Below are 230,686 nucleotides of genomic sequence, written 5' to 3'. Positions count from 1 at the left end.
ATCACACCGAGAACGCCTAATTGCTCGCCATCGACTTCATACGGCGCTGTCACCAGACTGCATTCGTCGAACACCGCTTGACCGGATTCGCGCCCAATGAAAATTTTCACCCCATCCGCCTGCAAGCATTTGTCCAACAAACCCAGAATATCGCGCTTGCGGGTGAAGGCGGCAAACAATTCGCGCAACTTGGTAATATCCGACAGGTCATCGTAACCCATCAGGTTAGTTTCACCCGCAATCACGCAATCTTCATCTTGCTTTTGATCGCCTAAATCGGCGACGGTTTTTTCGCCCAGCTCTATGGCGGAGAGCATCATGCGATTCATGTCTTCGCGGTGTTCGCGCATTTCTTCGAGCAAGGCAGCGCGGGCTTGCTGCAAATCTTTGCCGATCAGACGTTCATTGAGGAAATTGGCGGCTTGTTGCAATTCAGAGGAACTCACATCCGCATCGAGTTGGATAATACGGTTTTGCACTTCGTTGCGGTTCATCACCAGAATGGCGAGCACTTGCCGACTTGATAAGCTCAGGAATTCAATCTGGCGGATGGACGAAGGATTGCGGCGCGGCAAACTCACCACGCCCGTCAGTTGGGTAATCCCAGAGAGCAAACTGGAGGCGGATTGGATTAAGGCGGCGGGGTCGCGTTCCGCCTTCAACTGCCCTTGCAGGATGTGCATGGCGTGCTGTTCGAGCGGCTTGATATTGACTAACGCATCGACGAAGAAGCGGTAGCCTTGCGAGGTGGGGATGCGCCCTGCCGAGGTGTGCGGCGCACGGATGTAACCCATATCCTCCAAATCCGCCATCACATTGCGGATGGTGGCGGCGCTTAAATCCAAGCCGCTGCTGCGGGCAAGGTTGCGCGAACCAACGGGCTGTCCGTCTTGGATATAGCTTTCCACCAACACTTTGAGGATGTGGCGGGCGCGTTCGTTGAGTTCTGGGTGCTGGCGTATTGTCATGCCATCATTTATAGGGGCAAAGCATCACAGATACAAGCCTGTTTAACTTGCATTTTATTCCCAGCTTTGCCAGCCTTACCACTTTACTCACACAAGCATCGGTTATGAACCCGTTTTCTCACATCGGTCTGTTTACCAAACCCAACGATACCCGCGTCGACAAGACGCTGTTTCAGTTGCACGAATTCCTGTTGGAACGCGGTTATCACGTCCATTGTGACCGCGATGCAGGCATTATTTTAGGCTTGCCCACCATGCCCTCCGACCTGCTGGCGCGGCAAATTGACCTTGCCATCGTCGTCGGCGGCGACGGCACATTACTCTCCACCGGGCGGTTACTCGCCGATCACGAAGTCCCCCTCATTGGCATCAACTTAGGGCGCGTCGGTTTTCTGGTGGATATTTCCCCCGCTGACATGCTCACCCAATTGGAGCAAATGTTAGCGGGGCAATACAAAGAAGAAGCCCGTTTCGTGCTCCACGCCGACGTTATCCGTGAAGAGGAAATCATCGGCAGTGGCGAAGCACTCAACGACGTGGTGCTGCATGTGCGCAATGAAGTGCGCATGATCGAATTCACCACCCGCATTGACGGTTATTTTGTGAACACCCAACGCGCCGACGGCATTATTATTACCACACCCACCGGCTCAACCGCCTACGCACTTTCCAGTGGCGGCCCCATTCTGCACCCTGCCCTGCAAGCCTTGGCACTGGTGCCGATTTGCCCGCACACCCTGAGTGACCGCCCCTTGGTCATCAGCAATCAAAGCGTGATCGACATTCAATTGTGCGAAGACCGCGATATTCCTGCCCGCGTGTCTTTCGATGGGCATAACAATATTGAGCTGGAATCCGGCGATGCGTTGCGCATTCATACTCGCCCGGAAAAAGTGCGTTTATTACACCCGCAAAGCTATGATTATTACCATATTTTGCGTGAAAAACTGCATTGGGGAGTGCAACCGTAAGCCATGTTGACCCACATCCACATCCGCGATTTTGCGATTATCGACACACTGGAACTCGAACTGCATTCCGGCATGACGGCCTTAACCGGCGAAACCGGTGCAGGCAAATCCATCCTACTCGATGCCATCGGTTTAGTGCTTGGCGATAAAGCCGACAGCAGCACGGTACGCCACGGCGCAGACAAAGCCGAAATCACCCTGAGCGTCGACATTACCCAAACCCCTTCCGCCCGCGTGTGGCTGGAAGCGCAAAGCATGGAAGGCGCAGATGGCACCTGCATCCTCCGCCGCGTCATTTCCGCGCAAGGCAAATCACGCGCCTGGATCAACGGCTCCCCCGCCAACCTCACCCAATTGCGCGAACTCGGTGAACAACTGGTCGACATTCACGGTCAGCACGAACACCAATCGCTGATGAAAAAAGATGCGCAACGCCAGATGTTGGATGCCTTCGCCGACAACGATACGCTACTGGACAACACCCGCCGCGCATGGTCAGCATGGAAAAAATTGCACGAGCGCGTCACCTTATTAAGCAGTCAAAACCAGCAGCACCAAGAACGCATCGACTTATTGCGTTTTCAGTCGCAAGAACTCGAAGCCCTCGCGTTGCAACCCAATGAAACCGAGCAGCTTGATGAGGAACTCAACCGCCTTGCCAATGCCGAACAACTCCGTAGCACTGCCGCGCAAGGTTACGCGCAACTCTACGACGACGAGCCGTCGCTGTATTCGGCCTTGGGTCGCGTGATTCACGATCTTGCCCAGCAAGCACGGGTGGATGCGCACTTAGAACCGTCGCTGGAATTGCTCACCAGCGCCCAGATTCAACTGCAAGAAGCCGCTGCGCAATTGCGCGATTACGCCGAAAGCCTCGACATTGACCCGGCACGCCTACAAGCAGTCGAAAATCGCATTGCTGACATTCGTAGCCTTGCCCGCAAATACCGCACCGAACCGCCCGAACTCCCCGCACGTTTAGCGCATATCCAGCAAGAACTGGCGCAACTCGATGGCGGCGATTACGACCTCGACGCGCTCGAACAACAATTACAAGCGACGACTGAGACTTACCGCGAACAAGCCAGTCTGCTGAGCCATGCACGTCAGCAAGCCGCGCAACAACTTTCCACCGGCGTTTCGCAAGCCATGCAACAACTGGGAATGCAGGGTGGCAAATTTGCGATTCAAGTGGTTCACGATGCCGCCAATACTTTTCAGGCAACGGGCATGGATAGCATTGATTTCACCGTCAGCGCCAACCCCGGTCAACCGCTTAAACCGTTGATGAAAGTCGCATCCGGTGGCGAACTGTCACGCATTAGTTTGGCGATTCAAATGATTGCCGCGCAAAAAGTTACCCTGCCTGCGCTGATTTTCGACGAAGTGGATACCGGCATTGGCGGCGGCATTGCCGAAGTGGTCGGCAAACAACTGCGCACCCTCGGCACGAATCGCCAAGTTTTGTGCGTCACGCATTTACCACAAGTCGCCTCGCAAGCACACCAGCATTACAAAGTGACCAAGATCAAAGGCGCGGAATATACCAGCACGGGCATTGTGCATTTGACGCAAACACAGCGCGTGGAAGAAGTGGCGCGAATGATTGGCGGGATGGAAATCACGCACGCAACCCGCGCGTTGGCAAAAGAGATGCTTACAACTGGTTCCTAAGCATTAACTCTTTGGGGTGCGGATTCAGGTAATGCTGGCGTTCAATATACGGTTGCGGATGCCGCCGGAAATGGTGCTTCAACAAGGTAATCGGCACGACCAGCGGCACATAGCCGTGCCGGTATTGGTGGATCGTATCCAGCATTTCCTGCCGATCTGCCGCGTCAATGCAGCCTTTCAAATAGCCCATCAAGTGCATCAGCACATTAGCATGTTGCCCGCGTGTTACCCGTTTTTCCAATGCGGTCATGAGTAAGCGAAAATAATCTGCCGCCAATGCGGGCAAATCGTCTACAACCCCTGCTTGGGCGACCATTTGCCCTAATTCACGCGCAATATCTTGGTCATGCGCCATCAGCACGTATTTGTGATCAGCATGAAAATCGACCAAATCAGCCGCTTTCAACCCCGCCGCGAGTAATTGTTGCCAGCGGTGATACACAAAAATCCGCCCGATAAAATTTTCCCGCAGCACGGGGTCGCACAACCTTCCCTCCTCCTCAACGGGTAGCAAGGGAAATTTTTCGCGTAACGCCTGCGCAAAAATACCAACGCCATCGCGATCTGGCGGCAAATTTTGCTTCACCAATGTGTAAACTTTCACCCGCTCCATGCCGCAACTGGGCGAGTTTTTCTTCAGAATATAGCCGTGGATACCTGCTAACTGCGGTAGCGATTGTTCAAAATAGCGAGATAATGCATCCGTATGATCAATCGTTGGATCTTTCACATTCACTGCCCGCAACGAGCCGTCATTACGCACCAAATGCAAAGTCGGGCGCGGCACACCCAAGCCGATGCCCACTTCCGGGCAGAGCGGCACAAAGTCAAAATACAGGCCAAGCGTGCCGGTAATATAACCGTCATGCTTGTGCCCGCCATCAAAACGCACTTGCTGACCCAACAAGCAAGCGCTAATCCCAATTTTTATTTTGTCTTCATGCTGCATTACGGCAAGTTCGCTTCAATTAATTTCACCAGTTTATCACTTTGCGGGGTCACAAAGCTGGAAAAACTGCCGATTAACTCGCCCTTGGTATTCAGCACGTATTTATGGAAATTCCAACTAGGGTGCTCTTTCGCCATTTCCCCTAGCACTTTGTAAAGTGGCGACGCATTGTCTTTGAGCACTTGGGTTTTCTCAAACATGGGGAATTTAACCCCATAGGTCAGCTCGCAAAAATCCTTAATCTCTTTTTCTGAACCGGGGTCTTGCCCAGCGAAATCGTTGGAGGGAAACCCCAGTACCACCAAACCACGATCTTTGTAGTCACTATACAACTTCTCCAAACCGTCAAATTGCGGGGTGAAGCCACACTTGCTGGCGGTATTCACCATTAACACCACCTTGCCCTTGTAGGCTTCGCACAAATTAACGGTTTTATCCGAACCCAATTCGCGTAAGGTGAAATTCAGCGCCGCCGGGCAACCATTGTCGGTGGCAGGCCCTGCCACGGGTTCAGCCAGTGCATTGCTGGCGGCAAACAAACTGATTGCCAAGCCGAAAAGTTGCTTAATCATGGTCATCTGCTCTCTGTCATAATGGTAAATATAAGTATTGTCCCACCTTTGTCGCATTTTGGTTAAATAGCTACAAGCAAATAAGGGGAAAATAACCGTATGCGCCAATGCAGAATAACAGTCGCCCTTAACAAAACAGCTTTGTATAATCGCGGCTTTGTTAGCCGATGATGTGACCAAATCTGATGGAAAATCGTGACTTTCTTGCCGAATGGCATCCCCAATGGGGCGTTTTATTGGCATGGCCGCACCCCGACACCGACTGGGCAGACAATCTGGAGGCTGCTGAAACCTGTTACGCCGAAATCGTCAGTGCCATCAGCCACCGCGAAAACGTGCTATTGCTCTGCCACGATGCACCGCATCAGGCACACATTATCGCCGCATTAAGCACGCAAACCTACCGACCAGAACGGGTACATTTCGTGCAAATGCCTTACAATGATACCTGGGCGCGGGACTTCGGATTCATCACCGTGATGCGCGATGGCAAACCCTTATTGCTGGATTTCACCTTCAATGCATGGGGCGGCAAATTCGGCGCGGCGCAAGACAATGCGGTTAATCGACAACTCGCCGCGCTCCCCTTGCTGCAACACAATGTTTTGGAAGCGCACACGCTGGTGATGGAAGGCGGCAGCCTCGAAACGGATGGGCAAGGCACATTGCTGACCACGGAAATTTGCCTGCTCAACCCCAACCGCAACCCAACACTGGATAGAACCGCAATCGAAGCCGAATTACGCCAAGCACTCGGTGTTACCCGCATTTTGTGGCTGGCACACGGGCATTTGGAAGGCGACGATACCGATGCGCACATCGACACGCTGGCACGCTTTGCTGACGCTGAGAGTATCGTGTACATGAGTTGCACCGATTCAGCCGATTCGCATTACCCCGCGTTGCAAGCGATGCAAACCGAACTGCAAGCCTTACGTCAAGCCAATGGTGAACCGTACCGCCTATTTCCGATCCCCATGCCGGAAGCGATTTACGCAGAGGGGCGGCGCTTGCCCGCGAGTTACGTCAACTTCCTGATCATCAATGGTGCGGTATTGTTACCCGTGTATGCCGATGAATGTTTTGATCCGGTTGCCATCGAACAAACGCGAGCCGCATTCCCGCAGCATGAGATTATCCCGATTGATTGCCGCGCGTTGATTGCCCAAAACGGCAGTCTCCACTGTATCACCATGCAAATTCCGCAAGAGGTCGTTAGCGTATGAGTCGTCCCGTCACCGTTGCCGTGGTGCAACACAGCAATACCGCCGATTACACCGCCAATTTGGAACAGAGTATCGCTGGAATTCGCCGCGCTGCTGCGCAAGGTGCACAGTTAGTGATGTTGCAGGAATTGCATACCGGGCTGTATTTCTGCCAAGTCGAAGACACCGATTATTTCGACCTTGCCGAAACCATTCCCGGCCCTAGCACCGACACCTTGGGCAAACTCGCTGCCGAATTGGGCATTGTGATTGTATGTTCCTTGTTTGAAAAACGCGCCACGGGCTTGTATCACAACACCGCTGTGGTGCTGGATACCGATGGCAGCATTGCGGGGAAATACCGCAAGATGCACATCCCCGATGACCCCGGCTATTACGAAAAATTCTACTTTACCCCCGGCGATCTGGGTTTCACCCCAATCAAAACCCGCTTGGCAACGTTAGGCGTGTTGGTCTGTTGGGATCAGTGGTATCCCGAAGCCGCACGGCTGATGGCACTTGCGGGCGCAGAATTGCTGCTCTACCCCACTGCGATTGGCTGGAACCCGCAAGATACGCCAGAAGAGCAAGCGCGGCAGCGCGAAGCGTGGATAACCATTCAACGTTCGCACGCCGTTGCCAACAATATCCCGGTATTAAGCGCCAATCGCATCGGCTTTGAAGGCGACCCCAGCGGGCAAACCGCAGGCAGTCAATTTTGGGGATCGAGCATGATTGTCGGCTGGCAAGGCGAATTGCTGGCACAAGCCGATACCACCACCCCTGCCGAACTGGTCGTCACGCTGGATTTAGACCGCACCGAGCAAGTCAGACGCTGGTGGCCTTACTTGCGTGATCGGCGGATTGATGCGTATGCCGACTTGGTGCGCCGCTACCGCGATTGATCACCAGATTCATAAGTTTATTGATAAAAAGCAAAGTTTCCTCTATGAATGTGAACCTGCTCACATCACAATGTGACTGATCGGCGCGATAATAAATTTTAGTGTTAGCGTTGAGATGGTTGGAATACCAATAGAGGGGGCTTATTATGTTGAGTCAACACTGCAAAGTTGTTGCATTAGGGGTGTTATTCATTGCGACTTCACTGACGGCACTACCCGCTGAGGCACGTTTGAAAAACACCACGATGACGCACAATACCACACACACAGCTTTTGAATTACCCTACTTGTACGAAAAACTGCGCACATTATTGGGCAACAAACTCTACAAAGATTTATTGCAAAATGATGAATTTATCATCTTGCAAGATTTGGTCATGACGCATTTAGAAAATCAATACCCCGTGTCAGGCAACTAAAAAGGGCGAGAACTTCCCGCCCTTCATTAGCCGCTATTAGCTGCCAATTGCTTGGCAAATTAAACGGAAGCGATGCGCCCCAAGGCATTCTCCAGATTCGCCATGCTGGTCGCAAACGAAATGCGGATATGCCCGTCTAGGCCAAAGGCCGAACCCGGCACTACCGCCACGCCGGTTTTATCCAGCAAATAGCTGGCGAGAGCGGTGTCGTTTTCCAGCCCTAAACGCTGGATCATGCCTTCTACGTTCGGAAAACTGTAGAACGTGCCATCGGCTGGCAAACAATCCACGCCATCCATGGCATTAAAGGCTTTTACCACGAAGGCATGACGCTGTTCAAAAGCGTTCACCATCGTTTGAATGAAGCCCTGATCGCCATCCAACGCCACCACCGCCGCGTATTGCGAAATGGAAGTGGGATTTGAGGTGCTTTGTGACTGGATAATTGTCATCGCCTCAATCAGCTTTTCCGGGCCGCCAGCGTAACCAATACGCCATCCGGTCATGGAATACGCTTTGGAAACCCCGTTCAGCACAATGGTACGCGCGTACAAATCCGGGCAAACATTCAAAATATTGACAAACTTTCGCCCTTCAAACAGCACATGCTCGTACATATCATCGGTGGCAATTAAGACATGAGGATGACGCCGCAATACCTCACCGAGTGCCGCCAATTCTTCACCTGTATACGCCACCCCGGTCGGGTTTGAAGGGCTATTGATCACAAATAAGCGCGTTTTCGGGGTAATCGCCGCTTCTAATTTGGCGGCGGATAACTTGAAGTTTTCGGTTTGACCAGCGGCAACAATGACCGGCACTGCATCGGCTAATAACACCATATCGGGGTACGATACCCAGTAGGGTGCGGGAATAATCACTTCATCCCCCGCATTCAGCAGCGCTTGACACAAGTTATAAAAACTCTGTTTGCCACCACACGACACCAAAATCTGTTTTGGGGTGAAATCCAAACCGTTATCGCGTTTAAATTTACGGATAATCGCCTGTTTCAAAGCAGGTGTACCGTCTACCGCCGTGTAACGGGTTTGACCGGTTTGGATGGCTTCGATGCCCGCCTGTTTAATGTGATCGGGAGTATCAAAATCGGGTTCACCTGCCCCCAAACCGATAATATCGCGGCCTGATGCTTTAAGCTGAGCTGCCAATGCCGTGATGGCAAGAGTAGGCGAAGGTTTGACGCGCCCAACGCGCTGTGAAAGTTGTATATCCACTGAAACCAACCGTATTACGTGTTATCCATAAACTCGGCAAGCGTTACCCGTTGCCGTACCTGTATACCTATTTTGCGGTGGGTAATGTTACTGCATTACAGGCGTGCCAGCAATTCAGGATCAGGGTAGCCATCCACCGGCAGCCCTAATTTTTGCTGCACCTGACGCACTGCTTCGCGAGTTTCCTCACCAATAATCCCATCGACTTTGGAAATAGCTTGTCCCTGTGCTTGCAGTTTCGCTTGTAACTGTTGAGTTTGCCCGACTGTCAGCACGTTAACGGGCGCATTGCCTTGGCGCAGCACCGGCGCACCCGCCAACCGCGTGGCAAAATAGCCCGCAGTCGTGGCGTACACCGTCGATTCATTCCATTCCAAAAATACCTCGAAATTCGGAAAGGCAAGGAATGCGGGGCCATGTCTACCCATCGGCAACAACAAAGCCGCCGCACCAGTGCCACTTAAAGCACTACCATCGGCATATTTAACACCTTGCACCGCCCAATCTTCCAGCGGCAAACGGTTATTCAAACGCGCCAGCGACCAATCCATCTCGATGGGAACTTTCACCTCTTGGAGCCAAGGTTCACCCGCTTGCCAACCGTTAATCTTCAGCAAATTTGCCGCAGACGCTAAGGCATCGGCGCTGGAATGAATCAAATCACGGTGCTTATCGCCATCAAAATCCACCGCATAGCGGTCATAACTGGATGCCATGAATTGCAATTGCCCCACCTCGCCCGCCCATGCGCCACGCATCTTTGCAGGGGTCAAATCGCCTTTTTGCACCAATTGCAATGCACTGAGCAATTCAGCACGAAACATATCCGAGCGGCGACAATCGTGCGCCAACGTTACCAGCGAACGTAGCGTGGAAAAATCGCCCGTGACTGCTCCAAAATCGGTTTCCAAACCCCATAGCGCCACCAAAATTTCAGCCGGTACGCCGTATTCCTGTTCGATACGCTTCAGCAACGCCGCGTGTTTTTTTAGATGCGTGCGCCCCAACCCCAAACGGTTCGCACTGACCTTCTTGGTGGCAAAGGTGAGGAAATCTTGAGCGAACACTTGCTGCGAACGGTCGCGCTTAAGCACAGCGGAGTCAGGTTTGAGGTTCTTGAGTACGTCTGCGGGCAAACCGGCGGCGGTGGCTTCTTGCTGGAAATCTGTCATCCAACGCTTAAAATCCGGCGGGGTACAATCGGCCTGCACGATTGCACCTGACAACATTCCCATAGTAAACAACACGGTTTTTAAATACTGCATGGTGCGGCTGATTCCTTTTAGCATCCCAATAATACGACGCATTATAGCAGGCTGACGGTTATGGTGGCGGAAACTGCAAAATGCTAACAAAAATACTGGCAGCCAGCAGTAGAGTTAGGTAGTATTAGCGCCCTACCTAAGTCCCTCCTGCCCGGATGGTGAAATCGGTAGACACAAGAGACTTAAAATCTCTCGCTGGTAACAGCGTGCCGGTTCGAGTCCGGCTCCGGGCACCATTCATTTCGCTAGAAATCCGTTCAATCCCTGCTGCTGCACTTTCCGCCCCGCCATCTTCACGGCGTAATGCAACGCCTCCTCCAGCAATTGCCCCGTTGCCAACGCATGAATCAGGCAAGCGTTAAACACATCGCCCGCCCCCAACGTGTCCACCACTTCAACCGCCAACGCTGGCGCATGAAAGACCACCCCAAGCTGATCAATTGCCCAAGCACCTTCCGCCCCCCACGTACACGTCATCCACACCTTGCCGTGTTTGGCTTGCCGATCACGCAAAAAACTTTCCGCATCCTGAAACCCGTGCGCCTGCGCATACGCTCGCGGAAACATCACCAGATCCACTTGCGGAATCAAATCTTCCAAGCCATCCCGCACTTTTTCGATTTCCAGCGATACGGGTTGGTCGAAAATATTGTCGCGGGCATAAGCCAGCATCGCAGCGAGTTCAGCCACGTTACGCCCTTCAAAGTGCAACCAATCGTAATGCGATACCGGAATCCGGCAAAAATCCGCCGCCGCCAATTCCACCAAATCGCGGTGATGCACAATCGTGCGACTGCCATTTTGCTGATTCAGGGTGATGTAAGACACGGGGGATTTACCCGTTTGACGCACCGCGTATTCCAAACCAATGGATTTTTCGCCCAATGCGCTAAAAATGTGATCGCCGTCATTGTCTTGCGCAATTAATCCGCAAAAATCACAGCGATGCAGGTGATCCGCCAACACTTGCGCCACATTCGCCGCATTGCCGCCCGTCTCGCGCCACTGCTGCACCGCACGCATTTCCTCGTCTTCTTGTGGGTAATGCTCAACCACATTGACAATATCCAGCGTCGCATTGCCGGTTACTAAAATAAAACTCATAAATTTTTTCATCCTTATGCAGTATTTTTTAAAATCCCGTGGTCGTAATCAGTGGGCAAAATGATAACGTCACAGGGGATTTATAATGTACAAATTATTAGGGCTGCTACTTCTGGCACTCATGCCGCTGCAAACACTCAACGCTAACGAGTTGACCATGCGCATTGTCGGCGGCAATCCAGTTGGGCAAAACGCTTGGCCTTCGGTCGTTGCCATCAAAACCACCCGCGATGGGCAAATACTCTGCGGTGGCAATCTGATCCACCCCTGTGGGTGCTGACTGCCGCGCATTGTATCAGGGGCGAAGCGGAAGGCTTGTATTATGAATACGGCACGCCCGACTTGGTGACGTTTTCAGGGGCAACCGGGTTAGATTCCCCGAATGGGCGGCACATGCAAATTCAGCGAATTGTGGTTCACCCCCATTATAACATGAGCAATGGCGCGAATGACCTAGCGCTGTTGATGCTGGCAGCCCCCTTAGAAGGCGCAACCATGCCCATTTACGCCGATAATCCGCCGCCCGGCACTGCCGCAACCGTGGTTGGCTGGGGCGCACGTGCTGCCAAGGCCAATAACGGCTATCCCGGCAATTATCCCACGCAAATGCAGCAAGTCACGGTTCCAATCGTTCCCAATGAAGCCTGCAATGCCCCGACCTCTTACGGTGGCAAAATTCAATCCAGCATGTTGTGCGCAGGCTACCCACAAGGTGGGCGCGACGCTTGCGTTGGCGATAGCGGCGGCCCCCTGATGGTGCAACAAAACGGGGTTTACCGTCAGGTAGGCATTGTTAGTCAAGGCGAAGGTTGCGCAATGCCGGGGAAATATGGCATTTACACCCGTGTTGCCAGTTATGCCACTTGGATTCAGCAATTTGCGCCGCCACCTTATGCACAAGCACCGGTTGCATCACTGAATGACCCACGCGCCAGCTATCCGGGCGGGGCGGGCGTATTGGAAGGCGGTTGGTTAGCCCTGCTGTTTCCCGCACTGGTGTTGTTCAGGAAGAAGACTTCAAAACACTGACCGTATTGTCGAGTTCAAGCTGCTTCAGTAACAATTTTTTCATGCCCCACGGCACAAATTGAAGCAGCGTCACCCCGGTGATGCCCAGCAACAGCATACTTCCCAAAATATTGCCGACCAAAGTGTCGGCATTCAACAAATTACCCACCCCCAAGAGATCCAGCGCAAAACGTAGCAGGTAAAACATGAGGGAAGCCAACAGCAAAATGGTGGATAAATGCACCAAAACGCCGCCCGTCTGATTGACCCATGACCAACGCTGGCGCTCTTTTTCAGCCACTTGTTCGTAGTGACGCGAACGCAAACGCACTTCACGGATAATACGCTGTCTGGAGGCATCCAAAATCCGATCCCCTATTTGCTTTTCGCGCTGGCTCAAGGTCGCATAAGGCAAATGCGTCATCACCCGCTCATGCTGATCCACCACTTGGTTGAACAACTCACCCGAATCAATCTGATCGGGCAAGGGTAAGGTTGCGAGCGCATCCTGTTTCCAGTTGGCATGAACATAATGCTGAATGCGTTGGAGGCGAATACTGCGCAAATCTTCCAACACCGTCTGGATTTCACCCTGCCCGACAAAATCTGGTTCAGCTTGCGCCTGTACGTAGTGAATCGCTGAACGCCCGACCACTTGCGCCAAATATTGTGCTGCTGAGGGGATGTCACCAGCGGCGCTCAAATAACGCGACAATTCATAACGCACTTCCAGATCATCGGGAGCCGCCTCAGGCAAAATACTCAAGGCAATGTCGGCTGCTTTGCTAAATTCTTGCCGCCCATACCAAGCATCAGCCAAATGCCGTCGTGCAAACCGCGCAAACAAAGGGTCAGAAGCGGCCTGTGCCTGTTGCGCTGCTGCGTCCAAATGAAACGTGGCTTCCGGCAATTGATTCAGCATAAACAAATACGCCCAGCCCAGCTCAAAATGGGCGCGGTAATTGAGTGGGTTGACCTGCAACCCATCTTTGAGCATTTGCACTGCCAGTGCTACCCGCTGCTGGGCATCATGCACCGGAACCAGCAAGGCTTCTGATAGCTTTTTCCCCGCAAAATCAACGCTCATACCCGCACGGTATAAGATGAAATTGCCTTCGCTATTGCTGAGCAATTGCTTGCGCTGGCGTTCCTTATCTTGCTGTAGCCATGCACCTTGCTGGGCAATAAGCGCCGCCATCCATTCCACTTGATGGCGTAAGCTCGGCATCACCGCATCACTCTCACTCGCTCGCTGCAAATTGCCGCGTATGCCTGTTTCTAGCAGGTCGCTCAGGGCGGGCGATTCCAGCCCTTGTAAGGATGCGAGGTATTCCACATTAAGGCGATGAAAGGCATGGCGCTGGTGCGCTGGGAAAAAAATGCTACGCATCTGGCGAGCAATGCATTCGTCAGACATCATAATGTTATCCAAATTGTAATGACACTTAGGGTTGATTTGTTCGATATTATAGCTATTTGAGGTGAATTGCTATAATACACATCACTATACTCATAGAACATAAGCAATTAATAATAATTAAAAATTATCATTGGTGGTGTACTTGCTTTACATTGCAAGCACTTTATCTGGATTTCAACACCATTTTTTCAGGGTGAGTTGCGAACTCTACAAGCTAATCTGTTATGCTTTGCGTTGAAATTTATTCTATAACCTCAACACTAGCAAACAGTCGAACATTTTAGGAGCTTCAACTATGCCCTGGAACGAACCGGGTGGGAATCAACAAGATCCTTGGTCAGGAAAAAAACGTGGCTCAGGCGGCAATGACCCTGAAGAGCTGATTCGCAAATTGAATGAAAAATTAGGCAAGCTATTCGGCGGTTCCGGTGGCAATGGTGACAACTCCAGTCAAAACAGCAGCAAAGGTATCATTTTTCTATTGATATTGTTTGTTGTCGGCTGGTTATTGTCAGGCTTTTACACGGTTGATGCGCGTCAACAAGGTTTAGTGCTGCGGTTTGGTGCTTATCAAGCCACCACGGACGCGGGTTTGCATTGGCGCTTACCCTACCCCATTGAAACCGTTGAAATCGTCGATACCGAGCAAAACCGAAGCGCACAAGATCGCAATACCATGTTGACCAAAGACGAAAATATCGTCGAAGTCGCGGTTGCAGCGCAGTATAAAGTGCGGAATCCTGAAGATTATGCCTTCAATATCCTCAACCCGGATTTCTTGGCCGATCAGACGCAAGGGACACTCTATCAAGTCATGCGTGGCGTGGCGCGTGAAGTGATCGGACGCAATGACATGGACTTCATCCTCAAAGAAGGCCGGGCGCAAATTGCCAGTGATATTCAAAACCAAATGCAACAGGTGTTGGATAATTACAAATCAGGTTTGCAAATCATTACCGTCAACTTGACGTATGCGGAAGCCCCGCCGCAAGTTAAAGAAGCGTTTGACGAAGCCAACAAAGCGCGTGAAGATGCTAACCGCTATCAAAACGAAGCCCAAACTTACGCGAACAAAGTGATTCCTGAAGCACGCGGTAAAGCCGCACGCTTAAAAGCAGAATCTGAAGCGTTTCGTCAGGAGACGGTCAGCCGCGCAGAAGGTGACGCTTCACGTTTCATGCAGTTAGTTACGGAATACCGCAAAGCACCTGAAGTTACCCGCGAACGCTTGTATTTGGAAACGATGGAAACTGTCATGGCGGGTAGCCGCAAAATCGTGATTGATTCCAACAGCAATAATATGTTGTACCTGCCACTGGATCAATTGAACGGTCAAACCAGCACGGCGGCTGGCAATACGGCTCAAGCTGCCGCTGCTGCCATGCAAAATGCGACTGACAAATCGAATGCGACACCAACGCCCACCGATGTTCCGGCTACCAATGCCGAGGTTACGCGCACAGGTCGGGAAGCTGGTGTAAGGGAGAGCCGCTAATGGATATTAAAAACATACTCGCGGTCGTCGCGGGTGCGCTTGCTTTGCTGCTGTATTCTTCGGTGTATACGGTGGATCAACGTGAAAAGGCGATTTTGTTCAAGTTCCGTGAAATCGTGAATGCTGACATCAAACCGGGATTAAACTTCCGTATGCCGTTTATCACCACTGTTAGTAAATTTCCAGCAACAGTGCAAACACTCGCCTCGCGCCCGGAGCAATTCCTGACGGGTGAGAAAAAGTATGTCACGGTGGATTTTTTCCTGAAATGGCGCATTGAAGATGTTTCAGCATTCTACCGCTCAACCGGCGGCGGACGCATTCCTGATGCTGAAAATCGTCTGGAACAGCTTATGAAAGATGGCTTGCGTAACGAGTTCAGCCGACGCACCATCCAAGAGGCGCTGTCGGGTGAACGCGGCAGCATCCTTCAGGGTGTCGAAAGCAAATCCAAGGAAGTTGCCAAACAGTTAGGGATAGAAATCGTCGACGTGCGGGTTAGCCGCATCGACTTCCCCGATACCGTCAGCGATTCCGTCTACAATCGGATGCGCTCCGACCGGGAACGGGTTGCCCAAGACTTCCGCTCACGCGGTCAAGAAGAAGGCGCGAAGATCGAAGCGAATGCTAACCGTGAATCCACCATTATCATGGCCGAAGCCTATAAGGAAGCGGAAAAAATTCGTGGTGAAGGTGACGCGAAAGCCGCTGAAATCTACGCGCAGGCTTACCAGCAAGATGCCGAGTTTTACTCGTTCTACCGTAGCTTGAGCGCCTACCGCAACACCATAGGTAAAAACGGTGATGTCATGGTGCTGGAACCGACGTCCGAGTTCTTCCGCTATTTCAAACAGCAAGCGCTGCAACCCTAAGCAGTGACGTTTAACTGGAACGATTTACTCACTGCTATCGCCCTCCTGTTGATTTTGGAGGGGCTTATGCCATTCTTAAGCCCCTCCCGCCTCCGTGAAACCTACCGTCAATTACTCGAATTGCCCGACAAAACCTTACGAACCATTGGTCTGGTAGGTGTAATTGCTGGTATCCTACTGCTCTTTTTGACCGATTAGTCACAAACCATGCTGAATACTCACCAATATTGGGCGCTTCCCGATGGCATCAGCGAAGCCCTGCCCGACGAAGCCGAAGCGCTGGAGCAACTGCGCCGCCGCTTACTCGATCTTTACGCCACGTGGGGCTACCGTTTGGTCATGCCACCACTGGTGGAATTCATGGAATCGCTGCGCACCGGTCACGGCACACACCTTGACGTGCAAACTTTTAAACTCACCGATCAATTGACCGGACGGATGATGGGCGTGCGGGCGGATATGACCCCGCAGATTGCGAGAATTGATGCGCATAAATTGCAAACCGAACAGCCGAATCGCCTGTGTTACATCGGCAGTGTCTTGCGTACTCGCAGTTTCCACGACGGTTCACGTTCCCCTTTGCAAGTAGGTGCAGAACTGTTTGGTCATGCCGGATTGGACAGTGATTTTGAAGTGATCAGCCTGTTGCTGGAAACCTTGACACATTGCCAAATCCCCGACTTGCTGCTGGACATAGGTCACGTTGGCATTTTCCGCAGTTTAGCGCGGGCTGCTGGGTTGGATGCGGCGCAAGAAAGTCATTTCTATGACATGCTGGTGCGCAAATCCCTGCCAGAAATTGATGCATGGCTGGCAACAACCAATTTGCCCGCTGACATCAGCACTTATTTGCAGCAATTGCCGCGCTTGAATGGGGCGGTTGATGTACTTGATCAAGCCGCCGCATTGTTTGCGAATGCACCGAGCGACGTTCAGGATGCCCTCACGTATTTACGCACCCTAACCACACGGGTAGCGGCGCACTTCCCCGCCTGCAAGATTCATGTTGATCTGGCTGAATTGAGCGGTTACGACTACCATACTGGCATTGTGTACGGTGTTTATACATCGGGCATGGGGCGCGAAGTCGCACGCGGCGGGCGTTACGACGGCATCGGCGAAGCCTTTGGGCGCACCCGCCCTGCCACGGGTTTCAGCACCGATTTGCGCACCTTGGCAACGTTTGCTTTGCCACAGCAGCAACGTGCGGGCAACGCCAGTATTTTTGCCCCAGCGGTACAAGATGCGGCGCTGGAACAACTGATTCGGACATTGCGCAGTCAACAGCAACGGGTTATCCGGGCGCTGGACGGGCAAACACATGACGCGGCAGCATTAGGTTGCAGCCAACACATCATTCAGCAAGACGGTCACTGGAACGTCGTGGCTGTTTAATCTTTACTAACACCTTTTGGCACATTTGAGCGAGAGAGCGAGACTGACATGGGAAAATTCGTCGTTGTATTGGGCACGCAGTGGGGTGATGAAGGCAAAGGCAAGATCGTGGATCTGCTGACTGAAAATGCCTCCGCCGTAGTACGTTTTCAAGGTGGGCATAATGCTGGGCATACGTTAGTCATCAACGGTGAAAAAACCGTGCTGCATTTAGTGCCATCTGGCATTTTGCGTGAAGGCGTGGAGTGCATGATTGGCAACGGCGTGGTCGTCGCTCCTGATGCCCTGCTCAAAGAAATCGAGATGCTGGAAGCGCGTGGCGTTCCCGCACGTAGCCGTTTGAAAATTTCCGCAAGCTGCCAACTGATCCTGCCTTACCACGTGGCTCTGGATGCAGCACGCGAAAAAGCACGTGGCAAGCAAGCCATCGGCACGACAGGGCGCGGCATTGGCCCGGCTTACGAAGACAAAATTTCCCGCCGTGGGTTGCGCGTTGGCGATTTGCTGAACCCAGAACAGTTTGAAACCAAGCTGCGCGGCATCATGGAATACCACAATTTCATGCTGGTCAACTACTTCAAATGTGACGCAGTTGACCCTGAAGCAGTGCTGGCGGAAGCCATGCAAATGGCAGAAATCATCAAGCCGATGATTACCGACATTCCGAACCGTTTGGCTGAATTGCGCAAAGCGGGCAAAGACGTGATGCTGGAAGGTGCGCAAGGTACGTTGCTGGATATTGACCACGGGACTTATCCGTTTGTGACCTCTTCCAGCACTACCGCTGGCGGGGCTTGCACAGGTTCGGGTATCGGCCCGCGCAATCTGGATTACATCCTCGGTATCACCAAAGCCTACACCACCCGTGTTGGTTCTGGCCCATTCCCGACTGAGTTGTTTGATGACGTGGGTGCTTACATTGCCAAGCAAGGTAATGAGTTTGGTTCGACTACAGGTCGTCCGCGCCGTTGTGGTTGGTACGATGCGGTTTCTTTGCGCCGTGCCATGCACATTAACTCGATCAGCGGGCTGTGCATTACTAAGCTGGACGTGCTGGACGGGTTGGAAACGGTACGTATGTGTACTGCTTACAAATTGGATGGCAAGATTCTTGATGTGCCACCCGTTGACACCGATGAGTTTGCGCGTTGCGAACCGGTCTATGAAGACATGCCGGGTTGGACAGAATCGACGTTTGGCGTGACCAGTTATGATGCGTTGCCTGCCAATGCTAAGGCGTATCTGGCGCGTTTGGCGGAAGCGGTAGAAACGCCTATCGACATTATTTCGACAGGCCCTGACCGCGACCAGACGATTGTTTTGCGCGATCCTTACGCTGGGTGAAGAATACCCCCCCATCCCCAACCCTTCCCCCGCAAGGGGTGAAGGGAGAAGGAGTTGATGTTGGTCGTCGGTTTGGCGGCATCATCCGCACTTACGGTGAGGCGGCATTTAACCGCTTCACCGCCGCGCATGTGTGCGTGATTGGCGTGGGTGGCGTGGGTTCGTGGGCGGTGGAAGCCTTGGCGCGTAGTGGCATTGGCACATTGACGCTGATCGACCTTGATAACGTTGCTGAATCTAACATCAATCGCCAGTTGCCAGCCCTTGGCAGCACGATTGGACGTGCCAAAATTGACGTATTGCGGGAACGTTGCCTCGACATTAATCCTGCCTGCCAATTACATCTCGTTGAAGATTTTATCGACAAGGACAACCTTGCAACTCTCATCAAACCCGAATTCGATTACGTGTTGGATTGCATCGACAATGCCCGCACCAAAGCGGCACTGATTGCGCATTGCCGCCGTAACAAAATCCGCTTAATTACCGCAGGTGGCGCGGGTGGGCAAAAAGACCCGACCAAAATCCGCTTGACCGATTTGACCAAAACCTTGCAAGACCCGTTGCTATCAAAAGTGCGTAAGGAATTGCGCCAGCATTACGGTTTTAGCAGCAATCCCAAACGCCGTTTTGACGTGCCTGCCGTGTGGTCAGAGGAAGCGATGAGCTTGCCGGAACGGGCAGAAGGCGCAAGTGCGTGTGATTTGAGTTGCGCGGGGGGAATTGGGTCGGTGACAACGGTGACGGCGAGTTTTGCCTTTGTTTCCGTCAGCCATGTGTTGGGAAAACTAGCCGCCCACTAAATCGGCGAATCAGCCATTTCTGGTGTATTCTCATTAATGGAAACCAGAGGAGGATTTCACCATGTCAACAGAAGAAACCAACCCTAACGCTCATCAGCCTGAAACCACAGCAAGCGTCCGCTTGCGACCGTTTATTGCCCCCTGCCGTCAAATCTCCCCAACCGCCCCCCTGCGCTGGCTGAAACAGGGTTTTCAAGATTTTAAGCAAGCGCCGCTCCTGAGCATGGCATACGGGGCGATTTTCATGCTCGCCAGTTGGCTGATTGCCTTGTGGTCATGGCAAGTGGGCAGTTTCACCATGCTCATCGTTTTGTTTGCAGCCTTTGTATTTCTTGGCCCTGCGCTGGCAATGGGTTTGTATTCCGTCAGTTGCCAACTGGATCGGGGCATGAAACCACGCATCGGGTTTTGCCTGACACAGGGCAGGAAACGCCTCGGCAATCAGATGGTGTTTGCTTTTGCACTGTTGGTTATCTTTTTGGTTTGGGCGCGAGCCGCCGCCATTGTCAATATTTTTCTACCGATGGCACGAAGCCCTAATCCCTCGGAATTAATGACCTTTCTGATCATCGGCTCTGTGGTAGGTTTGCTGTTTACTTTGGTCGTTTACTGCGCCAGCGTGTTTTCCCTGCCTATGATTATGGATCGGGAGGTCGATGCGATTACAGCCGTGTTGAGCAGTGTCAATGCTGTCCTGAAAAACAAGGCTGCCATGTTGCTGTGGGCGCTGATCATTTTGGGGTCGGTGTTGCTGGGCTTCCTGACACTGTTTCTGGGCTTTGTCGTCACCTTGCCAATCATTGGCTATGCCAGTTGGCGGGGCTATCGGGAAACCATTATCGGTGATGAATGGCAGCAAGACCCGGATACAGCCGCCTGATCCGGGTCTTGATACTCAGGTTTTGGGCAAGGTAACGCCGGTTTGCCCTTGGTACTTGCCGCCACGGTCTTTGTAGGACGTGGAGCATACCTCATCCGACTCGAAGAACAGCATCTGCGCCACGCCTTCGTTGGCGTAGATTTTTGTGGAGAGTGCAAGCTCATATGATTTGAGTTGTGCGGGAGATAGTTAGCGATTCAGCCTAAATAGCTCAATAAATGTGCGAATCATCACAGATGACAAGTTAAAAATTAAGTATTCTAGTCCCACTGTCAAACAACAGAACATAAAAACACATCGTTTTTGATCATTCATCTATAAACAAACATTGGGAAATCATATAATGCTACTCGCTACTCGCTACTCGCTACTCGCTACTCGCTCTAGCTGTCGTTACGCTGTCCGCATGTGCTACTAGACCCGAATCCATCAGTGCTTCTTACGTATCCTATGAAAAATATTCCAATCTTAATTGTGCCGCACTAACCACCAAAATGGCAGATACTCGCGCTGAATTGGATAAGTTCTCTAAAATGCAAAATAGCAAAGCAAATGTAGATGCCGCTGGTGTGTTTCTAGTTGGTATTCCTGTCAGCAAATTGTCTGGCGACTTTCAAGCTGATGTAGCAAGACTCAAAGGCGAAGTTGAAGCTATCGAAACCGCGCAAGTCAAAAAGAATTGTAAATAAAATTAACTTCCGAACAGACTCCAAACAGTGAAAGCAGAAGTTATTTGTCACTGTTTGGAGTAGTTGATCAGTCTTAGGTTTTGGGCAGGGTAACGCCGGTTTGCCCTTGGTATTTGCCGCCACGGTCTTTGTAGGACGTGGAACACACTTCATCCGACTCGAAGAACAACATCTGCGCCACGCCTTCGTTGGCGTAGATTTTTGCTGGCAGCGTCGTTGTGTTGGAAAATTCCAAGGTAACGTGACCTTCCCATTCGGGTTCTAAGGGCGTTACATTCACAATTATTCCGCAGTTGTGGACGAAAACGCCATTATCCAACGCAAAATTTCCCGCTTCAGGAACGGTCAAACAGAACACATCGTGATCACCTGCAACAGGACGAACATGTGTCACTTTATGGTTTTGCTGACCTTCACGGCTCACACCTCGGAACGCATCAATAATATGCGGGAAACGCCGGAATACAGCACGATCACATTCTAATAAACGTGCTGCTCCTCGAATTGATCCCGTTTGATGCAATGCCTCTTTCAAGACTTCATCAGTAATCTCAGTGCGCAAACGCAAATTTCGCGCCAATTCAGCTTGACGTTGATGCCTATCAGGATTAGCTTGCTCCCAAACAGCTTTCATCCGTTCACCTTGCCTCACTCGCTCTGCATGATCCTGATAACGGGCAAGCATCGCCTCACGATGAGCCTGTCGAGTAGCATCCGAAGGATTGCAACGCGCTGCTAATAATTCTGCGCGTTGAACAGCGTAAACATCATCGTGCCAGAAACGGCTAGCTCGTTCACTTTGCAAGCTAGAATAACGTTCTGCCCATTCAGGATTTTGCATACGCTCATGCAATGCGGCACGAATGGATGCACTGTGTTCGTCAGGATCAAATTCCTCACCGTAATTTTCTGCATTGTGCAGCCGAATATGCGCTCCGGCATCCATGCGGACAATGTTCCAAGGGTTATTATTTAAACGGTCAATATCGACATGATGGCGATGGGTATTCGGCGCATCAGCATACAAGCCATTCCGTAAATTCCACTCATCAGCCAAACGGTGCGTAGGGTACAAATGCCCGTTCAACGGTTGGTATACCATTTCATAACCACGCGCCAACTGCCGATATAATGGCATCAACGACGTTCCCGGTGTTAATTCACCCGCCGCGATCCAACGCCCATCACGCAGCATAAACAAATGGTCAGGGGTAGCGAAAATACTTTTACCATTATCTAACCCAACTTCAATGAGGCTATCACGCCCCACATAACGCGGGGCTTCCAGTTGTGTCACAATCAAACGACCGTTTGCACCAATGCTATAACCCCAGAACAATTCACCCTGCTCGGCACGTACTGCCATTTCTTCCAAGGTTGGAGAAGAGCCATCGACTAAAGCAACACGGGTATCACCGCGAAAACAACGCGCATACGTCGATTTCCCCAAACACACCACCAACGTGCTGCGTGGAATGCGGAAATACTCCACCGTCCGCGCCAGAGCAAACGAGTTGGGCGGGATAATGCAAACATCGCCTTTGAAATCCACAAAGCTCTTTTCGTCAAAGTTCTTCGGGTCAACAATCGTGCTATTGATATTGGTGAAAATCTTGAATTCGTTGGCGCAACGCACATCGTAGCCGTAGCTGGACGTGCCGTAAGAGACAATTCTGTCCCCGTTCACGGAACGCACTTGCCCCGACTCGAACGGCTCAATCATGTTTGTTTCGGTTGCCATGCGGCGAATCCAATGGTCAGATTTGATGCTCATTGACGCACCCCCACCCCACCTTGGCGCTGGAACGGCACGCTAATAAACGGCAATTTCACCGCGCCCGTCAAATCGTATTGCAGGCTGCGCGTCTTCATCGCTTCCGGTGCGAGTTGCAGCAATTGCATAAAGTCCAACTTGACGGGGATATTGATCGGCACTTCCTGACGTGCACCAATGCTCATGCCTTGGTTTTGATCGCCACTGGCAACGGGATGCCCGTTCAAGCTCAAACCGTATTGGATGCTCTGCAAAGGAATCGGAAAAGCATTTGGATTTGCGACATTGAGTGTCACCACTGCCGTGCCTTGCGTCAAAGAAATTTCTTGCAAGCTAACGTTTTCGATGGATATTTTGGGCTGCTCAACCACACCGGGAACGCCACTACAGGCTGGTAACAACAGTGTCGTCAACAAAAGAGGCAACATTCGCTTTAGCATAAACAGTCATTCGTCCTATTCATTGGAATACTGAATACTAAACGAAACGCGGTTTCAATACACCTGTCGAGCAAATAAGCGCTCTAACCGATGTTGCCAACGCTGCATCCGCTCCCCACGTTGCACTTGCGGGGTACACAAACGCCGCGAACGTATCCCCTGCCGGAACAGCAGGGGAAATTTGCTATCATCTTTAATCATTGTTGTCAGGCTCATAGTGCGCCACACTCCTACTTATCTTTTAGTTAAATACCTTGATAAGCATAACCGCAAGATGTGCAGAAAATGTGTAGAGCCGATGGAAGGTTTTTGCAGCAAGCCTGCATTAACGGTTGGCTTCGGACTCCAGTGGACGAATTTGCGTCGCCACTTTATCCAATACACCATTGACGAACTTATGCGCCTGTTCCGCGCCGTACTTTTTCGCCAGATTCACGTATTCGTTGACCACGACTTTGTAAGGCGTTTCCAAGTGATTGAGTAACTCACAGGTTGCCACTCGCAATACCGCGTGTTCAATCGGGTCAACTTGCGCTAATTTACGATCCAGATACGGCGTAATTCGATTTTCCAGCTCTTCGCCCCCCTCAATCGCGCAACGCAGCAGCTTGTGAAAAAACGCTGCGTCACACTTGCGGAAATCCGCTGCTAATTCCTTTTCTTCCTGAAAATACAAATAAACATCGTGGAAGCCGTTGCCGGTAATCAACCACTGGTAAGTCCCTTGCATCGCTAAACGCCGCGCCACACGGCGACGCGCGATTAATTGCTGGGACTCCGAGAGGGGTTTGTGTCCTGCCATTTGTATTTATTTCCTAATCTTGCGCAGCAAGGAAACCATTTCAATCGCCGACAGCGCCGCTTCAGCGCCTTTATTGCCAGCTTTCGTGCCAGCACGTTCGATGGATTGCTCAATCGTATCCGTGGTTAACACGCCAAAAATAATCGGCAATTCATGGCTCAAACCCACTTGCGCCAAGCCTTTGGAGGCTTCGCCCGCTACGTAATCAAAATGCGGCGTACTGCCACGAATCACCGCACCCAAGGCAATAATGGCATCGTAATCACCGTTTGCCGCCATCGCCTGCGCCACTAACGGGAGTTCATACGCCCCCGGAACACGCACCACGTCGATGTCTTCCTCTTTCACACCGCCATGACGCTTGAGCGCATCCACCGCGCCCGCCAGCAGGCTTTCGACGATAAAACTGTTGAAACGTGCTACGACGATGCCGTACTTGGCTTCTTGGGGTGCAAAATCACCTTCGATGACATTGAAGCTCATTGAACCATCCTAAACTCATTATTAAAGAACGATATAAGAATTCCTTCGACTCCGCTCAGGGAGCAAAATGACACTTAATCCTGAACATAATCCACAATTTCTAAACCGAAACCGGCAATGCCATGCAAACGGCGCGGCGCACTCATGACACGCATCCGGTGTACGCCCAAATCCGACAAGATCTGCGCACCAATACCGTAGGTTTTTAATTCAGCCGGTGAAGAACGGGTATTGTCCTGCACTACTGCTTGAGATTCAAACCCTTTCAAACGTTTCAGCACATCTTGCGTCTGAATCGGTTCGCGCAAGATAACAATCACGCCCTTGCCTTCACGCTCAATCCGCTGCATCACGCCGCGCAATGGCCAGCCGCAACCCGGTTCTGCCAATGCCAATAGATCGCACAATTCATTTTCCAAATGCACCCGTACCAGCACTGTATCGTCGGCACCAATGTCACCTTTGACAAGTGCCAAGTGAATGTCATGCTTGGCTTGTTCCTGATACGCGACTAAATGGAATGCGCCGTATTCGGTTTGCACCTCTTTTTCAAACACGCGCTCGACCGTTTTTTCATGTTGCACGCGGTAGCGAATCAGGTCTTCGATACTGCCCATTTTCAAACCGTGCTTTTCGGCGAAAATCTCCAAGTCAGGGCGACGTGCCATCGTGCCATCTTCGTTGAGAATTTCAACAATCGTTGCCGCCGGTTCAAACCCTGCCAAACGCGCCAAATCGCAACCTGCCTCGGTATGCCCAGCACGGGTCAATACGCCACCGGGCTGTGCCATTAACGGAAAAATATGCCCTGGCTGTTCAATATCGGTAGGTTTCGCATTCGGTGCCACCGCAGTACGCACCGTGTGCGCCCGATCATAAGCCGAAATGCCGGTCGTGACGCCTTCAGCGGCTTCAATCGACACAGTGAAATTGGTACGGTGTTCTTCATCCGTCGCGGAAATCATCAGCGGCAAATTCAATTGCTTGCAACGTTCACGGGTCAAGGTCAGGCACACCAAGCCGCGTCCTTCCTTGACCATGAAATTAATGTCTTCGGGGCGGGTGAGCGACGCCACCATTAACAAATCGCCTTCATTTTCGCGGTCTTCGTCGTCAACGATAACGACCATTTTGCCTTCTGCGAGGTCTTTAAGAATCTCTTCTGTGGTGTTGAATTGCATGGTTTCTCACTTCATAAAGCCGTGTTCGGCAAGGAATGCTTCGGTAATGTTGCCACCGCTGGCGCTGGAATACGCGGCTTTTTCACCTAACAATAAACGTTCGAGGTAGCGGGCAATGACATCGACTTCCAAATTAACCGCTGTGCCGCTGCGGTAATCAGCGATAATGGTTTCACTCAAGGTGTGCGGCACAATATTGAGTTCAAAGGTGCTACCTTCGACCTTATTAACGGTCAGGCTAGTGCCATCCATCGTGATCGAGCCTTTCGCGGCAATGTACTTTGCCAACTGTGCAGGAGCGCGTATTCTGAAACGTACTGAACGCGCATCGTCATGGCGGCTAATCACCTCGCCCAAACCGTCCACATGCCCGCTGACCAAATGCCCACCGAGGCGGGTTTGCAAGGTTAAGGCTTTTTCCAGATTGACCTTGGAACCGCGTGCCAAATGCCCAAGACTGGTTAGGGACAAGGTTTCGCGGGAAACATCCGCGCTAAAACTGCCACTATCCAACGCCACTGCTGTCAAACACACGCCATTGACCGCAATGCTATCGCCCAGTGCCACATCGTTCATATCCAACTTGCCGGTTGCAATCGTTAGGCGCATATCGCCACCTTTGGGCTGCATGTCGCGGATTGTGCCGATGGATTCAATAATACCGGTAAACATCAGTTTTTCACCTCTGGTTTCAGGCTGGCAATGATACGCCAATCTTGCCCGACTGCGCGAATATCGCGAATTTCCAGCGGGATACGTTCGCTCATTTGGGCAATCGCCGGTAAATGGAACAAAGGACGGGCGCTAGACCCCATCAGATGAGGCGCAAGGTAGATAACCAACTCATCTGCCAAGCCTTCTTCCACTAACGCACCTGCCAGTGTTGCACCTGCTTCGACATGAACTTCGGTAATGCCATCCGCCACTAAAGCTGTCATAACGTCCGGCAAATGCAACTGTTGACCGGCAAAATGGCGGACAACCACCCCAGCCTGTTCCAACAGCGCTATCTTTTGCACGTCATCACTACACGTATATACCCGAATTTCACCCGGTAATTCGAGCAACTTGGCATTCAGCGGGAATTGTAACGCCGAATCCAGCACTACCCGCAACGGCTGACGCACCTTGCCCGCAATACCTAACTCGTCCGCAGTCAGGCGTACATTTAGGGAGGGATCATCCGCCAACACCGTGCCAATGCCGGTTAAAATAGCGCCAGCCTGCGCCCGTAGTAATTGCACATCACGCCGCGCCTCTGCGCCGGTAATCCACACGCTTTCACCGGATTCCATTGCGGTACGCCCATCCAGACTCATCGCCATTTTCACCCGCACATACGGGCGATTGCGCTCCATACGGGTAATAAAACCGGGATTCAAAGCCCGCGCCTCGTTTTCCAGCAAACCGGAGGCGGTTTTGATCCCCGCTTGCGCTAACAAATGCAAACCATTACCTGCGACCAAGGGGTTCGGGTCGACCATCGCAGCAACGACTCGCACTACCCCCGCTTGCAGCAAGGCATTGGCACACGGCGGAGTACGCCCATAATGCGAACAAGGTTCAAGTGTGACATAAACATCGGCATCACGCGCGGCATCGCCTGCCATGCGCAAGGCGTGGATTTCGGCGTGGGGTTCACCGGCACGCTCATGCCAACCTTCGCCGACAATTTGCCCATTGCGCACAATGACACAGCCAACACGCGGATTCGGCTGCGTGGTATACCAGCCGCGCCGCGCCAGTTGCAGCGCGTGTGCCATGTAGCGGTGGTCGTCAGGGTTAAAATTCATGCTTTGGTGGGAATCGGCAGTAAATTGATTTGGCGATTACGTTGCTCGGAAGTGGGGTCACTTTCCAGATGTTCGATCATGCTGCGGAACTCTTCAATGGCATCAAAGCGGCGGTACACCGACGCAAAACGGATGTAGGCGACTTCATCCAATTGACGCAATTCATCCATCACCAGTTCGCCGATCATGGATGACGGCACTTCGCGTTCCCCGCTAATCAAAATGCGTTTGCGAATATGCGTTAATGCCGCCTCGATACGGTCAATCGACACCGGACGCTTTTCCAACGCCCGCATAATACCGCCGCGCAATTTGTCGTCGTCAAAGGGCTCACGCGCCGCATTGGATTTAATCACACGCGGCATGGTCAATTCCGCCACTTCGTAAGTGGTGAAACGCTCATCGCAAGCCGAGCAACGCCGCCGACGGCGCACTTGGTCGCCGTCATTGGCTAAACGCGAGTCAACCACCCGCGTGTCATCTGCACCGCAAAAGGGACAACGCATCCGTACTTACGCCGGGTGGTCGCCAAATGTGCTGGAACCGTAGACGGGGAAACGCTCACAAATGCTGAGTACTTGCCCTTTCACACGGCTGATGGTGGCGGGATCTTCCAGGTTATCTAACACATCCGCAATCCAGTTTGCCAATTGGGTACATTCCGCTTCCTTGAAACCACGAGTGGTAATCGCAGGTGTACCAATGCGGATACCGCTAGTAACAAACGGCGATTGCGGGTCATTCGGTACCGAGTTTTTGTTGACCGTGATATTCGCTGCACCCAAAGCCGCATCTGCCGCTTTACCCGTAATGCCTTTGTCGATTAAATCAATCAGCATTAAATGGTTGTCCGTGCCGCCCGATACAATCTTGTAGCCGCGCCCCATCAAGGTTTCTGCCATGATTTTGGCGTTTTTAGCCACTTGCTGCTGGTAAACGGTGAATTCAGGCTCTAAGGCTTCCTTGAACGCCACCGCTTTTGCCGCGATAACGTGCATCAAGGGGCCGCCTTGAATGCCGGGGAATACCAGCGAGTTGAATTTCTTTTCCAACTCAGGGTTAGCTTTTGCCAGAATAATGCCGCCACGCGGCCCCCGCAGGGTTTTGTGCGTGGTAGAAGTGGTCACGTCAGCAATTTGCACTGGGCTAGGATAAACGCCAGCAGCAACCAAACCCGCCACGTGCGCCATATCGACCAGCAAGTACGCGCCGACTTTATCCGCGATTTCACGGAATTTGCCCCAATCAATCACACGAGAATACGCCGAAAACCCCGCCACGATCATTTTAGGCTTGTGCTCCAAAGCCAAACGCTCGACTTCGGCATAATCAATGTAGCCTTCGTCGGTAATGCCGTACTGAACCGCGTTGTAAATCTTGCCGGAGAAGTTGACTTTTGCACCATGCGTCAAATGCCCACCGTGCGCAAGACTCATGCCTAACACGGTGTCGCCGGGGTTTAGCAGCGCCATATAAACCGCTGCATTGGCTTGTGAACCGGAATGCGGTTGCACATTGGCATAATCCGCGCCAAACAATTGCTTAGCACGCTCAATCGCAAGCTGCTCGGCAATATCGACGTATTCGCAGCCGCCGTAATAGCGCTTGGCAGGATAACCTTCCGCGTATTTGTTGGTCAGCACCGAACCTTGTGCTTCCATTACACGCGGGCTGGCGTAATTTTCGGATGCAATCAGCTCAATGTGCTCTTCCTGACGGCGCACTTCGGACTGCATGGCACTCCACAATTCATCATCGTAACCTGCGATTGTCATCTGGCTGGAAAACATGTCGCTTTTCTCCTGCACGTTGAAAGCTAAAAAAGCGTTATAGCATACCACTGTTTTCGCCCTCAACCTATGCTGTTTTAATCGCTGTGGCTTAATTGGTAGTCGTTGCCGGTTTCTCTTCAGCAGGTGGTTCAACGGCGGGGCTATCGGCATCCGTACCGCCGAACTTCTTACCGAAAACCACCGAAGGTTCGCCGCTGCGGTTATAAAAATGCAGGGTATTGCCAATCGTCTCTACACTGCCCGCCCGTTGTAAAGTGCGCAAATAAGCGCCTTCCCAATCCCCTACATTAATGGTTTGCTGACCTGCACCGGGGCGTAAAATCGGACAACCCGCACGCCCTTTGTCAACTTCTGTGATCATAAAGCCGGTATGCCCAACCCGTTTGAAATCAGCCTCGTATTCATTGCACCCGCCTGAACCCGTCAGTGCTAACTCACCGACCTTCATGCTGATAACTAACTCACTGGGAACTTTATTGCCATAAACAGATAGCAAACGCCACTCTGTATCCAGCAATGAAGGCCCACCACTGTTAAGTGGACAAGCGCCCGTCGGGAGTGGCGTTACTGCACTTTCAGGGGGTGTAGCCGTTTCTGCGCAAACAGCAACACTGCTCAACAGCAAAGGGAGCAGTAACAAAGTGCGGCAGAGCTGAACAGAAAAACAAGACTGTGTAGAATTCGTTTTCATGGGGTTCCCTCAATTAGTGATGGTTATGTGGGGCAAGCAATACGTCATATGCGTGTGACACCTCCTCAGTATAGGAAGAATGCTAGGTTTTCACCACATTGAATATTTTCTACCCCCAAGTGTTGGATTTATACAACACCTCACTGGCAATATTCAGGCAGGCAACACCACACCCAACGCATCACTCAAGCGCCTCCAGTCAAAAAATGGCCCCGGATCGGTTTTACGCCCTGGCGCGATATGTTCATGCCCCGTAATGTGTTCCAAACTTAATCCCGGATAAGCGTCAACCAAAACGGGCAGCAACATTTCCAATTGCGTGTATTGTGCCGCCGTAAATGGCTCAAAGTCTGACCCTTCGATTTCAATACCTATCGAAAAATCATTGCATTGACTTCTTCCTTGATAGTTTGACACACCCGCGTGAAAAGCGCGTTTATGGAAGGGAACATACTGGACAAGCTCGCCATTTCGCCTGACTAACAGATGACTGGCTACCCGCAAGTGACAAATTTCGGCAAAAAATGGGTGCGCCGTAGGGTCAAGTTGATTGGTAAATAAGTGATCAATCCACGGCCCACCAAATTCGTAGGGTGGCAGGCTAATGTTGTGCAAGACAATTAATTCAGGGATGCAACCTTGCGGGCGTTCGTCGTGGTTAGGGGATGGGCATTGGCGAGCGCTGTCCAATAAGCCAGTTTCTAAGTCTATGTTCAAGGTTCATCCTCGGCAGGCCGCGCCAATGCAGTTTGAAGCGCCGTGTGAATCCGGGCGGGCAAGGGTTCACAATGCAATTCACAGTGGTAATGACCATCAACGTACAGAAACATTGCAGGCAGGTGAAAAATATCCAGCGCGTTGACCAGCCCACCGTTGTGAACAGCATCCACCTCAAACATTGGCAAAGCGGGGTATTCATGCAAATACCGGCTCAGTGCCAACTTGAGATTGCGGCACGCGCCGCAGTTGGGCGCAGTAAAAAATACCAGTGCCGCGCCGGGCGTTTCCGCCAACACATGGTGAAAGTTCAGATCAGTCAGGTGGGTAAGATTTTTCATGCCGCGCATTATACATCCACTTGTTACCGTGCCTGCACGAAACTTGCTATAGTTTGGGGACTTATGGATGAAGGATACACGCCATGCTCGACAGCCTGCACATCAAAAATTTCCGCTGCTTTGAAGATTTGATCATCCCCTCGCTGGGGCGGGTGAACCTCATCGTGGGGAAGAATAATAGTGGGAAGAGTACATTTCTGGATGCTATATATATGTACGCTGCATCAGGAAACGCAACGATAATGCACTATATTCTTGGTTCAAGAAATGAACTACCTTATATTGATACTACTATCCCCCCTATCCAATATTATATTTTAAACAATGAATTCACAAAAGAAAAAGAAATATTTGATTCACTTAGGAACATATTCAACATTAATGCAATTAAAAAATCAAATGAAAAACTAATCATCAAAGGTTGCGACAATCGGAGATGTCAAACAATTTCTTTAGAGTATTCAACGAACAAAAATGACATAGAGAACATTCAATCCTCAAATGCAGTGCAATTTTCAAATTCATACGTCAATATAACTGAAGGATTCATCATATCACGTCATATAAATGATAACTTGACAGATAGAAATATCATTACGCCATTCTCAGTAGTAAATGACATAAAAAAAATCACAAAACAACTCCCATGGCTTAATGCTTGCTATAAAGTAGTTTCAACGCTCGAACCAGAAAATAATTGGTCTACCCTATGGGATAATCTGAAAGCAACAAGAAAAACAGATGCTATTATTAGCATGATAAAAATAACGAACCCTTTAATTGAAGATATATATTTTACGCATAATGGATTAGCAATGGTCGTACTTGCTGACGAAGAAAGAGCAAGACCATTACGGAGCATGGGAGAAGGAGCAAGTCGTCTACTACAACTCTTCATTTATGCTTTTCATGCCAGAGATGGGTTTCTACTAATAGACGAATTCGAAAATGGCTTGCATTACTCTATTCAAGAAGAAGTGTGGGATAAGTTGTTCAAGTTAGCAAAGGAGCTTGATATTCAGGTATTTGCGACGACTCACAGTGAAGATGCTGTGAAAGCATTTTGTAAGGTTTCCGTAGCCGATAAAGAAGTGAATGGTAAACTAATTTCGCTAGGACGCAGTATTAGCAAATCAGACAATGGAAAAATCATTGCTGATGTATACGATGAAGACACACTAAACTGGCTAACAACTTCCGGCATGGAGGTTCGTTAATGAGCGTATCTAATCGTGTTCTGTTAGTCGAAGGAGAAGGGGATAAGGAGTTTATTCAACGTCTTATCTGCACTTTAAAATTAGACATTAAAATCATGCCAGAAACGCCCAGAGATATATGCAACACTCAAAGCGATGGTATTGATGTATTACGCACTCGCGCACTACCTTTTGTGTTAGACAGAATAAGAACAGAAAACATAACGCATTTAGGCATCATCATCGACGCAGACTCGTCTAATGATGGTTATGGCTTTGAAAAACGGCGCAAACAAATTACTGATATTTTGATTGCTAGAGGTTATGAAATTCCAGCATTTACAGCAAACATCAATCAAGGTGAAATATTCCCCACAAACAAAGAAGACTGGCCACCTATCGGTTTATGGATCATGCCCACACATAGTACTGATGGAATGCTAGAAGATTTACTCCTCGATAATTTAGAAAACTCTACACAACAGTCTTTACTAAACAAAGTCGACGCGGCTATCAGAGATTTAGGCGATCTACAAGCCTTCAAAGAAACTCACTTATCCAAGGCACGCCTCTCCACCCTACTTTCTTGGCAAAAGAAACCCGGCATGTCCGCTGGCAAAGCCTACCAAGCCAAAGTATTCGATACTAACCCAAAGACCAGCACCATCATTCCTTTCACCGCTTGGCTAACCCGCGTATTCCAATAACATGAACGGACTAAACTCCCAACAACAAGCCGCAGTCACCCACCTCGGCTCTCCCCTCCTCGTCCTCGCTGGTGCTGGCAGTGGCAAAACCCGCGTCATCACCCAAAAAATTGCCTGGATGATCCGCAAAGGCGTGCATTCCGCCGATCAAATCGCCGCCATCACCTTCACCAATAAAGCCGCCCGTGAAATGCGCGAACGCGCCACCCAACTCTTGACCAAGGAAGAAGCCAAAGGGCTGACCGTTTCCACCTTCCACACCCTAGGCTTAAATATTATCAAGCGCGAAGCCAAACGCTTAGGCTACAAAGCCAATTTCAGCATTCTCGATGCCCAAGACAGCGAAGCCATCCTCAAAGAACTCGCCCAAAAAGAAGACGTGGAAGAAGCCGACAACCTGCGCTGGATTATTTCGCGTTGGAAAAACGACTTCATCTCGGTCGAACAAGCCGCTTTACTGGCAAATACAACCGATGAAAAACTCGCCGCGATTTTATACGAAAAATACCAGCGCCAGATCAAAGCCTACAACGCTGTCGATTTCGACGACCTCATCGTCTTACCCGTGCAACTTTTCGAGCGACACCCCGATGCCCTGCAACACTGGCAACACAAATTACGCTACCTGTTGGTCGACGAATACCAAGACACCAACGCCTGCCAATACCGCCTGATTCGCCTATTAGCAGGCATTCGCGGCGCACTCACCGCCGTAGGGGATGACGACCAATCCATCTACGCTTGGCGCGGCGCACGCCCCGAAAACATTGCGCAATTGCAAACCGATTACCCAATGCTCAAGGTGATCAAGCTGGAACAAAACTACCGTTCCACCAGCCGTATTTTGCAAAGTGCCAACAAACTTATCGGCAACAACCCGCATTTATTTGAAAAAAATCTGTGGAGTACCCTCGGCGAAGGCGACCCAATCCGCATTATGCCCGCCCGCACGCCCGAACACGAAGCCGAAAAAGTCATCGGGGAAATCCTCAAAGCCCGCTTCCGTGACCGCGCCGATTTCAAAGATTTTGCCATTTTGTACCGTGGCAACCACCAAAGCCGTTTGTTTGAAAAAGTGCTGCGCGAGAACAATATTCCCTACAAAATCAGCGGAGGCACCTCGTTTTTCTCCCGCGCTGAAGTCAAAGACATTCTCGGCTACCTGCGCCTCATCGCCAATCCCGACGACGATGCCGCTTTCCTACGCATTATCAACACCCCCAAGCGCGAAATTGGCACTTCCACACTGGAAAAACTCGGCGAATACGCGCACGAACGTCACGCCAGCCTGTTCACCGCCGCTCAAGAACTCGGCTTTGCCCAGCGCATTTCCGCCAAAGCCCAACAACGGGTGGAAACCTTCGGCTTCTGGCTACACGAAATGATTCGTGCCGCTGAAAACGCAGACCCCACACAAATTGTCAAAAAAGTCATCAACGACACTGGCTACGAAGACTGGCTCAAAAATACCTGCAACACCCCCAAACAAGCCGAATCCCGCATGAAAAATGTCTGGGAAATTGTCGAATGGGTACGCAAACTTCACGACGACGGCGCTGGCAAAGAAACACTCAGCGATATTATTGCGCACATGAGTTTGGTCGATATGCTGGAACGTAATAGTGAAGAAAAAGAACAAGATGCGGTTTCCCTAATGACCTTACACGCAGCCAAAGGACTGGAATTTCCCAACGTGTTTTTGGTCGGCGTGGAAGAAGAACTGCTCCCACACGCCAACAGCCTCGACGAACACAGCATCCAAGAAGAACGCCGCCTCGCCTACGTGGGCATTACCCGCGCCCAGAAAAACCTCACCATCAGCTACGCCAAAGTGCGCTCACGCTATGGCGATACCGCCACCGTTGAACCCAGCCGCTTCCTCGACGAACTTCCCCCCGAACATCTCGAATGGGAAGACAAAAAAATCGTGTCGCCGGAAGAACGCCAGGAAACGGCGCGAGCGTATATTTCTAACTTGCAGGCTTTGCTAGGTGATTAAGTGAAAATTATTGAGACAAAGCGCTCCATTCCATCCATTTTTCCACCCGTTTTTTGCCATCAAAACGTACTAAAAACCACTCCACGCCGTCATCACCCTCGCGATGATCCAAGAGCGTCACTTTGTCGTCCTTGATCAAGTACATTTTGGTTTTCGTTTTGGCATCCGGCTTATCGTGCAAAGCCGCTTTGTCGACGGTTATTTTGCGGGTAGCAGCAGGCGTTTTTGCCGTCACATCGGAGGAATCTTGTGTATCAGCGATGACTTTCGTCAGCATTTTTCCTGCCGCATCGTAGATTTTGACGAAATACAAATCGCCATCCGTGCCAACCATTGAACCCTCCGACCACACATAGGGTTTGCCTTTATTGAAACGGTAATCGGTGCTGTACCAACGTGGCCCTGAGCGTTGCGCTGTGCTCAGTGTTTTGGTTTCTGGGGTCAACGTCGGGTTGCTGATTGGCTCTTTGTATTCTTGAAATTTACCCTGCGCTTTATTCCACAAGTGCAAGCGGTAGAACAGATTAACGCCGCCATAACCCACGCCTTCTAGCACTGCCACATCACCGTAGCCGTCAAAATTGAAATCGGCTTGCAGCAACAAACCGTCAATGCTTTGGCTACCTTCGGGAACGTCAGGCATTTCCCCCAATTGTTGCGTTTTGCCCTTGGGAAGTTTGGCAATAATGGTATTGCCTTGATGCTCTACCACCACGTTCACCTTGGTTTCGGGGGAAAATGTGATGGGTAATTTGGCATGACCTTGGGGTTCGGTGAATGCCGCTGCATTCAAGGAACACAGGCTTGCGCCCAATAAAAACAACCCGGCTGGAATGGGCATGTGCATGATTTTACCTCGCTGATTTAAACACCTACACGTTAGACCCTTATACCCGATTTCGTTCGGATTAGTCTGGGTAAAGTGAAGCCAGTTCCGAGGTTTTCACCGCTGTCTGCCCGTTGGATAGCTTAAATCCTTGCAGTGCTTGCCACAAACTTGCGCCGCGCCAGCCACCGCTGCTGCGACCATAGAGCACCGCATTGAGCGCATCAATTTCGGCTTGCAAAGCTGGAGGGGCTTGTTCGCGCAAATTTGCCAGCAACGCAGGGCGTAAATGTAAGCCGACTTCCATCCATTGCAGCAAGGCATCGTGAGCGGCTTGCGGTTGGTTTTGCTTACACGCTTGTTCCAGCCGTTGCCACACAGTTTTAGCGTCGGGAGGACGTACTGATGCGGGTGCATAGGCTGTTTTGGCTGATTGTTTAGGCGTTATTTGGGCTTTTTTCCAGAAATGCCACAGCAACCAACCCACGGATAATGCGCCCCAAATGATCAATAATGCAGTGGCATACCAGTCCCACGAAAACCAAGCAAACCAGCCAGCAGCTTCTGGCGTATCAGGGGTTGTGGCGGGCGGTGGTGTTGCTGGATCTGCCTGCTTAAGTTCTGTTGCGGTGGTCGTATTCGCAGCAGCAGGGGCGGCTTGCCCGCCTGTTACCACCAGTTTCACCGGATCAAGTGTGGTGGTTTCCTGTTTACCTGTTGTGGTATTCCACCAATCAATGCTCAAGCCGGGGAAGGTATATTCACCGTTGTAAGGAGCAACCACTACCCACTTTTCCTGACGCACGCCCACGACACCGTTGCTACCGGGGTCGTTGCGTAATTCGGGTTGATCGGTGTATGCCTTGATGCCCGCAGGTGCTTGAATGTCGAGTTTGGGCAATTGTTCTGCGGCTAAACCATCCGCCACAATCGCCAAAGTCAACGTAACGGGTTCACCCGCTTTCAATTTGTCAGCGGGTGTCTGCCAATGCGCATTCAGAGTAAGGCTGTTGGCAGGCAGCCATTGCTTGCCGGTATAGCTGGCGGGTTGACCTTGAACCTGCAACGTCAAGGGTTCGGAAAAACGCCGAATGCGCTTGCCACTCATGCCAAATGGGTCAAATTCGTAGTTATTTTTATCATCAATAATACCGTCAAAGGTAGTGCGCCCCAAAGTCAGCGTACCGCTTTGCTGCGGGGTAAGCGCGTAACGGCGTTCAATCACTTGGTAATTGCGCCCGTTGCGCATCAAGGTCGTATTGCGCGTTTTACCCAATTGCTGGATATTGCCTTTGCCCGCCTCCACTTCGGGATGGCTGAGGCTGGCCTGCGGCTGCAAGGGCGTGATGTGCAACATGCGTTGGGTAATCACGGTTTGCTGCTGCACATACGGCTGCTGCGGTTCAGCGGTGAGTTCAATGAGAATATCGGACGAGTTCCCCGTATTCGCCTGTGGCGGTGGCTGATCCATGACTTGCAAATCCAGCGCCTGACTTTGATCCGCCCCAAAAGCAATGGGGGGAACAGGCACAGTGCCGGTGCGACGCGGGTATAAGCGCAATTCCCACGTGGTGGTGATGCTGCTGACACCGTTCACCATGCTGAAACTGTTGCTTTGCGAACGCCCGCGTATCTCAAAATCTTGCTCTAACGGCGAAAAATCCGGGTCGCCCGCTACTATTCTATCCGCCGTAAAAGTGAGTACCACCGGGTCGCCTACCGCCACTGGATTGCGGTCAAGTTGTGCCATAATCGCGGCGGCTTGCGCTCCAAATGGCAACAGCCACAGCCATGCTATCAAGAGTAATCTCACCATTCATCACCCCTTGCCTGCGCACCACGTTGTTGGTATTGGTACTGAAACTTGCGCCGCCACAGACCCGATGGGTCATCAGGAATACGCCGCAACCATTGCTCAGTGGCTTGTTCTTGTTCGCGCTGTTGCGGGTCATTAGCTTCGGTTTCTTGCTCGCCTTGTTTGGCTTGCTCGGCTTCCTGTTCAGCATGTTCGGCCGCATTTTCTTCTTGCGCTTGCTGCTGTTGATCCGGTGAGTTATTGGGTTGCGGCGTTTGCGAGTCTTGGCCTTGCGCTCCTTGCGCTTGCTGCTGATCTGCACCTTGCTGGTCTTGTGGTTGTTGTTGCGGCTGATTTTTCTGAGAATTTTTTTGGTTCTGCTCTTCCTGCTGTTGCTGTTGCTGAAGCGCCTCTTCCACTATTTTCAGGTTATGACGCGCATCCTCATGGTTAGGGTCGGCTTCCAATACCCGCTTATAGGCAATAATTGCCTCCTTAAATTTGCCCGCTTTCGCTTGCGCATTGCCATAATTATACTGCCCGGTAATGCTTTGTTGCGCGGCATACTGTTGTGCAGCAGTTTGATAATCCTTGTTTTTATACGCCGAAGCGCCTTTCCACTCAGGGTTATGGAAAAGTTCTGAAGCACGGGCAGGTTGCCCACTATCCAGCGCTTCTTGTGCTTGTTGATCAGGCGTTAACCATAGATCATCCCAACTGAATGCCGTCGCGGTTTGCGGTTGTGGCAACAGAATGCACACCAATACCGCCCCTAACCAGCCGCGTCTAAACGTCAATGCCGCCAGTGGCAAGAGCAACAACACCAGCCAATAGCCTTCATTTACCCACGCATCGGTTTGGCGGCCTTGGCTTTTGCTTAATTGCTGTTGGCTAAGCGACTGCCATTGCTGACTTAAGGCATTGACATCGGCATCACCCAAAGCCGCTTGCATGAAAATCCCACCACCGGCTTTAGCAATACGCGCCAAATCATCCAGATTCACGGTCGCAATCACGGTTTTACCCGCGCTATCCAGCAAAAAGCCCCCTCTAGGGCGAGGTATTGCCGCACCATCCGCCGATCCCAATGACAATACGGACACGTTGTAACCCATGCCCCAAGCCTTATCCGCTGCGGCAACGGCAGATTCTGTATCCGCCACGCCATCCGTCATCAGCAAAATACTGCCGGTTTTCATCCCCGCTTGTTGCAACAATTCAATCGAGCGTTCAATCGCCGGAGTCAATAAACTGCCGGGCGCTGGCATAATGTCGGGCGCAAGGTTTTTCACCTGCTCCTGAATCGTGGCAACGTCATCGGTCAATGGCGTGACCACAAACGCATCACCGGCAAACACCACCAACCCGTTTTGCGCATCCTGACGCGCATTGAGAATGTCGAGCAATTTGAAACGCGCCAAGGTAATGCGGTTGGGTTTTTCATCATCCGCGTACATCGAGACAGAAAAATCCATCGCCACCACTAGCGCTTGCTGATCACGAAATACCGGCACTTCGCGCTTCTCCCACGCGGGGCCTGCCATTGCCACAATCGCCACCAGCAACGCCAGTGACAACCAAGCCAAGGGCAACCATCCCCAATTGCCCGCCGTGCCACTCAACACAAATGGCATTAATTGTTTATCGACAATGCGCTCCCAGCCACCTTGCTGACGCGCCTGAAACCATTTTATGCCCAACACCAGCGGCAGCACCAGCAATAACCACAGCCATTCCGGGTGGAGAAAATGCAGATTATTCAACATAAAGCCCTCACTCCCGCTCTATCCGCAATACTGCGGCTAACAGCGTCAGCACCAGTACCGCCAGCAATGGCCAACGGAACAATTCTTGCTGCGGTCGCCATTGCTGCGCTTCTTTTTCCACGGGTTCGAGTCGATCCAGTTCGGCATAAATCTTGTGGAACTCTTCGGTATCACGCGCCCGGAAATACATCCCACCCGTGCCTGTCGCAATCGCTTTCAACGTGCGCTCATCCAAATCCGCCGACGGATTCATCAACTGAAACCCAAACACGCTACGCATCTGGTCGCTTTCCGAGCCGATTCCCACCGTGTAAATTTTTAAACCCACTGCTGCTGCCATTTCCGCCGCTTCCAAGGGGCTGACACTGCCAGCGGTATTCGCGCCATCGGTCATCAGAATCAGGACGCGGTTTTTTTCCGGGCTATCTTGCAAGCGTTTCAGCGCCAGCCCAATCGCATCGCCAATCGCGGTGCGCTCGCCTGCCAAACCAATTTGTGATTCATTCAACAAGCGCAGCACGGTTTGACGGTCAAAAGTTAACGGCGCTTGCAAATACGCCTGATCACCGAATAACACCATGCCGATGCGGTCGCCGGTGCGTTTGCGCACAAACTCCCCCGCCACCGCTTTGGTTGCGACCAAACGGTCAACCACCTGCCCATTGAGGATAAAATCTTGCTCTTGCATACTGCCTGATAAATCGACAGCCAGCATCAAATCGCGCCCCGACACCGGCATTGCCACCGTATCGCCTACCCACACCGGACGCGCCGCTGCCGCCACCAATAAGATCCACGCGGCACTCGCCAGCAACAACGCCAACAAGCCAAACCACGAACGCCCCAATACCTTGCCGCTCTGCTGAAAATCCTCCAAAAACGGGACTTTCAAGGCAACCCCTTGTTTGGGTTCTGCGGGTTTCAACCACCAACGCACCACCAGCGGCAACGGTAGCAAAATAAATAGCCACCACCAGAGGAATTCATACATGCGCTTTCCCCCGTTGCAATTTTATCCATTGGCGGGTGGCTTGCAGCACGGCTTTGGTTTCGGCTTGCGTCTCTGGGCGATAGGGAATTTCGGTGAGTAAATGTGCCAACTTGCCGCTAAATAAGGGCTTACCTGCTTTATCGTCCAAAAATTTGACCCACGCCGCGCCGGTCAGCCCCGCCACGGTTTGCCGCCCGTACTGACTGATCGCAACCCGCCGTAGCAAAACGGACAGTTCGCGCAATAAGTCTTTGGTATTCGTGCCGTATTGACGTTGCAAGCGTTCCAACTCCAGCAAAGCGCTTTCCAAGCCTTGCTCAGCACGTTTTTGCTGCTGCCAACGCCAGAATAACCACGCAATCACTGCCAACATCAAACCCGCAAGCATCCACCAGCCCGGTGCTGGCGGCCACCAGCCAATTGGGTCGGGCAAATGAATATCGCGTAACGGTAGTTCTTCTGGGTTCATCGCAACCCCCGTGACAATTTCAGCAAGCGTTCGTTGTCGCTGTCAGCGGTCGACAATTGCACCAATGGAATCCGGTAGCTGCGACTGAATTCCTGCAAGGTTTTTGCCGCTTGCGCCACACGATTGCTATAACGGTCGCGCCACAGCCGTAAACCCAAATTCAGTAATAAATGCCGTTTACCGTCAGTCAAACGCAAGCTGCCGTTATTGGGCAGTTTCTCTTCAAATGGATCGTGAATTTCCACCAAGGTTAATTGCGAATGTTGCGCAATCATTGCCAATTGCCGCAACGCTGCCGGTGTCACTTGCCGAAAATCACTCAGAATAAACAATTGACTGCCCGGCTGTGTCACCCGCCGTAAGCGCGTCCAACTGGCTTGCAAATCGCTGCGACTCGGCTCAGCAACCGTGGGGCGAGTCATGTCGCTTAACTGCCGCAACAAATGCAAAGCCGCCGAACGACTCCGCGACGGTTTAAATTCGGTATGCGTGCCATTTTGCAAAATACCGCCGATGCGGTCGCCATCATCGAGGGTTTTCCACAGTAGCAATGCCGCAATCTGTGCTGCCAACACCGATTTAAAGCGCCCACGGGTGGCAAAAAACATCGACGGGCGTAAATCCACCCACAATAACACCGGCTTTTCGCGCTCTTCCTCAAACACCTTGGTATGCACCCGCCCGCTACGCGCCGTTACTCGCCAGTCAATGGTGCGAATATCGTCACCGGGCTGGTACATGCGCGATTCCGCAAAGTCCATGCCGCGCCCTTTGTGAACCGAACGGTGCAAGCCTGCGTGACGCGCCCGAATGTGCTTTTTAGCCAAATGCAAAGTGCGCACCTGTCCCTGTAAACGCAGCAAGGATTGCAGGGAACTGAATACAATCCCTTCGCCAGCGACACCTGCCATCAAGGGACTGCCACCAATGCCAGTAATTCATCAATGATATGGTTGGCGGTCATGCCATCGGCTTCGGCTTCAAACGTCAGCAATAAACGGTGACGTAATACGTCATGCGCCACCGCCTGCACGTCTTCGGGGCTGACGAAATCACGCCCCGCCAACCATGCATGAGCGCGGGCGCACCGATCCAGTGACAAGGTGGCACGCGGGCTGCCGCCATACGCAATGCTGCCCGCCAAGGATTTACCGTAACGTTCGGGGTTGCGGGTTGCCAACACCAATTGCAACAGGTAGGTTTCCACCTTGTCGGTCATGTAAATATTCAGCACATCCTGCCGCGCCAGTGCCACGTCATTCCGGCTGACCAGCGGCGCAACGGCTTCTTTCTCATGGCGCACTTGCTGCATGGCTTCTTTACGCCCCAAATGCAGAATGACTTTTTCTTCGGCAGGCGTTGGGTAATCAACCATCACGTGCATTAGGAAACGGTCGAGTTGCGCTTCCGGCAAACGGTACGTGCCTTCCTGCTCAATCGGGTTTTGGGTCGCCATCACCAAAAACGGTTCGGGCAATTTCCAAGTCGTACCTGCAACGGTAATTTGGCGTTCTGCCATCGCCTCCAACAGCGCGGATTGCACTTTGGCAGGCGCACGGTTGATTTCATCCGCGAGGATCAAATTGTGGAACAACGGGCCTTTCTGGAAGTGGAACGAGCCATCATTGGGGTGAAATACTTCAGTGCCGGTAATATCCGCTGGCAATAAATCCGGCGTGAACTGCACACGGTGAAAATCGCCCTCGATACCCTGCCCCAATACCTGAATGGCGCGGGTTTTTGCCAAGCCTGGCGCACCTTCCACCAGCAAATGCCCGTCTGCCAGCAATGCGATCATCAGACGATTGATCAGGGATTTTTGCCCAATGATTTTGCTTTGCAAATACTGGGACAACTTGTCAAAGTTTTCTTTTTGGTTCATGTTCGCAGCTAGTTATGTGGGTGTAGGGCGGAATATACGCGCCCCGTTCCCGTGGTTTCAAGTTAATCATCGTTAATTCAAGTGTAGAGAGTATGACCATCCAAACCCAAATTGAACAGAAAATCCAACAGGCCATGCAACCTGACTTCCTCGAAGTCGTCAACGAAAGCCACATGCACAATGTGCCGCCCGGTTCGGAATCGCATTTTAAGGTGACGGTTGTGAGTGAACAGTTCAATGGAAAAATGCTGATTGCACGCCATCGGCAGATTAATGGCATTTTAGCCGACGAATTAAATGGCAAGATTCACGCGCTGGCATTGCATACGCTGACGCCGGAAGAACATTTCGCGAAAGCAGGCAAAGTGGCGGAATCGCCCTTGTGCATGGGCGGCGGCAAGGCATAAAAAAAGCGGGGTTGTTGGCTCAGGACAACCCCGCTGGGAGATGCTGCCCGAATGTTGGAGGAGTCTAGGCAGCCGTGCGAAAACGTTAGCGTTATCTATTATCTTTCAAGTTACATAGCCATTTGATGGCTCATGCTCGGTCTTAGTTCCCTTGCTGGGAACATTCTGGCAATTAAACTGGCGGTTTCGCCCATCCGGTAAGATTTACGCGGCAGTTCATGGCCTTCCATTAAGCTATCCAGCGTAATGTCTTCCATGAAGCGGTAAAACTGACCGCTCAAATCTGACCACATGCGTTGCACCAAATCCTGACCGCGCAGCGTCGCGCTGTTCGAGGCATTCATGGCGACGACGGTATCGTCTTCAGCGGCCTGAATAATTTCTGCTAAGGTAATTTCGTCGGCATGACGGCTTAAACGATAACCACCGCCGGGGCCGCGAATGCCTTCAACCAGCCCTTCATGGCGCAAGCGGGCGAATATCTGTTCCAGATAAGACAACGAAATTCCTTGCTGTGCTGCCAGATCACCCAAGCGCACCGCACCGTCGTCATCGTGGATAGCCAATGCCAGCATCGCCATAATCGCGTGTTGACCTTGTGTGGATAGTTTCATGTCTGTCTCCTAATGAGTACTTGTCATTGATCTTTAACAAGCACTATACGGAGACAGCACACTAAGGAAAAGTCGAAATTTTTATTCAAATAGTTCGTAAAAAACGAATATTTCTTTTGAAAACATTAAAATTATTTAACCTTTCCGTAACATATCCAGATTACGCTGCGCATCGGCATTGCCTTTGCTGGCGGCATCAGTGAATAATTTTTCAGCTTTTTTACTGTCTTTTTTAACGCCTTTTCCCAATACAAACAGTACGCCTAGGTTGTTTTGGGCTTCAGTGAATCCCGCTTTAGCGGCTTTATCATACCAGTAAGCGGCTTGTTTATCGTTTTGCGTGACACCGCGCCCGTCTTCATATAACAATCCAAGGTTATATTGGGCTTTAGGGTAATGCTGCTTCGCGGCTTGCTCATACCAATACGCCGCTTCACGCAAATCCGCTGGCAAACCGCCAAGACCGTCTTCGTACAACGTACCCAACATCAATTGCGCTTGCTTATCCCCCGATTCGGCTGACTGACGCAACACGTCAGGTTCAATCCCCGTGAGATCGAGCTTATTTGGCGCATCGTCGCCCTGATCAGCGGGTTGCGCCATCATCGGCAGAGACACGGGCGTGGAAACAGGTTGCGGGCGACTAGCAGGATTCACCACCGGAATTTTTGGCATTAAAGCCGGTGGCTGCTGTTGGGGTGATGGTGGTTGTAGAGACGCAAGATTTTGCGTCTCTACGGTTTGCGCCGATACTTGCGTTTCGGCACGTTGCCGAGGTTCTTGCATTTTTAGATTATTAGAAGTGGCAAGCGCTTGTGCGGGTGCACCATTATCCAGTGAAAGCAGCGCTAAGCGTGCAGCAACATGCCCTTGTGATGCCGCTTGATCAAACCAGTGCCGCGCCTGTTGGTCATCAGCGGGTACGTATTGCCCATTCGCATACAATAAACCTAAGCCGTATTGGGCTTCCATGTATCCGGCTTGAGCAGCACGCTGTTGCCAAGTGAGTGATTGTTTAATATCGGCTTGCGGATTTTCCTCATTGCGGTACAACATGGCTAATTTGTATTGCGCTTTGGCGTCACCGCTCTCGGCTGCCGTCTTTAATGTAGCCAACTCACCGCCCATATTAGCGTCTGTTTTGCGGCGATTACGATACCAATTTTCCACGCTAGAACCCTTGGATGACTCACCGGCGAGCGGCGCAGTGGCGCTCGCGGGGATGTTCCCATTCCAAGGGGGTGGCGCTTCATTCATATGAACAGGCTGTGAAGGCTCAATCTGCGGGTTAGCGGCAAGCGGCAATGCTGCACTCGCCATCCCCAGCAGCAATAGTGGGGAGGTGAACAGAGAATATGTCCAACGCTGTACTTTTATCGTTCTCATGGCAACACCGATACTCAATAGAAAATTATGATTATGGATTTTTTATAGATAATGATGATTCTGCCAATCAGCAACCTAACCCCAGATGAATATTTTTTTTCAAGCACCTATTGCTATAGTATTAGTCTGGAATAAGGGGTTTTAAGGGGAAACGTGAGTGTCTGCGCAGGATCTAGCTAAATACATCAAAAATCGCCTGACAGCGTTAAACATGACCATGGTAGCCGCCGCCGAACGCTCTAACATTTCACGGCAAACATGGCACAAGCTCCTGAACGCGGATATAGACGAGGCAAGGCTTTCCACCCTTATGAAGGTGGCAGACACGCTGCAAACACACCCGCTCAGCATGTTGCGCATCTATTTTCACGGCAAACAACTCAGCCATTTTAGCGCCCAGTACAGCGGCAATAATAAATTTGCCAGCGGCTTTATTGCTGATGTTACTTACCCTGATAATAGCATTGTGCAAACCGGGCAAGTTTTTGAAAAAATCTGGGAAGTCGAAAATCTTGGTACTCAGGCGTGGGTTGACTGGCGTTTACAATGCGTGGATGAACACTTAAGCGTGCAAACCTTAATAGGCTCAGAACACTATAACGGCAATGGCTCCCAATACAGTTTAATGCCATTGGTTGACAGCATCCCCATTCCTATCACCCAACCGGGTGAAAAAGTACGATTGCACGTGCAATTTCGGGCGCCCGATTTTCCTTGTACTACCATTTCACATTGGAAGAGCACGGATGCGGCAGGCAATATTATTTTTCCTCATCTGACTGGATTGTATTGTCTGGTCAAAGTTATATCACTCTAAAACCACTACAAACACCATGGAACTACCCAATCACGACGTCTTAATCGTTGACGTGCAACGTTCGCCACCACCTTTAGCCATTTACGGGCAAGCACCCGACAAACTGCCCCAATCCAACACCCGGATTAACCCGCAACAAACCGGCAATAATGGCAGCAACCGCTTGGAAGATTTCGCCGATTACACCCCCGGCGTACAGCTTGGGCGCAATCAAGCGGGGATAGGCAGCGACGTTTACCTGCGCGGCTATCCTCTCAATGGCAATATGCAACTCGATGGCTTACTCGATGTGCAAGGCTTTTACCTGCGCGACCCCGCCACCTTGGAGAGCATTGAGATCAGCAAAGGCTTGAACTCGGTGTTATTCGGCTCAGGTTCACCCGGTGGCACGCTCAATTACGTCAGCAAACAACCGTATTTTTCACCGCAACGTAGCGGGCAGTTCACCGCAGGTTCACCCGACAGTTTGCATACCGTGCTGGACGTGAATCAACCTTTCGCCCAAACCAACTGGGCCGGGCGTTTGCTCATGGTCGGGCAACAAGGCGAAACCGGACGCGCCAACGTCGGCGACGACCGCTTTACTTTTCTGCCATCGCTGTTGTGGCAAACCGCGCAGCAATCGCTATTGCTGGAGCTGGAACACGGCTGGCAAAACCGCGAATACGATTTTGATAACGTCTTTTATCAAGGCAAACCGATTTATAACGTTTCCTACGTTGACCCGCGCTCCTACGCCCAGCGGCGCATGAATCGCGTGAGCGGCACGTACACCCGTGACTGGGGCAATGGGTGGGAAACACTGCTGCAAGCTAACCAGATCGACGCCAAACGCGATGAACGTTGGATCGGTTTTGCCTATTTGCCCGCCAGCGGCACGGCACTTCCCGGCTATTACCGCGATGCGCAATACGCGCAAACGCAACAAGCGTTACGTGCCGAACTGTCGCGGCATTACAACCACGGCATGAACCAACACCACACCCGCCTCGGTGTGAGTGGGCATTCGGTTGAAATTGACCTGAAACGCCAATTTCGCACAGGCTTGTTCAGCCTTGATTTGTTTAACCCCACCTTTGATTTTCCGCTGCCAGACGCTGATAAGCTCACCAAACGCGAAGCCGTCACCTTGCGCAAAGAGCGAGCCGTTTATTGGCAACACCATGCTGAAATTGGCGACCGCTGGGGCATTCATGCCGGGGTGCGCAATAGCCAATACCAAGCGGATTACGCCTCGCCGACCCTCGCCTTTCAGGAAACCGATGCCGCTGACACCTCCACCGCACTGGGGCTGACCTGGCAAGCCACTCCGCATTGGCAAGCGTTCGCCAGCCGCAATGAATCGTTTGCTCCCAATATTGGCATGGACAAAAACGAGCAATTTCTTGCCCCGCTCCAAGGCGTACAGCATGAAATCGGCGTGCGTCATCAACATGAAACCCGCCAGGGCAAGCCACTCAATAGCAACCTGAGCGTTTACCGAATTGATCAGGAAAACGTCACCACCCGTGACCCTAGCGAACCGGGCGCATTAATGCTCACCGGCAAAACGCGCTCACAGGGCGTGGAAGCCAACGTCAGCATTCCCGTCAGCAAAAAACTGACCGTGAACACGGCATATAACTACAGCGATGCCCGCATCACTGCCAACAACGACGGCAACACCGGCAACCATTTACACAATATTCCTCGGCATAGCGGCTCGCTGACGCTGGATTACACCCCCAACGCCCGCACACACCTCACACTGGGCGCGGTAAAAGTCGGCAAGCGCCCCGGTGACGATGCCAATAGCTTTGACGTTCCGGCATACACGCGCTTGGATGCGGGAGCGACTTGGCAACTCAACCGCAACACCACGCTCAAAGCAGGCGTGCGCAATTTGCTGAATGAAGATTACGTCGCCGCCTCCGAAGGCGTTGATTTTATTGTGCAGGGGCGCAAACGCACCGTGACCTTGGGATTGGAGGTAGATTTCTAAATGGACGACACACAACTGCTGCGCTACAGCCGCCAAATTCTGCTCCCTGAAGTCGACATCAACGGGCAAGAACGCCTGTTAGCCTCAAAAGTGCTGATCATTGGCATGGGCGGCTTGGGCGCACCCGTCACGCTTTACCTCGCCGCCGCTGGGGTTGGGCAACTCACGCTGGTCGATTTTGATACCGTGGATTTGAGCAATTTACAACGCCAAGTGATCCACAGCACCGCCACGATTGGGCAATTGAAAGTCGACTCTGCCGCACAAACTGCCCGCGCGTTGAATCCAAACATCCAGATTAATACGATTCAACACAAACTCGACGAAACTGAATTACTTAGCGTGGTTAGCTCACACGATGCCGTCGTCGATTGCAGCGACAATTTCCCCACGCGCTTTGCGCTCAACCGTGCGTGCAAAATCGCCGCCAAGCCATTGATTTCAGGCGCGGTGATTCGTTTAGAAGGGCAAATCACCACCTTCGACTTTCGCCAGCCGCGTACCGCGTGCTACCGCTGCCTTTACACGGAAGACGGCACGCAGGAGGACACCTGTAGCACCACCGGCATTCTTGCGCCATTGGCGGGCATTATTGGCAGTATGCAAGCCGCAGAAACCCTCAAAGCGTTATTGGATTTGCCCACGCTCAGCGGGCGGCTGTTATTGCTGGATGCGAAGCAGATGCGCTGGCGTGACATGCGCTTAACGCCAGACCCCGATTGCCCGATTTGTGCGCTCGGCAATAAAAAATAACGCGCTCATACCCAAAATTTTGAACATTGTCTTAAACTACTGGTTCGGTGAAGTCTTTAGCGATACGTTGAAAATGGTGAACCAAAATCACACTTATGTCGTCAGATAGACAGTTTTTTTACAAACATTGGAGGTATGTATGAGTTTCGTCAGTGAATTCAAAGAGTTTGCCATGAAAGGCAATGTGGTCGATCTCGCCGTGGGTGTCATTATCGGCGCTGCCTTCGGCAAAATCGTCTCCGCCTTCGTGGATGGTGTCGTGATGCCACTGCTGGGCTTGTTGATCGGCGGAGTCGACTTCAGCAAAATGGGCATTCTGCTCAAAGCAGGCGACCCCGCGGCTGTCCCGCCTATCCCCGATTTAGTCTTGGCTTATGGTGCGTTTATCCAAACTGTTTTTGACTTCACGATTGTGGCACTTGCGATTTTTATTGCGATTAAAGCCATGAACAAGCTAAAGCGCAAAGAAGAAGTCGCACCAGCACCGGCAGCACCGTCTAATCAAGAAGTGTTATTAGGCGAAATCCGTGATCTGTTAAAGCAGAAATAAAGCCTCTGTTTTCACGAGGATGTGGGCAAAGCTCCCCTTTGTTCACATCCAAACGCTCAACACACGGCTTAATTGCCGTGACAAAGCCAGCCCTTCACTGCACAATGTTACCCGACTAAAAATTCAGTCTGGTAGATACACAAACGCAATGCATTTGAAAACTAAACATCTCGACTTACTGGCCGATAACAACCTCCCCCCATCCGTCCTATTCAACGTATTCGACACCGTGACGCTGGAGCGGGGTATCGACTATTACGACACGGGCAAAGTCACCAATTTTCGTGCAGAAAAAAGCGGCAATGGCAATGTATCCATCACCGCGAAAGTACAAGGCAGCAGTAAAGAACCCTACGTCACCGTCATCAATTACAACGAACAATCACCGCGTTGGATCACCGGCGTTTGCACCTGCCCCGTCACCATGGCCTGCAAACACGCCGTCGCCGCCCTGTTTGAATACCTCGAACACGCCCGCAAACAAAAAGCCAGAGAACCGCAACGCAAGCCCGTGCCAGCGTTTACCGCCGCCACCATGCCCACCACCGCCAGAGCAGCCGTCACACGTTCGCCGGTCGATGTATGGTTGCAGAGTTTAAGAACCGCCAGCGACACCCACGACAGCCCACTGTTTAGCCCAGAAAATGACGTACCCGGTGCCGACTTACTGTATTTTTTAGATGCCGATAGCCACCAGCAACTTACCTTGAGCTTGTACAAAGCCAATACCCTCAAAAAAGGTGGCTACGGCAAACCCTCACACGTACAACTCGAAGCCCTGCTAACCCCGTACCGCGCCCGCAATTTCGCGTATGAACCCCACGACTTAATGATCGCGCAATTACTTGCCATGCCCGGAATGCGCTTTTTGCATCACTGGAACAAGGGCAATTTAAGCGGCAAACACGGCGAACAGGCCCTGCTGGAAGTGCTAAAAACCGGACGCGCTTTTTGGGCAACCGTCGACACTTGGCAACGCGAAGCCCAACCCTTAAAGCATGGCGCACCGCTCGGCTTACAATTCATCTGGCAAGCCAACGATAAGCAAGAATTCACCGTTGAATTACAAACCGACCGCCCCATTACCGAACATTTTTGGCTCAACAACAAATTCTGGTATATCGACACCGCCACCCGCACCTGCGGCTTGCTGGAGCACCCCGACCTTAGCCCCACGCAAGTCGAAAAATTCCTGAATGCGCCCCCGATTCCCGCCGCGCAAGCCGAAACCGTCAGCGAACGTTTGCTGGAAGCCCTGCCGGATGTGGATATTCCCGCGCCCTCACCGAAAATCCGCCAACACATTGACGATTTACACGCCGAACCCACCCCGGATTTGTACTTGCGCTGCACCCGCCTACCGGACACGGGTCACGATACCCACATTGCCAGTTTGCGCTTTAACTACGCAGGGCATGTGTTGCAACCCGCGCAACACAAACCCAGCAGCTTGCACAAAGTCGGTGCCAACCGTTACCGCATTCACCGCAACCTTACGACGGAACAGGACGCGCTCGACACGCTTGCCGATTACGGTTTTGAAAGCGTCAATACCCGCTTTAGCGACCTGCACCGCCTCGAATTGCTGATGCACCCCGATACCCCGTCGCTGACGGCGTTACGTTGGAATGATTTCCTCGATCATGGCGTGACCGCACTGCGCGATTCCGGCTGGAATGTCACGTTGGACGACAATTTCGACCTGCATTTTGACATCGTTGGGGATCTCGATGCCGCGTGGGAAGAAAGCGCGAATGGCAACGACTGGTTTGAAATCAGCCTCGGTTTTGAAGTCGACGGACAACGCATCAATCTGTTGCCGATTCTGGTGGAAATGCTGGGGCAAATGGAAAGCCCGCAAGCCTTGCGCGATTTGCTGGAACGCCAACCGTACATTTTCGTGCCGCTTTCCGGCAATCGCTGGGCAAAACTCGAATCGCATCGCCTCGCCGGAATCCTCGAAACACTGGTGGAACTCTACGACCACCAACCCCTGAATGCCGATGGCAATTTGGAACTCAGCAAATACCAAGGCACGAATCTAGGCGCACTGCTCAATGCCCCCGGCATGAAATGGAAAGGCGCAGAAGAATTGCTGGCGCTCACCCAAAAGTTACGGGATTTCCAAGGGATTCAAGCTGTTAACTTACCCGAAGGGCTGAATGCCGACTTGCGCCATTACCAACACGAAGGCTTGAGCTGGCTGCAATTCTTACGCGAATACCAATTCAATGGCATCCTCGCCGATGACATGGGCTTGGGCAAAACCTTGCAAGCCCTCGCCCATTTGCTCATCGAAAAGCAAGCGGGGCGCTTAACCCAACCCGCCCTAGTCATCGCCCCCACCAGCTTAATGGGCAATTGGCGACGCGAAGCCGCCCGTTTCACCCCCGATTTGCGGGTGCGAGTGATTCACGGCAACGACCGCCACCAGCATTTCGACAAACTGGGTGAATACGATTTGCTGCTCACCACTTACCCTTTGATTGTGCGTGACGAAGAACAGTATTTGCGCCACACCTTCCACTACCTGATTTTGGACGAAGCGCAAGCGATTAAAAACGCCGCTTCACGCACCACCCAAGTCATTTACACCCTCAAAGCCAAGCATCGCCTATGCCTGACAGGTACACCGCTGGAAAATCATCTGGGTGAATTATGGTCAATGTACCATTTCCTGATGCCCGGTTTTTTAGGTGCGCACGACAAATTTACGCGCCTGTTCCGCAATCCCATTGAAAAGCAAGGCGATGCAGGCAGGCAGCAGCAATTACGCCAGCGCGTCCTGCCCTTTATGTTGCGCCGCACCAAGGAACTGGTCGCCAGTGAATTACCGCCGAAAAGCGAAATCATCCGCAGCGTGGCGCTCGAAGGCAAACAACGCGACCTTTACGAAACTGTGCGCTTGGCGATGGACACCAAATTACAGGAAGAAATCAGCCGCAACGGTTTCGCTCGCAGCCACATTATGATTCTGGATGCCTTGCTAAAACTGCGCCAAGTGTGTTGCGACCCGCGTCTGGTTAAGCTCGACAAAGCCAAAAATGTTGAGCAATCCGCCAAGCTCGAATTGTTGATGACCTTGTTACCTGAAATGTTAGAAGAAGGTCGTAAAGTACTGTTATTCTCACAATTCACCTCGATGCTGGCACTCATCGAAGCCGAATTGGTCGCCGCCAATATCGTTTACGCCAAACTCACCGGGCAAACCAAAAATCGCGAAGAAGTCATTGCGCACTTCCAAGAAGGTGATGCGACAGTGTTCCTGATTAGCCTAAAAGCTGGGGGGACTGGGCTAAACTTAACCGCTGCGGATACCGTGATTCACTACGACCCTTGGTGGAATCCGGCAGTGGAACAACAAGCCACCGACCGCGCTTACCGCATTGGGCAAGACAAACCCGTCTTCGTCTACAAGCTGATTACCGAAGACACGGTAGAAGAAAAGATTCTCAAATTGCAGGAAAAAAAGCAGATGCTCGCCAATGGCTTGTATTCAGAAACCGGCGCACAAGAAGGCGTGCGCTTCAGTTCCGAAGATTTGTTGGATTTATTAAAGCCCTTGGAGCAATGATTCGGTAAACAATAACTTGCCGACGTATTTCGCCCCGGCGGGGGTTAAATGCCCGCCGTCATACGACAACAATTCCCCCGCATCGGTGAACAGGCGGCAACTGTCGCCCTCACCGCAAATCAGGCGCTGCTGATCAATAAACACCGCCGCGCCCAAGGTATCGCGTAACCATTGGTTACTTGCCAACGGTTTCGGATCAACTTTGTTACGCAAAGCCAGCCGTTCATCAGCAGACAGCTTCATGTAATTCCTAATGGAAATTTTGCCGAAATCCTTTGCCCCAATGACGATCAATTGCTGATCCGCCCGCAGCTTCATCTGTTGAATCGTCTCCGGTAACAATGTTGCTGCCCACTCTTGCCAACGCGCCACCATAATGACCACATCCGCCTCGGCAATCTGCGCGGCGGCTTGCGTCACATTATCCGATTCCGCACACAGTGCCGTGTCTTTCGACTGAACAAATTCAGCACCTTTATCGCCCCATACCATTTGGCAACGGGTCGGAATGTAGCGGGTACTCAGTTGATAAGCGCTCAAATAACCATTTTCCAGCACACCGTTAAAAAAATCCTGCGCGTGACTATCGCCAATGATTAGCACTTTTTTACGTGCATCCGCCGCATCAAACGGTTTTTTCTGCACCGCGAGAAAGCGCTGGCGGGTGTATTCACCACTGGCTTCGGTATCCGCCGCCTTGAGTAAAGCCTCAGACGACGCATCCGCCCACACCGGCGTCATGCCACCGATACACAACAAACCTAGCAATAACGGCACGTAAATTTTCATCATAGGTTCTTCAATCCGCAAAACGCCCCGCAAAGCCATCGGTCAACACCAACACTGCCCCCACTGCAATGAACAGCACACTACCAACCAATGCCCACGCGAATACTTGGGTTCGGGTAAAACGCTGCCGATTGCGAAACGGTTTTTCCACAAAACGCCAGCTAAACCACGCCAGCCCCAAACTCAACGCTATCAGCGCTGCCATGACACTTTGGCTCGGTTCTTCCAACGCTTGCAGCCGCGCAAACACGAATACCGGCTGATGCCACAAATACGCACTGTACGAAATCAGCCCCACCCGCACCAACGGCGGGAATGCCAGCAATTGACCAACCCATGTCGCGGGCGTTGCAAACACAATCAACAATACCGCGCCAAGCGTCGGCACTAGCGCATACAGGCTTGGAAACGGCATCCCCTCATTAAAAAACAATACCGCGTAAGCCAATAAAGCGATACCCAATAGACTGCCAATTTGCGCCAAGATTCCTTGTGGAAACGGGTGTTTTTGCCAATAAAATGCCGCCAATGCCCCCACCAATAATTCCCATGCACGGCTGGGAATCAAATAGAAATTGGCTTCGACCGAGTTCCGCCACAACCATTCCGACCAGCCCAAACTCAGTAGCGCAATCACCGCCAACAAGCCCAGCAACCAGCGCTTACCCAAGCCCCACGCCAGCAACATCAACAGCGGGAACACCAGATAATACTGCTCCTCAACCGCCAAGCTCCAGGTATGCAATAACGGAATCTGCTCTGCCGTCGCCGCAAAATAGTCGGTTTGCAACCAAAACAAAATATTCGATGCAAACACCGCCACCGCGATCAAGCTTTCCCCAAACGCGACCAATTCATGCGGCAATAGCCACCACCACGCCAAAGGCAAACACGCCAGCAATACAAAGAATAACGCGGGCAAAATCCGCCGCGCCCGCCGTTCGTAAAAGCCCGCGAGACTGAACGTGCCTGTCTCCAGTTCAGCCAGAATAATTGACGTAATCAAATAGCCACTGATGACAAAAAAGACATCCACGCCCACGAATCCACCACCAAAGGTGCTGAATCCGGCATGAAACAACATCACGGGCAGCACTGCTAGAGCGCGTAACCCGTCAATTTCCTTGCGATAAATCACGGCTGCCGTTATTCCACTAAACCTAACACGCCCGCACCACGATCTTCCGGCACGTCGGTAATGCCACGCAATTGGCGGCTGTCATCAATCAGGTTATGAATAATCGGCATCAACACCAGCTCAATCGCCATCAACATCTTGCTACTTGGTACTACCAGCGTATTGCGGCGTGACATAAACGCCCCCGGAATATCGTGCAGCAACGGGATAAAATCAGGCAAGAATTTCGGCGCAAACCGCATCACCAAATAACACTCATCCGGGCTTGGCACGGCTTCTGCCCCAAACGGGTCGGACGTATCCACCAAAGGAATAAGCTGGAAATTAATGTGGGTGCGCATGAATTGCGGAGTAATGTGATGCACATAATCGTGCAAACGGTTCAGCAATGCGGTTTTCGCATCTTCCAACGCCACGCCTTTTTCTTTGATTTCGTGCTGGATTTTTGCCATCCACTCCAAATTGGCGTTCGGTGAAATTCCAATCGACAAATCGGGGTATTGCGCAATATCAATATCATCGACCAGCGCCGCCCCATGCAAGCCACGGTACAACAATAAATCACTGTCGGGATCCATCGGCTCCCAAGGCGTAAACGTGCCAACGGTTTGCCCGTACTTGGCGGCTTGCCCCGTTGTGTGTAAATAGTGACGGTACAAGCCTCTGCCGACAGCGGCATACTCGAAAAATAAGCTTTCCAGCTTATCCAGATGATTACCTTCGGGGCCAAAATGCCCTAGAACGCGCCCCTCTTCCTGCGCTTTACGCACTTCATCGCGCATCGCTGTGCGATCATAACGCCGGAAAGCGCTGCCGTCGATATACACGGCCTTGACCCGTTCACGGTAAAAAATCCGCTCTAATGCCTGAATAACAGACACAGAACCGGACTCCATCGCGCCGGTAATCGCCACAATCGGGTGTTTTGCTGACATGAAACCTCCTTCCTAACACTTGGTGGCGTAGAGCATAACACCACCCCATTCTGTTGGGATAGCTACCCAAGCAGTAGGGCAATCCGCCTAAAGCCTTGTCCGTTCGCATTTCTGTCTTATGCGATCAATCACCAGCATCATTTAATATTTAAATTACCAAGAAAATCAGCTTTATGCTTTTTATCAATAAAGCTCAATATTGAAACAACTACATAATAACATATGCAATAATATTAATCGCATTAGAAATTCCGTAATAATCTTTAATATCATTCACAAGATTATTTTCGTTTTCATGCTTTGTATATCCAAAAAACATTAACAGAAATGCAGCAGTTGCTAAAATAAAAATAGATTCAAAAAAATTATAAACAACTTCTTTAATATCAAAAGAAACATTCGTATAAAGAATATCACTCAATTGATTAATAATTCCATATATCACTAATAGAATTGCAGTATTCATGAAAATGATAAAAAAACTTCTTAATATTTTTCCAAAAAAACTACTTTCTGTTATTTTTCCAATACGGAACTGATTAACAGAAATTTCTTTATTTATTATTTCATCATTAAAACACAAACATGGTGGGTCAAAAAATATCGTATTTTTATCTTTTTGATGATGACTTTTGAAATCTGATAAATATAAAAAATCTATGCGTATAAAGTCATGTTCTTGTAATTCAGCAACATGAATGCTCACTTCCTTATCTTTTAGTAAAATATTATTTTTTATATAAGAAGGATTACTTGAAATTATGGATTTGAAGCTAACACTGTTCTCTGTCGTAATTTTTATTGTTTTCAAACTTTCATAGTTTAAAATATTTTTCTTTTTGCTGTTTTTTATAAAAATCGAATAAACATAGAGATTTTTATCATTTGAGTATATTTTTATATCTTCGTTATTTATCAAAAAAGCAGGAAATGCGGTATATTTTATGGATATTCTATCATCTGGTCTATAAGCTATAAAAACCAGTAATAAACATAAATAAAGACTTACGGCAATAGAAGTTATAATCATAAAAATTAAGACTTAAACTAAATGGATTGGCTTATCCTGCTCTAACTATAATTTAAAGATAAATACCTTTTTATGGTTTTTTAGGATTTGTATGCTTATTTATCAAATAAGTTAATCTATTAATCCGCCAAAAAATTTCGCATGGATGCTTATATAATTTGACAGATAAGAATAAATTTTTATGTATTATCACTCATTTCTCTGCCTCAACATATATTTTGTTAACGTCAAGCAAATCAGATAATTTGTAGTAGGCTCTAAAAGAATTATTAGCTTTTGGTCTGGGCTTATGCGAAAGATTAATTTGATTTGATGAAGATAAAATAAAAAATTGCTTTTCATCATCGCTATATTTTTCCTCTCCCCAAATATTGTCACAATAGTTCTTTATTCTCTCTTTTGTTGTGTCAGAATATGAGGGATCATCTAAGAATGATTCAAAGTCCTGATTAGGATTCAAGATAATAATTTCTTCAACCCCAAATAGTTTTTCCATTATACCACCATCCTTCTGTCGGAAAGCAAAATATAGTGGTTTTTTTATTGATTTATAATTTTTTCCAGAATTAGGGCATTCGTATATATGTGGATAACCATATTGATATATAGATGTTTCACCAGCAGGTACTGAGTAAACTTCTTTCTCGTAGAAATTCATAGAGCCATTTATCCTTGTCAAAAAGGTTAAAAAATCTTTAGCTAGACCAGCAGACTTGTATAAAATATTTATTATATCACTCCAAAATATTGAGACTATTTTTTCTGATTTAAATATAAAATTGTTTTTTGATAAAATACAGCCATACAATACCTCAAAACCATGTAACTCTTTAAACTCTTCATTCTCTAAGTATTTAGTGATTTGATTAACGACATTTTTAGGCGAGATGTTTAGTTTAATGTTCTTGGCTTCTATTATTAATGCTTTTATTGGTTTGTTATTTTTATAAAATTGAATTGATATGTCGATTCTTTTGTCATTTTTTGAGGTCAATTCAGTATGTATTATAATTTTTGAAAAATCAGTTTCTTTATATTTCCCCATCACAGAAACAATTGGCTTTAGGCTTAAAAATTGTCTTAGTATATTCTCATCTTGAGATAAAAGATAACCAAGGGCTATTGTTTGTTTTACTTCTTTGTCACCATCTATCAAGTCAAAAATAGAAGAATTAACGTATTTATAATTTCTGAAAACTTTTTCCATTGATGTATAACCGTTCGGTAAAAATATAACGCTCGCAACAGCGGAATATTTGGAGTGGATTGTTTTGCGGTAGCGTAGCGTAGACCGCAAAATAAGGAACGGAAAATATTTCCGGCTAGTTGCGATTGTTAGGTAAGTTCATAACTAAGCCGATAAACCATTTTACCCTCTTCCGACACAACAAAACCAATACGCCGATAAAGATGCATTGCGACGCTATTGGACTTAAAGACGGACAGTTTTATAGCCATTAAACCCAACGATGACGCAATGCCAATAATATACTGCATTACAGCACTACCCACACCCTTATTTTGGTGCTCTGGTGACAATTGCAGATCGCAGACATAAATATAATCTTCTTCTTTGAAGAATGCGAAAAAGCCAATAAAGGAGCCATTATTCAAAATATGGAAATGCTCCACTGAATCTAAAAGCTCCCTACGTTTGCCCCTATCCCAAACGAGGCCATATTCTCTGTAATAGCCAAGCATCAATTGCTCAGTTAAATCTAGCGATTTCTCAACGTCATCGGAGGGTGTATAGTCCATGGAATACCTAACGTTAATATGACGGGTGCGGGGGAGAATAGACGAAGACGCGGGCTGTCACCGCGTCCGTCGTCGATGTATTCGTTAGATGATTTTTAATTAGTTTTATTGGCTCTTAATTGCATTGCTTTTTTGCTAATACTCTCGATGCTATCATCATCGTCTATATTTTGTCGCCATTTAGTATAATCAAAGGGTTCTCTTTGAATGAGAGCTATAAATCTTTCCATCTCAATATCACCTAGATATTGAGCAAGAACTTGAACCCCTTTTACTCTTATCTCTGTATCAGTAATCATGCGAACACCTCCCGGATAAAATCAATTGGGTCTTTTATCTTAATGGTTTTAACAATGTTGGCTTTTTTAATTATGCCAATATCGGTGGTTAGAAAATAGTCTGAATTTGCTTTAATGGCACAAGCGATATGTAAAGAATCAAACTTTTTTAAGCCAAGTTGATTTATTGACTTTGCAAGATTAATTATGGTTTCATCTTCTTCTATGTCAGTGTGTGCATATAGTTTCCACTTTCCAATTTGTTCTTTTCTTTCTAAGAAGGGATTTTTATTGTTTTCATAATCCAATATATAAGACCAAACAAGTTCATATATACCTGAACGAATATTTTCTTGTATTCTTAATTTTGCCTCGGATTCTAGCAATACTTTAAGGTTTGATTGATCATCAAACGGTCGATTGAACATACAATTGTCAAGATACAGCTTCATTTTTAGCTTTTCTCTATACGAAAACCAAACTTAAGTGTATCACATCAAATAAGCAAGTGTTGTTATATGATTGATCAGTTTACTTTATTGAATTGGTGGTTTTTTGTGCTTCTTGGTCATTTAACAGTTTGTTAGGCGGCGGAGTTTCGCAAAGCCGAATTAGGTGCATGATCATCCTTGATCGAAGCTCACGTAGTTTAGGTGGGTGTTATTGCGCCATACAACGCACCACGAATTCACATCACTTTCGTTGGAGAAGAAGACTTCCCAGCGCTCATCAGCAATATCTTGGAATTCGAGCTTCTTATTGTTGATGAACCGGTGGCTGTGAATTTCAAGTGATTTTTCGATGTCTTCTGCATCTATCAACCAGCGAAATGCTTCTTCCCAATCGGGGTCGCTGGACACTTCACTAACTCTCTTGAGCCGAAGTGTGCGGGCTATCGAAGGCCAATCAGACGCGACATATAGACAACGAATGGCTAAACGATCATCTATCCCTGAGCCCCCGGCATAAAAATTCAGGGCGTAACCCAGATCGGTTGCTGAAGGCCGGAAACCCAAGATGTTTGCAATGACTCCGATGGCTTCTTCCTGTTCAGGGTCATTGTTGCTGTATCGATAGTCAATTCCGTCGTAAGGGCGCATATGTGATCTGCCTTGCCGCCTAACGTTTTGTCTTGGACGGGCGCGGCGGGAAATAGAAATTAAGAATCGCGGGCTATCACCGCGTCCGTCGTCGATGTAATCGTTAGACTATTTTTGGATACAGATATTTTCTAATTTTATTGACATCGTGAATATGATCTCTCAATGAGCCGATCAATAGTGCCATCAATAAAAAACAATCATCAACAATTTCTTGGGTTAAATCATCTTTATGTTTTCCATGCGCTATGTCATTTCTCATATCAACGGCCTTCTTTATTAATTTAGAACCTGAAAGAGTAGACCAGAATGTAGACTCATCTAAGTTTTCAATATTGAATTCTTTTTTGAAAAGGATACTGATTTTATCTCTAAGACTTAAATTTTCAATTTTTTCATGTAATTCTTTATATGTATTATTCTTTATTTCTTCCAATTTCTCTCTTACGAAACTTTCAAGTGCTGTGAAATATGTGAAAAAGCTCATTCTATAGTTATTTTCTAATTCAAGGAGATGCCCTTCTAGCATAAGTTCTTGATATAAACTCAATTGATTAGCATCGACTTTTGTTAAACCAATAACTTCAATATCTGCAATAGTTTTGTAGAGTTCTCCTCCAATGTCAAAGCCATCTCCTAGTAACTGCCCTTTAAACTCTATCTCCTTTAATCGTCTATCAACCCTCTTGATAAAATATTTAGAAGATATATCACCTATCTCTTCATTATCGTAATAGTCAATTTTTTTTAAGTCATGTAAATCCACATGAAAGATGTATTGATAGTCTAATGAGATATTGGCTATTTCATTTAGCGCATATTCTTTTTGGTTTAAACCTTCGTAACTTGTGAGATCATAGTCAGGCTGATTATCTAATAATATTTCATTGTGGTATATGCCTATTTTTGACAAATGAAATAAAGCGGGTAGCTTGTTTTCTGCAATCTTTTCTTTCAGATTTTGCATGAGTATGGTTATGTCCTTATGGAGGTCTAACGAGGGTGTAGAAAAACCCGAATCTGATCATCCCATCCAGACCGGTCAGTCATTTTTTTGAACACCCCAACCGGCTGGGCGTTTTTTTCACTGTTGCCAGTTTCCAACCTTCCCATAACGCCCTGAATGCCATCTGAGACGGGCAATACGGTGTGTTTTTGCGTGTTTGGCAGCATCATTTCCCCCTTCATGCGGCATACCCGTGATGTGCCAGCTTTTCGAGGTTGTGCATCAGGCAAAACAGTTTCCATTGCCCGTCCACTTTGGCTTTGCTGCGCAAGGTGAAGCGGTGCAGGCGTTTGTTGCCGCGCAAGTTCCCAAACACCGGTTCGACGGTGGCGAAGCGTTGGGTGATCATGCGCTTGCCGAGGTCGGAGTCGATTTTGGGTTTCATCAAATCGGTGTGGCTGGGGGTGTCATCGCGCTTGCCTTGCAGGAAAGTGACTTGCCGTGCGCGGGTTTTTGCCGGGTCTTTCAGGCATTGGGGACGCTGTGTACAGGGTTCACAGTCACGCAACGCCCCTTGGAAACGTACCGAAGCATAGCCATTCAGGGTACAATTTCTGCCGGTACGGTAAAGGCGTTTTCCCGCCGGGCAAAGACAATGGCTAAGGTCAGCGGCTAATTGGAAGTCGGCAGGTTTATAGGTTTTGGTTTTGCTGGGCTTGGGGCATTTGTTCGATAAGGGGTCAGGTTTTTGCTGATGCACCGTCTGATCGGCATAGCGTTCATCGCGTTTGCGGTAATCCTTGTCAGGGATGTAGGCATCAATTCCAGCATCCGCCAAGGCTTTGAGGTTGGCTTCACTGTGGTAGCCGTTGTCGGCGGTGATCACCGTTTCGGGAGTGCGCATTGAAGCGGTGGCATTGACCACGGGCATCAGCAGTTCTTGTTCCGACCCTGTGCCGTGGGCTTGGGCTTCGATAATGATTTGGTAGTGGCAATCCACGGCTGCTACGCCGGTATAACCTTGCACCACGCCTTTGCTGGTTGCCATTTTAGCGGATTCGTTGTCGGTGCGGTTGGACAGGCGGATGCCATCCTTAACCCCCTTGCGGTCTTCGGGGTTGTCCGCCAACCAATAGCGTAACTGTTTGGCTTCGTGTTGCAGGCGTTTCAGTTGTTTGGCTTCGCGCTGGGCTGCCGCCGCATCCGTTTTACTGGCATCGGCTTGTTGGTGTTTGTCGATGATCTTGGCGGCGGCTTTTTCCATGCGTTCGGCTTGGCGCAAGAAGTCAGCGCGAGTGCCAGACCTTTCTTTGCTGGCATTGGAGGGCAACTTCACCCCGTCAATGGCAAACATCTCCTTCCCGATCAAGCCTTGGCGGTCACAAATTAGCAGCACTTGGGTAAACAGTTTGGCGATCAACTCCCCGGCATTGGCGATGAAAGCCGCCAGCGTGGTGAAATGCGGCTGGCTGTCACCGGAAATCGCTATGAACAGCATATTCTCGCGGCACGCCGCTTCGATTTTGCGGCTACTGATAATGCCACGGCTGTAAGCTAACAGGATGATTTTGAGTAACACCGCTGGGTTAAATGCTGCCGCTCCCTGCACATCATTCTTATAACGCTGGTGGAAACCTTCAAGGTCGAGTTCGTGGTCAACCAAATGGCGCAGCGCATGTTCAAACGTGCCGGGGAGAATTTGGCGGTCAAAGTCCACTGCCAACAGTTTTACGCCTTGATGAATCGGTTTGTAGCGTGCCATGCCTGCTTACTCGTTCGGGTGCTTGTGATGCCTGATTATCCCACAAAATGGCGAAAAAGAGGGTTTTTCTACAGCCTCAACGTCCGAATTGACGGGCGCGGCGGGGAGTAATTAAATCAGAGTTGCGGGTTGTCACCGCGTCCGTCGTCGAATAACTCGTTAGAAATCATCACGTCATCCATTATTTCTGAATGACTGTCATTTAATTTTTTGTAAAGAGATAAATAAACCGTGCGTAGCTGCATTAGGGAAATCATGGAAATGATAAAAGCAGCAAATGCCAGCCACCATAGTTTATAAAATAAAAGGACAATAGCAAGAATGATAAAGTTGAGTAAACCTGTTCTTGTCAATCTGATAACGCTCCGGTCTTTCTCTATCCCTGACATCAAATCACTGTTTGAGTTAAAATATACTTTATTTTTTATTGTTCTGTAATTTTTATGTTTATCGCCAAATATCTTTTTTCTGAGAGGAATTATTATTGGTCTGTTGGTGGCAATATAGCTTAAATGTATCATCACCCAGCCCAATTGATACGAAAATGCCATGATTGAGAATAATATAATGTTTGACCAATCTTTGTATTTGACAATAAAAGCATCAATATCTGGATAATCAATACCATATGCTTTGATTATTATTAATCCGATCCAAATGAGCGTGACGAATCCGCCAACTAAGACTTCAACAATTAAAGATGTTGTATTCATATTCTTTTGCGTGGGTTGTATTGAGGGTTTGAATTTCTAACAGTTTATTAGGCGGCGTTCTGGAATATCAGGATAGGAAGCCTGCGCTCAATCAGTGAGCACACGCCGCGTATCCAGTTCGCAAGTCTTCCGCATAGCATAGTCTGGGACTGCGGAGGTGAGTTGCCATGAAACCACGCTACCGCCCTAGCGCGTACACACCAACAGTTGCAAAAACTTTACTCTGATCGTCATCTGAACGAGTGTAAATCATAACGCCGCCGCATGGAATCTGCATTTATAATCCCCAACAATCAACCGCAAAACCTCCCCCGATACGTGCCAGGAGGAGGAAGCACTAACGAAACTATCGCGTGTGGTAATACGCCGCCAACTGCCGAATTTCCTCATCCGTCAGCTTACCGGCAAACTGCGCCATCGACTTGTTCACATCATTATCGCGCTCGCCGTTTTTATACAGCATCATGGTACGGATAAACGCTTTTTCCGACTGCCCCGCCAATGCCGGAGCCGCCTCCTTGCCGCCCTGCCCCTTCACCCCGTGGCACGACGCACACGGTGTCAGCAAGCGCGTTGGATCGCCCTTGCGCACCAGCCGTTCCGCATCCGCGTGCGCTGGAGCTTTCACCGTGACTTCATGTGCAGGCAAACTCGCGTAATACGCCGCCACATCCGCCATATCCTGCTGACTCATTGGCTCGACTGCCACCGTCATCAACTTGCTGCGCTCATCTTCGCTACGCAAACCCGACTTATAATCCAGCAACATTTTGTAGGTGTAATCGTTTTTTTGCCCCGCAACGTTTGGCCAATTGCTGGTCGGAGCAACGCCATTTTCACCGTGGCACGACGCGCACATCAGTTGCGAATTCAGCGCTTTACCACGCGCAATGTCACCCGCTGGCATGTCCGCCAACGCTACGCGCAAGGTGGCGGGTTTCCATTTAACCGCATCCACCGCTTCATGCGCGGCCTCATTCGCCCACACCCAGCCGGATACCAACAGGGCAGCACCCACCCCAATCAAGGAAATTTGTGAAATTTTCATGCAAAACAGTCCTCCGTGAAGGATTTCAGCCAAGCCTGCTGATACACCGCGCCCATGCGAATTTGTGCCGGAGTCGCATCCAGCTTCAGGTAACGGCTGAATTTACCGACACGCTTGATCTTGTTTTCGGCTTCCACCAGCTCGAATACGTCAGCGACGAACAGCCCGTAATCCGAACCCGCCAGCGCGTAACAGGTGTTCTCCCAACTAGGTGTGGGAATTTCACGCCCTGCCAACGCTTCGACAATCGCACGCGCTACGGTTTTTGCCTGCGTATTCGCCGAAAAGCCGGATTTCGGCATCGCATCGGCATGACACGCATCGCCAATCACATGCACATGCGGGTGCAGGCTGGACTCGAAGGTCTTGCGCTGATTCGGACACCAACCTTTTTCGTCGGTCAGCCCCATCGCGGTGGCAATCTTGCCCGCCCGCATCGGCGGTACGATATTGATCACATCCGCCTTGATGTCGCCGCCGTCGGTTTTCAGCGTCATTTTTTCAACGTCCAGCAACACGGGTGTGCCGCCATCCGCTTTCGGAATCCAGCTCAGGATGCCGGGATTGCTGTGCTGCTTGATCTCCACACTTGCGGGCATATCCTTGCGGAATTTTTCCGGGATATTGAAGCCGTACAAACGATTCCAGCCCAGCATCATGGTCTGGTCGGTGACGAATTCGTCTTTCGGGTCAACGATAATGACTTTGGCGGTCGGGTTGTGTTTTTGGCACCATTCCGCCACCAGAGCCGGACGCTCGTAAGGCCCCGGCGGGCAACGGTACGGCGCGGGTGGAGCCACCATCAGGAACGTACCGCCTTGCGGCATGGCTTTGAGCTGTTCGCCCAGCAACGCGGTTTGCTTGCCCGGAATCCAGCCCGAAGTGACTTTAGTGTCGGCAATTTCAGCGGAATAGCCCGGAATTTTGTCGTACAGCAACTCAATCCCCGGCGATACCACCAGCTTGTCGTAACGCACGGCACGCCCACCTTTGAGCTTGACGTTGCGCTTGTCGGGGTCGAAACCAACCACTTCGTCGATAATGACATTCACGCCGTATTTGGATTTGAGCGCGTCATACGTCACGTTCAAATCGTCCATTTTGATATGTCCGGTCACGACTTCGGACGAACCGTAAGGGCGGATGTAGACCGGATTTTTTTCAATCACCGTCACTTTGAGGTTGGCATCCAGCAGCCGCAGGTATTTGGCAGCGGTTGCCCCGCCTACCCCGCCGCCGATAATGACCACATGCGGTTGCGCCACCGCAAACGCGCTACGGACAGGGAATGCGCCCGCCAGCGCGGTTGCGCCGAGCAGCCCCAAAAACTCACGTCGGCTCAGACTCATGGGGAAACCTCCATAAAATAACGTGCCATGTCGCGGATTTGCTGTTCGCTCAAGCCGTTGGCAACCGTGCCCATCAGGGTCGATTGGCGTGCTCCATCGCGGAAATCCAGCATGGTTTTAACGAATTCCTGCTCCGGCATTCCTGCCAGCGGCATGAACGCTTCGTTTTCCAGCGTGCCATTTGTGCCATGACATCCGGCGCAGGTATGGGCGAGGATTTCGCCCGCTTTCGCGGCATGAGCAGGTGCAACTGGCTTGCTGTCCGTGTTGCTGGTCGGTTGCAGATTCGCCATTTCTTCCTGAATCAATTCGCGGATCATCTCGCGTAATTCGTCTTTGGAAACGCTGTCGGCAGGTGCTTTCGCTTCTACCGTTTTGGCTTCTACGGCTTTGGCGACTTTTTCGACGGCTTTTTTCTCGTCTGCCTGTACCGTGCCAATGCAGGACACCAGCAACAGCGGCAATAGGATTGTGTTCAGTTTCATCATTGCCCCCTTAGCGCAGCCACACCCACAACCCCAGCACGAAGAAGTGGATAATCCACAACGTGATGAGGAGGATGGAAAGATTACCCAAGCGCGTCACCGCAGGCGAAGGCGTATACACCCCTTCCGTTTGCCCCGCTTGCCAGGCCACGGTGAGGAAATAGCTCAACACCAAGCCACCAATAATCACAAACGTGCCAAAGAACAGCAGCGTGCTGTACCAGTCCATATTCACCGGATAATCCAGCGCGTTGTAGCCAAAATCGCCAAACAGAATATTCCAGCGCAACACTTCCCGCGCAATCGCCACCACAATCCCCGTGATGGCTGCCAGCCCAAACAGACCGTAACCAAACAGCGGCGCATTCACGCGGCTACCAATGAGTTTCGGCATGACAGCGGTGAGGGAGATAAGCACCGCTGCCAGCCCAACCCAAGGGGAGAAACCAAAACCGGCCTGACTGTCTGGCAGTGTCGCCATCCAGCCAATGCCGAAGGCCAGTGCGACGATGCCACCAGCGAGACTCAAGACCGTTGCCAGCCCTTTCAACCATTGCAGATAACCGTTATCCACATCGGTGCGGTGGCTAATATAATGGCGGTAAGCAAACAACCAGCCGCTGATCGCTAACACGGACAAGCTGATGAAAAACCCAAAACGCCACCCGTTGTAAGCGTGCAATTTGCGCCCTGACGCATCAATTTCACCGTTGGGCGCATACCATTGCATCCACTGATCCGGCGACAACATTTGATAGGTGAGGACGTGCATAATGAAACCGACCACCAACATCAACGCCAGTGACAGGATCATCGAGCCGGGGCAAATGGTTTTCTGCGTTGCCAAATGGTGGTTTTTCGCGTAGAAAAAATACATCAGCAAATAAGCGACGGTGAGGATCAAAATAAATCCAATCACCCACCACGCCGACAGCACGTTCGAGGTGTACCAAAACGGGTCATAAATCACCTGCACAAACAGCAAGGGCGCAACCCCCAACACCACCGCGACCGACACGGCAATTTTCGCCACGCCCAACATCGCCTGCGCCAATTGGCGTTGATAAGCCGCTTTCGACAACGCACCCCAAATCACCAGACCGGACGCGCCCAACATCACCTGCACCGCGAGGATGTGCAACGCAAACGTCAACACCCCCAAAATCAGGAAGGTCACAGGGTGCGAAGGCACACCCGCCACATCGCGCAAGGCGTATAACATTTCAGCATTCATGGTTTATTTCTCCCCATCCAACGCGCCGATATACACCGCCAAGGCTTCGGCTTCGCTATCAGTCAGCGGAATTTTCGGCATGTACAAGGTATTGCCCGTCGCCAATGCGCCCAGCAAATAATCCTTGATGTCACCCACATCGGTATTGCCCCCGAAATACTTTGCCAGCGGACGCATCCCCGTATCGGTCAAGGAATGGCAGTTGGAACATGCCGTCATTGCCAGTGCATGACCCACCGCCCGCGCATTATCCGGCGTGACGGTGCGCAGGTTTTCCGGCAAAAATACATGGCTTTGCAGAAAACCTTTTTCCTCCAGCAACGGAATTTCCGATTTAATTCCCAGCCCCGGCACATCCCGTGCAATAACCTGGTTGGAATACACGTATTGCCCCGCCACAAAAGGCTTGCGGATGGATTCACGCGCCACTTCTTCAGGCCACAAACCAAACACCAGAATCGCCACCGTCATCACGCTCGCAATCGCTGGCACAATCAAACGCGGCATCACCAAGGTAAACAGGAAATACGCCAAAATACCACTCAACACCATCATCAACGCAGGCTGGAAATAATCCGGCAAACGGTTTTCCAACACGATATGCGCCTGTTCCGGCAGGGTATGCAGATACCACTGGAACAGCAGCGAACCCGCCAAGGTAGAGACAATCCCCAACACTGCCAAACGGCGCAGCATGGCTTTCTTAAACGCCAATTCCTTAATACCCGACGCGACAATCCCGCCAACCACCGCCGTCATGGTGAACATGAACGCAGTCCGCATCGCCAATTGCGCAAACGTATTCGCCCCGTAGAAACCGTTGAGATAACCGCCTTCGGTGAACCAGACTTCCTTGCCCGGCCACATCATGAACGACAAAATTCCGATAATAATCAGCATGGTGGTGTAAGAAGCCAGCCCGAAAATGACCGCAATGCGCATGTGCGTTTTCTGGTCAACCTTGCCGACCAAATACACCACCAGATACACCCCAACCACTTCGATGACGAAGAACACCCATTCGGTTGCCCACTTCCATACAAAGCTGTGGATCAGTGCCGAAATCCCACGCGGGCTGGCAACGGTGGTCGAAAACCAGATACCGGGGCCGGTGATCGAGCCAATCACATAAGAAAATACCAGCAGGAACATGCCGTACTTTTTGATGTAATCGAGCAATTCCGGCTTGTCTTGCCGGTACGCCACCACCGCAAGGTAGGCGAACACCATTGCCGCGCCCACCGAAGTGTGGGACGCCAAGACATGGATGGTCGAAATAATGGCGACCACCCAACCGCTGCCCAACATTGGCTCTAGCCAAGTGGGGTATAATCCGAGCATTTCCATGGAAATCTCCTTGTTATTTATCTAGCAACAACCCGTGGTCATTGCACCCTAAAGCAGGATGTGGAGATTCCTCCTTTTCCGAGTAATCAGCTTTGACATTTTTAAAAGATTGAAAAAATCAATGAAAAAACCGTGAAATTTCACGTTTGTTGACAAATATCAATAAAAAAATCGTGCACGACATGCAACTGGTTTGCAGTTTCGCAATGCAATCAGGCGCTTAACCCAGTAGTTTGCTCAGTCATCGCGGGTTTAATACCGGCATTTATTTTTAGGAGTCACTGTTGCATGACACACACAGACATTAATCAAGGCCGCCGTCGCCTGCTCGTTGCTGCTACCTCCGTCGTGGGCGCGGCGGGAGTGGCAGCGGTTGCCGTCCCGTTTCTTAATTCATGGTCGCCGAGTGCGCGGGCGCTGGCTGCGGGTGCGCCGGTTGAAGCCAACATCAGCAAAGTCGAGCCTGGGCAATTGATTCGGATCGTTTGGCGCGGCAAACCGGTGTGGGTGGTGAACCGCACCGAAGAAATGCTGGCGAATTTGCCCAGCAACGATGACAACTTGCGTGACCCAGCCTCCGCCGTGGTTGAACAACAACCGACCTATGCGCAAAACGCACACCGTTCGCGCAACCCAAAATATTTGGTATTGGTGGGGATTTGTACCCATCTGGGTTGCTCGCCAACTTACCGCCCGGAAGTCGCGCCGGAAGATTTGGGTGCGGATTGGAAAGGCGGCTGGTATTGCCCGTGCCACGGTTCACGCTTTGACTTGGCAGGGCGGGTGTACAAAAACGTACCGGCAGCCACCAATCTGGTCGTACCACCGTACTACTTCAAAGACGATGCCACCCTGTTGATCGGCGAAGACGGTAACGTGGCTTAAACGAGGATTCCCCCATGAAAGTTGGTTCTTTGAAAATTGGCGTCAGCAGCCAGAATTTCCGCACCATTACTGGACATGCCGGTAAAGGGCGGCGTTTTATGGTGTACGAAACTTATGACGGCAACGAAATACAGGAACTTGAGCGGCTGGACTTGCCCAAGGAAATGGCCTTGCACGAATGGAATGGTCAAGGTGAACACCCGCTGTTTGAACTAGACTATTTAATCACCAGCGGCTGCGGCGAAGGTTTCATGCGTAAAATGAGCAGCAGGGGTGTGATGGTGCGGGCAACGGCGGAAACTGATCCGGTGACGGCGGTAAAAGCCTTGTTGTCGAATACACTGCCACCGGCAGCGCCGCATGAACACGATCATGACCATCATCACGATCACGAGCATCACCACTAATTCAGGACTTGTTTACATGGATGTATTAACCCGCTCAGCAGCCCTCGCCTGCCTTGCATTAACCAGCATCGCCCCCGCCCACGCCTTGGAATTGCGCTACGGCAGCGGTGATTTCGACATGGGCGCAGCCGCCAAACCCTTTGTCAGCATGGATACCTCGCTGGAAGTGGATACGTGGACGCTGGCAGAACCGCACCGCAATATCAACGGTTCGCCGCTGTATTACCAGTTCCGCGCCGATTATTTCGACTCGGATACCGTGAACCAGATGACCGACCTTGCCAGCTTGCCGCTGACCAGCAGCCTGCCCGTGATCGGTAGCAGTGTCACCGATTTGATTGCGGACAATACCGCGATTCCCGTCCCAGCCGATTACCGCATCCACGGCGTCAACCTTGACGTGGGCGTGGGTTACGATGTGCTGAAAACGGCGCGGGGGCATGTCGGGGTGGGCGTGAATACGGGTGTCAGCACGCCATTCATGAAAGTGCGCAATGCCCTGCCTGCCGCCAATCTTGCCTTGGATATGCTGGATACCTTTGATACCGAAGTCACTACCTACAAAGCCGGTGTCGCAGTGCAAAGCAGCTATCAGGCAACCCCTTGGCTGGAAGTGGCGGGCAATGCCTCCCTCAACCACCAAACTGGCGAGATGGATAACGGCTGGGTCGACTCCGGCATCGACATGGACGGCACGTACCGCACGCTGGAAGTGGAAGCCAAGCTCAAACCCGCCAAACTGCTGAATCAGCCGCAACTGAAAAATGCCTTCGTCAGCATCGGGCATAGCCGCAGCGACTGGGATTACGACAGCGCCGCGATTAACACGCCCATCGGCAGCGCCAGTGTTCCGGGTATGTTTGATGCGAATTTTGCGCATGACAGTACGTGGATCGGGGCGGGCTACGACTTTTGACACTGGCATTGCTGATCATTGCGGGAATTATTGTCGCAGCAATTGCGCTATTCATGCTCGGCATCCACTGGGGCTTTCGTGCGCCACGTCAAATTGAAAACGGCACACCGCAAGATTTAGGTTTTGCCTTTGAACAAGTGTGGATTCCCAGCGTTGCCAACAAACGCTTATTCGGCTGGTTTTTACCCGCTGGCACTGCCACGCAAACCCTAGTCATCTTGCACGGCTGGGGCAGCAATGCCGAACTGATGTTGCCCATCGCCGCGCCCTTTCAGCGGGCTGGGTTGAATGTGCTGCTCTTCGATGCCCGCAATCACGGGCAAAGTGATACCCACAGCTTTTCCTCCCTGCCACGTTTTGCTGAAGATTTGGAGAGTGCGCTCGCTTGGTTGCACGCCAATCATCCGGCGGCTTGCGAGAAACTGGTGTTGCTGGGGCATTCTGTCGGTGCGGGTGCAGTGTTGCTGGCAGCGGCGCGGCGCACTGACATTGCTGCGGTGATCAGTGTTTCGGCATTTGCGCACCCTGAATGGGTGATGCGCCGTTACCTGCAAACGTTGCACTTACCACGCTTGCTGATTCGTGGGGTCAATCGTTACGTACAATGGGTCATCGGGCATCGCTTTGCGGCGATTGCGCCGCTGAATAGCGTATGCCAGATTGATTGCCCCATTCTGCTGGTGCACGGGGTAGACGATCAGGTTGTGCCACTCGCCGATGCACATGCCATCGTCAGCCATTGCCCACAAGCACGTTTAACCCTGCTGGAAATTCCCGACGCGGGTCACGCCTCCGTCGATAAAATCGAGGAACACGCGCCCGCATTGCTGGCTTTTTTACGGGAAGCGGGTTTCAGGCTATCTTAGCGGCTGTTTTATTTTTTGGAGACCCGCTGATGTTACAAGCCAAGCAACCTGCCCCCGCGTTCAGTTCCCCCAATCAGCATGGCACAACCGTGTCACTGGCTGATTTCGCAGGCAAACAACACGTCGTGCTGTACTTTTACCCCAAAGACGATACCCCCGGCTGCACCATTGAAGCGAACGAATTCACCGCTCTGGCAGCCGAATTTGCCGCGCATAATGCTGTGGTGATCGGTGTGAGCAAGGATGATTGCGGCAGCCATCAAGCCTTCATCGACAAATTCGGGCTAAAAGTGGAACTGTTGGCGGATACCTCCGGCGAAGTCTGCGCGGCTTATGGCGTGTGGCAGGAAAAGGAAAAGAACGGTGTGAAGAAAATGGGCATTGTGCGCTCCACCTTCGTCATCGACAAAGATGGAACGCTGGTAACAGCCCAGTATCAAGTCACCCCTAACGGTCACGCCCAAGCCATGCTGGATGTGGTCAAACAACGTTAAGTTCAGTTCATCAGACCGGAGCCAGCACAAAGGCGATCGTGGCAGAAGCATCGTATTGACTCTGCCTACCTTCCCCATTGATGATATTTGCCGCCACATAAACATGCTCAGCAAAACCCGCAACACCCGGCGAAGCAATGCAAGTTCCCAACAAGTCCGTCACCGATGCCGCCGCCCGATTGGGTGCGCTCGCAACATTGCCCCCCATGCTTGGCGGAGTTAATGTGTTTACGCCTTTAACGAGACTGAAGCTGTAGCTTGCATACCCGGCTGGATGTGACGCGGTGAACGGCATGACGACTGTTCCCGGCGATCCCGGCGTATAGCGTAAGGTTCCGCAATTCGGATCAGCCTCAACACCACCTAAAGTTGGCAAGCCGATAGTTGCCACACACGACTGGTTATTCACCATGATACTGATTGAAGCAGTGCTGTCGCGAAACTCACTCCCCGTGGCATCCACAAACCGGATAGTGATTATATGCGACGAATCAGACAAGCCGACTGTGTTCAGTTGCAAGCCGAGTGCTGGGCTTAACCATAAAAACAGCTCGGACGGTGAGCGTACCGGGAAATATCCAGCTCCCCCCGCTACGCTGGTGGCTGCTTGGGTGCGCACTTGGTAACGCCCCAGAACGGCATTCCAGCGATAATCCGTATACCCATCGAAGCGGGGCGTGCCATCCACCAACACCTGATAAAACCTCGCACCCATTGTAAAAGCGCGTTGATGGTTAATCAGCAGCGGTAGCGTGCCGCCGAATGGCATCTTATTGAACTGGTAAGGGTAAGTGGGGTCAGCCGTTGTATCTGCCAAACCATCAATAATCCGATCAAAAGGCACTTTGCCAATGCCCATGAACAACGGGGCAGCAGACGATATAACCAGCCCGGCAACATTGAGTTCGCCGATTTCAGCATCACAGCAAATCAGTAATTTACCCGGTGCGATGACAGCCGTACTGGAAGGATTATTGGGCAACCCTGTTTCCACCCGCGAGACCACCGCTGGCGTTTGCGTCAGGTCGATGGCAGCAAGTCGTTTGGCAGTACCGCGTTCGGTGACGAACAGCCGTTCCTCGCTGGCATCAGCCCAAGTCAAAAAGAATGGCTGAACCAGCTCAGTCGCCACAACCTGCTTAGTGCCGGTGCTAAACGTGATCTTGACGATGCGCCCGCCTTTCTCAGTTTGCTCACTCACGTAGGCGTGTTGCCGGTCTGCGGTCACGACCAAACCAACCGCATTATTCAGGTTGGTTGCCAACGGCGTGATTGTCCCGTCAGCAAGCCTGATCCGCACCAGCCTGCCGACTGATGTAAACTCGACCACATAGGCATAACCGTTCGCTTCATCCAGATACATCTGTTGCGGTGCGGTCAAACCGCTGGCGAGGACAGTGGCACTGGCACGGTTGGCGCTGCCCAACGGTACTCGCAAGAAATTGCCGCTGCGTTCGGTCACATAAGCGCTGGTTTCACTGGCAGTCGCCGCAATGTCTTCAGGTTCGGTGTAACCAGTACCTAACACCCGGTACTTGGAGCCAACCCGGTAAGTCGCCCAACGCACCGTCATGTTGTAACCGTAATCGAGCACCTGCACCTTGGCATAATTGCCCGCATTGGTCAGCACCGCAAAAATGTTGCCATTCGTCAGTTGGTTACTGGCATCCGTACTACCCGGAATCGGTGTGGTGCTGAAACTGAGGGTCTGGAGCGTGGCATGGGTGACGCTGCTCCAGTCAACCTGCCCCAAGTTAACGATTTTCGCACCATTGACCGGCTTCATCTGCCGTTCTGTCGCGGTCATCTGTTCCCACCAAATGTCACCAGCCCCACCAGCACCGCCCAACGTGCCGGTTTCGCAGTCAAATATCCACGTACCCTTGAGCACGATTGTCCCTTGCGACACCGTACTCACCAGCGGTCTAATGAGGTCAATGACAGAAATTTTGCCGCTGTATTCGACAAACAACAGTTGGTTTTGCAGCGGCAGATGACGGCAACCAATAGCGCCGCCCAGCCCATTAACGATTTGCGTGATCATCACATTCTCCCCATCTAGCATAGTGTTTAAGTTAACCGTTTGGTTGACTCTATGCCGTTGGGAGAGGCTTATATATCCCGTAAACTAGGTAAATTAAGGCAATTGTTCAAACCTTCCCCTCGCGCTCCAACTCCGCATACCACAAGGGATTATGGTGCTTGATAAACGCAACTTCCGCCTCGCCCGATTTCATGGTTTCCAGCGATTCCGGCTCTTCCACCACCGCAAAATAGATATGCGCCACCAAGCCCAACAATACCAGCAACACCGCTGCCAAATGAATCACCAACGCCCAGCGGAACACGCCCCCCAAGACCCCCGCTGATCCGGCAAAATCCAGAAGCATGGGGCTGAGGAACAAATACATCCCCGTCACCGCAATCGCCAGCGAACACGCAATAATCATCGTCCCCAGCAAACGTTGCGCCCCGTTGTAACGCCCTTGCGGTGGCACGCTTTTGTGTTTCAGCAAGCCAAATAAATGCGCCAGCGTGATCACCATCGAACTCACATCCGCGATCGCTGCCTTAGGCGTTAACACCAACACATTTTTCAGAAACGGCAATACCACTCGCTTGAAATTCAACAATGCATACACGCCAATCACGCCTGCCCACACCATGCCACCGATGCCGTGCAGCAGCACCAAATTGGCATTGCCCCCCAGCAGGTTTTGCAGGAATGTCGGCCAGAATGCCGGAGCAAGGCGCACAAAATCGCCGGAAATAATGCCAAAGCCAGTCAATACCAGCGTCAGCCAGAAGAAAGCGTTGAACCAATGGATCGCAATCACATCCTTGGTACGCACCTTAATGGTGGGTTTAGTGCTGCTCATGGCTGACCTCCTTGTTACTCACGTCTTGGCGACGGTCGATCAATTTTTTAATACCTGCACCGAGGAATACCGCCATCATCCCGCCGATACCCAGTGTCCCCAGCGGGTTAACGATGTTTTCCATCAGCGTGCCGGACAAATGCCGCTCATTCAGCTTCGGCATCACCGTGTCAGGAATCGCTTTGCCCGCTGTGTAGTAATAATGGTTAGGGCCAATATTGACCTCATCCGTCACCAGTTTTTGCCATTCTTTGGCTTTCAGCAATTGGGAAACCTCAGAATTCGGGTCATTGGCATCACCAAAAATCAGCGCACGCCCCACACACGTCTCCACGCACGCAGGCTGCAAGCCCTTGTCGATGCGCGGCTGGCAGAACGTGCATTTGCTAATGGTATTCGTCACCGGATTCAGCCATCGCGCTTCATACGGGCAAGCCGGAACGCACAATTCGCAACCGGAACAAATGGCATGATCCACCAACACAATGCCGTCGTCACGCTTCCAGGACGCACCGGAGGGGCAAACCTCCACGCACGGCGGGTCGTCGCAATGCTGGCAACGACCGGGGAATAATTGCACTTCCGGCAACCCCTTGGCATTGACGTATTCGACTTCCTTCACCCAGTCACGCGAGTAACCCAGCGGGGTATCCCATTCCGCACGGCAAGCGACTTCGCACGCCTTGCAGTTAATGCAGCGGGTGGTATCCGCCAACATCACGTATTTTGCAACCATGTTATTCGCCTCCTCAGACTTTAGTCACAGTGACCATGTTCATACCCATCGAAATACTGCCAATGTGTTTTTCACGGGTATCCGATGCCAGCAACGAATCCGACAACCCTTTGCCGACTGCCGTGGTCATGCGCGTATCCCAATGCCCAAAACCGTGTACCGTGAACACCGTATCCGGGCGGATGCGCGGCGTGACTTTGGCGGCAATCTTGCCACCGCGCCCTTTGGGATCCTTGACCTCCACCGTCTCGCCATCGCTAATGCCGAGCTTGGCGGCAGCGTCCGGGTGTATCCACAACAAGTTTTCCGGCATGAAATAGTTCAACCAGATATTGTCCTGAGTCCGCGCATGGGTATGGAAACCCACCCGCCCAAAGGTAAAATGGAACTCACCGTCCTTAGGGCGTGGCTGCTCTGCCCACTCAATCGCATCCGCCATGCCCAGTGCTTGTAACTGGCTGGGAATCAGCTCGATCTTGCCGCTGGGGGTCGGGAATACCGACTTACCGCCGTGTTCACGCGGGAAATTGATTTTGGGGTCGGCGGGAATTTTGATAACGCCCTTTTCCTTCAATTCTGCCAGCGACAAACCCGCTTTTTTCAGGCGATCTTCCAGCAATGCCTCAATGGAATCGTGTGGGAACCACGCCTCTAAGCCCATGCGTTGTGACAATGCTTTACAGATGTCCCACGAGCCTTTGGTATCATGCAACGGCTGCATCGCCGGTTCGCGCAACGCCACAAACCCTTCCTGCATCCCACCGGTTTGCAAGTCGTCGTAACGCTCCAGATAGCTCGCTTCCGGCAACAAGATGTCGGCGTAACTGTTCATTTCGTTGGGGATAACATCGGCAGCGACGTAAAAATCCATATTCAGCAAGGCTTTACGAATAGTGTCGTAGTCGGTGCTATTGCTGAAGCCGTTACCCCCCGCCGTCAACAAGGCTTTAAGCGGGTAAGGATCCTGTTCCGCCATTGCCCGCCACATTTCATTGGTTAAACCGTACTGGGCATTCGCCAGCGGCCAACGTCCGACCACACCTGCGCCATCTGCCCGCTGGATTTTACCTTCCGCATCGGTAGCAAAGGGCGTTTGGGCGAAATCGAAATCACCGCCCGTTTCACCGCGAGCCACATGCGCGTGCGGAAATTCCGGCAAGGTGATTTCAGGGATTTTGAAGGTTTGCGGCGTAAAAATTCCGCCAGTACGATCCCACACACCGAATAGCGAGTTGAGGATCGAAATGCTCATGCCCGTCCCTAAATCATTGGAACTGCGCGTCAAGCGGCGCGGGCTATAGACCAAGACGGCAGGGGCTTTCTGTGCCATTTCGAGCGCAATGCGGCGCACCGTGTCCGCCGGAATCGTAGTGATTTCTTCCTGCCATTCGGGGGTGTATTGCTCGACTTTGGCAGCCAACTCATCCAAGCCGGTGACATATTCGGCGACAAACTGCTTGTCGTACAGGCCGCCTTTAATCACCACATGAATCAGTGCCAGCAAAAAGGCATGGTCAGTGAGCGGGCGAATCGACAGCCACTCATCGGCTTTGGAGGCTGTGATGGTGTAACGCGGATCCACATAAGTCACTTTCGCGCCATTCGCTACGCCATCAATCCAGCCGAGGGTTTCGCCGTTGTGCAGGGATTCGGTGACGTTACGCCCCATCATCAGGAAATATTTGCAGTTTTCCAGATCCAGCGTTTCATTGCCGCCCAGTTCGCGCCCCGCTACCAACATATTGGCAACCCCGCGTGGCCCGCAGCATAGACCAAAAACCGGGCTGGTCGTGTTGGGTGTACCGAAAGCGTGGGCAAGGCGGTGATAAGGCTTTTCCCACGTACCGTGACCAATCATCACCAATGCTTGCGGGCCGTATTTTTCCTTCACCTTATTGAGTTCGTGCGCTACTTTGTCGAGTGCTTCATCCCACGGCATGGGTCGCCATTTATTGTCGCCGCGTGCGCCGGTACGTTCCATTGGCTGCTTCAAACGGTTGGGCGCAAACGCCACCTGAATGCCGGAATTGCCTTTGCCACACACCACGCCTCGATTGAGCGGGTGTTCCGGGTTGCCGTCGATTTTGAAAGCTTTGCCGTCACGGGTGCGGACTTTCAAGCCACAGCGCCAGTAACACATGTCACAAAACCCCCAGTGTTCTTCGTAATCCTTGAGGGTTTCTAGTTCGTGGGGGGCATGGATACGCGCTTGCGCATCAAGGCTTAACGCAGCCGTTGAAGCGACTGCCGTTCCCATCATGCCTTTGAGAAAGGCGCGGCGCGATGCCTTGCCGGATTGATTTGATTCCTGCACGTTTGACTCCTACTAGCGCGATACAACGATGTTCATTGACATCTGTTTATAAGGCGTAGTCTGCGGGGCGAGGCACAAATCAACCTTGTTAAATCGCAAGGTTTTGTTGAGTATTGTTTGACTTACATCATGAAAACCACGATTGTTGCGCGGCGATGAACGGTGCAATACCTTAGTGCTTTAGTTTGCTATTTTTCAATGCCAAACCAGCTATCAACCGCTAGAATCGCCCCTACTTTTAGCTTTTTACTCTTTTAGAAGGAATCCCCATGAAACAAATGATGCTGCAAGAAAAATACCCCGTTTTCACGATGGAAGTCGGCAAAAATGAAATTGCCCACCGCACCGTAGACGGCATTGTTGACTATTTCTTAGCGAAAATCGCCGAACACCCGGTGGCCCAATTCATTGCGGTTTTCGACCACTACGCGCACACCAAAGCGCTGCCACAAGGCGAAATCGCTGCCGACATTATCGCGGCTAAAAACGTGGTGTTCTGCTTCGGTACGCATTTACCTAACCCGCAAGTGCTGGCAGTCCGCCCCCGCGCCATTGGCATTGCTGAAAAAGCCGATACTTTCGTCATCAGCTTTATGGAAGCGCCTATGCCGCTTGCCAATAATGCGATGGAAGCTTGGGCAAAAGCATTAGTCATTAACGACTGAGGATTGGCATGATGGAACACACTCCTGCACCACACGGGCGCTTAGCCTTTTTACCCATCTCGTTCTTTTCGGTGGTAATGGGCTTATCCGGTTTAACGATTGCGTGGGAAAAAGCCCAGCACGTGTTTCACCGCGATTTGGGTATCACTGTCGGGATGCTGGCAGTGACTGTCAGTGTCTTCGCGCTGTTATTCCTGCTGTATGTGAGTAAAGCGTGGCGTTACCCGCAGAGTGTGGCGCAGGAGTTGGCGCATCCGGTCAAGCTCAGTTTTTTCCCGACCATTTCGATCAGTTTGTTGCTGATTGCGACGGCGTTGTATGGGGTGAATGCTGAGCTTGCCCTGCCCGTCTGGGTGGCGGGAACGTTATTGCATCTGGTGTTTACGCTGTATGTGATTAATAAATGGATGCACCACGAACATTTTCAGATTCAGCACATTAACCCGGCGTGGTTTATTCCGGCGGTGGGGAATGTGCTCGTGCCAGTGGTTGGCGTGCCGCTTGGTTTTGTGGATGTGTCGTGGTTTTTCTTCAGCATCGGCATGTTTTTCTGGCTGATTTTAATGACGCTGGTGTTTAACCGCATGATGTTTCATCAGGCGATTGATGCGTTTTTGCTGCCAAGTTTGTTCATTTTGATTGCGCCGCCAGCCGTTGGCTTTATTGCCTATATGCGTTTAGAAAATGAGCTGGATGCATTTGCGCGAGTGTTGTATTTCTTTGGTTTGTTCCTGACCATTTTGCTGTTTAGCCAAATTGGGCGGTTTGCGAAATTGAAGTTTGGAATGCCTTGGTGGGCGTATTCGTTCCCGTTGGCGGCGATTACCATTGCCAGCTTCATTATGTATGAACAGTCGCAGGCGGCGACGTACCTGTGGATTGCCAGCGGTTTGTTGGTGTTGCTGAGCGTGTTGGTGATTTTGCTGGTGACGTTGACATTACGTGCAATAGTGCGTCACGACATCTGCAAACCGGGGCATTAAGCACCACAACGCAAATGGGTGAGCACCGCACTGGACAACGGCGGTGCTTAATAGTCTAATTCCTGCATTGCAATAATCGACAAGAACTACCCCCATGAGCGAAGAAATCAGCAAACCACTCAATTTTATTGAACGTATCGTCAAAGAAGACGTTGAAAGCGGCAAAATCACCAATGTGCGCACGCGCTTCCCCCCCGAACCTAACGGCTACCTGCACATCGGTCACGCCAAATCCATCTGGCTGAACTTCGGGCTGGCACAGAAATTCGGCGGCAAGTGCAACCTGCGCATGGATGACACCAACCCCGAAAAAGAAGACGAAGAATACGTCGAATCCATCAAAGCAGATGTGCAATGGTTGGGTTATCAATGGGATGGCGACGTGCATTACGCCTCCGACTATTTCGACCAGTTGTATGATTGGGCGGTACACCTGATCAATGCGGGCAAGGCGTTTGTATGCGATTTGACCGCTGAAGAAATGCGGGCATACCGTGGCAATTTGACCGAAGCCGGTAAAGAAAGTCCGTTCCGCAACCGTTCCGTGGAAGAAAACCTCGAACTGTTCACCCAGATGCGTGACGGCGCATTCCCTGACGGTAGCCGCACCTTGCGCGTCAAGATTGACATGGCATCCTCCAATATCAATTTGCGCGACCCGGTGATTTACCGCATTAAACGCGCCACGCATCACCAAACGGGTGATAAATGGTGCATTTACCCGTCTTACGATTACGCGCACGGGCAAAGTGACGCTATTGAAGGCATCAGCCATTCCGTCTGCACGCTGGAATTTGAAGTGCATCGCCCGCTGTATGACTGGTTTATCGACAATATTCCCGTGCCTGCGACCCCGCACCAGTACGAATTTTCGCGCCTCAATATCAATTACACTGTCACCAGCAAGCGCAAGCTCAAGCAATTGGTCGATGAAAAGCACGTTGACGGCTGGAATGACCCGCGTATGCCGACCGTTTCGGGGTTGCGCCGTCGGGGTTTCACCCCCAAAGCCATTAACGATTTCTGCGAAATGGCAGGCGTGACCAAGGTCGAAGGCGTGGTGGATCTTGGCATGTTGGAATTCGCCATCCGCGAAGACTTGAACAATATTTCCCCGCGTGCCATGTGCGTATTGCGCCCGCTCAAAGTCACCTTGACCAACTATCCTGATGATCAAGTGGAAACCATGACAGCGCCCGTGCATCCACAAAATGAGGCGATGGGGACACGCGAAATGCCGTTCTGCCGCGAGATTCTGATTGATCAGGACGATTTCCGCGAAGAAGCCAACAAGCAGTACAAGCGTTTGGTATTGGGTAAACGAGTACGCCTGCGTAACAGCTACGTGATTGAGGCGGATGAGGCGGTGAAAGATGCCGACGGCAACATCATCGAAATTCGCGCTCGCGTGATTGAAGACACGGTTGGCAAAGACCCAGCCGATGGCGTGAAAGCCAAGGGCGTGATTCATTGGGTATCAGCGCGTGATAACGTGGATTGCGAAGTGCGTTTGTATGACCGTTTGTTCAGCGACCCTGCACCGGATGCGGGCGGCAAAAACTTCTTGGAATTCATGAATCCGCACAGTTTGGAAATCCTCAACGGCTGCAAAGGCGAAATCGGGCTGGCGAAGGCCACGCTGGAAGACCGCTATCAGTTTGAGCGTGAGGGGTATTTTGTGTTGGATTCCAAGTATTCAGCGGCTGAGAAGCTCGTGTTTAATCGGGTAATTGGATTGCGGGATACTTGGGAGAAGAAGTAAACAGGTTAGAGCTTGAATGACAGCAGCATTGCTGCAATAAAAGCCGCCAAATATACCCACGGGAAGGCGATTAGGTAGGTGATGAGGTGGGTTGTGCCTGTGGCATACGCCCACCATGCGCCGATGCCTGAAATCGCAAAGGCTAGTGGTACGCCAAACGCTGCGATCAGTAATGCGCCAGCCCACGCGACCTGCATATTGGCGATGCTCATAACGCTGCCCATCGCCAAGAATGCGCCGAGAAGAACGCCGATCACACTGACGAGGGTGTTGATCCAGAGTGTTGTCATTGGTGTTTCCCCTGTATTGATTGGGTAGCACAATATCACAAAAACACCTTATAATTTCTCTTCGATCTCCATCAACGCCATCACTACCGGGCGCAATTGCGGCTTCTCCTCCTGAAACTCACCCAACATCGTGCGCAAGAAATCCAAATGTTCACGCACAAACCGCAATTGCCGGGGTGCTGCCCCGCGCCCCACCGCTTGCACATAATCGGTCACCACTTTTTGCACCTGAATGGTTTCGTTCAAACGTGCCCCAATCAAATAATGCAGCAAGCTGTATTCCGCACGGGTAATCCCCGAACAAAACGCCGCCATTCCCCGCTCGCCCGACTCGGCACATTGCCGCGCTTGTTCCAGCCAATGCTTGAGTTCCTGCCGATCCAATTGCTTCACATGCCCGCGCAAATAACGCACCACTTTGCACGTCAACCAATTAATCAGCGGATATCCCGCCACCGCGTGGGTTTCCTGCAAAGCAAACTCATGCGCCCGCCGGTACGCTTGCTCCATTTCGCGCAACGCATTCGCCCGCTCCTCGCCCGTGACCATTAAGGCGCTACGTTTCCAAAACTTGCCCACCTCTTCAAAGCGTTGCAGGCTATTTCCCAAACCATCCAGCAATTGCAGAGTTTTGAAACTGTCCGACATTAATGCTGCGGGGGATTCTGCCAAGCGCGTTTCCGGTGCTGCCACCCTGCCCTGCGCCCATGCCAAGGCCAGCGCGGTTTGCACACTCACTTTGTCTTCCAGCAAGATCACCGGGTAATCGGCTTGCGGCGAATCCAATGCTGCCTGATACGCATCCAGCGCCGGAACAAACATATCCAACTTGCCGTAAGCCCGCCCCAAGGCATACAAAATATCGGCATGAGCCAGCCATTCCGCCGGAATCGCCCGATGCAATTGCGGCAAACGTTCCTGCAACCACACAATATCCCCCGGTTGCGCGGTATCGGCGGCATGAATCAGGTTTTGCAATTCCGCCACCACCTCGACTTCCGCTACGAAGCGCCAGCTATCCACCGTCTTATCATCGGCATTGCTATCCGGTTGGCGGCTCAACAGTTTGTAATCCGGGTCGCCGTAACACTGATAAGCACCCCACGTATTACTCTGCGGGTATTGTTGCCAAGTTTCGCGCCGTGCCAACAAGGTTGCCATGCCAAACGTATGCCCTTGCAATAGCGCCTGGTAACACTGTTCGGCAAACACTTGCGCCGCACTGTCATTAATCGCCCAGCCCGCCGCAATGACAGCCCGCACCCCCATACGAATTAATTCTTGCGCCAAACTTGCCGCTAATTTGCTGCGGTCGCTGCTCACAGCGGTTTGCACCTCGGCGCTCATGAAATCCATTTGCGCCAAATGACAGCAATTGATGAAGGCTAATTCCGGCACTTTGCGCATCTGCCCAATTTCGACCGGCGTGAGGAAAATGCCATCGCCCAACACCATGCCGCTGACTTCCAACGCGCTCTCAGGGTCAGGGCGGTAGCGGTAAACCCCATGCCCCGCCAAATGCAGCACGCGATAATCGCCCGTGTGCAACGCTTTTAAAATGGCGTGTGAATCCGTGCCAATTTCGCGGGTCACGGTGCTGAAACCACCCGATTCCAGCAAGTTTGCTACGGTTTCAGCCTCCTGCCGGGCGGCGGGCAAGCGCACGAACTCGCCATTCACAGGCGGATCGCCGATCACCAACGCCGAACGTTCCAAGGGGTTTACCACATGCTGGCGGTATTGCCCCACCTGTAGCTGACGCACCAACCCAAACCGCACCGCCAACGGTTGTGATTCGTGGTCAAAACGGTTGTAGAGCAATTCCCACGGGTAGGCAGACGCGGCGCTATCCAACACCATCACCAAATTTTCGGCATTCGGCGCTTGTTCTTTCATCGCAGCGGGCAGCAATAATTCAAACAAAATTTTGCCGGTATCCGGGTCATCCGCGCTGGAGGTGATGGCTTTGTCGATAAACTGATCCACCAACTTGCGCTGCGTGGCTTGCAATACCAACTCGGCGCGAGCCTTATCGGTCAGCGCGGTGTATTTCAAACCCTCGGCGCTCGCTTCCACCTGAATCCGCCGCCACCAACCCGGCGGATCGTTATACATCACCCGCCGCCGCTTCCCCAGTAAGCATTGCATCAGGCTCTTAACATTGAAATCGTTGCGAAATTCTGGCAGCAATACGAAATCTTGCACCAAACGCGCCGCTTCCACCGCGCGATCTTCGTACAGCTCGATGAATTCCACCACCTGCAAACGCAAGCGCAAGCCGCGTTCGCTCTTATCCAACGCCTGATTCGCTCGCGCAATTGCCCGCAAAATTGCCGTAATCGAATCTGCCAAGGTCACACTGCCGCCGCCCACCGTCCCAATCAACAAGGTCGCCACATGCACCGGCAAAGCTTCCGCCTCTGCCAACGGATTGCTCGGTGGAGTTTGCTCCAAGGCTTCACGGATTTTCAGCGAATAATCCATCAGCGCACGGGTAAAACTCGCGGTTAATTCCCCCGCCGTCAGCTTGCCGACTTCACCCAGCCCGACAATCACTGCGCCCCCCGGTTTTTGCCCCGGATTCAGGAACACGTGTGACGTACCCAATTCACCCGGATACAAGCCCATGCGATGCAATTCACCGAGCCGCCCCTGCAAACGCTTATCCAGCAAAGCCTCGGCACTGAGGATGGAATCCCCTGCGTAATGCCCGACCACCACCGGATGCGTAACTTGTTCCAGATTGCCATGCACCACGCGCACTTCCACGGGTGAACGCACTTCTGCTTGCGTCATGCGGGTGTGGTAGCCCAAGGCCGCTGCCAACAATTCCTGTTCATCGGGAAACAATTCATTGCGCAGGGTCGGCAACCATTCCCCCGTCGCTTTGCCGATAGCGGGCGGCTGAGTCGCCAATTGCCGTGACACCCCATCGTCAAGTAAATATTGCAAGGTCTGAAAATGTTCGCTGTGGCTGGCCATGCGCCCGTGTTCCACCGGCAAATACCAAGTCGGCAATTTCGCGGGCAATTCCCCCCACAAGCTCACGCCATCCCCCGCACCACTGGCATGAAAACGCCAGCCACCTTGGTGTTCCGCCACTTCATCCGGCGTAAGACTCGACTTGCCATACAGGTACAACAGGCGTTGTGTATCCAGCTCTACCGCGCGTAACTGTTCGCGTATTCGCCGTGCATCCGCCAGCAAATGGCGGGCAGGCCAGGTGTGAAACGCTTCCCCCAGCAAGGTTTGCCAACGTTCTTCGTGCAAATACGCCGCAGGCAGCAATTCCAGCACACCGGGGTAACGCGCAAACTGCTGTGCCAATGACTGCGCTTCGCGCTCATCCATGCGCCCATCCAGCAAATTCAACAGGCCCAGTAAACGGTGTTGCCCCAGCAACAATTGCACCGCCGTATACGTTCCCTGCAAGGGCGTACCCAGCATCACCACGCGGCAATCCGCCTCTTCGCGCAAGCGTTGCCACACCTTGGGCGCTTCACTCATCAACGCCAAAGCCACCAAGCCCCCGCTGGAATGCGCCAGTAACCTCACCACCAATTTGCTATTGCTGGTTTTGGCTTGATCTAACTCCTGTTCCAGCGCATCCGCCAGCCGCCGCCCCGCTTCTGCAAACGAACGCCGCCAATCGTAGGCAAATTCCACCAGCGTATGACTAGCCGCTAACATAGTGAGCAAAGGACGGTACGGCGCTTCCAACACCCCTTCGGCTTGCACCCCGGCACTGTCGATTTGCAGGCGCGAAAAATCCCCCCAACTCAATGCCGACATATCCAACCAGATGGGTGTGTCGTTGATTTGCAGCGTCGACCCCATGAAACCGGGCAGAAAATACACCGTGCTACGCTTGGCGGCTTGCGCATCACGCCCAGAACGCGCCGCCGGACGTGCCACCGGTGTCTCGGTCAACAGCGGACGCAAGCGCAAATCGGTATCGGGGTGTTGCAAGGCACTGAGCAAACGGTCGCGCACTTCGCCTTTACGAAAATAATTGAAATGGCTGCTGTCATCGCCCTGATCCAGATAAAACCGCATCCCCCGCAAGCGCCGCGCCCCGCCGTACATTCCCGCCGTATTCACCACAAAATCGTTTTCTTCACCGAAAAAGCGCTGCGTCACCCATTCCTTAAAATGCCCTAACAAAGTCGAGGCACGCATATCCCCCGAAATCACGGTCATGTCAGAATCGAGCTGTACATCCGGGCGATTCAGCAAACGGATTAACGGGGACGCGGGCATCATCGCCTCCAACCCTGGTAATTCTTGCGGATTGGTACGCTTGCGAGCAGTTGCCATCAACACCATGCGCACAAATTCCGCTAACATCTGAAACCGAGGCGCTGGAATAAAATTCAATACATTGAAAATCACCGACAGATTGTCTTCCAGCCGTTCCGAGGCTAACACCGTGCCACGCCCCGGACACGCTACCCTTGCAAAGCGTTCCACCTTAATGTGTTTATCCGTCAGCAAGGCGGCAATTTCTTGCAATCCTTGCAGATCATGGAGACGCGCCTGATGCTCAAATAGCTGGAGTTCCGCCTTGGAGAAAATCTCCTCGCTCTCCAAAAACTTAGCGCCGGACTCGCGAGTTTTACGCTGCAACACGCCTTGGCAAAGCAATTCCCCCACCAAGCCGCCGCGTGAATGGCTAATCAGGTGCAAGCGCGTGTGTGGCGGCAATAAGCGCAACACTTGTAACGCATTTTGCACCGGGCTGACAGTGAGGGTGTGGTGTTCCAGCGCAAACACTTGCTGACCGTAAGGCGCGAACAAACGTTGCAACCAAGCGGCGGCATTGTAGCCTTGGCGCGATTCCCACAATTCGCCGAAACTGCCATCGGTGCTGGAAAACGTGCCGTGCAAAAACAGCAATACCGGCTTGCTGGTATCAATGTCTCCGGCTTGCGTGACCAACTCCAGCGTTAATTGATCGGTATTGTGGCAGCGATACACACCCGGTTGCGGAATTTTGCGGGTTTCCAACTTGTCGATTAACACCTCCGCCAACGCATCGCTCATGTCGCTGACTGGATCGACGTTCAGTACCCGCAGAAATTTCAATACCAACCCGACCACACCGCGCTGGTTACTCACATCAAAACTGGCGGGCGTGAGCATGAATTCGCTGCTGGCAGAGCGGCTGGTTTCTTGTCTGGCTTGCGCCCGTAATTCGCCCGCTCGCACCCAACGTTTGAACCCGCCTTCAAATTCGAGTTCGACTAAGGTGTCAGGGTCAAGGTTGTTGAGTTCGACACTTTTACCGCCACTGCGTAGGGCTTCTAGCGTGACTTCTTGTTGGCAGATAATGGTGAGAATATCGGCATAAGCGCCGTGCGTTTTGAGTGGAAAGTCTTGCCCGGTCAACTTGCCACTGATCTTGATAGAATCCATGCGTCCCCCGCATTATTTTTCGGCTGCTTATTGTTTAGTACAAAACGGGGGGTTATACAATAGGAAACGCCACGCGGGGATGACGTCGATAGTGCCTAAAGCGTTTATAATTCTGAAAAGTTTCAGAGAAAAGTGTTCATTTATTTTGGCACTTTCGGGGGGAATCATGATTATTTTTACGTGGCTGACAAGCGTACAGTCAACACAGACAACGGAAACATGGGGGCATCATGAATAAATCCAGCACTTTACTGCTATTGTCCTGCTGCTTTCTGGTCGCTTGCCAAACGCTTGGAACGGGGATGGCAGGCAAGGCTTCGTACTATGCACACCAATACCACGGTCGCCCGACTGCCAGCGGTGAACCGTACAATATGTATGCGATGACCGCCGCTCACCCCAGTTTGCCTTTTGGCACGTTGCTGCGTGTGACCAATCTGCAAAACGGGCGTTCTGTCGTAGTACGGGTGAATGACCGTGGCCCTTTCAAAGCGGGGCGGGTTGTCGATGTGTCGTTGGCAGCGGCGGAACAGCTTGGGTTAATTCTGCCGGGTACGGCGGATGTGCGGCTGGAAGTCATTCGATAACAGGGTTAGGCAATACACGGGGAAATTGTCTGAACTAAGATTTTCAGGATGAAAAGATGGGCAGGATAAAGAATCATCGCCACCCGCTATCCGAAATTTCTCCCCCATCCTACTAATCCTTTCATCCTATAAATCCCAGTTCAGACAAACGCAGCTTGCGAAAGCACATGCTGAAGCAGTTCAGGTGGTGAAAAAAAATCTTCAGCCGCTACGCGGCTGACAGGGGTACAGTGACCAGCAAATCAGTGATCAATAAAGTCAATGGGGGAAACAACACAACAACCGAAAACCCAGATTGAAGAAACGATCGTGCGGATGATCGTAGGAGCGCGAAGAAGAGCGGCAATACACTGAACTGAGGCTCCACGCGCCGCCCCGAACCACACGAACACCGCCAGAAACATCAGCAGTAGTTATCTGGGGTTCATCATACTTATTGAGACACCATTCCCAGACGTTGCCGGACATATCCATCAAACCATAGGGCGACTTACCTTGAGGGTAAAGACCAACCGCAGAAGTTTCCTGTAAGTTGTATGTTCCAACTTCACTATACGTTTCGTTGATATTCGCATAGCCTGTTTTGTAGCCGTTACCCCACGGGTATTCCCGACCATCCGTACCCCGTGCGGCTTTTTCCCATTGCTCTTCGGTGGGCAGACGAATATCCAAGTCCAGCTTTTTAGACAGCCAGCGGCAGAAAGCCATCGCCTCATACCAATCCACCTGCTCCACCGGACGGTTATTTTCTTTCCAATATGGCTCATGGGGCGTTTCCGGTTTTTGCAGATCTTGCCACCAGCCATCATTGCCGTAACCATCGTCAGCTACCACAAAAGCATGAAATTGAGCATTCGTGACAGGGTAACGACTCATCCAGAAAGTATCGAGGGGCAACTTTTTACGCTTGCTATCTTGATAGATAAACTTGCCTGCGGGAATTTCTACCCAATCAATATCAGGCAAACCTTTGGTATTCAGCCCTACCCCTTTACGCTTATCCAATGTCAACCTAGCAATGGCTGTGCCAATAGCCATACGCGCAGAGGGATTAGGGTCAATTTCCACATTGGTCAAGCGTGACAACCAAGGCGCAGCCAAACCAACAACAGTAGCGGGTTCACAACCAACGCCACTTTCCAATATGCAACGTGCTGCCAGTTTGGGATTAGCCTGCTTCAGCCAATCCACAACCGGAGAACAACCCTTTGGATACAAACCTGCCAACAAAATAGTGGGTTCTTCCCAGCCCGTTGGCTCCCACCAATTGTCTGATTTCCAGAAGGTAGCTGCATCCAAATCTTTCGCATCCAAACGCTGTTTCATCCCCACCGCAATAAAATAGTCCTGCAACAATTGGTGGCTAAAGCGGATGTCTTCACCAATCTGTTCCAGCACATTGCAGCGGATGGCGAGTTTCAACCATTGTTCATCATAATCCATGACGGCTAAGGCATCAGGGCGTGAGGTACTGGTTTGTGCCTGCATTGCCCATGCCAGTTTTCCAATCAGGGTTTCCAGTTGCTTACCGCCATCCTGCAAGCGTTCGTTGTTATTTTTAGGTTCATCGGGGTCTACTTCCCGACTGATGAGTTCTTGGAAAAAGGCTTCTAGCAATTGCCCTCGATTATCTGGAATCGCTCCCTTTTTGTCATACACCATCATCAACATCGACAACAAGTAAGGATTACTCGCCAAACGCATCAGGCTATGTGGATTATTCTTTACCTTGTCATACCAAATTTTGTCTTGCGGAGCTGAAGTCTTACTATAAACATTGGGGTTTTCACGAGGAATATCCTCACCATCCCAGAATTGTTTATGGCTTGCCCCAAGCTGTTCCCATCGCTGCCAAACATCACGCACACTTTGCCCACCCGCAATTTCCCAAAACAGTTCCTCTGCTTTTTGTCCAAGATATTCGGGATTATCTGCCTCCAGATATTGGCGGATAAAAGTTTGGATACGGGGAATATCGAGCGGCTGAATATGCAACTCCGGCAGCGGCAGGCGCACGTCATCACTGTAATCATCCTCACGGCAGGAAGCATAAGCCCGCACCTGCGGATGCTTGCTCAGAAAATCCCGGATTTGCTCGCCTTTGACTTGTTGCTGCATGATGGGCAGTTCATTAAGACCATCAAGAATCAGCAGAATACGATTTTGTTCCAACAGTTCAGAGAAACTGTTACCCAACATACTCTCAACAACATTGGTTTTGGCAAAAATAAAGTCCTGTAAGGATTGCCCGCCCAGCACCCAAAAACCGAGGCGTAAAATAACCGGGACTATACGCTGCTTTCGTTCCCTATGCTTATTTGCCCTAATCTCATCATCTGCCAATTTCCATAGAGTCGTGGTCTTGCCAGCACCCGGCTTGCCGAGAAACACCCCTTGCCCGGTTTCATTCAAGGCTTCGAGAATATTGTCAAACGTTTTTTCTGCCAACAATTCTTGTTCACGGCAACCACTGAAAGCAGAGTCAAGAATCGCGAACTTTCGCTTGCCGATAAAAGGCTTTCGTCGAACAGGTGGCTGCGCCCGCACCCGCTTCTTGCCATACATGCTAGTGTAGGCATCCATGCTATGCAAAAAGGTATCCTGCACCCAACCAAGATAGGCATCGACACGGGTTTCTAGGGTGTCACGTACTGGCGGACTCCCCAAAGGCGGCAACGGGTTGTATTGCACCCCCTTAATCAAATCGCATACCTGCTGAAACGCATCCGGCAAGGTGTAAATGCTGAAATCCCGCAGCTCACGCGGTACATCGTCACGTTTCCCATTACTGGGCAGCACAGGAATAAATTTCAATCCGTGGTTGTGAAAATAATCTTCATACAGCGTCTGTGAAATGACCACACCCTCAAATGCCACGCCACGCCCGGTATCTTCCAGATTTTCCAAATTGCGCTCGTAACGGTTTCGATATTTCGGTGTGCATACCATCAACACATGCTTAGCATCGCGTACTGAATCCCGCATCCACTTAGTCCAGCCTTGCGGCGGAAATCCCGGTAGAAAGTGCTGATCAAGCAGGCATTCTATCCCTTGCTCGGTACGCAAACGGTTTGCCAAACGCAACACAAACTCACGATGCGCGTCATCATCATGGCTATAACTGATAAAAACTCTGATTGGCTGAGACATAACCCGTGCAATTCCCCTGCTTAAAATCCCTCACAGATTAATACCAGAATTTAGCCAAACCCGAAACCACCAACATGCCAATGCAATCTTTATCCGCCGACAACCCCATTTCCTCGGAAGCTTCTCGCTAAACCACACAGTACGGCGTAGAGTCATGATCATAATCACAAAACTTTTATGACCGGAGGGAATTCCGCGTGAACCCAATACCATCCTTTCCCATGACCTCGCGACCACGCTTACCACGCTTCAAGCTAATGGGCATTGCCCCTGTGATCATTATCCTGCTCGGCATCACCGCCTGGTCATCTTGGTACACCGTCCCCAGCGATTCCGTCGCCATCGTGCAACGCTTCGGAAAGTTCAAAGCGGAAGTCCAACCCGGTTTGCATTTTAAAATTCCCTTGGGCGTGGATGTCGCCACCATTTTGCCAGTCAAACGCCAATTAAAACAGGAATTCGGCTTTTATACGGAAGGTGCAAGCAATGTCGACCAATACTCCGACAATCCAGCGGCGGAATCCCCGATGGTCACAGGCGATTTGAATGTCGCACTGGTGGAATGGGTAGTGCAATACCGCATTGCTGAACCCACCAATTATTTATTTGCGGTGCGCGAACCGGGCATTACTTTGCGCAATGCCTCGGAATCGGTGATGCGCGAAGTGGTCGGGGATCGCACTGTCGATGAAGTTCTCACCATTGGGCGGCAAGAAATCGAAGCCGAAGCATTGGTCAAACTCCAGCAACTCGCCACCCGTTACCTGATGGGCGTGAGCATCGACCAAGTGCAATTAAAGAACATTAACCCGCCACGCCCAGTGCAAGAATCCTTCAACGAAGTCAACCAAGCGCAGCAGGAAAAAGAAAAGCTCATTAACGAAGCCCGCCGCGATTACAACAAAGTCATCCCCTTGGCGGAAGGTGAAAAAGACCAGCGCATCCGCGAAGCCGAAGGCTACCGCCTCAAGCGCGTCAACGAAGCCGAGGGCGACGTAGCACGTTTCAACGCGGTATTCACCGAATACCAAAAAGCCCCCGACATTACCCAACGGCGTTTGTATCTGGAAACCATGCAAGCCATCTTACCCGGCATTCAAAACAAAATCGTGGTGGATGAAGGCATGAAAAACCTGTTACCCCTGCTCAACCTCAACACCTCACAGAAAACCCCAGCGGAGGCAACACCATGAACCGTTTACTCCTAGTGCTTGCCGGTTTGCTGGCGTTTGTGTTGTTCAATGCGTTCTATACCGTGGGTGAAGCGCAGCAAGTAATCTTGACCCAATTCGGCAAGCCGGTGAAAGAACCCGTGACCGAAGCAGGTTTGAAAATGAAAATCCCGTTTATTCAAGAGGTAAACCGCATCGACAAACGGGTACTGCCGTGGGATGGCAGCCCTTCGGATATGCCGACCAAAGACAAGCTCTACATCTCGGTGGATTTGTTTGCCCGCTGGCGCATTGTGGAACCACTCCCCTATTTCCTGCGGTTACGCGACGAACGCAGCGCCTTATCGCGTTTGGATGACATCCTCGGCAGCGAAACCCGTAACGCGGTTGCCAAACACGAATTGATTGAAATTGTACGCACCACCAAAGGGCGTGTTCCCCTCAAAGACCCGACGTTGGTGGAAGGTGCGGCAAATAGCGCAGATACCAACAATGTGGTGGGTTCACTTGTGCCAATCCAAAAAGGGCGAGTCTTGGTTGAACAAGAAATCTACAAAGCCGCTGCGGAAAAGCTCAAAGTGTTCGGGGTGGAATTGCTGGATATTCGTTTCAAGCGCATTAATTACAATGCCAGTGTCGAACCCAAAATCTACGAACGCATGATCAGCGAACGCCGCCAAATTGCCGAACGCTTCCGCTCTGAAGGCAATGGCGAAGCGGCACGGATTCGCGGCAATATGACCCGCGACCTGAACCGCATTCAATCCGAAGCTTATCGCCAAGTGGAAGAGATTCGCGGCAAAGGCGATGCGGAAGCTACCGAAATTTACGCCAAGGCTTATAACCAGAGTCAGGCAGCGGCTGACTTTTACGCCTTTACCCGCACCTTGGATGCTTATCAGGCGGTTATGACACCGGATACCAGCCTGATTTTGTCGACCGATAGCGATATTTTCCGCTTGCTCAAAGGCACTGCGGCATTGCCGGAAACGTATGCTGCGCCACCGTCAGGGGATTAGCGTTTGCCCAATAACAGGCTGTCGTCAATCGGCACGTAACGGGTCGCGGCATTGATGAGGGAATTGGCGGTCAAACCGGGGACACCATACGCCTCAGTTTCCACACCGTAGCGTTGGTATGCCCGCAGCAGCAACATATCGAAATCGCCATCGCCGGATGCCAACACGATAATGTCGGTGTTGGCGGCGGCTTCGATCACATCCAGCGTGATGCCCACATCCCAATCGCCTTTGGCAGAACCGTCGCTGCGCTGGATATAGGGTTTGAGTTTCACCTCAAAACCAATCGCCCGCAGGATGTTTTGAAACTGCATTTGCTTTTCGTCACCGCGCCCAATCGCATAGGCACGCGCTTGCACCACTTCACGCCCGGCGGTGGCTTGCGCCCAGAAACGGTTGTAATCGAAACTGCATCCGTAAGCAGCGCGAGTGGTGTAGTAGATGTTTTGTACATCGACGAAGAGACTGACTTTTTTCATTCAACCTGAGCAACCATTACTTCGACATAGCCGCTTGTACTGCCCGCACGGTGGGGTAGAGATGTTCCACTTCGTCTTCAATCCGGTTGAATACCAGTTGGAACATTTCACGGGTATCTTTCACGAACTGATCATGGTCATTGATGCGCAATTCCTTATTCTTGCTCCAGCGTTTGAGGTACTGCCCAAATACCCGCTTGATTTCACCCGAACCGGAAAGGAATTTATTCGCTGTATTGCGGATGTTCTGATCACTATGCAATAACATGGACTGGTACAGTTCACGCTCTTCCAGATCCAGATGCTCTTTCACCTGGTCAACGTAAGAGAAAAACAGGTCACAGGTAACTTTCAAGTCGCAAACGGAACGCTCGTCAATCAAATGACAAAGTACGTTGGAAAGCTCGGTGATTGTGTCATTCTGCTGATTAAGTTCGGTAAATGAAACCATGGTATTGCCTTTCGTTATTTGCTAGGAGTGGGAGAGCGCCAATATGGTTTGGCTTTTGCCACCTGTTAGTGGATTTGCGATACGAATTTAGCGCATAGCCGTAGATTTCACAACATGCGTTTCAGGAACTGCTCGGTAAGCCAACCGTTGCCACAGCCTGTCTACAACGCCCAGATCCAACTTATCACGCCACAGATTGGCGTAATGCACTGACTTCCTTTACTGTCAAACCTGTTTTCAAAGCAATCGTTGTATCGTCCAAAATATCCAACAAGCTACGGGCAAAATTTGTTTTGCTTTCTAGCAATGCTTTTTCCGCTGTTACTGCTCGTTCTTCCGCTGCTTGCCGTTTTTGTTCCGCTGCTTGCCGTTTTTCCTCAGCCTCTATCAGCTTTATTTCCACCGCTTTCCTTTCATCGTGTAATGCCCGCTGTATCCGCAGAAAATCGTAACGTTGTTCCTGCGCTTCCATTTCTTCTTCGGTCAGCCCGGCTTGGTTGGCAATACCGAAAGCATCCACAATACAGGGGTCTGTTTTGAGTGAATCTGGCACATAATCAAGACTACCCGCATTCTTGACGAAATATACCCATTTGTCACTGATATTGACCAAATCCACCAGTTCCTTGGTGAACTTGGGTAGTTCGATGAACACCAACTCCAAATCACCGCTGTAGTGTGCCAGTGTCTGTTTTTCAAGTAGACGGTAATGGCTGAACACTTCTGACTGGTCGGGGAACATCACAAAGTCAGTCAGAGTCAAGGCAATAACTGGGTTCAGTAAGTGGTATTTTTCACCTTTGCCGAGTTGCGCGGAATAGGCTTTGGCGGCGTTGTAGAGCACACGCTTTTCAAAGCCTTCCACGTTCAGCACCTGCATTTCGATGATTACGGTACTGCCATTGGCGCAAACTGCCTTAACATCGACGTAAGTATCTTTCATACCAAGGATTTTTGGTGCTTGGTATGGGTCGATAATGGTCAGATCAGTGATTTCATCACCATTGTGGTAGTCCAGCAGGGCGTTGAGGAAACTGATCAGAATCGGCTTGCTCTGTTCGCTGCCGAACACTTTTTTGAAGGCGAAATCGGTTTTTACATCGAGAAAGCGCATGGCGATAAGTCCGGTGAAGTAAGTACAGACACATTATAGCAGACTTGCCAATCTGCTATAGTCGGTTGGCAGGCCGATGTCCATATCGAAATGTCGCAATTGAGGAATGCCATTGATGTGTATGAGTTCGGGCAAATTGTAGGTGGTGCTCCCGTTGTAGAATCAGATGCTCGTACCATACCATTACCACACAACGACTAATAACTACGATTTAAGAATACATAATGATTGACGAAAGAATTATCATCAGCGACTTGGCAGATGAACTCCAAGTTCGCAAACAGACACTTTTTAAAGTATTGAAACGCATAGGAATTCAAACAGTCATGCGTCGCGAAGTCAGTCGTAGAAACCAAAATGTTGCGACGATAACATCAAGCGAAGCTTCTGCAATTCGGGATGAACTGCGCCGTACCACTGGATCGAAGCAGCCAAACCAATCCGATGAAAACAGTACGACTTTTTGCGCTGATGACGTTGGGATGTTCTATTTGATCCAATTAGAACCGGAATATGACTCTGGTCGGTTCAAGGTCGGGTTTACAACATCACCTGATGGTCGTCTCAGAAAGCACCGATGCTCCGCACCTTTTGCCCAATATTTGCAGGATTGGCCTTGTCGCCGTACTTGGGAAAAAGCTGCCATAGATTGCGTAACAAATGGCTGCGAGCAACTTCACACAGAAGTATTTCGCACCACGTCCATCGCTGAAGTTGCAAGCAAAGCTAATGCTTTCTTTTCCATCATGCCAACAATGGATGCGTCACTTTCATTGATTGAAGACTCAGAAGAACCCTATATAGCATCCGCTTGAGGAACTGCCCAGTAAACGACTCTTCAGTTTCAGCGACTTCCTTCTATGTTCCACATCCCCCACGACTGCCGCGCCTATGGTAGCTTACTCACCGCGCCACCGTAGTCTGCCTGCTGCTAGGGCGGATAAGGCAGAAGCTGCAATCCATCAATAAAGCGGTAATCCTTCTGATTCTTACTAATCAATGGGATACCTGCCTCTATCGCAGTAGCAGCAATCAGCCCATCAGGAATCAGCAAACCGTGGCTCAAGCGGTATTGTTGCAGTAACTCCAAGCCCCGCTGTGAAATACTTGCCGACAAATGGATAACCTGAAAACGCTGCAAGAATTTGGCAAGTTCGCGCTGCTCAGTTTTGTTGCGGCAACCTACCACCAACTCCATTTGAGTCACGATACTGACAGCAAGACCGGAAGTTGATTCGAGATTTTGCAATACGGTAACTGCCATCTCATCTTTGTGTGCCGCATCAATCAGAATATCCGTATCGACTAACGTCCACTCAGCCATCCTTAGCCCCATTCCTTGCTGCGTAACTCGCGTACCCACTGGTTACTATCCTGCATGTCCTTACGCTCACGCCACATGCCGATGAATGCCTCTTGCGCCAAGGCTGCACGCGCAACTTTCTTTTTTACAGGCTTGGCTTTTTGGTAACGAACTTTCAGAAAATCAATGAAATCGGCAACTTGCTGTTGCGCATCTGGGGGAAGGGAAGAAAAGCCCTCCATCACCGTTTGTGTATTCATGGCTAACCTCATGACGACAATGATTTTTTACATGATTGGTACTGTATCACAACATGCGTTTCAGGAACTCCCCCGTAAACGACCCTTCAGTTTCAGCCACCTGCTCCGGCGTACCAACAGCAATCACATGCCCGCCACGACTCCCGCCTTCCGGCCCCAAATCCACCACCCAATCCGCCGTCTTAATCACATCCAGATTATGCTCGATCACCACCACGGTATTGCCACCGTCACGCAAGCGGTGCAGCACTTGCAGCAACTGGTCAACGTCATGGAAATGCAGCCCCGTGGTCGGTTCATCCAGAATATAAATCGTCTTGCCCGTGCCGCGTTTGGACAGCTCCTTCGCCAACTTCACTCGCTGCGCTTCGCCGCCGGAAAGCGTGGTCGCGTTTTGCCCCAGCGTAATATACGACAGCCCCACGTCCATCAGCGTTTGCAGCTTGGTGTGGATCGACGGCACGGCGGCGAAAAATTCGCAGGCATCTTCCACCGTCATCGCCAGCACTTCGCTGATGTTCTTGCCCTTGTAGCGGATGTCGAGCGTTTCGCGGTTGTAACGCTTGCCATCGCACACTTCGCAGGTCACGTACACGTCCGGCAAAAAGTGCATTTCGACCTTGATCAAACCGTCACCAGAACACGCTTCGCAGCGTCCGCCTTTGACGTTGAACGAAAACCGCCCCGGCAAATAACCGCGTGAACGCGCTTCCTGCGTCGCCGCAAACATATCGCGGATCGCGGTAAACACGCCCGTGTAGGTCGCGGGGTTGGAACGCGGGGTGCGCCCAATCGGGCTTTGGTCGATGTCGATGATTTTGTCGATTTGCTCCACACCCAGCACTTCGCGCACCGGGGCAACTTCCACGCTGCTATCGTGCAGATGCCGCGCCAGAAACGGGTACAGCGTGCGGTTGATCAACGTCGATTTGCCCGACCCCGACACGCCCGTGATGCAGGTCAGCAGCCCCAGCGGAATTTCCAGCGACACGTCATTGAGGTTATTGCCGGTCGCGCCAATCAGTTTGATGGTGCGTTCGGGGTTGAACGGGGTGCGTTGGGCGGGCATGGTGATTTTGCGCCGCCCGGACATGAATTGCCCCGTCACCGAATCCGGCGTGGCAAACACTTCTTCGGGCGTGCCTTGCGCAATAATGTACCCGCCATGCACGCCCGCGCCGGGGCCAATATCCAGCACATGGTCGGCGGAACGGATCGCGTCTTCGTCATGCTCGACCACGATCACGGTATTGCCAAGGTCGCGCAGGCGGAACAGCGTTTTCAGCAAGCGGGCATTGTCGCGCTGGTGCAAGCCGATGGATGGCTCATCCAGCACGTACATCACCCCAACCAGCCCCGCGCCAATCTGCGAGGCGAGGCGGATGCGTTGCGCTTCACCGCCGGAAAGCGTTTCCGCGCTGCGGCTCAGGGTCAAATAATCCAGCCCGACATTGACCAAAAATTCCAGGCGCAAGGCAATTTCGCGCAAAATCTTGTCGGCAATTTGCCCCTGAGTCCCCGGCAAATTCAGGCTGCGGAAAAACGCATGGCTTTCACCAATCGGCAAATGCGTGATCGCAGGCAAATTGCGCCCCGCGATAAACACGTTCCGCGCCTGTTCGTTCAAGCGTGTGCCGCCGCAATCGGGGCAGGCACGGCTGGCAAGGTATTTCGCCAATTCTTCGCGCACCGCACTCGAATCGGTTTCGCGGTAACGGCGTTTGAGGTTGTTCAATACGCCTTCAAAGGTGTGCGAACGGGTGTAAATCTGGCCTTTTTGCCCGACGTAGGTGAATTCCACCTCCTCCAAACCGCTGCCGTGCAAGATCAGTTTGTGGACAGACGCGGGCAATTCGTCCCACGGCTGTTCCACGTCAAAGCTGAAATGTTCGGCAAGCGACGTGAGCATCTGGAAGTAGTAGGCGTTGCGCCGATCCCAGCCGCGCACCGCGCCCCCCGCAAGACTCATCGACGGATTGGCCACCACCCGTTGCGGGTCGAAAAACTGTTCCACGCCCAAGCCGTCGCAGGTCTGGCACGCGCCAGCGGGTGCGTTGAACGAGAACAAGCGCGGTTCGAGTTCGGTCAGCGACCAGCCGCAATGCGGGCAGGCGTAGTTGGCGGAAAAAATCATGTCTTCGCCGTCACCGTCCATCCACGCCACTGTTGCCAGCCCATTGGCGAGTTTCAGCGCAGTTTCAAACGATTCGGCGAGACGCAACTGCATGTCGTCGCGCACTTTGAAACGGTCAATCACCACTTCGATGGTGTGTTTCTTGCGCAATTCCAGCGTCGGCGGCACGTCCAGTTCGTAGACCACGCCATTTACCCGCGCCCGCAAATAGCCTTGCGCCCGCAACGAATCAAACAGTTGCACATGCTCGCCCTTGCGTTCGCGCACCACCGGGGCAAGCAACATCAGCTTGCTGCCTTCGGGCAAACTCAACACCTGATCGACCATCTGGCTGACGGTTTGCACTTGCAAATCAACGTGATGCGTCGGGCAACGCGGCACACCCGCCCGCGCATACAGCAGGCGCAGGTAGTCGTAAATCTCGGTGATCGTGCCGACGGTGGAACGCGGGTTGTGCGAGGTGGTTTTCTGCTCGATGGAAATCGCCGGGGACAGCCCTTCGATGTGGTCGATGTCCGGCTTTTCCATCATCGACAAGAACTGGCGGGCGTAGGCGGACAGCGACTCGACGTAACGCCGCTGCCCTTCCGCAAAGATCGTGTCGAACGCCAGCGACGACTTGCCCGAACCCGACAAGCCCGTGATCACGATCAGCTTGTCACGCGGCAGGTCAAGGTCGATGTTTTTCAGGTTGTGGGTGCGTGCGCCGCGAATGCGGATGAATTTTTCCATGATTGCAAGCTCGTGCCGAACAAAAAGCGAAGTTTAGCAGGTTTTGGCAGAAAGGGAGATTTCCCTACTAACTGAAAAATAGGTTAAAAAACAGCCTTCACATATATCGGTGATAGGCACTTAGGATAACATCGTCAGCAAACGTTTGGCAGAATCCAAGCCCGCGTTTACCAACCACTCTTTGGAAACCACCGCAATGCCACTACCCGCCCCAACCACCAGCATTCCATTCAGCGACCTGACCAGCTTACTCCCGCTGCGTGATCACCGTGCTTACGCCACGCAATTGCAGGCGTTGGCGCAACAATTACCTTACCCCATCAGCCGCTGGCCTGCTTTCGGTGAATACGCCGAGGATTGGTTGTCGGTGGAAATCAGCGAATTTAAGCAGCAGTTGTTTTACTGCGAACGTGGCGGATACACCCTGCAAGCCAGCGGCGAAAACCTGATTGACCTGAGCTATCAGATATTCAGGGCGATCATTCCCGCCATGACCCCAACCGCGCAGCAAACCGCCGCCACCCTTGACCGCATCAAAGACCAACGCCAGTTAATCTGGTTACGGATGAGTTCCGAAATCTACCGGATGTTCCAAATCAACCCACAGTTTGGAATGCGCACCGCCTACGCAAATGTGGCGTGGATGTGCGAAGAGCTGGTACGCGCCGGAACTTTCCCAACGCCCCAAGCAGCATTTAACAACCGGGAAGCCATCTTGCACGGCTTGACCCTGAGCGGTTTGCGGCACGCTTATGCGGTAAATGTGTATGAACAATTGAAAATATTGTAGTGATCGCACGAAACAAGACCGCTAACAACCATGATACAGTTAAGCTAGAATCACAAAACACCCTTCACATGAGAGCCGCGCCGTGCAGATTCGGGAATTACGCCTACAAAACTTCAAACGCTTTACCGACCTGACCATTCGCAACATCCCCAGCGATGCCAAACTGGTGCTGCTGATCGGTGCAAATGGCTGCGGCAAATCCAGCGTGTTTGATGCGTTTAATTGGTTATCTCCCCCCGCGCACGGCTACCAACCGTTGCACCAGCAAGATAACGACCCGTATTTCAGCAAAAATGCCGCTACACCCGCCGTAACCATCACCACGGATACCGCCACCTACGAGCGAAGTGCAGATGCTTTTTCCAAAGACAGTGCCGGAAAGTTCTACGGTCGTAGTAGTTTGCGCATTACCCCACGCATCAAAAAACCGACCGATCAGGAATTGGATGTTGCCGATATTCTCAGAATCAATGCCGATACCCCATCCTATTTCATTGATCAGGATGAACGCTTTGCCGCCGATGTCCACGCTCATGCCGACTTGTTGAACCAAGCCCTGCAACGCCTGTTGGTGGAAGGCAAAGCCAACGAGCAAGAAGTCGCCAAAGTCCGCGACAAATACATATCCAAAGTCAACACTGCCCTGAGCCATATTTTTGGCGAAGACACCGCGACAACACTGCGGTTTGCTGTCTACAAGCAGCCCAATCCACGCACTGCGGTCGAACCCTACTTCAAAAAAGGCAATAGCGAGATTCCCTTCGAGCTACTCAGCCACGGGGAAAAACAGGTGGTGATCATCCTGTTTAACCTGTTGGTGCGGCAAGACTATCTGGCAAACAAGATCATCTACATTGACGAAATGGATGGTCACATGAATACCCGCCTGCAATTTGATCTATTGAGAGAAGTGACCGAAAACTGGATTCCTGCGACTTCACAATTGTGGACAGCCTCCCACGCTTTGGGGTTTATCGACTACGCCCGCCAAGCCCCCCATGCCGCCATTATTGACTTTGATTCGCTGGATTTTGATATTCCCCAAACGCTTACACCAGAACCCAAGGAAAATCTTGATGTACTGGAAATTGCCATCCCTCACGAGTTTCTAGGCAACTTGTTGGCAGAACGTCGCTTCGTGTTCTGCGAAGGCGAAGACACCTCTAAATACAATAGCTTACAGTTGCCGAATGTTCTGTTCGCAAGCAACCGCTACAACAAGTTTCAAGTGTTTGTACGCGCACGGGATACCAAAGCGGAAGGCATTATTGATCGCGATTATCTGACGGATGCGGAAGTGGATGCGTTTGAAAAACTGTTCCCCTTCATCCACATCCTGCGCTATTACAGCATCGAAAATTACCTTTATCACCCTGACAATTTAGCGGAAGTGGATGGTGCAGCCTTTGACAAAACGGCTTACATCAGTCAGTTAACAGCCACCAAAAACCGCATCAAAGAAGACTTGGTATTCGGTATCCAGAAAGCGCGGGAAAGTTACCCGTTCGACAAGGAATTGCAGGGTGACAGGCGCAAGCAGTATCACAACGATGCCCAAGGTATCCGTGAACTGCTCAACAGCGATGACTTTGAAACCTTTTACAAAGTGTTTCCTGCCAAGGATTACGGAAAACAATTGCTACAACGGGCAAATCGCAATCCTTTGGAACTGGCTAGAACTCAATGGTTCAAGGGGCAGATTGCCAAATTACTAGAAAATCCTCTATAGTTTTTCACGAAACATAAAATACACCGCGCCCAACAAACACAAACCTGCCCACAAATAATCCAGCTTCAGCGGCTCTTTCAAATACAATACCGCAAACGGCACAAACACCGTTAACGTGATCACTTCCTGAATAATCTTGAGTTGCCCCACGCTCAAAACGGTATAGCCAATACGATTCGCAGGCACTTGCAATAGGTATTCAAATAGCGCAATTCCCCAACTGAGCAACGCAGCGATCAGCCAAGGTTTGTGATTGAGTTCTTTTAGATGCGCATACCACGCGAAGGTCATGAAAATATTGCTGCACAATAGCAACAGAATACTGATTAAAACAGGGTGCAACGTCATCGTAAATTACCAACAAAAAAAGGGGAGTATAACGCATACTCCCCTTCCACTATTCACACATCAAACGCTGTTATTGGATTTTATCCGCCCAGCTATTTGCAATGCGCTTAGCCGCTTCACGCCCACCTAAGCCAAACGCCAATGCCGCTGCAATCGCCACCGCACCCAGCGTAAAGCCAAATGCCATATTCACGATATTATCCGCCAGCCCCATTGCCCGCAGCCCCATCGCTAACACCAGCCCTAAAATAGCGAAACGCGCAATACTGGCAATTCCCGCACTACCATACTGACTCAATTTATTATAAGCCAAGGTACTCAGGAAATAACCCACCAACAGAATAACGCCGCCTACCAGAATACCACCGCCAAACTCCAGCACTTTGGCAAAGATATTGGAGATAATCTCAATACCCAACGTATTGACTGCCGCCGTTGCTGCCGTCAACATCGCAAAAAACATAATGACATTGCCAATCAATTTAGTCGGGGTAAATGAGTCGCTAAATACACCGGTTAACCCTAACTTTTGCGGCATACCATTGATATTGACACCATCCAACACACTCGTCAGCATCGACACCACAAACTTAGCCACAAAATAGGTGACAGCCAAAATAATGCCTGCGCCAATAATGTTGGGAATCGCCGCCAACAATTTATTCAACATCTCAGACGCAGGTTCTGTAATTGAAGGAATATTCAAAACTCCCAAAGCGCTAACCGCAATCGGAATCAAAATAGCCGCAAAGATGAATGAACTGCCAATTTTAGACAACTTCACACCTTGTGTACCTTGATCGCCCATTTTAAGCGCCAATTGACGGTCAACTTTACCGAGCGCAACACCGGTTAATTCTGAAACGATTTTCGCGATTACCCAACCGGCGTAACCAATCACACCCGCCCCAATAATATTAGGAACTGCTGCGAGGAATTTATTCAACATGGTTTTTAGCGGCGCTAACACATCGGTTAATCCAAAATGTTGTAACACTGCCATCAATACAAAAATGGTTAGCAACGCTTTGATCAAAGAAGCCAGTGGCTTAGCTAAATTAGAACGCTGCAAGAAACCCACTTTACCCAACATACGTCTGATAAAGCCCGCAATAAAGCTGACAATAACCAGCCCCACAATCAGAATGGCCAAACCAATCAAGGCATGACCCAATTTACCAGAGGCTAAGCTCCCTAGCATCGTGGTGAGAGATGATGACATTCCATCCATAGTGATTACTCCTGTCGATTATTTAAGAATTAAAGCATCAATGCGGCGGTTACGCTCACGCGCCGCATCCGTATTGTCAATACTGATCGGCTCTGAACTTCCCATGCCCATAATGCGCAAACGTTTGCGGTCAATACCCGCTTGAACCAACGCAACACCGACTTCATTAGCGCGAATCAGCGATAACTCGGTATTATCTTTAGCAGTGCCAATCTCATCGGTATGCCCGCGAATTAATAATTTGATGCCGGGGTTTGCATGCAACAACGCCACCACTTGCTGAATCTGCGTGCTGGATTGGTTATTCGGCTTACTCGAACCCGAATCAAATTTAATTTCGTCGAAAACAATCGGCTTATTGACTTCGCGCTGAATAATGGCATCGCGAAACGCCAGCCCTGCATTGGCACTCGCAGAACCAACTGGCCCGGCTTCCAATGTGGCTGCTTTAGGCGTGGCAGCAGCAGGTGTTGCCGATATATCAGGCACGGGGGATGGTGTGGTTTGAAGCGGTGCTGGCGCGGTTTTAGCGCTTAGCGTTGCGCTACCATCGTCAGTTTTTTTGGCATCCGGCGCTACGTTTGCGTCATTAACTTCCGCTGTTGCTGTTGCCACAGGTGTTTGTGGTGCTGCCAGCATGACCACTTGCGGCGTTGAAGTATTAGCCGCCATCAAAGCCGCTTCATCACTGTCGCCATGATTCAAAAACCAATAAAGCAAGCCAAACAATAGGATAACTACACCGGCAATCACGTATTCTTGCAGTGGTGTCAGATCATCATTATCTGCGGTACTGTCCAACATATTCACCTTCCCTGTTGACTGTTCTGAAATGTGTTACGCTAATTCTAGTCAACTTTTTCAGATAGACAGATTTTTTTAACTTATTTTAATCAGCAACAGGTGCTTATTAAGGAAATTTTTAGTGAATTAGCTTTATTGAATTTATTTTATAAATCCTTAAAATAAATAAATTTTTTTGGCAACAAAAAAATGGGCAGTCCATAGACTGCCCGAAGCGAGGTGAAATATGACTCAAAATAAGACCAGCGAAAAAATCAAACCAACTTAAAAACCACCCCAATTACCCGCAGCAGGTGCGGCTGGTGCTGGTGCATTGCCTTGAAAACCGCCCATGCGATTGCCTTTGCGTTCGCCGCGTTGCTGTTCCATTTCTTGGAATTTAGCTGCTTGTTCCGGCGTCAACAGTGCCTGAATGCGCTGGTTGGTTTCATCCCGCAATGCCTGCATTCTGGCTTGCTGGTCTTGCATAATGCTATCCACTTGCGCCGCTTGGGTGTCGCTCAGACCGAGGAATGTTTTCATGCGATCCATGCCTTTGCCGCCGCCAAAACCGTAGTCAGCCATTGCAACGGATGTGCCTAACAAGGCAACCAAAGACGTGATGATTAATGCTTTTTTCATGCGTAGTGTTTCCTATTGTCGTTGTATTGAGTTGTTTAGAAAGTGTTGCTTTCAAGACGCTTTTTAACCGCTTCCAAGCGCTCTTGTTGGCGTTTTTGACGTTCCTCTTGCATTTGCTTGAACGTTGTTGCCTGTTCCGGGGTCAGAATTGCCGCAATCTTGGCTTCGTTCTCCGTTTGCAGGGCCTGCATTTGCGTTTGCATTTGGGTGCGCATGGCTTCCATTTTGGCGCGTTGCTCTTGCTTGATGGTGTCAAACTGGGCTTTTTGAGCGTCATCCAACTTCAGCTTTTCAGTGAGCATTTCGCCCATCATCGCGCCGCGCCCGCCGAAGCCGCCATGCCCGCCTTTGCCACCACAAGCGCCTTTACCGCCGCCGAAATCGTGATCCGCAAATGCCACGGAAACGCCCAGTGCGCCAATCAGTGCTGCTGCCATTAATACTTTTTTCATGTTATGTCCCTTTTGTGTGACTTGGTTGATGAGGAACATAGTACGGGTGAATTGCGCACCAAATTTGCTGCAATTGTGCAAACAATGCGGAAGTCATACCTCGAACTTGTAACCCACCGAGTAAACCGAGTGGATGAGTTCTTGATCCGGCAATATTTCTGACAGTTTTTTACGTAACTTTTTGATATGGCTGTCAATCGTGCGATCAGACACAATGCGATTATCGGTATACACCTTATTCATTAGTTGATCACGCCCGAAGATTCTGCCCGGTTGTTGTTGCAAGGTTGCCAGCAATTCAAATTCCACCAGCGTTAAGGTGATTTCCTGTTGCCCTGCCCTGACCAATAAACGGTCGCGATCCAATGCCAGCAAAGCCGTCTTAGGGCTGGAATGGATAGCCATGCTAAGGGTATCGCTGGGCATAATCTGCCCGCGTCGTAGCACTGCTTTGACCCGTGCCACCACTTCACGCGGGCTAAAAGGCTTGCAAATATAGTCATCTGCACCGAGTTCTAAGCCCAATAAACGGTCAATTTCCTCGACCCGTGCCGTTAGCATAATGATCGGCAGCAGCGAAAACTGGCGAATTTCCTTACACACTTCCAAGCCATCCTTGCCGGGTAACATGAGATCCAGCAAAATGAGGCTGGGCGGTGTTTGGCGTACCCAATCCCCCACTCCCAGCCCACTATTAAGCCAATGGGTGCGATAATTGGCATTTTGCAGGTATTTTTGCAGCAAATCGGCAATTTTGGGTTCATCTTCGACAATCAGAATCTGTTCCATCGCTTCCATGCCCTTATCCATTAGCGGTGCAGCGGTAAGTGAACACGAATTTGCAGCCCGCCCAGTGCTGCATGAGCCGCACTAATCGTGCCACCGTGCGCTTCAACGATATTACGGCAAATGCTCAAGCCCAAACCAGCGCCGCCTGTCGCACGGTTGCGCGAACTTTCCACACGGAATAAACGTTCAAACAATTGTGGCAGCGCTTCGTTTGGCACACCCGGCGCGGAATCTTCAAACAAAATATCCATCCATTCTGCCTGCAACTGGCTGCTAATGTGTAATTGCCCCGGCTTATCGGTATAGCGCAGGCTGTTTTCCAACAAATTTTTGAACAATTGTTGCAAACGTTGCGGATCGCCTTGCACCAGTACGGCTTGCTGCGCCAAACCTTGGGTTTGCACCTGTAGCCCCTGTTCTTGCAAAACGGTATGGTGCAAGGTCAGGGTTTCACGCAATAACGCAACAATATCAAGCGTTTCCTTGTGATAACTGAGCGCCCCGCTGTCTGACATCGAAAGGTCATAAAGGTCACTGACCAAGCGCTGTAAATGGCTCACTTCCTGATGCAACGAAGCCAGGGTAGCGGTATCCGGCTGATTAATGCCATCTTGCAGCGCTTCAATTTCGCCGCGCAAAATCGCCAGCGGGGTACGCAATTCATGTGCAATATCGGCAATCCACTGCTTGCGCGAGGTCTCATTTTGCTGCAAACGTTCCGCTAATTGGTTGAAATCGCGGGTCAGCAAGCCCAGCTCATCACGCCCTTGCGGTGTCATGCGCAAACTGTAATTGCCGTCGGTGAGTTGGCGCGTCCCCTTACGCAAAGCTTGAATCGGCTTGCCCAAATGCCGCGCCAATAAAAACGATAGCAGCCCCGCCATGGGCAGTGCGAGTAGCAACACCACCAACCACACCGTGCGTTGCAAACGCTCCGCAAAGTCCACGTCCACTTTTTCGGTTAGACTTTGGCGGCGATGCATTCCCAAATAGCCAATGGTTTTACCCGCTGACTTTAGTTCCAGCAAATTGTCTGGCACACCCAAGCGGCTACTGCCTTTCACCACGGCGCGTTTGGCATCCAATAACACAATGCGCCCGACAAAGCGCTCCATGCGTTGCGCAATGTGCACCCGTGGCGGGGGCATCCTGCCTGATTCATGGTCACGTTCACGCATGGGGGGTGGTAGCGGTTCAGCACCAAACTTGTCGCCATTCACCGGAAAAAAGCTGCTGCGTACCGCTGATAGGAGGATGGATGTCCAGAGCTGGGGATTTTGTTCAAGTTCTTCCCAACTGCCACGGGCTTCGTAGACGTCGACTAAACGGCTTTCCAGTTGCGTTAGCGAACGATTTTCCTGTTCATTGAGATAATCCAGAAAGCTGCGATTAAGCCGGTATTGCAAAATGCCACCCAACCCGCCCGCAATCAGCAGGCAGGCAAGGAAGATAGCCATAAACAGTTTGGTGCGAATACTTAATATCATGATGCAAATAGAGACAACGGCAACTCAAGAATAGTTGCAAGTCTAGCACCATACGTATCAGCGCTGGTTATTATTGGTATTTAATTTCCAGCCAAATATGGCCTTTGCTGCCCGATTTCTTGACTTGCACCACTTCAATTTCACGACCGGGTGCTACATTGCCAAGCGATTTACTTAACTTGCCGCCCCCTTCGCTACGCTTGCCGGGGGGATTTTCACGCACAGTAGCACCCCACGTTAATGCATATTTAGCGCCACTGACGGGCAATTCCGCGCCAATTTTCAAACCTTGTTCCGACCACTTGCCATTGGCAAATTGTCCGGCATAAATCCAGCCCGTAGCAGCGGGTGGCTCAATTATTTTTTCTGATACTTCTGCGGGAGCAGCAGGGGTATTTTCTGGCGTTTCCGGTGGTGTTTCCGTGAGTGCGGCTAATGCTGGAACCGTCACAGCGGTTGTCACCGGTGCCACTTGATCAGCGATAACTGCCACTGTTGGGCTAATCGCAGGAAGAACGGGCGCAGTTACCGGTTCTAACACTGCTGCGGTTACGGCTGGCTCGGAAACCGTGGCTACGCTTGGCGTCTCAGCAATTTTAGCCAAGGTTTCGCTGGTGCTGCTGGCGACAATACTTTGCGAAAACAGGAAAGCCATACCCGCCATCAACAACGTAGTACCAATCACTAGACCAATCAGTTCACGCTTCATTTGTTCGCGGCGACCACTTTTTACGGTGTAGATTGTTGCTGCCATTCCAAGCCCATCCATGATTTGATTAATGTGTTCAAAAAATAGGATAGCAAATTCTTATTTAATTATCAGCAATAAAAAAATATTTATTCAATCAAAGATATTCATGCTTGCAAAGATTACCTGCATTGCACAGGATTTCGTAACTAATCGTCCCAGCGGCGTGCGCAACCCGGTCAACAGACAGGTGTTTTCCCCACAATTCCACCTGATCACCCACCCGTGCTTCAATGGCGGTGAGGTCGATTACGATCATATCCATCGACACCCGCCCTAGCAGACGGGTTTGCTTGCCATTGATCCAGACTGGCGTGCCGGTTGGCGCATGACGCGGGTAGCCGTCTGCATAACCAATCGCCACGATGCCGGTACGGGTGTCTTCTGGGCATACCCAACTTGCCCCGTAGCCAATGCTTTCGCCTTGCGGAATGGTGTGAATCGAAATCAGCGGCGCAACCAAGCTCATTACCGGCTGTAAACCGTCACGCTTGGCATCGCCATTCACAAACGGGGAAGAGCCATACAGCATAATGCCGGGGCGTACCCAATTCACATGGGTTTGCGGCCAGCCCAAAATACTGGCGGAATTGCCGATGCTACGCGGTGCTTGCAAACCAGCCGTGTATTTGGCGAATCGCTCCAGTTGTTGCGGGGTTTTGTCGCTATCCAAGTCGTCGGCACACGCCATGTGTGTCATCAACCACGGGTTGGGCTTGACGTTCGGGTGCTTGCTTAAGCGCTCGAATAAGTGCGGCGCTTGCTCTACCGGAAACCCCAGACGGTGCATCCCGGTATCCAGTTTCAGCGCAACATCCACTTTGACCGAGGCGGGCGCATTATCGAGTAATTCCAGTTGGGAAAGATCGTGCAGCACAACCCGAAACCGATGTTCGGCGGCAGCTTTCATGCCTTGCAAATGATTGAAACCTTGCAACACCAAAATCGGGTGGATAAAGCGGGCTTGGCGCAATTCGGTCGCTTCCGACAAACATGAGACCGCGAAACCGTTAGCATTGCTAAGGGTTTCAGCAGCTTTGAGCATATTATGCCCGTAAGCATTGGCCTTGATCACTGCCATTGCCAAACTATTAGGTGCGGCTTCGCGGCAGCGTGCAAGGTTATGCCGCAGTGCAGCAGTATCAATAATGGCGCGTGCAGATCGTTTCATGCTGGCAGTGTAGCGGTTTGTAACAATTATTCAAATCCTGGGGTATAAATGTCAGGGGTATAATTCTCAAAACGGGTGTATTTACCGAGGAACGTTAAGCGCAAACTGCCAATCGGCCCGTTACGCTGCTTGGCAATGATGATTTCTGCCGTGCCTTTGTCGGGGGATTCGGGGTTGTAGACTTCATCGCGATAGATAAAAATAATTAGATCAGCATCCTGTTCTATAGCGCCAGATTCACGTAAATCCGACATCACTGGGCGTTTATTGGGGCGTTGTTCCAAACTGCGATTAAGCTGTGACAATGCAATCACGGGAACGGCGAGTTCTTTTGCCAGCGACTTCAAACCGCGTGAGATTTCGGAAATTTCCGCCGTGCGGTTGTCGGTGCTCGTGCCGGTTTGCATCAGTTGCAGGTAGTCCAGCACAATCAAGCCGAGTTGCCCGTGTTCACGCATTAAGCGGCGGGCGCGGGCGCGAACTTCGGTTGGGGAAAGTGCGGGGCTGTCGTCGATGAACATGGGAACATCGGCAAAAATTTTCACCGCCGTGGCAATGCGCGGCCAATCTTCGTCGGTGAGTTTTCCCGTCCGAATGCGGTGTTGGTCAACCCGTCCCATCGAAGACAGCAAACGCAAAGTGAGCTGTTCGGCGGGCATTTCCATGCTGAATACGGCAGTCGGGAGTTTTTTGTGCGCAGCGGCGTATTCGGCGATGTTCATCGAAAAAGTGGTGTTATGTACCAACACATCATCCGCAACAAAATTGTGCGTATCCGGTACGCTCAAGTCATAGACTTGCTGTTCACCCAAATAATCAATGGATTCAATTTCATCCCAATAAAGATCACTGTGCGCAAGCGTAGCAAGTGTCTCGGATGATAACGCGGCTGCCATTTCTGCCAATAACTCACGACCTATGCCGCGCTTACCCACATGGAAATTATGTCCGGGTTTACGCCCCATCCGATGCGCTAATTCCGCCCAGGTCAAATCGCTTTTGCAATCTGCAACAATTGCCCATGTTTCGCTTGGCAAGGTATCTAAAATGACTTTGGGTGTTTTTTCTTGGCTGACCGTCAAGGCTTTTTGCACGGCTTCTTCTTTACCGTACACGCCAATTTCTTCTAAAAATTGGCGAACGTGTTGCTGATGTGTAATACGCAATTCATAAGCGGCACGATACTCGCCCTGATACCGCACTTGCCGATGGCGTAATTTCGCAAGAATGCCAAAACGTACCAATAAATGCTGCATATCCCGCGCTAATGCATAGCTAACCGTGCTATAGGAAATACCCGCTTGAACACCGTTTTGGACGTAAACACTGCCATCACACGCAAACGCCCGGTTCAAAAAAACCGCCATCAATGCACGCGGCAATTCATATACAGGCGCCGGTATACGCTTTTCATAAGCATTTTTGCCCATCAAATCCAACGTTTGTAACCATTCCGTCACCGGATTTGGCGCAGAACGGGTAGTGGCAGCACTGCCATGTGGCATCAAGGCAGAGGGTTCTAGCTGAAGTTGCCGACACAAAATACCGAACATATCCCCAGCAGGAACTGCTTTCCCTACTGACCAATAATGTACCGTTGCCACGGCAACGCCTAATTGCCGCGCTAATGCATTCAAACTTAGGGAAAGTTCTTGCAAGCGGTATTTAAAACGTGCGGCAAAATCTTGCCTTGCTTTGTGCTGAAATACGGTATCGGTTGCAACACGGATACTGGGGGTGCGTTGCCCCTTACTGTCTTCCAAGCGCCATTGCACACCCGGAAAATCGTCGAGTGCGGCAATAAAATCTTGGCGAATTCGAGGGTTAATATTGGTGAATTGCGGGCAACTTTGCGTCAAGCCACCATCAGTTAAAAAATAAGCAATGAGTTTAGTGCGCTGTTCTGACAGCGTGCCTTTGCCAAAAAACGGCAAAATACGGGGTACTGCAATGCGTTTACCGATCTGAATATCCGCTAATGGCTTCCAACCTTCAATCGTGAGAAAAGGATGCGTCAGCGTGGTGGTGATTTCACGCCCAAGCGCCGTGCGTACCCGGAAAACGGGTTTGATACCATCATCAACATATTGCGACGGTTGCGCGACTTGCAAACGCATCTGTGCGTTTAGCGTAGCCAATGAACCTTGTTGTCGGGCAACCAAATCGTCAATAACTTCCAAACGCCCCGTGAGCGGATCCAGTACGCGGCTGCCAGTAACAATGCATTTGCCCATGGATGGCCTGCCCGCCACGATGATCAAATCCCCTTTCTGCAAACCTGAGGTCATTTCGTCCAATTGGCTGTAGCCGGTGGAAACGCCGGTAATATTGGTATCGAGTTTGCTTAATTCCTCGATATGCGCCAAGGTAACTTTCAGCAGACTTTTCAGCGGTTTGAATACTTGGCCTTGCCGTGTGCCTTGCTCTGCGATCTTGAAAACCTTTTGTTCGGCTTCATCCAGCAATTCTTTGCTGGGGCGACCTTGGGCAGTGAAGGCGGAATCGGCGATGCCTGTCCCCACACTGATCAATTGGCGCAGCACCGATTTTTCACGCACGATGTCAGCATACGCACGGATATTGGCGGCACTGGGCGTGTCTTTCGCCATTGTCGCCAAATAAGCAAAGCCACCGGCATTTTCCAGTTCATTACGCTGCTTGAGCCATTCGGACACCGTGACCAAATCCAGCGGTTTGCTGTCTTCGACCAAATCGGCGATAGCGCGGAAAATCAGGCGATGGTCTTGCCTATAGAAATCGCTTTCGATTATTTTATCCGCAATGGTATCCCACGCGGTACTGTCATTAGCTAAGCCACTCAACAACAAGCCGCCCAGAACAGATTGTTCGGCTTCGATGGAGTGGGGGGGGATTTTGAGGGATTCGTATGAGTCTGCCATGGGTGCAGTTTAACGAAAATTAGCGGCAAGCGTTAGGGATAGAACGGTGGGAAAGCTGTGGATAAATGAAAATGCCCCGTCACGCATTCAAACATGACGGGGCATTGATCATCGGGTGTGATGAATGCAGGTATTATTCTGCTTCAACCACAACCTTGATGGTGGTATCGACTTCAGCGTGCAAATGCACGCCCACGTCAAATTCACCCAGATGACGAATCGCGCCATCCGGCATACGAATTTCACGGCGTTCGATTTGGATACCAGCGGCTTGAATGGCTTCGGCAATTTCGATATTGGAAACCGAACCGAACAATTTGCCTTCGTTACCTGCTTTGCCTTTGATGGTCAACACCATCTCAGCCAGTTGATCACGACGCGCTTGTGCGGCTGCCAGAATCGCTTCGGCTTCGGCTTCTAATTCAGCGCGACGGACTTCAAAAGCGGCCATATTGGCTTTGGTCGCCATTTGCGCTTTGCCTTGCGGAATCAGGAAGTTGCGGGCATAACCAGGACGCACGGATACAACGCTACCCAATGTGCCGAGGTTTTCCACTTTTTTCAAAAGAATGATTTGCATCGTACTCACCTTTTACTTGTGCTGATCAGTGTATGGCAGCAACGCGAGGAAACGCGCACGCTTGATAGCGGTTGCCAGTTGACGCTGATAAATCGCTTTAGTACCTGTAATGCGGCTAGGTACGATTTTACCGGTCTCGGTAATAAAGCTTTTCAGGATGTCGAGATCTTTGTAATCAATCTCGGTGATCTTTTCAGCCGTGAAACGGCAGTATTTTTTGCGGCGGAATTGACGTGACATAAACTATCTCCAGATCAACCGTAATTATTCGTCGTCAGATGAATCATCATCGGACAGTACTTCTTCACGCATACGTCTAGTAGGCTTGCCTTCCGCGTCTTTTCTCAACGGGGATGGTTCAGTGATAGCCTTGTCGGTGCGCATGGTGACATTACGGATAACCGCGTCATTGAAGCGGAAAATGCTTTCCAGTTCAGCCAGTGTTTCCGCGCCGCATTCGATATTCATCAGCACATAATGTGCTTTATGCAGCTTGTTGATCGGGTAAGCCAATTGGCGACGGCCCCAATCTTCTAAACGGTGGATTGCGCCACCGCTTTCCTGCACCATACTACGGTAGCGTTCTACCATCGCAGGTACTTGTTCACTCTGATCCGGGTGGACCAGAAAGACAATTTCATAATGTCTCATGACAGTTTCCTTTCGGGTTAAAAGCCTCCCATGAATGGTGAGGCAAGGATCTTGGGCAGATGCCCATAGAAAAGCGCGGAATTATGGGTGACTCAGGCCAGTTTGTCAATTCGGATTGCACTGAATTTCCCCGTTAACATTAGGTAAGACGACACACCCGTGACGAATGTCCTACACTAGTTGTAGAGGCCGATCATAACACCAACACCTTGCAAGCGAGGGCTAATGAGCAACCACACAGGAACAGCGGCGTGAAACACCCTTTATTGGCGCAGTATCCGCTGGCATTACCGGGCTATCAATACGTCAACACGCTGCATGAAAGCGACAATGCCGTCATTTTGCTGGCCCATCATTCCAATGGCTTGCCGGTGGTGATCAAGCGCTTCAAATTTGATGCCAGTCACTTATCACACGAGTTAGTTGACGAATTCATTTTAGAAAGCAAAGCTTTAGGTTTACTTGCCCACCCTGGGCTAGTGCGACCATTGGATGCAGGAATAGCGTCTGGCGCTCTTTACATGATCATGGAATACGTGCAGGGCGTCACGTTGCGACGGCACTTGGCTACATCGGGTACTCCACCGTTAGCGCAAGCCTTGCAATGGTTTGAGGAAATCACGCTTGCCTTGGGAGTGATTCACGGCATTGGATTGCTGCATCAAGACCTTAAAACCTCCAATATCATTGTGCGCAATGATCAATCCTTAGCTTTGCTGGATTTTGGGTTGGAAACCCGTTTGCTGGTTGCCAGCGGGTTTTTGCGTGAAGATGAAATCTATTGCACACCCTATTATATAAGCCCTGAACGCATTATCGGCGACCCGCCAGACGAACGTACCGATTTATATGCCCTAGGGGTAATACTGTATGAGTTACTGGTTGGTCACAAACCCTATGAGTCCAATACATTGGCTGAACTCTTGAAAAAACATGCACTTGCCCCCATACCACGCTTGCCTGACAACCTATCTACTTATCAGCCATTATTGAATGGCTTATTGGCTAAGTTCCCTGAAAACAGGCTACAGTCAGCCGACGGGGTGGTACGATTGTTGCAGGATGTATCTCAAAGGGTTAACTCAGGGAGTTCCAGATCATGAAAAAGCAAGCGAAATGTGTGAATGCACAAGCCGTAGAATGCCAACAATCCATCGTATTTTATTTCATGCGCATTGCCCGATGGGTGGCTTTATTGTTGCTGGTGGGCATTGGCAGCATGGGAGCCATACTCCAGTTTGAACGCCATCAAGACATCAACTGGATGTTTGTTGCCGTTTGCACGCTGTGTGGCATCATTTTATTTTGGATCGGGCATTGCATTATGAAAAGTGAATGCGCGACCCGCCGCCGCTGCGGTACGTGCAACAAGACACCCAGCGTTGGCGACATCACCATACGGCAGATTTAAACGCTACCTTTCCATCAACACATCAGTTAAAATAATAGCGTTATAAAAATAAAAGAAAGTGGGCTATGGTACGTTTCCTTCTGTTGTTTCTATTGGTGCAAGGCGTTTTGTTTGGGGTAGAAATGCTTCAACCCGTGCAAACCGCCGTTATCCTGCCTTGGACAAGCGTGTTAGCCGACGTGAGCGGTTGGTTAATGACCGCGTTCGACCCTAATGTAGCTACCGCCGGTAAAGTCGTGCGCAGTACGGTGAATGGCTTTGCGGTGTCGATTGAGCCGGGGTGCAATGGGGTTGAGGCAATGATTGTATTGCTGGCGGCGATTATGGCGTTCCCTGCCCCCTTCCTGTACAAGCTGACGGGGTTATTGTGGGGCTTTATTGCCATCCAAGGCATGAATCTGTTGCGAATCATTAGTTTATTTTACCTTGGACAATGGAGCCAAGCGTTATTCGACTGGGCACATCTATACATTTGGCAAGCCTTAATTATGCTGGATGCCCTTATCGTCTTCTTGGTGTGGATTCGTTATTTACCGGGGCAACAGCGCCAAACAAAATCAGCCGAGGCAGTAGCATGACACACAAGCCCCTGCACCGCTTTATGTTGGGCGTACTGATTTTTTTTCCACTCACGTTTTTCCTGTGGTATGTCAGCGCCACTTATCATCTTGCCCCTATCACGTTGATAACCGGCAAACTCGTGAGCATCGTTGTGCCTGACGCACTCATGTGGCTACGTTTAGACGGACACATGCTAGTGTTGGCCTCTAATTTTGGACACGATAGCACTGGGATGATCGTCTCGCCACCGGTGGGTGATGACGTGCTAGGGTTTCACTTGAACCCATTGATTTACAGCTACAGCTTACCATTGCTGGCGGCGTTAATGCTCGCTACCCCAAGCGCACGCAAATGGTCGAATCTGCTGTGGGGCATCGTCTTGATTCTACCGACTGAAATATTCAGCATGACATTCAGTGTCCTGAAAACCTTGACCTTTGACGTTGGGGCGGCATTTCAAGCACAGCAAAGCATTTCCCCCACTGAAGCAGATTTCATTGCGCTAGGGTATCAGGTCGGCACGTTGTTGTTGCCAATGATTGCACCATTAATTATCTGGGTTGCACTGAATCGGGACTTTCTGCTGCACCTTGCACCACAATGGGAACAATCGTTTACCCGCTAACAACACCGTTTGTCGGAAAATATTACAAATATTGGATTTACAAGGGAAAACCCCAGTGTTCACGATCATTCGCAAGCTTGAGGATCGTTATAAAATAGCGTCTACTTCGCAACCGACAAACACTCAGACAAAATGGACGATAACAATGGAACGCTCACTTAAAAATTTATACGTCGCCATGGCTATCATGGCACTGATGATAGTGCTGAATGTCATTCTTACTGTGAATGACTTATCCCCATTCGCATTATAAAGACACTCTGCACATCGTGAAATCATTTCACTTTATCGGTTTATGAATGCTTCTTCATGAAGCTATGTAGTCTAATCTTGGTATTCTCATTCGCTCATAAATAAAAACAATGATGTAAATTAATGCAAATCTATGGATTTGGATTAAAATAACTATACTTATAACCCCAATGAACAAAGGATTGACTTATGGGAAGCGATCCTGGAGAAGATTATATGGCTACTATATTACCCAATCACCTTCATACCGCAACTGGCAAATTATCGACAGGGCTGATTGGCACGGTGGGCTTGCTTGGTCTGACACTGTTTTCACCAAGTGCGTTTGCTGTTTCCTGTGACTTTAGAAATGGCGACGTATTCACGGAAATTTGTGGCTATATTGAAGCGGGTACGGTACAAACCGGTGGGCAAATGCGCGTCCATGTCGCCAGCACCCTACCTAATTTTGCCATACACATGCAACGTGCAGGCAACAAAGATCCTAACGCCGTCACGAGCGCTTCTTTCAGTGGCGCAGGTAACTATACCCCTAGTGCTAACAGCTACAATGATTTGAACTGGGGTTCTGCCTATAACGTTGGCATCCCCTCGCATTTGACGAGTGGTATTTACGAACTTAATTTCAAGAATGATCTTGGCAATTATTCTGAATTCGTTGCGATCAAGTCGGCACAACCGGGCAGCCATTCCAAAGTGTTGGTGCTGGACAGTTTACCCACGAAAATTGCCTACTCCCCCATTGGCGGTAAGTCCATGTATGGCTTCAACTCCATCAATGGCGCATCACCCGAAGTTTCAATGGAACGCCCGACTGGGCGCGGACAGTGGACAGAACACCGTGAATTTGTCAAATGGCTTGACCAGCAAGGTGTTAGCTACGAAGCCGCGTCGATGATGGATCTGCACCGTGACCCCGCATTACTGAGCCATTACAACTTAGTCATACTCGTTGGGCATAATGAGTACTGGTCAAAAGAAATGCGCGATAACTGGGATAACTACCTCGCGGCGGGTGGTAATGCAGCTATTTTTAGTGGCAATACCATGTGGTGGCAAGTGCGTTTCAGTGCCGACAATAAGCACATGATCTGTTACAAAAATGCCAACAATGATCCGTTGAAAAGTGATAATAGTCGCGTTACCACCAACTGGTTCACCTCCCCGGTTAACAGACCAGAGAATCTCTCCACCGGGGTTAGTTTCCGACACGGTGGCTATGCGAATTACACCGAAGGCGCAAACCGTCATTATCTTAACGAAGGCTTTACCGTAACCGATGCTTCTCATTGGGCATTTGAGGGTACTGGGTTAAGCAATCAAGGTGTCTTTGGGCATAAAACGGTTGGTTATGAAGTTGATGGCGCATTGTTCAAAATGGTGAATGGCAAACCTGTCGTCACTGGCGAAGATGGCACACCCACTAACTTTCAAATTTTAGCGACAACCCCGGCATACGCGATCAACTCTCCTTCGTTGACACCCGGTATCGTGCCTAATAATCACAACGGGCAAGGCTGGGGAACCCTTGGGGTATTTAAACCCACCGCCACTAGCGGCACGGTCTTTGTTGCGCCCACCATATCGTGGGGCGAAGGCTTAAATGACCCACAAGTAGCACGCATCACTCGCAATGTCATTGAGCGCCTGAAACACCGCACTCAACAAGCACCGAGTACAAGCGGCAATACCGACACATCGACTAATACCGGCAGCAGCAATACTGACACGACCAACAATACATCGAGCGAACCTCAAGTAGCCGCATCAACCAACGCTGGTGGTGGCGGTAGCCTGCCACTAAGCGCACTCTTGTTAGGTTTACTGGCAATCTTCGGCTTAAAAGCACGCAAGCCATAACAGAAAAAACCGCAATTGCTCACTCTTCAGCAGTTGCGGTTTACCCACTTTCAGCGGTCGGAATCTTATTCGTCTTGATTCGATTGTGGCGGCTGGGCGTGGGAATCTTTATCTTTTTTCCACGACTCCAGACTGATTACCTTGTCTGGCGTGTCACTGTGCTTACCTGCCACATGCGCATGACCCAACAACACCGAAGGATTTCCCGCCAAAAATTCGCGCATCAAGCGTAATTTTAAGCTGTTAGGAAATTTGCTTTGGCTCTGATCATTTTCCAACGCCTCAGCTTCTTCTTCGGTTAGGGAATTAACCAGCTTTTCCCAGCGTTCATTCAGCGCCTGCTCAATACTGGCGCTGTCCGCTTCCAATTTCGCCAACACATCCGCTGGCAATGAATTCAAATATTCATCAATGTTGCCCAAAATCTTCCCAAAGCGCATTTCCAATAGAGCGCGAAGCACTTCATCCGTCCACTGCTCTTCTGCATATTTTGCAAAGCTATCGGTTTCACTGATCAATAAGCCATCGGCACTTACCGAACCTTGCTCTTCGCCGTAACGCCGCCACAAAATGTGTAACTGCGGTAAAAATTGCTCAAGTCGCAAATATTCATCCGTCGATTTGGGCTGAAATGTTACCGGCCTGAATTGCGGGTAAAGCTGGCAAAATTGATACAGCGCACTCACGTATTGAAACGGGTCAAAAGTCAGCGTAATGACATTTTCATCAAAATCTTCCAGCGGCTCGTCATCCTCATCATCTGCCAATTCAACGTCAAGAAACGGCTCATAATGCTCATACACAACGTCCCAGAGGATTTTATCATCGCGATGGCGCACGAAAATGGCGGATTCGACCTGAAATTCCGGTAAATCGGGGGTGGTATTCACGATCCAATAATCACCGGTTGCCTGAGCACTGCGCACCAGCGCACGAAAATCCAGCAATCCAAACGGGATTTCCATAATGCGATCCGGGTGGCTATACCCTTCGAGAACAACCAATTGCACCGATGGTGAACCGCCTTCCAGCGTGACGACAAATGACAGACTCTCTTCCATAATTCCAACTTAAGCGACTAACCACACCATATTACCACGAACGCTCACTATTCCCAGCAAACCTTAAGCGCCCTACACTAAGGCATTTCACCCACAGCCATGCCGGAGTTTGAAATGCCAACCACCGCCCTTTATGCCGCTCAACCGGAATACACCCAAGGGCGGCGTTATCCCGAAGCGCCGCCGCAATACCGTACCGAATTCCAGCGCGACCGCGACCGCATTATTCACTCCAAAGCGTTCCGACGGCTGGAATACAAAACCCAAGTATTCGTCAATCACGAAGGCGATTTATACCGCACTCGCCTAACCCATTCATTGGAAGTGGCGCAAATTGCGCGTTCAGTCGCTCGCAGCATGGGCTTGAATGAAGACCTCACCGAAGCGATTGCGCTCGCCCACGACTTAGGCCACACCCCGTTCGGACACGCCGGGCAAGACGAACTCAATGCCTGCATGAAAGATTTCGGCGGGTTTGAACACAACTTGCAATCGCTGCGAGTGGTGGACGTGCTGGAAGACAGCTACGCCGACTTTCCCGGCATCAACCTCACCTTTGAGACCCGTGAAGGCATTCTCAAACACTGCGCCCTCAAACACGCTCAAACGTTGGGCGATGTCGGGCAACGCTTTCTCAATAAAACCCAACCCACGCTGGAAGCCCAACTCACCAATCTGGCGGATGAAATCGCCTACAACAACCACGACATTGAAGATGGCTTACGCTCCGGCTTAATCAGCTTGGAACAATTGCAGCAAGTGCCAGTATTTGCGCAAGAATACCAAGCCGTATTGCAACAATACCCCGCACTGCAAGGCCGACGCCTGATCCGCGAAACCTTGCGGCGCATGATCGGGCGTATGGTGGTGGATTTAATCGAAAGCAGCCAAGCCGCCATCCAAGCCTCCGGGGTACAAACCTTGGCAGAAGTTCGCGCCCAACCGCTTGCATTAATGCGCTACGGCGATGACATGCGCCAGCAAAAAAACGGGCTGAAAAAATTCCTGCGCGACAACCTGTATTTTCACCCCACGGTATACCGCATGACTTGGCGAGCACGCCAAGTAGTACGGGCATTATTTGACGCATATTTGCAAGACACCCGCTTGCTGACGCCAAAATACCAAGCGTTTGCGAAACGTTACGAAGCAGAAGATGGCGATGCCGGGCGTGCACGCGCCATTGCTGATTTTATTGCGGGGATGACCGACCGCTACGCCATGCGCGAATACGGGCAATTATTTGACTTGTCAGGGTTGCGTTGAGGCCGGTGCTGCTAACAATTGTTGCAGTGTCAGGTGCGGATTATTATCCAGCGCGATCAATTGCGCCTCACTAAACCCCGTCTGCTGCTGGATTTGCGTGGCTTGCCGTTGTTGCTGCTTGCTCCCTTGCCAAAAACAGCGGCGAATATCCGCCACCGTGAGCGTTTCCGGGCTGATGCGTAACAAATAATGCGTCGGGTCATCATCATCGCGGCTGAGAAGGCCGTAATTGACCAAATCGTCCAACGATTCTTCCAACAGCAAACGGGATACCGGAATCGCATGGCTCAGCGCATCCAATGACGGCGGTGCTTGTTTGCTGATGAAGCGTTGCCCGACTTCGCGCAATACCGCTGCGGCCAACAATTCGCGGGTTTGCGCACTGGTTTCAGTGGGTTGCTGGGGCAAATACACCGCATCCGGGTGCTGAAAATAATACGCCAGCCGCGCTCCGGTCAGCACAATAATCCAGCCCACATACAGCCATAACATGAATAAAAACAAGCTGGCGAAAATCGAATAAATCGCGGTTTGCTGCCCCGAACTCACCACAAATGCCGCAAACAACCACCCCGCCACTTGCCACACAATGCCCGCCATCAATGCGCCGCCGAATGCCGCCAAGGGCTTGACTCGCGTATTCGGCATAAACAGGTAAATAAACATAAAGGCCAAAACAATCAACAGAGTGGGACTCAATTGCACCAATACCGCCAAGCCCGTTTCCAACACCGCCGACGAATGCAACCACGCGGAATTCGCCAACGCCGTCCATAACCCTAACGCCGAAAAGATCAACACCGGCCCCACCAGCACCACACTCAGGTAATCCCGAAATTGCAATAATATCGAACGTTGACGCTTCACCCGCCAGACGTGATTAAACGCTTCTTCCACCTTTTGCATCAGCGATACCACGGTGTAGAACAAAATAGCCAAGCCCGCGACACCCAACACCCCCACCTGCACATTATCGACGAAACCCAATACCTGACGGGTCAATTCCTCCGCTTTATCCCCCATCGGCTCTAACAGTGCCAACAACAACGGCTCCATCTGGTTATGCACCCCGAAACCTTTGAGCACTGAAAAACTCAGCGCCAGCAACGGCACTAACGACAGCAAAGTGGTGTAGACCAAGCCCATCGCCCGCAGCGTAATGCTCCCCTGATGCATATCATGAAACAGCGCAATGGCGAGTGCTCGGGTAAAAATCAGCAATTTCTTGATCATTCCGGTGGTATATCAGTAGAAACTTATGGAAAATTCGGCTTTGCCGCACACTGCTGCTACAGTTACGCAACTCCCCCATTTTAGAAGGCACTCGCACATGAACGCACCTGTTTTCCTGCAAGAACTCAAAGAACGGGTCAATAACCACCCGTTCCTGCGCCATCCGTTCCTGCAACAGTTTTCGACACAAGCGCTGACGTTTCAACAAGCCCGCACCTTCGCGCTATTGTATTACCCGCATATTTTGCGCACCCGCTTGTATCAGGCGAATGCGCTGGGCGTGACCCCCGATGAGCGCATTCAAGCGGTGCTGGCGGATATTTTGTACGACGAATACGGCAATGGCGACCCGTCAAAATCACACATGGAAGTTTACCGCAAGCTGCTACGCGCCGTGGATTGCAGCCCGGAAGAGATTGCCAACCCGCCAATCACGCCCGAACAGCAAGGTTACATTGACACCATGATGCGCCTTACCCAAGGCACTGACTGGCTGGCAGCCGTCGGGGTGGCAGGCATTGCCGGTGAATGGCCGATTCCACCGTATTACCGCCTGTTACTGACTGGCTTGCGTACTGTACCGGGCTTGGATGATGATGCGCTTGAATTGTTTGTCGGGCATATCGAGCTGGATATTGAACACTCGCGCATGATTGAAGAAGCCATTATGCCGCATTTGGAAACCCGCGAAGGGCAAGATTCTTTATGGCGCGGCATTAGTCTCAACCTGAATGCGCGAATCGTGCAATTAAATGGGTTGCAGCGCGAAGTATTTGGTAAATAAGCCGCTACAGCCGTTAATACCGTAGCGGTCGGTGGCCTATTAATGGATTATTGCGGCGGCATAAAAGGAATGGCTGGCACGGCTAATGCGTCAACAGTCGTTGAATCAACGGTTTTCGTATTGCGTACAGCTTGATTCGCTTCAGCGGCAATATTCCCCGGCATACACAAGCGGATATAACCTTGCAACGCATTAAAAGCACTAATGCGATTGGTGTATTGGTTGAAATCCAAATCTTTAACGTATTGCTGTTGCGCGGTGTGCACAACACTGCGCACGGCAGAAGCTTCTAACCCCGCCAGCGGATCTTGATTCAAGGTATTAAAACCAACACTGGTAGCGCCAAAAGCGGCGGCTGTCAGCGCTAAGTCGCGAGCGCTGGCATCCGTAATGCCCATGACCCCGTTAGTGAACGTACCAACCTGACCCAGCAAATTGCTATCACGTTGCCGACCTTGCTTCGCCCAATCCACTGCTTCTAAATAGTTTTCGCATTTTTGATTGGAATACTGCACGCCAGCCATAATGACTTGACCCCATTCATCGATTGTTGCCGGTTGTTCGGGGAGACCCGCTAAACTCAATAAGGCTTGATACACGGCTTCTTGATTAGCGGCATAATCCGCAATGTCACCGGCATTGAGTGCTGTGCTCGTCGTATTACTATTCAAAGCACGCATATTATCCAAAGATGAACAGCCTGCTAACCCTGATAAGCTGATCATGAGTAAACCAGTAATACGTTTTATTGATTGGCACTGTTTATTATCCATAAACTTAATATCCTTATTAATCAGTAATGAAATTAACCTCGCGCATTATTTATAGCACAGTCTTCAGCATTACTTTTAACAGATTGAATAAGATGATACTGGATTTGATTTATCAGCCTAATAGATTTATTTTCACAAAATAGTGTTGGAGTCTGGACTAAACCTTTAACTCCAACACCTTTTTCATCAAAATTATTGCTTACTTAATTATTAATAGCTAACCGCCAATACTCGGCACTGAAAATCATAATCCGACATGTTCACTTTTAAAGCATCCAGCAAATCAGCCCCTTCAGGGATCTCCATGCCAAAATGAATGCCTTGGTAATGACCGGGGTTTGATTTCGCAATGCAGTAAGGCAAATCCGTATTAAAGTTCGGGAAAGCCGCCAAGTTAATATGCGGTGGTTCAGATTGCGGCTCGCCTACGCCACTCATTTGAGCGTCAGTCGGTAAATGCCAATCAGTTTTACCGCAGACGCCATAAGTATTTAAAGCTTCTATGTACGACATTGGATTACACGCATAAACCCCCGTACAAGGGTATTCAGTCCCTGCTGGCGTCAAACCAGAGGAGCCGTCGTATTGATAGCGCCAATCTTTATCACGCAAGCCACCATCGTTGGTTTTGACTTCCCAGATTAAGCCCGTTTTGGTATCCAGAATACAACTCCACGTATCGGCATCTGCTGGTAATTCACCACCATTAACGTCCAATTTAACAAACAAGGAAGGGAAGCCAGTGCTGCCAGTGCCAATACCATCGCTACCCGTTGTGCCGCCTGTACCCGTGCCATCACTACCCGTTGTGCCGCCTGTACCCGTGCCATCACCACCCGTTGTGCCACCCGTGCCAGTGCCATCACCTCCGGTTGTGCCGCCTGTATCAGTGCCATCACCACCCGTTGTTCCGCCCGTGCCAGTGCCTGAGCTACCACCAGCAATCGTGCCACCCGTGCCGTTGTCTGTTGTACCGGTTGAACCCGTGCCGGTAGTATTGCTGGTGCTAGGGTCAGCACTCGCAGTCGCTACCACTGTTCCTGCACCATTACTATCACCCGTTTCAGATGCACCATTATTATTACTGCTGCAAGCACCCAATATTGTTGATAACAATACACTGGATACGGCAATACTAATTTTCTTAACGGTTAATCCATCATTATTGAGCTGGCTATAGATAGAAATAATTGGCATAAACAATCTCCCGTCGCTTTATCGAGTTAATATTAATATTCAAAAATATTATAAACTCAATCTTATTTAGAAATATAGCAGCAAAGCTCTAATATATTATCCAATTTAATTATTAATAAATCTAAAAAACTAATTAAATGCAATCTCAATATATAAATTTTATAGAGAGTTTAAGCCTTCCAGTATTACGTCATAAGCCTGTTTCAGCTCCGCTTCGGTCACACAATACGGCGGCAACACATACACCACATTCCCCAACGGGCGTAATAATAAGCCGCGCTCATGGAAAAAGGCTTTGAGTTGCGCCCCAATTGCCGAGGTATAACCCGCATCCTCTGTCACCACGTCGAACGCTGCAACCGTTCCCGTGACCCGCACGCGCTGCACCAACGGATGCCTTGCCAAGGTTGCCAGCCCTTGCCGTTGCCAGCGTTCGATTCGCGGCAATTTTGCCAGCGTCTGTTCATCGGCAAATACTTGTAAGGATGCCAACGCTGCCGCACAACCCAAGGAATTCGCGGTGAAAGAATGCCCATGCACCAACGCCCGATCAAAGCTTTCCCCCAAAAATGCCGCGTAAATGGCTTCGCTGGCTACTGTCACCGACATGGGCAAAAACCCCGCTGTCAGCCCTTTCGACAGGCAAATAATATCCGGTGTCACTTGCGCTTTGAGGGAGGCGAACATATCACCCGTGCGCCCAAAACCCGTCATTACTTCATCAAAAATCAGTAAGATACCGGCTTTACGCAAACGCGCGGCTAAGGCTTGCAAAAATTCGGGGCGGCACATGCGCATCCCGGCGGAACCTTGCACCAACGGCTCCATGATAACGGCTGCGAGGGTTTCGCCGTGGTCAGCAAGGTAAGCGTCAAGCTGTGCTAAGGCGGCTTGCTCTTTGGCGGCTACAGCCGTATCGCCATCCCACGTTTCGGGGAAGGGTAACAAACCGACTTCAAACAACAGGCTACCGTAAGTGTCAAAAAACCCGCAACCTTTACCCGCCGACATCGCCCCTACTGTGTCGCCATGATAGCCGCCTTCAAAGGCGAGGAAACGGGTACGCTGAGTTTCGCCGTGATTGCGCCAATATTGCAGTGCCATTTTCAACGCCACTTCCACCGCTGTTGAACCGTCATCACTGAAAAACACGCGGGTAAGGCCAACCGGCAAGCGTTGCACCAGTTCGTGTGCCAGTTGCGCGGCGGGTTGGTGCGTGAATCCGGCGAAAATCACCTGTTCCAGCGTGTGCGCTTGGCGGGCAATGGCGGCGGCAATCGTGGGGTGGGCGTGTCCGTGGATATTCACCCACCATGAGGAAATCAGGTCGAGGAATTCGCGCCCGTCTTCGGCGTAAAGGCGGATACCCTGCGCGGATGCAATCGGAATGGGATCGGGCGCGGTTTGGGCTTGCGTGAAAGGATGCCAGACGTGGCGGCGGTCGAGGTCAAGAATGTTCATACATTTAATGTGATTTTTGTTCCTGTTCACGCATTTTTCGCGCTTTAGCCGCCAGCGAAGCCACCGTTTCGCCTTCCCACTGATTTCTGCGCCAACGAGTGTAATCGAAACGCTCCCGATTGATTAGAGAAATAAAACGTTCGGCATCAACTTCGCCCAAATGTCGAAACAAAAGCTGAATGCCTTGAGTACGAACTTCATTATCAGTTTTCATCATCTAAATCCCCCAAATGTCGGAGAAACTCAACAGGGTCAAACACTTTGATACGCTGTTCATCACGCAACTTGCGTAAAACGAACTTATCTGTTGTCAGAAAATAGGCAGCACCAGCATGGATAGCACTAGCAACATGCAATGCATCCATAGCTTTGATTCCAATGACCTGTAATGTTTCCGCTAATGCCTCTACTTCTACAGTCGTGGGTATGTCATGTTTTGCAAACTGCCGCCAATCCCTGATGATATTACACCGTTCCCTGTCAGGGTTAGCATCATTTTCTAAATCAAGGATAGCCGACCACACCAGAGCAAACGCACCATCCCGAATCCCTTGCTGAACAAACAGCTTCGCTTCCGTCTGCAAGTGAATGAGCAGTTGGCTTTGATCATCGAACGGTCGATTAAAACAGCAAATATCAAGGTAAATTATCATTGCAACACCTAACTTGTTTTTCATACAAATTCGGAAATCTGCCGAGTATCCGAATTATCCACAGTGTATGTTTTTTCCATTAGCAGAGGAACATGAAGGTATGAACTTAAAACACGTATGTACAAAACAACCCCATATCGAGATAATTTCATAGTAAATATTACGTTTCGCAGAATTTTCATAGCGAATAATTGCATTAGGGCGCAGAGCACCCACACCCGAAAATACGCACACCGCGCACAAACCCTGTCCCCCACCAACGTTCTAGGATAGAATCCCCAACGTGTCTTTACTAAAGTAGTGTGTACAATTTGCTTATGAAAACAAAACAGTTCATCGCGCAGCTCGCTGTGTGCGTTGCGTTGCTGGGTGTGTCAACCAGCAGTCTTGCCGGGTCGTGTGATAAACAACATGTGAATGTGATTCACCAACAAGCACAACCTTATCAACACGTTATTAACCAAGCGGCCATCAAATACCGGGTTAACCCCGCCCTAATCAAAGCCGTTATCACCGCCGAAAGTTGCTTCCGCAATGATGCACAATCACACAAAGGCGCAGGCGGTTTAATGCAATTAATCCCCGCTACCGCGAAACGCTTTGGGGTGAACGACCGCTTTAACCCGGCAGAAAACATTGACGGTGGCACGCGCTATTTGCGTTGGTTATTAAACCGTTACAATGGCAGCATCCCGCACGCGATTGCCGCTTATAACGCCGGTGAAGGCCGGGTTGACCGCTACGGCGCGAACGTCCCCATCGCTGAAACTGCCGTATACACCCGACGGGTACTCAACGCCTACGGCAAATTAGCCAGTAACGGCAACCGCCCCAAAGCCCGCGTCGTGCAACCACAACTCATTCAAGTCAAACATGTCGTCAAAAAACCAGAGCCACGCTTCAAATGGGATGAGTTCGGCGACAATTAAACCGTATCCCCACGGCGGCGCAGCCACCCGGTCAAGCTAAAGCGCTCCCGCGTCGCCGGGAGCACTTCGTGCCAAAACACTTCGCTGCGGAATAACGCCAACTGCCCAGCATGGGGAAATATATCCACGTATTCCCCCGTCGCATCATCACTGGTGTACAAGCGCAATTGCCCGCCATCCGTTTCCGCCCATGCCTCGTTCAAATACAGCACCGCGCTAATAATCCGTGCTGACGTACCCCGAAAATTATCCAGATGCTGCTGATAACACGCCCCCGGCGAATACACCGCCAAATGCGCCTCAAACTCCGCCAATCCCAAATACAACGCCTGATTCAAATTCACTCGCAAGCTTTCAATAAAACCTTGATAATCCGCCAATGCGCCCGTCTCAGCCTGCTCCAACCACAACACCTCATCCCCGCGAATCGCTTCATTCACCTTCAAGCCTTGCCTACGTCCAATCCCCGCTGCGTGAAACGCACCCGCTGCCCGATTTGCCTGCGCTTGCTCACGCAATTCACGGCACTGCGCCACTGACAGTAAATCTGGCAATACCACCCAGCCGTGTTCGACCAAGCCATCCACTACCGCATCCATCATACCCGCAACCCTAAACCCCGCGATAACCGCGCTTGCTGATGATTCAAGCCCATGCTTTGGCGCGTAATCCACTGCCGCAACGCCGGTATCCGATCCACCGCCAACAAGCCCCCGGCACGCGCATGACCCAACGGCGCAAAATCGTTAGAAAACACCCGCACCAGTGTATCGGTATAGCGCACGACCGCCGCGTAATCCGGCTGCCGCCGCTGCTCATACGCACTCAGCAACGCCGCATTGCCGGGGTCTGCACCCGTTTGCGCCGCCTCTGCCAGCAAATCCGCCAAGGTTGCCACATCGCGCAAGCCAAGATTCAAGCCCTGCCCCGCCACCGGATGCAGCGCGTGGGAGGCATTACCAATCAACACCGCCCGCCCTGCCACTTCGCACACCGATTTCTGCAACACCAACGGGTAAGCAGAGCGCTGCCCTACCCTGACAAATTCGCCCTGCCGATAACCAAATTCCGCCTGGAGTTTGCGCAAGAATGCTGCGTCATCCAATGCCATCGTAGCCGCCACATCCGCATCATCGTGTGTCCACACCAGCGAATAGCGCCCTTGCGTCAACGGCAACAATGCCAGCGGGCCATGCGGGGTAAAACGTTCGTAAGCGGTGTGGCGATGCGGTTCTGCCGTGGTGACATTCGCAATGACCGCCGTCTGCTGGTATTCACGCCGCGTCACCGCAATGCCCAGCATCTCGCGCACGTTAGAATTCACCCCATCCGACACCACCAGCAAACGGGTTCGCAACGCATCCACCACGCCATCGCGCTCGATACGCACCGTCACGCCATCTGCATCCTGTTCCACCGCAAACACACTGGCGGGAACGTATTGCGCGATTTCACTCGTCGCCAATTCGTCGTACAGCAAGCGCCCCAATACCCGACTTTCCACTACATAACCCAAGGCAGGCACACGCGCTTGCGCCGCTGACAAACGGGTTGCGCCAAAATGCCCGCGATCCGAAATATGGATGTGCTGAATCGCTTCCACCCCCGAATGCAGCTTATTCCACAAGCCCATTCCCTGATACAAGCGGCTCGAACCATACGCCAGCGCAATCGAACGGTCGTCGTAACTGGGCTGTTCTGCCGCCCCAAAAGGAAAGGCTTCGATCAAACCGATTGTTAACTTGAGGGGCTGAAGTGCCACGGCTAAACTTGCCCCTACCATCCCGCCGCCGACGATCAAAATATCAAACATGGTGCTGCTCACTGGCTGAAATCGTACTGCCATCCTTGAACAAAGCAGACACGCTGTCAAGCAACCCCCAACTTACCCAAAACCACCTATACTCTAAGCAAAGAGGCAACACGATAAGCTCTCATATCCCGGCAGAGGGGCTGCGGAAAAATACCTTGTTCAAGTGATTACTGACTTACGTGTGGATACGTAAGCTCCAGTTTGTAACGCCATCACGTAATCAACCTAAAGAGCGAGAGGAAGCACACCATGACCACCAAACCTATGGGTATGTTACTGCAAGACCCATCCCTGCCTGATTTGTACCAAGACTACGAATTCCCCATTGACAGCGATTTTCTCGCGGGCATGGGATCGAGCAAATTTACCATCCGCGATAACGACCTGTATGACATGCCGCTGTATCAAGGGTTAGATTGGGCAAATGCCGATCTCTCCTTTGCCGCACTCAATAGAAAAGGCAATTTCATTGACAACCCACAGTTCCACCAAGTCAACACCTTCGCCGTCGCCGCTTACTCGCTGGACTTAGTAGAGGCAGCCATTGGGCGCGAAATGAAGTGGAAACACGGCGCTCCCTTGGTGTTGCGCCCCCATGCTTTCAGCGATGCGAATGCGTTTTACGACCCGATGTCACCGTCACTCAATTTTGGGTCGTTCACCTCCCCATTCCGCCGCGCCCCGGTGTGGACATGCTTATCCCACGACATCGTGTCCCATGAATTGGGTCACGCCATCCTCGATTCCTTCCGCCCCTTGTATGTGTATTCGGAAGAAGTCGATACCGGTGCGTTACACGAATCCGTCGGCGATTTAATGGCGATGTTTACCGCGCTCAGTCACAAACCGGTGGTAGAACAATTATTCCGCGAATCCGGCGGCGACATGATGAACCCCAGCCTTGCCAGCGGCTTGGCAGAAGAATTCGGTATCGGCTTGTGGGGCGTCAGTTTCCCCTTCCTGCGCTCTGCCCTGAATGGTCCCAGCTATGACATGGCACCGTTTGAAATTCATGATCGCTCCACGGTGTGGACGGCTGCCATTTACGAGATTCTCGCCACCTTGGTAGCAGAAGCGCTGACTCCTACGGTAAAAGCCACCTTGGAAAATGCACCCGCCACGCACAAACCCCAAGCGCAAATGCATTCAATGCGCCAGATGACGATTCAGCAACAAGATCCGGCATTCGAGGACTATTACACCGAATCCGCTAATCGCAGTGATTTCGACGCCTTTTTCGAGGCCATCGTCTCTGCCAGCACCCGCGTCAAAGGCATGATGTTACGGGCGTTGCAAGACATTCCCCCGACTGGCGTGACGCTGCTGACCTTGGCACGGGTGCTGTACAACGCCGATGCTCGTCTGTTCCCGGATGACCCACACCCGCGTGAACTGGCTAAAGAAGTATTCCAACGCCGCATGATGTGGCAGGAAGAAATCGACATCAACGCCCCCGGCATTGGTACGCGCTTCGAGGAAGCTTTCCATACCGGCAATACCGCGCTAATGAAAGCCGTGTATGAAAACGCCGATGCGCTGCGCATCCCCATGAGTGAAGGCGCACGCATTCTCGCCCCCCGCATTAGCACCGTCACCCGTACCATCGACGCGGCGAAGGAACAACGCGGCACTGGTAGCAAAACCGTGACCGAACGTTACCTGTATTACACCTATGAAATGCAGTACGAATCCTGCTACATCACCCCGAATGGCGAAATTGCTATGGGCATGGTGTCAATTTACAAGGGAGGCACATTGGTCATGGACGAAAACTGGAATGACATCCAACTCACCACCGACCCGGATTTGTGGATTTACCCTGAAGAAGGCACTGGCGAAGGAGCCACACCCCCTGAACCTGCTGGCGTGCGTGCCGTCAATATGGCAAAACAGCGTTTCGTTAAAACTCACCGCCAATCACTGCGGGCATTCCGTGACGGACTGGTACGGGCGGATGGTAAGTTGCCTAGCGGTCAAGTCGCCCTGCCCTTCAAAGTGACACGCTTATCCAGCGGCGCAAATGTCCTCATCCGTAATCGCTGCAACTTGGGTGAGCACCTGATGGGTGTGGCGGGTAAACACGCACACTTCCCATTTGATGTGGATTAATCCGGTTTTAGATTGGCTATTATGCTAAAACAGCCTACTATTCAGAAATATACTTTCTGATAGTAGGCTGTTTTTCATGAATACAGACACCATAAAAGCCATTCTCAGCGAACAAAACCCCCATTGGTACGGCGAAACCTACACGGCAGCGCCTCGCACCCAACGCGCAACCTTGAACAGCCCTGGTTTATTGAACACCGCCACCATACGGCTTACTTAAACACCTTGTATGACACCTACCTGCAATTGACCAACCCACAGGGAAAAGTCTACGTCTTCCTTGGCGAAGTACAGTTTTTCACCAACTGGCAAGTATTTGTGAAAAGCAAATACGCAAATACCCACATAAAATTTATCCTAACTGGCTCGAATTCTTCGCTGCTTTCCAACGATTTGAACACACTGTTAAGCGGGCGTAGCCTCAATATTCATCTGGATACGTTTTCATTTCACGAATATTTGAATTACCTCGGTATTGACCACGCCGATGCCTTGAGCCTGAGCAAATACCGCATCGACATCAACCGTGCTTTCGACGCCTATTTGCAATGGGGGGGGTTTTACGAAGTGTTCACCGCACCCACTCCAGCGATTCGGCAAGCCCTGTTACTCAGTTATGCGCAAAATATTCTCTACCAAGACATTGTGCCTCGCCACCAAATACGCAACGCCACCACCTTGGAACACCTGTTTTACTACCTGATGACGAATGCTACTCGCGAAGTGAATTACACCACCCTCAGCCAAACGTTTGGTATCAGCGATAAAACCATCCGCGATTATCTGGGCTATTTTGAAGAAACCTTTCTACTCAAACGCATTGACCGTTTTCATTACAAACCCAAAGAACGCATCAAATCCCAGAAAAAACTGTACGCTCTCGATAACGGCTTCCTGCAAACCGCGACCAAGCCGAGCCGTAATCTTGGGCAAGCCTTGGAAAATCTGGTGTGCATTACCTTGAATCAACGCACACGGCACGTCAGTTACTTGCGTGATACTTACGAAGTGGATTTTTTCGACGGTGAAACGCTGTATCAGGTTTGCTATACGCTGGAAGAGGACAAAACCCGCCAGCGAGAAACCCGCGCACTGGAACACTTTGGCGCACAAATGCAAAAGCCGGGGGTTATTCTCACGTCTGAAGCGTGGATCGGGGGTGAGAACACCATCGGAACGCCGGTGAAAACCTGGCTATTACAGGAAAATCATCCACTTTAATGCAAAACAAACCTCAAAATAGTACACTTTAATGCAATTGATGCAATAAAGCCGTGCCACAACCATGTTCAACCGCCAAGCTGTCACCGACATTATTCAGTGGTATCAACAACCCCAACGCAAACCGCTGGTTATCCGTGGCGCACGTCAAGTGGGCAAAACCACCGCCGTGCGCATGGCGGGTAAACAACTGGGCGTTAATGTTATCGAAATCAATCTGGAACGCCATACGGAGCTGGATGCTCTGTTTCGTCGCTACCAACTGGACGAGTTACTGTTCAACTTTTCGTTAATCACGGGTGAAACCATCGCCCCCGAAAAACCGCTCATCCTGTTTCTGGATGAAGCCCAAGCAACCCCTGCCGCCTATTCCTGCCTGCGCTACTTCTGGGAAGACATGCCACAACTGGCGGTCATCCTCACGGGTTCATTGCTTGATCAGGTGTTAAACAACTACCAACTGCCTAGCCCTGTCGGACGCATCGAACCCTATTTCATGGGGGCATTACGCTTTGACGAATTCCTGCAAGCCATCGGAGCAGACAAAGAATGTCGCGCTCTTGACATGCTGACTACCGCCAATATGCACCTGATTCCCGACAGTTTGCACGAAAAACTGTTGGGTTTGGTACGCCGCTACACCCTGACAGGCGGAATGCCTCACTGCATTCAACTTGGGCTAGACACGCACTTTAACCATGCCGACATCCTCAAATACCAAACGGCGTTGCTGCAAACTTATCGGGATGATTTCGCCAAATATCGCGGTTCCCAATCCGCTCTGACCCTCAATGCACTGTTCAATGGGATTTTAGGGCAAATAGGGCAACAATTTTCCCACAAACAAGCGCAAGAAATCGCCCAACAATCCAGTGGTGACAACCGCCAATTGAATACGGCAATTGAACACTTTCAAGCAGCACGTTTGTTTTACCGCGTTTTACACAGCCATGCAGAGGCTGTCCCTTTGGGGGCAGAAACCAAAATCCGTATCAGCAAATTCTTGTTTCTTGACATTGGGCTACTGCTGGCGGCACAAAACATTCCCGCCCAAAACATCATGCACGCTCCGCTAGAATTAACGAATCGTGGTTTATTGGCTGAGCAATTCGTTGGGCAACAATTGCTCTACGCCAAACCCGCTTACGTCAACCCCGAACTGTATTACTGGCAGCCCCCCAAAGCAGAAGGGCAAGCCGAAATCGACTTTCTGTTTACCGTGGGTAATGAAATTATTCCCGTGGAAGTCAAAGCAGGCAGCTCCGGTACGATCAAATCCCTGCACACATTCGTCATCAAAAAGCAGGCCAACCGCGCCATCCGCATCAGTTCCGCCAAACCATCGGTGGATAAGCTGGAAGCCAAACTCATCCAGCAAACCCGCCCCTTCCAATTGTTTAACATTCCTTTTTATCTGGTCAATCACTTGGAACAATTGCTGACAAGCGCTTAACCTGCCATCAATGCTTCAATAGCCGCGATTTCCTTGACCACATCACGGCTTAATACGTCGTTGCCGTCGGCGGTAATTAGCACATCATCCTCAATCCGAATCCCAATATTCCACCACTGCGGGTCGACATTATCGGCGGGGGAAATGTACAGCCCCGGCTCTACCGTCAACACCATGCCCGGTTGTAATTTGCGCCATTCCTCGCCGTGCTTGTAATCGCCCACGTCGTGGACATCCATTCCCAGCCAATGCCCGGTTTTGTGCATGTAAAACTGGCGGTAAGGCTCTTCTGGAGCGGGTTCTTCAAGATTCGTCACCTCAGGCTTTTTCAACACCTCTTCCAGCGTACCACTCAATATGCCCAAATCGAGTAATCCTTGCGCCAACACCTTCACCGCTGCTTGGTGCGGGTCATCCCACGTATTGCCCGGAATCGCGACAGCAATCGCGGCTTGTTGCGCATCCAGCACCAATTGATACAACGCTCGTTGCGCGGGGCTAAATTTGCCATTCACCGGAAACGTGCGGGTAATATCGCTGGCGTAGCATTCGTGTTCTGCGCCCGCATCAATCAGCAGCAAATCACCGTCATGCAACACCTCACGGTTTTCGATGTAGTGCAAAATACAGGCATTTTTACCGCCGCCCACAATCGAGGTATACGCGGGTTCCATGCCCATGCGCCGGAATTCGTGCAACAATTCGGCTTCGACTTCGTACTCGTACATCCCCGGCTGACAGACTTGCATCGCTCGTGTATGCGCCCGTGCAGCGGTTTGCGCGGCATAACGCATTACCGCCACTTCTGCCGCTGATTTAAACAGGCGCATTTCGTGCAGAATCCGATCCAACATCACAATGCTGTGCGGCGCACGTATCCCCGCCCGCGCTCTGGCACGCAAGTGATTCACCCAACGAATCAGATGCAAATCAAACCCAGGGTTTGCGCCCAAATCGTAATGCACTTGGTCACGCCCGATCAGCAATTCCGGCATCAGCTTGTTTAAGTCACCAATCGGGTGCGCATCTTCCGCGCCATGCCAATGTTTTGCGCCCTCTAAACCGGCGCGAGTACCTGACCAGCGTTCCGCTAATTCGTTTTTTTCACGGCAAAACAGCACGTATTCGCCTTCTTCGCGCCCCGGCACAAATACCGCCACTGCCTCCGGCTCGTTAAAACCCGTCAAGTAGTGGAAATCGCTGTCTTGTCGAAACGGGTATTCCGCATCACGGTTGCGCACTTTCAAGCCGCCAGAAGGCACGACTGCCACCGCATCCTGACCTAATTGCGCCAACAACTGCCGCCGCCGTGCCGCGTACTCTTCCTTCGGAATTATCGGTTTTTGCATGATTGTCTCCTCAATGAATGTGTGGCGCTGCTTTCATCGGTTGCAGTTCTTCGTTCATCATCAACACACCGACGCGCAGGTACTCGATAATTTCCGCGAGTGATTCTTCACCCTCTTCCTCGTCTTCCATTTCCAGCTCGCCGGAACTGCCGATGCGTACCACGTCTTCTGCCCATTCACGCGAATCGTCCGGCAAGGTGCGCATGTCTTTCACCCCCGCCAGTGCCAACCCGAAACTGAAGCCCTGACACCAATCCTGCATCGCTTCCACACGGGTTTCCAAGGCATCATCTTCGGGCAAAAATAATTCAAACGCCATGTCTGAATCATTTAATTGCTGGCGGGTCGCAGCAAATAAGTCTTTCAGCAAACTGCGAGCTTCTTGCACATGAAAATCCTGCGGGTTGCCCTCCAACGCCTGCGCCAACCACGTTTCTGGTGGCGTTGCCTGATCAACCACCAATAAACCGCACGCCATCCCATGAATTTCTGCACTCGAAAAATCCACGTTGGCACGCCCTAACGCCCGCTCTACGCCTACATAATCCGGTAATTCACTCTTCAAAATTATCTTCTCCCTGACAAAGCACTATTATGAGATGATTGACGTGGTTTCGCACTCTTTACTACCATTAGCGTATGAATACAAAAGCCCCTGACTTGACACTGCAAACTCAACTGGATGCCATCGAACAACGCATGGAACGTCTATTGAGCCTCATTGAAAAATTGGCGACTGAAAATGCCGACCTAAAAAAGCAAGAAAAAACCCTTGCCCAAGAATGTCAGGCATTGCGCAACCGCCACGACAAAGCCAGCAGTCAATTAGAAGCCCTGATACAGCGCCTGAAAACCCAACCAACCGCAACCGGGGCATAAATCACATGGAAAAAGCTATCCAACCCGTCAATATTCGCATTCTCGACAAAGATTATATGGTTGCCTGCCCCGTGGGTGAACAAGATGCCTTGATTGCTTCTTCACGCCGCGTCGATCGCGAAATGCGCAAAATCCGCGATTCTGGCAAAGTCTTAGGCAGTGACCGCATTGCCGTCATGGTTGCCCTCAATCTTGCCCACGAATTAATGCACGGCAAACACCACCACAATGCAGCAGCCGACCCTGCTACGCTGGAACACCTGCAAAAAATGCAGCAACGTTTGGATGCCACGCTTGATAAGCACAAAGCTTGAGCATTTGTCAATTCTTCCCCTCGCCCAATAATTGTAATAGTATAACTAGCAAGAGCACCTCTGGGGGACTCGTGAGAAGATGGGTATTATCCTTGAGCCTAATTTCTTACCCCGGGAGTGGTTGTAATGATTTGGTGTGCATGACCGCTCGACGGTAAGCCTGAAAAACATTCGCCGCACCCACTTGAACCACTGGTTCAAGGTCGAAGTCTTCCACGATTTTCTGGAGTGTGCTCCTACTTTTTCTCCCGCCATTTTTTACTCCCCTATTCATCGCTATTTTGAGTTTTCTCAAACGCTGTATTGCGCTATAGTGGGCAAACCGTTAGGAGGAAATTAAAACATGAGAGTAAACCCGTTTTTTGCTGCCAGCATGGTAGCAATTGCTTTATTGAGCGTCCCTTTTTCAACTGTCATTGCAGCCGATGCTGTTACCGAAAAAACCAGTGAAAATGAAACCGCTGGTGATGAAACCCATCGCTTGGTGATTCAAGTCAATAAGCGCGAAGAAGATTTTCAAGATCACGTCTTAGCCAATATCGTCAACCTGCAAAAACATTACGGCATGGATAATATCGAAATGGAGGTGGTCGCCTATGGCCCCGGCATTTGGTTAGTCACCGAAAAAAGTGCGTTTCTCAAGCGCGTTGAAAGTCTGATGATGCAAAATGTCACTTTCACCGCTTGCGGCAACACCCTCGACACCGTGGAAGAAAGCAGCGGCACACGCCCCACACTCATTGACGGCATCGAGGAAACCCAAGCAGGCATTGCACGGATTATTGCCCTGCAAGAACAAGGCTGGAGCTACCTTAGCCCGTAATACACGCCGGATACGTGCAGTTAACCCCATTGCACTCACACGCCGTTTGCGCGGACTGCAAAATCAAGCTCGGCATTAAACCCGATACCCCTAAGTAAAGCGCCATACGAATCTTTACTTGGGGGTTTTCACATTGTTTCGCCTGTACCAATTCAGGCACATCCGTTACCACATGCCGACCGGCTGATAGAAAAAATGGCATAATGGTGATTGCCGTTGCGCCTTGGTCAATGCATTGCTGAATACCGTCGGGAATCGACGGCTCTGCCAATTCCAGAAACGCACTGCCCACGTAAGCGTAATCCGCACCAGACTGCTCCCCGACTTTGGCAGCAAGGGCACGAATTTCATCATTCGATTGCACGCGGCGACTGCCGTGCGCCACAATAAGTAAAGCTTGCATCATGAATCCTTGGGTAAACCCTATATCAATAAAGGGCGAATGTAGTAGAGTATCCACTGTCACAACAGAGGAGAGGTAAATAGTATGGGTTTACTCGCAGAACTCAGCGCTTGGCAACTGGTACTGGTCACACTGGGCTTAACACACATTACCATCGCGGCAGTCACTATCTTTTTACACCGCGCCCAAGCACATCGGGCGTTGGATTTGGGAGCTATCCCCGCGCATTTTTTCCGCCTCTGGTTGTGGCTAACCACCGGCATGGTAACACGCGAATGGGTGGCGATTCACCGCAAACACCACGCCAAATGCGAAACCCCCGAAGACCCACACAGCCCACAAATCCGTGGGGTGAATACTGTCCTCTGGAAAGGCGCGTGGCTTTACCACCAAGAAGCCCAAAATCAGGAAACCCTCGAAAAATACGGCAAAGGCACTCCTGATGACTGGCTGGAGCGTCATGTATACGCGCCCTACCCTTGGCTGGGTGTCAGCACCATGCTGGTGATTGATCTGGTACTGTTTGGCTTGCCAGGCATACTCATTTGGGCGGTGCAAATGGTATGGATTCCGTTTTGGGCGGCGGGTGTTATCAACGGTTTGGCGCACTTCTGGGGCTATCGCAATTGGAACACCACCGACGCTTCCACCAACATTTCCCCGATCGGTATTTTAATCGGCGGCGAAGAATTGCATAACAACCACCACGCATTTGCCGCATCCGCACGGCTTTCCAGCCGCTGGTATGAATTCGATATTGGTTGGTTTTACATCCGCATCTTAGAAATGTTGGGCATGGCGAAAGTGCGCAAAGTTGCCCCGCGCATTCGGGTTAATCCCAACAAAATGGCGGTGGACTTTGACACCGTGACCGCTGTGCTCGGCAATCGCTTGCAAGTCCTCTCGCACTTTGCCCAGCAAGTCATCAAACCGGTGACGAAATCGGAATTGCGCCACCAAACTGTACTCGCAGAAAGCCAAGCCTTACAAACCGTGTATTTGTATCAGCAACGCCTGCATCAATTGTGGGAACGCACCACGGTTAGCCAAGAAGCGCGGCTGGAAGCGGTACAAGAGTGGATCAGCAACGCGGAAAAAACCGGCATCGCGGCTCTGGAGCAATTTGCACACCGCCTGCGTGGGTATTCGGTCAGCGCCTAAGGCAGCCAACACCATGAACGCCATTGACAAACTGACCCCAACCGACATTATGCAGCGCTTACAACAACGCGGCGCAGCGACGCATGATGTCGCGCTGGATGCGTGTCGCGAAGCCGGGGTGTTAGTACCGTTTGTGCGCATGGATAATGCTTGGCATTTACTGTTTATTCGCCGCCCCAAGTCGGTGCGCGATTATCACAGTGGGCAAGTCGCTTTTGCTGGGGGCAAACGTGACCCGGAAGATGCCGACCTGACCGCTACCGCTTTGCGCGAAGCACACGAAGAAATCGGTATTTTGCCGCACGATGTGGCTATTCTGGGGCAACTCAGCCCGCATCACAGCGTGAGCCGCTTTCAAATTGTGCCAACCGTTGCCCACGTACCTTGGCCTTATGAACTGATACTTAGCCCGCAAGAAGTCGCCCGCGCGTTCACCATTCCGCTGCATTGGCTGGCACAACCGCAACACCACGAAATACGCTACCGACAGTTAACCGACGTAACAGAACCAATACCGATCGTGTATTTTCAAGAATACGATGGGGAAATTTTATGGGGGGCGACGGCTAGAATCACGCTGTCATTGCTGGCTTGCTTGCAATAGGTATCTTAAAAGATACGCCCACAGCAAGAACACGAGGAGAGAGAGGAGGAGGAGAGAAATCCCTCAATGTCCGTGCGCTGTGGGCGCTTGCAAATGATTCAGAAGCTAGGAGGAGGAGAGAGACCCTGAATCACTTATGTTGCAATGCAATAAATAATAGGGATTTTTACCTAAATGAACAAGCTATAATTTCTCAACGTAATGGTTAGAAAAACTAACCCATTCATTGGCACTCAATGCGCCAATATTTTCGCCAAAAATGCCTGAGTACGCGCATTGCGCGGGCGATTGAAAAAATCGTGCGGGTTATTTTCTTCCACAATCTGCCCAGCATCCATGAAGATCACCCGATCGGCTACCGATTTAGCGAAACCCATTTCGTGGGTTACACACAGCATGGTGATGCCTTGCTCGGCTAATTCGCTCATCACATCCAACACTTCTTTGATCATTTCCGGGTCAAGGGCAGAGGTGGGTTCATCGAAAAGCAGAACTTGTGGGGTCAGGCACAACGCGCGGGCAATCGCAACGCGCTGTTGTTGCCCACCGGACAGTTGCAGCGGGTATTTGTGCGCTTGTTCCGCAATCTGCACGCGCTGTAATTGTGCCATGGCACGTTCTTCCGCATCGATTTTGGAGAGTTTATTCACTTGAATCGGCGCGAGGGTGAGGTTTTCTAACACCGTTAAATGCGGGAACAGGTTGAATTGCTGGAATACCATGCCAACTTTGCGGCGGACTTCGTGCAGCACTTTCACGTCATCGCTGAGTTCCAGCCCATCAACCGTGAGCTTACCTTGCTGGTGTGCTTCCAAGCGGTTAATGCAGCGGATCAGGGTGGATTTGCCGGAACCGGAAGGGCCGCAAATGACAATGCGTTCGCCCTTGCGAACCTGCAAGTCGATGTCGCGCAAGACGTGAAACTGGTTGCCGTACCATTTATTAACTTTGGCGAATTCGATCATGTAATCAGACATTAATGCACCTTCCCCCGATTCACCTGCCGCTCCACCCACTGGCTATAACGTGACAAGCTGAAACAAAACCCAAAATAAATCGCCGCAATAAACAAATACCCTTCCAGCTTATACGCCATCCAATTGGGATCGCTATTTACCGCCAAATCCAACGAACCCGTCAATTCGTATAAACTCACAATCGTCACCAGCGAGGTATCTTTGAAGGTCGAAATGAAATTATTCATAATCCCCGGCACCACCGTTGCCAAGGCTTGTGGCAAAATAATCTTGCGTTGCATCTGCCAATACGTCAGCCCCAACGAGGATGCCGCCTCGTATTGCCCACGCGGAATCGCCTGCAAACCGCCACGAATCACTTCCGCCAAATACGCCGCCGCAAACAAAATCATTGCCACTAAGACGCGCAGCAATACATCAATCGAAAAACCTTCCGGCATGAACAGCGGAAACAGGAACGATGCCATAAACAGCACCGAAATCAATGGCACACCGCGAATCAGTTCCACATAAACCGTGCACAGCGTTCTGATAACTGGCAAAGCCGACATGCGTCCCAATGCCAGAAAAATCGACAACGGAAATGCGCCCACCACCGACAACGATGCCAGCAAAATGGTCAATGGCAAACCACCCCATTGATCCGTTGCCACCACACTCAAGCCGAAAATACCACCATGCATCAGAGCAAAAAATACCGCCAACACCCCAAGCCACAACGCCGCCAACCACGGTTTCCAAAACATCCGCATACAGCTTGCCAACAATAATGCCATCAGCAACAAGGTCGCCGCGAACGGTCGCCACTGCTCTGCAAACGGGTAACGCCCAAAAATAATCACACGGTATTTTTCCGTGACCACGCCCCAGCACGCGCCCGTACCACGCGCTGCGTTGCACTGTTCTGCATCGGCTACCCATATTGCATGATGGATGCCCCAGCCCCACGCATGGGTGAGGGCGTAGAGCAATAACGTTCCCAGCAGCAGCGTCACTGTGCTGTTAAAGACGTTATTGAATAAGTTGGAACGGACTGTGTTTATAAAAGCCATATTGCAGGTTTCTACGCGGCTTGATTATTCACTAGACGCTTAGGCGATAGTTTAACAACCCGACGCAATGATTGGCGTTCTTTGGCTTTCAGGTCGGTAAAAATGGCTCTCAAGTCAAAATTGAAACGAGCAGCATAGGCTTCACGGATGTTGTGGATTTCTTCCACGATAGGATCATTTTTCATCTTAAAACTCCAGCAGTTCTTCTGGTGTGCAAATGACAGGTGGAACTAATCCCATTATCCGGCACATTTGTTCTATCTTAGGGCGCATCACGGCATTGGCAATGTGTTTACAATTCCACGTCAATAAATAATCCATGCCATTGTTGGCGGCTAAAGCAATATGCAGTGCATCCAACAAGGCTTTGTCAGGAAGGAGGTGCATACTGACCAGTTTCTGTGCCAATGCGAGGGCTTCTTCATCCAATGCCAGTGAAGGGATATTGTCTACCGCAGTTAGTCTCCGTTGTGCGGCATCCTCATTACCTTGAGTGATTTCTTGAATAACAACTTCCGAGACATACAAATCGAAACGGTCTTTGTGTTCCCACCATTCTTGGGTGATTTGTTGATGTGCAGCTTTTACCAAATCGCGGCTTGCCCGTGCGGTCAAATAGCTGGGAATAGAGGATTCGATGTATACGCTTGGTTTCATTGCTGCTTAGGAATATTTCATGTTTGACGTTCTGAACACTATGCGGAGAAGTCTGCAGACTGTCAACATCGGAAAAATCGCGTCAGCAGTAGCTGAATATGGAAAATATAGAGCAAGTTTAACAGGTTAACGCTCCTTGATCGCCGCACGACGATTGTAAGCATTCATCAGTAAGGAAGTGAGCAACGAAAGCGTTAAGTAAACCGCCATAATCACCCCGATACACTCCACCGCCCGCCCGGTCTGATTGAGCGAGGTATTCGCAATTGACACCAGTTCAGGGTAGCCCACTGCCACTGCCAGCGAAGAGTTTTTGGTCAGATTCAAATACTGATTGGTCAACGGCGGAATAATCACGCGCAACGCTTGCGGCAACTGAATCAAACGCATGGCTTGCGCCCGACTCAAACCTAACGCCATTGCCGCCTCATGCTGTCCACGCGGCACAGAAGCAATGCCACTGCGCACGATTTCCGCAATATACGACGCCGTATAAATCACCAACCCCAACAATAACGCCAGAAATTCCGGCGAGACATTAATCCCGCCTTTAATGCCAAATCCGGCTTTGACCGGCATATCCCCAAACCAAGGCAAAGTTAAGCCTGCTTTGGTGAGAAACATGCCGAGAAAGGGTTCGGCTTCCCGTGCAGTCGGCAAAAACTCAACCAACAGCAGATACCACATCAACAATTGCAGCAACAACGGCACATTGCGGAAGATTTCCACATACGTCAGGCACAAGCCACGGATCAGGATATTCTGGGAGAAGCGCCCTACCCCCAGCAATACACCGAGAATCGTGGTGAGAATAATGCCAATGAGCGCGACTTTAAGGGTGTTACCCAAACCGGTGAGGAAAGCTTTCCAATAAGGTTGTGTCGACTCAAACCCGAACAGGCTTTCGCTAATGTCAAATCCGGCAGGTTGTGACAGGAAACCGAAGCCGCTTTGAATGCCACGGGTGCGCATGTTTTCCAGCGTATTGTCGGCGAGGATGGCAACGCACAGCGCAACCAGTAGCAACGCGGCAATTTGGTAAATCCAGCCGCGTATTTTTTGGTTGCGCCAGAAGGTCATTAACACGTTTAACGAATCGGTGGCGCGTACATAATCCCGCCCTGATTCCACAGCTTATTCAAGCCGCGTTCCAGTTTCAACGGGGAATCTTTACCGACATTACGCTCGAAAATTTCACCATAATTGCCCGTCGCTTTCAGTGCGCGGTAAGCCCATTCCTTATCCAAACCCAGCAACGCTCCCATGTCTTCAGCCGTACCCAAAATACGCTGGATATTGGGGTCATCGCTGGTTTTCTTTTCATCCAAATTCGTTTGGGCAAGCCCGTATTCTTCGCCTTCAATCAGCGCGTTCAATACCCACTTGCTGATCGCAAAAAACTCATCATCACCACGGCGCACCAACGGCCCCAGTGGTTCTTTGGAAATGATTTCCGGCAAAATCATGTGTTCATCGGGATTTTTCGCAATAGTTCGTTCCGCTGCTAACCCTGACGCATCCGTGGTATACGCCTCGCAACGCCCGCTATGGTAAGCCCCCGTGGCAGCTTCATTCTTTTCAAACACCAGCGGTTTAATGTCCAACTTGTTGGCGCGGGCAAAATCGGTCAGATTCTTTTCAGTCGTCGTGCCGGACTGCACGCATACCGTCGCGCCATCCAGTTCCTTAGCACTGGCAACCTTCAGCTCTTTTTTCACCATGAAACCTTGCCCGTCGTAATAAATCATGCCGACAAAGTTTGCCCCCAGCGACGCATCACGGGTCAATGTCCAGGTCGTATTACGTGACAAGATGTCGATTTCGCCGGATTGCAATGCGGTAAAACGTTGTTGTGCATTCAAGGGGACGTATTTCACCTTGCTGGCATCGCCCAACACCGCTGCTGCGAGTGCTTTGCAATAATCCACGTCCATCCCACTCCACTTGCCTTCGCTATCGGCAGAGGAAAAACCAGCCAGTGCCACGTTCACACCGCACACCAATTGACCACGGGACTTGATGGTATCCAAGGTTTTGCCCGCCTGAGCAGGCAAACTGAGCATGACCGCCGTACACAGGGTAACGCCCGCCAAAGCACGCGCAAGAGTAGTTGTTAGCATCGGTGTTCCTCTATGAATAAAATTTGCCGCGCAACAATAGCAACGGAACACCTAACAGTATAAACATCAATGGAATAATCAGCCAGTTTCCAACCTGCACATAAGGGGTTACGCCTTGCATCGGTGTGGCGTAACCACTGATCACCGTGGCAATGCGCGGTTCTGCCGTGGCGGTCACTTTGCCTTTATCATCAATAATCGCGCTGACACCGTTATTGGTAGCCCGTAACAAATAGCGCCCGGTTTCCAACGCCCGCATCCGCGCAATTTCCGCGTGTTGTGCCGGCTCAATCGAGCCAGTGAACCAGCCATCATTACTGACATTCACCAGCATGGTCGCTTGCGGCAATCCGGCAATCATTTCTTCGGCATACGCATCTTCGTAACACACCGACATGCGCATCGGCTGCCCGGCAACGGTGAGGGTATTCGTGCCTTCCCACGCCGTCACATTGTCATACGGCAATTTAACGATATGTTCCAAAAAGCGCAGGTATTTCAACAACGGAATGTATTCACTAAACGGCACAAGGTGTTGCTTCGCGTACACATGCTCACCCGTATTGGCGGAAACTTCCACATCACGCTCACCACCCACCACCATCACCGCGTTATACACCGCCTCGGTGTCGCGATTAATGTGGAAACCACCAACCAACACATCAACTTTTGCCTCACGCGCCCAATCTTGTAACGGTAACATCACGTCGTCGGATTGCTGAAAAGAATCCGCCAACGCGGTTTCCGGCCAAATCACCAGGTGAGAAGATTCGACATTCGGGTACTTATCCCCATCCATTAAATCCAAATACGCTTGGATATTGTCATTGCGGAATTCGCGTGACCACTTGGTCAACTGATCAACATTGCCTTGCAACATACTGACAAATAACGGCTCTCCTGCGGGTTCTGTCCAACGAATCTGCCCCAAACCAAAACCACCCGCCACCGTGACCACCGCTAATACGCTGGCAATCAACCGTTCACGCAAGGTTCCCAGCACCAGCAAAACCAATGCACCCGCGCCCACCGCGACCAGCCAACTGACGCCCAACACACCCGTGATTGGCGCGTAATGTGCCAACCACGTATCAATCTGGCTGCTACCCAATTGTAACCAGGGAAACCCCGTTAAAAACCAACCACGAAACCATTCGGTCAACACCCAAATCGCCGGAAATGCCACCAGTAAACGCACCGCTTGCGGCAAATGCGCGGTATACGCCGCCAACCAGCCAAATACCAGCAGCAACAGCGCCATGATCACCACAAAAATTGCCACCATTAAGCCAGCAATCAGGGAATTTGCCCCGCCAAAAAAGTGGATACTGACATAAATCCAGTGCGCACCTCCGGCAAACATCCCCACCCCAAATACCCACGCCAACCACAAACGTTGCTTGGTCGGCAACGCTTTTAGATTCAGCCAAAACAATACGGCGGGGGCAAAAAAGGCAAACACACGCCACTCAAGCGGCGCGAACGCCAAGGCCATTGATGCACCTGCCAGCAAAGCCAGCAGGTAATCAATTTTTGAAAGGGATTCACGAGAATTACGAAAAGACAGCATGATTGGAATATCCAGCACAGCAAAATGTGAGCGGATTATAACGCAGGCACTTCCTCAGAACATGAATTTTCCGTGTGGGGCAACACTTCCAGCAACAAAATACGCCGCGAATCGCTGCGCAACACCCGGAATAACCAACCCATTAACACGAGTTCCTCGCCTTGACGCGGGATTTTACCCAACTCATGGATCACAATTCCCGCAATCGTATCGAATTCTTCGGTATCGAATGCCGTGCCGACGGTTTCGTTGAATTCATCAATCGGGGTCATGGCCTCGACGATGAAACGCCCGTCTTCTTGTGGCTGGATATTGGTGGAAATGTCTTCTTCGTCATCGTGCTCATCGTCAATGTCACCGACAATCTGTTCCAGCACGTCTTCAAACGTTACCAAGCCGGAAATACCCGCGTATTCGTCGATGACCACCGCCATGTGGTTGCGGGTTTTGCGGAACTCGGTCAGCAAGCGATTCAAACGCTGGCTTTCGGGGACAATTAAGGCAGGGCGGATAATGTCATCAATTTTGAACTCTGCTTCGCGCCCGCTGTATTTGAGCAAATCTTTTGCCAGCAATACCCCCACCAAATCATCGCGGTCTTCATCCACCACGGGATAGCGCGAATGTTCGGTTTCGGCAATGCGAGCGAGAATATCGGTGAAATCATCTTCGTGGTAAATGAAGTTGATTTGTGAGCGTGGCACCATAATGTCGCGCACTTGAAGCGCACCAAATTCCAGCACGCCTTGCAACATTCCCACCGTTTCCCCTGGCAGGAGGTTTTTTTCGTTAGCCCGTTGTAAATCGTCCATCAAATCTTCCCGACTTTGGGAAGTAAGATCGAGTTTGTTAATTAACCATTGTTTCCATCGCGGTCGAGGTCGCGAGTCACCTATGTCAGTTTTCATTGGTCCTCTGGGGATTAGTGATAAGGGTCGGGAAAGCCGAGTTTCAGCAGCAAAGCGGTTTCTAACGCTTCCATCTCTTCTGCTTCGGTATCCGTTATATGGTCATAACCTTGTAAATGCAACAAACCATGTATCAGCAAATGCGCCCAATGTTGGGTGGCAGTTTTGCCCTGTTCGGCAGCTTCGCGCTCGACCACAGGCAAACAAATAATCAGATCACCGAGGTATTCGATGTCATCGTCATCCTCTGGAATCGGTGGCGCATCGTAAGGAAACGACAATACATTCGTCGAGTAATCTTTGTCACGATAAGTGCGATTGAGTTCCTGACTTTCGGCCTCATTGACAATGCGCACCACCACACCGGCTTCCGCATCCGCCGACCACGCCGCTTGCGCCCAGCGTAATAAATCGGCTTCGGCAGGAATCGTTGTGTAAGCTTCCGGGTTTTGAATATCGAGTTCTAGGCTCATGCAGCACGATCCCGCTCAAAACCTTCATACGCTGCCACAATCTTTTGCACCAATTTGTGCCGCACCACGTCACGCCCGCTGAACCAGTTAAAACTAATGCCTTTAACATCTTCAAGAATTTCAGCCGCTTGACGTAAGCCAGACGTTTGATGACGGGGTAAGTCAATCTGCGTAATATCGCCGGTAATCACGGCGGATGAGCCAAACCCTAAGCGGGTCAGGAACATTTTCATTTGTTCCGTGGTGGTATTTTGCGCCTCATCCAGCAAAATAAACGCATCATTCAAGGTGCGCCCGCGCATATAAGCCAATGGCGCGACTTCAATCACATTGCGCTCAATCAGCTTATTAACCTTTTCAACACCCATCATCTCGTACAAAGCGTCATACATGGGGCGCAAATACGGGTCGATTTTTTGCGACAAATCACCGGGCAAAAAACCCAAACGCTCCCCCGCTTCGACCGCAGGACGTACTAGCACCAAACGCCGCACTTCATCACGCTCCAAGGCTTCGACTGCGCAGGCGACTGCCAGCCAAGTCTTGCCCGTACCCGCAGGGCCAATCCCAAACGTGACATCGTGGGTGCGGATATTTTGGATGTACTGACTTTGCGCTAAACCCTTGGGTTTGATGTAACCGCGCTTGGTGCGGATGCGCACATCATCGCCGGTATTGGCTTGCACCTTGTCGAGATTGGCTTCTTGCAGGAACAGATGAATGCTTTCCGGGCTGAGAACGGTTTCAACCGTTTCGCGATAAAGGTCGTGCAATAGATTGATGGTTAACTGTGTGGTCAGCGGCGTTCCGGTAATCTGGAACAAATTGCCACGATTGCTCAGTTCAACGCCGAGACGGTGCTCTAATTGACGCAAATGTTGGTCAAATTGACCACACAAGTTCATTAAACGCTCGGTATTCGCAGGTTCAAGCTCAAACTGAACGGTGTGCCTGTCACTTTCCGTTGCAGCAGTGGTTTTAGTAGTCAAGAAGACAGTAAATTCCATAAAGGGATGATTGTTAAAGTATAGCCACAGCCTTACCTAGGTTCAACCGTTCCGACAGATGGTAGGGTAATCGCGGTCAATCTTATGATATTATTTTGATCAAGCAGAATGTATTAAAATAATGACGATGCACATCCGGGGGAACCACCGTGCAAGTGACGCTAAGCTTTTTTACGCAGGCTACAGGCTGGCATAAGCCTTTACCTGACGTTGACTCATCCCAGACATTGGTATTGGTATTCAGCCCTCCCGATGGTGAACAGTACCAAACTGCCATAAAACACCTACATACCCACTATCCACAAGCAGTGATCGCGGGTTGTTCCACTGTTGCCGGTATTTTCAATGAGCATTTGCTCGAAAATGCTGTCGTGGTTGGCATTATTCGCTTTGAAACAAGCCGTCTGGCTTTTACCAGTGCGGAATTACCGCATGCAGACGATTCTTTCCAAGCAGGCAAGCAAATTGCGACCACACTCAATGCACCTGATCTTAAAGGAATTTTTGTTCTAACCGATGGGCTTAACACCAATGGCAGTGCATTAATTCGGGGTATGGCTTCGGTGGTTAATGAAACCAAGGTTACGATTGTCGGCGGTTTAGCCAGCGACAAGATGCAGTTTGTATCCACATGGGTATTAGACCAAGGGCAAGCAGTTTCACAGCGCGTAACAGGTGTCGGCTTTTATGGCAAAGAACTGGTTTTTACCAGCTACGCCCGCGATGGTTTCAAGCCGTTTGGCCCTGAGCGCGTCATTACCCGCTCAGCAGGCAATACCTTGTATGAAATTGATGGGCGTCCGGCCTTACAGCTCTACAAAGAATACCTTGGGGAACACGCTAATAATTTACCCGCCATGGCCTTGCACTTCCCGTTGGCTATTTGGAACGACACCAAAAATCATTACGTGGTGCGTACCGTGGTGTCGATTAATGAAACGGATGATAGCTTAGGGTTTGTCGCCGATATTCCACAGGGCTACAGCACACAATTGATGTACGGCAGTTTTGACAATTTGCTGGATGGCGCGGAAACAGCCTCGCGCAGCTTAGCCGAGCGGCTGCCGCCACAAACTCCCGTCTTTGCGCTGACCATCAGTTGCTCAGGGCGCAAACTCGTCATGGGCGATGATACGGATCAAGAATTAGAAGCCACGCTCGACAATCTTCCCGCCGGTAGTCAACAGCTTGGCTTTTACTCCTACGGTGAATTAGCACCCAATGCATTCGGTGGGCGTTGCTGCCTGCACAATGAAACCATGACCTTAACGGTGATGTATGAAGGAAGTTAAACCCCTCCACAAGCGCTTGCAAAAACAATTAAAGCGCAGCGGCTTGCTCCAGCATGGCCTGCCAGATGATCAAAACAAATGGCAACATTTTCTGCACCAAATCGACCTCTCGTACACCGGCACCAGTGACGCGCAATATTTATTGGAACGCTCACTGGAAGTGTCGTCGCAAGAAATGCGCAAACTGTACGACGATCTCAAGACCGAAACCGAACAACGCATCGAAGCGCTGCACAAGTCCGAGCAAAAAACCCGCTTCATGGCAAATATGAGCCACGAATTACGCACACCGATACACGGTATTTTGGGTTCTTTGGAAATCGTGAAAGACACAACGCTGGATCAGCGCCAGAAACTATTCGTCGACACCGCGTATGCCTCCTGCGAAGTCATGCTGGATGTGATTAACAATATTTTGGATTTTTCCAAACTCAAAGCGGGGGGTATTGAGCTGGAAATTATCGAGTTTTCCCCGCGTGAATTGGTGGAAAATATCAGCAGCATTATGTCGACGATGGCACAGGAGAAAAACCTCGAAGTCCAATGCTACATCCCCGAAAACATTCCTGAGCGCGTTCAAGGCGACCCGGCTCGCTTGCGGCAAATGTTGATGAATCTGGTGGGCAATGCCGTCAAATTCACCGAACGTGGCGAAGTCTATACCGGCTTGGAATTGCTGGAAATTCGCGATAATAAAGCCGTGTTACGCTTTGAAGTCCGTGATACTGGCATTGGCATTCCGCTTGCCATGCAAAAAAGCGTGTTTGAATCGTTTGTGCAGGTCGATGCCTCCATCAACCGGCGTTACGGCGGCACCGGCTTGGGTTTAACCATTGTGCGTGAATTTGCGGAAATGATGGGCGGTCGCCTTGGGCTGGAGAGCGTTCCCGGTCAGGGTACAACGTTCTGGTTTGAAATCACCGTCCCCATCACTGAAAATCATGCATTGGGCAATGCTAACTACCATTTGGAAGGCCGCCGCATTTTGGTGGTGGATGACAATGAAACCAATCGCCGGATTCTGGAAAATTACCTGCAAGCTTGGAAAGCCGAAGCCGTTATCGTCAGCAACGGGCATGACGCTTTGCACAAACTGGAAGAATCCATCACTCAACAACGACCAATCGACCTCATGTTGCTGGACTGGTTTATGCCGCAAATGGATGGCATCGCCCTCGCCAAAACCATCCGCAGTGATAGCCGCCATGACCAAACCCCGATTGTGATGCTCACCTCTTACGGCATTTCACTCGAAAAACAACAACAAGCGGGCGTGCAAGCCGCCGTTACCAAACCCGTGCGCTCCATCACCTTGCGGGATATATTGCTGGATACGTTACGACGTCACGCGCTTGATTATCAGCCTAAACCAACGGCTGCGCCCGCGCCAGCTTTCCCGAATATCGTTTTGAAATCCGTCACTTCGTTTCCACCGGCGATTTTGTTAGCCGAAGACAACTCCGTCAACGCGCTGATTGCCGTCACCATGTTGGAAAAGCTCGATATTCACGTGGATCACGTCACCACCGGCAAATCAGCACTCAAAGCCTTGCGCAATCGCCCTTACCAACTGGTGCTAATGGATATTAATATGCCAGAAATGGATGGCTACACCGCGACCCGCTACATCCGCAAATGGCAAAAAGAGGGCATTATCAAGCAACATATTCCAGTAATTGCCATGACTGCCAATGCACTCAAAGGCGACCGCGAACGCTGCCTAAAAATGGGTATGGATGATTATCTGGCAAAACCCGTCAAACAAGACGAGCTGCTCAAGGTTGTCGAACAATGGCTACAGCGGGACTGAACACAGGTGCGCCCCTAGCGAATCACCCGTGGTTCTGGCTCTAAGGTAATTCCGAATTTATCCTGCACCGACGCAATAATCGCTTGGGCAAAATGCCACACCTCTGCACCCGTGGCATTGCCGTGATTCACCAAGACCAACGCATGTTTAGCGTAAGTGCCTGCATCACCATCGCGTTTGCCTTTCCAGCCGCATTGGTCAATTAACCAACCTGCTGAAGTTTTCACCTGATCGTGCTGAGGCCAACCGGGTATGTCAGGGAATTGCACTTTGAGTGTTGCCCATTGCGCAGGCGCAATTAACGGGTTCTTGAAAAAACTGCCCGCGTTACCGATTTCAGCGGGGTTCGGTAATTTGCTTTGGCGAAGCTGGATAATGGCATCGCTGATCAATCGCGCATTTAACGTTTTGCCTGCTAATGGCTCTTTCACGCCAGCATAGTCAATTTTCCACTGCGGCTGGCGCGGCAAGCGAAACACGACTGCCACAATTAACCACCTATCCGGCTCTACCGATTTGAAATAGCTATCACGGTACGCAAAACGGCATTCTTCAGCACTGAAATCGCGGATTTCTGCGGTGCGCCAGTCTAAGGCTTGCACTTCATACACATGATCCTTCAACTCGACGCCATACGCCCCAATGTTCTGCATAGGCGCTGCCCCGACTGTTCCCGGAATCAACGATAAGTTTTCCAGCCCTGCAAAGCCTTGCGCAATCGTCCATTGCACAAATTCATGCCAATTATTACCTGCTCCGGCGCGTACATAATGGTAATTCTCATCCTGCCCCAGTACTTCCAAGGTTTCCAAGCGCACTTGCACCACTAAACCGGGGTAATCATTGACGAACAACATATTGCTGCCGCCGCCCAGAAACAATAGGGGTAAATCCGGGTGTTCCTGTTGCCAAGCCATGAGCGTGCGCACCCCACTCAATTTGTGCAAGGTACAGAAATAACGGGTTTGTGCCGCTAGGCCAAACGTATTGAGTGCTTGCAGGGAATAATTTTCGCGAATCTTCATGAGGAAATCGTTTGTCTATCCATTTGTTTATTAACAGTTCATAACGCAAAAAGGCCGGAACAAATCCGGCCTCTATTATACTTGAAAACAGTTTGTCTTACTGTGCGCCAGCACCGCCAGACATCTGTTGCAGGTAAGCAACCAATACTTTGATTTCAGTATCAGACAGGTTACGACCGTCTTTACCGAACACCGGCATTTGGCGCTTAACACCGTTATGGATGACGGCTTTCACCGCTTCCAATTTGGCTTCAGGGGTTTCTGCTGCGGGCAGGTTAGCAATTGTCCAAACTTTATCAGTCAGGTTAGCGGAACCTTGTGCGTGCATTCCTTTGCCTTCTTTGGTGTGGCACATGTAGCACCCACCCGTTTGGCCTTGGAAAATCTTCTGGCCTTCGGCAGCGGCGGTTGCATCCACTGCTGGCTCACCAGACAAGGTTAACACGTAGTTTGCCACTTGATTCAATTGTGTTTCGTCAAAGGTCTTGCTGTACGCGGGCATATAACCCATGCGCCCATAACGCAGTGTATTCTCGATGGTGCTAGTGTCACCACCCCACAACCAGTCATCATCCACCAGATTCGGGTACATCCCAACCACACCTTGACCACCAGACTGATGGCAAGCCGCGCAGTTGTCACCGAACATCCCTACGCCGTAAGAACGCACGAAAGAAGACATATCCGGGTCTTGCGCAATCTGCTGGTAAGAAGCCGCGCCAACTTTGGCGAGGTATTCTTGCTGCTTGATCGCTTCCGTACCGTTTTGCATGTCGTGAGCTAATAGCGCACGCATGTTCCAGTGGGTGCTTTTCTCTTCGCCAGCATCAGTCTTGTAGGTAATCTCATTACCAATGCCTTTCAGGTAGGTCTTACCGATTGGCCAAGACGGGTACATGACCCAGTAAACAATCGTAAAAATGATCGTGCCGTAAAATGTCCACAACCACCAGCGTGGCAAGGGGTTGTTGAATTCTTGCAGTGAATCATCCCAAACGTGACCAGTGGTTTCTGCGCCAGTCAAGGGGTCTTTAACAGGAGTAGCCATAACTATTTCTCACCTTTCGCTTGGGAAGCCGCCTCTGCTGCTTTGACGCGCTTATCAGCTTCATCTTCATCCATCAGCGGCAGGTAGCGATAAGACTCAAGTCTTTCGCTACGTCTGCGGCTGGAATAGTTGTAGATGATAATGCCAACAAACGTCGTAAAAAAGATCAGTAACGCAACAGTCTTGCTATTACCCATATCCAGTATCCACGTCCAGAAGTCTGTCAGCATTTGATCCTCACCTTGTCAACAGAGGCTACTATCCAGTAGCACAGAAAATTAACGGAATTGAATGAAGTGATCTTCATCAAACTTCTTAAAGTCAACCATCGTACCCAGTACTTGCAGGTAAGCAACCAAGGCATCCATCTCACTGATGTTAGATGAATTACCGTCGTAGTTGCCTGCTTTGGCCTGTGCAATCAGGTTGGCTTCTGCTTGATTAATGTCGAGAGTCTTCGCGACTTCCGCACCAAAACGCTTCACGTTATCTTCGTATTCAACCGTGGTTTGCGAGTAAGGCACGCCTACCCGTTTCAACGCCACCATACGATCTTGAAGATCAGACAAATCCAAATCCGACGTCTGCAACCAAGGATAGTTAGGCATAATGGATTCAGGCACCACCGAACGCGGTGCCGTCAAATGCTGAACCTGCCATTCATTGGAATACTTGCCACCGACACGCGCCAAATCCGGGCCAGTACGCTTGGAACCCCATTGGAATGGGTGATCGTACTTGGACTCAGCAGCGAGTGAATAGTGACCGTAACGCAGATCTTCATCACGAAACGGACGAATCATCTGTGAATGGCAGAGGTAGCAACCTTCACGGGTGTAAATGTCACGACCACGTTGCTCCAGCGGGGTGTAAGGACGCACGACTTCTAAACCAGTCGCCGGGTCTTTTACATCTTCCACTGTTTCATTGATGTAGTGCAATGGCACAATTTCCACCAAACCACCGATACTGATAGCAACCAGGGTCAGGACAATCAACAGCCCCGAATTGGTTTCGATACTTTCATGTTTAAACATATCTCAACTCTCCCTGATTACGCTTTAGCAGCAGCAGTAGTGGCAGGAACACCTTCTTCCTGTTTTGCACGCGAAATGGTCATATAAATGTTATAAGCCATCAACAACATACCCGACAAGAAGAACAAGCCACCAACCGCACGCGCCACCAATGGGCCATGCATAAACGCAACCGTTTCAACGAAGGTATACGCCAAGTTGCCGTATTCATCAAAGGCACGCAACATTAAGCCTTGACCGATACCCGATACCCACAATGCAGTGATGTACAAGATAGTACCGATAGTTGCCAAGAAGAAATGCGTGTAAACCAATTGCATACTGTACAGCGTGGTGTTCCACAGACGCGGAATCATGTGGTAGAAGGAAGCGAAAGTGATCATAGCAACCCAGCCCAATGCGCCGGAGTGAACGTGACCAACCGTCCAGTCAGTGTAATGTGACAGCGCGTTAACGCTCTTCAATGACATCATCGGGCCTTCAAAGGTCGACATACCGTAGAATGACAACGCCGTAATCATGAACATCATGATAGGGTCAGTACGCAACTTATCCCATGCACCAGAAAGCGTCATGATACCGTTGATCATACCACCCCAAGATGGCATCAATAACATGATGGAGAAAGTCGCTGCCAAGGTAGATGTCCAGTCAGGAATCGCCGTCCAATGCAAATGGTGACTACCTACCCACATGTACATGAAGCTTAGCGCCCAAAAGTGGATGATAGACAAACGGTAAGAATAAACCGGACGACCTGCTTGCTTAGGTACGAAGTAATACATCATCCCCAAGAATGCCGCTGTCAGGAAGAAACCTACTGCGTTGTGACCGTACCACCACTGCGTCATCGCATCTTGTGCACCGGAGAACAAGCTGTAAGACACCGGAGACGTCAAGCTGATCGGCATCGCCAAGTTATTGAAGATGTGTAACAGTGCCGTCGCCAAAATGAATGACATGAAGAACCAGTTAGCCACATAAATATGCGGCTGGTTGCGTTTCATCAGCGTTACTGTGTAGATCAGGAAGTAAACCACCCAAACCACGGTAATCGCCAAGTCAACAAACCAAACCGGTTCAGCGTATTCACGCGCTTGTGTGAAACCTTGCAGATAGAGTAAACCCGCAACGAGGACGGATAAGTTCCAACCCCAGAACGTGAAGTTCGGCCAGAAGGTGCCACCCGCCAGACGCGCCTGACAAGTACGCTGCACAATGTAGTAAGAAGTTGCGAACAGCGCATTACCACCGAAACCGAAGATAACACCGCTGGTGTGTAGCGGACGTAAACGCCCGAAAGTGATCTGGGCAATATCGAAGTTCAGAAACGGCCAAGCCAATTCTGACGCGATATACACACCGGCAGTCATGCCGAGGATACCCCAGATGATCGAAGCTATCGCGAATTTCTTCACGATATCATAGTTATATTGCTCTGAAGAGAGTGCAGCACTATGAGCCATCGTTTGCCCTCTGGATTAACAAGATTGAAAAAATAAAAACACTGTAATGTGCGGCAAGCATACAGCAAAAAACCCGATAAGAAAACGTTAATACTGTGTGAAAACACGCACTCTAGCAGGGCATGGTGCACCTAATGCACTCAAATTGACTTAGATCAAGAAAGCATGAATCCCCAGACGATAATGACATTGAAAATGGCGATTGTTACCGCAGCCGACCCCATGTCTTTCGCCCGACCAGAGAGTTTATGGCGCTCCATGCCGGTACGATCGACCACCGCCTCCACCGCAGAATTCAACAACTCCACAATCAACAGCAGCAAAACACTGCCAATCATGAGGGCTTTTTCCACCCCATTTTCGCCTAACCACAAGGCCAGTGGGAAAGCAAGCGCCATAACCCACACTTCTTGGCGAAATGCTTCCTCGTGTTTATAGGCGGCACGGAAACCTTGCCATGAATATTGCGCTGCTTTAATGATGCGGGTGAGTCCGGTGTTACCGCTGTAAGCCATGTGTGTTCCTAATGAAAAAGCTGATTAAGTTGTTGGTAAATGTTCTTGCCTTGTGCGTCTTTTGCCAAGGCCAGCAGAAATAATCCGCCGCTTTGTTGCGCCCACTGTTGACCAACCGCCGCTTTTTCGCGGGCATCGTCAGCGGTTTGCAGGTGTTCGCCTTTGTATTCCACCACCACAGTACGCCCGTCGTGGAGTTCGGCGATGAAATCGGGGTAGAAATAGCCGCGAGCTAGGGGCAAGCGGAAGGATGCGGCTTCGCGGTTGACCAGATTGCGTATCCAGTGTTTGACCTGCGGATGCTGGTCGAGGGCTTGAGCGCATTCAAATTCTTCGCCGCTGTTTTTCAGGTCTTCGATTACCGGGTAATAGTGTTTTGAAAACGTATATTTACCACGATAGAACGGCACTCGCGCTGGGTACAAATCTGGTTTGAATTCGTAGCGATAAGTCTCCGAAACACCCAACAAGCTGGAATCTTCAAACAACCAATGCTGAAAACCCTGCTCCGCTGCCTTGTTACGGCAAAACGCAATGCGGTCTTTAATGGCACGCGCCAGCAGGAATTTGCTACGCACCAGTGCAGTGAGGGAAAAGCCGCGCACCTTGGTTAAATGCCCCACCAGTTGCACCAGCCAGCGGATCATCTCGCTTGGGCTAACATCGGCTTGGCGCACCTCCCGATCCAGCCAGCGCACCAACACGGTGTCGTCAATATCGAGTTCGATCAGGTTGAGGTTCGGGGTTTCGCCCTGCTCTGCCAGTTTGTAGCTGACATGACCACCTTGCAGGAACACCTCAAACACGCGCCCGGATTCGCGGATTTCAAACTGCGGCAGTTCCACCGGGAAATCCAGCAATGACCAACCGCCTTGGGTGTAAAGGTAGGATTCGGGTTCGAGCAGGCGCAGTTGGTTTTCTTCGCGCACACACAACAAGGGTAATGGGGCAAATACTTCGCCGCGCATTGCCGGGGCAAGTTGGGCTTTGACGCGCAGGTTGTGCTGTTCCACCTGTTGCTTGACTTCGAGCTTTTGTTTGCCGGTGAAGCCTTGCAGGATCAGCGTTGCGGTCGGTTCGTCGATCAAGCCCGTAACCGCGAGTTGTTCGCCGTTATTGAGGGTGAACTCGCTGGATTCTTCGGCAATCGCAGGGCGTGATGACGGGTTTTCTGTGTTATCAAACAGGCTGTACTGGTTGCCGTGTTGCAGGTGTTGCGGCAATTCCAGCGGGTCGAACCCCATGCTTTGCACCATTTTGTCGGTCAGCGCGGCAGCGGCTTTGGCAAAGTTGGGGGAAACCAGATGGGCGTAAGCACGGTTCAGGGCTTCGTGCTGGCGGCGTTGGGCATACGGCATCCGCAACACGCGCCCCAGCAATTGTTCCGCGTCTTTGCTGGATTTTACGTCTTTGACCGAGCAGAACACGTAGGCAAATGAGCAATCCCAGCCCTCTTTCAAGGCTTCCACAGTGATAATGTATTCAATCGGGCAGGCGGGGTTGAACAGATCAATGCCGTCGAGTTCGCGCTGGTTGCCGGTGACGATGGCGATTTGCGGCGCGGCAATGCCGAGTTGTTCGATCAGGAAGGTTTTCAGCACCTCAAAAGTGACTTCACCGCTTTTGTTTTCGGCTTGGAACAAGGCAATCGGGCGCACGGAATCGCCGGATTTTACCGCTTCTTGCGCCAGTTGTTTGCGGGTCAACACTGCGTCACGCACCGCGCCTTCCCATTCGTGGTGTTCGCTGAGCATGATCGGTAGCTTGATCATATTGGCGGCTTTCAACTGCGAGGCAGAAACGTGATGCAGCACGTTGGAAGCGGATTCGCGGCTGGTATCCGGCGTGGCGGTCAACTCCAACACGCACGCGGGGTGGATGCGTTTGAGGGTGTCGAAGGTGAGTTTGGTGCGGGCGTTGTGGGCTTCGTCCATGATCACCAGTGGCTGTTTAAGTGCCAGCAGGTTGGCGAAGGAATATTTGATGTTGCCGAGATTCGCAGCGGTCAAACCGTTGGGCTTGAGGTCGGCTTCGCTGACTTTTTCCAAGCGTGCGTCGTGCGGGCTGATTCCGGCAAAATGCGGCTCGAAATCTTCATGGTAGGCATAGACCTTGCGTCCGCTGGTGTCTTCGACGCGCAGGGTGGCAAGTGTGCCGACCACAATGATGGCTTTGTTGCCAATGTCTTGCTTGCGGATGCGAGTTACGTCGCCAATGTCCAGCACCATTAAACGGTCTACACCGAATTCGTCTTCGAGCGCAGCGCGGTAGGGGTGTCCCGGTTTTTGCAGGGCTTCCAGCGTTTGTTCGCGGATGGTGTTGGTGGGAACTAGCCACAACACAATCGGGTAATCTTGTTCCAGATAGGCGCGTTTGGCGATGCCGACGGCGTAGGAAGCCAGCACGGTTTTGCCACCGCCAGTGGGCAGGCGCAGGCACACATACGGCACTTGCGCGAAACTGTGGTGCAAATACGGCAGCGGCTGGCGGTTTTGGCGGTGCTGGGCACGAGTGAATGCCTCCTCCACTGGCATCAGGCGGGCTTCTTCGAGGAATTCACGCAGGATTTGCAGCGTTTCGTTTTGGTAGTTTTTTAGCTCGAACATGATTTCCCTAGGCACAACATGACTTTTCCTCTGCGGCTTCGCCGTTACCCCTCACCCCAACCCCTCTCCCTCAAGGGGCGAGGGGCTAAGAGTAAGAGGCGGTCTTTATTCCTCCCCCTCGCCCCTTGAGGGAGAGGGGGTTGGGGGGTGAGGGGTTGTTCGGAGGACGATGGTTAAAGTATACCAAAGCCTTCACTTCAACCCCACCCGCACATCATACGGTATCTGCTTACACCTGCTGTGGGTTAAAGATCGAGAAACGCTTTTGCCGTCACGATGGGGATACTCTGAAATACCTTCATATCCAGCAAGTCCTTGTCACCGCTGATTAAGTATGTCGCTTGACTAGCCACCGCCAATGACAAAAACATATCGTCTTTCGGATCGCGGCAAGCTCTCACCTCAAGGGTTGGCTCGCTTTGTTGGGCTTGCAGCGCAAATCGCTGGATAAACGCCGCGCGATTTTTGGTACTAACGTAACGGTCAAACTTGGGAAACGCCAATTTAACGATAAGCTCTTGCAAGGTTGCTGCACTGTAAACAACCCTGCCCTGCCGAAAGGCTTTTTGAACAGCCTGACCTGGCGTGGAATGGACTGACAAGGCGTAGCTGATAAGAATATTGGTATCAACAACAAAAGCAGGCATTTATTTTCCTTTTCGACAACGAGTCAGTCTTGCAGCAGCTCTTGCAGTTTTTCGTCAGTTAACCCATTTCGTTTGGCTTCGGCGGTCATTTCCGTCGCTATTTCGTCCAAGTTACGCTTATCCCCCAACATCAGCAGCGCAAGTTGTAAGGCATTGAGAATAAAATTATCTCGATTCGGTAGCTGGGCTACCCTGTTGCCGATGTCGTTAGGCAATTCAATCGTGAGTTGCATCGTCATTTCCTCGGTTACAATCTATTGGCTCATGATAGCCAGTTTTACAGGAATCGGCTAATTCACCCCACCCGCACATCATACGGTATCTGCTTGAACGTTATCCCTTCCGCTGCCAGTCGCCCTGCCCCGAAGCGACTGGTTTCGCCGTAAATCACGCGCTTGCCGGGGTGTTTGGGCAGCCCGTCCAGCACGGTTTGCGTGAGGACGTTGCCACCTTGCGGGCGGCGGTCGCCGAGGATGCCGTTGTAGAGCAAGTAATACGCTGTGCCGTCGTGGATGCCGAGCAAGGGGGAAAGCGTGTCTGGGGCGATCCACGGGGTGCGGGTTTCCAAATACCAGATGTAGGCGGCGAGGGTGGGGAAACGAATGGCTTTGTCGATCATGCCGTACTCGTCGAAGACGGTTGCGCCGAGGCGACAGAAGGTGAATCCGCCGCCGCCCTGCCAGTTGACGGCTTTGGAAATGCCGCCTTGTTCGCCGTCCACCACTTTTTGCAGGCGCGGCTGACAATGCGTCACCGCGTGGTCGCCCATTTCTACGCCGATGTAGTGCCGACCCATTTTGTGCGCTACCGCTGCGGTCGTGCCTGACCCCAAAAACGAATCCAGCACCCAATCGCCCGGATTCGTCGCAATATGCAAAATCCGCTCAATCAACCGCTCCGGCTTCGGTGTGTCAAAAATATTATCTCGCCCAAACAATGTTTGAATTTCTTTTTTAGCCTCATCAGTATGTCCCGCCTCTTCGTGACCCCACCAAGTATTCGGTACGATACCCTGAGCTTCCGCTAAATACTGCTTAAACGCTGGTGCGCCATCACCCGACTTACCAAAATAAGCCAAACCCGAAGCCACTATCGCCAACCACTGATCTTCGGTACGTGACCAATGACGACCCGGCGGCGGAACTCTCACTTTCCCATTAGAGGTTATGATCGGATACTCTAAGTTAGGTCGTATATTAGGCGCATCCCAAGGAATTGCCCGCCACGCACCCTTCGGATCATTATCAGGATTGGTGTATTGTTTTGCCTGTTCATCGGTGCGTTGCAATTTATTACGACGCAATTTCCACACGTCAGGATCAATTGCGTAAGCCAAAATAAAGTTGTGTGAAACCGACAAACTGGCATCGTTGGAACGTGAATAACGGCTTTGCCAAACGACGTTGGCGATGAAATTTTTGCGCCCGAAAATTTCGTCGAGCATGACTTTGAGGTAGTGGCCTTCGTGGTCGTCGATGGACACCCACAAGCTGCCGTCTTCGGCGAGCAGGTCGCGCAGGAGTTCGAGGCGCGGGTACATCATCGACAGCCATTGGCTGTGTTCGAGATTGTCGTCGTAATGCTCAAACGCGGAGCGCGTGTTATACGGCGGGTCGATGTAGATGCACTTAATCCGCCCCGCATACAACGGCAACAACGCTTTGAGTGCTTCCAGATTATCGCCCTGAATCAGCAAATTAGGGTTAGGTGTTGCGCCATAACCCAACGCAGGCACGCATTCCAGCAAACGGTACGGCACGAGCCGCGCCGTCTGGAGGGACGCGGGTTTATTCAGCCAATCAAGCAGCGGCATGAGATTCCTTGGTGAGGCAATCAATCATCTTCCCGCTCCAGTAGCTTATATGCCCTGTTCACAGTCAGCCCCATCTTGCGCAGCATTTTATACAAGGCATCTTTATCAACGTTGTCAGCGGTAGCCTGTTCCGCCAAATCCAGACTCATTTTGACCAAACTAAAGACCGGAGAATACAACGCAGGATACGCATCCCCTGCCTTTAACTGTTTAGCTTGCGCCTGAAGCACGCGGATTTCTGGCTGCCAATCTTTGATGGCTTGCTTCTTGGCTGGACGCGCCAACAAGGTAGCAGATGGCACGTCAAAACTGTCGATGATGCGATTATTCTGTTTGGCTTTGAGGTAAGCATCCTTGATATTACCGCTAATACCCCGACCAAAAGACACATTGTAGCCATGAAGTAACCCGTCATAGACGATCTTACCCTTGAATGGCAACAATACCGCTTTAACCAATGCGGGCAATTGTGCGGAATAGAACATCTCATCCAATGCTTCGTACAGTCCTTGTACGCCATACACTGCCTCGGTCTGATAAGAAACAAAAATGGTGTGCTTCTTCAGAAACCGTTCAATATAAAAATCACCCTGCAAAAAGCCCTTCCACTGACTAACAATAGCCAACTCTTCTGTAGTAAAGCCGCTGGGATTTTCCGCCACAAACTTGTCGATCAAATGGGAATTATCGTAAACCGCCTGCCTGATAACCGATTTATCCTCAAGACTGCAATCATCCTTATAACGCGCCACATCACTGAGTTCTGGGCATATCCCCAGTTCCTGCTTGACGTAGAACTGCAACGCCCACATCAGCTTGAAAAACAGGTCGGCCTCTTCCGTGGATAATTTCATGGTGTTTTCCTTCAAGGGTTTAGTGCAAACAACATTTCTTGTACTTCTTGCCGCTACCACACGGGCAAGGGTCATTGCGCCCGGCCTTAGGAGCGGTATGCACCATCGGCGGTGTCGCCACCTTCCCACCACGTCCCAATCGGCAAATCTTCCGCACCGTCTCATTCAAATGCCGTTCTTGCGCTTTAGCTTCCGCAGCGGACATACTAAAACTATACAGCTCGTTATCCGCCACATCCTCAAGCACAATCAATAATGGCATAACACCGGGAATACCCACCACCGGAACGCCCCCAACATCCGCACCTTGCAAAAACCCCGCACACCAACTGCCGAACTCAATGAATTTCTGCCCCTCTAACTCTCCCCTTGCAAAAGTGGCAGTAAAGTTATCTACGTCTTGTAATTCCTGCATCACCCAATTATGCAGCGGCATCATCAGCTCAAAAAACACCTGAAGCGTCTGCATATCAGGCCACTCTGGCTCAAATTCCGCCCCGCCCCAAATTTCAGGCAACCATTCCGAAGGCTGGACAGGCTCAGGCGCACACCCAATCGCCGTAAAAAAGCCATGCAATTCAATAAAGGATTCAAGCGAAGCCTCAGTACTGTAAAAGTTGAGAAATTGCCCAATCCGCTCGTCCCACTCCTCAAGACTCATATCCTTCGCCACAGGTTCAAGCGATGGCGGCGGGAACGACTCATCCTTAACCCATCCATAATCCGACCGGGGTGTATCACGTTGTTCACGTATCCCCAAATCCATTTCCACATCTTCCAGATCGCCATGAAAACTTATATCGACTTTGTTGCGTGCGTAGGCTTCCCGAATAACCTCGACGACTTCAACCGCTTTCATCTCCACCAAGCCACTGACGAGGCTGCTATTCACCCACTCGTCATCGTCCGTACCCGCCTGCAAACTGCTGGCGAACACCGCCATCACCTGTTCACGCCACCCGGCATCACACCTAACCAATTCGATCAAGGCATCCACAGCTATGCTTCTGGCATACTCGGCATTAGCCGCATCGAGGATAAAGGCTTGCAACGGCTCGATAGCCGCGCCGCCCGCTGCGGCAATAACCTTAGGTAATTCAACACTTGCCCAATCATCTTCCGCCAAGGGATTCAGCGTCAGCAATAATTCGTGTAACCCGGCGGGCATCAGCGGCTGCAACGCCCGCCAAGCATGAAGGGGAATCCATACGTCATCACCTTCGGGATCCAACAAGCTAACATCACCCACCAACGCCGCCAAAGCAGGTGCATCCGCCGCAGTGAACCCGCATCCTGAATAATCAGGCCACGGCTGCCTAGGATCTTGCTCACCGAATGCTGCCAACTTATCGAGAATGGTTTGTCTATCCATAGCCATTTCATCAACCTCCTGTTACGGCATACAACATTTTTTATACTTCTTCCCGCTACCGCACGGGCAAGGCTCATTGCGCCCAATCTTCGGCTCGGCACGAATCACCTGCTCCACCAGCGGCGCATCATCCTCGTTCTCATCATCCGCGTCGTCCTCTTCCACCTTATAACTAGGGCGCGGCGTATCGCGTTTGGTGCGCAAGCCCATGCCCAGCTCCACATCTTCCAAATCACCGCTGACCGTCCAATCCACCTGATCTTCCGCAAACGCGACCCGAATCGCAGGCATCGCCTCCACCGCACGCAACGCCACCAACTCCGCCACGATCAGCCCGCGCAAGCCGTAATCTCGTGCCGCCGAATGCTTCAAGGCATACACCAAGCGTTCGATCACTGGCTTACGCAACTTGCTGTGACGCTTGCCGGTTTCCACTAAACACTGCAACGCCAGCGGAATCGCAAATTCATCGTTACGCTTATCCAACACATAATCCAACAACGGATCCAGTGCCGCATCACAAGCAGCCGCCACCACCGTCGGAATTTCATCCAGCGCCCAATCGTCTTCCGCCACCACATCGAAAATGCCGATCAGCTCATGCAAGCCCGCAGGCATCAAATGCAACAACGCCCGCCAGGAATGCAACGGCACCCAATAATCCGCGCCATCGCTTTCCACAAAACTGTTATCTGCCACCAACTCCACCAGCGTCGGCGCATCTGCCGCCGTCAACCCGTAGCCAGAATAATCACGCCACGGGCGGTTATCGGTTGGCTCACCCAATACCGCAAAAATCTTCACAATGCGTTGCTTATCCACATCAAATCCTTTTCTTGTTTGCCAGCAAAATCCCAGCAGCTACCAATATCATCCCGATTGCATGGTAAAACTGCAAGCGTTCCCCCAGCAACAGCGTCGCCAACAAAATCCCAAACACCGGCATCAAATGGCTGAACTGCCCAGTACGGTTCACCCCCAGCTTTTGCGTCGCATGATTCCAAAACATATACGACAACAACGACGGAAACACCGCCACATACGCAACACTCGCCACACTCAGCGTCGTGAACGGCATGGTCTGAAACGTGAAACTTTCATACAGATACAGCGGCAAAATCACCAGCGCCCCCAAGGTAATCGAAAACCCCAAAATCGGCGTTCCCCGCAAACCTTGCGGCAACTTGCGCAATAACACCGTATACAACGACCAATCCAACGTTGCCAACACAATCCACATATCGCCGCGATTGAACGCCAACTGCTGCACTACCTGCCAATCCGCCTTGGTAATAATCACTAACACGCCCACCAACGAAACGCCAATCCCCAGCCATTGCGCCAACGTACTCTTTTCATGCAGCACCAACCCCGCCAGCAAAATCATCGTGATCGGCGTCACCGATTGCAGCAACACGCCATTGGTCGCCGTCGTGGTTTGCAAACCGACATACACCAAACTATTGAACCCCGCGATCCCCAACACCGCCAACGCCAGCACCAACCGCCAATGTTCCCGCGCCAACGGCAACGCCGCCCGCATCGAAGACCACGCAAACGGCAACAAAATCAACGCCGCCACCGCCCAACGCCAAAACGACAAGCCCAACGGCGGCACATCGGTATGGATAGCCCGCGCCAAATTAAAATTGCCTGCCCAGAACAGAATCGTCAGTACCAGCAGCAAGTAAGGGGAAAACCGATCAAGAAATGAATGTTGCATCGCCGCAGTATAGTCTTATCGCACCTGCGCCGTAATCTGCAATTGCCGATGCCCCGCAGCAGCCAACCAGCCCACCTGCCACATCCCCGTCAGCGGATCGTATTCCCCCAACGGACTCGCACTCTGGAACGCCAAACCAGCAGGCAACAGATCGTGAATTTGCACACCATTTGCGTCATGCGCCCCCGTATTGCTCACCACCAACGTATACACCACCTCCTCACCCCGCTTTACCGCTGGCTTATTCACGCTTTTACTCAAACTCAAATCGGTTTGCTGAGGCAAGGTCAAGCCCAAATCCCACGAATGCGCGTGTGCGCCCGCCACCAACGCAAATACCAGCGTTTTGCCCACCGCATCCGCATCACTATCGGTTTGCGCATTGCCGCTCATGCCACTAGCTGTTGGCACATACCCCGCAGGAAACGCACTAAACACCAAGTAATAATCACCGGGCAACACTGACTCAAATCCATACAGTCCCGCCGCATTCGTCTGCGTATTCGCCACCAACGCCCCATCAGCAGAATGCAACGCCACCGCCACCCCCGCGACTCCCGTTTCATCGGCATCCTGCACCCCATCACCGGTGGCATCCAACCACACCCTATCGCCCAAGGATGCAGGTAGCGCAACACCCAGATCATAACCCGCCGCCATGCTCCCCGCCGCGCCCGAACCCGCTTCCGCAATGCCTTGCAGCGGTATTCCTGCCAACGGATTACCTGCCAAATAATCATCCGGCTTATCCAGTACAATGCGGTAAACCGTATTAGGCGACAAGCCCCAAATAACGTAATACCCAGCAGCATCCGTCACCGTTTCCGCCACCAACGTTCCGCCGTCATACACCCGCACGGTCACGCCCTCGATTGCCGCTTCATCCGCTGTTTTTTGCTTATCGCCATTGTCATCAAACCACACCGTGCCGCTCAAGCCTGCCACCGCTGCGGTATCCACCATCATCAAGCCCACCTTGGGCGGCTCAGTCGTTAACAAAGTTTCAGTGGTTTTGGTAACGGTATCGTAATAACTCGCTGTATAGGCAAAGCTATTCCATGCAATGCTGCCACTCGCAGGTGTTGATTCACTCGCTAATTGACGCACCGGCACAGTGATACGCAGCTTTTCCCCCGGTTGCAACCCACCGCTTGGCAAGGCCATAAACTGAAATTCCGCATTATTTGGCGCGTATTGCACCCCAGCAGGCACGTCAGCCGCCGTCAATGCCGTCACCGCGCCATCACTGCCAATCCGTTGCAGGCTAATCTCACCCGCCAGCACCAAACTCCACTGTGACCCACGCGCTCCGCCTGTTACCAAAGCGGTATCACCCACGACAGGCAAAACATCGCGCACGTCAACCGCCGTATTGGTCACATTGCCAGTATTGCGAATTTCCAGCACATACGTTCCCACCCCGCTCAACCCCGTCTTGCCCGTATTCGGAAAACGGCTCAACGTACTGTCCAGCTCACCCTGCACCCACTTCACGCTATCCACCGTCGTCAATTGCGGCACACTAAAATTCACATTACTGGAACGGCAAAATGCCCGCGCAGTCTTGCCCGCATCCGCACCGTTTACACATGTCACTTGCGGGTAATCGCCCGTGGAAAACTGCGCCACATTGGTCACAACCGTTCCCGCCGCGATACCGGGGCGAATTCTCGCACTGAAATACACCGCCATGCCCGTATCTGACAACCCCACTGGCAACTGACAACCGGGGAATTCCCAACGTAATTTCACTCGCCCATCCGCTTGTACAGTACGGCTGAAACGCGGTATCTGACACGCCGTTTGTTCAGTCGTTACCTCATTATTTGGCACCGCAACGCGCCACCAATTGCCCGCTTGCCCCGTCACATAATCCAAACTCGCGGGCAAAACATCTTCTAAAATCGGGTATTGCGTACCCGTTCCCGATAATTCATCCACCGCCAACGAGACGCGATAGACGTAATCATTGCTGGCGGGCGCAGGCGCGACAACTGGCTGCCAAGCGGGTACGGCATACACCACCGTCGAACCATCCGGTGACACCACCCCACCCGTTGGGGTGATTTTGCTAAGGCTCAAGATCGGCTCGCCCTGCCCCACTACCGGCACCAGAGGCGCACAACTCGTGCCATGCAACGACGATTCCACACAATTGCGTAAGCCATCACCCACATAATCCGCATCCACCACCAGGCGCACATCCAGCGTTTGTTTGGCAAGATTCGCGCTCACCGCCCAACGCAAACGCTTGATGGATGTCACCAGCATCCCCGATGGCAAGCGCGTTGCCACACACCCTGTCGGATTACCCGCTGCATCGTGCAAATCACCCGCCCGTCCTGCGGCGAATTCCGCTTCCGCCCAATCCGACACTGGCAAATTCAAGGGGTGAAATACACCCGTACCCGTGGCACTGCAATCCACTTCCGGGTAATTCATCAGTTTAGGGGTATTCGACGCGGTTGCCCGTTCCACCTGCGTCCCCGCTGGCAACGTTTCCACTACCGTGTAAGCGGTCTCACTGGTGGGCAGATTCACGCTCCAACGTTCCAAACCGCCCGGCTGCACAAATGCCGCACTGCCTGTTTTCGTAAAGCCGGGGCTGGGTGCGGGCGGTGGGGTCGGGCATGGCGCATCAATTCCCGCTGGCACAATAACGTCCGGCGCAATCGAAGTAGTAGTCACCCCACCACTCGCCGCGCTTGCCACATTGCTGACGACGGCTGGCAGTGCAGCACTTCCACACGTAGGAAACTTCACTTGCACCTTGAGAATTCCCGTCGAACCGGCGGCTAAACCATCGGCTGGCACGCCTTCCGGCAAACTTTCAAACGGGGTGGCTAAGCGCCAGCTTACGGTTTTATCAACAACAGTGACGGCTGCCACACTCCCCCCCAGCGGGGTATAACTGACTATTTTCAATGGCGCAGGCACGGTGTCGGTCATGGTAGGAGCTGCACAATACAGCTCGGTAAGACTCGCGCACCGATAACGCAGCGTATACGTGAACGTTTCACCCGCCTCTGGCGTGGTAGTGCTCACCTGCTTGCTAATCAATAAATCCGAACCCGCCGCGAATACCGGCTGAATGCCCAGCAGCAAGACCCACGTTAACGCCCCTAACCACGCCCACAGCGCTGCCTTAATGACAGAAATATTAAAATTACACACAAACAAGCCCACTATTTTCTAATTAAAATTCGTTTATATAAACTTATTTTATGATAAAAGCTGTCACAATGCCACCCATCCATTAAAACGCCTAGACACCTGAGGGGAAACCCTACGTTTATCCGATTCCAACCATTACCCATTCACTGTTATGATAAATTGCTGGGTAAAAACCGAAGCGCAATATCCATAATTAAAAACACATGACTACTAGGACGAGGAAATACACATGAGTATCGGCAAAGCTGTTCAAAAAGGTACGTTAATTTATATTTACGACCATAATGGCAAACAAATCACTTCAGTATCCGCCCCCGGACGCTGGCCTGAAGACGGTCTCAAGAGCTTCACCGCCAATACCGTCAGCATCCAAAAGGGTTCACTCATCTACCATTACGACGAAAGCGGACGCTGTGTCGGCAGACCACACCCCGCACAAGCCCCGCTTCATGCCGTAAAGCAAATCAAGCGCGAACAATGCGCGGCTTGATTGCTATCGCTTGAGTGCGAAAGTGCCGCTACCGACGCGGCACTTTCCACAATAACCAAGCGCCCAACCCAAACAGCAACAACACTGCCAGCAAACCCAAGCGGGGTGAATTCGTCAATGCCCCGACCCAAGCTACCAGCAACGGCCCCAGAATCGCCGCAAACTTACCCAACATATTGTAAAAACCGAAAAATTCCGCTGCCTGATCCTGCGGAATCAAACTCGCGTACAAGGAACGGCTCAACGCCTGCACCCCGCCCTGTACCAACCCTACCGCCCCCGCCAGCAAATAAAACTCCCGCGCCTCCGTCATCTGCGAAGCCATGACCGTAATCCCCACATACCCCGCCAGCCCCACCAAAATACCGCGTTTTGCGCCAATCCGATTCCCAATCCACCCAAACGCCAACGCCGCTGGAAACGCAATAAATTGGGTAATCAACAACGCCGTAATCAAACTGTCATCCGCAAATCCCAGCGCCTTACCGTAATCTACCGACATCAGGATCACCGTATCCACCCCGTCGATGTAAAACCAATACGCCAACAAAAACAGCCACACCACCCGCAACTGCCGAATATGCCGAAACGTCTCCCGCAATTGCGTCACCGACTGCCGCAACAAGGTAAATAGCGGCGGACGCACTGCCTGAACAGGTGCACGTTCCCGCACCCACCACCACAACGGAATCGAAAACAGCGCCCACCACACCGCTGTCACCCCAAACGCCCAACGCACCGCCGTAATGGTATCCGCCAACCCAAACCACGCCGGTTTCAAGGTTAGCAACACACACAACGCAAACAGCAAACCGCCCCCTAAATACCCCAAGCCGTAACCCAGCGCCGACACGCGGTTAAAATCCTTTTCTTCCGCCACATCCACCAGCAATGCATCGTAGAAAATATTCGCCCCCAAAAAGCCCACCACCGCCAACACAAACGCAAACATCGCCCACTGCCACTGGCTTTCCCCCACCAAGGTCAAGCCCAAAGTCGCGCACACGCCCAAGGTCACGAAGCCCGCCATCATCGGCTTTTTAATCCCGCCCTGATCGGCAACGGTTCCCAAAAACGGCGCAAGTAACATAATCGACAGACTCGCCAGCGCATTCGCCGTCCCCAAACGCAAGGTAATATCTTCCGAGGGCAAATCGTTTGCCCAATACTGCCGGAAGAAAATCGGAAAAAACGCCACCATCACCGTGGTGATAAAAGCCGAGTTTGCCCAGTCATAAAACGCCCAAGCCCAACGCTCGCGAGTGGTTGTGATCATTGTCATGATTTCATGCTTCCTGATTTCCCTTTATCGGTATAAATCAACTAAACTAGTTTTAAACGAATAATACCCAAATCGCTAGGAGAACATCATGAAAAAGGAACAACGGTTTAAGTCCGTGGCGCTTGCGTGCGCTTGCTTACTCACCGCCACTTTATCACCGGTGGTATCTGCCGCTGGCAAAAGTGCGTATAGCGGCGAATGGCACAGCCCTGACTTATCCCTGACTATCACGCCACAAGCTGCCGAATTCACCATCGACGGTAAAACCTACACCGACACCACGCCCGAATATTTTTACGGGCAACTCGCCACCGCCCCTTTCCTGTATTTGCAAGACGCTCAACAGGAACACCGCCTCTACCTGATTCTCGACGAAGACAACCACCATAACCAAAGCCTGCGCGGTTATCACGATTACGCCGATGCGTCCCATCCGCTGGAAATCACCCGCGAAGAGTCTCAAACACCCAATAAAGTCAGTAACCTGTCACAGAACTGACACACGCCTACGGTTAAATGTGCCTGTAAAAGGAAATTCATACAGGTTTCACATGAGCAACATATTGATCGTTGAAGACGAGCAGCCGATCCGCAAAATGGTCGGCTTTGCGTTGGGGCGTGCCGGTTTCACCCTGCACGAAGCCGAATCCGCCGAACAAGCCTACACCGCCATTCATCGCCAGCGCCCGGAACTGATCCTGATGGACTGGATGCTGCCCGGCATGAGTGGCATAGAACTGGTCAAACGCCTGCAACGGGACGGCAATACCCAAGACATTCCGGTCATTATGCTAACCGCCCGTAACGAAGAAGCCGACCGCATTTCCGGCTTTCAGGCGGGTATCGACGATTACATCAGCAAACCGTTTTCACCCGCCGAATTAGTGGTGCGAATTCAGGCCGTATTGCGCCGTACCCGCCATTCCCAACCGGCTGAAATGCTCGAATTTGCCGGGTTAACCCTCGACCCGCTCAGCCACCGCGTCACCGCTGATGGTCAAGAACTCGATTTTGGCCCCACCGAATTCCGCTTGCTGAAATTTTTCATGCAACACCCTGACCGCGTATACAGCCGCGAACAATTGCTGGACAACGCTTGGGGACGCAATGTGTACGTGGAAGAACGCACGGTAGACGTACACATTCTGCGCTTGCGCAAAACACTGGCAACGCACGGTTTTGAGCATTACATCCAGACCGTGCGCGGGGCAGGCTATCGGTTTTCACCCACGGTATAAGCCTTGTCAGATGACATCTAACCGTCATAAAAACGTCACTGTCTTGCAGTATTAAACCTGCAAAATCATCAGGGTATTCACTATAAGACGTATATTTTTGTGTCAAACGCCCGCCTTCAACTTGTCAGCAACCACACCCACCTGAGCGTCGTCACGGAAACGTGGCCGCCAGAAATCAACGGGGTGGCGCATTCCATCAGTCGCATGGTGGCAGGTTTGCGCACACGCGGTGGCTACCACATCCAGTTGGTGCGCCCCCGCCAAACGGCACACGAAAAACCGCAACGCGAAGCACTTTTTCAGGAACACCTCGTCAATGGACTGACACTTCCCTTTTACAAGGAAGTCCGCCTGGGCTTCCCGCAATACAACGCCCTCAAACGCCTGTGGAAAAAACAGCGCCCTGACATCGTGCAAATCGTGACCGAAGGGCCTTTGGGGTATTCCGCGATGAAAGCCGCCAAAAAGCTCGGTATCCCCGTCATCAGCGACTTTCACACCAATTTTGACCAGTACAGCCGCTATTACCGCTTGAGTGGATTTTTCAATCTGGCGAAACGTTATTTGCGCCACGTCCATAATCAAACGCTGGTCACACTCGTGCCTACCCGCGAATTGCAGCAACAACTCAGTGCCAATGGTTACACCAAACTCGGCATTCTGGATCGCGGCATTGATGTGGAACGCTTCAACCCGCAACGCCGCAGCGACACCTTGCGCACCCAACTCGGCATTCGCCCGGAACAATTGCTGGTCACACTGGTATCGCGCATGTCGCCGGAAAAAAACCTTGATCTGGCCTTCAGCGCCTTTCGAGCCATCCAGCAACACCTCCCCGATGCGCGTTTCCTGCTGGTCGGCGATGGCCCGGAACGCAAACGCCTGCAAGACATGCATCCCGATTGCCTGTTCGTCGGGATGCAAACCGGCACAGCCTTGGCAGAACACTATGCCAGCGGCGACTTGTTCCTCTACCCCAGCACCAGCGAAACTTTCGGCAATGTGGTACTGGAAGCAATGGCCAGTGGCCTGCCGGTCGTGACCTTCGATTACGCCGCCGCCCATGAACACTTGCGCAGCGGCATCAACGGCATGGGCATACCGCTGGACGACACTGCTGCCTTTATCGAAGCCAGTATCGCATTGGCGCTCGACCCCAACTTACGCCGCACTCAAGGCCAGGCTGCCCACCAGACTGCGCTCGGCCTGAGCTGGGAAAAGGTGGTGGAACGCCTGCATCACACCATTCAAACCGTACTCCGCGAGGTACACCATGAACATCAAGCGTTTGCATCAACTTAATGACCGTGAAATCCCGTTGTGCCTGTTGTTCAATCGGATCAATCACCTCAAACCCATCAGCCTGTTTTTCGCTGCCATCAGCCGCCTGGGTAACGGAGTATTCTGGTACGTGCTGATGCTAATGTTGCCGCTGATTTACGGCCTGGAAGCCTTGCGCGTGTCCTCGCACATGGCCTTGGTCGGTTTGGCAGCCTTGCTGATTTACAAGTGGCTGAAAACCTCCACCGAACGGGTACGCCCTTACAGCCACAGCGACACTATTTTCCAGAATGTGGCGGCACTTGACCAGTTCAGTTTCCCCTCCGGGCATACCCTGCACGCGGTCGGGTTTAGCTGGGTATTGCTGCACTATTACCCGGAATGGTATGTGCTGGTGGTGCCATTCACCGTATTGGTGGCGTTATCGCGGGTGATTCTGGGGCTGCATTACCCCAGCGATGTGCTGATCGGCGCGTTCTTGGGCGCAGGGCTGGCGCAAGGCAGTTTCTGCGTGTTGTCCTGCGTATTGTGAGTGAGGAGTAACGACCCATGACATTACAACCTGTGACTTTGGAAGGCCGTTTGGTACGCCTTGAACCCCTGACTGCCGAGCACATCCCCGATTTATTACACGCTGCCCGCGATGAACGCATCTGGCAATACATGTTCTACGGCAATCTGGCAGAACGTGAACCGATGGAAGCCTTCATCAGCAAGGCCATCCGACTACGTGATCTCGGCACTGACTTGCCGTTTGCGGTCATCCACAACGCCACGGACAAAGCGATTGGCAGCACCCGTTTCCGCGACATTTGCCTGAAACACATGAAGCTGGAAATCGGCGGCACTTGGTACGCCAGCGAATACCAGCGCAGTGGCGTGAATCTGGAATGCAAATACCTGCTGATGCGCCATGCCTTCGAGACCTTTGGCACGCTGCGGGTGCAATTCAAGACCGACATCCGCAACGCCCGTTCGCGCCAGTCACTGGAAAAGCTGGGTGCGGTGCAAGAAGGTGTGTTGCGGCGTAGTGCCATCATGCCCGACGGTCTGGTGCGCGATACGGCGGTGTACAGCATTCTCGATACCGAATGGGGGATGGTCAAACAAGGGTTGGAAATGCGGATGTGGCGCTATGCTAACCGTTCTGCCGCGCAGAAACCTGCTGATAAAATCCCAGCAACTTTTCCGCCTGCGCCGTATGCGACCAAGTAGCCGCATAAGCCACCGCCTCTTCCACCGTCGCCGCATGTAGTGCCTGATCACCCAGCAAACGCGCCACCTGTGCGGCAAAAGCAGCGGGGTCTTCCTCGGCAATCAAACCGCCATGTTCACCTTGCATAATGTCCTTCGTCCCCAACACAGCAGTCGAAACCACAGGCGTGCCGCACGCCATTGCCTCAATCAAAACCAAACCTTGCGTCTCGGTACGCGAAGCAAACACAAACACATCCGCCGCTTTGTAACACGCCTGCAAACCGCCATCACGCGGCAAATAACCCACAAACATCACCTGCTGTTGCAAACCTTGGCGCGTCACTTGCGCTTGCAGCCCTTTTTCGGCAGGGCCTTCACCGGCAATCACCAACAAAACAGCCGGGATGCGTTCACGCAATTTCGCGGTCACATCCAACAAAAATCCGATATTTTTCTCAAACGCCACCCGCCCGACAAACAGGATCATCGGGCGCTCCGGCGCAATCCCGTATTGCTGGCGAAACGCCACAGCATCACCGCTGGCAAACACCTTCATATCCAAACCCGTCGGCAACACCGTCAACGGCGTTGTTACCCCGTAATCGACCAACACTTGCTGCATCGCGGTGGAAGGCACGACCAACGCATCCAGCTCGGCACACTGGGTACGCGAAAAGCGCCGCGCCGCGTAACGCAACCACTCTTTCGGCAACCACTTGATGTAGTTATAGAGATATTCTTCAAAAAACGTGTGGTAAGTCGCCACTACCGGCAACTTCAGTTTGCGTGCCAGTTTCAACCCCGCGTAATGCGCCACGAACGGGGTGTGAATGTGCACAATGTCGTAATCCCCCGCCCGCAACGTATCAGTCAAGCGGTGAATATGGCGGATGCGCATCATGCGATCTTCCGGGTCAACAATCACATGGCGTGAGCTGATGCGGATAATGTCGGTTTCATCGTCCGTCACGTCTGCATAAGCGGGGGCAATCAGCGTAACCTGATGCCCTGCTGCTTGCAACGCCTGCCGGAACGCCTGAATCGAGGTGGAAACACCATTCACACGCGGAAAATACACGTCGGAAACCATTAATATATGCATTGTCATTCACTGGCATGAAGATATGAAAAAGCCCGGTATCGCTACCGGGCTAAAGCTGATAAAACCTCAACTTATTATTCGTTTCCCTTAAACAGCAACTTTGCCGCCATCATTACGGGTAATCACCACCGTCGCAGACTGCGGACGCGCACTGCCACCTTTTGGCCAGTGGCTGGTGAATTGGGTAGGGTCAGTCACCGACTTACTACCTTCACCCGGATGTTGAATATTGACGAAAATCGCTTTGCCATCCGGTGTTTCGGTAATACCTGTAATTTCACAACCTTTAGGCCCGACCAAGAAACGCCGCAGAGACGTATTACTTGCCTTACTGCCCACACGGGTTGCCACGGTTTGATCCGCATTGGTATTAGACGGAACCGCCTTATTCACCACATTGACCGTATTGCCATCGCCCATAGTGCTAGGAAGTGCTGCCAACATCATACAGTTGGTCACATCGGTATACGCGCCATCGTCAGTTTGCACCCACAACAAGCCCGGTGTTACCTGACTAAACCACAGACCGTCTGGACTGGAGAAATCATTTTCAATCGTTAACCCGGAAATATTGATATTGCTATCCGCATCTGCTTGCGCCCCGAACAGGTAAATATCCCAGTTGAAGGTCGTCGCCGTATGATCACCACCGGTTTCTTTCCAGCGGATAATATGACCGTTGACGTTACCTTGACTGGTGGATGTAGTACCTTTCTGGTCGGTGTAGTAACGGGGATTAGCCGCATCCAACGCACGATTAGCAGCGCTACCCCGTGAGCTATTATTGGTCAATGTCAAATAGACTTCGCCGTTGACTGGGTTGATAGCGCCCCATTCTGGGCGATCCATCTTCGTTGCGCCCACCGCATCCGCTGCTAAACGTGCGTTGATGACGACATCCGCTTCACCGGAAAAGCTGTAAGTGGTGTAGCTTGCCACTTTGCTATTGCTCATGCTCAGCAATTCCCAAGTACCCGTGCCGTCAGCATTGAATTTGGCAACATACAATTTACCCGCATTCAGGTACTTATCACCCGCTGATGCCCCAGCGTTTGCATCTGAAGCACTCCATACAGCATCCGACACAAATTTGTAGACGTATTCGTTCTGGGAATCATCACCCATATAGAACACCACCGGTTTACCCGCGACAGGTTTAGCAGGGAAACAAGCTTCATGGGCGAAACGCCCCATTGTTGTACGCTTTTTAGGTATTGACGTTGGGTTGAATGGATCGATTTCCACAATCCAACCGAAGGTGTTAGCCACATTGCGGAAGTCTGCCGCAGCACTTGCCCCGGTAACACCCGCATTCCAGCGACGGTATAAATCTGTAGTATCCGTAATCCCCGGACGCGACCAGTTATAACGCCCAGATGTGTCATTTTTAATGCCATAACGTGCGAACGCGGTAACTTCTTTAGCAGTACGCACAGCATTGTCTTCGCGGCGATAGAAATAACCTGCCCAGTTTTCTTCACAAGTCAGGTAAGTACCCCAAGGCGTATAACCATTACCACAGTTATTGATCGTACCGCGTGTATTTGTGCCTGCGGTAGAATGTGCCGTTACCATCAAATCGCTGCTACGCGCAAGCCCCGTCAGTTCCATTTCAGTCGCAGCAGTAATACGGCGATTCAAGGTAGAAGCGCGGTTAACTTGATACGTTGTGCCGCTCTTAGCAATTTCCACAACCGTGACACCGTGCAGCGCCACTTCTTTGTCGATTTCAGTAGTCGGGCGAGCAGCAGTACTGGCAGAACCATATTCTGTTGGGCCAGCCGCGTGCATGAAACCCAAATCTTCAGAAACTTCGTGGTTAGTACACAGTACACCGCGTGTAGCGTTGCTGTAATCCAAACCGGTGCCCGCTGCATTCAGACCGAAGTAATGCATACCATCAGCATGGTCACCAAAACGGAACTGGAAGCTAGCAGCGTCATCTGTCCCCACGTTACTGTAAGTAGACGTACTGTTATTGATCGGATCACCAACAGCCATCAATACAGTCGCGGTGTAACCGGCTGGTACAGACAATGCATCAGCAATGCTCTTAGCAACAGGGTTAAAGCTCAGCGTTAAACCGCTAGTGCCAGTATTCGTGCCAGTACCTGTGTCCGTAGTTGCGGTTGTGTCGCTATCATTACCGCAGCCAGTCAAACCAACGCCGAGTACAGACGCTGCCATCAAGGCAAAACTGCCGCGCAGTAAACCACGACGAGTCATGCGAGCTTCAAGGATTTGCTCAAATGAAGGGTTATTCGAAGTGTTGTAGCCAATATCATCTGGATCAACCACCGGATGGTTAACCGTGCGTAAATCGCTCATGCTTCTATCCTCAACATGTGTTGCTAAAGGGAATGTACGGGTGAGAGCCTAACGCCTCACTGTGAAAGTTATGTTGCAGCAATATTAAGAAATGATGTCATCAACGCAACACACCACCCTTGTCGATGAAGCGTTGAGTACTGTATTCCTCTAACGGCAATTTCATCACACTACGTCCCGCTGCGGTTTCGCGAGTCACGTAATCAGCGAAGGATTGCGCGTAATCCAGGTAGGTGTTCAGCTTTTTAGCCGCTGCCAGATTCTTGAAGGTGGTGTAACCATCGCCACCGGTCGCGAGGAAACTGTTGGTCACAACCTTGTAAGTTTTCGCCGGATCAATGGCGACCCACGCCCCCGTAACACGCGGGTTAACTTGCACATTGGTGACACGCGCACCTTTGGCTTGCGATAAATCCGCTTCCCAACGCAAACCGGCTGCATACGGGTATGAACCTGTTGAACCTTGTGGATTCAGCGCGAAATCAATGCCATCTTCCAAGGAGTCGATGATTTCTTTCCCAGTCATATCCATTTCAGTCAGCGTATTAGCAAACGGCAGCAAGGTGTAAGCCGTACCGAGGGTAATATCGCCTGCGGGTACATCAACGCGCACACCGCCAGCATTCTGCAAGCAAATGTCAGAAGTCAGGCTCATTTCCAAAAACGCTTTGGAAACGATATTGGCAATGTCACTACCATTTGACTGGGTAGCAACGGTGCAGCCTGCGGTCTTGCTCAAACCTTGGTTGGGAATGCGCTCATGGCACAGCGTTTCAGCAGCTACGCCGATTTTGGTTTGCTTCAACACGTCAACTTGCTGGGAATAGCTATCGAGGTTGGCTTGCGCGGCGGCATCCGAAGTTACAAGGGACAGTTCCGGCGCATCGGCTACCACTTTCAGCACCGCATCATGCTCCGCACCCGTCAGTTCCACATTGCTCACTTTGAAGGTGTCGCTCAGCAACAAGTGCGGTGTACCGAAACACGCGCTCACCTCACCACTGGCATTGAACTCAATATTCAATTCACCCACGATGTCGCTGTATTGTGACGCTTGGGCAATGCACACTTGCTTGCCATTCGCGTCGGTGGTTTTGGTTGGGTAAGCGCCTGCGGGAGTCAAGCCAAAAGCTTTGAAACCCTCGCCTAATAAGGTATGCGAATCGCCACCTACAATCACGTCAACGCCTTTGAGCTGCTTGGCGATGGTTTGATCATTGTCGTAACCTTGATGCGTCAGCAAAATGATCTTGTTGACACCCTGCCCTGCCAGTTCGTCGATGTATTTTTGTGCGGTAGTGGCTTCATTGGCAAACAGGGTGGTTTCATCCGGGCTGGAAGAATTTTTGGTTTTGCCTGCAATGGTCAAGCCGATAATGCCGAATTTCTGCCCGTTAATTTCTTTGACGGTGTAAGGCTTGATGTAATCGGTGGCAGAATTCAGCGCCAGTGGTGACGTACCAACTTTAGGCTGCACGTTGGCAGACAATACGTCGGTTTTACAGGCTGCGCTGCTATTGAGGAAATCGAGGAAGTTTTTCAAACCGGCATCGCCAGAGTCGAATTCGTGATTCCCCAGCGTGAAGGCATCAAAACAGACCTGATTCATCTGCTCCGCGTCGGCTTTGCCTTTGAACAGGGTGAAATACAAATCGCCGGTAGTTGCATCACCTGCGTGCAGTTTCAATACATTGCCGCCGCTGGCTGCCAATTCGTTGATTTTAGACACCACACGCGGGAAGCCGCCGGTTTTAACGGCAGTGGCTTTGCCCGCCAGCGTCAACGTGGCGCTGTTGGGTTGCAAGTGTGAATGGTGGTCGTTGATGTGCAAAATGCGCAGGCTGGTCGCAGGGGTAGTGGCGGTGTCGCTTGCTGCTGCTGGGGTGTCATTATCGTTACAGCCGCTGATTAGTACTAACGTGGAAACGCACAAGCCGACTAATAGGGAATGCTGAAATTTCATCATAAGACTCCGGGTTGTTTGGATGCTTCTGATATACAGCAGTTTGATGACAACTTAATTAATTGGGCTTTACTGTGCGCTGGCACATGTAAGATATAAGGATGTGTGTTCGGGAGCATCGCTGTTGGAGGATTCATTTATGCTAAACTCACTCCATCCAGCCACCTGACAGGCGAGCGCCATGCAAGATAAATTCATTAACCTATTCACTGACTTCGGTTTCAAAAAGCTGTTTGGTGAAGAGCCGAACAAAGACCTGCTGATCAGCTTCTTAAACACCTTGTTGCCTGAAAAACACCGTATTCAGGATTTGCAATTCACCAAGAATGAATACCAAGGCGCTAACGCCCTCGACCGCAAGGCAATTTTCGACCTGAGTTGTACCAGCAGCACGGGCGAGCGCTTTATTGTGGAACTGCAAAAAGCCAAGCAGAATTATTTCAAAGACCGCAGCCTTTATTACGCCACCTTCCCGATTCAGGAACAGGCGCAACGCGGTGATTGGGATTATAAGCTCACGGCGGTTTACACGGTCGGTATCCTCGACTTTGTGTTTGATGAAGACCGGCGCGAAGATGATCATGAAGTCGTCCACTTCATCCAACTGAAAAACCAGAACGGACACGTATTTTACGACAAACTGACGTTCATCTACCTGACGCTGCCACATTTTCAAAAGACACGTGGGGAACTGCGCACCCTGCAAGACAAATGGTTTTACATTTTCAGGCATTTGCATGAGTTGCAGGAAATCCCACCGGAATTGCAAGAAGCCATTTTCCTGAAACTGTTCGCGGTTGCCAACATTGCTCAATTCAGCCCCATTGAACGCCAAGTGTACGAAGACAGTCTTAAATATTACCGTGATTTGAAAAATGTGACAGATACGGCTCGCGACGAAGGTTGGCAGGAGGGCAAAGCGGAAGGCATGGTGGAAGGCAAGGCAGAAGGTATGGCTGAAAAGGCAAAGGAGGTGGCCTATCATCTGCTGCGGCTGGGTATAATTTCTGAGGCAGAGATTGCCAGCATGACGGGGCTGGCAATTGATACGATTCAACAACTTCGGTTACAGATAGCGACCAATGCCCCTGATGCGCAGGGCGGATAACGAAAAAATCATCCCCTTTTCACCGCATTGACACATTCCCACCTCTATCATGGTCGTCATTTAAAACCAGCCGGAGAGTGCCATGCCCCCTATTGATCGCCGTAATTTTATTCGCCACGCCATTTTGGGTTCGAGTGCGCTTGCCAGTGGCTTACTCACGGGTTGCAATAATAATGACAATGACAGCGCAACCACCGCTACGGCTGCCAGTTTTACTCACGGGATTGCCAGCGGCGACCCATTGGCTGATCGCGTGATATTGTGGACGCGGGTATTGCCCAGCGCCAACGCCACCAACACCAGCGTGACGTGGGAAGTTGCCAGCGATGCCGCCTTCGCCAACGTCGTGAGCAAAGGTGAAACCAAAACCGATGCCGCCCGTGATTACACCGTTAAGGTCGATGCCGCTGGTTTGATTGCTGGCAACACGTACTATTACCGCTTCAAAGCCGATGGCAGCACGTCGCCCGTCGGCAAAACCCGCACCTTACCACAAGCCTCGCCGGATGAAGTGAAACTCGCGGTATTTTCATGCGCCAATTACCCAGCGGGTTATTTCCACGTTTATGCCGAAGCCGCCAAGCGCGATGATTTGTTTGCCGCCATCCACTTAGGCGATTACATCTACGAATACCCAGCCGGTGCTGATCAATATGCGTCGGCTGATGCCGCAAAATTGGGGCGGATTGCCCTGCCCGCCAATGAATTGGTGAAAATCGACGATTACCGTCAGCGTTACGCGCAATACCGCAGCGATAAGGACTTGCAAGCAGTCCATGCCAAACTGCCTTTCATCTGCATCTGGGATGACCACGAAATTGCCAACGACACTTGGAAAGATGGCGCGGAAAACCACACAGCGGCGACCGAAGGCGACTTTGCCTTGCGCCGCGCCGCTGCCCTGAAAGCCTGGCAAGAATGGTTGCCAGTACGCGAACAAGATGCCAGCAACCCGCTGCGGGCTTACCGCTCGTTCGACTTCGGTACATTGTTGAGCTTGCACATGCTCGATACCCGTGCCGGTGGACGTGACAAGCAACTCGACTACGCCACATACATTGACCCGACCACTGGCGCATTCAATGCCACGACTTTTGCCGCTGACATGGCAGACCCGACCCGCCAATTGTTGGGCGCGGAACAAATGGCGTGGTTGCAGAGCCAACTGGCGGCATCCGGCGCAACTTGGCAAGTATTGGGGCAACAAATCCTAATGGGCAAGATGTACCTACCCTCGCCGTTGCTGACGCCAACCCCGCAAAAGCCTACCGTCAGCTTTGCCCAGTATGGGGTGCTTGCCGTCGCATTTATCACCTACCAAACCTTGGTTGCCAAACTGACAGCGGCAGGCACACCTGTTACCCCGGAAAACCTGCTGGCAGCGGGCATGACAGCGGCACAACTTACCATCGTCAATGACCCGGTGAATCAAGCCATCATCGCCGCCCCCAGCATCCCTTACAATCTGGATGCGTGGGATGGTTATGCCGTAGCCCGCGAAACGGTGTTCGGCACCGCACGGGCATTGGACAAAAACGTGGTGGTGTTAAGCGGCGATACCCACAATGCTTGGGCAAGCGATTTGCAAGACGTGAGTGGCAATGCCATCGGGGTGGAATTTGCGACACCATCCGTCTCCTCGCCGGGTTTGGAAGAATACATCCCCGACACCAAACCGGCGGAATTGGCGGCTGGCGTGCAGCAATTAATCCCCACGCTGGCTTACGCGGATACCGCACAACGGGGTTACATGGTGTTAAGCGTGAATGCGACCGAAGCCAAAGCGGACTGGTACTTTGTTTCCAGCGTCAAAACCAGCACTTACACCACCAAGCTGGAAAAAAGCCTGAAAACCACGGTAGCCGGTGCGGGCAAGCGCAAGCTGGTGCGCAGTTAATTTGATCTTACGAGTGTTACATGCCAAATCGTGATTACCACCCTTACCTCGTCTTATGGAATGGGTTAATTGACGTGGTTGTCCAGAAATTATCTGGCACCTTGCTGATTGCGACCCATGACAATGCGTCTTGCCGCTTCGCCCTTGAACAGGGGCGCTTAACGCATTGCACGTTCAGCCGTTTGCATGGGGAAGATGCCTTGATCGCTTTCACGACCATTCAGGCAGGGCGCTATTCCTTCCATCAGCAAACCTACCCGTTCCGCAGCGCAGCGATGGTGGCGCATGAACGGGCAGTGGAACTGCTGGGTTTACCGGCGGAGCCTGAGACCAAACCCTCAGCGCCAGCAGGATTAAAACCCGTGAGCGGTTCGCTGTTTACTAAAGAGGAAATGGAAGCCTTGTTTGGGAAGTTTTATTTCGAGTAAGGCGGTTTAGCGCGTTCACAACACGAAAGCCCTGCCATCACTTGCAGGGCTTTTCTTAATCACCGCCATCGCCGCCGCCATCGCCGCCGCCATCACCCCAACCAATATCGCCCCCATTATCACCACCGCCGTGGCGCGGTTTTACCCAGTCCATATACCCGCACATCTCGCAGCGATGCTCCTCTCTGCGGGTAATCGCGTTGACAGCGCCCGTCGGCTGGTATGCACCTTGCGTCTTACACGCCGGGCAACGCGACCGCGAGCGCCATCGGTACACTTTCCAGAGTAAAATGAGCGCTATTAACCCCCCAGTAAACGCGATATTAAACACCGCCAAGCCATCGCCCATAAACCAAGATAAAATATCCATGTTTCACCCTCACAAAAACTGCCATGTTAAACACGGCAGTTGGGTGACAACAGATTTTGATGGCTAGTGCATTGCCAAATTCAGAAATTAGGGTTTTAAGTCACCTGATTTAGGTAGATGCTATGGGCAACACACGAAAGGTTAGCCCATGCAAAAGAAATACATTGTCCGCTTAAGCGATGAAGAGCGTCAGATCCTTGAAGAAACCATCAAGAAACTCCGTGGCAGTGGACAAAGAGTCCGCCGTGCACAGATTTTGCTGAAAGCTGATGTAGAAGGAGCCAACTGGACAGACCGTCAGATAGCTGAAGCCTTCAACTGCCGGACAAAGACCGTTGAAAATATTCGCCAACAGTTGGTGCAGCACGGTTTTCAGCAGGCATTGGACGGCAAGCGACGTGAACACCCACCCATCCCAACAATACTGGATGGCGAACAAGAGGCGAAGATTATCGCGTTGCGCTTAGGTTCGCCGCCAGCGGGTTATGCCAACTGGTCATTGCGCCTGCTCACCCGCCACGTGATTGAATTGGCGATCGTGGAGTCGGTTAGCCACGAAACCCTACGGAAGATGCTAAAAAAAACGGTATGACCTCGCGCAAGCTCCAATATTGGGTTATCCCACCGGACAGTGATGCCGAGTTTGTGGCTAATATGGAGGAAGTGCTTGAAACCTATGCGAAACCCTATGATGCCCAGCATCCGGTGATTTGCATGGATGAGCAACCCGTGCAGCTCACCAAAGAAACCCGTCAACCGATTGCAGCGACCCAAATCCATCCCCGTCGGGTGGATTACGAATACGAACGGGCGGGTACAGCCAGCATCTTTATGTTCACCGAACCGCTATCGGGTTGGCGCGAAGCCCATGCCCGACCACGCCGGACGAAAGTGGACTGGGCGATTGAAGTTGCCGAGCTGCTGGAAGGGCGTTACGCGGAGTGTGACAAAATCACCTTGGTTAGCGACAACCTTAACACCCACACCAAGGGTGCATTTTATGAAGCCTTTGAACCGGAACGGGCGCGGGCATTGGTACGTCGGATTGAGTTCTGCCATACCCCTAAACATGGCAGTTGGCTCAACATCGCTGAAAATGAATTGAGTTCCATGACGCGCCAGTGTGTATCAGGTCGCCGTATTGGCGATATTGAAACCTTACAGAAAGAAATTGCAGCATGGTCTACCGACGTGAATAGCCAGCAGCGTGGGGTGGATTGGCAGATGAACATCAGCGATGCACGCTGTAAACTCAAATCCATTTATCCCAAATCTAAGGAATGACGATGCACTAGGCGGTCGCTCAAAAAAGGCTTACTTGCTCAAGTCGATGCTGTAAGTACAGTCACCGTTCTCGTCTTTAGCCGCACTGGTTTGGGTCACATTGGCAATGTCATCAGCCGTCGCCACCACCAGCTTGTCGCAAGCCGATTTGAACGTGACTGTGCCTCCGGTCAGTGTCGGGGCAAAACGCCAGTTCTTATCCGCACCGCTATTCGCTTTGGTCAGGGTTTTGGTGGTTTTGATGTATTCCACAATCATGTCGCGGTTGGTATCCGGTGATTCAAAAATCGTCTGGCTACCATTCAAACCGGCAAACCCACCGCCGCCAGAAGCACGGTAATTGTTGGTGGCCACGATGAATTCCTGCGTATCCGTCACTGGCACGCCTTGGTAACTCAGGTTCTTGATACGGCTGCCCACGGCGGCGGCAACATCAATCTCATACGTCACGCCATCTATCACGTCAAAGTTGTAGGACGGGAAAGTGCTATCAATCAATTCCTGAGCCTCGGCCTTGGTCGGGTCAATGGTCTTGAAATATTGCGCGGATTTTTCCAACCAGGCTTTAACCGCTTTGCCGTCAATTTTCACCGCTTGCACAGTATTCGGGTAAAGGTACAAGTCGGCAACGTTCTTGATTGCCACCCCACCGGCAGGAATATCGGTGTAACCCGACCCCCGGAAATTCATCTTAAACGGTGCTGCGGCTGATAACACCGGCAAGCTGGCGTATTGTGGCAAATTGGCTTTCACGTAATCATTGACGTAGCGGGTTTGCGCCTTATTGATCAGCTCCAGCGCGGTGGTATCCCCCACGTGCGAAAAGAAGCTGGCAATCGGCATTTCGCTCGTGCCAATCGGGGTACTGACGTAAGTGACCGTGGCATCGTGTTCCGCTTGCACCAAGGTTTTCACTTGTGGATCGGGTGCGACGTAGCCAGTGGTTGTGCCTGCGGCATCTTTAATCGCAATCGGGCGGATTTCGCTTTTGGAACTGGCGACTGACCATTTGCCATCTTTTTGCTCCAGCTCCAGCGTGATCACGCCCAAATGGTTGCCCCAGAAACCGGGCATCACCGCAGGTACGCCATTCACTTTGCCGGTTTTGTTATCCACCTTCGGAATATCGGCGTAGGCTTTGCCATCCGGGAAAAAGCTGTGGGAATGCCCCATGATCATCGCATGAATGCCGGGTACTTCTGCCACGTAATTACCGGCGCTTTCCAACTCGGCGGAGTAAGGTTGTTTGGTCATGCCGCCGTGGTTGAGCGCAACGATGATGTCAGCACCCTTGGCTTTGAGTTCTGCCACGGCTTTGGTCGCGCCTTCCTTGATGCCTTCGGTGACGACTTTGCCATCCAGATGGCGTTTATCCCACAAGACGATTTGCGGTGGGGTGACGCCGAAAACACCGATCTTAAGCGGTTTGCCGTCGATGGTTTTTTCGACGATGGTGGTTGCAGGGTAACGTGGTTTTTTGTCATCGACATTCAGCACATTGGCAACCACGATGGGGAAATTAGCGCCCGCACAGCCGTTCTTGCCAGTCACTTGATCCAGCCAAGGCAAGCCGTAGTTGAATTCGTGGTTGCCGTAAGCCATTGCGTCGTAACGCAGGTAATTCATCACTTTGATTTGGGCAGCGGTTTCGCCACACGTCACGGGTTTCACGACCGCTTGATAATCCGACATTGCCGTGCCTTGCAGGGTGTCGCCATTGTCCAGCAAGATGCTGTTGGGGTATTGCGCCCGTGCTTGCTGAATCAGGGCAGCGGTGCGTTCCAGACCGATGGTCTTGTCTTCGGTGGTTTTGTAGTAGTCGTAAGACAGGATATTGGTGTGGACATCGGTGGTGGCGAGGATAGCGAGGGTGGTTTTCGCCGCGCTGGTGGTGTTAGTCGTGTCACTCGTGGTAGCGGTTTCATTATTATCGTTGCAACCAGAAATCAGCAGGACACTGGCAGATAAGGCTAAAAGAATACTCAATGACCAAGGTCTGTGGACGTTTTTCAGCTTCATGGGGCGCTCCGTAGGAAACGTTGAGAATCCAGCGCATGGTGCTGACTGAAGGGTTACAGGGGTGCGAATGTTTGGTGATGTTTTTGTGATAATGTTATTTAATGAAATATTCATCATGCTGTTAGCAATTCTTAACATTACCTTCTCAGACTCTACGGATTATTTTATTAATCCCCAGCTATGGAGTCCTTCATGCGCCTACCTGTTTCCCTAAAACTGTGCGCCCTCGCGCTCGCGGTCACACTCGGCTTAAGTGCCTGTAACGATAACAACAACGAAACCAGCACTGGCACGGATAACACCACCACCCCGGCAACCACCACCACCAAAAATTTCAATCGCGTTGCCTCGTTTCCGGTGTGCCTGCAACTGGATGCTGATTGCAATGTTGCTGACACAACCGCCGCTGAAATCGTCGCCGCCAGCACCGATGGCATGACACTGATTTACAGCGACAGCCCTAGCAAATCCATCGGTTTCGTTGACATCACCGACCCGACCAAACCCAAAGCCGCTGGCAAACTGAAAATGAGCGGCGAACCGACCTCCGTTGCCGTCAAAGGCAATTACGCGCTGGTCGGTGTCAACACCTCCGCCGACTTCATCAATGCCAGCGGCAAACTGGATGTGGTCAGCCTTAGCAGCAAAACCGTGGTTGCCTCCCTCGACCTTGGCGGTCAACCGGATTCCGTAGCAGTTAGCCCTGACGGTAATTACGCCGCCATTGCCATCGAAAACGAACGCGATGAAAGCGTGAACAGTGGCGCGATTCCCCAATCACCCGCCGGTTATCTAATGATCATCGACCTCAAAGGCGAACCCAGCGCATGGACAAGCCGCAAAGTTGACATGAGCGGCTTAGCCGACGTTGCCCCCGGCGACCCAGAGCCGGAATACGTCGACATTAACAGCAATAACATCGCCGTCGTGACCTTACAAGAAAACAACCACATCGCCTTGGTGAACTTAGTCGATGGCAAAATCACTAACCATTTCAATGCAGGCGCGGTAGACCTCGACAAAATCGACACCAAAGAAGAAGTCCCGGCGCTGATTACCACCGACGGTACATTGAGTGCCATCGCACGTGAACCGGATGGCGTAACGTGGTTATCCACCGACTTGTTCGTCACCGCTGACGAAGGCGACTGGTTGGGTGGCAGCCGTGGTTTCACCATTTTCAATACCAAAGGTGAGGTGGTGTTTGCGGCAGGCAATAGCATGGAACATCAAACCATCCGCATGGGTCACTACCCCGATGACCGCTCCAAAAACAAAGGCAATGAACCGGAAAATGCCGATTCTGGCACTTTTGAATCCAATAAATTCCTGTTTGTTGCGTCCGAGCGCTCCAACTCCGTCTTCGTCTACAACGCCAACGACAACAGCAAACCTGTGCTGAAACAAGTGTTGCCAGCGGGTTCAGGGCCGGAAGGTGTGCTGGCGATTCCATCGCGCAATTTGTTGATTGCTGCCAGCGAAGTCGATGCGCGTGCTGACATTATTCGCTCAACACTGAACATTTACCGCTACGAAGACAAAACCGCTGCATACCCGACGGTTATTTCCACCGATGATGCCAGTGGTCAGCCGGTAGCGTGGGGTGCAATGTCGGGTCTTGCCGCGACGCCGAATGATGCCAACGCGGTGTACGCGATCGAAGACAGCGTTTACCAGCAAAACCGCATCTTCAAACTGGACGTATCCAGTAAACCTGCCAAGCTGAGCGTTGCTGCCAAAATCAGCGACCTAAACAGTGTGCTGGGAAGTTTGCCCGTTGCCACGGTTGATGCGGCTGCCAAAGCCGACAGCGATACCCGCAAAGACGTGTTTGACAGTGCCGACCTGAAAGCCATGATCAACGCCGACAAAACCGTCAACCTTGACCCCGAAGGTGTAGCGGTTGCCAGCGATGGCGGTTTCTGGATTGCCTCCGAAGGTGCAGGCACGGTGGGTGAAGCAGCTCGCCCGGTTAATAGTGCTAACCTGCTGTTCAAGACCGACGCTAACGGCATTATCCAGCAAGCCATCCCGCTGCCAGCCGACATTAATAGCAAGCAAATCCGTTTCGGCTTTGAAGGCGTGGCGGAATACAACGGGCGGGCTTACGTCGCCTTCCAACGCGCTTGGAACAAGGAAGCCAACCCACGCATCGGCATCTACGACACCGCGACCAAAACTTGGAGCTTTGTGTTTTACCCGCTGGATGCGGTCGCGTCCAAAAACGGCGGCTGGGTCGGTTTGTCTGACTTGACTTCGCTGGGTAACGGTCAATTCTTGGTGGTCGAGCGTGATAACCAAGGCGGGCCGGATGCTGCCATCAAACGCCTGTACCGCATCGACACCAACGGCGTAGCGGCGGGTGCAACCGTTGCCAAGACCTTGGTACGCGACATCCTGCCAGACCTGAAAGCCACTGGTAGCCCGGTGATGGAAAAGATCGAAGGTTCAGCCGTACTCGCCAATGGCAATGTCTTGATCATCAACGACAACGATGGCGTGAAAGACAACAACGGTGAAACCCAGTTGATCAACTTGGGCAATATCATCAAGTAAGTGGTAGAAAAAAGCCTCCCCTGACAAGGGGAGGTTTGGAGGGGTTTCTTCAGCCCTAATCAATAAATCTTCGGCACGTAAAGATCATCCGGCAACGTGCGCCGCTCATAATCCGGGTTGAACACCCGCTCCGGCAGCGTCACTTTCTCTGTAGCGACATCTTCATACGGAATTTTCGACAAAATATGCTCGATGCAGTTCAGACGTTCGCGCTTCTTATCATTACCCTCGACGATGTACCAAGGCGCTTCCGGGATATTGGTGCGCTCGAACATTTCCTCCTTCGCCTTGGTGTAATCTTCCCAACGCACACGCGACTGCAAATCCATTGGGCTGAGTTTCCACTGTTTCATCGGGTCATGAATGCGCGTCAGGAAGCGCAACTGCTGTTCCTCATCCGTAATCGAGAACCAGTATTTCAGCACAATAATGCCGGAACGCACCAACATGCGCTCGAATTCCGGCACGTCTTGCAGAAATTGTTCCACCTGATTGTCGGACGCAAATCCCATTACTCGCTCGACACCAGCGCGGTTGTACCAAGAACGGTCAAACAGCACGATCTCACCGCCCGCAGGCAGGTGCGGCACATAACGCTGGAAATACCATTGGGTCATTTCGCGGTCGCTCGGCTTTTGCAAGGCCACCACACGCGCAACACGCGGATTCAGACGCTGGGTAATGCGCTTAATCACACCACCCTTGCCTGCGGAATCGCGCCCTTCGCAGATAATCAGCACTTTGGCATTGGTCTTCTCAACCCAGTATTGCAGCTTGATCAGCTCAGATTGGAGGCGTAGCAGGTTGGTGTAATAAGTGCGGTTATCCAACATATCCGGGTGCTGGCGCTTGTAGATTTTGCGGATTTCCTCGCTGAGCATGGGTTCGCTGAATTCCATCTCGATCATGTCATCCAAGGTATCGTCCAGTTCCGCTTGTAGCCAGTCGCGGCTAAAGTCTTCCGTCACATTGTCGTAATCCATTCCTATTCCTCGCATTCTCAACGGTGGGAATTAACATAATCCTTGCTTCAAGCGGAATACTAACGTTTCTATGTGACAATATTGTGTCGGACGAAATCACACGTACAACGGCGCCATACGCCGCCAGTAATAGCCCCGGTGCGCCCGCTCATGCCACTCATGCAACTGGTGCCGAATACCTTTGCCGTGCAATATCTGGCTCAAATAGTGATTATTCCCCAGAAACGGATCTTCCTTGCCGATCACTAACACAATATCCATTTGCCGCAAATGCTGTAATCGCCCCTCACAGTGCAAATTCGGCAAAAAATGCGTCGGGGTATGAAAATAGATATTGTCGTCATAATACCCGTTGAACAGATCGGAAAAACTTTCCGTCTGCATCGTCAAGTCATAACGCCCTGAAAATGCACTCAGTTTTTGAAACAAGTGCGGATGCCGAAACGCGATATTGGCGGCATGGAACGCCCCCAAACTACAGCCGTGGGCAATGGTGCAAGGGTGCTGATTCTTATGCTGCATAAACGGCAACACCTCATGCAGGATGTAATCCTCAAACTGCATGTGACGGCGGATACGTTCGGCAGGGTGTTTCCAAAAACAATACAGCGCATCGTGATCCACGCTATCCACACAAAACAGTTGCAATTGCCCTGCATTAATCTTGGGCGCAAGCTGCTGCACAATGCGCAACTTTTCGTATTCATCGAAACGCCCGTCACGGGTCGGAAATACCAGCACCTTGGCTCCCGCGTGCCCAAAAACCAGCAACTCCATCATCCGCCCCATGCGGGGACTGTGCCAGCGGTGATATTCGCGTTGCATTGACCTGACCTTCTTACTGTTTGCGACAATCATTGTTTCGATGGGCGCATCATAAGCGTGCGATATTGCAAGCGTTTTACAATAGCGCGAAAAACCCTTCCAACTCCTGCAATAGCGTCTGTTCCTGTTCTGCCCGCTTAGGGTAATCAAAATGCCCTGCCTCCAGCACAAACAGCGTTTTCTCCCCCGGCAAAGCGTTGTACACCGCAAACTGCCCCGGTGGTGCAACGGCGGGGTCAAACAAGGCTGCTGCAACGTGCATGGGCTGCTGAATCCACTGCGCGGCATTCGCGGCATCATAATATTGCAAGGTATTCAACACATTCCCGTGTTGCTGCTGGTAACGCTGCACCGCCGCGCCGCTGCCAATGGTCGGCAATTGCAAGCGCAAGGGCTGATTGCCAAACGTCGGTACATTCACATGCGCCCGCTGAATCCGCGCATCCCACGGCAACGCCAATGCTCCAATCCCGCCCCCGAAACTGATGCCGGAATAGCCAATATGCCCCGTCGCCGCCGGAAACAACATCTGCGCCGCCGACACCGCCAGCCACACATCATCCACACAACCGCCAATCACATAGCGATCCGGCTTGTCGATGTCATGCAACACATGAAATGCCGGATTCGCCGAAATCGGCGGATGTTGGCTGCGCGATAACCCCCGCAAACACGGAAACACCAACGCCGTGCCTTCTGGTCGCAACCGAAAATCCGCGCCGTCACAACCGCCGTAACCGTGCCCAAATACCAGCGCCCGCGTCACTGGCTGGTGTTGCGGAATCAATACCCACCCGCGAATCATGCAATGGTCGGTGGAACAATAGCGCAAATCGTACACTTCATAGCCATGCTGCGCCGTTCCTGTGTGGGTGATACGCGGGCGGGGATGTACCTGCAAAGCACGGGCATAACGCGCTTGCCAAAAATCCGCAAAATCAGCCGGTGCAGGCGGCACAGCAACCGCCAGAAAATCATCCAGCGAATACCCGTAACTGGGGTCAAAGGCAAAACCGTGGGTAAAACTAGCAGGCATCCGCGCTCCATTATCACGCTATGGAAACCGGTGTTTATACCTTATTTTGGTTCACACGCGAACGATGGAATTCTCGCCGTCCACACCGTTGGTCACATAACCATCGGCTTCCCAGTCATTTTCCCAGCGACACCCGTCATACAAATAGCGAAACTGGTATTCCGACATGGCGGTTTCCAATTCCAACATGGCGGTGAATTCACCATTTTTTAGCGCAGTCATCGGGGTTACTTGCCTATCCCAAGCGTTAAAATCACCAACTAAATGAACGGTGTTGACCGCTTGCGCAGCAGGTTTGCCGATGCGAAAGGTGACTTTGCAAATCGGGCGAGTTTTCAGGTATTGTTTTTTGAGGCTCATGATCCGTGTTCCTAAACGTGAGGTGGCGGTATTGTCACACGGTAATGTTAAGCAAATTTGATGCCACGCCGCTTAATTGGTGCTGTTACCAAGTTTCATGGCACGTAATGCCGTCATCGTGGTATTCCGAAGCCACATGCAGGGTAATAATCTTGCGCCCTGTCACGGCTTCCGTCACGCCATCAATCAAGCCAAACCCGAAATGGCACAGTGCATGTGAACCGGCTTGCACGCCCCGGTCACGCAATACCAAACCGATACGGCAACCGCTGAGTTCTGCACCATTGCCTTCCAGCGTCACGTCATCCATAAACTCTTTGTCTTTGAAGAACTTTGCCACAATACCGCGTGCCTGCTCCGCATCGCCGGATTGCCCAGCGCCTAAACGTTTGCCCATTTGCTTGCCTGCATAGCGGAACACGCTGACCGCGCCTTTTTTGCCAATCAAGGTTTCAATTTGCTCGGCTAAGTCAGCCAATAGCGTGACTAAATCACGGGTATCCATTGCACAATGTTTTTTATCATTCATTTTACGATCACTCTGTGGGGTCTTGTCATGCTTGAATATAACAAAACTCTAATACACACTGATGACAAGGCGATAATAGGTAAGAATCCAATGCCATAACACTCGCATTCCGTTTATGATACCAGTCCTTTGTTGTGTAAAACCAAAACCCTAACTTATGTCTTATTTTTACCTTGCGCTTGCTATCATCGCTGAAGTCATTGCCACCAGTTCATTGCGGGCGACAGAAGAATTTACCAAGCCCATCCCTACCCTGATCATGGTCGTGGGTTATGGGTTTGCGTTTTATTTCATGACGCTCGCGCTGCGCACCCTGCCATTGGGGTTCACTTATGCGGTATGGTCAGGGCTGGGGATTGTGCTGATCAGCGTCATTGGCATTGTTATGTACGATGAACGGCTGGATTTACCCGCTGTTATTGGCATGGGCATGATCATTGCGGGCGTGGTCATTATCCAAATGTTTTCAAAAATCGTGAAACATTAAACCTCGTGAGCACCGTCATCATTTCTTAATATAACCGCCATAAAACTTTCATTAAAACGCTCTACGATTCGCGCAAATCCATCCAGGATTCTTTTAAGGAGCTTTTGAATGAAACAACTCACTTTGGCAGTCGTATTGGGTCTAGCGGCTGCTGCTGGCGTTGCACAAGCACGCGACAACATTGAAATCGTCGGTTCTTCCACCGTATTCCCATTCAGCACCGCTGTTGCTGAACAGTTTGCCAAGAAAAACGGCGGTGCAGCCCCTAAAGTAGAATCCACCGGTACTGGCGGTGGGATGAAGCTGTTCTGCTCAGGTGCAGGCGTTGAAACCCCTGACATCACCAATGCTTCACGTCGCATGAAGAAAGGTGAAATGGAAACCTGTATCAAAAACGGCGTTACCGACATCACTGAAATCAAAATCGGTTATGACGGTCTGGCTATCGCACAATCCAAGACAGGTGAACCTATCCAACTGTCTGCCCGCGAATTGTACTTGGCTGTTGCCAAAGAAATTCCAATGGAAGACGGTACATTCGTGCCTAACACGTACAACACTTGGAAAGACCTTAACCCTAACTTGCCAGCCAATGAAATCGAAGTCATCGGGCCGCCACCAACGTCTGGTACACGTGACTCTTTCGTAGAATTGGGCATCGAAAAAGGTTGTATGCTGTTCAAAGGCATCCCTGAACTGAAAAAGAAAGATGAAAAGATGTTCAAAGAAAAGTGCCACACCTTGCGTGAAGACGGTCGCTTTGTTGAAGCCGGTGAAAACGACAACCTGATCGTGCAAAAGCTGCAAGCTAACCCGAAATCACTGGGCGTGTTCGGTTATAGCTTCTTGGAACAAAACGCAGATTCACTCAAAGCGGTTCCTATTGCGGGTGTAGAACCAACACCTGAAACCGTTATGAACGGCAAGTACCCGATGGCGCGTTCCATGTTCATCTACGCAAAGAACAACCATGTCGGTCAAGTCGCTGGCCTGAAAGAGTTTTTAGTTGAGTTTGCCAGCGATGCAGCAATGGGTGCAGACGGCTATTTGGCTGATAAAGGCTTGATTCCACTGCCAGCTAATGAGTTGAAAGCCTCGCAAGATGCAGCGGCTACCCTGAAAACAGTTTCAGTGAACTCTCTGAAATAAAGCAATCAATAACAAAGCTTTAATACAAGATTAAGGGAGCATGGATGCTCCCTTTTTTATGCTTGTTGCGCTAAAAACCTTAAGCGGCTAGTGGTTCAGGCGTTCCGACGGGTAAACATACTTCAGCAGCAGCATTTTTTGCTTCTGTCCAACGCACCACATGCAAACTCCCATCCCACTCTTCCACCAGCGCAGTGCAACTCTCCACCCAATCGCCATCGTTGCAATACAATACCCCGTCAATATCACGGATTTCGGCATGGTGAATATGCCCGCAAATAATCCCATCCAACTGACGCTTTTTCGCTTCTTTCGCCAGTGTTTCCTCGAATGCCGAGATGAAATTCACCGCTGATTTGGTTTTGTGCTTGAGGTACGCCGATAACGACCAATACGGATAACCCATGCGCCGCCGCAAACGGTTATACACATTGTTCACCACCAATAAACGCTCGTAAATCCAATCACCCAAGATTGCCAGCCAGCGTGCAAACTGCATCACCCCATCAAACTGGTCGCCATGCAGCACCAAAAACTTGCGCCCATCAGCGGTGGTATGCACCACCTCGTCTTCCAAACTGATGGCAGTAATTTGATGATGAATAAACGGGCGCAAAAACTCATCGTGATTACCACTGACATAAGTCACTTGCGTGCCGCGTTGCGCCCGTTCAAACAGCAGATGCAAAATCTGGTCGTGGAACGTATCCCAATACCAGCGTTTGCGCAGTGCCCAGCCGTCGATAATATCGCCGACCAAATACAAATGATCGGACTGATTGTGTTGCAGGAAATCGAGCAAGAACTCGGCTTTGCACCCGCGTGAACCGAGGTGCGTATCAGAAATCCAGATACTGCGATATTTGCGGAAGTTCTGGTTGATGGTCATTGGGAATCCCCCCTTTCTGGTAATGCGCAAGCATCGCGTAACGCCCACTCAGGTGACGGATACGCAATTGGTCATGGTGACGGGCTGCCATTTGCTCCAAATACGCCGGGACTGCCGGATCAGGGTGGACGTTGAACCAATCCAGCCACCGCAACAGCAGCTTGCGAAACCACGCGGGCATGGTTTGCTGGTCGGAAAAATCCACCACATGCAAACAACCACCGGGTTTGAGGATGCTCAAGGCATGTTCCAGCGCATCCTGCCAACCGGGGATCATCGACAGCACATAGGAAAACACAAGGTGATCAAACGGTTTTTCCAGCCCGAATGTGGTGTGATCAACCTGCCCCGCCAAGCCTTGCTGCAAAGTAATTTGTTGCGCATACAAAGTGTTACGCAAATTGTCACGGGCAGTATCGAGCATCATCGCCGACGCATCCATGCCGTAGAGTTTGGCGTGCGGATGCCGGTAAGCCAACTTGGTTAAATTACGCCCCGTGCCACAGCCGATTTCCAGCAAGGTTTCACCCGGCTGCAACGGAATGTCTGCCAGCAAGGCATCGCGCCCCAACAGATAATACTTGCGCGACAAGTCGTAAACATACCGCTGGTAACGGTACTGCTGATCCATTTTCTGTGCGGCATCCATCGTCAATCGGCCTTACGGTAGAGGTGGAAACCACCGTAGATCGCCGAACGGTCTTGCTGGAACAGTTGCGCGGAAAGCGCGGCTTCGTACACAAACTGGCTACGTAATTCGGCTGGCAATGCGCTTTCCAACGGTGATTCGGCGGCGGCGGTACGGAAGATAATGCGCGTCCCCGGTTTGCCCACGCGGGCAACTTGCGTCCATAACTGGGTAAGGACTTCATCCGTCATCCAGTCTTGCGCATCGAGGAACACGAAACGGTCGTAGCTGTGCGGGGCTTGCTGTTCCAGAAAGTCGATCATGGAACCGAGGTGCGTATCGACTTTACCCAATTGCTGGCGGATAGCGTCGTAGTTTTCGGCTTTCAGGTAATCGGGAATCGCCTGACGCTTTTCGTGGTCATAGCTGTGGCTAAAGCCTTGCCATGCGAAATAGTTGTTCTGAATCGGGGTATCACACGCCAAGCGTTCAACGCGCTCGCGGTATTGCTCAATCAGATTGCCCTGTTCCTTCATCGCCTTGTATTGCTGCGGCGGAATGCCAAGGCTGAACACCGACATCGGCAATTTGCCCAAAAACTTCACCAGTTTATTGTCGAAAAACGGCGCGATGTGCTGGCTAAAAATCGCTTTCTGTTCGTACAAACTGGTGGCGGTGAGGAGCTTTTCGGGGTGGTAATTGGTGCGGCGGGCAATCCAGTGCAGGAAGCGCATGAAATAGCCAAAGCGCGTTTGCCGGTACAGCCCGTCACGGAACATATGAATGCGCTTTTGCCCCAGAATGCTGCGGCCTTGCCAGAATCCATCCAGCGCATCGTCCAGATGCGGGCGGATGTATTGCTCGTAATGCGCCGGATTGGTATCGCGGTCAGCGTAACCAAAGAAATCGTAGAAGGTGGCGTGATCCGGCAAATGTTTCATCGCTGCCAGCTTCAAGCGCGTCAGGGACAAATGGTACGGGTTCAGGTCAATCGCGGTGATATGCGCAGGGCTTGCGGTCAAGTAATTCAACACGTTACATCCGCCCGAAGCAATCGTCAGCACGCGGCTTTCCGAGGTCAGTTGCAAGGCTTGCATATCCACCGTGGGGTCTTCCCAAATCTGGTTGTAAATGAAGCTGTTGAACCAAAAGCTGAACAAACGTTGCTGCATCCCCATCAAAGACGTGGGGGCATGTTGATGCACAGCATCGCGCATTGCGTCGGAAATACCTGCCATGAAACTCTCGCTAACAAAATCTAATCGTGGGCTTGAGGCTAAGGCTTGGGAATGACGGCAAAATGACGGTTATATTACGGTTGTGTTATGGGGCTACATTTAACCTCCCTGCAAAATAACCGTCATTCCCCTGTCACACACCTTTCATAAGCTGGCGCGATATTATGAAAGGAGTGCAACCTATGACCGCCGCTATTCACCACGACAGCCACCAAAACTTACGCCCGCATCTGCCGCAATTGCGGGTAGAACTCGCTGCCACCCCCGCTGATGTGTACGCATCGCAACGCCTGCGCTATGAAATCTTCGCTAAAGAACAAGGCGCACAACTAGAAAGTGCCAGTGAAAGCATCGACCGTGACCATTACGACGACTACTGCCATCACTTGCTGGTGCGTCGCACGGATAATAATGCAGTGGTTGGTTCCACCCGCATCCTCACCACCCCGAATGCGCGGAAAGCGGGCAGTTTTTACTCCGAAAACGAATTCGACCTGCGCGGCCTGTTCCCGCAACTTAAAGGCAACGCCATTGAAATCGGGCGTACCTGCATTCACCCCGACTTCCGCAATGGCGCAGGCATCGGCATGTTGTGGTTAGGTTTGGCACAATTCATGGAAATGCACCGCGTCGATTTCATGTTCGGTTGCGCCAGCATCAGCATGAATGACGGCGGCGCACAAGCCTCCGCGATCATGCAGGAAGCGCGGGCTAACAACCTCGCCCCCGTCGAATTGCGCGTCAAACCACTGATGCACTTACTACCTGCGCAACCAGCCGCCAAAGTGAATATGCCACCACTGCTGAAAGCCTACCTGAAACTCGGCGCGTGGGTAGCAGGCGAACCGTGCCTCGACCCCGATTTCAACGTTGCCGACATTTTCATCCTGCTGGACGTGAACAACCTCAACACCCGCTATCACCGCCATTTTGTGCAGGGCAGTTTGCAACGCCGCCCGGTCAGCGACGTGGGTTTATTGCGGGCTGCATAAAACCATTAACTGTCTGTAACATTAGTGTCATATTACGCGCCTACAATCCGAGCCGCGATCTTTCAACCTGACCGAACAGTCCCAATCAGGAGTTTTCATGAGTACCTTGGGTATCTTGCTGACGCTAACGGTGTTAGCGGCATTCAGCTATTACATCGGGCGCAAACGCTCTCTCGCACTCGCCACCCCGGTGAAGCGTGGCGGTAACGACCTGCATTCCTTGCCCAGTTACTACGGGTATTTGGTGGTAGTCTGGGCGATTATTCCGGCGTTGCTACTACTGGCCTTATGGTCAAGCTTAGAAAAGCCGATGCTGACCTCCAGCATTATGTCGCACTTGCCCGTGGAATATCAGAACAAATCGACTGATGAGCTGAGCCTTACCACTAACCGTATCCACAATCTGGCAAATGACCCAGCACAACTGGCAACGGCTGAACCTGTTCTCAAAGCAGCGGCAGAGGAATACCAGCAAATGCAATCCCTGAGCAACACCATTAAAACGGTGCTGGTATTGGCGTTGGCGATTGCGGGGATATTCATTGGTTTACGTTACGTCAAGCCCAAAACTCGCGCGCGTAACCAAGTGGAACGGGTGGTGCAGTTCATTATGATTGGCTGTGCCTCCATCGCGATTTTGACCACGGTGGGGATTGTGTTCTCGGTCTTGTTTGAATCGATTCGCTTTTTTGGACACGTCAATATTTTTGACTTCATATTCGGCACGCATTGGAGTCCGCAAACGGCACTGCGAGCGGATCAGGCAGGCAGTTCCGGCGCATTCGGCGCAGTTCCTTTATTCGTCGGTACTTTCTTAATCTCCTCGATTGCTTTGTTGATTGCCGTGCCATTGGGTTTGATGTCGGCGATTTATTTATCCGAATATGCCAGCCCTACCATGCGGGCTTACGCCAAACCTGCGATGGAAATTCTGGCGGGTATTCCCACCGTGGTTTACGGCTTCTTTGCCGCACTGACAGTTGCCCCGATGATTCGCGGACTCGGTGAAAGCGTGGGTTTAAGCGTAGCCTCGGAAAGTGCTTTAGCCGCTGGGATTGTGATGGGCGTGATGATCATCCCGTTCATGTCTTCGTTGTCGGATGACATTATCAACGCCGTACCACAAGCCATGCGTGACGGCTCTTACGGCATGGGCGCTACCAAGTCGGAAACCATCAAACAAGTGGTCATACCTGCGGCGTTACCGGGGATTGTCGGCGCGTTTCTGTTGGCAGCATCACGCGCCATCGGTGAAACCATGATCGTGGTGATGGCGGCAGGTTTAGCAGCTAATCTTTCCTTCAACCCCTTGGATGCGGTTACGACGATCACCGTACAGATTGTGACGCTCCTGAAAGGCGACCAAGAATTTGACAGCGCGAAAACCTTAGCGGCCTTTGCCCTCGGTTTGAGCCTGTTCGTTATCACCCTGATTCTTAACGTGCTTGCGTTGCATATTGTGCGCAAATACCGTGAACAATACGATTAACCGGAGGCTGTATGAGTACCACGACCACTGAAAAAGTAAAAGCCACATTGGCGAAGCGGTACGCACGGGAAACACGTTTCCGCGCCTACGGTTTTATCTCGATTGCGCTGAGCATTCTGTTCTTGGCGATTTTATTGCTGGATATTTTCAGCAAAGGCTTGCCCGCCTTCACCAGTACCTACATTAAATTGGATGTGGTGTTGGATGCGCCAACCCTTGGGCTGGAAGCCAACCCGACGCTGGAACAATTGAATGCCGCTAATTACAGCAAAGCCATTGATACCAGTTTGGAAACGCTATTCCCCGGTGTCGAAGAGCGTAAGCAAAAGAAAGCACTGAAGGCGATGATCAGTGATGATGCCGCCTACACCTTGCGCGACCAAATAGTGGCTGACCCCAGCATGATTGGCACGACGCAATCGTTGTGGTTACTGGCGGATGACGAAATCGACGTATTCCACAAAGGTGGGGTAGACCGTGCTTTGCCAGAATCCGATCGCCGCATCAAGGATTTCCAGCTCACTTGGTTGGATAAACTGGAAGCGGAAGACCGTATCGAAAGCCAGTTCAATACCATCTTCTTCACCCGTGGCGATTCGCGTGAACCGGAACAGGCGGGGATTCTGAGTGCTTTGATCGGCTCAATCTACACCATGTTGGTAACATTGCTGTTGTCCTTCCCGATTGGGGTGGCGGCGGCGATTTATCTGGAGGAGTTTGCGCCCAAGAATAATTTCTGGGTGGATTTGATCGAGGTCAATATCAATAACCTCGCCGCCGTACCGTCGATTGTGTTTGGTTTGCTGGGGTTGGCGGTGTTTATTCAGTTCTTTGGCACACCGCGTTCTGCGCCACTGACTGGCGGTTTGGTGATGTCGTTACTGGTGTTACCGACCATTATCATTGCTTCGCGTGCGGCTTTGCGCTCTGTGCCACCCTCCATCCGTGAAGGCGCATTGGGTTTGGGCGCGTCGAAAACGCAATCGGTATTCCAAAACGTGTTGCCATTAGCGATGCCCGGTATTATGACTGGCGCAATCATCGGCATGGCGCACGCCTTGGGCGAAACCGCTCCGCTGCTGATGATCGGCATGGTAGCCTTCATTATGGATGTACCAAGCGGTGTGACTTCCCCCGCTGCGGCCTTGCCCGTACAGATTTTCCTGTGGTCAGACAGCCCGGAACGCGCCTTTATGGAGCGTACCTCGGCTGCCATTATCGTACTGCTTGCCTTCTTGATTCTGATGAATTTGATCGCAGTCATTCTCCGCAAGCGATTTGAGAGACGTTGGTAAGACCTAATCACTGCATTCATGGTGCAGGACTATTAACCTAAACTCTTTTACCCTTTAAAATGCGAAGGTAAACCTAATGACTGAAGCGACCCTTGACATGACAACGACAACCGTAGCACCCAAAGCCCACACTGCCACCAGTGGCGGGCGTGAGGAATTTGCCCACACCATTAACGGCACGATTGGCAAGCCGTATCTGGATGGCAAAGACACCAAATTCTTCTGCCGGGGCGTAAACGTATTTTACGCAGGCGCAAAACAAGCGATTTTCGATGTGAGCATGGACATCGGGCGCAACGAAGTAATCGCCATGATCGGCCCGTCTGGCTGCGGCAAATCCACCTTCCTGCGTTGCTTAAACCGCATGAATGACACCATTGCAGGCTGTAAAGTCACGGGTGACATCAAACTCGACGGTGAAGACATTCACGACAGAGAGCAAGACCCGGTATTGCTCCGCGCCCGTGTTGGCATGGTGTTCCAAAAACCGAATCCGTTCCCGAAATCCATCTACGATAACGTAGCGTATGGCCCGCGCCTGCACGGTTTGGCAGCGAACCGCGCAGAACTGGACGATATTGTTGAACAAAGCTTAATCAAAGCCGGTTTATTCAAGGAAGTTAAAGACCGCCTGTTATCACCCGGCACCGGCCTTTCCGGTGGGCAGCAGCAACGTCTGTGCATTGCGCGGACCATCGCAGTCAGCCCGGAAGTGATCCTGATGGATGAACCCACGTCCGCGCTTGACCCGATTGCGACCGCGACTATCGAGGAATTGATTGACGAATTACGCGCAAGCTTTACTATTTGCATCGTAACCCACTCGATGCAACAAGCCGCGCGGATTTCGCAACGTACCGCTTACTTCCACATGGGTTATCTGGTTGAGTTGAACGACACCAAAACCGTGTTCACCAACCCGCAACATCAATTGACTGAAAACTACATCACAGGCCGCTTCGGCTAAAGGCGGTACGGGGTATGGAAAACATGAACACAACACAACATACGTCTCAAAAATACAATAGCGAGCTGGAAGAAGCCCGTAGCAAACTGATGACAATGGGCGGCTTGGTCGAAGCGCAAGTCAGCAATGCCATCAAAGCCTTGCTGGATCGCGACAGTGCCTTGGGTGAAAAAGTCGCGTATTCCGACCATGAAATCAACGCCATGGAAATCATGCTCGACGAACATTGCGCTGAAATCATTGCACGTCGCCAACCAACCGCTGGTGATTTGCGCTTGCTGATCACCATTATCAAAGTCATTACCGACCTTGAGCGCATTGGTGACGAAGCGGAAAAAGTCGGGCGTTACGCGGTGGAAATGGCAGAAACCCCGACTTACGGCGATTTGCACAATTCGCTGCGTCACTTGGGCGAACACGTCAAAGCCATGTTGAGCGATACGCTAGACGCGCTGGCACGTTTAGATGTTGCTCAAGCCATGCAGGTAGTGAAAAACGACCAACAAGTGGATGAGGAATTCGATTCGATTACCCGCCAGCTCTACACCCGCATGTTGGAAGACCCGCGCAATATCAAAGACAGCCTGAATGTCACTTGGTGTGCGCGTTCATTGGAACGGGTCGGCGATCACTGCAAAAACATTTGCGAATACGTGATCTACTTGGTGAAAGGCAAGGATGTGCGCCACACCAATTTAGAAAGCATCCGCGAAGCGTTGTTGGGTGAGTAAGAAACGTATCTTGTGCATTGAGGATGAAGCCGCCATCCGGGGCATGATCCGCTTTTCGCTGGAGCGCGAAGGCTATTGGGTGATGGAAGCCGCCGATGCACGGGCGGCGCGTGATCTGGCCGCAGACCAGTTACCCGACTTAATGTTGGTGGATTGGATGCTGCCGGATCTTTCCGGCCCCGAACTCATCCGGCGGTTTCGCAGCGATCCGCTGACCCGCGATATTCCGATCATTATGCTCACCGCCAAAAGCGAAGAGGATGACATGATCCACGGGCTGGATGCGGGCGCGGATGATTACCTGATCAAACCCGTGTCGCTGAAAGCCCTAAGTGCGCGGATCAAAGCCCTGTTGCGCCGTACCGACGGTTTCGACGAGCTGCGGGTGATTAACGCCGGACGCTTACAACTCAACCAAGATGCGCACCAATTGCGCATTGATGGTGCACCCGTGCATCTCGGCACGACCGAATACCGCCTGCTCGAATTTTTCATGCAGCACCCCGAAAAAGTCTATTCCCGCGCTCAATTGCTGGATTTTGTCTGGGGTCAAAATACCTATATCGAAGAACGCACCGTTGATGTGCATGTGCTACGCTTGCGCAAAACGTTGAAGACCTACGCCGCCGATAATGTGATTCAAACCATCCGGGGCGCAGGCTATTTATTTAGTGCAATCGAGTCGATAGGTGATTGATGCCGAACAACTATTGGAGTGTGGAACGCTACCGGCTGGCTCTCGTAGTAGGCGGCGGTTTTTCGCTTGCATGGTTCACACCCTACCCTTTCCCCATTATGGTGCTTGTCTTGCTCGGCTATATTGGCTGGATGTTGCACAAGCTCTACCAATTGCAACGCTGGCTCACCAATGGGCAAAAGCCTGAAGAAATGCCCGACAGCGACGGCGCATGGGAACAAATTGCTTACCTTTTCCAGAAATCCCAACAAAAAAGTCTGGAACGCAAACGCAAACAGCAGGAATTACTGACGCGCTTTGATAATGTCCTGTCCGCTTTGCCCGATGCGGCGGTGTTGTTGGATGCCGACAATCACATTCAGTGGGCAAACAAATCAGCGGCTAAGTTGCTGAATATTCGCGATGCGGTTGATCGCGGCAAACGGGTCGATACCTTGTTGCGCAACCCCGATTTGCACAAATTGCTGGAAGAAAACAGTGAACGCCGAGTCACGTTTCCGTCGCCACGCCATAGCAATTTAACCTTACGCGCTCGCCTCTTACCCTTGCAAGGCGGCTCGCGGGTGTTGAGCGTGCGCGACATTAGCGAAGGCGTGCAATTGCAGAAAACCCGTAAAGCCTTCATTGCCAACGCTTCCCACGAATTGCGCACGCCGTTAACCGTGTTGACCGGCTACATTGAGCTGTTTGAACAAGACCCGGAATTACCAGAGTACCTCAAAGCACCGTTGCAACAGTCGCAAGAGCAAGCCGCCCGAATGCAGCAAATCATCAGCGATATGCTGGCGTTGTCACGGCTGGAAAGTCAGGAAACCACGCCGCTGATGGGCAATCGTGTCGATGTGCCTGCGATGTTGGAAAGCAGTATTAAAGCCATCAGCGACACCCTAGCCAGCGATACGCACCTGTTGGAAACCCAAATCGAACCCGATTTGTGCGTGTGCGGCTCGGAAAAAGACATTAACAGCGTCATTACCAACTTGCTGGCGAATGCGGTGAAACATACCCCCGTTGGTACAACCATCCGCATTCACTGGGAAAGCACTGACGATGGGCAAGCCTGTTTGAGCATTATCGACAACGGCCCCGGCATTCCTGAAAAGCACTTGCCGCATTTGACCGAACGCTTTTACCGCGTGGATGAAGGGCGGTCGCGTGCCAGCGGTGGCACGGGTTTGGGGTTAGCGATTGTGAAGCATGTGATGCAATGGCATAACGGCAAGCTGACGATTGACAGCAAGCCGGGGCATACCGAGTTCAAGGCGTGTTTTCCGGCGAAGCGGGTGTTGGATTAAGCGTACAATCGACTCAATCAGAGTCTCCTCAATCAAGTTAAATCACTTCAGTCATCTGCCTGATCTTGATGCTCAGAGTGAGATTCAGTAGGAAAAGCGGTTGATAGATGCAAAGAAGAAATTGGTTTGGGTATTTGAGACGAAGATCAGAAAATTGTAACGCAGGTTGGTGGGAAATTGATATTCAAGCATGGATTTTTCCACCTAACTCTTTTAACAACCAGTTAAGCTGATGCCTTGCATTTGAGATGAGTTCTGAGAATATGAAAATTTCTACATTTGGCTCATGATTTTGACCTCTGTACACGACAAAACTTCTAACCCATTGATTTAGGTATCACACCACATAAGAGATGGAAGTCCATCGCCCCAATGTTTTACTCTCTAGTTACCACACAGGAGAGCGAAATGGATCTGAACGATGGACTGAGAGACAGTTTAAAAGCCTACTTAGGTTGGGGCAAGCCCCGTCTGGATTGTTTTGTGTCAATGCTGCTGGCGCTGCTGAATGCGCGTCAAATGAATTTGACCTTGTTGGCAGTGCATATAGACAGCGATACGGAAATCGCTTCCCGCTATCGACGGATGCAACGCTTTTTTAGCCAAGTGCTCTTTGACTACAATGATATAGCGCACCTCATCATGAACCTGTTCGCCTTCAGCGGGCAGGACTACTACCTCACGCTGGATCGAACGAACTGGCAATGGGGAAAATCCAATCTCAACATTCTGACACTGGCGATTGTTTATCAAGGGGCAGCGATACCCGTTTACTGGATGGTGTTGAACAAACGCGGCAATTCTAACCAACGGGAACGCATTGCGCTGTTACAACGTTTTATCAGCCAATTTGGGCGCAACCACATTCTTGGGGTGCTGGCTGATCGTGAATTTATTGGTGGAGAATGGTGGAAGTGGTTGTCTTCCAAAGAAATTCCCTACCTGATTCGCATCAAGGAAAACCAGTTGATGACCGATAAACACGGTCAAGAAATGCACGTTCGTTCGCTGTTTGCTAATTTGAAACTGGGTAAACAGCGTGTTCTGCGTCACCGTCGGGAAGTCAGCGGGGAATGGGTTTGGTTGAGCGGCTCGAAGCTAGCAAGCGGTGAACTGCTGATTGTCGCCAACAACCACTACACCCCTGACCCGATTGACACCTATCGACTGCGTTGGGAAATCGAAAATCTGTTCCAATGCCTGAAAGGGCGCGGTTTCCACATGGAAGCCACTCACTTCACCAAGCCCCCACGCATCAAAAAGATGATGGCATTGCTCGCCATTGGCTTCTGTTGGGCGCATAAAGTCGGGGAGTGGAAGGAAAAAGCCGTCAAACCGTTGAAGGTTAAAAAGCATGGGCGTAAAGAGCAGAGCGTCTTCCGCTACGGCTTGGATTACCTGACTGATCTGTTAACCCGAAGTGGACGTGAAGCCTTGGATAATCTCAGGCTCGTGATCCTGTTCCTTTGTCCACCTCAATTCATGGTGATAGAGGATGGACGTATGAGATTCAAGCCGTTTTCGTTTAATAAAAATTCAATGGGTTAGGAGAATTGTCGTGTACAGAGATAATTTTCAATTTGTTTTTTAAGTGTTTTATTACTGCTGAATAAAGTATACTTAACATCAAACATCCAAAGATTATTTTCCAATGCCTCATGAATTATCTGCTCATCTGTTTCATCCTTATCACATAATTCTTCTAACTTATCTAAAAATTCAAGCCGTGCTTTACCTTGTTCGCCAATCATAGCCAATTCAAGCAAACCAAACTCTGAAAGAACTTCAGCTATCTTAGCAACATCGGAGTGCTTAGTATCATGTATATATTCAATAATGGTTCTGTAATCAGTACGCTCTAATGCATCCAAAATAACATTAACAATAGGTGTAACCCTTGATTCTGATTCTCCGTAATACTTTTCTGCAACCTTCTTAAAAGCTTTATCAGCAAACTCTCTTTTATACTCAGGAAGTTTTGATAATCTAGCATCAACTGATCGTTTTAATCTTGCTTGTGCAAGGTTAATTTCACGACCATATACTTCATTAAATCTTTCTATCAATATTGGTTCTATATAATTTTTTAATTCCAAATAAAGATGACTATTTTCAATCAAAGCTCCCCAGTCTGCTGTAACATGATCAACCAGCCCATCAGCTTCTACTTCTCCATATAGCTTTTTAAGCAATTTTTGAGGGAAGTAATCTAGTTTATCTAAATCAAAGAAGCTTGGCTTCCCGATAATCTTACCATCAACTCTGATTGAAAGACCTGGCTGCCTAAGATTCGACTTTTGATCTGATATAGAAAACCTCAAAGAAACATTTCCTATTTTTTCTAATTTTTTAGAATGATCTGAGAAATCACCTTGAAGATCATCCACACCCAACTCTTTATTGTCTATAATAATAGAAAATCCATTTTCACGTCCATACTCTCGCAAAAGTAGCTGCCTGAGTTTATCTGCAACTGGATAAGCTAAAGACTGATTAAGGTCACGCAATATTATGCGAACTCCCTGTTTTTCTTTCGCATAATCAATTGAAGTAAATGGTATTGAAAGTTTCTCTATATCCGTTGCCGAGTCATAATCATTTTTCGTAATAACAAATTGACACTTTTTACCACGCGCCCAAGTTTCAAAAGACATAGAGCTTGCGACCATCAAACCTGCAAATTTACCTATTCCTTTTTTACCCTTCACTTTTCGATTTTTCCCTTTAGTAAGCTCACCTCGTCTTTGGCGGCGATCACTTGCAATCAGGAAGTATTCATTTCGCAGTTCGGCTTCTGTCATTCCCGTTCCATCATCTTCTATGATGAGGGGTTCACCACTCATAGGAGTAGGAATGTCAATTTTTATAGTTTCCGCGTCAGCATCCCAAGCATTATCGACCAACTCTTTCAGAGCTAGTTCAGAAGAACGATAACTAGCCAGAAGTTTGGCAAGCCTTGCATCTACTTGAAAGTCTATTTTTTTCATCTAAGTCACGGCAACATATTAAATGATTGGGTATTACTGCTGGAAGTGAATTAAGCTCACTCAATCATAGTCGATAAGTAACAAATTTTCACCACTTTATAAAAATTTAACTACTAGCAGTAGTGGTGGCAAGAGTGATACCATTCTGAAATGAACATAGTCTTGGATACCAACATTTTCCTTGGTGCTTGTATCGGTCAAGGGGCAGCAAACAAGCTGGTGATGAATTGCTTGCAAGAGCTGTTCACGCCATTGATGGGTGTTGCTTTGCTGGCTGAATATGAGGATATATTGGGTCGGGATGATTTATTCACCAAGTCGCGCCTGAATCAGCAGGAACGGGACGAGTTGCTGGATATTTTTCTCAGCCACTGCCAATGGACACCGGTTTATTATGCTTGGCGGCCTAACCTACGCGATGAAGGCGATAATCATCTGATTGAACTGGCTGTTGCTGGTAATGCTCGCTATCTCATTACTTATAATCTACGTGATTTCAAACAGATGGAGTTAAAATTCCCTGAGCTTCATATCCGTCCACCCGAACAGTTTTTTGCGGAGGTATTCTCATGACAGCCATCACCTTACGCCTACCCGATGACAAACACCAACGCCTGAGTGTGTTGGCAAAGCAACGCGGCATGAGCGTCAACCAACTCATGAACGAAATGACAACCCTACTGCTGGCAAGTTTCGACGCTGAAACCCGCTTCAAGGCCAGGGCAGAACGTGGACGCGGCAAAACCGAACGCGGGATTGAACTGTTACGGAAAGCAATGGGAGATACAGCATCATGAAATCATCATCCACATGCTAATCATGCGACGCTCTCTCCGCCAACCACCGCACCAACATCGCCCGCAATTGCGCCACCTCAAACGGTTTCGCCAGATAATCACTCATCCCACTGGCGAGGCAATGTTCGCGAATCGTCGTCGAAGCATGAGCGGTCATCGCAATAATCGGCAACGCTTGCCAACGCGGATTAGTCCGCAATTGACGGGTTAACGCATCGCCCGTCATCCCCGGCATCTCAATATCCATCAACACCAGATCGAAGGTATTCGCCATCAATGCCCCCCGCGCTTGCGTAGCATTTTCCGCCTGCTCGGTAACACAACCGAAAATGCGCAACAACTCCGTGCAGATCATCAGGTTCAACGCATCATCATCCACCACCAAAATCCGCGCCCCCGTCAGCAACGTCTGTGCGGTATCAGCGGCAGGTGTTGGCGCATCAGGCAACAGCGTAGACGCGGCTTCACACCCAAAATCTGCACTGAAAGCGAATTCACTGCCCACGCCGGGAATGCTTTCCACGCTAATCGCACCGCCCATCAACTCCACCAAATGGCGGCTGATGGATAAGCCCAAACCCGCGCCTTTCACCGCTTCATGCTCACCGGAATCAATCCGCACGAATGGCTCAAACAAACTCTCACGCTGATTCGCCGGAATCCCAATCCCCGTATCCCGCACACTGAAGTGCAACCGAACCTTATCTGCCTTCTGCGCTTGCAAGCTCACATGCAAAGAAATGCTACCCTTATTGGTAAATTTAACTGCATTAATCAGCAAATTATTCAGCACTTGGCTCAGGCGCAACGGGTCGCCCACCAACACCGCCGGAATAGCGTCTTGTACCTCCAACCGAAACGCCAAGCCCTTGGCAGTCACGGCATCTTGCACAATGTGCCGGACACTTTGCAGAATCCCCCGCACATTAAACGGCACAGGGCGCAACACCACCTCCCCTGCTTCGATGCAGGAAAAGTCCATCACATCTTCCACAATCCCCAGCAATAAGCGTGAGGAACTATGCAGTTTTTCCGCGTAATCCCGCTGCTTACCCTGCAAACTTTCCTGTTGCAGCAATTGCGCCAAACCCGTGACCGCATTCAACGGCGTGCGGATTTCATGACTGATATTGGCAAGGAAAATGGATTTGGCACGCGTCGCCGTATCCGCTTGTTCCTTGGCTTGCTGTAATTTCTGCTGAACATCGACCTGCGAAGTAATGTCCATGATCAAGCCTTCCAACATCAGCGGCTCGCCCGCTGCATCGTAAGCCACGCAATGCCCTTGCTCCCACACCCAACGCCATTCACACGAACGGTGCTGTATCCGGTAACTCAACTGGAACGGATGCCGCGCCGAACTCGCCTTAACCACTGTCGCTGTCACCCCCGCACGGTCATCAGGGTGAATCAAATGCGTCCACGTCAATCGCTGTGACGCAATCAACCATTCAGCGGGATAACCCGTCAGGGCTTCGCAGCCTTCGCTGACAAATTCCATCGTCCAATCCGCATCGTTGTGGCAACGGTAAGCCATCCCCGGTAAGTTGCCGATCAAACTCTGCAAGGAACGCTGGCTTTCCTGCAATAACTGCTCACTGGCTTGCTGGGCAGTAACCGAGTGTTGCAATAAGGTATTTTTCTCCTGCAAACGCCCATTGAACCACGCCACCATGCCACTGCCGACAAAGCCCAACAGCGCCACCACCCCAAATCCGCCGAGTACCCACCACAACCAGCGGTAATCCGGCTTCTGGTCGGGGTCGTACAAAAAACCATCCAGCTTACTAGTGTCTTTGACCATCCCCAACTTGACGAAGGTATCCGCCATACGCCGCCAGCGTTCCGAATTCATGTGACCGATTTTGACAATATCCGGCTTCACCAACTCGTGGATACGCGCCGCTTCAAACTGCAACGCCTCACGGTTCAACTGCGGGTAACGTTTCAGCAACACCGTGATCATATCATCGGGATTTTCCAGCGCGTATTGCCAACCGCGCACCACCGCACGGCGTAACGCCGCCACTTGCGCGGGGTGTTCCTCTAGGTGGCGTTCACTGGTAAACAAAGTATCGCCGTAAAAATCCACCCCGTAAGTGATCGGCTGAATGTAGTGGATATCTCGCCCCGCCTGCTGATTGAAGAACGGCTCACTGGTCATGTAACCGTATTCCGCATCCACCTGCCCCGACAGCAACGCCGTCATGCCCGGTCGATTCGGTTGCAATGCCAAGGCATCCAACGTCACGCCTTCGTTCACAAACATCGCCGCAATTTCCACCAGCGGCTGCCCGCCGACCTGCATTCCAATGCGTTTATGGGCTAAATCGTGCGGGGTGCGCAAACCCGCCTTGCCCTCAGTCATCAACATCGCGGGCGAATGCTGGAAAATGCTTGCTAACGCCACCACCGGCTTGCCTTGCAACCGGTAGTACACCAAGTCCCCCGCCTCAATCGCGTAGTCTGCTCGCCCTTCCATGACCTCAATCAGCGGCGCAATGTCTGAACCGCCGGGTACTAACGTGACATCCAGCCCTTCCTCATGGAAAAAGCCGTATTCCAACGCAGCGTAATACCCCGCAAATTGGAACTGCGGTTGCCATTTCAATTGTACGGTCACAGGTTCTAAGGTAGGCGGCGCGGCGCTTGCCAGCTTTCCCAACAGACAACACAGCAAACCTAGCCAGATGAGGCGACGCATCATTAACACTCCAACGTCATGGTGTCGGCATCCACACGCAAAAAACTGCCCTTGGCTTCGTGCCAATCGCCCAATACTACCCGCTGTGATCGCAAGTCATCCAGCAGGAAATCATGCACAGCAGGGCGGTGCGTATGCCCGTGAATCATGCACGTTACACCCGCTGCCCGCAAGGTCGCTTCTACGGTTTGTTGATTCACATCCAAAATTGCCTCCGCCTTGCCCTGCATACGCTGGCGGCTTTGCGCCCGCATCGCTTCGGCTTGACGAATACGCTCTGCCAGCGGCAAGGCGAGGAATTGCTGCTGCCATTGCGGGTTGCGAAACAGCTTGCGCACTTGCTGGTATTCGACATCATCGGTACACAGCGTATCACCGTGCAACAGCAAGGTCGGCGTGCCATACAAGTCGATCACCTGTTGTTCGGGCAGCAACGTACACCCCGTCGCTTCAGCAAATCGTTCCCCCACCAAAAAATCGCGGTTGCCGTGCTGAAAGTATAATTTCACGCCACTATCGTGCACCTGTCGCAAACCCGACACCACCGGCTGAAACACTGCCGCATCAGGCGTCGCCAGCGCATCATCGCCGACCCAATATTCAAACAAATCACCCAAAATATAGAGCGCATCCGCCCTGCCCTCAATCTGTTCCAATAAATTGAGCAGCAACCGAATTGCACCGGGGCGAGTACCATCTAAATGCAAATCTGCAATAAACCAGCTTGACATACGCATCTTTTATCCCAAAAACCATTATTATCATCGTAAAGTTGCAAACAATTTCAATGGAACATTGACCTATCACAAAGAGTCTAATAACTTATCTTCACCTTAACCACCCCACAAACTGACATGACATATTGTATCGGCATTTCTCTCGACGATGGGCTTGTTTTAACCTCTGACTCACGTACTAACGCGGGCATTGATCATGTCAGCACTTACAGCAAGATGCACCGTTGCGTCACTACCCCGGATCGCTGCTTAGTGATTATGAGTGCGGGCAATCTCGCCACCACTCAAGGCGTGATTCAACAAATCCGCCGCGATGTATTGGAAGGCTTGCCCCGTAACATCAATACCTTAAGCTATCTGGCGGATGTAGCTGAATACTTGGGTGATGTATTAGTCAACCGGATTCGCAAGCACACCGAACAAACCGGTTTTGTCCCCGACGCCACGCTGATCCTCGGTGGGCAGATTCAAGGGCGCAACCCCAATATCTACATGATTTACCCGCAAGGTAACTACATTACCTCCTCGGCGGACACCCCTTATTTGCAAATCGGCGAAAGCAAATACGGCAAACCCGTGTTGGATCGTTTTATCACCCGCGACGCTTCGCTGGAAGATGCCGCCATTTGCTCGCTGATTTCCATGGATTCCACCATGAAAAGCAATGCCAGCGTCGGGCCACCGATTGAAGTCATGATTTACCCACGCGACCAATTCAACGCCCCCAAACACTACAAGTTTGAAGCGGAAGACCCGTATTTACTTGAAATCCGCCACGAATGGGCGAATCAGTTGAATCGCGCGTTCCGTTCCATGCCGCGCTTGGAAGTCCACGCCAAACCGAACAGCACCCTACATACCTTCTGAACCCGTGACCAGTTGGTGAATAAAGCGCAGTTTCACAATGACCTGCCGCGATAAGGTGAAAGGGTAAGCATCCGGCTGCCCCATGCTGCGATTGAGTGCATTCATGGTGCGCGACAGTTGCCGCCATTCCTGCATCAATAAGTGGAAACCATCGGGGTCAACGGTCTCACGGTGAATTAAGCCAAAGCTGGTCGCGGTTTCCAGCGTATCCATAATGTGCAGGTAATGCGCCCACGTTTCTGCCCAATCCTCCCACGGGTGGGCGCTGGCGTAAGCGCTGATGTGGCGCTTTTCCCATTGCGGAATTGCGCCATAAGCGTAATAGCAATCCAACGATTCGCGGTAATTTTCCTCGCCCCCAAACAAATTGCGGAAACGCGGATACCATGCCGAATCCCGCACCAATTTGTCCCAATAATAATGCCCGCTTTCATGGCGCAAATGCCCCAATACCGTGCGGTAACGTTCTTTCAATTGTTCACGCGCTGTCACGCGATGCGCCTCATCCGCTTCCACCGCGTGCAAGGTAATCACACCGCTTTTATGCCCGGTGTAAACCACTCTTTTTTTCACCAACGGGTTCGTGCGTTGATCTTCCAAAAAATCAAACACCATGCCAAAAGACGGGTCTTGTTCCCGCCCCACCAACGGCAATCCCAAGGTGATCAACGAATACACCAAGCGCCGCTTTGCGCGTTCCAACACCGTCCAACGCTGCACATTGATGGGAATATCTTGTGCCGGAACGGTGCGTGTCAACCGGCACGAATAGCACTGCTTGTGCTTATCAGCGTGCGACAATAACCAATTACACCCCACCGAATGTTCACGCAGCGAGCATACCCGCAAGTGCGGCGCACGGTTCAGCACTAACATCTCCAACGTATCCGGGTTAAACCCTAATGCCCTGCCGCAACACGGGCATTCTTTATCCTCAAACAAGACCTCTTGACCGCAAATACAGTGGAAACGCTTCATAAATTATCAGTCACCCACTTGTACAAAATACTGTTCAGGGTAACACATGTAGCTCACTATTGGTGCATCATCTCTCCGCGTGTGCCAGCGATCCATGCCATTTTACAACGTCACCTGCGTCCCAATTTCCACCACTTGCTCCGATGGCAAATTAAAGTACGTCGCGGCACTTTCTGACTGGCGCATCATCCAGCCAAACAGCGCACACCGCCAATACGGTAATACCCCTTCACAATCCACAATCGAAGTACGCGCCACGAAAAACGTAGTGCTATCCGCAGGCAAGTCCAATTGGTAATTGACCGTACCGCGCAATGCTTTGCCCAAATCCGGCTCTTCGCGGAAGCCAAAGCGCACCGCCACGCTGTAGATCCCCGGCGCAAGCCCCGTCACCATCAAACGATTTTCTTCCTCAACATACGGCACTTCCTCATTATCCACATGCAGGAACACAATCTGCTCATGCATCACCTTGTAATGCTTAATGTTATAAAACAAGCGGCTAGGCACAAGATTCGGGTTGGAAGCCAGATACACCGCCGTTCCAGAAACACGCGGAATCTCGCGGTGTGGGTCGGCGACAAATTTACGCATGGTCACATTGATTTTGCGCCGATGTTCCGCAATCAACTCGCTACCTGTTTTCCATGTCGTCAGCAAAGTGAAAATGGCCAATCCCAGTAAAATCGGTAGCCAGCCGCCATGCCCGATTTTGCTCAGGTTGGAACTGAAGAACATGATTTCAAATACAATTGCCACCAGCACACTGGCAATAATCGCCTTGCGCAAGCGTTGGTTGGGGCGAGCCAATGCCACCAGAAAAATCAACACGCTGGTAATAATCATCGTGCCGGATACCGCAATCCCGTAAGCCGCTGCCAAGCCGCTGGACGAGCCAAACCCCAGCACCAGCAGGATAACCCCCAACAACATCAACCAGTTGACGCTGGCAATGTAAATTTGCCCCTGTTCCGAATCCGAGGTGTGCTGCACCCGAATGCGCGGCAAATAGCCCAAGCGCGTGGCTTGCTGGGTAAGCGAATACGCACCGGAAATGGTGGCTTGCGAAGCAATCACGGTTGCCATCGTCGCCAGCACCACCAACGGCACGAGCAAGCCATCTGGCGCGAGAAAATAGAACGGGTTCTGCGTCATCGTGGGGTCACGCATCACCAACGCGCCTTGCCCAAAATAATTCAGGATTAAGGCAGGCCACACCAAGCCATACCAAGCCAAGCGGATGGGTTTTGCGCCAAAATGCCCCATGTCGGCATACAAGGCTTCGCCGCCGGTCAACGCCAGAAACACAGCGGAAAGCAATACAAATGCAGCAAGCGGGTGATGCAGGGTGAATTCCAGCGCGTACAACGGGTTCAAGGCTTGCAACACCTCCGGCGTTTGCAAAATACTGCTAATGCCCAGTGCCCCCAAACTCACAAACCACACCACCGTAATCGGGCCAAACAAGATGCCCACTTTCGCCGTACCGAACCGCTGGATCAAAAACAGGCTGATTAAAATACCCAAAGTAATCGGGATAATCAGGTGTTCAAACTGCGGGGTTGCCACGCTGATCCCTTCGATCGCCGACAATACTGAAATCGCGGGGGTAATAATGGCATCGCCGTAAAACAATGCAGCCGCAAACACCCCGATCAGTGCCACCGCCTTTGACCATTGCGGCATGGTACGGCGCGTGTGCCGATGCGCAAGGGCTTGCAAAGCCAACACGCCGCCTTCGCCCTTATTGTCGAAACGCAATACCAGCCATACGTATTTGAGGGAAATAATCAGGGTAATCGCCCAAAACAGTGCCGACAGTGTAGCCAGCACATTGGCATGACTGGGTGCTAACCCATGCGTAAAGGCTTCTTTGAAGGCATACAGCGGGCTAGTGCCAATGTCGCCGTAAACAATGCCCAAGGCGGCTAGGGTCAATGCCCCCAGCTTTTGTTTGGGAACGTGCGAGTTAGTCATATCAGGATTCCTTCCTACAATTGGAAACGGTAGCCAATGCCGGTTTCGGTGAGTAAATGGCGCGGTTGGCTGGGGTCATCTTCGAGCTTCTGGCGCAAATGCCCGACGTACACGCGCAGGTAGTGATTGCTTTCCACATACGTGCTGCCCCACACTTCGCGCAGCAAATGGCGGTGGGTCATGACCCGCCCTGCATTGAGCAACAGCAGGCTTAACAGGTGAAACTCAATCGGAGTAATGCGCACGGCTTCCCCGCGACGGCGCACTTGGCGTTGTGACAAATCCACTTCAATATCACCGAAATGAATCAGCGGGCTGGCGGTTTCTGGGTTGAACTGGCTGCGGCGCAACAGGGCGCGTACCCGTGCCAGCAATTCGCCAGTCGAAAACGGTTTGCTGAGGTAATCGTCAGCACCCGCATCCAGTGCCTTGATTTTGTCTTGGTCGGCACTACGGGCGGATAGCACCAACACCGGCAATTTTGACCAAGTGCGCAAGGTCTGAATGAGTTGCACACCATCACCGTCGGGTAGCCCCAAGTCCAGAATGAGCATATCCAGCCGTTGGGTGCGGATGTCCTGTAAGCCTTGTGCGCAAGTACCTGCTTCGGTGACTTGATAGGCTTCACTTTCCAAGGCGGTGCGGACGAAACGGCGGATGTGCTGTTCGTCTTCCACCACCAGAATATGGCTGATGGCTGTGGTCATGGGGTATTGCCTGTGGGGTGAAAGGGTTCGGGTTCGATGATCGGGGGCGTACCCAACGGCAGGTGAAAGCAGATACACCCGCCGCCGTGCGTTGGGTTGCTGGCAGCAATATCGCCATCGTGCGCTTCGATAATGGCGCGGCAAATGCTCAAACCCAGCCCCACACCGGGGATGGTGGATTCGTGGTTGCCGCGTTCAAACAGCTCGAAGACTTGGTTCAGCTTGTCAGCCGGAAAGCCTTCACCGGGGTTGCACACGCAAATTTCCACCTGTGTGGGCAGCAGCTTGGCGGTGATTTGCAGGGTGGAATCGGCAGGCGAATACTTCGCAGCATTTTCCAGCAAGTTGCAAAATACCCGTTCCATGAGGATGGCATCGAATTCCAGCAGGGGTAAATCGGCGGGTAGGCTGACTTTGACCGGTTGGTGGCGCAGGGCGACTTTGAGCAGCTTGGTGCTTGCGCCGATGACTTCTTCCAGCGGCTGCCATTCCTTGCGGAATTTCATGCCGCCTGCTTGCAACCGTGCCATTTCCAGCAAATTGCTGACCATGCTATTGAGGTGTAGGGCTTGGTCGCGGATAGCGGTAATGGTTTCCTGCGTGTCGGATGGCAACGGCGGTTTGCTCAGTTTTAGGGATTCTGCCAGCCCGTATAACGAGGTGAGCGGGGTGCGGATGTCGTGTGATAGCGCAGAGAGGATGGTGTTGCGCAAGCGTTCCGAGAGCATTTGCATCCGCGCTTCGTGGGCAACTTTTTCGAGTTCGTACAGGCTCAGGGCTTGCTGTTCGCGGGTGTTGGCATCGGTGGCTTGCTGGCGTAATCCCGCAGTCAGGTGGGTAATGATGAGGGCAACGACTAGCATGACGGCAAACGTGACGAGGTATTGGGCGTGGGCAACCGAGAGCGACCAATGCGGTGGCACAAAAAAGAAATCGAAGGCAATCACGCTGCAAAATGCGGTGAGGATAGCAGGGCGACGACCCAGCTTGACCGCCACCAGTACCACGGTCAGCAAAAACAGCATGGCGGTATTGGCTAAATCGAGATGGTTATGCAACGGTACTGCCAGCAGGGTGGTGATGCCAACCGCCAGCAATGCCAATAAATGCCGTTGCCATAAAGGGCGGGCTTCCAATCCGTTTTTCATCTGACATCCAGATTCACATAGGGCTATGGCGCGAAGTCTGGCAGTTTGGAGATAAAAATGGTGTAGAAATTATGTCCCGCGCATAATCCGCAGCACCCGCTCATCCATGCACGAACGCATAAACGCATTCATCGCGGTTTCATCACCCGAATCATAGAACGCCAGCATCAAGGTGTTGAATTCCAGTTGGCGTTTGGCGGGTAAATTGATCGCGGGGTAGCCGTGTTGGAGCAAATGCCCATTCATCATGAAACGCCCCATACGCTTGTTCACGTCGTAGAAAAATTGGCAACGCGCCATCGTCAGGAAGAGGTGGATGGCTTGGTCGTAAATGTCGTTGATGTGGGCAAGGTCGGCAAGCATTGCCTCGAAACGGGCGGGCAATTCGGCGATGGGTGGCGGCATGTAATCTGTTCCAGCGATGAATACGCCACCGGAGCGGAAGCGTCCCCATTCTAATGCCTCTTCTTTGCCCGCAGCGGCGTGGAGTGCGCAGGCTTTTTCGGCGGAAACGGTGAATTCGCCGCGTTCGAGCCAGCTAAACAATAGCCGCCATGCGTTGCCTTGGTTGACGGTGATTTGCTGATCGGAAAGTTTGTGTCCGCCCACGGTGATGCCGTCCAGCAGGGTTTGGACTTCTGGCAGGGTCATGTTGATGCCTTCCAGATTGACCGCATCGCAGACGAATTCGCTGAGCTGGCGCTTTGCCAGCATTAGCGCGGTGGCGGAGTTGGGGGGGATTTGCCAGTGGAGGTCTTGCATCGGTGTTCTCATGACGTTAAAGGCTGCTCTGAATAGAGGTTAGCACAGCACCGATGTCGTCTTGGTGTTTGGCTACGAACTCGCCAATTTTGCTGGCATCGTCGGTGAAACCTGCAATTTGTTTGACTCCTCCGATAAAACGGCTTAACAGCGCTTCGGCTTCGACCACATCCTGCATTTTGACGACGGCTTTGGTGATGTTTTTGGGGGACATAGCAAAGCCCGGTGTGTTGCAGTTAGCGTATAGTATGCCAGAAATACCCTAACCATACACCACGACAACTGACAGCATATCAGCTATCATAACGGCATGATTACCGCCGTTATCGACACCAATGTTTTCATTTCCGCACTGATGAAGGCTGACACCGCGCCACGGGCATTGTTGCGCCGCTGCCTGTTGGGGCAAGTACAGCCATTGATCGGCAATGCCCTGTATTCGGAATACGAAGACATCATGACGCGGGAGCATGTATTCACCACCAGTGCCGTAACAGCGGATGAGCGCGAAACACTGTTCAACGCTTTTGTTTCTCAATGCCAGTGGGTCAATATCTATTATCGGTGGCGACCAAACCTTCGGGATGAAGCCGACAATCACCTCATGGAACTCGCCATAGCAGGCAATGCCCAATGGCTGATTACAGGCAACACCCGCGATTTCTGGCAACATGAATTGCAATTCCCTGACATTCGGATAGCAACCGTGACGGAATTTCTGCAAACACTACAGGAGGCAAACTAATGGCAACCATGACAATCCGTCTACCTGACGAGCAACACAACCGCCTGAAAACCCTAGCAACCCGTCGCGGCGTTAGCCTGAACAAGCTGATGGAAGAATTCGCCATCCGCATTCTCACTGAAACGGATGCCGAAACCCGTTTCCGCCTACGGGCAGCGCGTGGCAATGTCTCAGAAGGTTTGGCAGTACTCGATAAGCTGGATAAGCATTACGCTCAAGCAGGAAAGTAAAGCTAACAACACCAAACAGCATTGATTTCACCTCTCATCCGTTGTCATAATGTCAACATGAAAGCAACACTTATCCTGAAAGACAGAATCGTGTACGAAGGCAGATACATACAAGAAATGGTGATCTGGGAAGTGCCGCAACCCGTGGCAGGCAGTCAGCATCTCTACAAATATGGCTTACCCTTTCGTTACTATCCAGCAACTGGTTGGAGATTTTTTAGTTGATGTAGAAGAGCAACGGAGGCAATACCATGCAAAACAACCCTAAACGCACCCTCGAAATCAAAATCCAGTCTGAAAAACAGACGATGCAAGCCTCAGCAGCGCGTTTCCTGAATGCGTGGAATAAAAGCGAATACGCAGGCGAATACCTGACGTTCACTTCCCCCAGCATGTTTTTTGAGGTGATCAACGCCCGTCGTTGGGATTTGGTTATAAAACTGCAAACCCTCGGCAAAACCAGCATCCGTGAACTAGCGCGGCAGTCAGGGCGTGATGTCCGACGGGTACACGATGACATTAAAATCCTGATCGAACACGGGATTGTCGAACAAGATGCAGAAGGTGTTTGCGTTCCCTACGACGAGATTCACGCCGACTTCACGTTGATGGCAGAGGCTGCGTAATCGAGTCAGAAACGGATTTTCCGTATCACTTGGCCTATATGACTTTGATTGTATTAATTTTAATGTCTATTTGAGTATTCCCCATGAATTCAGAAAAAGTGGTTTTCGGTTTTTTTATCCTGTTGGCGTTGACGCTGAACTTCGGTTTTTTCATCGGCGACATTGACAATATCGCCCATCACAATGTCTACGAATTGTTTGCCGCACTGGTCGTCAGCCTGATTGCCACGGTATTGAAATTTGGCGACAGAACACATCTGGGGGCGATTTTCTTGGCAACCAGTTTGGTGGCAGATTTGCAATTGCTGATGGCTGCTCTGATCTGGGGTTACGCCGCTCACGTCAGTGCGGCGGGTATGGATACGGAAGCAACCGTAGCGGTGGTATCGTTCTCCGGTGGGGCGTTACTGGCGAATATTGTCTCGGTTGTTTTGCTGTTGGCGGAAACCATGACCGTGCGTCGCTAGGCAGGAGAAAGCCATGCCTGACATTTTTTATGTGCTGTTACGGCGGATGCGTACACCGCTGATTGTGCTGATTGTGATGTATTCGGTGGCGGTGTTGGGTTTTACCCTGATTCCGGGGCAAGATGCCGAAGGCCAGCCTTGGCACATGTCGTTTTTCCACGCGCTTTATATAGTCAGTTATACCGCTTCCACCATTGGCTTTGGGGAAATTCCCTACGCCTTTACCGAGGCGCAACGCTTGTGGATGATGTTTGTTATCCATCTGACGGTGGTTGGCTGGTTGTACAGCATTGGTTCATTACTGGCTGTGTTGCAAGACCCGGCTTTTCGGCGGTTGCGTACCGAATACGTGTTTCAGCGCAGTGTGAAACGTTTGCGCACCCCGTTTTATCTGGTGTGTGGTTACGGCGATACCGGCGGGATTTTAGTCAAAGCGTTGGCTGATGAAGGCATTAAGGCGGTGGTGGTTGACCGTGATGAAAACCGTCTCAATGAATTGGAATTGAATGATTGTATCCGTCGTCCGCTGGGCTTATTGGCGGATGCTGCCAAGCCAGCGGTTTTGGAAATGGCGGGCATTACTAACAATTACTGCATTGGCGTGATTGCGCTGACGGATTCCGACCAAACCAATGTGATGGTGGCCTTGAGTGCGCACTTACTTAACCCGAATCTTCGGGTGTTAGCGCGGGTCGAATCCGCAGAAGCCGGGGCAAATATCCGTTCTTTTGGCAAAAATGAAGTCATTAACCCGTTTGAGACGTTCGCGGGGCGGTTGGCAATGGCGATTCATTCACCCGGCATGTATACCTTGTTTACCTGGATGACCGGAGTTCCGCACGAGCCGTTGCGTGAACCGTTATTCCCTGACCGGGGCTTATGGGTAATTTGTGGGTTTGGGCGGTTTGGTAAAGCCTTGCACCGGCATCTGGAAGCGGCGGGCATCCCCATGCAAGTGATTGACCCCGACCCCGTTGCCAACCAAGCTCCAACGGGGGCAATTATCGGCTCTGGCGTAGAGGCCATCACGTTGCAACAAGCTGGGGTGAAACAGGCGGTAGGCGTGATAGCCGGAACAAACGATGATGTGAGCAACCTATCAATTTTAATGACCGCCCGCGAACTACGCCCGGATCTTTTTATGGTTGCGCGGCAAAACCAGCGTGATAACAGTCTGGTATTTGATCGCGCCGACATTGACCTGTTGATGAAGCGCGGTGATGTCATTGCCCACAAAATTTTTGCGTTGTTACGGACGCCGCTGATCAGCGATTTTCTGGATGCTGCCCGTGAGCGCGATGATGACTGGGCAAACCAAATGGTTAGCCGGATTTTAGGTGTAGTCAGTGAGGAAGTGCCTTACTTGTGGGAAATAAAAATCAACAAGGTGCGCACTCCGGCCTTGTATAAAGCGTGTTTGATGGGGCAAGTGCAGTTACGCGATTTGTTGCGTGACCCACGCGAGCGGGTTAAAAGTTTGCCAGTTATTCCCTTGTTATTGAAACGGGATGGGCAAGTCATGGTATTGCCAGAGCTGGACAAACCGCTAGAAGTTAGCGACCGCTTATTGATGTGTGCGGCTTGGCCGATTAGCGATGAGATGCGCTGGGCGACTCAAAATGAAAATGTTCTGCATTATTTACTGACAGGACAAGAAACATCTGGTGGCGACGTATGGGGAAGATTATTACAAAACCGTTAAACTGAGCAAAATATAGCCGTTTTTGTCATCATTTTCAGACGGTGCTAATGTTAAGCTTTTATGACAAGGAATTTCTCCAAGTAACAAAACCATAAGGAAAATCAAAATGGAACTAGAAGTCGTTGCTATCAAGTATGTAGGCCCTGCCACCGTCAAACGCTTAGCCGAACACGGCATTACCACTGTCGAGCAATTGGCTGCCATGTCAGTGGAAGCCCTCACTGCCCTGCCCGGCATCGGTGAAAACACCGCCCCGCTCATTATTGCCAATGCGCAAGACGTTCTCGCTGCCCCCCTCGCCGCGCCTGAACCTGAAACCCCAGAACCTATTGCCATAGAAAGTGCTGAAGTTACAGAAGTCATGTCAGAAACATCCTCAGAACCCGAACTCTCTGCAAAAGTCCAAAAGAAGCTGGCAAAACAAGCCAAAAAGCTGAAAAAAGCCCAAAAAGCGGAGAAAAAAGCGCTCCGCAAAGCGGAAAAGAAAGCGGAGAAAAAGGCTGCAAAACACTTAAAAGCTGAGCAAAAAGCTGCCGAGAAAGCGGAAAAGAAAGCGGCTAAACAAGCCAAAAAAGCCGATAAAAAAGCAGCCAAACAAAAAAGCTAATCATCCCGACTACCACCGTAGAGACGCAAGATTTTGCGTCTCTACTTTAATGCCAACGTCATCTTGCGTCTCTACATCAATGCCCACGCCACGTCATCAAGCCGCTAACGCCAATAAATCAGAACGCACATCCGGCGTAATCGGTTGTTGGTTATGGTCTTTCAACACCCCATTCAGCGATTCCGCCAACCGTTCCGCAGTACGCAAAAAGTCATTGATCGCGTCATTATCATCAATCGGGCTGGGTAAATTCAGGATCATGGAAAGCCCCGGTGTGGCGTGCATCACTAACTCATCCGGTACTAATGTCCAGGGTTTGACCCCATTAGCCACGCTAAACAAGCTGGCTTCACCCTGTTCGGTCAGCACATAGCGGTGGAAAATATCCATCTCACCGAAGCCCAAACCCGCATCATCCAGCGCCCGCAACACTTCTTCGCCGCCAAACCCGGCGTCAATATCGGCGGCAATGAACAAAATCAGTTGCGGCGGCAGCATCGCCGCACTCGCAGGGCTTGGCGCAGCGGCGTTTTTAGCTTTGCCTGACACATTCGACATCATCACATCCGACATATCACGGGCATTCGCGGCGGGGCGCTTACCGTCACGGGCGGGAACATCATCGGCAACGCTGGAAAGCTCATTGCCATCGGCATCGCGCAGCATGGGAACGGTTTCATCCCGCTTCGTGGGGGAATTGCGCCGGGAAATACGGCTAATGACGTAAATACCCACCAGAGCCGCCAAACCCAACACCATGATAATCAGACTTACCAGTTCCATTTAAAATCCTTTAATCCTTGTTTATTTCAGCGTTAGCTATTTGCCAGTTTGACAGCTTCCGCCATATCCACTGTGACTAACCGTGACACCCCCGCTTCACGCATGGTAACACCGATAAGATTTTCGGCAAGTTCCATCGTGGTTTTATTGTGGGTGATGAATATGAATTGTACCTGTTCTGACATATGCCTGACCAGTTCACAGAAACGCCCGACATTCGCCTCATCAAGGGGCGCATCCACCTCATCCAACAGGCAAAACGGTGCAGGATTCAGCTCAAAAATCGCAAATACCAAGGCTACCGCCGTTAACGCTTTTTCGCCACCCGACATCAGGTAAATGGTCGACATTCGCTTACCCGGCGGGCGTGCCATAATCGCCACCCCGGTTGTCAGCAAGTCATCGCCGGTCATGTCCAGGTAACATTCCCCGCCACCGAACAAGCGCGAAAACATTTCACCCAAACGGCTGTTTACTTTATCGAAGGTTTCCTTAAAACGCGCACGGGTTTCACGGTCAATTTTACGGATAGCGGTTTCTAAGGTCTCTAATGCCGTCACTAAATCGGCATTTTGTTGATCCAGATAGTGTTTGCGCTCTTGTTGTTCACGGAATTCGTCGATGGCAGCAAGGTTGATTGCACCCAAACGCTGAATACTGCGCTGCACACTGTCCAAGGCTTGCAAAAACGTTTCCGCGCTGGCATCTGCCGGAAATTCAGCCTGCAAATTCGCCGCGTCAAACTCGGTTTTAGCAAATTGTTCGGCGAGAGTTTGTTCACGCACTTGCACGCTTTGCCATTCCAGTTTGCGGTTTTCCAAGGCAGTGCGCGAGGTTTCGGCAAGGCATTCGGTTTGGATACGGGCGCTGTCTTGCTGGCGAATCTCGGCTTCGAGCGCTTGCAACTGCTGGCGAGCGTGGGTAAGGCGTTGCTCGACGTCGGCGCGTTGGGTCAGCGCTTGTTCACGCTCTTCTTCCAGTTCTGCGAGCGGATCGTCTTGTAATTGCAATTGTTCCAGCAAGGTTTCGCGCTGTTGTTCCAGCAATTCAAGGCGGCTGTGAATGCGTTCGAGTTGTTGCTGGCTGTTGTCGCGCTGGGTGCGATGGGTTTCGATTTGTAAGCGGGCATCTTGGATGGTGGCTTGCAGGTCACGCTGGGTACGACGGGCGTCGCTGACGGCGTGCTGCCAGTCTTCACGGGTTGCCGCCAGTTGATCGCGTTCGGTTTGCAGGGTGGCAAGCAAGGCCAAAGCCGTGTCACGTTGGATGGTCGCTTGTTGGTGTTCGGCGCTTTGTTGCTGTTGCTGGGTGGCAAGTTCGGCGCATTCGCTGTCAATTTGCTGGCGGCGCTTGCTGATCTGCTCGATGCGCTGTTGTAAGGTGTGCAAGCGGTTGCGCAGTTCGGATTCGCTGCGGTGCCAGCGGTTGACATCGGCTTGGGCTTGCTGGCGCTGTTGTTCGAGTGTGCTAATGCCGGTGCGCACGGCGTCGGCGCGGGTTTGCCCAGCGTTGAGGTCGGTTTCCAGCCGTTCGAGTTGTTCACGTAAGCTCTCAATCTCTTGCTGGCGTTGCAAGATACCGCCGTTGGCTTCGTCTTGGCGGCGACTCCGCAACCAGTTTATGCCTAACCACACGCCGTCACGGGTGATAATGCTGTCACCGGGGACAAGGGTGTGACGCTGAGATAGGGCTTCGTGCAAGGTTTCAGCGCAATGAATGCCGGTGACGAGGCTATGGGCAGCAGCGGGCGCGTGGAGTTTGTGGGCAAGAGACCCCTCACCCCAGCTCTCTCCCTCAAGGGGCGAGGGGGCAGGAGGTGCTTCGATGTTTAGTAACGTTATTCCGGCGTTGGGGAACATATCCGTTCCCCTCGCCCCTTGAGGGACGACGCTGAAAGCGGCTGGGTGCGGGGTTAGGGGTGAGGGGTTCTTCAGGCAGATGGCATCCAAATCTTCCCCCAACACGGCTTCAAACGCGGTTTCCCAACCGGCTTCAACCTTGAGGATTTCGGCAATCCGGGGAGCGGTATCCAAAGCGTGTTCTTTGAGCCATTGTTGGCGTGCTTTATTGGTTTTTTCTAAGCCGGATTGTTGCAACGTTTCCAGCGAGGCTAAGCGCCCTTGCACGGATTGGCGGCGGGAACGTTGCGCGTCGATCTGGCTATTAAGGTCGCGTTGCGCTTGCTGTTGCTGGCTGAGCGTGGCGCTAAGATTGGCAAGCTGGTCTTCGGCAAGCGCGAGTTCTTCGGCGGCGGCTTCGCGTTGCGCTTCCAGCAATTGCACGTCATCGGCAACGTTGGCGGGGGCAAGGTTGTTGGCTTCTTGCTGCAAGCGCTCTAGGCGTTGGCTGGTTTGGCTCAGTTGGCGTTCGAGTTGTTCAATACGGACTTTTTCGACTTGCGCTTGGCGGGTGGGGTCGGCGATGTGTTGTTGCAACGTGTGCCAGTGTTCTTGCCAGTCATTGAGTTGGTCTTCGGCTTCGGCAAGGCGTTCTTCGGCGAAGGCCAATTGCGCACTGAGATCGGCTTCACGCGGAATGAGATCAGCAAGTGCCGCTTCGCTCACGCTGAGTTTGGTACGGTCTTCGGCAGCGTGGCGTAAGGTTTCGGCAATGCTCTGTTCGGCAGTGCGCAAGGCATCCTGTTGGCGACGCTCAATGTCACGCTGGTGTTGGATGCTTTGTTCAATGCGGGCGATTTCTGCTCCCGCTTGGTAATACTCGCCCTGTACCGCGTTCAGGGTTTCGTTGGCATCGGTGTAACGTTCACGCAAGTCGATGAGGAGCATTTCCAGATGCTGCATCTGGGTGAGGTGTGCTTGGTACGCATTGGAAAGCTGACTCAGTTCGCGCAGGCGTTGCGCACCGTCCGCTTGCAGGTGTTGCCATTGCAATAATAGGGCGCTGGCTTCGAGTTGGCGTTCTTGGTCGCGCAAGTCGCGGAAACGTTGCGCGGCTTTGGCTTGTTTGTCGAGGCGTTCCAGTTGTTTTTCGAGTTCGTCGCGCAAGTCGCTGAGGCGTTCGAGATTTTCGCGGGTGTGCGCCATGCGGGTTTCGGTTTCGCGGCGGCGTTCTTTGTAACGTGAAATGCCAGCCGCTTCTTCGAGGGTATGGCGCAATTCTTCAGGTTTGGCTTCGATCAGGCGCGAAATCATGCCCTGTTCAATAATCGCGTAACTGCGTGACCCTAAGCCTGTGCCGAGGAAAATATCGGTAATATCGCGGCGGCGGCATTTCGCGCCATTGAGGAAATATTTGGAATCCCCGTCGCGGCTGACTTGGCGTTTGATTGAAATTTCCGCGTAACTGGCGTATTCGCCGCCCAGCGTGCCATCACTATTGTCAAAAACCAGCTCGACTGAGGCTAAGCCAATGGGTTTGCGCGAGGACGAACCGTTGAAAATCACGTCTTCCATTGACGCACCACGCAAGTGCTTGGCAGACGATTCGCCCATGACCCAGCGCACGGCGTCAATGGTGTTGGACTTGCCACACCCGTTGGGGCCGAGAATGCCGGTGAGGTTGCTGCGTAAATCCAGCGTCACGGGGTCCACGAAACTTTTGAATCCGGCGATGCGAATTTTGCTAAGGCGCACTTCTTTTCCTAATTTAGGGGCGTAGTAATGGACAAACGCGCAAGCATGATATAAAACCAGCGCGTTTTCAACATCCACCCGACTGTTCATCGGGACACTTTAGGAGCAACCATGTCTACATACCCCAGCAAAGAACTCGACACCTTCCCCAACCCTAACCCGCAACGCGATTACACCATTCGCATTGATTTGCCCGAATTCACCTGCATTTGCCCCAAAACCGGGCAGCCGGATTTCGCGCAATTCAAAATCGAATACGTCGCGAATACCAAATGCGTTGAGCTGAAATCCCTCAAACTGTACATGTGGAGTTACCGCGAAGAAGGCGCATTCCACGAAGCCGTGACCAACAAAATTCTGGAAGATCTGGTTGCCGCCACTGACCCACGCTTTATGCGCCTGACCGGGGTGTGGAATGTACGCGGCGGCGTTTACACCACCGTGATCGTCGAACACCGTCAAGCAGGCTGGCAACCCGCCCCCAAAGTTGAACTGCCGTAATACGTTGGAAAAATCGGGCGGTGCGCGGTATTATGCGCATCGCTTGATTATCAACAACAACACGGGGCATACCGCATGAAACGTTTCTTTATTACACTTTTTGCCATGTTACTGAGCTTTGCTACCTTGAGCAGCCACGCCGAGGAAAAAGCCGCAGGAACACCCACTTCTGGAGATAAAATGTCGACTATTCTGATTGAAACCACCAAAGGCAACATCAAAATCGAATTGGATGCCGCCGCTGCACCCAAAACGGTTGAAAACATTCTGGCTTATGTCAAAGAAGGTTTTTACGAAGGGACTATTTTCCACCGCGTCATCCCCGGCTTCATGGTGCAAGGCGGCGGCATGAACGAAACCATGAAAGAAAAAGCGGACAAGCGCCCACCTGTCAAAAACGAAGCCAACAACGGCTTGAAAAATGACCGTGGCACCGTGGCAATGGCGCGTACTAACGACCCGCATTCCGCTTCTTCACAATTCTTCATCAACGTCAGTAACAACGATTTCCTGAACTTCCGTTCTGAAACCGCACAAGGCTGGGGCTACGCGGTCTTCGGTAAAGTCGTCGAAGGCATGGATGTGGTAGATGCGATTGTTGGCGTAAAAACGGGCAACTTCGGCCCGCACGGTGACGTGCCAGTGCAACCTATTCTGATGAATAAAGTTTCTATCGTCGAATAATTCCACTGTTACCCTTCACCCTCAAGGGGTGAGGGGTTCTCCTTGGCACACTACTTGCTGTTAGTTTGACACTTTCATGACGCTTAGCAGACAACTTAATGCATACAGAGCGTTCTGTGGTACAGTTTGTTTTGCACTGCAACAAAAAAGGATCAACAACCATGGTAGATAACGACTTCATCGCCTCACTCAAACGCGCACGCACTTACGGGCTAGGCGAATTTTTGGAAATTATTGGTGAGCTTTCGCAAGAAAGTACCAAAAAAGGCGCACTGGATCGCAAGCATAAAGAGTTGATTACGCTAGGCATTGCCCTCGCTAAAGACTGCCATCGCTGCATCGACATTCACACCCAAGCCGCCCTCAAACTCGGTGCAACCGATACCGAGATGCTGCAAGTCCGCCGCGTGGCACTTTACTCGCAAGCCAGCCCTGAACATCACAACACCGAACTCTGGAAAGCGTGGGTCGATTCATGGCGTGAATTTTCCCTCAGCAAAGGCTGCATTGATCGCCGTTGCCGCGAATTGGTCGGTCTAGGCATTGCTTTGGTGCAACAAGACGCCCGATTGATTGATATGCACGTCAAAGCTGCTCGCGAATTTGGCGCAAGCCCGGAAGAAATCTTCGAGGTCATGCCGATTGCATTGCTGATGGACGGCGCACCCGCGCTATCGCAAATCCCACAGTTGGTACATGCCATCGAACAATCCGAACCCGTTGAGACCGCTGCCTGAGCAAATACCAGCGCATTTATGCCATTGGCATCAAACCAATGGCAAAATTGCGCTAAAACGTTCCCGCTGGCAACCCTCATGCTGAAATGCTGCACTATACTCAGGCGATAGGGCAACCACACGAGGGAGAAACATATGTCACGACTCGCCGATCAAACCTTGGCAGCAGCGAATGCTTGGTACACACAAAATCCGCAAGCCCGTTACGACCGCCCACTACCCGCCTCCGCCTACACCATCAACCCCACCGCCGCGCAAACCTTGTGGAAAGACCCCACTTTAAAAACCGAGCGCAGCCTCGTTACCAAACTCATTGAAGTCGGCGGGAAATGGGAAGAAGTCCCCACCCATATCCACAGCGACAAAGATTTGCGCCTGATTGCCTACCAAAATGTCTGGAAAACCAAGCAGCGCGACCTGTTGCGTTTTATCCAGCCCGGCGAATGGTATTTAGGCTCCTCACACCACAATCCTGGCAATCGCCACATTGTGCAATCCGTGTTCCACAATGAGGAAAAAGGCTTGGAAATGCTCAAATTCAGCATTACCCATGTGCGCAATTACATCGGGGTAGCCAGCGGCATGGTCGCCACCGACAGCCCACGCAGCTACGCCAACCAACATTCGGCTGGGCATGTGAATCCGAAAGATTACCCAGCTTTGCTGTGGCGTATCCGGTTTCTCGGCGATATTTCCCCCGCCGAACAACGCGCTTACGTCAACAATGTGCGCACGTGGTCAATGCT

Annotated in this window: 223 protein-coding genes, 1 tRNA gene, 1 other RNA gene and 5 pseudogenes (2 of these 230 running past the window's edge); 93 read left to right on the top strand and 137 right to left on the bottom strand. The window is 51.3% G+C overall.

All coding sequences use genetic code 11. The features are described from left to right. Nucleotides 1–968, bottom strand: the 5' portion of a protein-coding gene (gene hrcA, locus HMY34_RS18895) for a heat-inducible transcriptional repressor HrcA (protein ID WP_202716957.1). Its footprint begins 91 nt before the window's first position; 968 of the gene's 1,059 nt are visible here — the first part of the coding sequence; its start codon is at nucleotides 966–968; its stop codon lies beyond the left edge, outside the window. Between the two features lie 104 nt (nucleotides 969–1,072). On the opposite strand from hrcA, the gene HMY34_RS18890 reads away from it, so the two are divergent. Further along, the gene (locus HMY34_RS18890; RefSeq protein ID WP_228287923.1) at nucleotides 1,073–1,939 is read left to right on the top strand and encodes an NAD(+) kinase; all 867 of its coding nucleotides are present in this window, start codon (nucleotides 1,073–1,075) and stop codon (nucleotides 1,937–1,939) included. Between the two features lie 3 nt (nucleotides 1,940–1,942). Then, on the top strand, nucleotides 1,943–3,613 hold the full coding sequence (gene recN / locus HMY34_RS18885; RefSeq protein WP_202716956.1) for a DNA repair protein RecN: 1,671 nt from the start codon (nucleotides 1,943–1,945) through the stop codon (nucleotides 3,611–3,613). Here the strand turns inward: recN and HMY34_RS18880 are convergent. Next, a complete protein-coding gene (locus tag HMY34_RS18880; protein ID WP_202716955.1) occupies nucleotides 3,597–4,562 on the bottom strand; it encodes a YbgA family protein in 966 nt (321 codons plus the stop codon). The two genes, recN and HMY34_RS18880, sit on opposite strands and share 17 nt — an antisense overlap. Further along, nucleotides 4,562–5,134, bottom strand: a complete 573-nt coding sequence (locus tag HMY34_RS18875) for a glutathione peroxidase (protein ID WP_202716954.1) — start codon at nucleotides 5,132–5,134, stop codon at nucleotides 4,562–4,564. The genes HMY34_RS18880 and HMY34_RS18875 overlap by 1 nt, the downstream gene beginning before the upstream one ends. Nucleotides 5,135–5,319: 185 nt before the next feature. On the opposite strand from HMY34_RS18875, the gene HMY34_RS18870 reads away from it, so the two are divergent. The 3 genes from HMY34_RS18870 (at nucleotide 5,320) to HMY34_RS18860 (ending at nucleotide 7,663) form a co-directional block, all read left to right on the top strand. Next, nucleotides 5,320–6,360: an agmatine deiminase family protein gene (locus HMY34_RS18870; protein WP_202716953.1), complete on the top strand. Its 1,041-nt coding sequence runs from the start codon at nucleotides 5,320–5,322 to the stop codon at nucleotides 6,358–6,360. Beyond that, entirely contained in the window at nucleotides 6,357–7,244 is an 888-nt protein-coding gene (locus tag HMY34_RS18865; protein WP_228287922.1) for a carbon-nitrogen hydrolase, read from the top strand. The genes HMY34_RS18870 and HMY34_RS18865 overlap by 4 nt, the downstream gene beginning before the upstream one ends. 146 nt (nucleotides 7,245–7,390) lie before the next feature. Further along, the gene (locus HMY34_RS18860; protein WP_202716952.1) at nucleotides 7,391–7,663 is read left to right on the top strand and encodes a hypothetical protein; all 273 of its coding nucleotides are present in this window, start codon (nucleotides 7,391–7,393) and stop codon (nucleotides 7,661–7,663) included. 59 nt (nucleotides 7,664–7,722) lie between these two features. Here HMY34_RS18860 and HMY34_RS18855 read toward each other — a convergent pair whose 3' ends face one another. Next, nucleotides 7,723–8,898, bottom strand: a complete 1,176-nt coding sequence (locus HMY34_RS18855) for a pyridoxal phosphate-dependent aminotransferase (protein WP_202716951.1) — start codon at nucleotides 8,896–8,898, stop codon at nucleotides 7,723–7,725. Nucleotides 8,899–8,993: 95 nt separating this feature from the next. Then, nucleotides 8,994–10,163: a lytic murein transglycosylase gene (locus tag HMY34_RS18850; RefSeq protein WP_202716950.1), complete on the bottom strand. Its 1,170-nt coding sequence runs from the start codon at nucleotides 10,161–10,163 to the stop codon at nucleotides 8,994–8,996. Nucleotides 10,164–10,312: 149 nt separating this feature from the next. Here HMY34_RS18850 and HMY34_RS18845 point away from each other — a divergent pair. Continuing rightward, nucleotides 10,313–10,399, top strand: a tRNA-Leu gene (locus HMY34_RS18845). A 1-nt stretch (nucleotide 10,400) separates the two neighbouring features. Here HMY34_RS18845 and HMY34_RS18840 read toward each other — a convergent pair. Beyond that, the gene (locus HMY34_RS18840) at nucleotides 10,401–11,267 is read right to left on the bottom strand and encodes a PfkB family carbohydrate kinase (RefSeq protein WP_202716949.1); all 867 of its coding nucleotides are present in this window, start codon (nucleotides 11,265–11,267) and stop codon (nucleotides 10,401–10,403) included. An 85-nt stretch (nucleotides 11,268–11,352) separates the two neighbouring features. Between HMY34_RS18840 and HMY34_RS18835 the strand changes: the two genes are divergently transcribed. Then, a complete protein-coding gene (locus tag HMY34_RS18835) occupies nucleotides 11,353–11,547 on the top strand; it encodes a hypothetical protein (protein WP_202716948.1) in 195 nt (64 codons plus the stop codon). A 35-nt stretch (nucleotides 11,548–11,582) separates the two neighbouring features. Beyond that, complete coding sequence (locus HMY34_RS18830) at nucleotides 11,583–12,296, top strand: serine protease (protein ID WP_266096938.1); 714 nt, start codon at nucleotides 11,583–11,585, stop codon at nucleotides 12,294–12,296. Here the strand turns inward: HMY34_RS18830 and HMY34_RS18825 are convergent. After that, nucleotides 12,271–13,695, bottom strand: a complete 1,425-nt coding sequence (locus tag HMY34_RS18825) for a tetratricopeptide repeat protein (protein ID WP_202716946.1) — start codon at nucleotides 13,693–13,695, stop codon at nucleotides 12,271–12,273. The two genes, HMY34_RS18830 and HMY34_RS18825, sit on opposite strands and share 26 nt — an antisense overlap. Before the next feature lie 295 nt (nucleotides 13,696–13,990). Between HMY34_RS18825 and hflK (HMY34_RS18820) the strand changes: the two genes are divergently transcribed. The 7 genes from hflK (HMY34_RS18820) to HMY34_RS18790 all read left to right on the top strand — a co-directional run bounded on the left by hflK (HMY34_RS18820) (nucleotide 13,991) and on the right by HMY34_RS18790 (nucleotide 20,484). Beyond that, nucleotides 13,991–15,190, top strand: coding sequence for an FtsH protease activity modulator HflK (gene hflK / locus HMY34_RS18820; RefSeq protein ID WP_202716945.1), 1,200 nt, complete (start codon nucleotides 13,991–13,993; stop codon nucleotides 15,188–15,190). Then, nucleotides 15,190–16,062: a protease modulator HflC gene (gene hflC, locus HMY34_RS18815; protein ID WP_202716944.1), complete on the top strand. Its 873-nt coding sequence runs from the start codon at nucleotides 15,190–15,192 to the stop codon at nucleotides 16,060–16,062. Before hflK (HMY34_RS18820) ends, hflC (HMY34_RS18815) begins: the two co-directional genes overlap by 1 nt. 3 nt (nucleotides 16,063–16,065) lie before the next feature. Continuing rightward, nucleotides 16,066–16,260, top strand: coding sequence for a DUF2065 domain-containing protein (locus HMY34_RS18810; RefSeq protein WP_202716943.1), 195 nt, complete (start codon nucleotides 16,066–16,068; stop codon nucleotides 16,258–16,260). Between the two features lie 9 nt (nucleotides 16,261–16,269). Beyond that, complete coding sequence (locus HMY34_RS18805; protein WP_202716942.1) at nucleotides 16,270–17,457, top strand: ATP phosphoribosyltransferase regulatory subunit; 1,188 nt, start codon at nucleotides 16,270–16,272, stop codon at nucleotides 17,455–17,457. Between the two features lie 48 nt (nucleotides 17,458–17,505). Continuing rightward, nucleotides 17,506–18,801 (top strand): adenylosuccinate synthase, encoded by a 1,296-nt coding sequence (locus HMY34_RS18800; RefSeq protein WP_202716941.1) that lies wholly within the window; start codon nucleotides 17,506–17,508, stop codon nucleotides 18,799–18,801. Then, on the top strand, nucleotides 18,798–19,604 hold the full coding sequence (locus HMY34_RS18795; RefSeq protein WP_228287921.1) for a tRNA threonylcarbamoyladenosine dehydratase: 807 nt from the start codon (nucleotides 18,798–18,800) through the stop codon (nucleotides 19,602–19,604). Before HMY34_RS18800 ends, HMY34_RS18795 begins: the two co-directional genes overlap by 4 nt. A 61-nt stretch (nucleotides 19,605–19,665) precedes the next feature. Further along, a complete protein-coding gene (locus HMY34_RS18790) occupies nucleotides 19,666–20,484 on the top strand; it encodes a DUF2189 domain-containing protein (protein WP_202716940.1) in 819 nt (272 codons plus the stop codon). 15 nt (nucleotides 20,485–20,499) lie between these two features. Here HMY34_RS18790 and dcd read toward each other — a convergent pair. Beyond that, a pseudogene (gene dcd, locus HMY34_RS18785) lies at nucleotides 20,500–20,637 on the bottom strand (dCTP deaminase); the annotation flags it as partial. 341 nt (nucleotides 20,638–20,978) lie between these two features. Here dcd and HMY34_RS18780 point away from each other — a divergent pair. Then, entirely contained in the window at nucleotides 20,979–21,173 is a 195-nt protein-coding gene (locus HMY34_RS18780) for a hypothetical protein (RefSeq protein WP_202716939.1), read from the top strand. A 73-nt stretch (nucleotides 21,174–21,246) separates the two neighbouring features. On the opposite strand, the pseudogene HMY34_RS20420 reads toward HMY34_RS18780, so the two are convergent. The 15 genes and pseudogenes from HMY34_RS20420 to HMY34_RS18715 all read right to left on the bottom strand — a co-directional run. Beyond that, nucleotides 21,247–21,465: pseudogene (locus HMY34_RS20420) on the bottom strand (dCTP deaminase); the annotation flags it as partial. A gap of 6 nt (nucleotides 21,466–21,471) precedes the next feature. After that, nucleotides 21,472–22,623: pseudogene (locus HMY34_RS18775) on the bottom strand (Hint domain-containing protein); the annotation flags it as partial. Then, nucleotides 22,597–22,947: pseudogene (locus tag HMY34_RS20415) on the bottom strand (dCTP deaminase); the annotation flags it as partial. The pseudogenes HMY34_RS20415 and HMY34_RS18775, both read right to left, overlap by 27 nt. Continuing rightward, nucleotides 22,944–23,387 carry an LEA/WHy family protein gene (locus tag HMY34_RS18770; protein ID WP_202716937.1) on the bottom strand — a complete coding sequence of 148 codons (444 nt, stop codon included), beginning with the start codon at nucleotides 23,385–23,387 and terminating at the stop codon, nucleotides 22,944–22,946. The gene HMY34_RS18770 and the pseudogene HMY34_RS20415, both read right to left, overlap by 4 nt. Before the next feature lie 54 nt (nucleotides 23,388–23,441). Then, nucleotides 23,442–23,603, bottom strand: a complete 162-nt coding sequence (locus tag HMY34_RS18765) for a hypothetical protein (protein WP_202716936.1) — start codon at nucleotides 23,601–23,603, stop codon at nucleotides 23,442–23,444. A gap of 109 nt (nucleotides 23,604–23,712) precedes the next feature. Further along, a complete protein-coding gene (gene nusB, locus HMY34_RS18760; protein WP_202716935.1) occupies nucleotides 23,713–24,189 on the bottom strand; it encodes a transcription antitermination factor NusB in 477 nt (158 codons plus the stop codon). A gap of 6 nt (nucleotides 24,190–24,195) precedes the next feature. Continuing rightward, nucleotides 24,196–24,672 (bottom strand): 6,7-dimethyl-8-ribityllumazine synthase, encoded by a 477-nt coding sequence (gene ribH / locus HMY34_RS18755; RefSeq protein ID WP_202716934.1) that lies wholly within the window; start codon nucleotides 24,670–24,672, stop codon nucleotides 24,196–24,198. Between the two features lie 74 nt (nucleotides 24,673–24,746). Continuing rightward, nucleotides 24,747–25,853: a bifunctional 3,4-dihydroxy-2-butanone-4-phosphate synthase/GTP cyclohydrolase II gene (gene ribBA, locus HMY34_RS18750; RefSeq protein ID WP_202716933.1), complete on the bottom strand. Its 1,107-nt coding sequence runs from the start codon at nucleotides 25,851–25,853 to the stop codon at nucleotides 24,747–24,749. Nucleotides 25,854–25,859: 6 nt separating this feature from the next. After that, nucleotides 25,860–26,525, bottom strand: a complete 666-nt coding sequence (locus HMY34_RS18745) for a riboflavin synthase (RefSeq protein ID WP_202716932.1) — start codon at nucleotides 26,523–26,525, stop codon at nucleotides 25,860–25,862. Further along, entirely contained in the window at nucleotides 26,525–27,646 is a 1,122-nt protein-coding gene (gene ribD / locus HMY34_RS18740) for a bifunctional diaminohydroxyphosphoribosylaminopyrimidine deaminase/5-amino-6-(5-phosphoribosylamino)uracil reductase RibD (protein ID WP_228287920.1), read from the bottom strand. The genes HMY34_RS18745 and ribD overlap by 1 nt, the downstream gene beginning before the upstream one ends. Then, nucleotides 27,643–28,152 carry a transcriptional regulator NrdR gene (gene nrdR / locus HMY34_RS18735; protein ID WP_202716931.1) on the bottom strand — a complete coding sequence of 170 codons (510 nt, stop codon included), beginning with the start codon at nucleotides 28,150–28,152 and terminating at the stop codon, nucleotides 27,643–27,645. The genes ribD and nrdR overlap by 4 nt, the downstream gene beginning before the upstream one ends. Nucleotides 28,153–28,158: 6 nt before the next feature. Then, the gene (gene glyA, locus HMY34_RS18730; protein WP_202716930.1) at nucleotides 28,159–29,436 is read right to left on the bottom strand and encodes a serine hydroxymethyltransferase; all 1,278 of its coding nucleotides are present in this window, start codon (nucleotides 29,434–29,436) and stop codon (nucleotides 28,159–28,161) included. 91 nt (nucleotides 29,437–29,527) lie between these two features. Further along, a complete protein-coding gene (locus HMY34_RS18725; RefSeq protein WP_202716929.1) occupies nucleotides 29,528–30,130 on the bottom strand; it encodes an META domain-containing protein in 603 nt (200 codons plus the stop codon). A 153-nt stretch (nucleotides 30,131–30,283) separates the two neighbouring features. Further along, on the bottom strand, nucleotides 30,284–30,847 hold the full coding sequence (gene ampD / locus HMY34_RS18720) for a 1,6-anhydro-N-acetylmuramyl-L-alanine amidase AmpD (RefSeq protein WP_202716928.1): 564 nt from the start codon (nucleotides 30,845–30,847) through the stop codon (nucleotides 30,284–30,286). Then, nucleotides 30,844–31,188 carry a thioredoxin family protein gene (locus HMY34_RS18715; protein WP_228287919.1) on the bottom strand — a complete coding sequence of 115 codons (345 nt, stop codon included), beginning with the start codon at nucleotides 31,186–31,188 and terminating at the stop codon, nucleotides 30,844–30,846. Before HMY34_RS18715 ends, ampD begins: the two co-directional genes overlap by 4 nt. Before the next feature lie 83 nt (nucleotides 31,189–31,271). Here HMY34_RS18715 and HMY34_RS18710 point away from each other — a divergent pair, with 83 nt between their 5' ends. From HMY34_RS18710 to rep, 3 genes are read left to right on the top strand one after another with little or no spacing between them, the layout of a single operon-like run. Further along, nucleotides 31,272–32,405 carry an AAA family ATPase gene (locus HMY34_RS18710; RefSeq protein WP_202716926.1) on the top strand — a complete coding sequence of 378 codons (1,134 nt, stop codon included), beginning with the start codon at nucleotides 31,272–31,274 and terminating at the stop codon, nucleotides 32,403–32,405. Next, nucleotides 32,405–33,091 carry a DUF3226 domain-containing protein gene (locus HMY34_RS18705; RefSeq protein WP_202716925.1) on the top strand — a complete coding sequence of 229 codons (687 nt, stop codon included), beginning with the start codon at nucleotides 32,405–32,407 and terminating at the stop codon, nucleotides 33,089–33,091. Before HMY34_RS18710 ends, HMY34_RS18705 begins: the two co-directional genes overlap by 1 nt. A gap of 1 nt (nucleotide 33,092) precedes the next feature. Then, nucleotides 33,093–35,090, top strand: a complete 1,998-nt coding sequence (rep, locus tag HMY34_RS18700; RefSeq protein ID WP_202716924.1) for a DNA helicase Rep — start codon at nucleotides 33,093–33,095, stop codon at nucleotides 35,088–35,090. A 7-nt stretch (nucleotides 35,091–35,097) separates the two neighbouring features. On the opposite strand, the gene HMY34_RS18695 is transcribed toward rep, so the two are convergent. From HMY34_RS18695 to HMY34_RS18665, 7 genes are all read right to left on the bottom strand, one after another. Further along, nucleotides 35,098–35,937, bottom strand: coding sequence for an XAC2610-related protein (locus HMY34_RS18695; RefSeq protein WP_202716923.1), 840 nt, complete (start codon nucleotides 35,935–35,937; stop codon nucleotides 35,098–35,100). Nucleotides 35,938–35,998: 61 nt separating this feature from the next. Next, entirely contained in the window at nucleotides 35,999–37,732 is a 1,734-nt protein-coding gene (locus tag HMY34_RS18690; RefSeq protein ID WP_202716922.1) for a BatD family protein, read from the bottom strand. Next, entirely contained in the window at nucleotides 37,726–39,477 is a 1,752-nt protein-coding gene (locus HMY34_RS18685) for a VWA domain-containing protein (RefSeq protein WP_228287918.1), read from the bottom strand. The genes HMY34_RS18690 and HMY34_RS18685 overlap by 7 nt, the downstream gene beginning before the upstream one ends. Nucleotides 39,478–39,484: 7 nt before the next feature. Next, nucleotides 39,485–40,468 (bottom strand): vWA domain-containing protein, encoded by a 984-nt coding sequence (locus tag HMY34_RS18680; protein ID WP_202716921.1) that lies wholly within the window; start codon nucleotides 40,466–40,468, stop codon nucleotides 39,485–39,487. Further along, nucleotides 40,461–40,937, bottom strand: a complete 477-nt coding sequence (locus HMY34_RS18675) for a DUF4381 domain-containing protein (protein ID WP_202716920.1) — start codon at nucleotides 40,935–40,937, stop codon at nucleotides 40,461–40,463. Before HMY34_RS18675 ends, HMY34_RS18680 begins: the two co-directional genes overlap by 8 nt. Then, nucleotides 40,934–41,848, bottom strand: coding sequence for a DUF58 domain-containing protein (locus tag HMY34_RS18670; protein ID WP_202716919.1), 915 nt, complete (start codon nucleotides 41,846–41,848; stop codon nucleotides 40,934–40,936). The genes HMY34_RS18675 and HMY34_RS18670 overlap by 4 nt, the downstream gene beginning before the upstream one ends. Beyond that, entirely contained in the window at nucleotides 41,848–42,819 is a 972-nt protein-coding gene (locus HMY34_RS18665) for an AAA family ATPase (RefSeq protein WP_202716918.1), read from the bottom strand. The genes HMY34_RS18670 and HMY34_RS18665 overlap by 1 nt, the downstream gene beginning before the upstream one ends. A 92-nt stretch (nucleotides 42,820–42,911) precedes the next feature. On the opposite strand from HMY34_RS18665, the gene HMY34_RS18660 reads away from it, so the two are divergent. Further along, the gene (locus tag HMY34_RS18660) at nucleotides 42,912–43,226 is read left to right on the top strand and encodes a BolA family protein (protein ID WP_202716917.1); all 315 of its coding nucleotides are present in this window, start codon (nucleotides 42,912–42,914) and stop codon (nucleotides 43,224–43,226) included. 110 nt (nucleotides 43,227–43,336) lie between these two features. Here HMY34_RS18660 and HMY34_RS18655 read toward each other — a convergent pair whose 3' ends face one another. Then, nucleotides 43,337–43,840, bottom strand: a complete 504-nt coding sequence (locus tag HMY34_RS18655; RefSeq protein ID WP_202716916.1) for an Rrf2 family transcriptional regulator — start codon at nucleotides 43,838–43,840, stop codon at nucleotides 43,337–43,339. A 135-nt stretch (nucleotides 43,841–43,975) separates the two neighbouring features. Further along, entirely contained in the window at nucleotides 43,976–45,226 is a 1,251-nt protein-coding gene (locus HMY34_RS18650; RefSeq protein WP_202716915.1) for an SEL1-like repeat protein, read from the bottom strand. Nucleotides 45,227–45,383: 157 nt separating this feature from the next. On the opposite strand from HMY34_RS18650, the gene HMY34_RS18645 reads away from it, so the two are divergent. The 5 genes from HMY34_RS18645 to HMY34_RS18625 all read left to right on the top strand — a co-directional run bounded on the left by HMY34_RS18645 (nucleotide 45,384) and on the right by HMY34_RS18625 (nucleotide 52,901). After that, nucleotides 45,384–46,043 (top strand): NBR1-Ig-like domain-containing protein, encoded by a 660-nt coding sequence (locus HMY34_RS18645; RefSeq protein WP_202716914.1) that lies wholly within the window; start codon nucleotides 45,384–45,386, stop codon nucleotides 46,041–46,043. 16 nt (nucleotides 46,044–46,059) lie between these two features. Then, a complete protein-coding gene (locus HMY34_RS18640) occupies nucleotides 46,060–48,024 on the top strand; it encodes a TonB-dependent receptor (protein ID WP_202716913.1) in 1,965 nt (654 codons plus the stop codon). Continuing rightward, on the top strand, nucleotides 48,025–48,777 hold the full coding sequence (locus HMY34_RS18635) for a HesA/MoeB/ThiF family protein (protein ID WP_202716912.1): 753 nt from the start codon (nucleotides 48,025–48,027) through the stop codon (nucleotides 48,775–48,777). It abuts the gene before it with no gap. A gap of 139 nt (nucleotides 48,778–48,916) precedes the next feature. Further along, nucleotides 48,917–49,327, top strand: coding sequence for a large-conductance mechanosensitive channel protein MscL (gene mscL, locus HMY34_RS18630; protein ID WP_202716911.1), 411 nt, complete (start codon nucleotides 48,917–48,919; stop codon nucleotides 49,325–49,327). Between the two features lie 148 nt (nucleotides 49,328–49,475). Next, nucleotides 49,476–52,901, top strand: a complete 3,426-nt coding sequence (locus HMY34_RS18625) for a DEAD/DEAH box helicase (RefSeq protein WP_202716910.1) — start codon at nucleotides 49,476–49,478, stop codon at nucleotides 52,899–52,901. On the opposite strand, the gene HMY34_RS18620 is transcribed toward HMY34_RS18625, so the two are convergent. From HMY34_RS18620 to HMY34_RS18540, 17 genes are all read right to left on the bottom strand, one after another. Then, nucleotides 52,881–53,693: an SGNH hydrolase domain-containing protein gene (locus HMY34_RS18620; protein WP_202716909.1), complete on the bottom strand. Its 813-nt coding sequence runs from the start codon at nucleotides 53,691–53,693 to the stop codon at nucleotides 52,881–52,883. The genes HMY34_RS18625 and HMY34_RS18620 overlap by 21 nt on opposite strands. Before the next feature lie 7 nt (nucleotides 53,694–53,700). Beyond that, nucleotides 53,701–54,828: an acyltransferase family protein gene (locus tag HMY34_RS18615; protein ID WP_202716908.1), complete on the bottom strand. Its 1,128-nt coding sequence runs from the start codon at nucleotides 54,826–54,828 to the stop codon at nucleotides 53,701–53,703. An 8-nt stretch (nucleotides 54,829–54,836) separates the two neighbouring features. Beyond that, entirely contained in the window at nucleotides 54,837–55,763 is a 927-nt protein-coding gene (locus HMY34_RS18610; protein WP_202716907.1) for a nucleoside/nucleotide kinase family protein, read from the bottom strand. A 208-nt stretch (nucleotides 55,764–55,971) separates the two neighbouring features. Further along, nucleotides 55,972–56,793, bottom strand: a complete 822-nt coding sequence (locus tag HMY34_RS18605; protein WP_202716906.1) for a hypothetical protein — start codon at nucleotides 56,791–56,793, stop codon at nucleotides 55,972–55,974. Nucleotides 56,794–56,986: 193 nt separating this feature from the next. Further along, nucleotides 56,987–58,000 carry a hypothetical protein gene (locus HMY34_RS18600; RefSeq protein WP_202716905.1) on the bottom strand — a complete coding sequence of 338 codons (1,014 nt, stop codon included), beginning with the start codon at nucleotides 57,998–58,000 and terminating at the stop codon, nucleotides 56,987–56,989. Between the two features lie 128 nt (nucleotides 58,001–58,128). Further along, nucleotides 58,129–58,551: a GNAT family N-acetyltransferase gene (locus HMY34_RS18595; RefSeq protein ID WP_202716904.1), complete on the bottom strand. Its 423-nt coding sequence runs from the start codon at nucleotides 58,549–58,551 to the stop codon at nucleotides 58,129–58,131. 95 nt (nucleotides 58,552–58,646) lie between these two features. Further along, nucleotides 58,647–58,850 (bottom strand): hypothetical protein, encoded by a 204-nt coding sequence (locus HMY34_RS18590; RefSeq protein ID WP_202716903.1) that lies wholly within the window; start codon nucleotides 58,848–58,850, stop codon nucleotides 58,647–58,649. Then, nucleotides 58,847–59,281, bottom strand: a complete 435-nt coding sequence (locus tag HMY34_RS18585) for a PIN domain-containing protein (RefSeq protein ID WP_202716902.1) — start codon at nucleotides 59,279–59,281, stop codon at nucleotides 58,847–58,849. Before HMY34_RS18585 ends, HMY34_RS18590 begins: the two co-directional genes overlap by 4 nt. Before the next feature lie 171 nt (nucleotides 59,282–59,452). Continuing rightward, nucleotides 59,453–59,929 carry a hypothetical protein gene (locus HMY34_RS18580; protein ID WP_202716901.1) on the bottom strand — a complete coding sequence of 159 codons (477 nt, stop codon included), beginning with the start codon at nucleotides 59,927–59,929 and terminating at the stop codon, nucleotides 59,453–59,455. Between the two features lie 103 nt (nucleotides 59,930–60,032). Continuing rightward, complete coding sequence (locus HMY34_RS18575) at nucleotides 60,033–60,896, bottom strand: HEPN domain-containing protein (protein WP_202716900.1); 864 nt, start codon at nucleotides 60,894–60,896, stop codon at nucleotides 60,033–60,035. Between the two features lie 217 nt (nucleotides 60,897–61,113). Beyond that, nucleotides 61,114–62,637, bottom strand: a complete 1,524-nt coding sequence (locus tag HMY34_RS18570; protein ID WP_202716751.1) for a transposase — start codon at nucleotides 62,635–62,637, stop codon at nucleotides 61,114–61,116. Nucleotides 62,638–62,753: 116 nt separating this feature from the next. After that, nucleotides 62,754–63,350: a hypothetical protein gene (locus tag HMY34_RS18565; protein WP_202716899.1), complete on the bottom strand. Its 597-nt coding sequence runs from the start codon at nucleotides 63,348–63,350 to the stop codon at nucleotides 62,754–62,756. Between the two features lie 346 nt (nucleotides 63,351–63,696). Further along, on the bottom strand, nucleotides 63,697–64,398 hold the full coding sequence (locus HMY34_RS18560; RefSeq protein WP_202716898.1) for a c-type cytochrome: 702 nt from the start codon (nucleotides 64,396–64,398) through the stop codon (nucleotides 63,697–63,699). Beyond that, nucleotides 64,395–65,747, bottom strand: a complete 1,353-nt coding sequence (locus HMY34_RS18555) for an NAD(P)/FAD-dependent oxidoreductase (RefSeq protein ID WP_202716897.1) — start codon at nucleotides 65,745–65,747, stop codon at nucleotides 64,395–64,397. The genes HMY34_RS18560 and HMY34_RS18555 overlap by 4 nt, the downstream gene beginning before the upstream one ends. Beyond that, a complete protein-coding gene (locus tag HMY34_RS18550) occupies nucleotides 65,744–66,232 on the bottom strand; it encodes a c-type cytochrome (protein WP_202716896.1) in 489 nt (162 codons plus the stop codon). Before HMY34_RS18550 ends, HMY34_RS18555 begins: the two co-directional genes overlap by 4 nt. 10 nt (nucleotides 66,233–66,242) lie before the next feature. Further along, the gene (locus tag HMY34_RS18545; protein ID WP_202716895.1) at nucleotides 66,243–67,466 is read right to left on the bottom strand and encodes a hypothetical protein; all 1,224 of its coding nucleotides are present in this window, start codon (nucleotides 67,464–67,466) and stop codon (nucleotides 66,243–66,245) included. Nucleotides 67,467–67,469: 3 nt separating this feature from the next. Next, nucleotides 67,470–68,813 (bottom strand): c-type cytochrome, encoded by a 1,344-nt coding sequence (locus HMY34_RS18540; protein ID WP_202716894.1) that lies wholly within the window; start codon nucleotides 68,811–68,813, stop codon nucleotides 67,470–67,472. 288 nt (nucleotides 68,814–69,101) lie between these two features. On the opposite strand from HMY34_RS18540, the gene petA reads away from it, so the two are divergent. The 5 genes from petA to HMY34_RS18515 are packed head-to-tail and all read left to right on the top strand — an operon-like array spanning nucleotide 69,102 to nucleotide 72,381. After that, a complete protein-coding gene (gene petA, locus HMY34_RS18535) occupies nucleotides 69,102–69,698 on the top strand; it encodes a ubiquinol-cytochrome c reductase iron-sulfur subunit (RefSeq protein WP_202716893.1) in 597 nt (198 codons plus the stop codon). A 14-nt stretch (nucleotides 69,699–69,712) separates the two neighbouring features. Next, nucleotides 69,713–70,105 (top strand): NifB/NifX family molybdenum-iron cluster-binding protein, encoded by a 393-nt coding sequence (locus tag HMY34_RS18530; RefSeq protein ID WP_202716892.1) that lies wholly within the window; start codon nucleotides 69,713–69,715, stop codon nucleotides 70,103–70,105. Between the two features lie 16 nt (nucleotides 70,106–70,121). Next, complete coding sequence (locus tag HMY34_RS18525; protein WP_202716891.1) at nucleotides 70,122–71,021, top strand: hypothetical protein; 900 nt, start codon at nucleotides 70,122–70,124, stop codon at nucleotides 71,019–71,021. Further along, nucleotides 71,018–71,887 (top strand): alpha/beta hydrolase, encoded by an 870-nt coding sequence (locus tag HMY34_RS18520; RefSeq protein ID WP_202716890.1) that lies wholly within the window; start codon nucleotides 71,018–71,020, stop codon nucleotides 71,885–71,887. The genes HMY34_RS18525 and HMY34_RS18520 overlap by 4 nt, the downstream gene beginning before the upstream one ends. Nucleotides 71,888–71,916: 29 nt before the next feature. Beyond that, on the top strand, nucleotides 71,917–72,381 hold the full coding sequence (locus tag HMY34_RS18515; protein WP_202716889.1) for a peroxiredoxin: 465 nt from the start codon (nucleotides 71,917–71,919) through the stop codon (nucleotides 72,379–72,381). A gap of 10 nt (nucleotides 72,382–72,391) precedes the next feature. Here the strand turns inward: HMY34_RS18515 and HMY34_RS18510 are convergent, their stop codons facing one another. The 4 genes from HMY34_RS18510 to HMY34_RS18495 all read right to left on the bottom strand — a co-directional run bounded on the left by HMY34_RS18510 (nucleotide 72,392) and on the right by HMY34_RS18495 (nucleotide 78,310). After that, a complete protein-coding gene (locus HMY34_RS18510) occupies nucleotides 72,392–74,425 on the bottom strand; it encodes an NHL repeat-containing protein (protein WP_202716888.1) in 2,034 nt (677 codons plus the stop codon). Between the two features lie 106 nt (nucleotides 74,426–74,531). Further along, nucleotides 74,532–75,260: a cytochrome b/b6 domain-containing protein gene (locus tag HMY34_RS18505; RefSeq protein WP_202716887.1), complete on the bottom strand. Its 729-nt coding sequence runs from the start codon at nucleotides 75,258–75,260 to the stop codon at nucleotides 74,532–74,534. Then, the gene (locus tag HMY34_RS18500; protein WP_202716886.1) at nucleotides 75,247–75,996 is read right to left on the bottom strand and encodes a 4Fe-4S dicluster domain-containing protein; all 750 of its coding nucleotides are present in this window, start codon (nucleotides 75,994–75,996) and stop codon (nucleotides 75,247–75,249) included. The genes HMY34_RS18505 and HMY34_RS18500 overlap by 14 nt, the downstream gene beginning before the upstream one ends. 13 nt (nucleotides 75,997–76,009) lie before the next feature. Continuing rightward, the gene (locus HMY34_RS18495; RefSeq protein ID WP_202716885.1) at nucleotides 76,010–78,310 is read right to left on the bottom strand and encodes a molybdopterin-containing oxidoreductase family protein; all 2,301 of its coding nucleotides are present in this window, start codon (nucleotides 78,308–78,310) and stop codon (nucleotides 76,010–76,012) included. A gap of 269 nt (nucleotides 78,311–78,579) precedes the next feature. On the opposite strand from HMY34_RS18495, the gene HMY34_RS18490 reads away from it, so the two are divergent. The 3 genes from HMY34_RS18490 (at nucleotide 78,580) to HMY34_RS18480 (ending at nucleotide 81,720) form a co-directional block, all read left to right on the top strand. Beyond that, nucleotides 78,580–78,975, top strand: coding sequence for a DUF6858 family protein (locus tag HMY34_RS18490; protein WP_202716884.1), 396 nt, complete (start codon nucleotides 78,580–78,582; stop codon nucleotides 78,973–78,975). A gap of 8 nt (nucleotides 78,976–78,983) precedes the next feature. After that, nucleotides 78,984–79,958 (top strand): SLAC1 anion channel family protein, encoded by a 975-nt coding sequence (locus HMY34_RS18485; protein ID WP_202716883.1) that lies wholly within the window; start codon nucleotides 78,984–78,986, stop codon nucleotides 79,956–79,958. 94 nt (nucleotides 79,959–80,052) lie between these two features. After that, a complete protein-coding gene (locus HMY34_RS18480; protein WP_202716882.1) occupies nucleotides 80,053–81,720 on the top strand; it encodes a glutamine--tRNA ligase/YqeY domain fusion protein in 1,668 nt (555 codons plus the stop codon). A 5-nt stretch (nucleotides 81,721–81,725) separates the two neighbouring features. Here HMY34_RS18480 and HMY34_RS18475 read toward each other — a convergent pair whose 3' ends face one another. Together HMY34_RS18475 and HMY34_RS18470 are read right to left on the bottom strand one after the other, a co-directional pair. After that, on the bottom strand, nucleotides 81,726–82,010 hold the full coding sequence (locus HMY34_RS18475) for a hypothetical protein (RefSeq protein ID WP_202716881.1): 285 nt from the start codon (nucleotides 82,008–82,010) through the stop codon (nucleotides 81,726–81,728). Between the two features lie 48 nt (nucleotides 82,011–82,058). Next, nucleotides 82,059–87,425, bottom strand: a complete 5,367-nt coding sequence (locus HMY34_RS18470; protein ID WP_202716880.1) for a DUF7379 domain-containing protein — start codon at nucleotides 87,423–87,425, stop codon at nucleotides 82,059–82,061. A gap of 230 nt (nucleotides 87,426–87,655) precedes the next feature. Here HMY34_RS18470 and HMY34_RS18465 point away from each other — a divergent pair, with 230 nt between their 5' ends. Then, nucleotides 87,656–88,012 carry a septal ring lytic transglycosylase RlpA family protein gene (locus HMY34_RS18465; protein WP_202716879.1) on the top strand — a complete coding sequence of 119 codons (357 nt, stop codon included), beginning with the start codon at nucleotides 87,656–87,658 and terminating at the stop codon, nucleotides 88,010–88,012. Between the two features lie 258 nt (nucleotides 88,013–88,270). Here HMY34_RS18465 and HMY34_RS18460 read toward each other — a convergent pair whose 3' ends face one another. Next, nucleotides 88,271–91,162, bottom strand: a complete 2,892-nt coding sequence (locus HMY34_RS18460) for an SUMF1/EgtB/PvdO family nonheme iron enzyme (RefSeq protein WP_202716878.1) — start codon at nucleotides 91,160–91,162, stop codon at nucleotides 88,271–88,273. Nucleotides 91,163–91,359: 197 nt separating this feature from the next. Here HMY34_RS18460 and hflK (HMY34_RS18455) point away from each other — a divergent pair, with 197 nt between their 5' ends. Continuing rightward, entirely contained in the window at nucleotides 91,360–92,355 is a 996-nt protein-coding gene (hflK, locus tag HMY34_RS18455; RefSeq protein ID WP_228287916.1) for an FtsH protease activity modulator HflK, read from the top strand. Continuing rightward, the gene (gene hflC / locus HMY34_RS18450) at nucleotides 92,352–93,353 is read left to right on the top strand and encodes a protease modulator HflC (protein WP_202716877.1); all 1,002 of its coding nucleotides are present in this window, start codon (nucleotides 92,352–92,354) and stop codon (nucleotides 93,351–93,353) included. The genes hflK (HMY34_RS18455) and hflC (HMY34_RS18450) overlap by 4 nt, the downstream gene beginning before the upstream one ends. On the opposite strand, the gene HMY34_RS18445 is transcribed toward hflC (HMY34_RS18450), so the two are convergent. From HMY34_RS18445 to HMY34_RS18435, 3 genes are all read right to left on the bottom strand, one after another. Continuing rightward, the gene (locus HMY34_RS18445) at nucleotides 93,350–93,832 is read right to left on the bottom strand and encodes a LabA-like NYN domain-containing protein (RefSeq protein WP_202716876.1); all 483 of its coding nucleotides are present in this window, start codon (nucleotides 93,830–93,832) and stop codon (nucleotides 93,350–93,352) included. The genes hflC (HMY34_RS18450) and HMY34_RS18445 overlap by 4 nt on opposite strands. Before the next feature lie 16 nt (nucleotides 93,833–93,848). Next, nucleotides 93,849–94,283: a hemerythrin domain-containing protein gene (locus HMY34_RS18440; protein ID WP_202716875.1), complete on the bottom strand. Its 435-nt coding sequence runs from the start codon at nucleotides 94,281–94,283 to the stop codon at nucleotides 93,849–93,851. Nucleotides 94,284–94,467: 184 nt separating this feature from the next. Then, nucleotides 94,468–95,397, bottom strand: coding sequence for an Rpn family recombination-promoting nuclease/putative transposase (locus HMY34_RS18435; protein WP_202716874.1), 930 nt, complete (start codon nucleotides 95,395–95,397; stop codon nucleotides 94,468–94,470). A 224-nt stretch (nucleotides 95,398–95,621) separates the two neighbouring features. Here HMY34_RS18435 and HMY34_RS18430 point away from each other — a divergent pair, with 224 nt between their 5' ends. After that, nucleotides 95,622–96,212 (top strand): hypothetical protein, encoded by a 591-nt coding sequence (locus tag HMY34_RS18430; protein ID WP_202716873.1) that lies wholly within the window; start codon nucleotides 95,622–95,624, stop codon nucleotides 96,210–96,212. 116 nt (nucleotides 96,213–96,328) lie between these two features. On the opposite strand, the gene HMY34_RS18425 is transcribed toward HMY34_RS18430, so the two are convergent. The 3 genes from HMY34_RS18425 to uvrA are packed head-to-tail and all read right to left on the bottom strand — an operon-like array spanning nucleotide 96,329 to nucleotide 99,826. Further along, nucleotides 96,329–96,721 (bottom strand): type II toxin-antitoxin system VapC family toxin, encoded by a 393-nt coding sequence (locus tag HMY34_RS18425; RefSeq protein ID WP_202716872.1) that lies wholly within the window; start codon nucleotides 96,719–96,721, stop codon nucleotides 96,329–96,331. 2 nt (nucleotides 96,722–96,723) lie between these two features. Continuing rightward, nucleotides 96,724–96,960 carry a DUF2281 domain-containing protein gene (locus HMY34_RS18420; RefSeq protein WP_202716871.1) on the bottom strand — a complete coding sequence of 79 codons (237 nt, stop codon included), beginning with the start codon at nucleotides 96,958–96,960 and terminating at the stop codon, nucleotides 96,724–96,726. 46 nt (nucleotides 96,961–97,006) lie between these two features. Next, nucleotides 97,007–99,826: an excinuclease ABC subunit UvrA gene (gene uvrA / locus HMY34_RS18415; RefSeq protein ID WP_202716870.1), complete on the bottom strand. Its 2,820-nt coding sequence runs from the start codon at nucleotides 99,824–99,826 to the stop codon at nucleotides 97,007–97,009. 145 nt (nucleotides 99,827–99,971) lie between these two features. Here uvrA and HMY34_RS18410 point away from each other — a divergent pair, with 145 nt between their 5' ends. Together HMY34_RS18410 and HMY34_RS18405 are read left to right on the top strand one after the other, a co-directional pair. Next, complete coding sequence (locus HMY34_RS18410; protein WP_202716869.1) at nucleotides 99,972–100,616, top strand: hypothetical protein; 645 nt, start codon at nucleotides 99,972–99,974, stop codon at nucleotides 100,614–100,616. Nucleotides 100,617–100,698: 82 nt separating this feature from the next. Further along, the gene (locus HMY34_RS18405) at nucleotides 100,699–102,345 is read left to right on the top strand and encodes an AAA family ATPase (RefSeq protein WP_202716868.1); all 1,647 of its coding nucleotides are present in this window, start codon (nucleotides 100,699–100,701) and stop codon (nucleotides 102,343–102,345) included. Here HMY34_RS18405 and HMY34_RS18400 read toward each other — a convergent pair. From HMY34_RS18400 to rpsF, 13 genes are all read right to left on the bottom strand, one after another. Then, nucleotides 102,340–102,693 (bottom strand): DMT family protein, encoded by a 354-nt coding sequence (locus HMY34_RS18400; protein ID WP_374048223.1) that lies wholly within the window; start codon nucleotides 102,691–102,693, stop codon nucleotides 102,340–102,342. The genes HMY34_RS18405 and HMY34_RS18400 overlap by 6 nt on opposite strands. Nucleotides 102,694–102,763: 70 nt before the next feature. Then, nucleotides 102,764–103,924 carry a mechanosensitive ion channel gene (locus HMY34_RS18395; RefSeq protein WP_202716867.1) on the bottom strand — a complete coding sequence of 387 codons (1,161 nt, stop codon included), beginning with the start codon at nucleotides 103,922–103,924 and terminating at the stop codon, nucleotides 102,764–102,766. Nucleotides 103,925–103,942: 18 nt separating this feature from the next. Next, entirely contained in the window at nucleotides 103,943–104,728 is a 786-nt protein-coding gene (locus HMY34_RS18390; protein WP_202716866.1) for an OmpA family protein, read from the bottom strand. Between the two features lie 264 nt (nucleotides 104,729–104,992). Continuing rightward, nucleotides 104,993–105,349 (bottom strand): Spy/CpxP family protein refolding chaperone, encoded by a 357-nt coding sequence (locus tag HMY34_RS18385; RefSeq protein ID WP_202716865.1) that lies wholly within the window; start codon nucleotides 105,347–105,349, stop codon nucleotides 104,993–104,995. 35 nt (nucleotides 105,350–105,384) lie between these two features. Next, nucleotides 105,385–105,801: a Spy/CpxP family protein refolding chaperone gene (locus HMY34_RS18380; protein ID WP_202716864.1), complete on the bottom strand. Its 417-nt coding sequence runs from the start codon at nucleotides 105,799–105,801 to the stop codon at nucleotides 105,385–105,387. 93 nt (nucleotides 105,802–105,894) lie between these two features. Beyond that, nucleotides 105,895–106,599, bottom strand: coding sequence for a response regulator (locus HMY34_RS18375; protein WP_407701841.1), 705 nt, complete (start codon nucleotides 106,597–106,599; stop codon nucleotides 105,895–105,897). An 11-nt stretch (nucleotides 106,600–106,610) separates the two neighbouring features. Continuing rightward, nucleotides 106,611–108,077 carry an ATP-binding protein gene (locus tag HMY34_RS18370; protein ID WP_503663872.1) on the bottom strand — a complete coding sequence of 489 codons (1,467 nt, stop codon included), beginning with the start codon at nucleotides 108,075–108,077 and terminating at the stop codon, nucleotides 106,611–106,613. 70 nt (nucleotides 108,078–108,147) lie between these two features. Then, complete coding sequence (locus HMY34_RS18365; protein ID WP_202716862.1) at nucleotides 108,148–108,831, bottom strand: hypothetical protein; 684 nt, start codon at nucleotides 108,829–108,831, stop codon at nucleotides 108,148–108,150. Between the two features lie 91 nt (nucleotides 108,832–108,922). After that, nucleotides 108,923–109,996 (bottom strand): alanine racemase, encoded by a 1,074-nt coding sequence (gene alr, locus HMY34_RS18360; RefSeq protein ID WP_202716861.1) that lies wholly within the window; start codon nucleotides 109,994–109,996, stop codon nucleotides 108,923–108,925. Between the two features lie 26 nt (nucleotides 109,997–110,022). Continuing rightward, a complete protein-coding gene (dnaB, locus tag HMY34_RS18355; RefSeq protein WP_202716860.1) occupies nucleotides 110,023–112,896 on the bottom strand; it encodes a replicative DNA helicase in 2,874 nt (957 codons plus the stop codon). A 133-nt stretch (nucleotides 112,897–113,029) separates the two neighbouring features. After that, the gene (gene rplI, locus HMY34_RS18350) at nucleotides 113,030–113,476 is read right to left on the bottom strand and encodes a 50S ribosomal protein L9 (RefSeq protein WP_202716859.1); all 447 of its coding nucleotides are present in this window, start codon (nucleotides 113,474–113,476) and stop codon (nucleotides 113,030–113,032) included. A gap of 12 nt (nucleotides 113,477–113,488) precedes the next feature. After that, nucleotides 113,489–113,716, bottom strand: coding sequence for a 30S ribosomal protein S18 (gene rpsR, locus HMY34_RS18345; protein ID WP_028489389.1), 228 nt, complete (start codon nucleotides 113,714–113,716; stop codon nucleotides 113,489–113,491). A gap of 24 nt (nucleotides 113,717–113,740) precedes the next feature. Then, nucleotides 113,741–114,127, bottom strand: a complete 387-nt coding sequence (gene rpsF / locus HMY34_RS18340) for a 30S ribosomal protein S6 (protein ID WP_202716858.1) — start codon at nucleotides 114,125–114,127, stop codon at nucleotides 113,741–113,743. A 251-nt stretch (nucleotides 114,128–114,378) separates the two neighbouring features. On the opposite strand from rpsF, the gene HMY34_RS18335 reads away from it, so the two are divergent. The 5 genes from HMY34_RS18335 to HMY34_RS18315 all read left to right on the top strand — a co-directional run bounded on the left by HMY34_RS18335 (nucleotide 114,379) and on the right by HMY34_RS18315 (nucleotide 118,836). After that, on the top strand, nucleotides 114,379–115,230 hold the full coding sequence (locus HMY34_RS18335) for a serine/threonine protein kinase (RefSeq protein WP_202716857.1): 852 nt from the start codon (nucleotides 114,379–114,381) through the stop codon (nucleotides 115,228–115,230). After that, on the top strand, nucleotides 115,227–115,538 hold the full coding sequence (locus tag HMY34_RS18330) for a hypothetical protein (RefSeq protein WP_202716856.1): 312 nt from the start codon (nucleotides 115,227–115,229) through the stop codon (nucleotides 115,536–115,538). Before HMY34_RS18335 ends, HMY34_RS18330 begins: the two co-directional genes overlap by 4 nt. Before the next feature lie 65 nt (nucleotides 115,539–115,603). Continuing rightward, nucleotides 115,604–116,116: an exosortase H gene (gene xrtH / locus HMY34_RS18325; protein ID WP_202716855.1), complete on the top strand. Its 513-nt coding sequence runs from the start codon at nucleotides 115,604–115,606 to the stop codon at nucleotides 116,114–116,116. Continuing rightward, the gene (locus tag HMY34_RS18320) at nucleotides 116,113–116,724 is read left to right on the top strand and encodes an exosortase H-associated membrane protein (RefSeq protein ID WP_202716854.1); all 612 of its coding nucleotides are present in this window, start codon (nucleotides 116,113–116,115) and stop codon (nucleotides 116,722–116,724) included. Before xrtH ends, HMY34_RS18320 begins: the two co-directional genes overlap by 4 nt. 468 nt (nucleotides 116,725–117,192) lie before the next feature. Beyond that, nucleotides 117,193–118,836, top strand: a complete 1,644-nt coding sequence (locus HMY34_RS18315; RefSeq protein WP_202716853.1) for a N,N-dimethylformamidase beta subunit family domain-containing protein — start codon at nucleotides 117,193–117,195, stop codon at nucleotides 118,834–118,836. Between the two features lie 65 nt (nucleotides 118,837–118,901). Here the strand turns inward: HMY34_RS18315 and HMY34_RS18310 are convergent, their stop codons facing one another. Next, nucleotides 118,902–119,897, bottom strand: coding sequence for a hypothetical protein (locus HMY34_RS18310; RefSeq protein ID WP_202716852.1), 996 nt, complete (start codon nucleotides 119,895–119,897; stop codon nucleotides 118,902–118,904). Between the two features lie 114 nt (nucleotides 119,898–120,011). On the opposite strand from HMY34_RS18310, the gene HMY34_RS18305 reads away from it, so the two are divergent. Then, nucleotides 120,012–121,163: a deoxyguanosinetriphosphate triphosphohydrolase gene (locus HMY34_RS18305; RefSeq protein WP_202716851.1), complete on the top strand. Its 1,152-nt coding sequence runs from the start codon at nucleotides 120,012–120,014 to the stop codon at nucleotides 121,161–121,163. Here HMY34_RS18305 and HMY34_RS18300 read toward each other — a convergent pair. Beyond that, nucleotides 121,149–122,384, bottom strand: coding sequence for a YihY/virulence factor BrkB family protein (locus HMY34_RS18300; protein WP_228287915.1), 1,236 nt, complete (start codon nucleotides 122,382–122,384; stop codon nucleotides 121,149–121,151). The two genes, HMY34_RS18305 and HMY34_RS18300, sit on opposite strands and share 15 nt — an antisense overlap. Before the next feature lie 109 nt (nucleotides 122,385–122,493). Between HMY34_RS18300 and HMY34_RS18295 the strand changes: the two genes are divergently transcribed. Beyond that, a complete protein-coding gene (locus HMY34_RS18295; RefSeq protein WP_202716849.1) occupies nucleotides 122,494–123,180 on the top strand; it encodes an iron-containing redox enzyme family protein in 687 nt (228 codons plus the stop codon). 47 nt (nucleotides 123,181–123,227) lie between these two features. Here HMY34_RS18295 and HMY34_RS18290 read toward each other — a convergent pair whose 3' ends face one another. From HMY34_RS18290 to HMY34_RS18270, 5 genes are all read right to left on the bottom strand, one after another. Then, nucleotides 123,228–123,905, bottom strand: a complete 678-nt coding sequence (locus tag HMY34_RS18290) for a hypothetical protein (protein WP_202716848.1) — start codon at nucleotides 123,903–123,905, stop codon at nucleotides 123,228–123,230. Nucleotides 123,906–124,163: 258 nt separating this feature from the next. Further along, nucleotides 124,164–125,150 carry an Lcl domain-containing protein gene (locus HMY34_RS18285; RefSeq protein WP_202716847.1) on the bottom strand — a complete coding sequence of 329 codons (987 nt, stop codon included), beginning with the start codon at nucleotides 125,148–125,150 and terminating at the stop codon, nucleotides 124,164–124,166. A gap of 159 nt (nucleotides 125,151–125,309) precedes the next feature. Further along, nucleotides 125,310–126,611 carry an adenosylmethionine--8-amino-7-oxononanoate transaminase gene (bioA, locus tag HMY34_RS18280; protein ID WP_202716846.1) on the bottom strand — a complete coding sequence of 434 codons (1,302 nt, stop codon included), beginning with the start codon at nucleotides 126,609–126,611 and terminating at the stop codon, nucleotides 125,310–125,312. Between the two features lie 4 nt (nucleotides 126,612–126,615). Next, nucleotides 126,616–126,828: a hypothetical protein gene (locus HMY34_RS18275; protein ID WP_228287914.1), complete on the bottom strand. Its 213-nt coding sequence runs from the start codon at nucleotides 126,826–126,828 to the stop codon at nucleotides 126,616–126,618. Next, complete coding sequence (locus HMY34_RS18270) at nucleotides 126,815–127,288, bottom strand: PIN domain-containing protein (RefSeq protein WP_202716845.1); 474 nt, start codon at nucleotides 127,286–127,288, stop codon at nucleotides 126,815–126,817. Before HMY34_RS18270 ends, HMY34_RS18275 begins: the two co-directional genes overlap by 14 nt. 293 nt (nucleotides 127,289–127,581) lie before the next feature. Here HMY34_RS18270 and HMY34_RS18265 point away from each other — a divergent pair, with 293 nt between their 5' ends. Then, complete coding sequence (locus tag HMY34_RS18265) at nucleotides 127,582–128,193, top strand: lytic transglycosylase domain-containing protein (RefSeq protein WP_202716844.1); 612 nt, start codon at nucleotides 127,582–127,584, stop codon at nucleotides 128,191–128,193. Here the strand turns inward: HMY34_RS18265 and HMY34_RS18260 are convergent. Then, nucleotides 128,190–128,795, bottom strand: coding sequence for a 2OG-Fe(II) oxygenase (locus tag HMY34_RS18260; RefSeq protein ID WP_202716843.1), 606 nt, complete (start codon nucleotides 128,793–128,795; stop codon nucleotides 128,190–128,192). The genes HMY34_RS18265 and HMY34_RS18260 overlap by 4 nt on opposite strands. Further along, complete coding sequence (gene ubiH, locus HMY34_RS18255) at nucleotides 128,792–130,006, bottom strand: 2-octaprenyl-6-methoxyphenyl hydroxylase (RefSeq protein WP_202716842.1); 1,215 nt, start codon at nucleotides 130,004–130,006, stop codon at nucleotides 128,792–128,794. The genes HMY34_RS18260 and ubiH overlap by 4 nt, the downstream gene beginning before the upstream one ends. A gap of 249 nt (nucleotides 130,007–130,255) precedes the next feature. Here ubiH and HMY34_RS18250 point away from each other — a divergent pair, with 249 nt between their 5' ends. The 3 genes from HMY34_RS18250 (at nucleotide 130,256) to HMY34_RS18240 (ending at nucleotide 134,789) form a co-directional block, all read left to right on the top strand. Continuing rightward, entirely contained in the window at nucleotides 130,256–132,115 is a 1,860-nt protein-coding gene (locus tag HMY34_RS18250) for a gluzincin family metallopeptidase (protein ID WP_202716841.1), read from the top strand. A 123-nt stretch (nucleotides 132,116–132,238) separates the two neighbouring features. Then, a complete protein-coding gene (locus HMY34_RS18245) occupies nucleotides 132,239–133,336 on the top strand; it encodes an ATP-binding protein (protein WP_202716840.1) in 1,098 nt (365 codons plus the stop codon). A gap of 64 nt (nucleotides 133,337–133,400) precedes the next feature. Beyond that, the gene (locus tag HMY34_RS18240) at nucleotides 133,401–134,789 is read left to right on the top strand and encodes an ATP-binding protein (protein ID WP_202716839.1); all 1,389 of its coding nucleotides are present in this window, start codon (nucleotides 133,401–133,403) and stop codon (nucleotides 134,787–134,789) included. Here the strand turns inward: HMY34_RS18240 and pepP are convergent. Next, nucleotides 134,786–136,138, bottom strand: coding sequence for a Xaa-Pro aminopeptidase (gene pepP / locus HMY34_RS18235; RefSeq protein WP_202716838.1), 1,353 nt, complete (start codon nucleotides 136,136–136,138; stop codon nucleotides 134,786–134,788). The genes HMY34_RS18240 and pepP overlap by 4 nt on opposite strands. Before the next feature lie 10 nt (nucleotides 136,139–136,148). Continuing rightward, nucleotides 136,149–136,703 (bottom strand): UPF0149 family protein, encoded by a 555-nt coding sequence (locus HMY34_RS18230; RefSeq protein WP_202716837.1) that lies wholly within the window; start codon nucleotides 136,701–136,703, stop codon nucleotides 136,149–136,151. 74 nt (nucleotides 136,704–136,777) lie between these two features. Between HMY34_RS18230 and HMY34_RS18225 the strand changes: the two genes are divergently transcribed. The 4 genes from HMY34_RS18225 to HMY34_RS18210 all read left to right on the top strand — a co-directional run bounded on the left by HMY34_RS18225 (nucleotide 136,778) and on the right by HMY34_RS18210 (nucleotide 138,154). Further along, nucleotides 136,778–137,017 carry a hypothetical protein gene (locus HMY34_RS18225; RefSeq protein WP_093069067.1) on the top strand — a complete coding sequence of 80 codons (240 nt, stop codon included), beginning with the start codon at nucleotides 136,778–136,780 and terminating at the stop codon, nucleotides 137,015–137,017. A gap of 5 nt (nucleotides 137,018–137,022) precedes the next feature. After that, nucleotides 137,023–137,331 (top strand): cell division protein ZapA, encoded by a 309-nt coding sequence (locus HMY34_RS18220; protein WP_202716836.1) that lies wholly within the window; start codon nucleotides 137,023–137,025, stop codon nucleotides 137,329–137,331. A gap of 54 nt (nucleotides 137,332–137,385) precedes the next feature. Next, nucleotides 137,386–137,564, top strand: a non-coding RNA gene (gene ssrS / locus HMY34_RS18215) — 6S RNA. 110 nt (nucleotides 137,565–137,674) lie between these two features. Continuing rightward, nucleotides 137,675–138,154, top strand: coding sequence for a DsrE family protein (locus tag HMY34_RS18210; RefSeq protein ID WP_228287913.1), 480 nt, complete (start codon nucleotides 137,675–137,677; stop codon nucleotides 138,152–138,154). On the opposite strand, the gene HMY34_RS18205 is transcribed toward HMY34_RS18210, so the two are convergent. Then, nucleotides 138,144–138,557: a sirohydrochlorin chelatase gene (locus HMY34_RS18205; RefSeq protein ID WP_202716835.1), complete on the bottom strand. Its 414-nt coding sequence runs from the start codon at nucleotides 138,555–138,557 to the stop codon at nucleotides 138,144–138,146. The two genes, HMY34_RS18210 and HMY34_RS18205, sit on opposite strands and share 11 nt — an antisense overlap. 84 nt (nucleotides 138,558–138,641) lie before the next feature. On the opposite strand from HMY34_RS18205, the gene HMY34_RS18200 reads away from it, so the two are divergent. Then, on the top strand, nucleotides 138,642–139,718 hold the full coding sequence (locus tag HMY34_RS18200) for a DesA family fatty acid desaturase (RefSeq protein WP_202716834.1): 1,077 nt from the start codon (nucleotides 138,642–138,644) through the stop codon (nucleotides 139,716–139,718). A 13-nt stretch (nucleotides 139,719–139,731) separates the two neighbouring features. Then, nucleotides 139,732–140,322: an NUDIX hydrolase gene (locus tag HMY34_RS18195; protein ID WP_202716833.1), complete on the top strand. Its 591-nt coding sequence runs from the start codon at nucleotides 139,732–139,734 to the stop codon at nucleotides 140,320–140,322. 233 nt (nucleotides 140,323–140,555) lie between these two features. On the opposite strand, the gene HMY34_RS18190 is transcribed toward HMY34_RS18195, so the two are convergent. The 10 genes from HMY34_RS18190 to HMY34_RS18145 all read right to left on the bottom strand — a co-directional run bounded on the left by HMY34_RS18190 (nucleotide 140,556) and on the right by HMY34_RS18145 (nucleotide 148,984). Further along, nucleotides 140,556–141,299: an amino acid ABC transporter ATP-binding protein gene (locus HMY34_RS18190; RefSeq protein ID WP_443080445.1), complete on the bottom strand. Its 744-nt coding sequence runs from the start codon at nucleotides 141,297–141,299 to the stop codon at nucleotides 140,556–140,558. Next, nucleotides 141,299–142,351 (bottom strand): amino acid ABC transporter permease, encoded by a 1,053-nt coding sequence (locus tag HMY34_RS18185; protein WP_202716832.1) that lies wholly within the window; start codon nucleotides 142,349–142,351, stop codon nucleotides 141,299–141,301. Before HMY34_RS18185 ends, HMY34_RS18190 begins: the two co-directional genes overlap by 1 nt. Before the next feature lie 11 nt (nucleotides 142,352–142,362). Beyond that, on the bottom strand, nucleotides 142,363–142,536 hold the full coding sequence (locus HMY34_RS18180) for a hypothetical protein (protein ID WP_202716831.1): 174 nt from the start codon (nucleotides 142,534–142,536) through the stop codon (nucleotides 142,363–142,365). A 1-nt stretch (nucleotide 142,537) separates the two neighbouring features. Further along, nucleotides 142,538–143,008 (bottom strand): type II toxin-antitoxin system VapC family toxin, encoded by a 471-nt coding sequence (locus HMY34_RS18175; RefSeq protein WP_202716830.1) that lies wholly within the window; start codon nucleotides 143,006–143,008, stop codon nucleotides 142,538–142,540. A gap of 126 nt (nucleotides 143,009–143,134) precedes the next feature. Then, nucleotides 143,135–144,088, bottom strand: a complete 954-nt coding sequence (locus tag HMY34_RS18170) for an amino acid ABC transporter permease (RefSeq protein ID WP_202719248.1) — start codon at nucleotides 144,086–144,088, stop codon at nucleotides 143,135–143,137. 8 nt (nucleotides 144,089–144,096) lie between these two features. Further along, entirely contained in the window at nucleotides 144,097–145,128 is a 1,032-nt protein-coding gene (locus HMY34_RS18165) for an amino acid ABC transporter substrate-binding protein (protein WP_202716829.1), read from the bottom strand. Between the two features lie 10 nt (nucleotides 145,129–145,138). Continuing rightward, nucleotides 145,139–146,698 carry an apolipoprotein N-acyltransferase gene (gene lnt, locus HMY34_RS18160; RefSeq protein WP_202716828.1) on the bottom strand — a complete coding sequence of 520 codons (1,560 nt, stop codon included), beginning with the start codon at nucleotides 146,696–146,698 and terminating at the stop codon, nucleotides 145,139–145,141. A gap of 35 nt (nucleotides 146,699–146,733) precedes the next feature. Continuing rightward, on the bottom strand, nucleotides 146,734–147,510 hold the full coding sequence (locus HMY34_RS18155; protein ID WP_228287912.1) for a CorC family transporter: 777 nt from the start codon (nucleotides 147,508–147,510) through the stop codon (nucleotides 146,734–146,736). Nucleotides 147,511–147,620: 110 nt separating this feature from the next. Beyond that, a complete protein-coding gene (gene ybeY / locus HMY34_RS18150) occupies nucleotides 147,621–148,079 on the bottom strand; it encodes an rRNA maturation RNase YbeY (RefSeq protein WP_202716826.1) in 459 nt (152 codons plus the stop codon). Then, nucleotides 148,076–148,984, bottom strand: coding sequence for a PhoH family protein (locus HMY34_RS18145; protein ID WP_202719247.1), 909 nt, complete (start codon nucleotides 148,982–148,984; stop codon nucleotides 148,076–148,078). The genes ybeY and HMY34_RS18145 overlap by 4 nt, the downstream gene beginning before the upstream one ends. Before the next feature lie 251 nt (nucleotides 148,985–149,235). Between HMY34_RS18145 and HMY34_RS18140 the strand changes: the two genes are divergently transcribed. Continuing rightward, nucleotides 149,236–150,378 (top strand): FIST signal transduction protein, encoded by a 1,143-nt coding sequence (locus tag HMY34_RS18140; protein WP_202716825.1) that lies wholly within the window; start codon nucleotides 149,236–149,238, stop codon nucleotides 150,376–150,378. Next, entirely contained in the window at nucleotides 150,365–152,188 is a 1,824-nt protein-coding gene (locus HMY34_RS18135; protein ID WP_202716824.1) for a response regulator, read from the top strand. The genes HMY34_RS18140 and HMY34_RS18135 overlap by 14 nt, the downstream gene beginning before the upstream one ends. Before the next feature lie 14 nt (nucleotides 152,189–152,202). On the opposite strand, the gene murB is transcribed toward HMY34_RS18135, so the two are convergent. The 15 genes and pseudogenes from murB to HMY34_RS18060 form a co-directional block, all read right to left on the bottom strand. After that, complete coding sequence (gene murB / locus HMY34_RS18130) at nucleotides 152,203–153,213, bottom strand: UDP-N-acetylmuramate dehydrogenase (RefSeq protein WP_202716823.1); 1,011 nt, start codon at nucleotides 153,211–153,213, stop codon at nucleotides 152,203–152,205. Nucleotides 153,214–153,310: 97 nt separating this feature from the next. Continuing rightward, complete coding sequence (ccoP, locus tag HMY34_RS18125; RefSeq protein WP_202716822.1) at nucleotides 153,311–154,261, bottom strand: cytochrome-c oxidase, cbb3-type subunit III; 951 nt, start codon at nucleotides 154,259–154,261, stop codon at nucleotides 153,311–153,313. A gap of 2 nt (nucleotides 154,262–154,263) precedes the next feature. Further along, nucleotides 154,264–154,491: a cbb3-type cytochrome oxidase subunit 3 gene (locus HMY34_RS18120; protein ID WP_202716821.1), complete on the bottom strand. Its 228-nt coding sequence runs from the start codon at nucleotides 154,489–154,491 to the stop codon at nucleotides 154,264–154,266. Nucleotides 154,492–154,539: 48 nt separating this feature from the next. Further along, nucleotides 154,540–155,298 (bottom strand): cytochrome-c oxidase, cbb3-type subunit II, encoded by a 759-nt coding sequence (ccoO, locus tag HMY34_RS18115; RefSeq protein WP_202716820.1) that lies wholly within the window; start codon nucleotides 155,296–155,298, stop codon nucleotides 154,540–154,542. A 17-nt stretch (nucleotides 155,299–155,315) separates the two neighbouring features. Then, nucleotides 155,316–156,764, bottom strand: a complete 1,449-nt coding sequence (gene ccoN / locus HMY34_RS18110) for a cytochrome-c oxidase, cbb3-type subunit I (RefSeq protein ID WP_202716819.1) — start codon at nucleotides 156,762–156,764, stop codon at nucleotides 155,316–155,318. Nucleotides 156,765–156,919: 155 nt separating this feature from the next. After that, on the bottom strand, nucleotides 156,920–157,279 hold the full coding sequence (locus tag HMY34_RS18105) for a diacylglycerol kinase (RefSeq protein ID WP_202716818.1): 360 nt from the start codon (nucleotides 157,277–157,279) through the stop codon (nucleotides 156,920–156,922). Between the two features lie 8 nt (nucleotides 157,280–157,287). Next, nucleotides 157,288–159,885, bottom strand: coding sequence for a DEAD/DEAH box helicase (locus HMY34_RS18100; protein ID WP_202716817.1), 2,598 nt, complete (start codon nucleotides 159,883–159,885; stop codon nucleotides 157,288–157,290). A 245-nt stretch (nucleotides 159,886–160,130) separates the two neighbouring features. Next, nucleotides 160,131–160,532: a putative toxin-antitoxin system toxin component, PIN family gene (locus tag HMY34_RS18095; protein ID WP_202716816.1), complete on the bottom strand. Its 402-nt coding sequence runs from the start codon at nucleotides 160,530–160,532 to the stop codon at nucleotides 160,131–160,133. Between the two features lie 23 nt (nucleotides 160,533–160,555). Then, nucleotides 160,556–160,765 (bottom strand): hypothetical protein, encoded by a 210-nt coding sequence (locus tag HMY34_RS18090; RefSeq protein ID WP_202716815.1) that lies wholly within the window; start codon nucleotides 160,763–160,765, stop codon nucleotides 160,556–160,558. Between the two features lie 62 nt (nucleotides 160,766–160,827). Continuing rightward, the gene (locus HMY34_RS18085; RefSeq protein ID WP_202716814.1) at nucleotides 160,828–162,345 is read right to left on the bottom strand and encodes a site-specific DNA-methyltransferase; all 1,518 of its coding nucleotides are present in this window, start codon (nucleotides 162,343–162,345) and stop codon (nucleotides 160,828–160,830) included. 20 nt (nucleotides 162,346–162,365) lie between these two features. Next, nucleotides 162,366–163,199 carry a hypothetical protein gene (locus HMY34_RS18080; RefSeq protein ID WP_202716813.1) on the bottom strand — a complete coding sequence of 278 codons (834 nt, stop codon included), beginning with the start codon at nucleotides 163,197–163,199 and terminating at the stop codon, nucleotides 162,366–162,368. 19 nt (nucleotides 163,200–163,218) lie between these two features. Further along, nucleotides 163,219–164,577, bottom strand: a complete 1,359-nt coding sequence (locus HMY34_RS18075) for a UPF0149 family protein (protein ID WP_202716812.1) — start codon at nucleotides 164,575–164,577, stop codon at nucleotides 163,219–163,221. A 15-nt stretch (nucleotides 164,578–164,592) separates the two neighbouring features. Continuing rightward, nucleotides 164,593–164,697 (bottom strand): annotated as a pseudogene (locus HMY34_RS20610) (SEC-C metal-binding domain-containing protein); the annotation flags it as partial. 697 nt (nucleotides 164,698–165,394) lie between these two features. Then, entirely contained in the window at nucleotides 165,395–166,294 is a 900-nt protein-coding gene (locus HMY34_RS18065) for a DMT family transporter (protein WP_202716811.1), read from the bottom strand. Between the two features lie 15 nt (nucleotides 166,295–166,309). Next, nucleotides 166,310–169,468 carry an SdrD B-like domain-containing protein gene (locus tag HMY34_RS18060; protein ID WP_202716810.1) on the bottom strand — a complete coding sequence of 1,053 codons (3,159 nt, stop codon included), beginning with the start codon at nucleotides 169,466–169,468 and terminating at the stop codon, nucleotides 166,310–166,312. A 229-nt stretch (nucleotides 169,469–169,697) separates the two neighbouring features. On the opposite strand from HMY34_RS18060, the gene HMY34_RS18055 reads away from it, so the two are divergent. Next, nucleotides 169,698–169,958, top strand: coding sequence for a hypothetical protein (locus HMY34_RS18055; RefSeq protein WP_202716809.1), 261 nt, complete (start codon nucleotides 169,698–169,700; stop codon nucleotides 169,956–169,958). Nucleotides 169,959–169,986: 28 nt separating this feature from the next. Here HMY34_RS18055 and HMY34_RS18050 read toward each other — a convergent pair whose 3' ends face one another. After that, a complete protein-coding gene (locus HMY34_RS18050) occupies nucleotides 169,987–171,240 on the bottom strand; it encodes an MFS transporter (RefSeq protein WP_202716808.1) in 1,254 nt (417 codons plus the stop codon). A gap of 88 nt (nucleotides 171,241–171,328) precedes the next feature. On the opposite strand from HMY34_RS18050, the gene HMY34_RS18045 reads away from it, so the two are divergent. The 5 genes from HMY34_RS18045 (at nucleotide 171,329) to HMY34_RS18025 (ending at nucleotide 174,974) form a co-directional block, all read left to right on the top strand. Continuing rightward, on the top strand, nucleotides 171,329–171,739 hold the full coding sequence (locus HMY34_RS18045) for a hypothetical protein (protein ID WP_202716807.1): 411 nt from the start codon (nucleotides 171,329–171,331) through the stop codon (nucleotides 171,737–171,739). A gap of 52 nt (nucleotides 171,740–171,791) precedes the next feature. Beyond that, on the top strand, nucleotides 171,792–172,478 hold the full coding sequence (gene phoB / locus HMY34_RS18040; protein WP_202716806.1) for a phosphate regulon transcriptional regulator PhoB: 687 nt from the start codon (nucleotides 171,792–171,794) through the stop codon (nucleotides 172,476–172,478). 99 nt (nucleotides 172,479–172,577) lie between these two features. After that, nucleotides 172,578–173,780, top strand: coding sequence for a glycosyltransferase family 4 protein (locus HMY34_RS18035; protein ID WP_202716805.1), 1,203 nt, complete (start codon nucleotides 172,578–172,580; stop codon nucleotides 173,778–173,780). Next, nucleotides 173,752–174,291 (top strand): phosphatase PAP2 family protein, encoded by a 540-nt coding sequence (locus HMY34_RS18030; protein ID WP_228287910.1) that lies wholly within the window; start codon nucleotides 173,752–173,754, stop codon nucleotides 174,289–174,291. Before HMY34_RS18035 ends, HMY34_RS18030 begins: the two co-directional genes overlap by 29 nt. A 17-nt stretch (nucleotides 174,292–174,308) precedes the next feature. After that, complete coding sequence (locus HMY34_RS18025; protein WP_202716804.1) at nucleotides 174,309–174,974, top strand: GNAT family N-acetyltransferase; 666 nt, start codon at nucleotides 174,309–174,311, stop codon at nucleotides 174,972–174,974. On the opposite strand, the gene HMY34_RS18020 is transcribed toward HMY34_RS18025, so the two are convergent. From HMY34_RS18020 to nadN, 3 genes are all read right to left on the bottom strand, one after another. Continuing rightward, nucleotides 174,898–176,058: a glycosyltransferase gene (locus HMY34_RS18020; RefSeq protein ID WP_202716803.1), complete on the bottom strand. Its 1,161-nt coding sequence runs from the start codon at nucleotides 176,056–176,058 to the stop codon at nucleotides 174,898–174,900. The genes HMY34_RS18025 and HMY34_RS18020 overlap by 77 nt on opposite strands. Nucleotides 176,059–176,145: 87 nt before the next feature. Next, entirely contained in the window at nucleotides 176,146–178,386 is a 2,241-nt protein-coding gene (locus HMY34_RS18015) for a PhoX family protein (protein ID WP_202716802.1), read from the bottom strand. Between the two features lie 100 nt (nucleotides 178,387–178,486). Continuing rightward, entirely contained in the window at nucleotides 178,487–180,352 is a 1,866-nt protein-coding gene (gene nadN / locus HMY34_RS18010; protein ID WP_228287909.1) for an NAD nucleotidase, read from the bottom strand. A 178-nt stretch (nucleotides 180,353–180,530) separates the two neighbouring features. On the opposite strand from nadN, the gene HMY34_RS18005 reads away from it, so the two are divergent. From HMY34_RS18005 to HMY34_RS17995, 3 genes are all read left to right on the top strand, one after another. Next, a complete protein-coding gene (locus HMY34_RS18005) occupies nucleotides 180,531–181,457 on the top strand; it encodes an Rpn family recombination-promoting nuclease/putative transposase (protein WP_202716801.1) in 927 nt (308 codons plus the stop codon). A gap of 82 nt (nucleotides 181,458–181,539) precedes the next feature. Continuing rightward, nucleotides 181,540–183,354 carry an alkaline phosphatase D family protein gene (locus tag HMY34_RS18000; RefSeq protein WP_202716800.1) on the top strand — a complete coding sequence of 605 codons (1,815 nt, stop codon included), beginning with the start codon at nucleotides 181,540–181,542 and terminating at the stop codon, nucleotides 183,352–183,354. A gap of 20 nt (nucleotides 183,355–183,374) precedes the next feature. Beyond that, on the top strand, nucleotides 183,375–183,782 hold the full coding sequence (locus tag HMY34_RS17995; protein WP_202716799.1) for a DUF4388 domain-containing protein: 408 nt from the start codon (nucleotides 183,375–183,377) through the stop codon (nucleotides 183,780–183,782). A gap of 55 nt (nucleotides 183,783–183,837) precedes the next feature. On the opposite strand, the gene HMY34_RS17990 is transcribed toward HMY34_RS17995, so the two are convergent. Next, nucleotides 183,838–184,152, bottom strand: coding sequence for a hypothetical protein (locus tag HMY34_RS17990; RefSeq protein ID WP_202716798.1), 315 nt, complete (start codon nucleotides 184,150–184,152; stop codon nucleotides 183,838–183,840). Between the two features lie 148 nt (nucleotides 184,153–184,300). On the opposite strand from HMY34_RS17990, the gene HMY34_RS17985 reads away from it, so the two are divergent. Further along, nucleotides 184,301–184,744, top strand: coding sequence for a helix-turn-helix domain-containing protein (locus tag HMY34_RS17985; protein ID WP_202716425.1), 444 nt, complete (start codon nucleotides 184,301–184,303; stop codon nucleotides 184,742–184,744). Beyond that, on the top strand, nucleotides 184,741–185,436 hold the full coding sequence (locus HMY34_RS17980; RefSeq protein WP_202715967.1) for an IS630 family transposase: 696 nt from the start codon (nucleotides 184,741–184,743) through the stop codon (nucleotides 185,434–185,436). Before HMY34_RS17985 ends, HMY34_RS17980 begins: the two co-directional genes overlap by 4 nt. 30 nt (nucleotides 185,437–185,466) lie before the next feature. Here the strand turns inward: HMY34_RS17980 and HMY34_RS17975 are convergent, their stop codons facing one another. After that, nucleotides 185,467–187,455 carry a bifunctional 2',3'-cyclic-nucleotide 2'-phosphodiesterase/3'-nucleotidase gene (locus HMY34_RS17975; protein WP_202716797.1) on the bottom strand — a complete coding sequence of 663 codons (1,989 nt, stop codon included), beginning with the start codon at nucleotides 187,453–187,455 and terminating at the stop codon, nucleotides 185,467–185,469. Nucleotides 187,456–187,647: 192 nt separating this feature from the next. Here HMY34_RS17975 and HMY34_RS17970 point away from each other — a divergent pair, with 192 nt between their 5' ends. After that, on the top strand, nucleotides 187,648–190,011 hold the full coding sequence (locus tag HMY34_RS17970; RefSeq protein ID WP_202716796.1) for an esterase-like activity of phytase family protein: 2,364 nt from the start codon (nucleotides 187,648–187,650) through the stop codon (nucleotides 190,009–190,011). Nucleotides 190,012–190,070: 59 nt separating this feature from the next. On the opposite strand, the gene ppk2 is transcribed toward HMY34_RS17970, so the two are convergent. The 5 genes from ppk2 to HMY34_RS17945 form a co-directional block, all read right to left on the bottom strand. Further along, on the bottom strand, nucleotides 190,071–190,910 hold the full coding sequence (gene ppk2, locus HMY34_RS17965; protein WP_202719244.1) for a polyphosphate kinase 2: 840 nt from the start codon (nucleotides 190,908–190,910) through the stop codon (nucleotides 190,071–190,073). 180 nt (nucleotides 190,911–191,090) lie between these two features. Continuing rightward, entirely contained in the window at nucleotides 191,091–191,819 is a 729-nt protein-coding gene (locus HMY34_RS17960) for an esterase family protein (RefSeq protein ID WP_202716795.1), read from the bottom strand. Nucleotides 191,820–191,895: 76 nt separating this feature from the next. Continuing rightward, a complete protein-coding gene (locus HMY34_RS17955; protein WP_202716794.1) occupies nucleotides 191,896–192,855 on the bottom strand; it encodes an acetylxylan esterase in 960 nt (319 codons plus the stop codon). Nucleotides 192,856–192,906: 51 nt separating this feature from the next. Further along, on the bottom strand, nucleotides 192,907–193,215 hold the full coding sequence (locus HMY34_RS17950; protein ID WP_202716793.1) for an isoamylase early set domain-containing protein: 309 nt from the start codon (nucleotides 193,213–193,215) through the stop codon (nucleotides 192,907–192,909). 85 nt (nucleotides 193,216–193,300) lie between these two features. Next, nucleotides 193,301–193,744, bottom strand: coding sequence for a hypothetical protein (locus tag HMY34_RS17945; protein WP_202716792.1), 444 nt, complete (start codon nucleotides 193,742–193,744; stop codon nucleotides 193,301–193,303). Nucleotides 193,745–193,901: 157 nt separating this feature from the next. On the opposite strand from HMY34_RS17945, the gene HMY34_RS17940 reads away from it, so the two are divergent. Together HMY34_RS17940 and HMY34_RS17935 are read left to right on the top strand one after the other, a co-directional pair. Then, nucleotides 193,902–194,231, top strand: coding sequence for a DMT family transporter (locus tag HMY34_RS17940; protein WP_202716791.1), 330 nt, complete (start codon nucleotides 193,902–193,904; stop codon nucleotides 194,229–194,231). Nucleotides 194,232–194,339: 108 nt separating this feature from the next. After that, the gene (locus tag HMY34_RS17935) at nucleotides 194,340–195,380 is read left to right on the top strand and encodes a substrate-binding domain-containing protein (RefSeq protein WP_202716790.1); all 1,041 of its coding nucleotides are present in this window, start codon (nucleotides 194,340–194,342) and stop codon (nucleotides 195,378–195,380) included. Nucleotides 195,381–195,459: 79 nt separating this feature from the next. Here the strand turns inward: HMY34_RS17935 and HMY34_RS17930 are convergent, their stop codons facing one another. The 3 genes from HMY34_RS17930 to HMY34_RS17920 are packed head-to-tail and all read right to left on the bottom strand — an operon-like array spanning nucleotide 195,460 to nucleotide 198,135. Continuing rightward, a complete protein-coding gene (locus HMY34_RS17930) occupies nucleotides 195,460–196,269 on the bottom strand; it encodes a UDP-2,3-diacylglucosamine diphosphatase (RefSeq protein ID WP_202716789.1) in 810 nt (269 codons plus the stop codon). Next, the gene (locus HMY34_RS17925) at nucleotides 196,220–196,918 is read right to left on the bottom strand and encodes a class I SAM-dependent methyltransferase (protein ID WP_202716788.1); all 699 of its coding nucleotides are present in this window, start codon (nucleotides 196,916–196,918) and stop codon (nucleotides 196,220–196,222) included. Before HMY34_RS17925 ends, HMY34_RS17930 begins: the two co-directional genes overlap by 50 nt. Before the next feature lie 2 nt (nucleotides 196,919–196,920). Beyond that, complete coding sequence (locus HMY34_RS17920; protein ID WP_202716787.1) at nucleotides 196,921–198,135, bottom strand: BtaA family protein; 1,215 nt, start codon at nucleotides 198,133–198,135, stop codon at nucleotides 196,921–196,923. 182 nt (nucleotides 198,136–198,317) lie between these two features. Here HMY34_RS17920 and HMY34_RS17915 point away from each other — a divergent pair, with 182 nt between their 5' ends. The 8 genes from HMY34_RS17915 to HMY34_RS17880 all read left to right on the top strand — a co-directional run bounded on the left by HMY34_RS17915 (nucleotide 198,318) and on the right by HMY34_RS17880 (nucleotide 207,149). Then, a complete protein-coding gene (locus tag HMY34_RS17915; RefSeq protein WP_202716786.1) occupies nucleotides 198,318–199,127 on the top strand; it encodes a GNAT family N-acetyltransferase in 810 nt (269 codons plus the stop codon). A gap of 97 nt (nucleotides 199,128–199,224) precedes the next feature. Then, nucleotides 199,225–200,616 (top strand): phosphate ABC transporter permease subunit PstC, encoded by a 1,392-nt coding sequence (gene pstC, locus HMY34_RS17910; protein ID WP_202716785.1) that lies wholly within the window; start codon nucleotides 199,225–199,227, stop codon nucleotides 200,614–200,616. A gap of 11 nt (nucleotides 200,617–200,627) precedes the next feature. After that, on the top strand, nucleotides 200,628–201,911 hold the full coding sequence (pstA, locus tag HMY34_RS17905; protein WP_202716784.1) for a phosphate ABC transporter permease PstA: 1,284 nt from the start codon (nucleotides 200,628–200,630) through the stop codon (nucleotides 201,909–201,911). Between the two features lie 76 nt (nucleotides 201,912–201,987). Continuing rightward, nucleotides 201,988–202,878 carry a phosphate ABC transporter ATP-binding protein PstB gene (gene pstB, locus HMY34_RS17900; RefSeq protein ID WP_228287907.1) on the top strand — a complete coding sequence of 297 codons (891 nt, stop codon included), beginning with the start codon at nucleotides 201,988–201,990 and terminating at the stop codon, nucleotides 202,876–202,878. A 23-nt stretch (nucleotides 202,879–202,901) separates the two neighbouring features. Further along, a complete protein-coding gene (gene phoU, locus HMY34_RS17895) occupies nucleotides 202,902–203,609 on the top strand; it encodes a phosphate signaling complex protein PhoU (RefSeq protein ID WP_202716783.1) in 708 nt (235 codons plus the stop codon). Then, nucleotides 203,602–204,306: a phosphate regulon transcriptional regulator PhoB gene (gene phoB / locus HMY34_RS17890; RefSeq protein ID WP_202716782.1), complete on the top strand. Its 705-nt coding sequence runs from the start codon at nucleotides 203,602–203,604 to the stop codon at nucleotides 204,304–204,306. Before phoU ends, phoB (HMY34_RS17890) begins: the two co-directional genes overlap by 8 nt. After that, complete coding sequence (gene phoR, locus HMY34_RS17885; RefSeq protein WP_202716781.1) at nucleotides 204,306–205,601, top strand: phosphate regulon sensor histidine kinase PhoR; 1,296 nt, start codon at nucleotides 204,306–204,308, stop codon at nucleotides 205,599–205,601. Before phoB (HMY34_RS17890) ends, phoR begins: the two co-directional genes overlap by 1 nt. A 408-nt stretch (nucleotides 205,602–206,009) precedes the next feature. Continuing rightward, nucleotides 206,010–207,149 carry an IS4 family transposase gene (locus HMY34_RS17880; RefSeq protein ID WP_202716780.1) on the top strand — a complete coding sequence of 380 codons (1,140 nt, stop codon included), beginning with the start codon at nucleotides 206,010–206,012 and terminating at the stop codon, nucleotides 207,147–207,149. Here the strand turns inward: HMY34_RS17880 and HMY34_RS17875 are convergent. Then, entirely contained in the window at nucleotides 207,146–208,588 is a 1,443-nt protein-coding gene (locus HMY34_RS17875; protein ID WP_202716779.1) for an ATP-binding protein, read from the bottom strand. The genes HMY34_RS17880 and HMY34_RS17875 overlap by 4 nt on opposite strands. A gap of 162 nt (nucleotides 208,589–208,750) precedes the next feature. On the opposite strand from HMY34_RS17875, the gene HMY34_RS17870 reads away from it, so the two are divergent. Beyond that, a complete protein-coding gene (locus HMY34_RS17870; protein ID WP_266096937.1) occupies nucleotides 208,751–209,161 on the top strand; it encodes a putative toxin-antitoxin system toxin component, PIN family in 411 nt (136 codons plus the stop codon). Then, complete coding sequence (locus HMY34_RS17865; protein ID WP_202716777.1) at nucleotides 209,158–209,385, top strand: toxin-antitoxin system HicB family antitoxin; 228 nt, start codon at nucleotides 209,158–209,160, stop codon at nucleotides 209,383–209,385. Before HMY34_RS17870 ends, HMY34_RS17865 begins: the two co-directional genes overlap by 4 nt. A 16-nt stretch (nucleotides 209,386–209,401) precedes the next feature. Here the strand turns inward: HMY34_RS17865 and HMY34_RS17860 are convergent, their stop codons facing one another. Continuing rightward, nucleotides 209,402–212,092 (bottom strand): ABC transporter substrate-binding protein, encoded by a 2,691-nt coding sequence (locus HMY34_RS17860; protein ID WP_202716776.1) that lies wholly within the window; start codon nucleotides 212,090–212,092, stop codon nucleotides 209,402–209,404. Then, complete coding sequence (locus HMY34_RS17855) at nucleotides 212,092–212,820, bottom strand: UDP-2,3-diacylglucosamine diphosphatase (protein WP_202716775.1); 729 nt, start codon at nucleotides 212,818–212,820, stop codon at nucleotides 212,092–212,094. The genes HMY34_RS17860 and HMY34_RS17855 overlap by 1 nt, the downstream gene beginning before the upstream one ends. Nucleotides 212,821–212,943: 123 nt before the next feature. On the opposite strand from HMY34_RS17855, the gene HMY34_RS17850 reads away from it, so the two are divergent. Beyond that, nucleotides 212,944–213,693, top strand: coding sequence for a proteasome-type protease (locus tag HMY34_RS17850; RefSeq protein WP_202716774.1), 750 nt, complete (start codon nucleotides 212,944–212,946; stop codon nucleotides 213,691–213,693). Here the strand turns inward: HMY34_RS17850 and HMY34_RS17845 are convergent. From HMY34_RS17845 to HMY34_RS17820, 6 genes are all read right to left on the bottom strand, one after another. Next, entirely contained in the window at nucleotides 213,679–214,671 is a 993-nt protein-coding gene (locus tag HMY34_RS17845) for a zinc-binding metallopeptidase family protein (protein WP_202716773.1), read from the bottom strand. The genes HMY34_RS17850 and HMY34_RS17845 overlap by 15 nt on opposite strands. A gap of 102 nt (nucleotides 214,672–214,773) precedes the next feature. Continuing rightward, a complete protein-coding gene (locus HMY34_RS17840; RefSeq protein WP_202716772.1) occupies nucleotides 214,774–216,648 on the bottom strand; it encodes a potassium transporter Kup in 1,875 nt (624 codons plus the stop codon). 14 nt (nucleotides 216,649–216,662) lie between these two features. Continuing rightward, a complete protein-coding gene (locus HMY34_RS17835; RefSeq protein WP_202716771.1) occupies nucleotides 216,663–217,355 on the bottom strand; it encodes a response regulator in 693 nt (230 codons plus the stop codon). Continuing rightward, on the bottom strand, nucleotides 217,352–218,503 hold the full coding sequence (locus tag HMY34_RS17830) for a DUF4118 domain-containing protein (protein ID WP_202716770.1): 1,152 nt from the start codon (nucleotides 218,501–218,503) through the stop codon (nucleotides 217,352–217,354). Before HMY34_RS17830 ends, HMY34_RS17835 begins: the two co-directional genes overlap by 4 nt. A 69-nt stretch (nucleotides 218,504–218,572) precedes the next feature. Then, entirely contained in the window at nucleotides 218,573–219,265 is a 693-nt protein-coding gene (locus HMY34_RS17825; RefSeq protein ID WP_202716769.1) for a Fic family protein, read from the bottom strand. Nucleotides 219,266–219,281: 16 nt separating this feature from the next. Beyond that, complete coding sequence (locus HMY34_RS17820) at nucleotides 219,282–219,479, bottom strand: hypothetical protein (RefSeq protein WP_202716768.1); 198 nt, start codon at nucleotides 219,477–219,479, stop codon at nucleotides 219,282–219,284. Between the two features lie 96 nt (nucleotides 219,480–219,575). On the opposite strand from HMY34_RS17820, the gene HMY34_RS17815 reads away from it, so the two are divergent. The 6 genes from HMY34_RS17815 to HMY34_RS17790 all read left to right on the top strand — a co-directional run bounded on the left by HMY34_RS17815 (nucleotide 219,576) and on the right by HMY34_RS17790 (nucleotide 223,642). After that, nucleotides 219,576–220,010, top strand: a complete 435-nt coding sequence (locus tag HMY34_RS17815) for a putative toxin-antitoxin system toxin component, PIN family (RefSeq protein ID WP_202716767.1) — start codon at nucleotides 219,576–219,578, stop codon at nucleotides 220,008–220,010. Further along, a complete protein-coding gene (locus tag HMY34_RS17810) occupies nucleotides 220,010–220,240 on the top strand; it encodes a toxin-antitoxin system HicB family antitoxin (protein WP_202716766.1) in 231 nt (76 codons plus the stop codon). Before HMY34_RS17815 ends, HMY34_RS17810 begins: the two co-directional genes overlap by 1 nt. Before the next feature lie 251 nt (nucleotides 220,241–220,491). Next, nucleotides 220,492–220,866, top strand: coding sequence for an HVO_A0114 family putative DNA-binding protein (locus HMY34_RS17805; RefSeq protein WP_202716765.1), 375 nt, complete (start codon nucleotides 220,492–220,494; stop codon nucleotides 220,864–220,866). Nucleotides 220,867–220,949: 83 nt separating this feature from the next. Beyond that, entirely contained in the window at nucleotides 220,950–221,333 is a 384-nt protein-coding gene (locus HMY34_RS17800; protein ID WP_202716764.1) for a DUF6394 family protein, read from the top strand. Between the two features lie 13 nt (nucleotides 221,334–221,346). After that, nucleotides 221,347–223,035, top strand: a complete 1,689-nt coding sequence (locus HMY34_RS17795; RefSeq protein ID WP_202716763.1) for a potassium channel family protein — start codon at nucleotides 221,347–221,349, stop codon at nucleotides 223,033–223,035. Nucleotides 223,036–223,141: 106 nt separating this feature from the next. Then, the gene (locus HMY34_RS17790; RefSeq protein ID WP_202716762.1) at nucleotides 223,142–223,642 is read left to right on the top strand and encodes a helix-hairpin-helix domain-containing protein; all 501 of its coding nucleotides are present in this window, start codon (nucleotides 223,142–223,144) and stop codon (nucleotides 223,640–223,642) included. Nucleotides 223,643–223,738: 96 nt separating this feature from the next. Here HMY34_RS17790 and HMY34_RS17785 read toward each other — a convergent pair whose 3' ends face one another. Beyond that, nucleotides 223,739–224,425, bottom strand: coding sequence for a cell division protein ZipA C-terminal FtsZ-binding domain-containing protein (locus HMY34_RS17785; protein WP_202716761.1), 687 nt, complete (start codon nucleotides 224,423–224,425; stop codon nucleotides 223,739–223,741). 32 nt (nucleotides 224,426–224,457) lie between these two features. Then, nucleotides 224,458–228,018 carry a chromosome segregation protein SMC gene (gene smc / locus HMY34_RS17780; protein WP_202716760.1) on the bottom strand — a complete coding sequence of 1,187 codons (3,561 nt, stop codon included), beginning with the start codon at nucleotides 228,016–228,018 and terminating at the stop codon, nucleotides 224,458–224,460. Between the two features lie 111 nt (nucleotides 228,019–228,129). Here smc and queF point away from each other — a divergent pair, with 111 nt between their 5' ends. From queF to HMY34_RS17760, 4 genes are all read left to right on the top strand, one after another. After that, nucleotides 228,130–228,519: a preQ(1) synthase gene (queF, locus tag HMY34_RS17775; protein ID WP_202716759.1), complete on the top strand. Its 390-nt coding sequence runs from the start codon at nucleotides 228,130–228,132 to the stop codon at nucleotides 228,517–228,519. Between the two features lie 75 nt (nucleotides 228,520–228,594). Then, nucleotides 228,595–229,203 carry a peptidylprolyl isomerase gene (locus HMY34_RS17770; protein ID WP_407701840.1) on the top strand — a complete coding sequence of 203 codons (609 nt, stop codon included), beginning with the start codon at nucleotides 228,595–228,597 and terminating at the stop codon, nucleotides 229,201–229,203. Nucleotides 229,204–229,364: 161 nt separating this feature from the next. Next, nucleotides 229,365–229,940: a carboxymuconolactone decarboxylase family protein gene (locus HMY34_RS17765; protein ID WP_202716758.1), complete on the top strand. Its 576-nt coding sequence runs from the start codon at nucleotides 229,365–229,367 to the stop codon at nucleotides 229,938–229,940. A 135-nt stretch (nucleotides 229,941–230,075) separates the two neighbouring features. Next, nucleotides 230,076–230,686 carry the start of a hypothetical protein gene (locus HMY34_RS17760; RefSeq protein WP_202716757.1) on the top strand. It continues 880 nt past the right edge of the window, so 611 of the gene's 1,491 nt are visible here — the first part of the coding sequence; it begins with the start codon at nucleotides 230,076–230,078; its stop codon lies off the right edge, out of view.

The sequence above is a fragment of the Thiothrix subterranea genome (genome assembly GCF_016772315.1).
In the GTDB taxonomy this organism is placed as follows: Bacteria; Pseudomonadota; Gammaproteobacteria; order Thiotrichales; family Thiotrichaceae; genus Thiothrix; species Thiothrix subterranea.
Note: the sequence above shows the minus strand (reverse complement) of the source record. Positions and strands in the feature narration are given on the sequence as shown.

Bases quoted from the DNA above. Each gene is read 5' to 3' on its own strand.
- HMY34_RS18890 (WP_228287923.1), top strand. From the start codon at position 1,073: ATGAACCCGTTTTCTCACATCGGTCTGTTTACCAAACCCAACGATACC.
- recN (WP_202716956.1), top strand. From the start codon at position 1,943: ATGTTGACCCACATCCACATCCGCGATTTTGCGATTATCGACACACTG.
- HMY34_RS18880 (WP_202716955.1), bottom strand. From the start codon at position 4,562: ATGCAGCATGAAGACAAAATAAAAATTGGGATTAGCGCTTGCTTGTTG.
- HMY34_RS18875 (WP_202716954.1), bottom strand. From the start codon at position 5,134: ATGATTAAGCAACTTTTCGGCTTGGCAATCAGTTTGTTTGCCGCCAGC.
- HMY34_RS18870 (WP_202716953.1), top strand. From the start codon at position 5,320: ATGGAAAATCGTGACTTTCTTGCCGAATGGCATCCCCAATGGGGCGTT.
- HMY34_RS18865 (WP_228287922.1), top strand. From the start codon at position 6,357: ATGAGTCGTCCCGTCACCGTTGCCGTGGTGCAACACAGCAATACCGCC.
- HMY34_RS18860 (WP_202716952.1), top strand. From the start codon at position 7,391: ATGTTGAGTCAACACTGCAAAGTTGTTGCATTAGGGGTGTTATTCATT.
- HMY34_RS18850 (WP_202716950.1), bottom strand. From the start codon at position 10,163: ATGCAGTATTTAAAAACCGTGTTGTTTACTATGGGAATGTTGTCAGGT.
- HMY34_RS18840 (WP_202716949.1), bottom strand. From the start codon at position 11,267: ATGAGTTTTATTTTAGTAACCGGCAATGCGACGCTGGATATTGTCAAT.
- HMY34_RS18835 (WP_202716948.1), top strand. From the start codon at position 11,353: ATGTACAAATTATTAGGGCTGCTACTTCTGGCACTCATGCCGCTGCAA.
- HMY34_RS18825 (WP_202716946.1), bottom strand. From the start codon at position 13,695: ATGATGTCTGACGAATGCATTGCTCGCCAGATGCGTAGCATTTTTTTC.
- hflK (WP_202716945.1), top strand. From the start codon at position 13,991: ATGCCCTGGAACGAACCGGGTGGGAATCAACAAGATCCTTGGTCAGGA.
- hflC (WP_202716944.1), top strand. From the start codon at position 15,190: ATGGATATTAAAAACATACTCGCGGTCGTCGCGGGTGCGCTTGCTTTG.
- HMY34_RS18805 (WP_202716942.1), top strand. From the start codon at position 16,270: ATGCTGAATACTCACCAATATTGGGCGCTTCCCGATGGCATCAGCGAA.
- HMY34_RS18800 (WP_202716941.1), top strand. From the start codon at position 17,506: ATGGGAAAATTCGTCGTTGTATTGGGCACGCAGTGGGGTGATGAAGGC.
- HMY34_RS18790 (WP_202716940.1), top strand. From the start codon at position 19,666: ATGTCAACAGAAGAAACCAACCCTAACGCTCATCAGCCTGAAACCACA.
- HMY34_RS18780 (WP_202716939.1), top strand. From the start codon at position 20,979: ATGGCAGATACTCGCGCTGAATTGGATAAGTTCTCTAAAATGCAAAAT.
- HMY34_RS18770 (WP_202716937.1), bottom strand. From the start codon at position 23,387: ATGCTAAAGCGAATGTTGCCTCTTTTGTTGACGACACTGTTGTTACCA.
- HMY34_RS18765 (WP_202716936.1), bottom strand. From the start codon at position 23,603: ATGAGCCTGACAACAATGATTAAAGATGATAGCAAATTTCCCCTGCTG.
- nusB (WP_202716935.1), bottom strand. From the start codon at position 24,189: ATGGCAGGACACAAACCCCTCTCGGAGTCCCAGCAATTAATCGCGCGT.
- ribH (WP_202716934.1), bottom strand. From the start codon at position 24,672: ATGAGCTTCAATGTCATCGAAGGTGATTTTGCACCCCAAGAAGCCAAG.
- ribBA (WP_202716933.1), bottom strand. From the start codon at position 25,853: ATGCAATTCAACACCACAGAAGAGATTCTTAAAGACCTCGCAGAAGGC.
- HMY34_RS18745 (WP_202716932.1), bottom strand. From the start codon at position 26,525: ATGTTTACCGGTATTATTGAATCCATCGGCACAATCCGCGACATGCAG.
- ribD (WP_228287920.1), bottom strand. From the start codon at position 27,646: ATGAATTTTAACCCTGACGACCACCGCTACATGGCACACGCGCTGCAA.
- nrdR (WP_202716931.1), bottom strand. From the start codon at position 28,152: ATGCGTTGTCCCTTTTGCGGTGCAGATGACACGCGGGTGGTTGACTCG.
- glyA (WP_202716930.1), bottom strand. From the start codon at position 29,436: ATGTTTTCCAGCCAGATGACAATCGCAGGTTACGATGATGAATTGTGG.
- HMY34_RS18725 (WP_202716929.1), bottom strand. From the start codon at position 30,130: ATGAAAACGAATTCTACACAGTCTTGTTTTTCTGTTCAGCTCTGCCGC.
- HMY34_RS18715 (WP_228287919.1), bottom strand. From the start codon at position 31,188: ATGAAAAATCTTACCCACCTGACTGATCTGAACTTTCACCATGTGTTG.
- HMY34_RS18710 (WP_202716926.1), top strand. From the start codon at position 31,272: ATGCTCGACAGCCTGCACATCAAAAATTTCCGCTGCTTTGAAGATTTG.
- HMY34_RS18705 (WP_202716925.1), top strand. From the start codon at position 32,405: ATGAGCGTATCTAATCGTGTTCTGTTAGTCGAAGGAGAAGGGGATAAG.
- rep (WP_202716924.1), top strand. From the start codon at position 33,093: ATGAACGGACTAAACTCCCAACAACAAGCCGCAGTCACCCACCTCGGC.
- HMY34_RS18695 (WP_202716923.1), bottom strand. From the start codon at position 35,937: ATGCACATGCCCATTCCAGCCGGGTTGTTTTTATTGGGCGCAAGCCTG.
- HMY34_RS18690 (WP_202716922.1), bottom strand. From the start codon at position 37,732: ATGGTGAGATTACTCTTGATAGCATGGCTGTGGCTGTTGCCATTTGGA.
- HMY34_RS18685 (WP_228287918.1), bottom strand. From the start codon at position 39,477: ATGTTGAATAATCTGCATTTTCTCCACCCGGAATGGCTGTGGTTATTG.
- HMY34_RS18680 (WP_202716921.1), bottom strand. From the start codon at position 40,468: ATGTATGAATTCCTCTGGTGGTGGCTATTTATTTTGCTACCGTTGCCG.
- HMY34_RS18675 (WP_202716920.1), bottom strand. From the start codon at position 40,937: ATGAACCCAGAAGAACTACCGTTACGCGATATTCATTTGCCCGACCCA.
- HMY34_RS18670 (WP_202716919.1), bottom strand. From the start codon at position 41,848: ATGGCAGGTGTCGCTGGCGAAGGGATTGTATTCAGTTCCCTGCAATCC.
- HMY34_RS18665 (WP_202716918.1), bottom strand. From the start codon at position 42,819: ATGAACCAAAAAGAAAACTTTGACAAGTTGTCCCAGTATTTGCAAAGC.
- HMY34_RS18660 (WP_202716917.1), top strand. From the start codon at position 42,912: ATGACCATCCAAACCCAAATTGAACAGAAAATCCAACAGGCCATGCAA.
- HMY34_RS18655 (WP_202716916.1), bottom strand. From the start codon at position 43,840: ATGAAACTATCCACACAAGGTCAACACGCGATTATGGCGATGCTGGCA.
- HMY34_RS18650 (WP_202716915.1), bottom strand. From the start codon at position 45,226: ATGAGAACGATAAAAGTACAGCGTTGGACATATTCTCTGTTCACCTCC.
- HMY34_RS18640 (WP_202716913.1), top strand. From the start codon at position 46,060: ATGGAACTACCCAATCACGACGTCTTAATCGTTGACGTGCAACGTTCG.
- HMY34_RS18635 (WP_202716912.1), top strand. From the start codon at position 48,025: ATGGACGACACACAACTGCTGCGCTACAGCCGCCAAATTCTGCTCCCT.
- mscL (WP_202716911.1), top strand. From the start codon at position 48,917: ATGAGTTTCGTCAGTGAATTCAAAGAGTTTGCCATGAAAGGCAATGTG.
- HMY34_RS18625 (WP_202716910.1), top strand. From the start codon at position 49,476: ATGCATTTGAAAACTAAACATCTCGACTTACTGGCCGATAACAACCTC.
- HMY34_RS18620 (WP_202716909.1), bottom strand. From the start codon at position 53,693: ATGATGAAAATTTACGTGCCGTTATTGCTAGGTTTGTTGTGTATCGGT.
- HMY34_RS18610 (WP_202716907.1), bottom strand. From the start codon at position 55,763: ATGTCAGCAAAACACCCGATTGTGGCGATTACCGGCGCGATGGAGTCC.
- HMY34_RS18605 (WP_202716906.1), bottom strand. From the start codon at position 56,793: ATGATTATAACTTCTATTGCCGTAAGTCTTTATTTATGTTTATTACTG.
- HMY34_RS18600 (WP_202716905.1), bottom strand. From the start codon at position 58,000: ATGGAAAAAGTTTTCAGAAATTATAAATACGTTAATTCTTCTATTTTT.
- HMY34_RS18595 (WP_202716904.1), bottom strand. From the start codon at position 58,551: ATGGACTATACACCCTCCGATGACGTTGAGAAATCGCTAGATTTAACT.
- HMY34_RS18590 (WP_202716903.1), bottom strand. From the start codon at position 58,850: ATGATTACTGATACAGAGATAAGAGTAAAAGGGGTTCAAGTTCTTGCT.
- HMY34_RS18585 (WP_202716902.1), bottom strand. From the start codon at position 59,281: ATGAAGCTGTATCTTGACAATTGTATGTTCAATCGACCGTTTGATGAT.
- HMY34_RS18580 (WP_202716901.1), bottom strand. From the start codon at position 59,929: ATGCGCCCTTACGACGGAATTGACTATCGATACAGCAACAATGACCCT.
- HMY34_RS18575 (WP_202716900.1), bottom strand. From the start codon at position 60,896: ATGCAAAATCTGAAAGAAAAGATTGCAGAAAACAAGCTACCCGCTTTA.
- HMY34_RS18570 (WP_202716751.1), bottom strand. From the start codon at position 62,637: ATGGCACGCTACAAACCGATTCATCAAGGCGTAAAACTGTTGGCAGTG.
- HMY34_RS18565 (WP_202716899.1), bottom strand. From the start codon at position 63,350: ATGAATACAACATCTTTAATTGTTGAAGTCTTAGTTGGCGGATTCGTC.
- HMY34_RS18560 (WP_202716898.1), bottom strand. From the start codon at position 64,398: ATGAAAATTTCACAAATTTCCTTGATTGGGGTGGGTGCTGCCCTGTTG.
- HMY34_RS18555 (WP_202716897.1), bottom strand. From the start codon at position 65,747: ATGAGTCTGAGCCGACGTGAGTTTTTGGGGCTGCTCGGCGCAACCGCG.
- HMY34_RS18550 (WP_202716896.1), bottom strand. From the start codon at position 66,232: ATGAAACTGAACACAATCCTATTGCCGCTGTTGCTGGTGTCCTGCATT.
- HMY34_RS18545 (WP_202716895.1), bottom strand. From the start codon at position 67,466: ATGAATGCTGAAATGTTATACGCCTTGCGCGATGTGGCGGGTGTGCCT.
- HMY34_RS18540 (WP_202716894.1), bottom strand. From the start codon at position 68,813: ATGGAAATGCTCGGATTATACCCCACTTGGCTAGAGCCAATGTTGGGC.
- petA (WP_202716893.1), top strand. From the start codon at position 69,102: ATGACACACACAGACATTAATCAAGGCCGCCGTCGCCTGCTCGTTGCT.
- HMY34_RS18530 (WP_202716892.1), top strand. From the start codon at position 69,713: ATGAAAGTTGGTTCTTTGAAAATTGGCGTCAGCAGCCAGAATTTCCGC.
- HMY34_RS18525 (WP_202716891.1), top strand. From the start codon at position 70,122: ATGGATGTATTAACCCGCTCAGCAGCCCTCGCCTGCCTTGCATTAACC.
- HMY34_RS18515 (WP_202716889.1), top strand. From the start codon at position 71,917: ATGTTACAAGCCAAGCAACCTGCCCCCGCGTTCAGTTCCCCCAATCAG.
- HMY34_RS18510 (WP_202716888.1), bottom strand. From the start codon at position 74,425: ATGATCACGCAAATCGTTAATGGGCTGGGCGGCGCTATTGGTTGCCGT.
- HMY34_RS18505 (WP_202716887.1), bottom strand. From the start codon at position 75,260: ATGAGCAGCACTAAACCCACCATTAAGGTGCGTACCAAGGATGTGATT.
- HMY34_RS18500 (WP_202716886.1), bottom strand. From the start codon at position 75,996: ATGGTTGCAAAATACGTGATGTTGGCGGATACCACCCGCTGCATTAAC.
- HMY34_RS18490 (WP_202716884.1), top strand. From the start codon at position 78,580: ATGAAACAAATGATGCTGCAAGAAAAATACCCCGTTTTCACGATGGAA.
- HMY34_RS18485 (WP_202716883.1), top strand. From the start codon at position 78,984: ATGATGGAACACACTCCTGCACCACACGGGCGCTTAGCCTTTTTACCC.
- HMY34_RS18480 (WP_202716882.1), top strand. From the start codon at position 80,053: ATGAGCGAAGAAATCAGCAAACCACTCAATTTTATTGAACGTATCGTC.
- HMY34_RS18475 (WP_202716881.1), bottom strand. From the start codon at position 82,010: ATGACAACACTCTGGATCAACACCCTCGTCAGTGTGATCGGCGTTCTT.
- HMY34_RS18470 (WP_202716880.1), bottom strand. From the start codon at position 87,425: ATGGATTCTATCAAGATCAGTGGCAAGTTGACCGGGCAAGACTTTCCA.
- HMY34_RS18465 (WP_202716879.1), top strand. From the start codon at position 87,656: ATGAATAAATCCAGCACTTTACTGCTATTGTCCTGCTGCTTTCTGGTC.
- HMY34_RS18460 (WP_202716878.1), bottom strand. From the start codon at position 91,162: ATGTCTCAGCCAATCAGAGTTTTTATCAGTTATAGCCATGATGATGAC.
- hflC (WP_202716877.1), top strand. From the start codon at position 92,352: ATGAACCGTTTACTCCTAGTGCTTGCCGGTTTGCTGGCGTTTGTGTTG.
- HMY34_RS18445 (WP_202716876.1), bottom strand. From the start codon at position 93,832: ATGAAAAAAGTCAGTCTCTTCGTCGATGTACAAAACATCTACTACACC.
- HMY34_RS18440 (WP_202716875.1), bottom strand. From the start codon at position 94,283: ATGGTTTCATTTACCGAACTTAATCAGCAGAATGACACAATCACCGAG.
- HMY34_RS18435 (WP_202716874.1), bottom strand. From the start codon at position 95,397: ATGCGCTTTCTCGATGTAAAAACCGATTTCGCCTTCAAAAAAGTGTTC.
- HMY34_RS18430 (WP_202716873.1), top strand. From the start codon at position 95,622: ATGATTGACGAAAGAATTATCATCAGCGACTTGGCAGATGAACTCCAA.
- HMY34_RS18425 (WP_202716872.1), bottom strand. From the start codon at position 96,721: ATGGCTGAGTGGACGTTAGTCGATACGGATATTCTGATTGATGCGGCA.
- HMY34_RS18420 (WP_202716871.1), bottom strand. From the start codon at position 96,960: ATGAATACACAAACGGTGATGGAGGGCTTTTCTTCCCTTCCCCCAGAT.
- uvrA (WP_202716870.1), bottom strand. From the start codon at position 99,826: ATGGAAAAATTCATCCGCATTCGCGGCGCACGCACCCACAACCTGAAA.
- HMY34_RS18400 (WP_374048223.1), bottom strand. From the start codon at position 102,693: ATGACGTTGCACCCTGTTTTAATCAGTATTCTGTTGCTATTGTGCAGC.
- HMY34_RS18395 (WP_202716867.1), bottom strand. From the start codon at position 103,924: ATGGATGGAATGTCATCATCTCTCACCACGATGCTAGGGAGCTTAGCC.
- HMY34_RS18390 (WP_202716866.1), bottom strand. From the start codon at position 104,728: ATGTTGGACAGTACCGCAGATAATGATGATCTGACACCACTGCAAGAA.
- HMY34_RS18385 (WP_202716865.1), bottom strand. From the start codon at position 105,349: ATGAAAAAAGCATTAATCATCACGTCTTTGGTTGCCTTGTTAGGCACA.
- HMY34_RS18380 (WP_202716864.1), bottom strand. From the start codon at position 105,801: ATGAAAAAAGTATTAATGGCAGCAGCACTGATTGGCGCACTGGGCGTT.
- HMY34_RS18375 (WP_407701841.1), bottom strand. From the start codon at position 106,599: ATGGAAGCGATGGAACAGATTCTGATTGTCGAAGATGAACCCAAAATT.
- HMY34_RS18370 (WP_503663872.1), bottom strand. From the start codon at position 108,077: ATGATATTAAGTATTCGCACCAAACTGTTTATGGCTATCTTCCTTGCC.
- HMY34_RS18365 (WP_202716862.1), bottom strand. From the start codon at position 108,831: ATGGCAGCAACAATCTACACCGTAAAAAGTGGTCGCCGCGAACAAATG.
- alr (WP_202716861.1), bottom strand. From the start codon at position 109,996: ATGAAACGATCTGCACGCGCCATTATTGATACTGCTGCACTGCGGCAT.
- dnaB (WP_202716860.1), bottom strand. From the start codon at position 112,896: ATGGCAGACTCATACGAATCCCTCAAAATCCCCCCCCACTCCATCGAA.
- rplI (WP_202716859.1), bottom strand. From the start codon at position 113,476: ATGCAAATCATTCTTTTGAAAAAAGTGGAAAACCTCGGCACATTGGGT.
- rpsR (WP_028489389.1), bottom strand. From the start codon at position 113,716: ATGTCACGTCAATTCCGCCGCAAAAAATACTGCCGTTTCACGGCTGAA.
- rpsF (WP_202716858.1), bottom strand. From the start codon at position 114,127: ATGAGACATTATGAAATTGTCTTTCTGGTCCACCCGGATCAGAGTGAA.
- HMY34_RS18330 (WP_202716856.1), top strand. From the start codon at position 115,227: ATGAAAAAGCAAGCGAAATGTGTGAATGCACAAGCCGTAGAATGCCAA.
- xrtH (WP_202716855.1), top strand. From the start codon at position 115,604: ATGGTACGTTTCCTTCTGTTGTTTCTATTGGTGCAAGGCGTTTTGTTT.
- HMY34_RS18320 (WP_202716854.1), top strand. From the start codon at position 116,113: ATGACACACAAGCCCCTGCACCGCTTTATGTTGGGCGTACTGATTTTT.
- HMY34_RS18315 (WP_202716853.1), top strand. From the start codon at position 117,193: ATGGCTACTATATTACCCAATCACCTTCATACCGCAACTGGCAAATTA.
- HMY34_RS18310 (WP_202716852.1), bottom strand. From the start codon at position 119,897: ATGGAAGAGAGTCTGTCATTTGTCGTCACGCTGGAAGGCGGTTCACCA.
- HMY34_RS18305 (WP_202716851.1), top strand. From the start codon at position 120,012: ATGCCAACCACCGCCCTTTATGCCGCTCAACCGGAATACACCCAAGGG.
- HMY34_RS18295 (WP_202716849.1), top strand. From the start codon at position 122,494: ATGAACGCACCTGTTTTCCTGCAAGAACTCAAAGAACGGGTCAATAAC.
- HMY34_RS18290 (WP_202716848.1), bottom strand. From the start codon at position 123,905: ATGATCAGCTTATCAGGGTTAGCAGGCTGTTCATCTTTGGATAATATG.
- HMY34_RS18285 (WP_202716847.1), bottom strand. From the start codon at position 125,150: ATGCCAATTATTTCTATCTATAGCCAGCTCAATAATGATGGATTAACC.
- bioA (WP_202716846.1), bottom strand. From the start codon at position 126,611: ATGAACATTCTTGACCTCGACCGCCGCCACGTCTGGCATCCTTTCACG.
- HMY34_RS18275 (WP_228287914.1), bottom strand. From the start codon at position 126,828: ATGATGAAAACTGATAATGAAGTTCGTACTCAAGGCATTCAGCTTTTG.
- HMY34_RS18270 (WP_202716845.1), bottom strand. From the start codon at position 127,288: ATGAAAAACAAGTTAGGTGTTGCAATGATAATTTACCTTGATATTTGC.
- HMY34_RS18265 (WP_202716844.1), top strand. From the start codon at position 127,582: ATGAAAACAAAACAGTTCATCGCGCAGCTCGCTGTGTGCGTTGCGTTG.
- HMY34_RS18260 (WP_202716843.1), bottom strand. From the start codon at position 128,795: ATGATGGATGCGGTAGTGGATGGCTTGGTCGAACACGGCTGGGTGGTA.
- ubiH (WP_202716842.1), bottom strand. From the start codon at position 130,006: ATGTTTGATATTTTGATCGTCGGCGGCGGGATGGTAGGGGCAAGTTTA.
- HMY34_RS18250 (WP_202716841.1), top strand. From the start codon at position 130,256: ATGACCACCAAACCTATGGGTATGTTACTGCAAGACCCATCCCTGCCT.
- HMY34_RS18240 (WP_202716839.1), top strand. From the start codon at position 133,401: ATGTTCAACCGCCAAGCTGTCACCGACATTATTCAGTGGTATCAACAA.
- pepP (WP_202716838.1), bottom strand. From the start codon at position 136,138: ATGCAAAAACCGATAATTCCGAAGGAAGAGTACGCGGCACGGCGGCGG.
- HMY34_RS18225 (WP_093069067.1), top strand. From the start codon at position 136,778: ATGAATACAAAAGCCCCTGACTTGACACTGCAAACTCAACTGGATGCC.
- HMY34_RS18220 (WP_202716836.1), top strand. From the start codon at position 137,023: ATGGAAAAAGCTATCCAACCCGTCAATATTCGCATTCTCGACAAAGAT.
- HMY34_RS18210 (WP_228287913.1), top strand. From the start codon at position 137,675: ATGAGAGTAAACCCGTTTTTTGCTGCCAGCATGGTAGCAATTGCTTTA.
- HMY34_RS18205 (WP_202716835.1), bottom strand. From the start codon at position 138,557: ATGCAAGCTTTACTTATTGTGGCGCACGGCAGTCGCCGCGTGCAATCG.
- HMY34_RS18200 (WP_202716834.1), top strand. From the start codon at position 138,642: ATGGGTTTACTCGCAGAACTCAGCGCTTGGCAACTGGTACTGGTCACA.
- HMY34_RS18195 (WP_202716833.1), top strand. From the start codon at position 139,732: ATGAACGCCATTGACAAACTGACCCCAACCGACATTATGCAGCGCTTA.
- HMY34_RS18190 (WP_443080445.1), bottom strand. From the start codon at position 141,299: ATGTCTGATTACATGATCGAATTCGCCAAAGTTAATAAATGGTACGGC.
- HMY34_RS18185 (WP_202716832.1), bottom strand. From the start codon at position 142,351: ATGGCTTTTATAAACACAGTCCGTTCCAACTTATTCAATAACGTCTTT.
- HMY34_RS18180 (WP_202716831.1), bottom strand. From the start codon at position 142,536: ATGAAAAATGATCCTATCGTGGAAGAAATCCACAACATCCGTGAAGCC.
- HMY34_RS18175 (WP_202716830.1), bottom strand. From the start codon at position 143,008: ATGAAACCAAGCGTATACATCGAATCCTCTATTCCCAGCTATTTGACC.
- HMY34_RS18170 (WP_202719248.1), bottom strand. From the start codon at position 144,088: ATGACCTTCTGGCGCAACCAAAAAATACGCGGCTGGATTTACCAAATT.
- HMY34_RS18165 (WP_202716829.1), bottom strand. From the start codon at position 145,128: ATGCTAACAACTACTCTTGCGCGTGCTTTGGCGGGCGTTACCCTGTGT.
- lnt (WP_202716828.1), bottom strand. From the start codon at position 146,698: ATGCTGTCTTTTCGTAATTCTCGTGAATCCCTTTCAAAAATTGATTAC.
- HMY34_RS18155 (WP_228287912.1), bottom strand. From the start codon at position 147,510: ATGGACGATTTACAACGGGCTAACGAAAAAAACCTCCTGCCAGGGGAA.
- ybeY (WP_202716826.1), bottom strand. From the start codon at position 148,079: ATGAGCCTAGAACTCGATATTCAAAACCCGGAAGCTTACACAACGATT.
- HMY34_RS18145 (WP_202719247.1), bottom strand. From the start codon at position 148,984: ATGAACTTGTGTGGTCAATTTGACCAACATTTGCGTCAATTAGAGCAC.
- HMY34_RS18135 (WP_202716824.1), top strand. From the start codon at position 150,365: ATGAAGGAAGTTAAACCCCTCCACAAGCGCTTGCAAAAACAATTAAAG.
- murB (WP_202716823.1), bottom strand. From the start codon at position 153,213: ATGAAGATTCGCGAAAATTATTCCCTGCAAGCACTCAATACGTTTGGC.
- ccoP (WP_202716822.1), bottom strand. From the start codon at position 154,261: ATGGCTACTCCTGTTAAAGACCCCTTGACTGGCGCAGAAACCACTGGT.
- HMY34_RS18120 (WP_202716821.1), bottom strand. From the start codon at position 154,491: ATGCTGACAGACTTCTGGACGTGGATACTGGATATGGGTAATAGCAAG.
- ccoO (WP_202716820.1), bottom strand. From the start codon at position 155,298: ATGTTTAAACATGAAAGTATCGAAACCAATTCGGGGCTGTTGATTGTC.
- ccoN (WP_202716819.1), bottom strand. From the start codon at position 156,764: ATGGCTCATAGTGCTGCACTCTCTTCAGAGCAATATAACTATGATATC.
- HMY34_RS18105 (WP_202716818.1), bottom strand. From the start codon at position 157,279: ATGGCTTACAGCGGTAACACCGGACTCACCCGCATCATTAAAGCAGCG.
- HMY34_RS18100 (WP_202716817.1), bottom strand. From the start codon at position 159,885: ATGTTCGAGCTAAAAAACTACCAAAACGAAACGCTGCAAATCCTGCGT.
- HMY34_RS18095 (WP_202716816.1), bottom strand. From the start codon at position 160,532: ATGCCTGCTTTTGTTGTTGATACCAATATTCTTATCAGCTACGCCTTG.
- HMY34_RS18090 (WP_202716815.1), bottom strand. From the start codon at position 160,765: ATGCAACTCACGATTGAATTGCCTAACGACATCGGCAACAGGGTAGCC.
- HMY34_RS18085 (WP_202716814.1), bottom strand. From the start codon at position 162,345: ATGCCGCTGCTTGATTGGCTGAATAAACCCGCGTCCCTCCAGACGGCG.
- HMY34_RS18080 (WP_202716813.1), bottom strand. From the start codon at position 163,199: ATGAAATTATCCACGGAAGAGGCCGACCTGTTTTTCAAGCTGATGTGG.
- HMY34_RS18075 (WP_202716812.1), bottom strand. From the start codon at position 164,577: ATGGCTATGGATAGACAAACCATTCTCGATAAGTTGGCAGCATTCGGT.
- HMY34_RS18065 (WP_202716811.1), bottom strand. From the start codon at position 166,294: ATGCAACATTCATTTCTTGATCGGTTTTCCCCTTACTTGCTGCTGGTA.
- HMY34_RS18055 (WP_202716809.1), top strand. From the start codon at position 169,698: ATGAGTATCGGCAAAGCTGTTCAAAAAGGTACGTTAATTTATATTTAC.
- HMY34_RS18050 (WP_202716808.1), bottom strand. From the start codon at position 171,240: ATGACAATGATCACAACCACTCGCGAGCGTTGGGCTTGGGCGTTTTAT.
- HMY34_RS18045 (WP_202716807.1), top strand. From the start codon at position 171,329: ATGAAAAAGGAACAACGGTTTAAGTCCGTGGCGCTTGCGTGCGCTTGC.
- phoB (WP_202716806.1), top strand. From the start codon at position 171,792: ATGAGCAACATATTGATCGTTGAAGACGAGCAGCCGATCCGCAAAATG.
- HMY34_RS18030 (WP_228287910.1), top strand. From the start codon at position 173,752: ATGAACATCAAGCGTTTGCATCAACTTAATGACCGTGAAATCCCGTTG.
- HMY34_RS18025 (WP_202716804.1), top strand. From the start codon at position 174,309: ATGACATTACAACCTGTGACTTTGGAAGGCCGTTTGGTACGCCTTGAA.
- HMY34_RS18020 (WP_202716803.1), bottom strand. From the start codon at position 176,058: ATGCATATATTAATGGTTTCCGACGTGTATTTTCCGCGTGTGAATGGT.
- HMY34_RS18015 (WP_202716802.1), bottom strand. From the start codon at position 178,386: ATGAGCGATTTACGCACGGTTAACCATCCGGTGGTTGATCCAGATGAT.
- nadN (WP_228287909.1), bottom strand. From the start codon at position 180,352: ATGATGAAATTTCAGCATTCCCTATTAGTCGGCTTGTGCGTTTCCACG.
- HMY34_RS18005 (WP_202716801.1), top strand. From the start codon at position 180,531: ATGCAAGATAAATTCATTAACCTATTCACTGACTTCGGTTTCAAAAAG.
- HMY34_RS18000 (WP_202716800.1), top strand. From the start codon at position 181,540: ATGCCCCCTATTGATCGCCGTAATTTTATTCGCCACGCCATTTTGGGT.
- HMY34_RS17995 (WP_202716799.1), top strand. From the start codon at position 183,375: ATGCCAAATCGTGATTACCACCCTTACCTCGTCTTATGGAATGGGTTA.
- HMY34_RS17990 (WP_202716798.1), bottom strand. From the start codon at position 184,152: ATGGATATTTTATCTTGGTTTATGGGCGATGGCTTGGCGGTGTTTAAT.
- HMY34_RS17985 (WP_202716425.1), top strand. From the start codon at position 184,301: ATGCAAAAGAAATACATTGTCCGCTTAAGCGATGAAGAGCGTCAGATC.
- HMY34_RS17980 (WP_202715967.1), top strand. From the start codon at position 184,741: ATGACCTCGCGCAAGCTCCAATATTGGGTTATCCCACCGGACAGTGAT.
- HMY34_RS17975 (WP_202716797.1), bottom strand. From the start codon at position 187,455: ATGAAGCTGAAAAACGTCCACAGACCTTGGTCATTGAGTATTCTTTTA.
- HMY34_RS17970 (WP_202716796.1), top strand. From the start codon at position 187,648: ATGCGCCTACCTGTTTCCCTAAAACTGTGCGCCCTCGCGCTCGCGGTC.
- ppk2 (WP_202719244.1), bottom strand. From the start codon at position 190,910: ATGGAATTCAGCGAACCCATGCTCAGCGAGGAAATCCGCAAAATCTAC.
- HMY34_RS17960 (WP_202716795.1), bottom strand. From the start codon at position 191,819: ATGCAACGCGAATATCACCGCTGGCACAGTCCCCGCATGGGGCGGATG.
- HMY34_RS17955 (WP_202716794.1), bottom strand. From the start codon at position 192,855: ATGCCTGCTAGTTTTACCCACGGTTTTGCCTTTGACCCCAGTTACGGG.
- HMY34_RS17950 (WP_202716793.1), bottom strand. From the start codon at position 193,215: ATGAGCCTCAAAAAACAATACCTGAAAACTCGCCCGATTTGCAAAGTC.
- HMY34_RS17945 (WP_202716792.1), bottom strand. From the start codon at position 193,744: ATGAATGATAAAAAACATTGTGCAATGGATACCCGTGATTTAGTCACG.
- HMY34_RS17940 (WP_202716791.1), top strand. From the start codon at position 193,902: ATGTCTTATTTTTACCTTGCGCTTGCTATCATCGCTGAAGTCATTGCC.
- HMY34_RS17935 (WP_202716790.1), top strand. From the start codon at position 194,340: ATGAAACAACTCACTTTGGCAGTCGTATTGGGTCTAGCGGCTGCTGCT.
- HMY34_RS17930 (WP_202716789.1), bottom strand. From the start codon at position 196,269: ATGACCATCAACCAGAACTTCCGCAAATATCGCAGTATCTGGATTTCT.
- HMY34_RS17925 (WP_202716788.1), bottom strand. From the start codon at position 196,918: ATGGATGCCGCACAGAAAATGGATCAGCAGTACCGTTACCAGCGGTAT.
- HMY34_RS17920 (WP_202716787.1), bottom strand. From the start codon at position 198,135: ATGGCAGGTATTTCCGACGCAATGCGCGATGCTGTGCATCAACATGCC.
- HMY34_RS17915 (WP_202716786.1), top strand. From the start codon at position 198,318: ATGACCGCCGCTATTCACCACGACAGCCACCAAAACTTACGCCCGCAT.
- pstC (WP_202716785.1), top strand. From the start codon at position 199,225: ATGAGTACCTTGGGTATCTTGCTGACGCTAACGGTGTTAGCGGCATTC.
- pstA (WP_202716784.1), top strand. From the start codon at position 200,628: ATGAGTACCACGACCACTGAAAAAGTAAAAGCCACATTGGCGAAGCGG.
- pstB (WP_228287907.1), top strand. From the start codon at position 201,988: ATGACTGAAGCGACCCTTGACATGACAACGACAACCGTAGCACCCAAA.
- phoU (WP_202716783.1), top strand. From the start codon at position 202,902: ATGAACACAACACAACATACGTCTCAAAAATACAATAGCGAGCTGGAA.
- phoR (WP_202716781.1), top strand. From the start codon at position 204,306: ATGCCGAACAACTATTGGAGTGTGGAACGCTACCGGCTGGCTCTCGTA.
- HMY34_RS17880 (WP_202716780.1), top strand. From the start codon at position 206,010: ATGGATCTGAACGATGGACTGAGAGACAGTTTAAAAGCCTACTTAGGT.
- HMY34_RS17875 (WP_202716779.1), bottom strand. From the start codon at position 208,588: ATGAAAAAAATAGACTTTCAAGTAGATGCAAGGCTTGCCAAACTTCTG.
- HMY34_RS17865 (WP_202716777.1), top strand. From the start codon at position 209,158: ATGACAGCCATCACCTTACGCCTACCCGATGACAAACACCAACGCCTG.
- HMY34_RS17860 (WP_202716776.1), bottom strand. From the start codon at position 212,092: ATGATGCGTCGCCTCATCTGGCTAGGTTTGCTGTGTTGTCTGTTGGGA.
- HMY34_RS17855 (WP_202716775.1), bottom strand. From the start codon at position 212,820: ATGTCAAGCTGGTTTATTGCAGATTTGCATTTAGATGGTACTCGCCCC.
- HMY34_RS17850 (WP_202716774.1), top strand. From the start codon at position 212,944: ATGACATATTGTATCGGCATTTCTCTCGACGATGGGCTTGTTTTAACC.
- HMY34_RS17845 (WP_202716773.1), bottom strand. From the start codon at position 214,671: ATGAAGCGTTTCCACTGTATTTGCGGTCAAGAGGTCTTGTTTGAGGAT.
- HMY34_RS17840 (WP_202716772.1), bottom strand. From the start codon at position 216,648: ATGACTAACTCGCACGTTCCCAAACAAAAGCTGGGGGCATTGACCCTA.
- HMY34_RS17835 (WP_202716771.1), bottom strand. From the start codon at position 217,355: ATGACCACAGCCATCAGCCATATTCTGGTGGTGGAAGACGAACAGCAC.
- HMY34_RS17830 (WP_202716770.1), bottom strand. From the start codon at position 218,503: ATGAAAAACGGATTGGAAGCCCGCCCTTTATGGCAACGGCATTTATTG.
- HMY34_RS17825 (WP_202716769.1), bottom strand. From the start codon at position 219,265: ATGCAAGACCTCCACTGGCAAATCCCCCCCAACTCCGCCACCGCGCTA.
- HMY34_RS17820 (WP_202716768.1), bottom strand. From the start codon at position 219,479: ATGTCCCCCAAAAACATCACCAAAGCCGTCGTCAAAATGCAGGATGTG.
- HMY34_RS17815 (WP_202716767.1), top strand. From the start codon at position 219,576: ATGATTACCGCCGTTATCGACACCAATGTTTTCATTTCCGCACTGATG.
- HMY34_RS17810 (WP_202716766.1), top strand. From the start codon at position 220,010: ATGGCAACCATGACAATCCGTCTACCTGACGAGCAACACAACCGCCTG.
- HMY34_RS17805 (WP_202716765.1), top strand. From the start codon at position 220,492: ATGCAAAACAACCCTAAACGCACCCTCGAAATCAAAATCCAGTCTGAA.
- HMY34_RS17800 (WP_202716764.1), top strand. From the start codon at position 220,950: ATGAATTCAGAAAAAGTGGTTTTCGGTTTTTTTATCCTGTTGGCGTTG.
- HMY34_RS17795 (WP_202716763.1), top strand. From the start codon at position 221,347: ATGCCTGACATTTTTTATGTGCTGTTACGGCGGATGCGTACACCGCTG.
- HMY34_RS17790 (WP_202716762.1), top strand. From the start codon at position 223,142: ATGGAACTAGAAGTCGTTGCTATCAAGTATGTAGGCCCTGCCACCGTC.
- HMY34_RS17785 (WP_202716761.1), bottom strand. From the start codon at position 224,425: ATGGAACTGGTAAGTCTGATTATCATGGTGTTGGGTTTGGCGGCTCTG.
- queF (WP_202716759.1), top strand. From the start codon at position 228,130: ATGTCTACATACCCCAGCAAAGAACTCGACACCTTCCCCAACCCTAAC.
- HMY34_RS17770 (WP_407701840.1), top strand. From the start codon at position 228,595: ATGAAACGTTTCTTTATTACACTTTTTGCCATGTTACTGAGCTTTGCT.
- HMY34_RS17765 (WP_202716758.1), top strand. From the start codon at position 229,365: ATGGTAGATAACGACTTCATCGCCTCACTCAAACGCGCACGCACTTAC.